At 68.8% G+C, this 162,085-nt stretch carries 185 protein-coding genes, 22 tRNA genes and 1 pseudogene (1 of these 208 cut by a window edge); 91 read left to right on the top strand and 117 right to left on the bottom strand.

Features of this window, described 5'->3' with window-relative positions; translation table 11 throughout:
• Positions 1-90: 90 nt before the first annotated feature.
• The 3 genes from AB0C87_RS25535 to sucC form a co-directional block, all read right to left on the bottom strand.
• On the bottom strand, positions 91-2,073 hold the full coding sequence (locus AB0C87_RS25535) for a DUF6350 family protein (protein ID WP_360579864.1): 1,983 nt from the start codon (positions 2,071-2,073) through the stop codon (positions 91-93).
• A 216-nt stretch (positions 2,074-2,289) separates the two neighbouring features.
• Positions 2,290-3,177 carry a succinate--CoA ligase subunit alpha gene (gene sucD, locus AB0C87_RS25530; RefSeq protein WP_353835751.1) on the bottom strand — a complete coding sequence of 296 codons (888 nt, stop codon included), beginning with the start codon at positions 3,175-3,177 and terminating at the stop codon, positions 2,290-2,292.
• 2 nt (positions 3,178-3,179) lie between these two features.
• Positions 3,180-4,361, bottom strand: coding sequence for an ADP-forming succinate--CoA ligase subunit beta (gene sucC / locus AB0C87_RS25525; protein WP_353835752.1), 1,182 nt, complete (start codon positions 4,359-4,361; stop codon positions 3,180-3,182).
• Positions 4,362-4,667: 306 nt separating this feature from the next.
• On the opposite strand from sucC, the gene AB0C87_RS25520 reads away from it, so the two are divergent.
• The gene (locus AB0C87_RS25520; RefSeq protein WP_360579861.1) at positions 4,668-6,176 is read left to right on the top strand and encodes a glycoside hydrolase family 15 protein; all 1,509 of its coding nucleotides are present in this window, start codon (positions 4,668-4,670) and stop codon (positions 6,174-6,176) included.
• 9 nt (positions 6,177-6,185) lie between these two features.
• Here the strand turns inward: AB0C87_RS25520 and AB0C87_RS25515 are convergent, their stop codons facing one another.
• Positions 6,186-6,953, bottom strand: a complete 768-nt coding sequence (locus AB0C87_RS25515) for a TSUP family transporter (protein ID WP_345176656.1) — start codon at positions 6,951-6,953, stop codon at positions 6,186-6,188.
• A 105-nt stretch (positions 6,954-7,058) separates the two neighbouring features.
• Complete coding sequence (locus AB0C87_RS25510; protein ID WP_345176654.1) at positions 7,059-7,604, bottom strand: GNAT family protein; 546 nt, start codon at positions 7,602-7,604, stop codon at positions 7,059-7,061.
• Between the two features lie 52 nt (positions 7,605-7,656).
• On the opposite strand from AB0C87_RS25510, the gene AB0C87_RS25505 reads away from it, so the two are divergent.
• Genes AB0C87_RS25505 through AB0C87_RS25495 form a run of 3 tightly spaced genes read left to right on the top strand, consistent with a single transcriptional unit; the run spans position 7,657 to position 9,302 of the window.
• Positions 7,657-8,277, top strand: a complete 621-nt coding sequence (locus tag AB0C87_RS25505) for a TetR family transcriptional regulator C-terminal domain-containing protein (protein WP_353833989.1) — start codon at positions 7,657-7,659, stop codon at positions 8,275-8,277.
• 7 nt (positions 8,278-8,284) lie between these two features.
• Positions 8,285-8,836 carry a hypothetical protein gene (locus tag AB0C87_RS25500; RefSeq protein WP_360579859.1) on the top strand — a complete coding sequence of 184 codons (552 nt, stop codon included), beginning with the start codon at positions 8,285-8,287 and terminating at the stop codon, positions 8,834-8,836.
• On the top strand, positions 8,808-9,302 hold the full coding sequence (locus AB0C87_RS25495; RefSeq protein ID WP_360350573.1) for a MaoC family dehydratase: 495 nt from the start codon (positions 8,808-8,810) through the stop codon (positions 9,300-9,302). The genes AB0C87_RS25500 and AB0C87_RS25495 overlap by 29 nt, the downstream gene beginning before the upstream one ends.
• Here AB0C87_RS25495 and AB0C87_RS25490 read toward each other — a convergent pair whose 3' ends face one another.
• Complete coding sequence (locus tag AB0C87_RS25490) at positions 9,303-10,511, bottom strand: MFS transporter (RefSeq protein ID WP_360579857.1); 1,209 nt, start codon at positions 10,509-10,511, stop codon at positions 9,303-9,305. It abuts the gene before it with no gap.
• Between the two features lie 55 nt (positions 10,512-10,566).
• Between AB0C87_RS25490 and AB0C87_RS25485 the strand changes: the two genes are divergently transcribed.
• Positions 10,567-11,310 (top strand): helix-turn-helix domain-containing protein, encoded by a 744-nt coding sequence (locus AB0C87_RS25485; protein ID WP_353833993.1) that lies wholly within the window; start codon positions 10,567-10,569, stop codon positions 11,308-11,310.
• A gap of 17 nt (positions 11,311-11,327) precedes the next feature.
• Here AB0C87_RS25485 and AB0C87_RS25480 read toward each other — a convergent pair whose 3' ends face one another.
• Positions 11,328-12,155: an alpha/beta fold hydrolase gene (locus AB0C87_RS25480; RefSeq protein ID WP_353833994.1), complete on the bottom strand. Its 828-nt coding sequence runs from the start codon at positions 12,153-12,155 to the stop codon at positions 11,328-11,330.
• 242 nt (positions 12,156-12,397) lie between these two features.
• Here AB0C87_RS25480 and AB0C87_RS25475 point away from each other — a divergent pair, with 242 nt between their 5' ends.
• Positions 12,398-12,973: a DUF6817 domain-containing protein gene (locus AB0C87_RS25475; RefSeq protein ID WP_345176636.1), complete on the top strand. Its 576-nt coding sequence runs from the start codon at positions 12,398-12,400 to the stop codon at positions 12,971-12,973.
• Between the two features lie 36 nt (positions 12,974-13,009).
• Here the strand turns inward: AB0C87_RS25475 and AB0C87_RS25470 are convergent, their stop codons facing one another.
• Positions 13,010-13,639, bottom strand: coding sequence for a helix-turn-helix domain-containing protein (locus tag AB0C87_RS25470; protein WP_345176633.1), 630 nt, complete (start codon positions 13,637-13,639; stop codon positions 13,010-13,012).
• A 75-nt stretch (positions 13,640-13,714) separates the two neighbouring features.
• On the opposite strand from AB0C87_RS25470, the gene AB0C87_RS25465 reads away from it, so the two are divergent.
• Positions 13,715-14,551, top strand: coding sequence for a methyltransferase domain-containing protein (locus AB0C87_RS25465; RefSeq protein WP_360579854.1), 837 nt, complete (start codon positions 13,715-13,717; stop codon positions 14,549-14,551).
• A 17-nt stretch (positions 14,552-14,568) separates the two neighbouring features.
• Here the strand turns inward: AB0C87_RS25465 and AB0C87_RS25460 are convergent, their stop codons facing one another.
• Positions 14,569-14,901: a cupin domain-containing protein gene (locus tag AB0C87_RS25460; RefSeq protein ID WP_345176628.1), complete on the bottom strand. Its 333-nt coding sequence runs from the start codon at positions 14,899-14,901 to the stop codon at positions 14,569-14,571.
• A 71-nt stretch (positions 14,902-14,972) separates the two neighbouring features.
• Between AB0C87_RS25460 and AB0C87_RS25455 the strand changes: the two genes are divergently transcribed.
• Complete coding sequence (locus AB0C87_RS25455; protein ID WP_345176626.1) at positions 14,973-15,968, top strand: helix-turn-helix domain-containing protein; 996 nt, start codon at positions 14,973-14,975, stop codon at positions 15,966-15,968.
• Here AB0C87_RS25455 and AB0C87_RS25450 read toward each other — a convergent pair.
• Together AB0C87_RS25450 and AB0C87_RS25445 are read right to left on the bottom strand one after the other, a co-directional pair.
• The gene (locus AB0C87_RS25450; protein WP_345176623.1) at positions 15,965-16,585 is read right to left on the bottom strand and encodes a dihydrofolate reductase family protein; all 621 of its coding nucleotides are present in this window, start codon (positions 16,583-16,585) and stop codon (positions 15,965-15,967) included. The genes AB0C87_RS25455 and AB0C87_RS25450 overlap by 4 nt on opposite strands.
• Positions 16,586-16,707: 122 nt before the next feature.
• Positions 16,708-17,877, bottom strand: a complete 1,170-nt coding sequence (locus tag AB0C87_RS25445; protein WP_345176621.1) for an epoxide hydrolase family protein — start codon at positions 17,875-17,877, stop codon at positions 16,708-16,710.
• A 62-nt stretch (positions 17,878-17,939) separates the two neighbouring features.
• On the opposite strand from AB0C87_RS25445, the gene AB0C87_RS25440 reads away from it, so the two are divergent.
• Positions 17,940-18,935, top strand: a complete 996-nt coding sequence (locus AB0C87_RS25440; RefSeq protein WP_353833998.1) for a WYL domain-containing protein — start codon at positions 17,940-17,942, stop codon at positions 18,933-18,935.
• A gap of 31 nt (positions 18,936-18,966) precedes the next feature.
• Here the strand turns inward: AB0C87_RS25440 and pcrA are convergent, their stop codons facing one another.
• The gene (pcrA, locus tag AB0C87_RS25435) at positions 18,967-21,222 is read right to left on the bottom strand and encodes a DNA helicase PcrA (RefSeq protein WP_345176617.1); all 2,256 of its coding nucleotides are present in this window, start codon (positions 21,220-21,222) and stop codon (positions 18,967-18,969) included.
• A gap of 320 nt (positions 21,223-21,542) precedes the next feature.
• On the opposite strand from pcrA, the gene AB0C87_RS25430 reads away from it, so the two are divergent.
• Entirely contained in the window at positions 21,543-22,985 is a 1,443-nt protein-coding gene (locus AB0C87_RS25430) for a hypothetical protein (RefSeq protein WP_345176614.1), read from the top strand.
• A 105-nt stretch (positions 22,986-23,090) separates the two neighbouring features.
• Positions 23,091-23,411, top strand: a complete 321-nt coding sequence (locus AB0C87_RS25425; protein ID WP_345176611.1) for a protealysin inhibitor emfourin — start codon at positions 23,091-23,093, stop codon at positions 23,409-23,411.
• Positions 23,412-23,486: 75 nt separating this feature from the next.
• On the opposite strand, the gene dhaM is transcribed toward AB0C87_RS25425, so the two are convergent.
• The 3 genes from dhaM to dhaK are packed head-to-tail and all read right to left on the bottom strand — an operon-like array spanning position 23,487 to position 25,514.
• Positions 23,487-23,873 (bottom strand): dihydroxyacetone kinase phosphoryl donor subunit DhaM, encoded by a 387-nt coding sequence (gene dhaM / locus AB0C87_RS25420; RefSeq protein ID WP_345176610.1) that lies wholly within the window; start codon positions 23,871-23,873, stop codon positions 23,487-23,489.
• 1 nt (position 23,874) lies between these two features.
• Complete coding sequence (gene dhaL, locus AB0C87_RS25415; protein WP_360579851.1) at positions 23,875-24,522, bottom strand: dihydroxyacetone kinase subunit DhaL; 648 nt, start codon at positions 24,520-24,522, stop codon at positions 23,875-23,877.
• Entirely contained in the window at positions 24,519-25,514 is a 996-nt protein-coding gene (gene dhaK, locus AB0C87_RS25410) for a dihydroxyacetone kinase subunit DhaK (protein WP_353834002.1), read from the bottom strand. Before dhaK ends, dhaL begins: the two co-directional genes overlap by 4 nt.
• 99 nt (positions 25,515-25,613) lie before the next feature.
• On the opposite strand from dhaK, the gene AB0C87_RS25405 reads away from it, so the two are divergent.
• The 4 genes from AB0C87_RS25405 (at position 25,614) to AB0C87_RS25390 (ending at position 29,193) form a co-directional block, all read left to right on the top strand.
• The gene (locus tag AB0C87_RS25405) at positions 25,614-26,594 is read left to right on the top strand and encodes a nucleoside hydrolase (protein WP_360579849.1); all 981 of its coding nucleotides are present in this window, start codon (positions 25,614-25,616) and stop codon (positions 26,592-26,594) included.
• A gap of 163 nt (positions 26,595-26,757) precedes the next feature.
• On the top strand, positions 26,758-27,441 hold the full coding sequence (locus tag AB0C87_RS25400) for a PIG-L deacetylase family protein (protein WP_345176836.1): 684 nt from the start codon (positions 26,758-26,760) through the stop codon (positions 27,439-27,441).
• A 177-nt stretch (positions 27,442-27,618) separates the two neighbouring features.
• A complete protein-coding gene (locus AB0C87_RS25395) occupies positions 27,619-28,074 on the top strand; it encodes an SRPBCC family protein (RefSeq protein ID WP_345176603.1) in 456 nt (151 codons plus the stop codon).
• 249 nt (positions 28,075-28,323) lie between these two features.
• Positions 28,324-29,193 (top strand): serine hydrolase, encoded by an 870-nt coding sequence (locus tag AB0C87_RS25390; protein ID WP_360579847.1) that lies wholly within the window; start codon positions 28,324-28,326, stop codon positions 29,191-29,193.
• Between the two features lie 127 nt (positions 29,194-29,320).
• On the opposite strand, the gene AB0C87_RS25385 is transcribed toward AB0C87_RS25390, so the two are convergent.
• The 3 genes from AB0C87_RS25385 to AB0C87_RS25375 all read right to left on the bottom strand — a co-directional run bounded on the left by AB0C87_RS25385 (position 29,321) and on the right by AB0C87_RS25375 (position 32,041).
• Positions 29,321-30,079: a DUF4190 domain-containing protein gene (locus AB0C87_RS25385; RefSeq protein ID WP_345176600.1), complete on the bottom strand. Its 759-nt coding sequence runs from the start codon at positions 30,077-30,079 to the stop codon at positions 29,321-29,323.
• 127 nt (positions 30,080-30,206) lie between these two features.
• Positions 30,207-30,848, bottom strand: coding sequence for a response regulator (locus AB0C87_RS25380; RefSeq protein ID WP_353834006.1), 642 nt, complete (start codon positions 30,846-30,848; stop codon positions 30,207-30,209).
• A gap of 50 nt (positions 30,849-30,898) precedes the next feature.
• Positions 30,899-32,041, bottom strand: a complete 1,143-nt coding sequence (locus AB0C87_RS25375; RefSeq protein WP_345176834.1) for a PspC domain-containing protein — start codon at positions 32,039-32,041, stop codon at positions 30,899-30,901.
• A gap of 225 nt (positions 32,042-32,266) precedes the next feature.
• Here AB0C87_RS25375 and AB0C87_RS25370 point away from each other — a divergent pair, with 225 nt between their 5' ends.
• The 4 genes from AB0C87_RS25370 to AB0C87_RS25355 all read left to right on the top strand — a co-directional run bounded on the left by AB0C87_RS25370 (position 32,267) and on the right by AB0C87_RS25355 (position 35,408).
• Entirely contained in the window at positions 32,267-33,622 is a 1,356-nt protein-coding gene (locus AB0C87_RS25370; protein ID WP_360579845.1) for a PspC domain-containing protein, read from the top strand.
• A gap of 66 nt (positions 33,623-33,688) precedes the next feature.
• The gene (locus AB0C87_RS25365; protein ID WP_345176594.1) at positions 33,689-33,913 is read left to right on the top strand and encodes a hypothetical protein; all 225 of its coding nucleotides are present in this window, start codon (positions 33,689-33,691) and stop codon (positions 33,911-33,913) included.
• Between the two features lie 112 nt (positions 33,914-34,025).
• Complete coding sequence (locus AB0C87_RS25360) at positions 34,026-34,730, top strand: TetR/AcrR family transcriptional regulator (RefSeq protein ID WP_345176591.1); 705 nt, start codon at positions 34,026-34,028, stop codon at positions 34,728-34,730.
• Positions 34,731-34,982: 252 nt separating this feature from the next.
• Positions 34,983-35,408, top strand: a complete 426-nt coding sequence (locus AB0C87_RS25355; protein ID WP_360579843.1) for a hypothetical protein — start codon at positions 34,983-34,985, stop codon at positions 35,406-35,408.
• On the opposite strand, the gene AB0C87_RS25350 is transcribed toward AB0C87_RS25355, so the two are convergent.
• On the bottom strand, positions 35,359-35,793 hold the full coding sequence (locus tag AB0C87_RS25350; RefSeq protein ID WP_360350641.1) for a cysteine dioxygenase: 435 nt from the start codon (positions 35,791-35,793) through the stop codon (positions 35,359-35,361). The two genes, AB0C87_RS25355 and AB0C87_RS25350, sit on opposite strands and share 50 nt — an antisense overlap.
• Before the next feature lie 707 nt (positions 35,794-36,500).
• On the opposite strand from AB0C87_RS25350, the gene AB0C87_RS25345 reads away from it, so the two are divergent.
• The 7 genes from AB0C87_RS25345 (at position 36,501) to AB0C87_RS25315 (ending at position 43,230) form a co-directional block, all read left to right on the top strand.
• The gene (locus tag AB0C87_RS25345) at positions 36,501-36,674 is read left to right on the top strand and encodes a hypothetical protein (protein ID WP_345176585.1); all 174 of its coding nucleotides are present in this window, start codon (positions 36,501-36,503) and stop codon (positions 36,672-36,674) included.
• The gene (locus AB0C87_RS25340; protein WP_345176582.1) at positions 36,671-37,378 is read left to right on the top strand and encodes a peptidoglycan-binding protein; all 708 of its coding nucleotides are present in this window, start codon (positions 36,671-36,673) and stop codon (positions 37,376-37,378) included. Before AB0C87_RS25345 ends, AB0C87_RS25340 begins: the two co-directional genes overlap by 4 nt.
• 184 nt (positions 37,379-37,562) lie before the next feature.
• Positions 37,563-38,054 carry a (2Fe-2S)-binding protein gene (locus AB0C87_RS25335; RefSeq protein WP_360579841.1) on the top strand — a complete coding sequence of 164 codons (492 nt, stop codon included), beginning with the start codon at positions 37,563-37,565 and terminating at the stop codon, positions 38,052-38,054.
• On the top strand, positions 38,051-40,450 hold the full coding sequence (locus AB0C87_RS25330; RefSeq protein WP_360579839.1) for a xanthine dehydrogenase family protein molybdopterin-binding subunit: 2,400 nt from the start codon (positions 38,051-38,053) through the stop codon (positions 40,448-40,450). The genes AB0C87_RS25335 and AB0C87_RS25330 overlap by 4 nt, the downstream gene beginning before the upstream one ends.
• Positions 40,447-41,301: a xanthine dehydrogenase family protein subunit M gene (locus AB0C87_RS25325; protein ID WP_345176576.1), complete on the top strand. Its 855-nt coding sequence runs from the start codon at positions 40,447-40,449 to the stop codon at positions 41,299-41,301. The genes AB0C87_RS25330 and AB0C87_RS25325 overlap by 4 nt, the downstream gene beginning before the upstream one ends.
• A 218-nt stretch (positions 41,302-41,519) precedes the next feature.
• Positions 41,520-42,410, top strand: coding sequence for an SRPBCC domain-containing protein (locus AB0C87_RS25320; protein WP_360579838.1), 891 nt, complete (start codon positions 41,520-41,522; stop codon positions 42,408-42,410).
• A 118-nt stretch (positions 42,411-42,528) separates the two neighbouring features.
• Positions 42,529-43,230 (top strand): class I SAM-dependent methyltransferase, encoded by a 702-nt coding sequence (locus tag AB0C87_RS25315; RefSeq protein WP_345176570.1) that lies wholly within the window; start codon positions 42,529-42,531, stop codon positions 43,228-43,230.
• Between the two features lie 22 nt (positions 43,231-43,252).
• On the opposite strand, the gene AB0C87_RS25310 is transcribed toward AB0C87_RS25315, so the two are convergent.
• From AB0C87_RS25310 to AB0C87_RS25295, 4 genes are all read right to left on the bottom strand, one after another.
• A complete protein-coding gene (locus AB0C87_RS25310) occupies positions 43,253-46,843 on the bottom strand; it encodes a CDP-glycerol glycerophosphotransferase family protein (RefSeq protein WP_360579836.1) in 3,591 nt (1,196 codons plus the stop codon).
• Between the two features lie 47 nt (positions 46,844-46,890).
• Positions 46,891-50,325 (bottom strand): CDP-glycerol glycerophosphotransferase family protein, encoded by a 3,435-nt coding sequence (locus tag AB0C87_RS25305; RefSeq protein WP_360579834.1) that lies wholly within the window; start codon positions 50,323-50,325, stop codon positions 46,891-46,893.
• 147 nt (positions 50,326-50,472) lie between these two features.
• Positions 50,473-51,450: a LysR substrate-binding domain-containing protein gene (locus AB0C87_RS25300; RefSeq protein WP_360579832.1), complete on the bottom strand. Its 978-nt coding sequence runs from the start codon at positions 51,448-51,450 to the stop codon at positions 50,473-50,475.
• Positions 51,451-51,538: 88 nt separating this feature from the next.
• Entirely contained in the window at positions 51,539-53,014 is a 1,476-nt protein-coding gene (locus AB0C87_RS25295) for a carotenoid oxygenase family protein (RefSeq protein ID WP_360579830.1), read from the bottom strand.
• A 100-nt stretch (positions 53,015-53,114) separates the two neighbouring features.
• On the opposite strand from AB0C87_RS25295, the gene AB0C87_RS25290 reads away from it, so the two are divergent.
• A complete protein-coding gene (locus AB0C87_RS25290; protein WP_345176559.1) occupies positions 53,115-53,750 on the top strand; it encodes a TetR/AcrR family transcriptional regulator in 636 nt (211 codons plus the stop codon).
• Positions 53,751-53,791: 41 nt separating this feature from the next.
• On the opposite strand, the gene AB0C87_RS25285 is transcribed toward AB0C87_RS25290, so the two are convergent.
• On the bottom strand, positions 53,792-54,496 hold the full coding sequence (locus AB0C87_RS25285; RefSeq protein ID WP_345176557.1) for a TetR/AcrR family transcriptional regulator: 705 nt from the start codon (positions 54,494-54,496) through the stop codon (positions 53,792-53,794).
• Positions 54,497-54,588: 92 nt separating this feature from the next.
• On the opposite strand from AB0C87_RS25285, the gene AB0C87_RS25280 reads away from it, so the two are divergent.
• The 3 genes from AB0C87_RS25280 (at position 54,589) to AB0C87_RS25270 (ending at position 57,586) form a co-directional block, all read left to right on the top strand.
• Positions 54,589-55,467, top strand: coding sequence for an NAD(P)H-binding protein (locus AB0C87_RS25280; RefSeq protein WP_360579827.1), 879 nt, complete (start codon positions 54,589-54,591; stop codon positions 55,465-55,467).
• Between the two features lie 373 nt (positions 55,468-55,840).
• On the top strand, positions 55,841-55,987 hold the full coding sequence (locus AB0C87_RS25275) for a redoxin domain-containing protein (protein WP_360579825.1): 147 nt from the start codon (positions 55,841-55,843) through the stop codon (positions 55,985-55,987).
• A 24-nt stretch (positions 55,988-56,011) separates the two neighbouring features.
• Positions 56,012-57,586 carry a recombinase family protein gene (locus AB0C87_RS25270; RefSeq protein ID WP_360579823.1) on the top strand — a complete coding sequence of 525 codons (1,575 nt, stop codon included), beginning with the start codon at positions 56,012-56,014 and terminating at the stop codon, positions 57,584-57,586.
• A gap of 42 nt (positions 57,587-57,628) precedes the next feature.
• Here the strand turns inward: AB0C87_RS25270 and AB0C87_RS25265 are convergent, their stop codons facing one another.
• The 27 genes and pseudogenes from AB0C87_RS25265 to AB0C87_RS25135 all read right to left on the bottom strand — a co-directional run bounded on the left by AB0C87_RS25265 (position 57,629) and on the right by AB0C87_RS25135 (position 72,118).
• Positions 57,629-57,751 carry a hypothetical protein gene (locus AB0C87_RS25265; protein WP_360579821.1) on the bottom strand — a complete coding sequence of 41 codons (123 nt, stop codon included), beginning with the start codon at positions 57,749-57,751 and terminating at the stop codon, positions 57,629-57,631.
• The gene (locus AB0C87_RS25260; RefSeq protein ID WP_360579819.1) at positions 57,748-57,912 is read right to left on the bottom strand and encodes a hypothetical protein; all 165 of its coding nucleotides are present in this window, start codon (positions 57,910-57,912) and stop codon (positions 57,748-57,750) included. Before AB0C87_RS25260 ends, AB0C87_RS25265 begins: the two co-directional genes overlap by 4 nt.
• Entirely contained in the window at positions 57,912-58,304 is a 393-nt protein-coding gene (locus AB0C87_RS25255) for a hypothetical protein (RefSeq protein WP_360579817.1), read from the bottom strand. Before AB0C87_RS25255 ends, AB0C87_RS25260 begins: the two co-directional genes overlap by 1 nt.
• Positions 58,301-58,672, bottom strand: coding sequence for a DUF2493 domain-containing protein (locus tag AB0C87_RS25250; RefSeq protein ID WP_360579815.1), 372 nt, complete (start codon positions 58,670-58,672; stop codon positions 58,301-58,303). Before AB0C87_RS25250 ends, AB0C87_RS25255 begins: the two co-directional genes overlap by 4 nt.
• Positions 58,672-58,905: a hypothetical protein gene (locus AB0C87_RS25245; RefSeq protein ID WP_360579813.1), complete on the bottom strand. Its 234-nt coding sequence runs from the start codon at positions 58,903-58,905 to the stop codon at positions 58,672-58,674. Before AB0C87_RS25245 ends, AB0C87_RS25250 begins: the two co-directional genes overlap by 1 nt.
• Positions 58,896-59,054, bottom strand: a complete 159-nt coding sequence (locus AB0C87_RS25240) for a hypothetical protein (RefSeq protein WP_360579811.1) — start codon at positions 59,052-59,054, stop codon at positions 58,896-58,898. The genes AB0C87_RS25245 and AB0C87_RS25240 overlap by 10 nt, the downstream gene beginning before the upstream one ends.
• A gap of 236 nt (positions 59,055-59,290) precedes the next feature.
• Positions 59,291-59,431, bottom strand: coding sequence for a hypothetical protein (locus tag AB0C87_RS25235; RefSeq protein ID WP_360579809.1), 141 nt, complete (start codon positions 59,429-59,431; stop codon positions 59,291-59,293).
• A 26-nt stretch (positions 59,432-59,457) separates the two neighbouring features.
• Positions 59,458-60,114, bottom strand: a complete 657-nt coding sequence (locus AB0C87_RS25230; RefSeq protein ID WP_360579807.1) for an RNA ligase family protein — start codon at positions 60,112-60,114, stop codon at positions 59,458-59,460.
• Positions 60,114-60,284 carry a hypothetical protein gene (locus tag AB0C87_RS25225; protein ID WP_360579805.1) on the bottom strand — a complete coding sequence of 57 codons (171 nt, stop codon included), beginning with the start codon at positions 60,282-60,284 and terminating at the stop codon, positions 60,114-60,116. The genes AB0C87_RS25230 and AB0C87_RS25225 overlap by 1 nt, the downstream gene beginning before the upstream one ends.
• Before the next feature lie 13 nt (positions 60,285-60,297).
• Positions 60,298-60,432: a hypothetical protein gene (locus AB0C87_RS25220; protein ID WP_360579803.1), complete on the bottom strand. Its 135-nt coding sequence runs from the start codon at positions 60,430-60,432 to the stop codon at positions 60,298-60,300.
• 94 nt (positions 60,433-60,526) lie between these two features.
• Complete coding sequence (locus tag AB0C87_RS25215; RefSeq protein WP_360579801.1) at positions 60,527-62,527, bottom strand: DNA polymerase; 2,001 nt, start codon at positions 62,525-62,527, stop codon at positions 60,527-60,529.
• A gap of 68 nt (positions 62,528-62,595) precedes the next feature.
• Complete coding sequence (locus AB0C87_RS25210; RefSeq protein ID WP_360579799.1) at positions 62,596-63,117, bottom strand: hypothetical protein; 522 nt, start codon at positions 63,115-63,117, stop codon at positions 62,596-62,598.
• Between the two features lie 124 nt (positions 63,118-63,241).
• Positions 63,242-63,568 (bottom strand): hypothetical protein, encoded by a 327-nt coding sequence (locus tag AB0C87_RS25205; protein WP_360579797.1) that lies wholly within the window; start codon positions 63,566-63,568, stop codon positions 63,242-63,244.
• 8 nt (positions 63,569-63,576) lie between these two features.
• Positions 63,577-65,196, bottom strand: a complete 1,620-nt coding sequence (locus AB0C87_RS25200; protein ID WP_360579795.1) for a hypothetical protein — start codon at positions 65,194-65,196, stop codon at positions 63,577-63,579.
• A gap of 10 nt (positions 65,197-65,206) precedes the next feature.
• On the bottom strand, positions 65,207-65,887 hold the full coding sequence (locus AB0C87_RS25195; RefSeq protein WP_360579793.1) for a hypothetical protein: 681 nt from the start codon (positions 65,885-65,887) through the stop codon (positions 65,207-65,209).
• A 67-nt stretch (positions 65,888-65,954) separates the two neighbouring features.
• A complete protein-coding gene (locus AB0C87_RS25190) occupies positions 65,955-66,764 on the bottom strand; it encodes a metallophosphoesterase (protein ID WP_360579791.1) in 810 nt (269 codons plus the stop codon).
• Positions 66,739-67,218 carry a DUF3310 domain-containing protein gene (locus AB0C87_RS25185; RefSeq protein WP_360579789.1) on the bottom strand — a complete coding sequence of 160 codons (480 nt, stop codon included), beginning with the start codon at positions 67,216-67,218 and terminating at the stop codon, positions 66,739-66,741. The genes AB0C87_RS25190 and AB0C87_RS25185 overlap by 26 nt, the downstream gene beginning before the upstream one ends.
• A complete protein-coding gene (locus AB0C87_RS25180; RefSeq protein WP_360579787.1) occupies positions 67,215-67,388 on the bottom strand; it encodes a hypothetical protein in 174 nt (57 codons plus the stop codon). The genes AB0C87_RS25185 and AB0C87_RS25180 overlap by 4 nt, the downstream gene beginning before the upstream one ends.
• A gap of 14 nt (positions 67,389-67,402) precedes the next feature.
• The gene (locus tag AB0C87_RS25175; RefSeq protein ID WP_360579786.1) at positions 67,403-67,684 is read right to left on the bottom strand and encodes a hypothetical protein; all 282 of its coding nucleotides are present in this window, start codon (positions 67,682-67,684) and stop codon (positions 67,403-67,405) included.
• Entirely contained in the window at positions 67,681-68,313 is a 633-nt protein-coding gene (locus AB0C87_RS25170; protein WP_360579869.1) for a hypothetical protein, read from the bottom strand. Before AB0C87_RS25170 ends, AB0C87_RS25175 begins: the two co-directional genes overlap by 4 nt.
• Positions 68,314-68,338: 25 nt before the next feature.
• Positions 68,339-68,530 (bottom strand): annotated as a pseudogene (locus AB0C87_RS25165) (CHC2 zinc finger domain-containing protein); the annotation flags it as partial.
• 67 nt (positions 68,531-68,597) lie between these two features.
• Positions 68,598-69,020, bottom strand: a complete 423-nt coding sequence (locus tag AB0C87_RS25160; protein ID WP_360579784.1) for an endonuclease VII domain-containing protein — start codon at positions 69,018-69,020, stop codon at positions 68,598-68,600.
• A gap of 42 nt (positions 69,021-69,062) precedes the next feature.
• Entirely contained in the window at positions 69,063-69,884 is an 822-nt protein-coding gene (locus AB0C87_RS25155) for a DnaB-like helicase C-terminal domain-containing protein (RefSeq protein WP_360579782.1), read from the bottom strand.
• The gene (locus tag AB0C87_RS25150; RefSeq protein WP_360579780.1) at positions 69,881-70,174 is read right to left on the bottom strand and encodes a hypothetical protein; all 294 of its coding nucleotides are present in this window, start codon (positions 70,172-70,174) and stop codon (positions 69,881-69,883) included. Before AB0C87_RS25150 ends, AB0C87_RS25155 begins: the two co-directional genes overlap by 4 nt.
• Positions 70,171-70,431 (bottom strand): hypothetical protein, encoded by a 261-nt coding sequence (locus AB0C87_RS25145; protein ID WP_360579778.1) that lies wholly within the window; start codon positions 70,429-70,431, stop codon positions 70,171-70,173. Before AB0C87_RS25145 ends, AB0C87_RS25150 begins: the two co-directional genes overlap by 4 nt.
• Before the next feature lie 37 nt (positions 70,432-70,468).
• A complete protein-coding gene (locus AB0C87_RS25140) occupies positions 70,469-71,260 on the bottom strand; it encodes a PD-(D/E)XK nuclease family protein (protein WP_360579776.1) in 792 nt (263 codons plus the stop codon).
• Positions 71,261-71,689: 429 nt separating this feature from the next.
• On the bottom strand, positions 71,690-72,118 hold the full coding sequence (locus tag AB0C87_RS25135) for a hypothetical protein (RefSeq protein ID WP_360579774.1): 429 nt from the start codon (positions 72,116-72,118) through the stop codon (positions 71,690-71,692).
• A gap of 736 nt (positions 72,119-72,854) precedes the next feature.
• Here AB0C87_RS25135 and AB0C87_RS25130 point away from each other — a divergent pair.
• From AB0C87_RS25130 to AB0C87_RS24920, 43 genes are all read left to right on the top strand, one after another.
• Positions 72,855-73,211: an HNH endonuclease signature motif containing protein gene (locus tag AB0C87_RS25130; RefSeq protein WP_360579772.1), complete on the top strand. Its 357-nt coding sequence runs from the start codon at positions 72,855-72,857 to the stop codon at positions 73,209-73,211.
• The gene (locus tag AB0C87_RS25125) at positions 73,208-73,348 is read left to right on the top strand and encodes a hypothetical protein (protein ID WP_360579770.1); all 141 of its coding nucleotides are present in this window, start codon (positions 73,208-73,210) and stop codon (positions 73,346-73,348) included. Before AB0C87_RS25130 ends, AB0C87_RS25125 begins: the two co-directional genes overlap by 4 nt.
• Before the next feature lie 165 nt (positions 73,349-73,513).
• Positions 73,514-73,596, top strand: a tRNA-Tyr gene (locus tag AB0C87_RS25120).
• 1 nt (position 73,597) lies between these two features.
• Positions 73,598-73,670 (top strand) — tRNA-Trp (locus tag AB0C87_RS25115).
• 35 nt (positions 73,671-73,705) lie between these two features.
• Positions 73,706-73,777 (top strand) — tRNA-Pro (locus tag AB0C87_RS25110).
• Positions 73,778-73,897: 120 nt separating this feature from the next.
• Positions 73,898-73,971, top strand: a tRNA-Ile gene (locus AB0C87_RS25105).
• A 5-nt stretch (positions 73,972-73,976) separates the two neighbouring features.
• Positions 73,977-74,048, top strand: a tRNA-Val gene (locus AB0C87_RS25100).
• A gap of 2 nt (positions 74,049-74,050) precedes the next feature.
• A tRNA-His gene (locus tag AB0C87_RS25095) sits at positions 74,051-74,123 on the top strand.
• Positions 74,124-74,125: 2 nt separating this feature from the next.
• Positions 74,126-74,197, top strand: a tRNA-Arg gene (locus tag AB0C87_RS25090).
• Positions 74,198-74,201: 4 nt separating this feature from the next.
• Positions 74,202-74,274: transfer RNA gene (locus AB0C87_RS25085), tRNA-Asp, on the top strand.
• 4 nt (positions 74,275-74,278) lie between these two features.
• Positions 74,279-74,354 (top strand) — tRNA-Cys (locus tag AB0C87_RS25080).
• Between the two features lies 1 nt (position 74,355).
• A tRNA-Phe gene (locus AB0C87_RS25075) sits at positions 74,356-74,427 on the top strand.
• Positions 74,428-74,508: 81 nt separating this feature from the next.
• Positions 74,509-74,582: transfer RNA gene (locus AB0C87_RS25070), tRNA-Lys, on the top strand.
• Between the two features lie 36 nt (positions 74,583-74,618).
• Positions 74,619-74,692 (top strand) — tRNA-Asn (locus AB0C87_RS25065).
• A gap of 4 nt (positions 74,693-74,696) precedes the next feature.
• Positions 74,697-74,771: transfer RNA gene (locus AB0C87_RS25060), tRNA-Leu, on the top strand.
• Positions 74,772-74,775: 4 nt separating this feature from the next.
• Positions 74,776-74,849: transfer RNA gene (locus AB0C87_RS25055), tRNA-Ala, on the top strand.
• A gap of 2 nt (positions 74,850-74,851) precedes the next feature.
• A tRNA-Ile gene (locus AB0C87_RS25050) sits at positions 74,852-74,924 on the top strand.
• Between the two features lie 27 nt (positions 74,925-74,951).
• Positions 74,952-75,039: transfer RNA gene (locus AB0C87_RS25045), tRNA-Ser, on the top strand.
• Between the two features lie 58 nt (positions 75,040-75,097).
• A tRNA-Thr gene (locus AB0C87_RS25040) sits at positions 75,098-75,170 on the top strand.
• Positions 75,171-75,174: 4 nt separating this feature from the next.
• Positions 75,175-75,257 (top strand) — tRNA-Ser (locus tag AB0C87_RS25035).
• Between the two features lie 5 nt (positions 75,258-75,262).
• A tRNA-Arg gene (locus tag AB0C87_RS25030) sits at positions 75,263-75,335 on the top strand.
• 5 nt (positions 75,336-75,340) lie between these two features.
• Positions 75,341-75,412, top strand: a tRNA-Gly gene (locus AB0C87_RS25025).
• A gap of 5 nt (positions 75,413-75,417) precedes the next feature.
• Positions 75,418-75,488: transfer RNA gene (locus AB0C87_RS25020), tRNA-Gln, on the top strand.
• Positions 75,489-75,493: 5 nt separating this feature from the next.
• Positions 75,494-75,564 (top strand) — tRNA-Glu (locus AB0C87_RS25015).
• A gap of 94 nt (positions 75,565-75,658) precedes the next feature.
• Positions 75,659-76,039 (top strand): hypothetical protein, encoded by a 381-nt coding sequence (locus AB0C87_RS25010; RefSeq protein ID WP_360579768.1) that lies wholly within the window; start codon positions 75,659-75,661, stop codon positions 76,037-76,039.
• A gap of 11 nt (positions 76,040-76,050) precedes the next feature.
• Complete coding sequence (locus tag AB0C87_RS25005) at positions 76,051-77,652, top strand: hypothetical protein (protein WP_360579766.1); 1,602 nt, start codon at positions 76,051-76,053, stop codon at positions 77,650-77,652.
• 75 nt (positions 77,653-77,727) lie between these two features.
• On the top strand, positions 77,728-79,098 hold the full coding sequence (locus tag AB0C87_RS25000) for a phage portal protein (RefSeq protein WP_360579764.1): 1,371 nt from the start codon (positions 77,728-77,730) through the stop codon (positions 79,096-79,098).
• Between the two features lie 95 nt (positions 79,099-79,193).
• Positions 79,194-79,781 (top strand): hypothetical protein, encoded by a 588-nt coding sequence (locus AB0C87_RS24995; RefSeq protein ID WP_360579763.1) that lies wholly within the window; start codon positions 79,194-79,196, stop codon positions 79,779-79,781.
• A gap of 71 nt (positions 79,782-79,852) precedes the next feature.
• The gene (locus AB0C87_RS24990) at positions 79,853-80,896 is read left to right on the top strand and encodes a hypothetical protein (RefSeq protein WP_360579761.1); all 1,044 of its coding nucleotides are present in this window, start codon (positions 79,853-79,855) and stop codon (positions 80,894-80,896) included.
• A 50-nt stretch (positions 80,897-80,946) separates the two neighbouring features.
• Positions 80,947-81,612 (top strand): hypothetical protein, encoded by a 666-nt coding sequence (locus AB0C87_RS24985; RefSeq protein ID WP_360579759.1) that lies wholly within the window; start codon positions 80,947-80,949, stop codon positions 81,610-81,612.
• Between the two features lies 1 nt (position 81,613).
• Complete coding sequence (locus AB0C87_RS24980; protein WP_360579757.1) at positions 81,614-82,003, top strand: hypothetical protein; 390 nt, start codon at positions 81,614-81,616, stop codon at positions 82,001-82,003.
• Positions 82,003-82,296: a DUF5403 family protein gene (locus AB0C87_RS24975; protein ID WP_360579755.1), complete on the top strand. Its 294-nt coding sequence runs from the start codon at positions 82,003-82,005 to the stop codon at positions 82,294-82,296. The genes AB0C87_RS24980 and AB0C87_RS24975 overlap by 1 nt, the downstream gene beginning before the upstream one ends.
• On the top strand, positions 82,289-82,705 hold the full coding sequence (locus AB0C87_RS24970; protein ID WP_360579753.1) for a hypothetical protein: 417 nt from the start codon (positions 82,289-82,291) through the stop codon (positions 82,703-82,705). Before AB0C87_RS24975 ends, AB0C87_RS24970 begins: the two co-directional genes overlap by 8 nt.
• A 126-nt stretch (positions 82,706-82,831) precedes the next feature.
• Complete coding sequence (locus AB0C87_RS24965; protein WP_360579751.1) at positions 82,832-83,353, top strand: hypothetical protein; 522 nt, start codon at positions 82,832-82,834, stop codon at positions 83,351-83,353.
• A gap of 101 nt (positions 83,354-83,454) precedes the next feature.
• The gene (locus AB0C87_RS24960) at positions 83,455-83,805 is read left to right on the top strand and encodes a hypothetical protein (protein WP_360579749.1); all 351 of its coding nucleotides are present in this window, start codon (positions 83,455-83,457) and stop codon (positions 83,803-83,805) included.
• The gene (locus AB0C87_RS24955) at positions 83,757-84,224 is read left to right on the top strand and encodes a hypothetical protein (protein ID WP_360579747.1); all 468 of its coding nucleotides are present in this window, start codon (positions 83,757-83,759) and stop codon (positions 84,222-84,224) included. The genes AB0C87_RS24960 and AB0C87_RS24955 overlap by 49 nt, the downstream gene beginning before the upstream one ends.
• 13 nt (positions 84,225-84,237) lie before the next feature.
• Positions 84,238-86,391, top strand: coding sequence for a hypothetical protein (locus tag AB0C87_RS24950; protein WP_360579745.1), 2,154 nt, complete (start codon positions 84,238-84,240; stop codon positions 86,389-86,391).
• Positions 86,392-86,400: 9 nt separating this feature from the next.
• Complete coding sequence (locus AB0C87_RS24945) at positions 86,401-87,366, top strand: hypothetical protein (RefSeq protein ID WP_360579743.1); 966 nt, start codon at positions 86,401-86,403, stop codon at positions 87,364-87,366.
• A gap of 11 nt (positions 87,367-87,377) precedes the next feature.
• Positions 87,378-89,564, top strand: a complete 2,187-nt coding sequence (locus tag AB0C87_RS24940; RefSeq protein WP_360579741.1) for a hypothetical protein — start codon at positions 87,378-87,380, stop codon at positions 89,562-89,564.
• 14 nt (positions 89,565-89,578) lie between these two features.
• Positions 89,579-91,741: a hypothetical protein gene (locus AB0C87_RS24935; protein ID WP_360579740.1), complete on the top strand. Its 2,163-nt coding sequence runs from the start codon at positions 89,579-89,581 to the stop codon at positions 91,739-91,741.
• Between the two features lie 59 nt (positions 91,742-91,800).
• Entirely contained in the window at positions 91,801-92,091 is a 291-nt protein-coding gene (locus AB0C87_RS24930) for a hypothetical protein (protein ID WP_360579738.1), read from the top strand.
• A 9-nt stretch (positions 92,092-92,100) separates the two neighbouring features.
• Positions 92,101-93,018, top strand: a complete 918-nt coding sequence (locus tag AB0C87_RS24925; protein WP_360579736.1) for a CHAP domain-containing protein — start codon at positions 92,101-92,103, stop codon at positions 93,016-93,018.
• Positions 93,019-93,023: 5 nt separating this feature from the next.
• On the top strand, positions 93,024-93,335 hold the full coding sequence (locus tag AB0C87_RS24920) for a hypothetical protein (RefSeq protein ID WP_360579734.1): 312 nt from the start codon (positions 93,024-93,026) through the stop codon (positions 93,333-93,335).
• Positions 93,336-93,538: 203 nt separating this feature from the next.
• Here the strand turns inward: AB0C87_RS24920 and AB0C87_RS24915 are convergent, their stop codons facing one another.
• The 39 genes from AB0C87_RS24915 to AB0C87_RS24725 form a co-directional block, all read right to left on the bottom strand.
• A complete protein-coding gene (locus tag AB0C87_RS24915) occupies positions 93,539-93,793 on the bottom strand; it encodes a hypothetical protein (RefSeq protein ID WP_360579732.1) in 255 nt (84 codons plus the stop codon).
• Positions 93,794-94,055: 262 nt separating this feature from the next.
• Positions 94,056-94,346: a hypothetical protein gene (locus AB0C87_RS24910; RefSeq protein WP_360579730.1), complete on the bottom strand. Its 291-nt coding sequence runs from the start codon at positions 94,344-94,346 to the stop codon at positions 94,056-94,058.
• A 70-nt stretch (positions 94,347-94,416) separates the two neighbouring features.
• A complete protein-coding gene (locus tag AB0C87_RS24905; protein WP_360579728.1) occupies positions 94,417-94,662 on the bottom strand; it encodes a hypothetical protein in 246 nt (81 codons plus the stop codon).
• The gene (locus AB0C87_RS24900) at positions 94,659-94,865 is read right to left on the bottom strand and encodes a hypothetical protein (protein WP_360579726.1); all 207 of its coding nucleotides are present in this window, start codon (positions 94,863-94,865) and stop codon (positions 94,659-94,661) included. The genes AB0C87_RS24905 and AB0C87_RS24900 overlap by 4 nt, the downstream gene beginning before the upstream one ends.
• A 7-nt stretch (positions 94,866-94,872) precedes the next feature.
• Positions 94,873-95,304 (bottom strand): hypothetical protein, encoded by a 432-nt coding sequence (locus AB0C87_RS24895; RefSeq protein WP_360579725.1) that lies wholly within the window; start codon positions 95,302-95,304, stop codon positions 94,873-94,875.
• Complete coding sequence (locus tag AB0C87_RS24890) at positions 95,304-95,804, bottom strand: hypothetical protein (RefSeq protein ID WP_360579723.1); 501 nt, start codon at positions 95,802-95,804, stop codon at positions 95,304-95,306. Before AB0C87_RS24890 ends, AB0C87_RS24895 begins: the two co-directional genes overlap by 1 nt.
• A gap of 67 nt (positions 95,805-95,871) precedes the next feature.
• The gene (locus AB0C87_RS24885; RefSeq protein WP_360579721.1) at positions 95,872-96,303 is read right to left on the bottom strand and encodes a hypothetical protein; all 432 of its coding nucleotides are present in this window, start codon (positions 96,301-96,303) and stop codon (positions 95,872-95,874) included.
• 11 nt (positions 96,304-96,314) lie between these two features.
• The gene (locus AB0C87_RS24880; RefSeq protein ID WP_360579719.1) at positions 96,315-96,575 is read right to left on the bottom strand and encodes a hypothetical protein; all 261 of its coding nucleotides are present in this window, start codon (positions 96,573-96,575) and stop codon (positions 96,315-96,317) included.
• Between the two features lie 77 nt (positions 96,576-96,652).
• Entirely contained in the window at positions 96,653-97,030 is a 378-nt protein-coding gene (locus AB0C87_RS24875; RefSeq protein WP_360579717.1) for a hypothetical protein, read from the bottom strand.
• Between the two features lie 148 nt (positions 97,031-97,178).
• Positions 97,179-97,937 carry a hypothetical protein gene (locus AB0C87_RS24870; RefSeq protein WP_360579715.1) on the bottom strand — a complete coding sequence of 253 codons (759 nt, stop codon included), beginning with the start codon at positions 97,935-97,937 and terminating at the stop codon, positions 97,179-97,181.
• On the bottom strand, positions 97,934-99,247 hold the full coding sequence (locus tag AB0C87_RS24865) for a DUF3987 domain-containing protein (RefSeq protein WP_360579713.1): 1,314 nt from the start codon (positions 99,245-99,247) through the stop codon (positions 97,934-97,936). Before AB0C87_RS24865 ends, AB0C87_RS24870 begins: the two co-directional genes overlap by 4 nt.
• Before the next feature lie 82 nt (positions 99,248-99,329).
• Positions 99,330-99,686 carry a hypothetical protein gene (locus AB0C87_RS24860; RefSeq protein ID WP_360579711.1) on the bottom strand — a complete coding sequence of 119 codons (357 nt, stop codon included), beginning with the start codon at positions 99,684-99,686 and terminating at the stop codon, positions 99,330-99,332.
• 142 nt (positions 99,687-99,828) lie between these two features.
• Positions 99,829-100,059, bottom strand: coding sequence for a hypothetical protein (locus tag AB0C87_RS24855; protein WP_360579709.1), 231 nt, complete (start codon positions 100,057-100,059; stop codon positions 99,829-99,831).
• Positions 100,056-100,271: a hypothetical protein gene (locus AB0C87_RS24850; protein ID WP_360579707.1), complete on the bottom strand. Its 216-nt coding sequence runs from the start codon at positions 100,269-100,271 to the stop codon at positions 100,056-100,058. Before AB0C87_RS24850 ends, AB0C87_RS24855 begins: the two co-directional genes overlap by 4 nt.
• A gap of 78 nt (positions 100,272-100,349) precedes the next feature.
• A complete protein-coding gene (locus AB0C87_RS24845) occupies positions 100,350-100,688 on the bottom strand; it encodes a hypothetical protein (RefSeq protein ID WP_360579705.1) in 339 nt (112 codons plus the stop codon).
• 50 nt (positions 100,689-100,738) lie between these two features.
• Entirely contained in the window at positions 100,739-101,107 is a 369-nt protein-coding gene (locus AB0C87_RS24840) for a hypothetical protein (protein WP_360579703.1), read from the bottom strand.
• A 138-nt stretch (positions 101,108-101,245) separates the two neighbouring features.
• Positions 101,246-101,413: a hypothetical protein gene (locus AB0C87_RS24835; RefSeq protein WP_360579701.1), complete on the bottom strand. Its 168-nt coding sequence runs from the start codon at positions 101,411-101,413 to the stop codon at positions 101,246-101,248.
• Between the two features lie 59 nt (positions 101,414-101,472).
• Positions 101,473-101,664, bottom strand: a complete 192-nt coding sequence (locus AB0C87_RS24830; protein WP_360579699.1) for a hypothetical protein — start codon at positions 101,662-101,664, stop codon at positions 101,473-101,475.
• Complete coding sequence (locus AB0C87_RS24825) at positions 101,661-101,849, bottom strand: hypothetical protein (RefSeq protein ID WP_360579697.1); 189 nt, start codon at positions 101,847-101,849, stop codon at positions 101,661-101,663. Before AB0C87_RS24825 ends, AB0C87_RS24830 begins: the two co-directional genes overlap by 4 nt.
• Positions 101,850-101,929: 80 nt before the next feature.
• A complete protein-coding gene (locus tag AB0C87_RS24820; protein ID WP_360579695.1) occupies positions 101,930-102,112 on the bottom strand; it encodes a hypothetical protein in 183 nt (60 codons plus the stop codon).
• Positions 102,102-102,254 carry a hypothetical protein gene (locus tag AB0C87_RS24815; protein WP_360579693.1) on the bottom strand — a complete coding sequence of 51 codons (153 nt, stop codon included), beginning with the start codon at positions 102,252-102,254 and terminating at the stop codon, positions 102,102-102,104. The genes AB0C87_RS24820 and AB0C87_RS24815 overlap by 11 nt, the downstream gene beginning before the upstream one ends.
• Before the next feature lie 66 nt (positions 102,255-102,320).
• Entirely contained in the window at positions 102,321-102,497 is a 177-nt protein-coding gene (locus AB0C87_RS24810) for a hypothetical protein (protein ID WP_360579692.1), read from the bottom strand.
• Positions 102,498-102,917: a hypothetical protein gene (locus tag AB0C87_RS24805; protein ID WP_360579690.1), complete on the bottom strand. Its 420-nt coding sequence runs from the start codon at positions 102,915-102,917 to the stop codon at positions 102,498-102,500. It abuts the gene before it with no gap.
• A gap of 86 nt (positions 102,918-103,003) precedes the next feature.
• Complete coding sequence (locus AB0C87_RS24800; RefSeq protein WP_360579688.1) at positions 103,004-103,345, bottom strand: hypothetical protein; 342 nt, start codon at positions 103,343-103,345, stop codon at positions 103,004-103,006.
• Positions 103,346-103,421: 76 nt separating this feature from the next.
• Positions 103,422-103,763, bottom strand: a complete 342-nt coding sequence (locus AB0C87_RS24795) for a hypothetical protein (RefSeq protein ID WP_360579687.1) — start codon at positions 103,761-103,763, stop codon at positions 103,422-103,424.
• 78 nt (positions 103,764-103,841) lie between these two features.
• Complete coding sequence (locus AB0C87_RS24790) at positions 103,842-104,141, bottom strand: hypothetical protein (RefSeq protein ID WP_360579685.1); 300 nt, start codon at positions 104,139-104,141, stop codon at positions 103,842-103,844.
• 77 nt (positions 104,142-104,218) lie between these two features.
• On the bottom strand, positions 104,219-104,560 hold the full coding sequence (locus tag AB0C87_RS24785) for a hypothetical protein (protein ID WP_360579683.1): 342 nt from the start codon (positions 104,558-104,560) through the stop codon (positions 104,219-104,221).
• Positions 104,561-104,640: 80 nt separating this feature from the next.
• Positions 104,641-104,874: a hypothetical protein gene (locus AB0C87_RS24780; protein WP_360579682.1), complete on the bottom strand. Its 234-nt coding sequence runs from the start codon at positions 104,872-104,874 to the stop codon at positions 104,641-104,643.
• A 10-nt stretch (positions 104,875-104,884) separates the two neighbouring features.
• Positions 104,885-105,133, bottom strand: coding sequence for a hypothetical protein (locus AB0C87_RS24775; protein WP_360579680.1), 249 nt, complete (start codon positions 105,131-105,133; stop codon positions 104,885-104,887).
• Positions 105,134-105,143: 10 nt separating this feature from the next.
• Positions 105,144-105,491, bottom strand: coding sequence for a hypothetical protein (locus AB0C87_RS24770; protein WP_360579678.1), 348 nt, complete (start codon positions 105,489-105,491; stop codon positions 105,144-105,146).
• Between the two features lie 12 nt (positions 105,492-105,503).
• Positions 105,504-105,686 (bottom strand): hypothetical protein, encoded by a 183-nt coding sequence (locus AB0C87_RS24765; RefSeq protein ID WP_360579676.1) that lies wholly within the window; start codon positions 105,684-105,686, stop codon positions 105,504-105,506.
• A gap of 89 nt (positions 105,687-105,775) precedes the next feature.
• On the bottom strand, positions 105,776-106,147 hold the full coding sequence (locus AB0C87_RS24760) for a hypothetical protein (RefSeq protein WP_360579674.1): 372 nt from the start codon (positions 106,145-106,147) through the stop codon (positions 105,776-105,778).
• Between the two features lie 60 nt (positions 106,148-106,207).
• Positions 106,208-106,465, bottom strand: a complete 258-nt coding sequence (locus AB0C87_RS24755) for a hypothetical protein (protein WP_360579672.1) — start codon at positions 106,463-106,465, stop codon at positions 106,208-106,210.
• An 11-nt stretch (positions 106,466-106,476) separates the two neighbouring features.
• Positions 106,477-106,665 carry a hypothetical protein gene (locus AB0C87_RS24750; protein WP_360579670.1) on the bottom strand — a complete coding sequence of 63 codons (189 nt, stop codon included), beginning with the start codon at positions 106,663-106,665 and terminating at the stop codon, positions 106,477-106,479.
• Between the two features lie 12 nt (positions 106,666-106,677).
• Positions 106,678-106,812, bottom strand: coding sequence for a hypothetical protein (locus AB0C87_RS24745; RefSeq protein WP_360579668.1), 135 nt, complete (start codon positions 106,810-106,812; stop codon positions 106,678-106,680).
• A 231-nt stretch (positions 106,813-107,043) separates the two neighbouring features.
• Positions 107,044-107,475: a hypothetical protein gene (locus AB0C87_RS24740; protein WP_360579666.1), complete on the bottom strand. Its 432-nt coding sequence runs from the start codon at positions 107,473-107,475 to the stop codon at positions 107,044-107,046.
• Positions 107,476-109,107: 1,632 nt separating this feature from the next.
• Positions 109,108-109,854: a GntR family transcriptional regulator gene (locus AB0C87_RS24735; protein ID WP_360579664.1), complete on the bottom strand. Its 747-nt coding sequence runs from the start codon at positions 109,852-109,854 to the stop codon at positions 109,108-109,110.
• A gap of 149 nt (positions 109,855-110,003) precedes the next feature.
• Positions 110,004-110,192, bottom strand: coding sequence for a DUF397 domain-containing protein (locus tag AB0C87_RS24730; RefSeq protein ID WP_360579867.1), 189 nt, complete (start codon positions 110,190-110,192; stop codon positions 110,004-110,006).
• Positions 110,192-110,935 carry a helix-turn-helix transcriptional regulator gene (locus tag AB0C87_RS24725; RefSeq protein ID WP_360579662.1) on the bottom strand — a complete coding sequence of 248 codons (744 nt, stop codon included), beginning with the start codon at positions 110,933-110,935 and terminating at the stop codon, positions 110,192-110,194. The genes AB0C87_RS24730 and AB0C87_RS24725 overlap by 1 nt, the downstream gene beginning before the upstream one ends.
• Positions 110,936-111,101: 166 nt before the next feature.
• Between AB0C87_RS24725 and AB0C87_RS24720 the strand changes: the two genes are divergently transcribed.
• From AB0C87_RS24720 to AB0C87_RS24710, 3 genes are all read left to right on the top strand, one after another.
• Positions 111,102-111,509, top strand: coding sequence for an ATP-binding protein (locus AB0C87_RS24720; protein WP_360579660.1), 408 nt, complete (start codon positions 111,102-111,104; stop codon positions 111,507-111,509).
• A gap of 842 nt (positions 111,510-112,351) precedes the next feature.
• Complete coding sequence (locus AB0C87_RS24715; RefSeq protein WP_360579659.1) at positions 112,352-112,903, top strand: peroxiredoxin; 552 nt, start codon at positions 112,352-112,354, stop codon at positions 112,901-112,903.
• 99 nt (positions 112,904-113,002) lie between these two features.
• Entirely contained in the window at positions 113,003-113,545 is a 543-nt protein-coding gene (locus tag AB0C87_RS24710; RefSeq protein WP_345176549.1) for a carboxymuconolactone decarboxylase family protein, read from the top strand.
• A 92-nt stretch (positions 113,546-113,637) separates the two neighbouring features.
• Here the strand turns inward: AB0C87_RS24710 and guaA are convergent, their stop codons facing one another.
• Positions 113,638-115,224 (bottom strand): glutamine-hydrolyzing GMP synthase, encoded by a 1,587-nt coding sequence (gene guaA / locus AB0C87_RS24705; RefSeq protein WP_345176547.1) that lies wholly within the window; start codon positions 115,222-115,224, stop codon positions 113,638-113,640.
• Between the two features lie 434 nt (positions 115,225-115,658).
• Here guaA and AB0C87_RS24700 point away from each other — a divergent pair, with 434 nt between their 5' ends.
• On the top strand, positions 115,659-116,438 hold the full coding sequence (locus AB0C87_RS24700; RefSeq protein ID WP_345176544.1) for a zinc metalloprotease: 780 nt from the start codon (positions 115,659-115,661) through the stop codon (positions 116,436-116,438).
• 24 nt (positions 116,439-116,462) lie between these two features.
• Here the strand turns inward: AB0C87_RS24700 and AB0C87_RS24695 are convergent, their stop codons facing one another.
• Positions 116,463-117,191: a DNA alkylation repair protein gene (locus AB0C87_RS24695; RefSeq protein WP_360579657.1), complete on the bottom strand. Its 729-nt coding sequence runs from the start codon at positions 117,189-117,191 to the stop codon at positions 116,463-116,465.
• A gap of 169 nt (positions 117,192-117,360) precedes the next feature.
• On the opposite strand from AB0C87_RS24695, the gene AB0C87_RS24690 reads away from it, so the two are divergent.
• Positions 117,361-118,263 carry a zinc metalloprotease gene (locus AB0C87_RS24690; protein WP_345176539.1) on the top strand — a complete coding sequence of 301 codons (903 nt, stop codon included), beginning with the start codon at positions 117,361-117,363 and terminating at the stop codon, positions 118,261-118,263.
• Positions 118,264-118,318: 55 nt separating this feature from the next.
• Here the strand turns inward: AB0C87_RS24690 and AB0C87_RS24685 are convergent, their stop codons facing one another.
• Positions 118,319-120,070 (bottom strand): GMC family oxidoreductase, encoded by a 1,752-nt coding sequence (locus AB0C87_RS24685; RefSeq protein ID WP_360579654.1) that lies wholly within the window; start codon positions 120,068-120,070, stop codon positions 118,319-118,321.
• A 9-nt stretch (positions 120,071-120,079) separates the two neighbouring features.
• On the bottom strand, positions 120,080-121,723 hold the full coding sequence (locus AB0C87_RS24680; protein WP_353834540.1) for a succinic semialdehyde dehydrogenase: 1,644 nt from the start codon (positions 121,721-121,723) through the stop codon (positions 120,080-120,082).
• Between the two features lie 263 nt (positions 121,724-121,986).
• On the opposite strand from AB0C87_RS24680, the gene AB0C87_RS24675 reads away from it, so the two are divergent.
• Entirely contained in the window at positions 121,987-122,634 is a 648-nt protein-coding gene (locus AB0C87_RS24675; RefSeq protein WP_345176532.1) for a helix-turn-helix domain-containing protein, read from the top strand.
• A 16-nt stretch (positions 122,635-122,650) separates the two neighbouring features.
• On the opposite strand, the gene glpD is transcribed toward AB0C87_RS24675, so the two are convergent.
• From glpD to guaB, 3 genes are all read right to left on the bottom strand, one after another.
• Positions 122,651-124,390, bottom strand: coding sequence for a glycerol-3-phosphate dehydrogenase (glpD, locus tag AB0C87_RS24670; protein WP_360579652.1), 1,740 nt, complete (start codon positions 124,388-124,390; stop codon positions 122,651-122,653).
• 99 nt (positions 124,391-124,489) lie between these two features.
• Positions 124,490-125,605: a GuaB3 family IMP dehydrogenase-related protein gene (locus tag AB0C87_RS24665; RefSeq protein WP_345176832.1), complete on the bottom strand. Its 1,116-nt coding sequence runs from the start codon at positions 125,603-125,605 to the stop codon at positions 124,490-124,492.
• Between the two features lie 84 nt (positions 125,606-125,689).
• A complete protein-coding gene (gene guaB, locus AB0C87_RS24660) occupies positions 125,690-127,186 on the bottom strand; it encodes an IMP dehydrogenase (protein ID WP_353834541.1) in 1,497 nt (498 codons plus the stop codon).
• A gap of 243 nt (positions 127,187-127,429) precedes the next feature.
• Here guaB and AB0C87_RS24655 point away from each other — a divergent pair, with 243 nt between their 5' ends.
• Positions 127,430-127,819 (top strand): DUF5319 domain-containing protein, encoded by a 390-nt coding sequence (locus tag AB0C87_RS24655; RefSeq protein WP_179845994.1) that lies wholly within the window; start codon positions 127,430-127,432, stop codon positions 127,817-127,819.
• A 46-nt stretch (positions 127,820-127,865) separates the two neighbouring features.
• Here the strand turns inward: AB0C87_RS24655 and AB0C87_RS24650 are convergent, their stop codons facing one another.
• The 4 genes from AB0C87_RS24650 to groES all read right to left on the bottom strand — a co-directional run bounded on the left by AB0C87_RS24650 (position 127,866) and on the right by groES (position 131,682).
• Positions 127,866-128,729 carry a hypothetical protein gene (locus AB0C87_RS24650; RefSeq protein WP_360579650.1) on the bottom strand — a complete coding sequence of 288 codons (864 nt, stop codon included), beginning with the start codon at positions 128,727-128,729 and terminating at the stop codon, positions 127,866-127,868.
• Positions 128,726-129,370 carry a sigma-70 family RNA polymerase sigma factor gene (locus AB0C87_RS24645; protein WP_345176830.1) on the bottom strand — a complete coding sequence of 215 codons (645 nt, stop codon included), beginning with the start codon at positions 129,368-129,370 and terminating at the stop codon, positions 128,726-128,728. The genes AB0C87_RS24650 and AB0C87_RS24645 overlap by 4 nt, the downstream gene beginning before the upstream one ends.
• A gap of 286 nt (positions 129,371-129,656) precedes the next feature.
• On the bottom strand, positions 129,657-131,285 hold the full coding sequence (gene groL, locus AB0C87_RS24640) for a chaperonin GroEL (protein ID WP_345176518.1): 1,629 nt from the start codon (positions 131,283-131,285) through the stop codon (positions 129,657-129,659).
• A gap of 85 nt (positions 131,286-131,370) precedes the next feature.
• Complete coding sequence (gene groES / locus AB0C87_RS24635) at positions 131,371-131,682, bottom strand: co-chaperone GroES (protein ID WP_200841863.1); 312 nt, start codon at positions 131,680-131,682, stop codon at positions 131,371-131,373.
• A 277-nt stretch (positions 131,683-131,959) separates the two neighbouring features.
• Between groES and AB0C87_RS24630 the strand changes: the two genes are divergently transcribed.
• The 3 genes from AB0C87_RS24630 (at position 131,960) to AB0C87_RS24620 (ending at position 136,633) form a co-directional block, all read left to right on the top strand.
• Positions 131,960-133,195, top strand: a complete 1,236-nt coding sequence (locus AB0C87_RS24630) for an SAM-dependent methyltransferase (RefSeq protein ID WP_360579648.1) — start codon at positions 131,960-131,962, stop codon at positions 133,193-133,195.
• 663 nt (positions 133,196-133,858) lie between these two features.
• Positions 133,859-135,508 (top strand): hypothetical protein, encoded by a 1,650-nt coding sequence (locus AB0C87_RS24625; RefSeq protein WP_353832907.1) that lies wholly within the window; start codon positions 133,859-133,861, stop codon positions 135,506-135,508.
• Between the two features lie 195 nt (positions 135,509-135,703).
• Positions 135,704-136,633 (top strand): phosphotransferase, encoded by a 930-nt coding sequence (locus AB0C87_RS24620; RefSeq protein ID WP_353832908.1) that lies wholly within the window; start codon positions 135,704-135,706, stop codon positions 136,631-136,633.
• A 59-nt stretch (positions 136,634-136,692) separates the two neighbouring features.
• On the opposite strand, the gene tsaD is transcribed toward AB0C87_RS24620, so the two are convergent.
• The 8 genes from tsaD to AB0C87_RS24580 form a co-directional block, all read right to left on the bottom strand.
• The gene (gene tsaD, locus AB0C87_RS24615) at positions 136,693-137,730 is read right to left on the bottom strand and encodes a tRNA (adenosine(37)-N6)-threonylcarbamoyltransferase complex transferase subunit TsaD (RefSeq protein WP_345176506.1); all 1,038 of its coding nucleotides are present in this window, start codon (positions 137,728-137,730) and stop codon (positions 136,693-136,695) included.
• A 70-nt stretch (positions 137,731-137,800) separates the two neighbouring features.
• Positions 137,801-138,292 (bottom strand): ribosomal protein S18-alanine N-acetyltransferase, encoded by a 492-nt coding sequence (rimI, locus tag AB0C87_RS24610; RefSeq protein ID WP_360579645.1) that lies wholly within the window; start codon positions 138,290-138,292, stop codon positions 137,801-137,803.
• A complete protein-coding gene (gene tsaB / locus AB0C87_RS24605) occupies positions 138,289-138,969 on the bottom strand; it encodes a tRNA (adenosine(37)-N6)-threonylcarbamoyltransferase complex dimerization subunit type 1 TsaB (RefSeq protein WP_345176498.1) in 681 nt (226 codons plus the stop codon). Before tsaB ends, rimI begins: the two co-directional genes overlap by 4 nt.
• Positions 138,970-139,067: 98 nt before the next feature.
• Positions 139,068-140,069, bottom strand: coding sequence for a hypothetical protein (locus AB0C87_RS24600; protein ID WP_360579643.1), 1,002 nt, complete (start codon positions 140,067-140,069; stop codon positions 139,068-139,070).
• 126 nt (positions 140,070-140,195) lie between these two features.
• Complete coding sequence (gene tsaE / locus AB0C87_RS24595) at positions 140,196-140,627, bottom strand: tRNA (adenosine(37)-N6)-threonylcarbamoyltransferase complex ATPase subunit type 1 TsaE (protein ID WP_345176827.1); 432 nt, start codon at positions 140,625-140,627, stop codon at positions 140,196-140,198.
• A gap of 35 nt (positions 140,628-140,662) precedes the next feature.
• A complete protein-coding gene (locus tag AB0C87_RS24590; protein WP_345176491.1) occupies positions 140,663-141,742 on the bottom strand; it encodes an alpha/beta hydrolase in 1,080 nt (359 codons plus the stop codon).
• An 11-nt stretch (positions 141,743-141,753) separates the two neighbouring features.
• Positions 141,754-142,878 (bottom strand): alanine racemase, encoded by a 1,125-nt coding sequence (gene alr / locus AB0C87_RS24585; RefSeq protein WP_360579640.1) that lies wholly within the window; start codon positions 142,876-142,878, stop codon positions 141,754-141,756.
• Between the two features lie 163 nt (positions 142,879-143,041).
• A complete protein-coding gene (locus tag AB0C87_RS24580; protein WP_360579638.1) occupies positions 143,042-144,523 on the bottom strand; it encodes an NAD(P)H-hydrate dehydratase in 1,482 nt (493 codons plus the stop codon).
• Positions 144,524-144,748: 225 nt separating this feature from the next.
• Between AB0C87_RS24580 and AB0C87_RS24575 the strand changes: the two genes are divergently transcribed.
• The 3 genes from AB0C87_RS24575 to AB0C87_RS24565 all read left to right on the top strand — a co-directional run bounded on the left by AB0C87_RS24575 (position 144,749) and on the right by AB0C87_RS24565 (position 146,332).
• A complete protein-coding gene (locus AB0C87_RS24575; protein ID WP_360579636.1) occupies positions 144,749-145,609 on the top strand; it encodes a helix-turn-helix transcriptional regulator in 861 nt (286 codons plus the stop codon).
• A 39-nt stretch (positions 145,610-145,648) separates the two neighbouring features.
• The gene (locus tag AB0C87_RS24570) at positions 145,649-145,870 is read left to right on the top strand and encodes a DUF397 domain-containing protein (RefSeq protein ID WP_345176477.1); all 222 of its coding nucleotides are present in this window, start codon (positions 145,649-145,651) and stop codon (positions 145,868-145,870) included.
• 249 nt (positions 145,871-146,119) lie between these two features.
• Entirely contained in the window at positions 146,120-146,332 is a 213-nt protein-coding gene (locus AB0C87_RS24565; RefSeq protein ID WP_345176475.1) for a DUF397 domain-containing protein, read from the top strand.
• Positions 146,333-146,492: 160 nt separating this feature from the next.
• Here AB0C87_RS24565 and AB0C87_RS24560 read toward each other — a convergent pair whose 3' ends face one another.
• The 3 genes from AB0C87_RS24560 to glmS form a co-directional block, all read right to left on the bottom strand.
• Positions 146,493-147,473, bottom strand: coding sequence for a hypothetical protein (locus AB0C87_RS24560; protein WP_360579634.1), 981 nt, complete (start codon positions 147,471-147,473; stop codon positions 146,493-146,495).
• The gene (locus AB0C87_RS24555; protein WP_345176469.1) at positions 147,470-148,411 is read right to left on the bottom strand and encodes an ABC transporter ATP-binding protein; all 942 of its coding nucleotides are present in this window, start codon (positions 148,409-148,411) and stop codon (positions 147,470-147,472) included. Before AB0C87_RS24555 ends, AB0C87_RS24560 begins: the two co-directional genes overlap by 4 nt.
• A 97-nt stretch (positions 148,412-148,508) precedes the next feature.
• Positions 148,509-150,353, bottom strand: a complete 1,845-nt coding sequence (gene glmS / locus AB0C87_RS24550) for a glutamine--fructose-6-phosphate transaminase (isomerizing) (protein ID WP_345176466.1) — start codon at positions 150,351-150,353, stop codon at positions 148,509-148,511.
• A 122-nt stretch (positions 150,354-150,475) separates the two neighbouring features.
• Here glmS and coaA point away from each other — a divergent pair, with 122 nt between their 5' ends.
• Complete coding sequence (gene coaA, locus AB0C87_RS24545) at positions 150,476-151,417, top strand: type I pantothenate kinase (protein WP_345176465.1); 942 nt, start codon at positions 150,476-150,478, stop codon at positions 151,415-151,417.
• A gap of 199 nt (positions 151,418-151,616) precedes the next feature.
• Here coaA and AB0C87_RS24540 read toward each other — a convergent pair whose 3' ends face one another.
• Entirely contained in the window at positions 151,617-152,987 is a 1,371-nt protein-coding gene (locus AB0C87_RS24540) for an alkaline phosphatase PhoX (protein WP_360579632.1), read from the bottom strand.
• A gap of 159 nt (positions 152,988-153,146) precedes the next feature.
• Between AB0C87_RS24540 and AB0C87_RS24535 the strand changes: the two genes are divergently transcribed.
• The 4 genes from AB0C87_RS24535 (at position 153,147) to AB0C87_RS24520 (ending at position 159,432) form a co-directional block, all read left to right on the top strand.
• Positions 153,147-155,363 carry a DUF4132 domain-containing protein gene (locus tag AB0C87_RS24535; RefSeq protein ID WP_360579631.1) on the top strand — a complete coding sequence of 739 codons (2,217 nt, stop codon included), beginning with the start codon at positions 153,147-153,149 and terminating at the stop codon, positions 155,361-155,363.
• Between the two features lie 97 nt (positions 155,364-155,460).
• Entirely contained in the window at positions 155,461-157,629 is a 2,169-nt protein-coding gene (locus AB0C87_RS24530; protein WP_360579629.1) for an MMPL family transporter, read from the top strand.
• A 5-nt stretch (positions 157,630-157,634) separates the two neighbouring features.
• Positions 157,635-158,804, top strand: coding sequence for a sensor histidine kinase (locus AB0C87_RS24525; protein WP_360579627.1), 1,170 nt, complete (start codon positions 157,635-157,637; stop codon positions 158,802-158,804).
• 1 nt (position 158,805) lies between these two features.
• Positions 158,806-159,432: a response regulator transcription factor gene (locus AB0C87_RS24520; protein ID WP_360579625.1), complete on the top strand. Its 627-nt coding sequence runs from the start codon at positions 158,806-158,808 to the stop codon at positions 159,430-159,432.
• Between the two features lie 10 nt (positions 159,433-159,442).
• Here AB0C87_RS24520 and AB0C87_RS24515 read toward each other — a convergent pair whose 3' ends face one another.
• The 4 genes in view from AB0C87_RS24515 to AB0C87_RS24500 are tightly spaced (at most 54 nt apart) and all read right to left on the bottom strand, a layout consistent with a single transcriptional unit that may run on beyond the window.
• Positions 159,443-160,159 carry an ABC transporter permease gene (locus AB0C87_RS24515; protein WP_353832913.1) on the bottom strand — a complete coding sequence of 239 codons (717 nt, stop codon included), beginning with the start codon at positions 160,157-160,159 and terminating at the stop codon, positions 159,443-159,445.
• The gene (locus tag AB0C87_RS24510) at positions 160,156-161,067 is read right to left on the bottom strand and encodes an ABC transporter ATP-binding protein (protein WP_345176449.1); all 912 of its coding nucleotides are present in this window, start codon (positions 161,065-161,067) and stop codon (positions 160,156-160,158) included. The genes AB0C87_RS24515 and AB0C87_RS24510 overlap by 4 nt, the downstream gene beginning before the upstream one ends.
• Before the next feature lie 54 nt (positions 161,068-161,121).
• Positions 161,122-162,000: an ABC transporter permease gene (locus AB0C87_RS24505; RefSeq protein WP_360579623.1), complete on the bottom strand. Its 879-nt coding sequence runs from the start codon at positions 161,998-162,000 to the stop codon at positions 161,122-161,124.
• A protein-coding gene (locus tag AB0C87_RS24500) for an ABC transporter ATP-binding protein (protein WP_360579621.1) crosses the window boundary here: on the bottom strand, positions 161,997-162,085 show its 3' end. It continues 886 nt past the right edge of the window; the window shows 89 of its 975 coding nt (coding positions 887-975); the start codon falls outside the window, past its right edge — the gene reads right to left on this strand; the stop codon is at positions 161,997-161,999. The genes AB0C87_RS24505 and AB0C87_RS24500 overlap by 4 nt, the downstream gene beginning before the upstream one ends.

Genomic DNA, 162,085 nt, shown 5'->3' with positions numbered 1-162,085 from the left:
GGGTTCTTCTTGGTCGATGAACCATCTACCGGAGACCTCACTGCGTCCGGCTCACAACACGCCGATGCTCACCCCACTTCGAAACACGCCCTAGGCGTCCTGGTCGGGGTCGTCCCGGAGGACGTAGATGGCGCCGCCCCGGTTCTCGGTGCGTCCCGAGTCCTCGCGGGGCGGCGGGACGGGGCGCCGCTCCTCCGCGGGCTCCCCCTCGCCGGGCTCGTGGTGCACGCCGAGATCTCGGTGCCCGCCGGGCTCCTCGGGCTCCAGGTGCCCCTCGACGACGATCGTGCCGTCGCTCGGCGGCTGGGGCTCGTCCTCGGCGAGATCGGGCGCCGGGTCCGTCCGGCGGCGGGGCCGCCGGGGCGCGAGGACGGGCTCGGCCTCCTCGAACTCCAGCGGGTCAGGGGCGTGCGGGGCCTTCGGCGCCGGCTCGGGCGGGCCCTCGGGGCGCAGGTCGTAATCCCCGGGGACGGGCGCCGACAACGGCACGGCGGGCTCCGGGACGGTCCGCACCGGCTTCTTCGGCTTGCCGGGCTTCTTCGCCGCCTTCTTGGAGGGCGCCTTCGCGGCAGAGGCCTTCTTGGCCGCCCGCTTCTTGGACGGCGCGCGCGCCGGACGCCGCAGCACCATCCAGTTCGCCACCCACGCCGCGATCGCCGCCGAGATCCCCACCTCCAGGGCCGCCAGCAGCCCCACCTGCCACGCCGACGGGCCCACGGTCGCCATCCGTCCGCCGCCCAGCGGCCCTCCCGCCAGCGCGCTCAGCAGCGCCGCGACGGCCCCGGTCAGGGCGCCGGACACGAAGCCCCACAGCGGCGCGCCCTCCGACACCGGGCTCGGCAGGGACCGGATCGTCAGGACGCCGCCCACCGCGCCGGCGACGAAGGGCGCGGCCAGCGCCAGCAGTGAGATCGCGGGGGCCGGGCCCGGCTGGGGAAGGGCCGCGAGCGGCGGGAACGCGGGCACGGCGTTCAGGAACACCCCGGTCGGGGAGACGCTCGTCCCGGCGCCCACGGAGAAGCCCGGCCCGACCGCGTACGCCATGCCCCAGATCGCCGCGTTCGGCAGGAAAGCCAGCTCGACCAGCAGCAGGAGGACGCCGCCGACGGCGCCGGGGGCGAGCATGTCGTAGAGGTCGCCGGCGTCCGACAGGTGCGCGGCGAGGGACCCGCCGACGAGCAGCGCGCCGGACGCGAGCAGCACGCTCAGCGACCCCGCCACACCGATCACCAGGGAGCGCGGCCGCTCGGGCAGCAGCCGCAGCAGCGCGCCCAGCCCGGACCGGACCCGCCGCCCGCGGGCCTCCGCCGCCACGACCGCCCGCGCCGCCCCGAGCCCGCCCGCGACGGCGGCGACGAGGAAGCAGCCGACGAGCGCCTGCCACGCCGACGGCCGCACCTCCTCGGACGACGCCGCGAGCGCGAGCAGCCCGGCCAGCGCCGCGTACGGGGCGGCCAGCGCGACGCTCACGTGCAGGACCGCGGTGCGCTGCCGGTGCGGCAGCCCGGCCACCCGGATCATCCACCCGCCGCCCCGGTACAGCAGGACCCCGGGCAGGACGAGCACGCCGAGCGGAAGGAGCCCGAACCGCCCCTGCCCGTAGGAGAAGCCCGCGTGGTGCGAGACCAGCCAGAAGTTCACGGCCGTGCGGAACACCCCGGCCAGGCCGTGGCCGAGCGCGGTCTTCGGCGCGGCGATCCAGCCGATCAGCGTGATCGTGGTGAGCACCGCGAGCCCGATGCCGATGCACCACAGCGCCGCGACGAGCCCCGTCACGTACAGCGGCCTCGCGGGGACGGCCGGCGGGCGCCCGCGACCGGAGTCCGCGCCCGGCGGCGCGTCGGCCCGGCCCGCCTCGCCCGGCGGCGGCGGCGCGGCCTTCGGCGTGCCCGTCGCTCCCGCCCCCCTCGCCCCTGCGCCCTTCGACGGCGCGCTCTTCGACGGCGCGCTCTTCGTCGGCGCCGCTTTGGGCGGCGCCGCTTTGGTCGGCGCCGCTTTGGTCGGTGCCGCCTTGGTCGGTGCCGCCTTCGACGGCTGCCGCTTCGCGCGCTGCCCGGGGGTCTTGTCGCTCACCGGTCCATGCTGGCACCGCGCCCGCCCCCGCAAGGCCCGCCCGCCCGGCGTGTCGCCTTTGCGATCACGCCCGGCCGGGCGCCGCCACCCCGCCCGGCCGGGCGGCGCCACCCCGCCCGGCCGGCTGGCGCCACCGCGCGCCGCGGCGGCTGCCGGGACGCGAAAGACGCCCGGGCCGACGGGCGGCTCGGGCGTCTTTCGGGTGGTCCGGGGGGATCAGCGGTTCTGCATGATCTCCCGCATGAGGACGGCGGTCTCGCTCGGGGTCTTGCCGACCCGGACGCCGACCTTCTCCAGGGCCTCCTTCTTCGCCTGCGCGGTGCCGGCGGAGCCGGACACGATGGCGCCGGCGTGGCCCATGGTCTTGCCCTCGGGGGCGGTGAACCCGGCGACGTAGCCGACGACCGGCTTGGTCACGTGCTGCTCGATGTAGGCGGCGGCGCGCTCCTCGGCGTCGCCCCCGATCTCACCGATCATCACGATGGCGTCGGTCTCCGGGTCGTCCTGGAACGCCTGGAGCGCGTCGATGTGGGTCGTCCCGATGACGGGGTCGCCGCCGATGCCGACGCAGGTGGAGAAGCCGATGTCGCGCAGCTCGTACATCATCTGGTAGGTCAGCGTGCCCGACTTGGACACCAGGCCGATGCGGCCGGGCGTCGTGATGTCGGCCGGGATGATGCCCGCGTTCGACTTGCCGGGAGACGCAATGCCGGGGCAGTTCGGTCCGATGATGCGGGTCTTGTTGCCCTTGGACTCCGCGTACGCCCAGAAGTAGGCGGTGTCGTGCACCGGGATGCCCTCGGTGATGACGACGCAGAGCGGGATCTCGGCGTCGATCGCCTCGACCACGGCGTCCTTGGTGAACTTCGGCGGGACGAACACGACGGAGACGTCAGCGCCGGTCTCCTGCATGGCCTCCCTGACGGTGCCGAACACCGGGAGGGTCGTGCCGTCGAAGTCGACCGTCTGCCCGGCCTTGCGGGCGTTCACGCCGCCGACGACCTGGGCGCCGGAGGCGAGCATCCGGCGGCCGTGCTTGGTGCCCTCGGAGCCCGTGATGCCCTGGACGATGATCTTGCTGTTCTCGGTGAGCCAGATGGCCATTGTCATGCACCTGCCGCTGCGAGTTCGGCGGCGCGCCTGGCCGCGTCGTCCATGGTGTCGACCTGCTGGACGCCGGGAAGCGCCGCGTCGTTGAGGATCCTGCGCCCGAGCTCGGCGTTGTTGCCGTCCAGCCGGACGACGAGCGGGCGGTTGACGGTCTCGCCGCGGTCGGCCAGCAGCTTGTAGGCCGACACGATGCCGTTGGCGACGGCGTCGCAGGCGGTGATGCCGCCGAAGACGTTGACGAAGACGGACTTGACGTCGGCGTCGGACAGGACGATCTCCAGCCCGTTCGCCATCACCTCGGCGGACGCGCCGCCGCCGATGTCGAGGAAGTTCGCGGGCTTCTGGCCGTTGAACTGCTCGCCGGCGTAGGCGACCACGTCGAGCGTGGACATGACGAGCCCGGCGCCGTTGCCGATGATGCCGACGCTGCCGTCCAGCTTGACGTAGTTGAGGTCCTTGGCCTTCGCCGCCGCCTCCAGGGGGTCGGCCGCGGCCTTGTCCTCGAGCTTCTCGTGGTCGTCCTGGCGGAACGAGGCGTTGTCGTCCAGGGAGACCTTGCCGTCGAGGGCCTTCACCTGGCCGTCGGCGGTGAGGATCATCGGGTTCACCTCGACGAGGGTGGCGTCCTCGTCGGTGAACACGGCCCACAGCCGCTCGATCAGCTCGGCGGCGCCGTCGAGGGCCTCCTGCGGGAGGCGGCCCTTCTCGGCGATCTCGCGGGCCCGGGCGCGGTCCACGCCCTCCAGCGGCGAGACCGGCACCATCGCCAGCCGGTCGTGCGGCACCTCCTCGATCTCCACGCCGCCCTCGACGGAGCAGATGGACAGGAAGGTGCGGTTGGCGCGGTCGAGCAGGAAGGAGAAGTAGTACTCCTGCGCGATCGCGCTGCCCTCCTCGACGAGGACCTTGTGGACCGTGTGGCCCTTGATGTCCATGCCGAGGATCTGGGTGGCGAGCTGCTCGGCCTCGTCGGCGGAGTCGGCCAGCTTCACGCCCCCGGCCTTGCCGCGGCCGCCGGTCTTCACCTGGGCCTTGACGACGACTTTCGAGCTTCCCGCGGCGAACAGCTCCGCCGCGATGGCCCGGGCTTCCTGGGGAGTATGGGCGACCTTGCCGGTGGGCACCGGTACCCCGTACTCGGCGAAGAGTTCCTTCGCCTGATGTTCGAACAGGTCCACGAGGGCGTCCTTTTACGGATCGACAGCCGAATGTGCGACCACACGAGTGGGCGTTACACGGGTGTCCGTGCGGCCGGCACTCTGCGGTCCGCTCCGTCGATGCAGCCTAGTCAACCCGCCTCGGTGGTGACGCCGCCGGGTCCACAAGTAACGCGGACTTCTCTTGTACGGGAGCGCCCCGGGCGGTAGGTGTGCTCATCCTCAGGGGAGGGCACGAGTGGCTCGTGAGGAGGATGAACCGATTGACGTAGTTTGATGTACTAATTCGGCGAGACGGCCAGGCGGACAGGGGGCGAACGCATGGCGATGGCGGAGAGACGGAACAGGTCCGTCGCGGAACCCGTCCCCGTCGCGTCCGTCATCTCCGTCCCGCCGCCCGCGGGCGGGCCGGCCACGCCGCGCCGGCGGGCCGCGCCGCGCGGCCGCTCGGGCGCCCGCAAGGTGCGGCGCACCGCGGGCCTGCTCATCGTGGCGGCGCTCGTCGCGACCGGCGGCGCCACCGTCCCCGAGCCGCCCGAGGCCGGCTGGGCGAGCCCCGGGCTCGTCGGCGGCGGCGGGTGGCCGTTCGCGGGCGTCCCGCTCTCCCCCGATCAGGCCGAGGGGGCCTCCTACCTGCCGGGAAGCTCGGTCGTCAGGCTCGCGGACGGGCGGGTCCGGCTCGTCCCGTCGGGCGGCGAGGCGCCGATCACCGTGGACGCCTCCGACCCGCGGGTGGACCGGGCGGTCCGGTCCGACGGCGCGTGGCTGGCGCAGGGGACCGTCCCGGGCGGCGCGACGAACGACGCCTACCGCGACATGGCGACGCGCGCCCTGCTCGACCTCCGGCTCCTCACCCGCCCGAACGGCGCGTCTCTCGCGTCCTGGTACTCGAAGTGGCGGTACTGCTGGCCCCGCGACTCGGCGTTCACCGTGGCAGCGTTCACCGCCACCGGGCATCCGGCCGAGGCGCGCCGCGTCCTGTACTTCCTCGCCCGGGCGCAGCACGACAACGGCATGTGGGCGGCGCGGTACAACGCCGACGGGACGGCCGTCGCCGATGGCCGCGCCCCGCAACTCGACTCGCTCGGCTGGGTGCTGTGGGCGACGTGGTTCTACGGCGTCCGGACCGCGGACCAGGACGACCTGCCCACGCTGTGGCCGATGGTGCGGCGCGCCGCCGACCACCTGGCGCGCTCCCTCGACGCCGAGGGGCTCCCGCCCGCCTCGTCCGACTACTGGGAACGCGACCACCGGCGCGAGCAGGACCCGCGCCGCCCGACGCTCGGCGTGGTCGGCCCCGCGCTGGCGGGGCTGCGCGCGGCGGCCGACCTCGCGCGGATGCGCGGCGAGGGCGCCAAGGCGACGCAGTGGCGGCACGCCGCGCGGCGGCTCTCGGACGCGGTGGCCAGGCAGTTCGCCCCCTACGGCTACCCGCGCTCCCCCGTCCCCGGCGGGCTGATGGACACCTCGGTGACATTTCTCGCACCGCCGTTCGCGCCGGCCGATCCGGGCGTGACCACCGCGATCGCGGACGCCGCGCGCAAGCAGGCGCTGCCGAACGGGGGCGTCCTGCCGGGCGAGCGCTGGTCGGGCGACCCCGACGTCGCCTGGACGCCGGAGACCGCGCTGTTCGGGCTGAACGCGGCCGCGTCGGGCCGGAGGGACGAGGCGCTGCGGCGGCTCGACTGGCTCTCGGCGCACCGCACGTCCCTGGGCGTCCTGCCGGAGAAGGTCGGCGTGACGGGCAGGCCCGCGGGCCCGGCTCCCCTGGGCTGGACGGCGTCGCTGGTCCTGCTGAGCCTTTCCGCGCTGGACCGGCCGCTCCCCGTCCCGTGAGGTGAGGCCCTAGCCGAACTGCTCGTACCCGAGCTTCAGCACGAGGGCTGAGACGACGCAGAGCAGGACGGCCCGAACGAATCCGGCACCGCGGTTGATCGCCATGTGGGCGCCGAGCTGCGCGCCGACGATGTTGCAGACCCCCATGGCCAGCCCGATGGCCCACAGCACGTGGCCCTGGGCCGCGAACACCGCGAGGGCGCCCAGGTTCGTGCCGGTGTTGATGATCTTCGAGGTGGCGGAGGCGTCGACGAAGTCCATGCCGAGCAGCACGGTGAAGGCGATCACCAGGAACGTCCCGGTGCCCGGCCCGAGGAGCCCGTCGTAGAAGGCGATCGCGACGCCCGGGACGAGGACGGCGGCGGCGACCCGGCGGCGCGTCCGCAGCACCGGCCGCGGGAGCCGGCCGAGGTTCGGCCTGAGCACCACGATCGCGGCCACCGCCAGCAGGACGACCATGATGACGGGTTTCAGCACGTCCGAGGAGATCGCCGCCGCGCAGAGGGCGCCGCCGGCGGCGCAGCAGACCGCGAGCAGGCCCGCCGGGAGGGCCACCCTGACGTCCGGCTTGGCCTTGCGCGCGTAGGCGACGGCGGCGGACGCGGTGCCCGCGATCGAGCCCAGCTTGTTGGTGGCGAGCGCGGTCGCGACCGGCTGCCCGGGGTTGAGCAGCAGCAGCGCGGGCAACTGGATCAGCCCGCCGCCTCCCACCACGGCGTCAACCCAGCCCGCCGCGACGGCGGCGGCCAGCAGCAAGACGACCTGCTCGGCGTGCACGGGGGCTCCCGGGGGTAAGGAGTGAAACTCAGATCACCGATTACCCTAGCGGGCCGCCTCCTCCGGCCGGCGGCCGCCTCCCCCGCCCCCGGCACGCCGCTCCCTTCAGGAGGTCGGCCACTCGCTGGCGAGCACCGCCCAGACCTGGACGTCGCGGCGGTCGCCGTCGAGGACGAACGCCTGCCGCAGGACGCCCTCGCACGTCATCCCGAGGCGCTCCGCCACGGCCGCGCTCGCGGTGTTGCGCGGGTCGCACAGCCACTCCACCCGGTGCATCCCCCGCACGCCGAACGCCCAGTCGATCATGATGCGGACGGCCTTGGTGATCAGCCCGCGCCCCCGGACCTCGGCCGCGAGCCAGACGCCCGCCTCGCAGACGCCCTGCGCGGCGTCGAACGTCCGGAAGACCGTGCCGCCCTGGAGGACCCCGTCCACCCAGATGCCGTAGAGGCGGCCCTCGTCCCTGGCCTGCCTGTGGGCGTAGGCCTGGAGGAGCTCGCGGGCGCTCGCCTCGTCCACCACGGTCCGGGCCCAGGGGATGTACTGGTCGATCTCTCCGCGGATCCGGTCGGCGTGCTCGGCGAACTCGGCCGCCTGCCAGGGCTCGAACGGGCGCAGCTCGGCGCCCTCGGCGAGCGTGCGAGCGAACATGGGGGACCTCCCGGGGAGTACGTACCGAACGTTTGTTATGTATTCTACGGGCATGCCCGCCCGAGGTGATCACGACGCCCGCCGCCAGGACGTGTCCGAGGCCGTCTGGCGCGTCCTGGCCGGTCGCGGCTTCGGCGGCCTGACCCTGCGCGCGGTCGCGGCGGAGATGGGCGCCTCCACCGGACTGCTCACGCACTACTTCCCGAACAAGAGGGCCCTCGTCGCCTACGCCCTCGACCTCGCCGAGGAGCGCACCGCGAACCGCCCCCTCCGCGAGGCCCCGCCCGGCCTGGCGTCCCTGCGCGCCGCGCTCCTGGACGTTCTGCCGCTGACCCCCGCCGCGTCGGCCATGAACCGGATCTGGGTGAGCTCCTGGGACGTCGCGCTGGCCGATCCCGAACTCGGCGAGCGCCAGCGGCTCCGCTACGAGAACTGGCGCGCGCGGCTCCGCCCCCACGTCGCCGCCGCCGTCGAGCGCGGCGAACTGCCCGCGGGGCCCGGCCCGGACGACACCGTCGCGGCCGCCGCCGCGTTCACGCACGGCCTGGTCGTCCACGCCCTGTTCGCCCCGGACGCCTACCCGCCCGCCCGCCAGGCCGCGATGCTGGACGCCTTCCTGGCCGCACTGGCCGCGCCGGCCGGCCTCCCCGCGACTCCCGGCGGGGAGGGATGATGTCCCGATGACCGAGCCGCGCACGCTGCGCTGCCCCCGCCACCTCGGCATGATCCTCGCCGGGGTCGCCATCGCCGCCCTCTTCGGCGTCGTGGCGGTCCAGAAGGCCCTCGACGGCGCCGGCGCCCCGGCATGGGCCGCCGCAACCGCCTGCTTCGCCCTCGCGGCCGGAGCCGTCCCCCTGCTGCGGACGCGCATGATCCTGGACGCGGAGGCCCTCACCCTCGTCACGGGGTACGGCCGCCGCCGGTTCGCGTGGACGGAGATCATCGAGATCAGCGCGGACGCCTATCAGGGCTTCTGGCTGCTCCAGGTCCGGTCCGAGGAACGCGAGCGCCAGGCCGCCTTCTTCCCCGTCCGGCCGGCGTCGATGCCCGTGGACCAGGGCACCCGCTTCCGTGAGCCGTCCGGCGACACCCCCTACGGCCTCTACCGGCTGCACGCCGAGCTCAGCGAGGAATGGCGGCGCCTCGCCCCGCCCCGCGCGCGGAGCCGCGGCGGCCCGGGCTCCGCTGGGCCATCCTGGTCCCATGACGATCAGGACCCGCGCCCTCGGTGACGACTTCGCCGCCCCCATCGACGACCGCTATCTCGAGGACTACACCGCCGGCACGACCTACGAGTACGGCCACGTCACCGTGGACGAGGCGGAGATCGTCGAGTTCGCCCGCCGCTTCGACCCGCAGCCCATCCACGTGGACCCGCAGTTCGCCGCCTCCGGCCCGTTCGGGGGCATCATCGCCAGCGGCTGGCACACCGGCTCGATCATGATGCGGCTGTTCGCCGACCACTTCCTGTCCCGGGTCGCCAGCCTCGCCTCCCCCGGCGTGGACGAGCTGCGCTGGCCCGCTCCCGTCCGTCCCGGCGACACCCTGCGCCTGCGCGTCGCCGTCCTGGAGGTCCGCCCGTCCCGTTCCAAGCCGGACCGGGGCGTCGTCAGCACCCGCGCCGAACTTCTCAACCAGGACGACCAGGTCGTCCTGCACACCCTGCCGGCGAACCTCCTGGGCCGCCGCACGGCCTGATCACCGCGCGCCCTCCCGCACCGGCGGCGGCGCGGCGGCGGGCACCGGGACCGCGGGCTCGGGCAGCGTCCGGAACAGCAGCCAGGCCAGCGCGGGCAGCGCGATGAGCGGCGCGAGGGCGACGCGCAGCGACGCGGCGTCGGCGACAGCTCCGAGGACGGGGCTCGCGAGTCCGCCGACGCTGACGGTCAGGCCGAGGGTGACGCCGCCGGCGGTGCCGACGCGCGTGGGCAGGTAGTCCTGCCCGAGGGTGACCTGCAGCGAGAACGGGACGTAGAGGCCGGCGGAGGTCAGCGCGACGAACAGGTAGAGCGCCGGGCCGGGCACGAGCACGATGCCCGCCACGGCGACCACGGTCAGCAGGTACGACCAGCGCACGACGGTGACCCGGTCCCAGCGGGCGGCCAGGGAACCGCCCGCCACGGTGCCCACTGCGCCCCCGGCGTACAGGACGAACAGCGCCGCCGTGCCCGCCGCCACTCCCCCTCCAGTGCGCTGCCGCGCGTAGAACGAGATGAACGTGCTCAGCCCCACGAACACGATCGACCGGCAGACCACGGCGAGCGACAACTTGAGGAAAGAGCGTGCATCGTCCACACCGGCCGTCGTGGTCGTGCGCGCGCCGGAGGCCGTCCCCTCAAGGGCGCGCAGGACGGGCAGGCACACGACGCTGCCCACGAGTGCCGGCACCACGAGGAACGGCGTGCAGCGCAGGCCGCCGGTCGCGACGACCGCCGCGACCAGAAGCGGCGCGAGCGCGAACCCGACGTTGCCGCCGACGGAGAACCAGCTCATCGCCGTGTGGCTCCCCCTGCTCGCCTTCCGCGCGACCCGGGCGGACTCGGGGTGGTACGCCGCGACCCCGATCCCGGAGATCGCCACGAAGGCCAGGGTGGGGGCGTAATCGCCGCTGAGGCCGCTCAGAGCGATCCCCGCTCCCCCCAGAAGCGTGCTCAGCGGAAGCAGCCAGGGCATCGCCCACCGGTCGGTGAGCGCCCCGAACAGCGGCTGCGCCACCGAGGACAGCAGCGACGCGGCGAGCACGATGCCCGAGGCGGCCGCGTAGGTGTAGGCGCGCTCGGCCACGAAGAACGGGACGAGCGCCGTCACGGACCCCTGGTAGACGTCCACGCACGCATGTCCGGCGGACAGCAGGACGACCGGCCGCCCGTCCCGCCGACGGGTCGCTTCTCTTGGACTCGATGACACGTCCCTCATGCTCGCGCCGGAGACCGGTGTCGGACTTCCGATAATCTGCCAACCAATGCAGGAAAGCCGCCATCAACCGATCGCGCCGACCCGAGCGCGTTCGCTGGCGCCGGGCGCCGCCATCGACGCCCACCGCCACGACGACCACCAGATCGCCTACGCCGGACGGGGCGTGGTCGCCGTCACCACCGGCGCGGGCTCCTGGGTGGCGCCCGCCGACCGCGCCATCTGGATCCCCGCCGGGGCCGTCCACGCCCACCAGGCCCACGGCGAGCTCGAACTCCACCTGGTCGGGCTGCCCGCGAGCCACAACCCGCTCGGGCTGGACGAGCCGGCGGTGCTCGGGGTCAGCCCCCTGCTGCGCGAACTGATCCTCGCCTACACCCGCGACCCGGACGGCGACACCCCCGCCCGGGTCCGGCTGCGCGCCGTCCTGCTGGACCAGCTGCGCGTCTCGTCCCAGCAGCCCCTGCACCTGCCCGCCCCGACCGTCCCGCAGCTCAGGGCGCTGTGCGGCATCCTGCACGCCGACCCCGCCGACAACCGCACGCTCGCCGAACTGGGCAGGGAGGTCGGCGCGAGCGACCGCACCCTCTCCCGGCTCTTCCGGAGCGACCTCGGGATGACGTTCCCGCAGTGGCGCACCCAGCTGCGCCTCTACCACGCCCTGATACTCCTGGCCGAGAACACCCCGGTGACCACCGTGGCCCACCAGTGCGGCTGGTCGTCCGCCAGCAGCTTCATCGACGTCTTCCGCCGTGCCTTCGGCCACACCCCGGGCGCCCACCACCCCGCGTGAGCGGCTCCGGGGACGGGTCAGCCCTTCAGGAAGTCCAGGAGGTCGGCGTTGAACCTCTCCTTGTCGCCGGGCACGAGCGCGATCCCGTGCGAGGCCCCCTCGTACACCTTCAGGTCGGCGTTCGGAATGATCTCGACGGCCTTGCGGGCGGTCGCGTCGATCGGGACGATCTGGTCGTCGTCGCCGTGCACGATCAGCGTCGGGACGTCGAACTTGCGCAGATCCTCGTGGAAGTCGGTGAAGCCGAAGGCGTCGACGCACTTCACGCCGGCCTGGAGGCTCTCCTGCATGCCCATGAACCAGAACGCGTCCCGGTTGCCCTGGGTGACCTTGTTGCCCGGCCGGTTCGCGGAGAAGAACGCCTCCGAGGCGTCCTTCCAGTACTGCGAGCGCTCGCGCAGGATGCCGTTCTTGATGTCTTCGAACGCCTGCTCGGGCACGCCCTCGGGGTTGTCGCCGGTCTTGAGCATGGACGGCGTGATCGCCGACAGCAGGACGGCCTTGCGGACCCGCCCGGTGCCGTGCCGCCCGATGTAGCGGGCCAGCTCGCCGCCGCCCATCGAGTGCGCGACCAGCGTGACGTCCCGCAGGTCGAGCCGGTTGATCAGGTCGTTGAGGTCGTCGGCGAAGGTGTCGAAGTCGTAGCCGTCGAACGGCTGGCTGGAGCGCCCGTGCCCCCGGCGGTCGTGGGCGATGCCGCGGTAGCCGGCGTCGGCCACCGCCTTCATCTGGTCCTCCCACGCGTCGGCGTTCAGCGGCCAGCCGTGGATGAAGAGCACGGGCTGCCCGCTGCCCCAGTCCTTGTAGAAGATCTCGTTGCCGTCGCGCGTGGTGACGAATGCCATGCTCGAACCCCCGTAGCGTCTCGTGGACACGTCGGCCGGACCGACCGCGCCCCCAGCGACGAAACGGCCGTCCAGCAACCAGCCGCACCGATACCCTCACGACCGCCCAGAACGCCCAATGAGCAGTCGAAGTGTCTTTACCTCCAAGCCCAGCCTTGGGGAGATCGAACGGAATCCATGGATTGACGAGGGTCGTCCTCGGCGCGCAGCCTGTCGAGGGGGCCTTCGACCAGGGAGCGGCCGTGACGGCAGAACAGGACGCCGGCCTGAACCGCGAGGCCGATGCCGCCGACCTCCTGCGCGCCGAACGCGCCGACCTGATCCAGCACCCCGGCGGCACCCTGCTTGAGCATCTCCAACGGGTGCACGCTCTGCTGGAAGCCTGGGGTGCGCGGCCCGCCCTTCGTCTTGCTGGACTGTGCCACGCCTTCTACGGAACCGACGGTTTCCCCGTCGCGCTCGGCTCCGTTCACCGGCGCCAGGAACTGAGCGAGGTCATCGGCACCGAAGCCGAGGACCTCGTCCACCTCTACGCCGGCTGCGACCGTGCCCGCACGTACCCGTCCCTGCACCAGCCCGACGGCGCCTTCACCGACCGCTTCACCGGGTCGGTGTCTCGTCCCTCACCACGGCAGCGCCGGGACTTCGCCGAACTCACCGTCGCCAACGAACTGGACGTCATCCGCACGGCCGCCCTGGACGGATCCCAGATCACGAAGCTTCTCGACCTGTTCGCCGCCTGGCGGCCCCTGCTGAGCGCCGCGGCTTCCCTGGCAGTCGAGGAGACCGCGCGGCGCCGGGTACCCCCGCCGGCATGATCGCTCGCGGCACCGCGAGCGGCCGGCGGCTCTCGTTCAGGCGCACAGCTGGGCGGCCAGGGTGGCGTGGACCCATTCCTCCCAGGCGTCCGGCGCCCAGCCGCGGTCCTGGACGAAGAGCAGGTACAGCTGCGGGCTGAGCAGGCCGAACAGCAGGTCGGCGGCCAGCTCGGCGGACACGCCGGGGCGCGCGTCGGGCTTGCCGACCAGCGCCTCGGCCGCGGCGCGCTGAACGGTGTAACGGGGGTCCGGCCCGTCGGGCCACTGCGCGGCGATCTGCGGGTCGGCGGCGCCGGCGGCCGCGATCATCGACATGATCGGGGCGACCCGGCCGAGGATCTCGACGGTGCCGCGCACGTGCTCGCGCAGCTGGACGGCCGCGGTGGGCGCGGCGCACGCGGCGCGGAACCACTCCCGCTCCAGGGTGGCGACCGGCTCGGCGTCCCCCGCGATGGACACGTCCACGACGTCCTTGAACAGCGCGCGCTTGGTGCCGAAGACGAAGTACACCGTCTGGACGGCCACCCCCGCGCGGTCGGCGACCTCCTGAAGGCTCGTCGCCCCGTAGCCCTGCGCGACGAAGAGCTCCCGCGCCGCCTCGATGACCTTCGCCCGGGTGCGGCGGGAGCGCTCGGCCCGCTTGTCCGGCCGCTTGACGGTGTCCATGGCGGGAGTATATCTCTAGAGTTCATCACTAGAGTTAACCTCTAAAAAGTTCGGACCCGCAGCGAAGGAGACAGGATGCACACCGTCGTCAACGTCCAGCAGGCCGAGGCGTGGAACGGGTGGGAGGGGGCGGCCTGGGCCGACGACGCCCCGCGGTACGACGCGATGATGGGCGGCTTCAACCGGCCCCTTCTGGACCGGGCCGCGATCGCCGAGGACGAGACCGTCCTGGACATCGGGTGCGGCACCGGGCAGCTCACCCTGCTCGCCGCGCGACGGGCGGCGCGGGCGCGGGCGGTCGGCGTCGACATCTCCGGCCCCATGCTGGCCCGCGCCCGCGCCGACGCGGCGGAGCAGGGCATCGCCAACGTGCGGTTCGACCAGGCCGACGCGCAGGCCCACCCCTTCGACGAGGAGGGCTTCGACGTCGTCGTCAGCCGCGGCGGCGTCATGTTCTTCGCCGATCCCGCCGCCGCGTTCGCCAACATCGCCCGCGCGCTGCGGCCCGGCGGCCGGATGGCGTTCATCGTGCCGCAGGCCGGCGGCCCCGACAGCGAGTACGCCAGGGCCACCGCCGCTCTCGCGCCGCTGATGCGCCGCCCCTCGCCCGCGGCCCGCGGCATGGGCTCCCTGTCCGACCCCGACCGCATCCGCCAGGTACTGCACCAGGCGGGGCTGACGGACGTGGACACGAGCCCCGTCCAGGCGCCGATGGACTACGGCCGCGACCCCGGCGACGCCGCGGACTTCATCCTCAGCCAGGGCCCGGTCCGCTACAACCTCCAGGACGCGGACCAGACCGCTGTCGCGCACGTCCGCCAGGAGCTCCAGGAAGCACTCGCGGCCTACGAGACTCCGGGCGGCATCCGCATCCGCGGCTCCGTATGGCTGGTGAGCGCCACCCGCCCCTGACGTCGATCGCGGCCTGGTCAGCCTTCCGGATAGAAGAGAAAAAGGGTGCAGCCGGTCGACGTCTGCGGGACGTGGGAAGAACCCGCGGGGGCATGGATGAACGAGCCGGCCGGGTAGTCCCGGTCGCCGTCGTTGAAGGTGCCGGAGACCACGAAGACCTCCTCAGGACCCGGTTCGTGGACGTCGACCCCCTCCCAGCACGTGTTCGGATCCATCTGCAGGACGAAGGCCTTCGCGCCGTCGTCGCCCTGCCACAGCGGCCGCAGCCGGATGCCCGGGAAGAGTTCGCGGACCGGGGCGTCCTGAACGCTCGCCCACACATAGCCGGGCATGCTCTGTTCCGTCGTCATGGGGCCAGCATGGCGACCGGCGCCGCGTCCGGCCGAGTGTCAGGAAAGACATCTTGCGGTACTTTCATGCCATGCATCGCGTGGCGGCGCTCGTCCACCCACCCCAGTCGACCTTCGAGCTCGGCTGCGCGGCCCAGATGTTCGGCGTCGAGCGCGCCGGGCTTCCGGTCCGGTACACCTTCGGCGTGTGCACGGAGCACCCCGGCCCCGTCGCGACACTGGCCGGGTTCGACATGCTCGTGACCGACGGGCTGGACGCGCTCGACGCGGCCGACACCGTGGTCGTCCCGGGCTGGCTGCCCGCCGGCAGACCCCCGTCCCCCGCGGTCGTGCACGCCCTGCGCCGCGCGCACTCCCGCGGCGCGCGAGTGGTCAGCATCTGCTCCGGCGCCTTCGCCCTGGCGCACGCGGGCCTCCTGGACGGGCGGAAGGCGACCACCCACTGGGCCCTGGCCGGCGAGTTCGCCGCCCGCTTCCCGCACGTCCAGGTCGACCCGGACGTTCTCTACGTCGACCACGGCGACGTCGCCACCAGCGCCGGAGCCGGAGCCGGCATCGACCTGTGCATGCATCTGATCCGCTCCGACCAGGGCGCCCGGTACGCCGCCCACGTCGCGAGGACCATGGTGATGCCGCCCCACCGCGAGGGCGGCCAGCTCCAGTACTCGGCGCCGCCGCGCCCCGCGCAGATCGACGGCACGCTGGCGCCGCTCCTGGACTGGATCGCCGAGCGGCTCGGCGAACCCGTGACCATCGAGACCATGGCCGCGCACGCGGGCGTCTCCACCCGCACCCTCGCCCGCCGGTTCGCCGAGCAGCTCGGCACCAGCCCCGGGCACTGGCTGCTCACCCGGCGCATCGCCGCGGCCCAGGACCTGCTGGAGTCCTCCGACCTTCCCCTGGACGCCATCGCCCGCCGCGCCGGCCTCTCCTCGGCCACCAACCTGCGCAGGCGCTTCCTCGCCGCCCTGGGCACGACACCGGGCGCCTACCGCCGCACCTTCCGCACTCAAGCGGATTCCGCAGGCGCCCCGGCGTCGTCCAGCACGCAGCCGCCGGAGAGCTAGGCGTCGTCGGACTGGGGAAGGCTCGCCTTGGCCGTCTCGTAGTCGCCGCTCGGGGCCTCGTCGTCCAGGCGGTAGACGAGGTGGACCACGCCGGTGCCGAAGGTCTCGGAGGAGACGAGCTTCAGCGGCAGCGGCGCGTCGGCGTCCTCGAACAGCCGCATCCCCTTGCGCACGGCGATCGGGTGGACCAGCAGGTGCAGCTCGTCGAGCAGGCCCGCTTCCAGAAGCGCGCGGACGACCGAGACCGAACCGCTCATCGCGATGTCCGACGTGCCCGGTTCCTTCTTCAGCGCGGTCACGGCCTCGATGAGGTCGCCCCGGAGCAGCTCGGAGTTGCGCCAGGTGAAGTCGAGGTCCTGGCCGGACACCACGATCTTGCGGGCGTCTCCGAGCTTCCTGGCGAAGTCGGCGTCCTCACCTCCGGCCTTCTCCCGGTCCGGCCACGCGCCCGCGAAGCTGTCGTAGGTCCTGCGGCCGAGCAGGAGGGTGTCGGCCGACCCCAGCTGGGCGTCGACGGCCTGGCCCATCTCCTCGTTGAAGTACGGGAAATGCCAGTCCTGCGGGTCTTCGACGACTCCGTCGAGCGAGATGAACAACCCTGCTGTGATCTTCCGCATCCTGCGACTCCTTCGACAGCCCGGTGGAAAAGGTGCTCACAGGATCTGACCACCGCCGCCCCCGGAACTCATCGGTTCCGGCTGCATCCGGCCGTACGCACTGCCGCCCCGGCGCGGCGGCCTCACCTGAGCGAACGGCTGAAGAGCCGGACGTCCTCCACCAGCAGCTCCGGCACCTCCATGGCCGCGAAATGGCCGCCCCGGTCATACTCCGACCAGTGCCCGACAGAGCCGTCCGGGTCCATCAGGGAGCGGATGGTGGTGTCCGCGGCGAAGACCGCGACCCCCACCGGCACATCCGGCTTCGGGGCGGGCCCGCTCTGCTGCGCCGCGAAGGCCTTCCATGCCCGCATGCCGTCGTAGACGGCGTGCGCGGAGGACGCGCCGGAGCCCGTGAACCAGTAGAGGCTCACGTTGGCGAGAAGCTGGTCCCGGTCCACCGCCGCGTCGGGGAGGTCGATCGCCGGGTCCGTCCACTCGCGCACCTTCTCCACGATCCAGGCCAGCTGGCCGACCGGCGAATCGTTCAGGGAGTACGCCAGCGTCTGCGGTCGCGTCGACTGCAGGGCCAGGTAACCGGTCCCCTCCTCCCTGAACTCGTTGAACTTCCGCGCCCGGGCCCGGTCCGCTCCCGAGAACCGCTCCGGCTCAAGGGCGGGCCCGAACGGCGGGGCAGCGCCCGTCCCGGACAGGTGGACGCCGGCGACCTGCCCCGGAGCGACCAGGGGGAGCATCCCCGCCACCCCCGAGCCGACGTCCGTTCCCTGCGCGACGTACCGCTCGTATCCGAGGCGGCGCATCAGTTCCGCCCACATCCGCGCGACGCCGAAGAGGTTGAAGCCCGCCTCGCCGATCGGGTTGGAGTATCCGTAGCCCGGAAGCGAGGGCAGGACGACGTGGAAGGCGTCGCGGGGATCGCCGCCGTGGGAGCGGGGATCGGTCAGCGGCCCGACGGCCTTCATGAACTCGACCGGCGAACTGGGCCAGCCGTGCGTGAGCACGATCGGGAGCGCGCCCGGCTCCGGCGACCGCGCGTGGAAGAAGTGGATCGTCTGGCCGTCGATCTCGGTCGTGAACTGCGGGATCTCGTTCAGCGCCGCCTCCTGCGCCCGCCAGTCGAACCCGGCGGCCCAGTACTCGGCGAGTTCCCGCAGGTATCCGGCCGGCACGCCGCGGCTCCAGTCGTCCACCCCCACGGCCGCCGGCCAGCGCGTCGCGGAGATCCGGGCTCGCAGGTCCTCGATCTCGGCGGCCGGGACGTCGATGCGGAAAGGACGGATGTCGTTCGTCATGGGAAACACGCTACGGGCCAATGCGGAACAGATCGTTCCGCGATTCGCGGCATCATGGAGCGATGATGCGAACCTCGGTCCGGCTGCTCCGGCTGCTGTCCCTCCTCCAGGCCCGGCGCGACTGGACCGGGCCCGAGCTGGCGGAACGCCTCGACGTCACCACCCGGACCGTCCGCAACGACATCGAGCGCCTGCGGGAGCTCGGGTATCCGGTGGACGCGGCCCCGGGGGTCGGAGGCGGCTACAGCCTCGGCACGGCCGCCGTGCTGCCGCCGCTGCTGTTCGACGACGACGAGGCGGTCGCGGTGGCGATCGGGCTCCGGACGGCGGCGACCGGCGCGGTCTCCGGCATCGAGGAGAGCTCGGTCCGCGCGCTCGCCAAGCTGGAGCGCCTCCTGCCGTCGCGGCTGCGCCGCCGCGTCGGCGCGCTCGCCTCGGCGACGGTCGCGCTGCCCGGCTCCCAGCCGCCGGTGGACGCGGCCGTCCTGACCGCGATCGCCGCCGCCTGCCGGGACCACGAGCGCCTGCGCTTCGACTACCGCACGCACGGCGGCGCGACCGGGCCCCGCGTGACCGAACCGCACCGCCTGGTCGCCTCCGGCCGCCGCTGGTACCTCCTCGCCTGGGACCTGGAGCGGGACGACTGGCGCACCTTCCGCGTCGACCGCGTCGTCCTGCGTCCGCCCGCCGGCCCCCGGTTCACGCCCCGGGACATGCCGGACGAGGACGTCACGACCCGCCTCGCCTCCGGCCTCGCGCAGGCCACGTGGGCCTACAGAGCGCGGGTCGTGGTCAACGCGCCGGCCACCGAGATCGCGGCTCGGCTGCCCGCCGGCATCACGGTCGAACCCGGCGAAGACGACACCTGCGTCGTGGAGGTCGGCTCCGACGACCCGTCCATGCTCACCGTCTACCTGGGCATGCTGGGCGCCGACTTCCGGATCGACGAGACCGCGAACCCCGAACTCGCCGACCATCTGCGCGCCCTCGCCGCCCGCTACACCCGCGCCACCGCCCCCGGCCCCAGCGCGGGCACACCGGGAACGTCACCGACGTAGGCGCCCTGCCTCGCGCCGCCGGAGGCTGGGGTCAGAGCTTCTCGATGGTGGCGAAGCGAAGGACCAGGGTGCGGACGCCGTAGTCGCCGCCGAAGTCAACGCTGGCCTTCTCGCCCTTGTCGTAGACGGAGACGACGGTGCCCAGCCCGAAAGCGTCGTGGGTGACCTTGTCGCCTGGCGACAGGGACGGGACCGGACGGTTTCCCGGTGAGCGGGTTCCCGGGCGTTCCGCCATCCGCGACATGGCGGAACCGGACGTGGAGGACGCCTCGCGTTCCCATTCGACGAGGGATTTCGGGACCTCGCCGAGGAAGCGGGACGGCGGGTTGACCTGAGGCGCTCCCCACGAACTGCGCATCGTGGCCCGGGAGACGTAGAGGCGCTGCCGGGCGCGGGTGATGCCGACGTAGGCGAGACGGCGTTCCTCTTCGAGCTCCTTGGGGTTGCTCATGGCGCGCAGGTGCGGGAAGACCCCGTCCTCCATGCCGGTGAGGAAGACGACCGGGAATTCGAGGCCCTTCGCGGTGTGCAGCGTCATCAGGGTGACGACGCCGTGCTCGCTTTCTTCGGGCTGCTCTCCCGGCGGCACGGGCCCGCCCTTCGCGCCCCCGGGAATGGAGTCGGCGTCGGCGACGAGGGCGACCTGCTCCAGGAACTCGGGAAGGCGGCCCTCGGCGGACTCCCCGTCGAGGCGCTCTTCGAACTCGCGGGCGACGGCTTCGAGCTCCTGGAGGTTCTCGATGCGGGTCTCGTCCTGCGGGTCCTTGGACGCCTGGAGCTCGGCCAGGTAGCCGCTGGCCTTCAGCACCTCGGCGATCAGGTCGGCGGGGGCGAGCGACTCGGCGGCGGCGCGCAGCTCGTCCAGCAGGGCGACGAAGTCGCGGACGGCGTTGAGCGAGCGGGTCGCCATGCCGGGGACGTCCTCGGGCGTCCGGAGGGCCTGCCAGAACGAGATGCGCTCGCGGGACGCGTACGCCTCGACGCAGGCCTCGGCGCGGTCGCCGATGCCCCGCTTGGGGACGTTCAGGATGCGGCGCAGGGAGACGGTGTCCTCGGGGTTGGCGAGGCAGCGCAGGTAGGCGAGCGCGTCGCGGATCTCCTTGCGCTCGTAGAACCGGACGCCGCCGACGACCTTGTACGGCAGCCCGACCCGGATGAAGACCTCTTCGAAGACACGGGACTGCGCGTTGGTGCGGTAGAAGATGGCGACGTCGCCGGGACGGGCCTCGCCGTCATCGGTGAGCCGGTCGACCTCGCGGGCGACGAACGCGGCCTCGTCGTGCTCGTTGTCGGCCACATAACCGGTGATCTTGTGGCCCTCGCCCTGGTCGGACCAGAGCTTCTTGGGCTTGCGGTCGGCGTTGCGCTCGATGACGGCGTTGGCGGCGGACAGGATCGTCTGCGTGGAGCGGTAGTTCTGCTCCAGCAGGATCGTGGTGGCGTCGGTGTAGTCGCGCTCGAACTCGAGGATGTTGCGGATGGTCGCGCCGCGGAAGGCGTAGATCGACTGGTCGGCGTCGCCGACGACGCACAGCTCGGCGGCCCCGACGCCCTCCACCGGCGCGGTCAGCTCGCGGACGAGCTCGTACTGCGCGTGGTTGGTGTCCTGGTACTCGTCCACCAGGACGTGCCGGAAGCGGCGCCGGTAGTGCTCGGCGGCCTCCGGGAACACCTGCAGCAGGTTGACCGTCATCATGATCAGGTCGTCGAAGTCCATGGCGCCGGCCTGCTGGAGCCGCGCCTGGTACATCTCGTAGGCCTCGGCGAGCGTCTGCTCCATGTGCGTGGACGCCCGCGCCTTGAACGTCTCGTAGTCGATCAGCTCGTTCTTCAGGTTGGAGACCTGGGCGCTGAACGACTTCGGCGGGTAGCGCTTGGGATCGAGGTCGAGCTCCCGGCAGACGAGCGCCATCAGCCGGTTCGCGTCGGCCTGGTCGTAGATCGAGAAGCTGGTGGGGAAGCCGAGGCGCTTGGCCTCGCGGCGCAGGATCCGGACGCACGCGGAGTGGAACGTCATCACCCACATGGCCCGTGAGCGCGGCCCGACGAGGGCGTCGACCCGCTCCTTCATCTCGGCGGCGGCCTTGTTGGTGAAGGTGATCGCCAGGATCTGGCCGGGGTGCACCTCCCGCTCGCCGAGCAGGTGGGCGATGCGGTGGGTGAGCACCCGGGTCTTGCCCGAGCCTGCGCCGGCGACGATCAGCAGGGGGCTGCCGGAGTGCACGACGGCGGCGCGCTGCTGCGGGTTGAGGCCGTCCAGCAAGGGGTGAGCTTCGGTCTTCGACATCACGTGCGAGTCTACGGCGCTGCGCGGACGTTTTCGGCGCGTCCGCCGAGCCGGGGTGTCCGGCCGGGCCGTACCACCTCCGCACCTCTTCCGAGCTCGCCCGGGGGCCCGGCGGCAGCATGTGGACAGATGGGATGCCTTTTGGACACGGTGGGTTGACTCGATCTCACGTTCCGGCGGACGTTGAAGATGAGGCGGACACCGATCGGGCTCCGGCCCGTACTCGGAGTGCAAGGCCCTTATTTGCATCCCCGCATGTCCGCGCACAGCGGCGCAGAGTCAGCAGGGACTCGCGCACTGTCACAGGGGAGGTGGCTTCGATGACCCACCAGCAGGAACTCCAGACGCAACTCGACGCCGAGATCGTCGTACCCGCGCAGTGGACGGGACGCGCGTCCCAGGCGGCGGCTCCGCCGGTTCCGCGTTCCGTCCCGCGCCCGGTGCCGGTTCCCGTGCCGGCGCAGCCCGGCCACAGGTTCCTGATCTACAAGCAGGACCCGTCGGTCACCGAGCTCGGCGCGCGGCTGACCTACATCCCGACCGTGGTGCTGAACGGCCCGATGGACGTGCGCGTCCAGACCGAGTTGCCGGGCGTCACCCCGGTCGCCCGCAACATCGACGGCGACTTCGTGTTCACTCCCGGGACCCCGCAGTTCGACTGCGCGCACACGTTCGCGGTGGTGCGGGAGACGATCGCCATGTACGAGCGCCACAACGGCGGGGTCCCGATCCCGTTCGCGTGGAACGTCGGGGGCAACACCGAGCGCATCACCGTCTTTCCGCATGCCGCCGAGGGCGCGAACGCGTTCTACACGCGGACGGCCAAGGCGTTGAAGTTCCTCTTCTTCACGCCGAAGGGACAGCCTCCGCAGAACGTGCTCTACACGTGCCAGTCCCTCGACATCGTCGCGCACGAGACGGGCCACGCGGTCCTGGACGGCCTCAAGCCCGGCTGGCTGTCGGCGGACGCGCCGCCGCAGACCGGCGGGCTGCACGAGTCGTTCGGCGACATCACGGCGATCTTCCTGGCCCTGGCGCAGCCGGACCAGGCGGACGCGCTCGTCGCGCTCACCAAGGCGAACCTGCACGACAGGTCGTTCCTGGCGGAGCTGGCCGAGCAGTTCGGCCAGGCGCTCGGCATGCCGTCCGGGCTCCGCAACGCCGACAACGACCTCAAGCTCAGCGAGGTCGGCAACGAGGTGCACGCGATCTCGCAGGTGTTCACCGGCGCGATCTACGACATCCTCGCCGACGTCTACACCTTCGAGATGAGCCGGCAGCAGCGCACGAAGGACGCGACGATCGTGCTGATCGAGACCGCGTCCGCGCTGTGCAAGCTCGTGTTCGACGCGATCGTCGCGTCCCCCGCGACCGGCGCCCGGTACGTGGACGTGGCGAACAGGATGCTCCAGGCCTCGGCGAGCCGCGGCGACCCGGCCGTCTACCGGACGTTCATCCGCAACCGGTTCGCCGTCCGGGAGATCACGACGGCGGCGACGCCGCTGCGCGACCTGATGAGCGGGCAGATGGCGATGACCGAGGCCGCGTACACCGGGGACGGCCAGGACGTCACCGAGGTCGAGCCGCACGACGAGAACTCGGCGAGCCTGCTGGCCGCCCAGGACCGGTCGCGCTGCTGCGGAACCATGCAGATGCCCGAGTACCGGCTCGTCCCTGAGGAGAAGCTGGCCCAGGGCGGTCCGCTGGACAACGACGACATCCTCCGGAGCCAGCTGGACGAGCTGCGCAGCACGTTCGGCTAGCGGCACCGGCCAGGCGGTCGCCGGGCGGCACCGTTCGGGAGGTAGCGACCCGCGGCGAGCGGGTAGCGAGCAAGGAGCAGGCCAGTCGACGGGGAGGTGCGCGGGATGCGCGTGACGATCGAGAGCACCGGCGGTTTCACCGGCCAGAGCGCCGTCGTCGCGCAGTACGACACCGCGACCCTCCCCGCCGGACAGGCTGGCCGCGTCCGCGACGCCGTGGACGCGCTGGCCGCCGCGCACGCCCGGGGCGAGTCCGGCGAGATCGGCGCCGACCTCCCCGCGTACCGGATCACGGTGTCCGGGGACGGAGCCGAGGAGTACGGGGCGGAGGGGGAGCCGCGCGTCTACGAGGTGCGGGGCGACCCGACCGCCGGGGTCGCCTCCGTCCTGGGCACCCTCCTCGAAGGCCCCGACGCCACCCCCTGACGAACCCGCTGCACGTCCCGGCCGCGCGGCGCCGCGGTGAGGCCGGGGCGCCGCCGGCCGGGCACGGACGCGGGGTCAGCTCGTCTTGCGGTGGTCGCGGGCGGATTCGGCCGCGGCGTGGACCGCGGCGAGGTCCGCGCCGGTCGCGGCCATGGACGCGGCGGCGACGGCGCCCTCGACCAGCGGGGCGTCCGCGAGCAGGACGTCGTCGCCCTCGGCGTCCTCGATGAGCATCTTGGCGGTCAGCACGGAACTGCCGAGGTCGGCGAGCAGCACGACGCCGTCGCCCCCGTTCGCGGCGGCGACCGCCTGCTCGACGAGGTCGATGCTCGTCCCGAGACGCCCTTCGGAATCTCCCCCGGCGGGTTCGACGACGGCCTTGCCGACGCCCATGGCGCGGGCGACCTCGGCGACGCCCTCGGCGAGCGTCCGGCTGTGGGAGATGATGACGATGCCGACCATGTCACGCCACCCCCGCGGATTCCGCGACGTCGGCGAGGGTTTCGAGCACCAGGGCGGTGGACGACGCGCCGGGGTCCATGTGCCCCTCGCTGCGCTCGCCCAGGTAGCTCGCCCGGCCCTTGCGCGCCCGCATCGGGACGGTGCCGTCCGCGCCCTTCGCGGCGGCCTCGGCGGCGGCCCGCGCGCATCCGGCGAGGCCGGAGCCGTCCGCCAGGGCCGCCTCGTACGCCGCGACGGCCGGAGCCAGCGCGTCGACCATCGTCTTGTCGCCCTCGGCGGCCTTCCCGAGATCCTGGACGCCCTCCAGGGCGGCCCGGAGCGCGGCGCCGAGCGCGGCGGCGTCCACGTCGGCGGCGTCGCCGAACGCCTTGCCCGCGCGGCGCAGCGCCGTCCCGTAGAGGGGGCCGGACGCGCCGCCGGTCTTCGACACGATGGCCCGGCCGGCCGCGATCAGCACCTTCCCCGGCGGGGCGTCCCCGGGCAGCGCCTCCACGGCGGCGCGGAAGCCGCGGTCGAGGTTGAGGCCGTGGTCGCCGTCGCCGATCGCCGCGTCCAGCCGCGTCAGCCGCTCGGCGTCGGCGGACACCCGCTCGGCCGTCCGCCTGATCCAGGCCGCGAAGTCCCCCGCGTCCATCGAGTCCGCGCTCATCGGCCCCACCGCAGCCCCGGCGTCTCGACGGGCGCGTCCCACAGGCGGACCAGCTCGGGCGTCACCCGGCACACGCTGATCATGCAGCCCGCCATCTCCAGGCTGGTCACGTACGGCCCGACCAGGCGGCGGACGACGGTCGCGCCGTGCCCCTCCAGCCATTCGGCGGCCGCCGCGTAGGCGACGTACTGCTCGATCAGCGGGGTGCCGCCCATCCCGTTGACCAGCACGAGCACCTCGGAACCCGACAGCGGCATGTCCGCGTCGATCGCGCTGAGCGCGGCGTCCACGATCTGCGCGGCGGTGCCGATCCTGACGCGTTCGCGGCCGGGCTCGCCGTGGATGCCGATGCCGAGCTCCATCTCGTCCTCGCCCAGCTCGAACGTCGGCGTCCCGGCCGCCGGGACCGTGCAGGACGACAGCGCCACGCCGAAGGACCTGCTGCGCTCGTTCACCTCCCGGGCCGCGGCCGCCACGTCCGCGAGCGGGGCCCCCTCCTCGGCGAGCGCCCCGGCGATCTTCTCGGCGAAGAGCGTGGCGCCGGTGCCGCGCCGCCCGGCGGTGAACGTGCTGTCCTCCACCGCGACGTCGTCGTCGACGATGACGGACACGACCTCGATGTCCTCGTCCTCGGCGAGTTCGGCGGCCATCTGGAAGTTCATGACGTCGCCGGTGTAGTTCTTCACCAGGTGCAGCACGCCGGCGCCGCCGTCCACCGCCATCGTCGCGGCGATGATCTGGTCGGGGACGGGAGAGGTGAAGACCTCCCCGCAGCAGGCCGCGTCCAGCATCCCGTGGCCGACGAATCCGGCGTGGAGCGGTTCGTGCCCGGATCCGCCGCCCGAGACCAGGGCGACCTTCCCGGTGCGCGGGGCGTCCCCCCGGATGACGGTCCCGGTCCCCGGGTCGACCTTCAGCGACGGGTGCGCGGCGGCCAGCCCGCGCAGGGCGTCGGACACCACGTCCGCCGGGGCGTTGATGAGTTTGCGCATGTCTCAGGCTTACCCCGGCGAAGCGCCCCCTCCCAGGCCCAATCGCCGATCTTGCGAACCGGGGGTGCCCGGAGGCCCGCGCCCGCATAGGTTGCACCCGTGACGAAGGCACCGAAGATCCTTTATGACTGCGACACCGGCATCGACGACGCGATGACGCTGCTGTACCTCGCCTCGCTGGTGCGGGCGGGGAAGGCGGAGCTGGCGGCGGTCGGCACGGTGCACGGCAACATCGACCCGATGACCGGCGCGCTGAACACGCTGCGCGTCCTGGAGGCCGCCGGCGTCCCCGCGGGCGAGCCCGGGCCGGGAGGGCCCGTGGTGCCGGTCGCGGTCGGCGCCGCCCGGCCGATGGCGCAGGACGTCCACTACGCGCTCGACTGGCACGGCACCGACGGCCTCGGCGACACGCACCTCCCCGAGCCCGCGGGGCGCCCGGTCGCCGAGCCCGCCGCCGCGCAGATCGTCCGGCTGGCCCGCGCGATGCCCGGCGAGCTGACCCTGCTCGCGACCGGCCCGCTGACCAACCTCGGCTCGGCGCTGCTGCTGGACGGCGAGCTGCCGTCGCTGATCCGCGAGGTCGTGGTGATGGGCGGCGCGTTCGACCACCCCGGCAACATCACCACGCACGCCGAGGCGAACATCTGGCACGACCCCGAGGCCGCCGACCTGGTGTTCGCGGCGGACTGGCCGATCGTCCTGGTGCCGCTGGACGCGACGCACCCGACCGCCGTCCACGACGACTGGCTGGACAGGCTGGCCGCGCACGACACCCCCGTCGCCCGGTTCGCCGCGAACATCCTGGAGTTCTACGCGGACGCCTACACCCCCACCCTGAGGCGCCGGGGCGCCGTCATCCACGACGCCCTCGCCGCGATGCTGGTCGTCGACCCGGGCCTCGGCGAGTACGTCCAGCGTCCGGTGCGGGTGGAGCTGCGGGGCGAGCTGACGCGCGGCACGACCGTGTGGGACGCCCGCTCGCTGCCCGCCGAGGACACCCGCCGTCCGGTGAAGGTGGCCGTGGGCAGCGACGTCGCGCGGTTCCAGGAGCGCCTGCTGTCGGCCCTGCTCACCTTCTGAGCGGGAGCCGCCTCCCGGCCGCCTCGGATCCGGTCACCCGGCGCACCCGGAACGTTCGCCGAAAGCACGGCGTCCGGGTATGCCGGGACCGTTGGCCGACCTTATTGTTGAAGATGTGACCAACGTTCTGGACGACAGCGAAGTGCAGCGGATCCTGGCCGTGATGGCGCACCCCGACGACGTCGACTTCGGCGCGGCCGGGACGGTGGCGCACTGGACGGACCGCGGGATCGAGGTCGTCTACCTCATGATCACCGACGGCGACGCGGGAGGCTTCGACGACGGCGTCACCCGCGAGGAGATGGCCGCCCTGCGCCGCGAGGAGCAGCGCGCCGCGGCCAAGTGCGTCGGGGTCGGCGACGTCCGGTTCCTCGGCTACCCGGACGGGCGGGTCGAGGTGGGCTTCGGCCTGCGCCGCGACATCGCGCGCGTGATCCGGCAGGTGCGCCCGGACCGGGTGCTGATGCCGAGCCCCGAGCGCAACTACGAGCGGATCTACCCCAGCCACCCCGACCACCGGGCCGTCGGCGCGGCCGCGCTCGACGCCGTCTACCCCGACGCCCGCAACCCCTACGCCTATCCGGAGCTGCTCGCCGACGAGGGCCTGGAGGCGTGGACGGCGCGGGAGGTGTGGCTGTCCGGAGGCCCCGTGGTGAACCACTACGTCGACATCACCGACCAGTTCGACCGGAAGGTGAACGCGCTGCGGGCCCACGCGAGCCAGACCGCCCACATGGGGGACGGCCTGCCGGAGATGCTGCGCGGCTGGCTCGCGGCCAACGCCGCCGCCGCGGGGCTGCCCGAGGGACGTCTCGCCGAGTCGTTCCAGGTCGTCGACACCGCCTGAGCCCCGCCACGACTCCCGGGGAACGCGCCCCCCGGGTAATGCGCCGCTCTCGCAAAGGCTCCCCGAAGCGGTCAGGTCACTCAAGTCTCGGTCACTTAGCAAATACAGTCTCTTACAAGCCGTAATCAGCCTCCGAGCGGGCATGTACCCCCATGTGACAGAACTCGGGGGGTCGTCATGCCGCGTGAGATCGAGGCCACCGCCACATCCGCCGCCGCGCCTGAGGTGATCTTCAAGCACGTCTGCGTGCCGGAGGCATGGGACGAGTGGGGCGGTTTCTGGACCAGGGTGCGGCGGGAGTCCGCCGGTGAGGAGCACCCGAACGGGCTCGGCGCCGTCCGGTACGTCCGGTCGTGGCGGGAGGAGGTCGTGGCCTGGGACCCGCCGCGGCACTACGGCTACATCGCGCTGGCCGGCCACCCGGAGCGGCGTCTTCGCGCCGACATCACCCTGGAGCCGCACTTCGCGGGCACGCTGATCCGCTGGCGCGGCGAGGTGGACGGCTTCCCGGGCACCGGACCGCTCACCAGCGCCGTCCTGCGTCGCCGCCTCGACGCGTACGCGCGCCGGTTGGCGCGGCATTCCGAGCGCTGCGAGCCGGGCTGCCCGGCCCGCCTGCCAGGCGCCCTCTAGGCCCACACGCCACCCAGGCGCGCACCCCGGGGCGACACCTGCCCACGGGGACGCGCGCCCGCGAGCGCCTGCCCCTGAAGAGCCACGGAGAGCCCGTCCGGCCACGCACGACCAAGAACTCGTGCGCGGCCGATGAGTCGCGCACGGCTAGAGGGCTCACCTGCAGCCGGTAGGCCACGCGTTCATTTTTGTTGGGTCGCATGAGTTTCGGGGGAATCGATGCGGCGTCAGTTGGTTGCGCTCGCTCTCTTGGCGGGTGGCGGGGCGGGTTCGGCCGCCTACTGGTTCATGGCGGACGGGGCGCCGCACGGGGGCCGTGTCGTCGCGAACGCGGGCGAGTCCTCATCGACGGGGCGGGACGTGTCCACGGTCCGGCTGGCGAGTCGCCCATTCGACTCGGGGGCGCTCCGCCAGGCGGTGCGCGCCTATGTCAGGAACCGTCCGGGCAGGGCCGGGGTGATGGTGAAGGACCTCAGGACGGGGGCGTCGTTCGGCGAGAACCAGGACGGGCGGTTCGTCTCCGCCAGCATCATGAAGGTCGACATCCTGGCGAGCCTCCTGCTGCAGCGGCAGACCGGCGGGCGAGGGCTGAGCGGCACGGAGCGGGCGCTGGCCCGAACGATGATCAGGGAGAGCGACAACGCGGCGGCGGACGCCCTGTACTCCGCGGCCGGTCGCGGCCCCGGAGTCGCGAGGACGAACCTGGCCTTCGGGCTGAAGGACACGAAGCCGTTCCCCACCTCATGGGGGTCGTCCTGGACGAGCCCGGCCGACCAGGTGCGCCTCCTGACGAACCTGGCGTCGGACGAGAGCCCGTTGGAGGCGCGCGGGCGCCGGTACGTCCTCGGTCTGATGGGGTCCGTGCTGGACGAGCAGGCGTGGGGCGTCAGCGCGGCGGCGCGGCCGGGAGAGCGGGTGGCGCTGAAGAACGGCTGGGTGCCGCTCCGCTTCCAGGGGCACGGCTGGTCGATCAACAGCATCGGCCGCGTCAGCGGGCCCGGCCACGACTTCGTCATCGCGGTGTGCAGCGGGGGCAACCCGACGATGGAGACGGGAGTGTCCACCGTCGAACACGTCGCCGACATGGTGGTCGACGGCTTGCGCGGGTCGGGAGGGTGAGGGGGTTCGCGCGGAGGGAAGGCCTCTGGTCCGGAGAAACCGGTACGGAAAGAGGCTGGCGCGGAACCGGGGGAGCCGCGGTTCCGGACCGGGCGGCGGGCCGGCCGCCCAGCGTACGCCGGGAACGTCAGCGGTGCAGAGGTCGCGTGAGCTTCTTGCCGTCGGCGGCGGCCACGGCGACGCAGGTGACGGTGCGGTCGCCGGACTTCCACGAGTCGGCGGTCGGGTAGTAGTAGGAGTTCGCGATGCCCCGGGCGGCCGGGTCGCGGTTGATCCGCGCCTGCGTGCGGAGCTTGCACCCGGTCAGGGCGAGCTGCTGGAGCCGCGCCTCGGGCGGCATGACGTAGCCCTTCAGCCGGAAGACGGCCGTCACCTCGCCGTCGTGCGGCCCCGTGCAGGGCACGATCTTGACGCTCTCCACCTCGACCGGCGCCTCGGTCGCGGTGCTGGTGGCGCCCGAGTTGTCGTTGATGCAGTCGCCGAGCTTCATCTTCTCGGCGTCGACCTCCTTGGGCTTGGTCGGGGTCACCTTGGGCGCGGCCCCGGCGTCGTCGGACGAGCCGTCTCCGCTGAGCGCGAAGGCGGCGATGCCGCCCACGAGCCACAGGCAGGACAGGACGATCCCGGCGATCGCGAGGCCGCGGCCCTTGCCGCCCTTCTTCGCGATCTGGCTGAGCGCGACGGCGCCGAGGACGAGGCCGACGACGCCGAGGCATCCGAGGAGGCCGGTCACGAAGGCGGCGATCGCCAGCCCGTTGGTCTTGTCGGAGTCGGATCCGTACGGGGAGCCGGGACCGTGGTCGCCCGGCATCGGCGGGGGCGGGGGCTGGGGCGGATAGGGGGCCTGCGGGCCCGGCTGCGCGGGCCCGGGTGGTGGATAGGTCATGACGAGCGACTGTTCCACACCGGAGGGTGTTCGTGATCATGATGCGCGGCAACCGGGGATTACGATTCGCTCACAACCGCAGTGAAAACGTTTACTTCCCGGCCCGCCCGGGCAGGGTGTTGCCCCTCTAGACGAGGCGGCGGGCGGCGGCCCAGCGCGACAGCTCGTGCCGGTTCGACAGCTGGAGTTTCCGCAGGACGCTGCTGACGTGCGTCTCCACTGTCTTCACCGAGATGAACAGCTCCTTGGCGATCTCCTTGTAGGCGTAGCCGCGCGCGATCAGCCGCAGCACGTCGCGCTCCCGCTGGGTGATCTGGTCCAGCTCCGGGTCCACGGACGGGGCGTCCGTGGCGGCGAACGCGTCCAGGACGAATCCGGCGAGCCGCGGCGAGAACACGGCGTCCCCGTCGGCGACCCGGCCGATCGCGTCCGTCAGCTCGGGGCCGGAGATCGTCTTGGTCACGTAGCCGCGGGCTCCGCCGCGCACGACGCCGATGACGTCCTCCGCCGCGTCCGACACCGACAGCGCGAGGAACTTGGACGAGACGGCGCCGTGCAGCCGCCGCAGCACCTCGATGCCCCCGCCGCCGGGCAGGTGGACGTCCAGCAGGACCACGTCCGGCCGCGTCTCCCGGATCACCGCGACCGCCTCGTCGACGTCGCCGGCCTCCCCGACGATCTCGACGCCCCCGCCCAGCTCCGCCTTCACGCCGGTCCGGAACATCTGGTGGTCGTCGACCAGCACGACCCTCTTCAACGACCCGCTCATGCCCACGTCCCGCTCCACCTCACCCCGCGCTGCCGCCCCGGCGGCCGCGCTCACGACTTCCTGATCTCCAGGCGCACCTCGGTGCCCTCGCCCGGCGCGGTGCGGACGGTGGCCTTGCCGCCGTTGCGCTCCATACGTCCGATGATGGACCCTCGGACGCCCATCCGGTCCTCCGGGACCTGGTCGAGAACGAATCCCCTGCCCCGGTCGCGGACGAAGATGGCGATCTCGTCGCCCTCCACCTCCGCGTACACCGACACCGAGGGCGCCTCGGCGTACTTGGCGGCGTTCACCATCGCCTCCCGCGCGGCCTGCAGCGCGGCGCCGAGCCGGTCGTCCAGCGCCGTGTCGCCCACGCAGACGACCTCGATCGGGACGTTGTGGTCGTCCTCGACCTCTCCGGCCGCCTCCCGGATCGCGGCGGCGAACGTCTGGTCGGGGTCGGCGCGCGGCTGGTAGAGCCAGCTCCGCAGCGTCCGCTCCTGGGACCGGGCGAGCCGCTGCACCTCGCGGGTGTCGTGCGCGTTCCGCTGGATGAGGGTCAGCGTGTGCAGCACCGAGTCGTGGATGTGGGCGGCCAGCTCCGCGCGCTCCTGGGACCGGATCCGCTCGTGCCGTTCGGCGTCGAGGTCCTGCCAGAGCCGCACGACCCACGGCGTCACGATCACAGCGACCCCGGTCAGGATGATCAGCATGGCGATGAGGACGGACCGCGCCTGGTCGGCCTCCACCTTCTGCGCCACGAAACCGCCGATGCCGCCGACGACGAGGAGCAGGCCGAGCAGGCTGCGCAGCCACCTCTGGCGCAGCGGCAGCGTCCAGCGCTGCCGCTGGTCGCGGTCGGCCTGCTGCCACAGGATCGCGGCGCCGACGCCGCCGACGATGAACGGCCACAGCGCCCACCGGACGACCCCGGCCGCGCCCCACGGCAGCGCCGCCAGCCCGAACGCCACGGCCGCGTAGGCGAGCAGCTGGCCCCAGTCCCGGCCGCGCCGCCGCCCGGCCGCCTCGGCCGAGGACCTCTCCCGGACGGGGAGGAGGATCCAGAACGCGGCATAGGCGGCGAACCCGAGCCCGCTCGCCATCGTGAGCAGGACGAAGGCGCCTCGGACGAGGAACACGTCCACGCCGAGGTGCACGGCCAGCCCCCGGCCCACCCCGGCGACGAGCCGCCCCTCGGCCGCCCGTTCCAGCCGGGCCGGCCCGAGGGGGCTCGCGCCCGCCGGTCCCGGCGGCGCCGCCGGCCGTTCCGCCGTCTCCTGGCTCACCGCCGTCCTTCCCCAGGTTCTCCCACGTCACCGATCGTCACACGCCCGGACATGTTTCGCATCAGGGAACCACCCCGGGCCGGTCTCAGGGTCGGAATCAGGGACGACCCCGATACCGCGCGCCGCGCGGGGCAGGCGACCATGGCTGTCATGGGCGAGAAAGAGGGCCAGAACGAGGACCTGCACGGGCGCACCGACGACGGGTCCGCCACCGGTGACCGCGGCGCGGCCGGTTACCGGCGGCTCTCGCGGGACGCCGAGCGGAAGGTGCTCGCCGGCGTGTGCACGGGGCTCGGCCGCTACACCGGCATCGACCCGGTCGTGTTCCGCGTCGGGTTGGCGGTCCTCGCGCTCGCTCACGGGCAGGGGATCTTCCTCTACATCGTGGCGGCGCTGCTGATGCCGGCGAGCCCGGGCGAGTCGTCGCTCGCCGAGCAGTGGCTCAAGCGGTGGTTCGACGGGCAGGCCGTCCTGACGATCCTCGGCGCGCTGCTGTGCGTGGGCGTCGCGTTCAGCCTCTTCGGCGGGGTCCCCACCGACGCCATCGCGCCTCTGGTGGTGGTCGGGCTGGTGCTGCTGGTCGCGCACTCCCGGGGCGTCGACCTGATCTCCGTGGCGCGGACCGTCCCCGAACGGATCACCGGGCACACGCCCGAGCCCTCCGCGAAGTGGGCGCGGGCCGAGACCGCGTCCGTCGGCGGCGTCTCGCTCGACAAGGACGTTCCTCCCCGCGAGCACGGCCCCCTCGGCGAGCACGGGCCGCTCGGCGGGCCCGGGGCCTCCGGGCGGGGCGGGCTGCCCGAGGGCATGATCGATCTCGCCGCGTACTCGGCCGCGTGGACGGACGCGCCCGGCGCCGCGCCCGCGGCGCCGGCCCGGGAAGGCTGCGGCGGCCGGACGTCGCCGGTGGCGGCGATCACGCTGCTCGCGGCCATGGGCGCCGGCGCGGCGCTGATCCCGATGGCCAAGGACCACCCCGCCCCGGACTCCTGGCTGATCGTCATGGCGCCCGCGCTCGCCGTCCTCGGGCTCGGCCTCGTCGTCGGCGGCTGGTTCCGGACGGGCGGCCTCGCCGCGGCCGGGACCGCCCTGACCCTCGCCATGCTGACCACCACGGTCGCGGGCGACGTCCCGCGCAACGCCGAGTACGGGGAGGTCGACTGGCGCCCGACCGACACCTCCCAGATCGGCCGGGTGTACAAGGTGGGCGTCGGGCAGGGCGACCTCGACCTCACCGCGCTGCCGGTCGCGGCCGGCCAGCGGGTCACGATCGACGCCGAGGTCGGGCTCGGCGGCCTGGAGGTCACGGTGCCGCCCACCGCCCGGGTGCTGGTGGACGCGCGGATCGGCCTCGGCGACGTGCGGATCGACCACCGGACGACGAGCGGGCCCGCCGCCAAGGTCGTGCGGACCCTGGAGCCGGAGGTCGCGCACGCCGCGAACCCGCCGGTGATCGTCCTGCGGATCCGCGGCAAGCTCGGAGACGTGGACGTGCACCGTGTCTGAGATCCCGCGCGCCCGTGAGACGGGTTCCGGCGAGACAGGTCACAGCGAGTGAAGGCGGGCAGGGAGATGGCCGGTAAGAAGGCGGCGGGCGAGAAGCGGTTCCGGTTCGATCCGGCGGGGCCCGTGACGGGGCTGTTCTTCCTCGCCCTGGCGGGGCTGTTCCTCGCGGACGGCCTGACGGACGGGGACGTCCTGCCCGTGACGGCGATGGTCCCGGTCGTGCTGATCGGCCTGGGGCTGGTCGGGACCGTCCGGGTGCTGACCCGCTCGCGGCGCCGCCACCTGCGCTGACGCGCCGGCGCCGCGGCGCCGCTGTGACCCGTGCCGCACGGCCCGGGGCTTCCCCCCGGACGGCGAACGCCGAGTAATGTGACCTCGACGGCAGGTGACGGATCGAGGGCCGATGGCGGGGAAGGCCGGGACACCGGAGACGGGGTGCGCCGAGGCGCTGCCCGGATCCCGGTCCGCGCTGGACCCGCGCCGCGCCATCAAGCCGGGCCGCCACGGCCTCTCCCCCGAGACCGTCGCCGGGATCCAGCGGGAGCGGCTGATCGACGCGCTCGTCCACGTCGTCTCGGAGCGGGGCTTCGCGCACACGACGATCAGCGGGGTCACCGAGGGCGCGGGCGTCACGAAGAAGACGTTCTACGCGCACTTCTCCGACCTCGACGCGTGCTTCCTCGCCGCCTACCAGCGCGGCATGGACATCCTGCTCCGCCGGATGACCGAGGCCTACGAGGCCGCGCCGTCCTGGCCGGACGGCATCCACGCGGCGCTTCGCGCGCTCCTCGCCGCCCTCGCCCGCGAACCGCGGTTCGCGCGGGCGTCGCTGGTGGAGGTGAACGCGGCGGGGCCGCAGGTCAGGCAGGCGCGCCTCGACAATCTCACCCGGTTCCGCGCCTTCTTCACCGATCCGTCCCTGGCGCCCGTTCCGACCCCGGTGGTGGACGCGATCGTGGGCGGCATCTACAGCGCGATCCACGTCCAGATGGAGACGGGCGAGGCGGAGGAGCTTCCGTCGCTGCTGCCGTCCCTCACCTATTTCGCGCTGCTCCCCCTCGTCGGCCGCGAGGCCGCCTCCCCCTACCTGACCGGCGACCCCGGCTGACCTGGCCTGACCGGCGCCGTACGGGTTCCTGGCCGCCCCGGGCCCGGCGCGCCCCCTCCCCGGCCGGCCGCTGACCGGAAGCGGCCGGAGGCCCCCGCGCCCCTTGACGTGAAAAACCCACGGGTTTCTATTGGTGTGGATCTTGCGTGGGACCTCCGGGCGGTCCGGGCCGTCCCGCGCCGACCCCCGGTGCACGCGCGGCGGGCCTAATCCCCCGGGGCCCGCCGCGCGCTCTCTTTCCCTGGAGGACCCATGCGGCCGGCCGTGGCCACGCTGTGCCTGTCCCTCGCCGCGCTGCTCGCCGCCTCGCTGGCCGGCTGCAGCGACGCGGGCGAGCCGGAGCCGGCGCGGTCCTCACCGGCCGCGCCGGCGGCTCGTCCGACGCCGCCGGTGCTGAACGGGGTCCGGCCCGGCGCGGAGAAGAAGTCGCCGCTGGACGGCACCTGGACGACGGGATCCGGTTCGCGGCGCGTGGCGCTCTTCCTCTACCGGGGCGCCGCCGCGCTGAACGCGCCGGGCTTCTGCACCGGCACCGTGGACGCGCAGGGCCGGATCAAGCTGAGCTGCGCGAACGGCTCCCGTGACCGGCTCGACGGGCGGGCCGCCCTGCGCTCGGGCGAGCTGGTGGTCACGTGGGCGGGAGGTCCCAAGGACGTCCTGCACCGGCGTGCAGGCTGACCGCGAACGCCGGACCCGGATTCGTCAGCGCGGGCGGGCCGCCGTGGACGCGGACCCGGTTGGCCCGGAGCGGACGCTCGGTGACGCCGCGCGCGGTGATCGTCACCTCGGCCAGCTCGCCCGCGATCAGGGTGCTGACCCGGGTGGGGATCGTCCCGCCGTGGCCGGGCGGCCAGGTCGTCAGCCAGGTCCGGCCGTCCAGCGGGACGTGCACCGGCCCGGCGGCGTCGAACCGGACGAGGCGCCACCACTCGCCGGGACGTCCGGCGAGGTCGCCGACGCGGGCGGCGAGCTGCCCGACGGTCGCGGGACGGACGGCGGTGGCGCGGCCGTGCGGATCGTCCTGGCCGCGCATGGTGAGGTCGGGAACCACGGAAAGGTCCATGGGAAGTCCTTCGTGCAGGTGTGCCGGCTGGGAAGGGGACCGTCAGCGGAAGCGACGATCACCCGGAAGGGGGATCAGCGACAACACGAAGGACACAGCGCGCTGGCCACGCGGCCCAGGGCCACGGGGCTGTCGGTCAGCACGCGCTTCGTCACGCCCACAAGGAGACACTCGGTAACCGAACCTTGTCAAGCTGATCACTCGGAGTCGACCGGACTCTTCCCGGCGAAGGCCCCCGCGGCGCCTCGACGGGCCTCGCCCCGCGCCGCGGGCTCAGCGGCTGAGGAACACGTAAACGACCCACGTGAGCACCAGGGTCACGAGCAGCGACCCCAGGCAACCCAGGCGGGAAGAGAAAAAGAAGAACATAGGCGGCCCCTACCCCGGAAACGCCAAATATCCCCTGCTCAGAACGGTGGCGCCCGCCCCGAACGGCGTCCGCGCGGCCGAGGCCCGGGCGGCCTCCCGCTCCTGAGGGACGGGTCGTGAATGGCTCCGGCCGATCGACCGTCGTCGCTGGTGAACGGCAGAAATCCAGCGATCACGTGTTTTCGCCCAAAAACCGGAGAAAGTGGGGTTGTTCCCATTACGGTCGGCCCGGAGCCGCTGACGGAACGGATCAGGCTCCCGACCGATCGGACACTCCGACGCTGCGGAGAAGCAACGTGACCCCCCAGACCGAAACAGACGCCGCGGAAGCGACTCACATGGACGAGGTGGACGTCAATCCCGACGTCCACCGGGCCACCGAACCCGACGAGGAGCAGATCCTCCGGGAGCTGTACGGCGAGCCCGACGCCGACGGCATCTTCCGCGGACAGGGCGCGGCCCTCCTGGACGAGACCCAGCAGGACGGGACCGAGCAGGAGGACCCGTCATGAGCGCCGCGGGAATGATCGCCGAGGCCCGCAAGTCGCTCGGGATGGCGGGACGCCCGAACACCATCACCCGGGAGTACGCCTCCAGGCACGGAAGCGAGTTCCTCAAGGCGTCCTGGTGCGACATGGCCATCACCTACTGGGCGCGGCACAGCGGCAACGCGGGCGCCGTCCTGCCCGGCGGGGACCGCGCCTACACCGTGTGGCACGCGCAGGACTTCCAGAAGGCGGGGCGCTGGCACAGCGGGACCACCGCGAGCGTCAACCAGGCCAAGCCCGGCGACATCGTGTTCTTCGACTGGGGCGCCACCAACAGCATCGGCGCGATCGACCATGTCGGCGTCGTCGAGAAGGTCCTCGGCGGCGGGCGGCTGCAGACGATCGAGGGCAACACGAGCGACTCGGTGAGGCGCCGCGTCAGGGACTCCAGTGTCATCGCTGGTTATGGACGGCCCGCCTACGGCGGGGGCAACTGGACGGAGGACATGGTGAAGAAGCTGCCGCAGCTGAACAAGGGCGACTCCGGCGAGCACGTGGAGACCCTGCAGGGGCTGCTGCTGGCGCGCAGCCACCCCGAGGTGAGCATGACCGGCAAGTTCGACGACGAGACCGAGAAGGCCGTGAAGGCCGTGCAGCGGTGGGGCGGCGTCGACGACGACGGGGTCGTCGGGCCGAAGACCTGGCCGGTTCTGCTCCGCGTGCACTAGCGGCCATCAGTACCCCAGACGTCGGTAAATAAGCGACGCCGGGGACTAGTACGGCATTCAACCCCGGCATAGGTTCGGAGGGTCGCCTTCCACGGAGGTGGCCCCGATGACGTGGCCGGATCAGCGCGCTCCTCCCAGGGACGTCTCTCTCTGTCCACCCCGAGACGTCCCTGGGAGAAACCGCATGCCACGTATCCGTGTGGAGGTCGACGGAGCGACGTACGAAGACGACGTCGAGCCGCGCCTCCTTCTCGTCCAATATCTGCGCGAACGGCTGGGAAAGGTCGGGACCCCGGTCGGGTGCGACACCAGCAACTGCGGAGCCTGCACCGTCCTGATGGACGGGATGAGCGTGAAGAGCTGCTCCGTGCTCGCCGTCCAGGCGGACGGCCATGACGTGACGACCGTCGAGGGGCTCGGCGTCGACGGTCAGACGCACCCGATGCAGCGGGCCTTCCACGAGGAGCACGCGCTGCAGTGCGGCTACTGCACGCCCGGCATGATCATGGCGTCGCTCGACCTGCTGAGGGAGAATCCCGACCCGTCCGAGGACGAGGTGCGGGAGGGGCTCGAAGGGAACCTGTGCAGGTGCACCGGTTACCAGAACATCGTCAAGGCCGTGCGGCGGGCGGCGAGCGACATGCGCGAGCCCGGCCGGCAGGAGGTGACGCCGTGACCGTGCAGGAGGTCGGCTCCCCGCGCAGGCGGTCGGAGGACGCGCGGCTCATCACGGGCCGGACGCGGTGGACCGACAACATGACCCCGGCGGGGACGCTGCACGTGGCGTTCCTGCGCAGCCCGTTCGCGCACGCCCGGATCACCGGGGTCGACACCGCGCCCGCGAAGGAGCGTCCCGGCGTCGTCGCCGTGTTCAGCGGCAGGGATTTCGCCGCGGAACAGGGTTCGCTGCCCTGCGCGTGGGTCGTGACCGAGGACATGAAGCATCCGGCCCACCCGCCCATGGCGGTGGACGAGGTCCGCTACGTCGGCGAGCCCGTCGCATGCGTCGTGGCCCGCGACAAGGCCGCGGCCATCGACGCCCTGGAGGAGATAGACGTCGACTACGAGCCGCTGTCCGCCGTCGTGGACATGGAGGCGGCCCTAGCCGACGGCGCCGATCTGGTGCACGAGGACCTCGGCACGAACAAGTCCTACACGTGGGTGTTCGAGAACGGGGATCTCGACGCGGCGATGCGGGACGCGCCGGTCGTGCTGGAGCGCCGCTTCGTCCAGCAGAGGCTCATCCCGACGGCCATGGAGCCGCGGTCGGTGCTGTGCGTCCCCGAGGGGGACGAGTTCACGCTGTACTCGGCCACGCAGATCCCGCACATCCTGCGGTTGATGCTGGCCACGGTCACCGAGATCCCCGAGCACCGGATCCGGGTCGTCGCGCCGGACGTCGGCGGCGGCTTCGGCTCCAAGCTGCAGGTGTACGGGGAGGAGGTCCTCGCGCTCCTGCTCGCCCGCAGGCTGGGCCGTCCGGTCAAGTGGACGGAGACCCGCAGCGAGGGCAACATGACCGTCCACCACGGCCGCGACCAGATCCAGCGGCTCACGCTCGCCGCCGAGCGCGACGGCCGGATCCGCGGCCTGAAGGTCGAACTGCTGGCCGACATGGGCGCGTACCTGATGCTGGTCACCCCCGGCATCCCGCTGCTGGGCGCGTTCATGTTCAACGGCATCTACAAGATGGACGCGCTGTCGTTCACCTGCACGGGGGTCTTCACCACCAAGACGCCCACGGACGCCTACCGGGGTGCGGGCCGCCCGGAGGCCACCTTCGGCATCGAGCGGATGATGGACGAGCTGGCCCACGAACTGGGCATCGACCCCATCGAGGTACGGCGCCGCAACTGGATCGCGCACGGGGAGTTCCCGTACGAGACGATCGCGGGCCTCACGTACGACACGGGCAACTACGAGGCGGCGACCGACAAGGCGCTGGAGCTGTTCGAGTACGACAAGCTCCGTGCGGAGCAGGCGGACAGGCGGGAAAGGCGCGATCCAGTGCAACTGGGCATCGGGGTCTCGACGTTCACGGAGATGTGCGGTCTCGCCCCGTCCCGGGTCCTCGGGTCGCTGTCGTACGGTGCCGGCGGCTGGGAGCACGCGTCGGTGCGGGTGCTGCCGTCCGGCAAGGTCGAGGTGGTCACCGGCTCGTCCCCGCACGGGCAGGGCCACGCGACGGCATGGGCGCAGATCACCGCAGACCGGCTCGGCGTGCCGTTCGAGGACGTGAAGGTCCTGCACGGCGACACCGCCATCTCGCCCAAGGGAATGGACACCTACGGGTCCCGTTCCCTGGCCGTGGGAGGGGTCGCGCTGTTCTCCGCCTGCGAGAAGGTGGTGGACAAGGCCCGCAAGGTGGCCGCGCATCTGCTGGAGGCGTCCGAGCAGGATCTGGAGTTCTCCGGTGGGCGGTTCAGCGTCCGCGGCGTCCAGGAGGAGGGCAGGACGATCCAGGAGGTGGCGCTGGCCGCGTTCGCCGCGCACGACCTGCCGGACGGCATCGAACCGTCTCTGGACTCCGACGCCACGTTCGACCCGGAGAACTTCTCCTTCCCGCACGGCACGCACCTGTGCGCGGCCGAGGTCGACACCGAGACCGGGATGGTGAAGCTCCGCAAGTACGTGGCGGTGGACGACGTGGGCAAGGTCGTGAATCCGCTCATCGTGGAGGGGCAGGTCCACGGCGGGCTCGCGCAGGGCATCGCCCAGGCGCTCTACGAGGAGGCCGTGTACGACGCGGACGGCAACCTGACGACGACCACGATGGCCGACTACCTGGTCCCGTCCGCCGCGGACCTGCCGACGTTCACGACGGACCGCACCGAGACGCCAGCGACGTCCAACCCGATGGGGGTGAAGGGCGTCGGCGAGGCCGGAACGATCGCCTCGACCCCCGCGGTCGTCAACGCGATCGTGGACGCGCTGCGCCCCTACGGGGTGCACGACGTGCGGATGCCGTGCACGCCGGAACGCGTGTGGCGCGCGATGCGCGCGGAGGAGAAGCCGGCGGCCGCGGAACCGGGCGCGGGCGGCGGACTCGGCTCGGCCGGAGGTGACCAGTGATACCCGCGACGTTCGACTACGTCCGTCCCGCGTCGGTGGACGACGCCGTCCAGGTGCTGGCCGACGCGGGCGAGGACGCCAAGGTGCTGGCGGGAGGGCAGAGCCTGATGCCGCTGCTGCGGCTGCGGCTCGCCTACCCCGACGCGCTGATCGACCTGGGCCGGCTCGGCGCGCTCCGGGAGATCCGCGACGAGGGGGACTCGCTGTTCATCGGCGCCATGGCGACGCACCACCAGGTGATCCGCGATCCGCTGGTGCGCGAGCACGTCCCGCTGATCGTGCAGGCGACGGAGACCGTCGCCGACCCGGCGGTCCGGCACCGCGGCACCTTCGGCGGGTCGCTCGCCCACGCGGACCCGGCGGGCGACCTGCCCGCCGTGGCGCTCGCGCTGGACGCGGTGTTCCTCGTCCGGTCCTCGCGCGGCGAGAGGGAGATCCCCGCGTCGGAGTTCTTCGTCGACTGGATGACGTCGGCGATGGAGCCGGACGAGCTGCTCGTCGGCGTGCGCGTGCCGAAACTGGGTGCGGGCTGGGGCGTGCACTACGAGAAGTTCCACCGGACCGCGCAGGCATGGGCGATCGTCGCGGTGGCGTGCGCCGTCCACCGCAACGGTGACGGCATCGAGGAGGCGCGCGTCGCGCTGACGAACATGGGCCCCGCGCCGGTCAGGGCGAGCGCGGTGGAGACCGCCGTGAGAGGGGGGCCGGCGTCGGAGGACGCGTTCCGGACCGCCGCGGCGCAGGCCGCGGCGGGCACGGAGCCGCCCACCGACCTGCACGGGTCGTCGGAGTACCGGGCCCACCTGGCGACGGTGCTGACGGCGCGCGCGCTGGCGGCCGCCGCGGGCTGACCCGCCCGCGCGGCGGGAGCACGCGGCCGGGCGCCGTCGCCCCGGCGTCCGGCCGCGTGCGTTCCGGCGCCCCGGGTTCCCCGTGCCGCATGATCACTGCTGGGCGGGGTACACCGGGGTGCCTGAGGCGTACCGAGGTGCCCGGGGCCCCACTGGCGACGCGACGGGCGGCCGCCGTAGGGTCGGGGCGAGGACTCCGGACGATAAGGACACTGATCATGGAGCTCGACCACGATTTCACCGTCCCCGTGCCGGTGGATCAGGCCTGGTCGGTGCTGCTCGACGTGGAGCGCGTCGCGGCCTGCATGCCGGGCGCGACGCTCGACTCGATCGACGGCGAGGAGTACTCGGGCCGGATGAAGGTGAAGGTCGGCGCGATGACCATCACCTACCGCGGCACCGCGCGGATCGTCTCGGCGGACGAGTCGTCCCGCGTCGTCACGATGGAGGCGTCCGCCAAGGAGGCCCGCGGGTCGGGGACGGCGGCGGCGACCGTGCAGGCGCGGCTGCACGGGGAGGACGGCGCCACCCGCGTGAGCGTCCACACCAAGCTGAACGTGACGGGCCGCCCGGCGCAGTTCGGCCGCAACATCCTGTCCGAGGTCGGCTCCAAGATCATCGCCCGGTTCGCGAAGCAGCTGGCCGCCGAGCTGGAGGCCCCCGGGGAGGCCGCCGCCGAGACCCCGGCCGCCCCGTCCGCTCCTGCGGAGAAGCCGGCCGAGGCCACCGCCGACACGCCGGCCACCGCTGCCGTGGCGCCCACGGACGCGCCCTCCGCCACCCCGGAGAGCCCTGAGAAGGCCGCCGAACCGGAGCTGGAGGCGGAGACGGGCGTGGCCCCCGCGACGCCGGAGCAGCCCGCCGCCGAGCCCGCGCCCGTCCGGGCGGAGCCCAAGGAGCCTCTGCCGCCGCCCGCCGCGGCCGGAGGAGACGAGGGCGGGCGCGTGCGGCGCCTGGAGGACAGGCGGCAGGCGGAGGAGGACGACGCGATCGACCTGCTGGAGTTCGCGGGCCCGTCGATCGCCAAGCGGGCCGTTCCCGCGGTCGGCGCCCTGGTCGTCGTGCTCCTGATCGTCCGCTTCCTCGTGCGGCGCCGCCGGAAGCGCTGATCGCGGGAGGCGCTCGTCGGCGCGCACGTCCGGGGCGGGGTCAAACCGGCGTCAACGATCCGTGCGCGGGCGGCGGCGTCGATGGAACGCGCCGCCGCCGGTGCGGTCGGCTTGTCCGGTGGACACCACCGAGCTCCAGCGGATCGCGCGGATCGAGAACGACAACTGGTGGTACCGCGAGCGCCGCGAGATCCTGTCCGCGGAACTGCTGCGGTTCAGCGTGCCCGGGACGGCCGTCGACATCGGCGCCGCGTCCGGGGCGGCCTGCCGCGTCCTGGCCGACCACGGCTGGAGCGCCACCGCGATCGATCTGAGCCCGGACGCCGTCGCGCTGGCCCGCGCCTACGGCGTCGAGGCCTACGAGGGCGACGCGCGTTACCTGCCGCTGCCGCCATGCGGGTTCGACCTGGCGCTGGCTCTCGACGTGCTCGAACATGTCGAGGACGACGGGCGAGCGGCCGCGGAGGTCGTGCGGGTGCTGCGGCCGGGTGGGACGGCGCTGGTGTCCGTGCCCTGCGACATGGCTCTGTGGTCGGCGCAGGACGTGGCTCTCGGACGTGTCCGCCGCTACTCTCGCCGCACTCTGGCCGAACTGCTGGAGGGCGCCGGGCTCGTGCTGGAACGCGTGTGGAGCAGGGGCGTTCTGCATCGCCCGCTCCTGCGTCTGCTGAGGAACCGGACGGTGCGGCGCGAGGACCTGGCTCCGCTGCATCCGCTCGCCAACGAGGCGCTGCGCCTGTCCGCCTCGCTGGAGCGGCGCCTGCCGGTCGCCTCGTGGCCTGGCGTCTGGCTGTTCGCACGGGCCCGCCGTCCGGGCTGAACGGCGGGCCCCTCCCCTGCCCTCAGGCCTTGCCGAAGACGCGGTCCACCACCCTGGACGCGGCCTGGCCGTCGTCGTGCGGGCAGTACTTCACGAAGAAGCGGTCGTAGGCGTCGGCGTAGCGCTGCTCGCTCGCGGACGCTCCCCTGACCGCCTCGGCGACCTCCGCCGACGTCCGTACGACCGGGCCGGGCGCTTCGGCCTCCAGGTCGAAGTAGAAGCCGCGCACGTGGTCGCGGTACCAGTCCAGGTCGTAGGTGTAGAGGACGATGGGGCGGCCCAGGATGGCGTAGTCGAACATGGCGGACGAGTAGTCCGTGACGAGCACGTCAGCGGCCATGTACAGCTCGGCGATGTCGGGATACCGGGACACATCGATGACGAAGGGGCCAGCGTCGCCGCCGGCGAGCCGGCCCGCAGCGATCCGGTCCCGGTCGGTAACGAAGTGGTGCGTCCGCAGGAGGAGGACGTGGTCGTCGCCCAGGGCCTGGCGCATGGTCTCAACGTCCAGCTCCAGCGAGAAACCCTGCTTGCCTTCTGCGTGATGCCGGTCGTCCCGCCATGTCGGCGCGTAGAGGACGACTTTCTTGCCCTGCGGCATCCCCAGGCGCTTCCGGACGCGGGTTCCGATGCGTTCCCACTCGGGCGTGCTGAGGATGTCGTTGCGCGGGAACCCCGTCTCCAGGACCTCGCCCTCGTACCGGAAGGCCCGCCGCATGACCTGGGTGGCGTACGGGCTGGAGGACAGCAGGAGATCCCATCGCGGCACCTCCTCCTCCATCCAGTCCAGCCGCTCGGTGCGCTGGTACGGCATGTCCTGGAGGTCGTAGGCGAGGCGCTTCAACGGGGTGCCGTGCCACGTCTGGAGGTAGACCTGACCTGTCCGCTTGAAGAACCAGGGCGGCATCGCGTGGTTGGCGACGACGTACCGGGCGTGCGCGAGGACGCGGTAGTGCTCGCGGCTCCCCGCCAGGACGGTCGTGGCCTTTCCGTCCACCGCGAACTGGCCGTCCTGGGAGACCCACACGCATTCCAGGTCGGCGTCACGGCGGATGAGCTCCTCATAGACGGCCCTCGGGCTGCAGCTGTACTGGGAGCCGTTGTAGCTGCTGAACAGCACCATGTCGGCCAGAGGGTTCCGCAGGTAGACGGTGTAGTCCCTCTGCTGGAGAAGGGTCTGCGCGTGTCCGCCGCGCTCGTCGTCCTCCAGGGAGACGCGGCTGTGCAGTATCAGCGCGTCGATCTGGTGGACGCCGAGCTCGAATTCGTGCGTGCCCGCGCGATGACGGTCGGGCAGGTCGGGGATGGCCTCGCGTTCGACGACGACGGCCACCTCTCCCGATCGCGTGGGCGCCACCAGGTCCCAGGTACCGCTGCTCAGCGGCAGGTCCGTCCCGAACACCGACACCGTCGCGGGGAGGAACGCGGCGGTGAACCGGTCTCCCTCCCAGGTGACGGGGACGCGGTGCTCGTCGCCGGACCGGCGCCGCCGGAGGACGAAGCGGTCGGGGCGGTGTTCCGGGTCGGCGAAGTCGCCTCTCAGCGTGAGCAGTCCGTTGGCGTCCCATGCGGCGCCCGTGACGACCGGGCGGAAGCTGCGCTCGACTCCGCGCAGGTTGCCGAACGCGGTGCGGCTGACGGCGAACTCCCGGCCGCGCCCCACGCTCTCCGGCAGGGCGAAGCGGGCGGGCTTGACGTTGCTCGCGACGGTGAGCCGCAGCGGGCCGCCTTCGCCCGTCAACCGAATGTCCCAGTCGATGACGTCGCGCAGGTGCGTGCCGTACGGGACGGTGTTCGGCGCGCTGTTCGGCGCGCTGTTCGGCACGGACGCCAGGTACTTCAGGGGCAGCCTCGCCGTGAAGTCGAACCCGGTGCCCTCCGCCATCCGCAGGACGGCCGCCTGCCGCAGCGTCACCTCCCCGCGGACCTCGGCTCCCCCGTGCCGCCGGACCGCGACCATCGCGGCTCCGGCACCGAGCGCGCGCCGCGTCCAGCCGGACAGCACCAGCGCGTCGCCGTCGAGGCCGAGCCTGGTGAGGACGGCCTTGGCCCGCTTCACGTGAACGACGAACACGTCGTCGTCGCCCGCCGCCGGTTGGACGGCCACGTGCTCGTCCACCTGCCGCGGCGACGTCCACCTGACGGCGGGAGCCATCGCGGTCAGCCGCTGCACCGCCCTGCGCCCGGCCGTCGTCACCTCGGCGAACAGCTCGTAGGTGGCCGTCCGCCACTCGTCGTTGTCCAGCAGGTACTCGGGCTCCACCCGTACCGTGAAGCCCGACCAGTCGAGGGAGACGTTCGCCTGCCCTGAGCGCGCCGTGACCTCCGGGACGTAGCGGCGCTCCACCGGCAGCCGGATCTCCTTGCCGGTCCGCACGTCGCGCATCCACACGCGGATCCGGGAATCGGTCACCGACGCCACGGCGAACCGGTCGAAGCAGGCGTGCCCCTCGACGATGAGGGTGTCGACGTCCCACTCCACACGGTCGACGTCCGCCCACAGCGCCAGCTCGTCGGTGACGTCGTACACGTCCTCCGGGACGCCCCGCTCGGCGTCGTCGAAGAAGGGGTAGCGGGCGTACCAGCGCTGCCGGAGACGGCCGCGCGACACCAGCGGGACGCCCCGCAGGCCGCCCTCCTCGAAGCGCAGCACCTCCAGCAGTTCGGGCAGCATGCGCTCGCCGAGCAGGTACGTCTCCAGCCGCCTGATCGCCTCAAGCCCGGCCGTGGCGCGGCGCCCGGCGACGGCGACGACCTCCGCGCCCAGTTCGACCAGGTGTTCGCGCTCCTCCCAGGTGGCCGCGGGCAGGGCGAGCATCAGTTCGCGCACGTCCAGGTCGAGCGCGTACATGTCGTGGACGGTCAGAAGGTCCGGCGCTTGCGTACGGACGAATTCCCGCGTCTTCGCGAGGGTCGCCATGCGCGCGGTGATGTCGGCTGGGTCGGGGCGCGTGCGCAAGCCCGTTCCGGGACGGTCCCGCCAGAAATAGACGGTCGCGTCCAGCACGTCCACGGCGGAGGCCAGCACGTGGCTCTGCACGGCGATGAGGAGGTCACCGCTGGTTCCGAACTCGAAGCCGTACGCGTCCCAGAACGAGCGCCGGTAGACCTTGTTCCACACAGTCCTGTCTTGCAGGAGGGCGGGATGGCGGGTCACGTGCGTGGACAACACGGTCTCCGCGTAGGGGTCGCTGTGGAGCGGCGACTGCCACGCCTGTTCCTCGTCCAGGCACATGACGTTTCCGCCCGCGAGGTCCGAACCGGTGTTGTCCAGGGTCCCGACCAGCAGTTCGTAGGCGTAGGGCGGCACTGTGTCCTCACCGTCGGCGAAGGTGAGGTAGCGGCCTTTCGCCTGCTCGACGCCCGCGTCGGCCGCCGCCGTGCCGGGGGCGGGCTGCAGCAGGGCGAAACGGTCGTCGCGGCCCGCGAACTCCTTGGCGACGGCAGCGTCGTCGGCCGCGGCGTCCTTCGCGGCACTGCCGTAGTCCGGACCGTCCTCCACCATGAGCACCTGGATGTCGCGCAGCGTCTGCCCCGCGATCGACTCCAGGCACTCCGCCAGGCGGCCGCCGGTGCTGCGGATGGGGACGACGATGCTGATCTGCGGGGACACGAGCGGCTCCGTACTGGGCTTTCGGGGATTCGTGGGCTTGCGGGGCTTCAGCGGAGGACCCGGTCGAGCACGCGGGCGCCCGCGTGGCCGTCGTCGTGCGGGCAGTACCGGGCGGCGAAGGCGGCGCGCGCGTCCCGGAACCCGGTCTCCAGCGCGGCGGGCTCGCGGAGGGCCTCGACGACGTCCTGCGTGGTGGCGAGCAGCGGCCCCGGCGCCTCCGCGTCGAAGTCGAAGTAAAAGCCGCGCACGTGGTCGCGGTAGCGCTCCAGGTCGTAGGTGAAGAACACCATCGGGCGGCCGGTGACGGCGAAGTCGAACATGGACGACGAGTAGTCGGTCACGAGCACGTCGCTGATGAGGAACAGCTCCGAGATGTCGGGGTAGACCGAGACGTCCATGACGCAGTCGCCCGGCCGCAGCCTCGGGCGGTCGGTGACGAGGTAGTGCGTCCGCAGGAGCAGGACGTGGTCGCGGCCCAGCGCGGCCCGGAACCTGTCGATCTCGAATTCGAGGCGGAACGCGCGCTTGCCGATCGCGTGGTGGAAATCGTCCCGCCAGGTCGGTGCGTACAGGACGACCCGCTTGCCCTCCGGGATGCCGAGCCGCCGCCGCACCGCCGCGGCGATCTCGTCGCGGTGCGGGCTGCTCAGCACGTCGTTGCGGGGGTAGCCGCTTTCGAGGACGTCCCCGGTGTAGCCGAACGCGCGCCGGAACAGCGGCACGGAGAACGCGTTCTGGGCGAGCAGGAGGTCCCACTGAGGGACGTCGTGCTCCATCCAGTCCACGCCCTCGGTGCGCTTGAAGGGCATCTGCTTGACGTCGTACCCGAGCTTCTTCAGGGGCGTCCCGTGCCAGCACTGCACGTAGGTCTGGTCCTCGCGTTTGGTGAACCATTCCTGCTGCGACCAGTTGCCGAAGATGTAGCGCGCGCGGGCGAGCGCCTCGTAGTGCTCCCGCGTCCCGGCCAGAACGGTGCGGGCGCCGGAAGGCTTGCCGAACTGTCCGTTCTCGGTGACCCACACGCATTCCAGGTCGGTCTCGCGGCGCCGCAGCGCGTCATAGATGCCGCGCGGGTTGCACGAGTACTGGCGCCCCTTGTACGCGTCGAACACGGCGAGTTCACGGACGGGCAGGTTCAGGTGGCGCCGGTAGTGCCCGGACCGGATGCGGCTCTGCGCGTAGGCTCCGCGCTCGTCGTCGTCCAAGGCCGTCTCGACGCGCAACTGCAACTGGTCGGTCTTCTGGGCCCGGACGGTGATCCGGTGCAGGCCCGCTTCGAACGGCTCCGGCAGGTCGCGGAGGCTGTGGCGGCGGACGACCACCGGCCGCTCCTCCCCGCCGACGGTGGCGAGGGCGTCCCAGCGGCCGGAGACCAGCGGGCGCGACAGTCCGAGCACCGGCATGCGCGCGGGCGAGAACACCGCGGTGAACCGGTCGTCCTCCCAGTGCAGCCTGACGGCGTGCTCCTCGCTCGACCGCCGCCGCCGCAGGACCAGCGAGTCGGGCCGCCCGATCCGCTCCGAGCACGTGCCCGCCAGGCGCAGGGCGCCCTCGGGCGACCACGACACCTCCTCGACGGCGAGGACGCGCCCGCGGGAGACGATCCGCAGCGTGCCGCGCCGCGTCCTGGCGATCTCCAGTTCCCCGCCGGGGACGGAGAAGGCGGCGCCCGCGGCGTCCTCGTCCAGGTACGGGCGGATCCCCTCCGACAGCGCGATCTCCCAGTCGCCCTGCCGCCGGGCCAGCCCGGCGACCGGCAGCCGCGCCCGGAACCCGTCGGCGCCGACCGGCTCGACCGGGCCGAGCACCGTGGCCCGCCCCGTCCTCGGGGTGGCGGTGACGCGCGGCTCGTCCCCGAGCGGGACGCGGCTCCAGCCGTCCAGCCACAGCTCGCCGCCCTCCAGGTGGCAGCCGACGACCGCCGCCGGCGTGCGGCGCACCTGGATCACGAAGCGGTTCCGGCCCGCGACGCCCTGGACGAGCACGCCCGGCGCGCACTCCCTGTCCCGCGGCCACTGCCGCCCGGTGAGCCGCGGGCCGGTGAACGTCGACCGGCGCCGCAGCCCCCGGTTGACGATCTCGACGCACGGCACCCAGTCGACGTCCCGCCAGCGCCCGAACATCCGCAGCGCGGACGGGTCGATCTCCGCGACGAAGCCGGACCAGTCGTAGGAGACGTTCGACTGCCGCGACCCGGCGGTCACGTCCGGCCTGCGGACCCTCCGGACCGGGACGCGCACGAGGCCCCGCTTGTTGGCCGCCACCAGCCAGAGCCGGATCCGGGACCCGTCCTCGCTGGAGGCGTCCAGATGCCGGACGTAGGCGTGGCCCTCCAGGCGCAGCAGCCCGTCCGCCCAGGTGGCCCGGTCGATCGCCGCGACCGGCCTGAGCTCGTCGGTCACGTCGTACACGTGCGCGGGGACGCCCCGGTCCTCGTCCTCGAAGAACGGGTACTCGGCGTACCAGCGGTGCCGCAGGCCGCGCCGCACGCGCGGCGCGTCCGCCGCCTTGCGCAGCTGGACGAAGCGCAGCACCTCCAGGAGTTCCGGCAGCATCCGCCGGCACAGCAGGTGCAGTTGCAGACGCGTCATCGCGGGCTGCCGCTTGAGGACGCGTGCGTTCACCCGCCGTGCCAGGGCCGCCCCCATGGCCACGAGTTCACCGCGGTTCTCGTCCTGCGTCCTCGGGAGGGCCTCGAACAGGACGCGAAGCTCGATGGGGATCAGCACGTGCTCGTCGTAGGCGTTCAGGAGCTGCGGGGCGTAGTCGGCCAGACCGTCCCGGACGACCCGGGCGGAGCGCATGCGCTGGCTGAAGTTGTCCCAGTCGTAGCGGTCCTCTGTGATGGACCCTGGACGCCTGCGCCAGAAGTAGACCGTCTCGCTGAGGACGTCCACGGAACGGGCCAGGGCGTGCGCGCGCGCCGTGACAGGCGGGTCCTCGTAGTAGCCCGGGGGGAACTCCAGACCGGTCCGGTTCCAGAACGCCCGCCGGTACACCTTGTTCCACGGCGTCCGGTCGCGCATGAGCATCGGCATGGACGACACATGCGTCTTCGAACGGGACTGCGTGAACAGGCCGTCGTGCAGGTGCGACTGCCAGGTCCGGTCGTCGTCCATCCGCTGGACGTTGCCGGACGCCAGGTCCGACCCGGTCCGCTCAAGGGACGCGACCAGCCGCGCGTACGCCTCGCGCTCCACGACGTCGTCGGCGTCGGCGAACGCCAGGTACTCGCCCCTCGCCTGCCGCACCCCCGCGTTGCGGGCGGGCCCCGGCCCCTCGTTCTCCCGGGTGAGGAGCCGGAACCGCGGGTCGCGGCCGCACATGTCCTTGGCGATCACGGCGCCGTTGTCGGTGGACCCGTCGTCCACCATGATCACTTCAAGGTCGCCCAGCGTCTGGCCCGCCAGCGATTCCAGGCACTCCTGGAGGTACTCCTCGGTGTTGTGGAACGGCACGACCACGCTGAGCTTCGGGGACATGGGGCCTCCTCCTCGCCCCCGAGCATGGTGACGTCACGCCGCCGCACGAACGCGCATCGCGATTGCGAGGCCGTCCCCTGACGCAGACTTGACCTCGCCTGGCCGCGGCTTGACCTGGGCGTTAACCCGAAGGATCAGAGCCGGGGATCAGGCGGGGCGGATGCCGGGGGCCGCGCCCGGCCCCGCCGTGCCCGACTCCGCCGCGCCCGACTCCGCCGCGGCCGACTCGGAGAGGGCGGCGCGGACGCTCGCGGCGAGCGCCTCGAACTCGTCCGCGCGCGGCGACGTCGACCGGAAGCCCAGGCCGACGCGGCGGAACGGCGCCGGGGCCGCGAACCGGTGCAGGCCGAGGTTCGGCGCCCGGCGGGTCTCCACGGGCAGCGCCGTCTCGGGGACGAGCGTCACCCCGAGGCCGCCCGACACGAGCTGGACCAGCGTCGCCAGGCTCGTGGCGTACGTCGCCGCGGCGGCGCGCGCCCCCACCTCCCGGCAGACGTCCAGCGCCTGGTCGCGCAGGCAGTGGCCCTCGTTCAGCAGGAGGACGTCGAGGTCGTTGAGCGCCTCCCGCGCGACCCCGGTCGCTCCCAGCTCGAACCCGGCGGGCGCGACGAGCACGAAGTCCTCGTCGTACAGCGGCAGCTCCGTCACGCCCGACGCGGGCACGGGAAGCGCCAGCAGCACCACGTCCAGGCGTCCCGCGAGCAGTTCCGCGACGATGTGGCCGGTCTGCTCCTCGTGGACGGACAGTTCCAGGTCGGGGAACTCCTTGGCGAGCCGAGGAAGGACGACCGGCAGCAGGTACGGCGCGACGGTCGGGATGACGCCCACCCTGAGCGGCCCGACGAGCATCCCCCGGACGGCCTGGACCTCCTCGACCAGCCGGTCGAGTTCCGCCAGGACGGTCTCGGCCCGCCGCGCGACCCGCTCCCCCGCGGGAGTCAGCAGGACCTTGCGCGTCGTCCGCTCGACGAGCTGCGTCCCGAGGCCCTCCTCCAGCGCCGCCACGGCCCCGGACAGGGCGGGCTGGCTCATGCGGAGAGCGGCGGCGGCGTCCCGGAAATGCAGGTACTCCGCCAATGCCAGGAACGCCCGCAACTGGGCCACCGTCGGTCTGCTGATCCCCATCCTGCCGCAGACACTACCCAAGGCCGATCACGCACCGTGACTTGTCCCAGGTGGAGGCGGGGTGGTGTTCACCACAGCGGGCAGGCGCTCAGCGGACGGGCAGGCGGTCGGGATGGGGGATGGGCGCGTCGGGGTCGGCAACGCGCGGGGTGAAGGTGCCGTGGAAGCCGAACGGGATGTGATGCGGCAGGTGGAGGTCCGCGACGGAGGTGAGGTCCCTGGCGTCCAGGACGGTGAGCCGCGAGCGGTGCTCCGCCGCGAGATACACGACCGCCAGGAGCCACCCGTCGTCCTCGGCGGAGTCCGGCGCGCGGGGCACGAAGACGGGCTCGCCCACGTAGGTGTGCGGGCCGGCCTCGTGCGCCTGCGTGCGGCCGGTGTCGTTGTCGACCTTCAGGACGGTGTCGTACTCGCCGCTCGGGCCCGTCCGTCCCGTCATGTAGGTGTAGCGGTGCCTGCGCGTGGAGCGGCGCCAGTCGTACTGGGGGAACTCGCCGGGCAGGTCGGAGAGCGGCGTCTCGATCACCCGTCCCGCCGGGGTGATCCGGCAGCGCGTCAGCCTGCTGGACGGCAGGTCGGTGAAGCGGGCGCGGAAGTCGGACAGGTCACGCCTGATCGCCTCGAAGTCGTCGAAGAGCACCAGGTCGACGACGGTGTCGGCGCCGTCCTCGAAGGCGTTCGCCACGTGGACGTGCACGAGCGCCTCATGCTCCACGACCCGCGCCGGACCGCCGTCGCGCGGCACCAGCACGAACCGCGTCCCCTTCTCGGGACGGTGCCGGATCGCGTCGAACACCGACGCGCCGCCGCCGAACATCGTGCGCAGGTCGACCATGTACGGGTCCAGGACGAACACCATGTGGTCGGTCGTCAGCGCCACATCGTGGTTCCACGGCATGTTCGCCATCCGGACCCGGGCGAGCCGCCGCAGCCGGCCGCGCCGGTCGACCTTCCAGCAGTTCAGGGACGGCAGCGGACTGAAGTCCTGTCCGAAGTTGAACATCTCGCCCGTCACCGGATCCCATTTCGGGTGGGCGGAGAACGCCTTGAGCGCGCCGCGCAGCCGCCCGTCGAAGTCGTGGACGCCGAGCGTCTCCAGCGTGTCGGGGTCGAGCCGGTGCGGCGGACCGCCCTCCCACAGGGCCAGCAGCCGGTCGGCGTGCAGGGCGATCCCGGTGTTGGCGGGGTTCGCCGGCCCCTTCCCCTTCACGAAGTTGGCCCAGAAGCCGCCGGGAAGCGGGGTTCCGACCCCCGGCCGGACGGGCCCGTCGGCGACCATGCCGTGCCTGAACTGCGGCGTCCGGACGTACCGGTTGCGGAACCGCACGGACCGTCCGTCGAAGGCGAACTGCGAGACCATCCCGTCGCCGTCGAAGAGGTGGTGCATCAGCGTCCGCCCGACCTCCCACTTGCCGGGGCCGATCCGGTACAGCGTCCCGGTCAGGCCGGGCGGGAGCTTCCCGTCGATCTGGTCGATGACGTAGTCGTGCTCGCGCAGGAGCGGCGCGAAGACGCGCGCCATGTCCGGCTCGCCGGGCCGGGGCGCTGCGGTGTCCGTCGTCACGGGGTCTGTGTCGCTGGAGCGGGGCACGGGGGCCTCCCCATCTGGCTACGCATGTTGCCAGAAAGGTAGGTTCTGGCAACGGCTGTGTCAAGATTGCGGGGTGAGTCCTCGCCCGTACGGCGGCGTGACCGCCGACCGCCGCCGCGCCGACCGCCGCGCCGCCCTCCTGGACGCGGCCCTCGACCTGCTGGCGGCGGAGGGCGTCCGGGGGACGTCCCTGCGCGCGGTCTGCGCGCGCGCCGGCCTCAACCCGCGCTACTTCTACGAGAGCTTCACCGACCTCGACGCCCTGCTCACCGAGGTCCACGACCGGATCGTCGCGGAGATCGCCGAGGCCGCCGCCCGGGGAGTGGCCGCCGCCGGACCGGACGCCGACCTGCGCACGACCGTCCGCTCCGCCGCCCTGGCCGCGCTGGACACGGGCCGCACCGACCCCCGCAAGATCCGCGTGGTGCTGGTCGAGGCGGCGGCCAGCCCCGTCCTGCGGGCGCGCCAGCACGCCGCACGCCGCGACTACGCCCGCCTGGTCATCGAGTACGCCCGCACCTTCTACGACATCCCGCCGGACGCCGACGCGCGCATGCGCTTCACCGCCACGATGCTGGTCGCCGGGTGGAACGAGAACCTCGTCGCCTGGCTGGACGGCGAGATCCCGACCTCCCTGTCCGGCCTGGCCGACATGTTCGCCGACGCCGCCGAAGCCCTCGCCGTCCACGCCGCCGCCCGGCCCCGCTGAGCCGGCCCCTCGCGCCGTCGAGGGCCGCCCTCAGGCGAGGGTCAGCCAGAGTGGTCGGTGATGCGGTCGAGCCATTCCCGCATCAGGCCCCGCTCCGGTTCGGTCAGGGCGACGGCCTGGGGAAGGGCGGCGCGCAAGGCGATGGCGGCGCCGACCGGGCCGGGCGCCGCCGGCACGGGAGCGTCCGTCGTGATCGCCGTGATGACCGCCTCGCGCGCCATGACGGACAGCCCCGGGTCGCGGTCGCCCTCGGGCATCGCGATCAGTGCGAGGGTCGTGCCGGAGCCGGCCGCGTGGACGAGCCGGACGGCACGCTCCTCACCGGCGCGCAGCCGCCCGGCCTCGGCGATCCGCCGGATGCGGGCGGAGAGGATCTCGAACCCGGCGACCGCCGCCGGCGCCGGCGCCCTCCCGGGACGGGGCTCGCACATGAGCATGTAGAGGGCCGGATTGGCCAGGCCGAACTCGACGTGCTCGTCCCATCCGGCGCGCAGGTCGTCCACCGGGTCGGCGTCGGGTCGCGGGCCGGCCTTGGCGGCCAGGTAGGCCGCGAAGCCCTCGGCGGCGACCGCGTCGAGCAGGCCGCCCTTGTCCCCGAAGAGCCGGTAGATGGTCGGCGCCTGGACCCCGGCCGCGACCCCCACCGCGCGCGTGGAGACGGCCTCGCGCCCGCCCTCGGCCAGGAGCTCGGCGGTGGCGGCGAGGATGCGCTCCCGCGGTCCGTCACCGGAATGCCCTTCCTGCATGCTAACGACGATAACAGACTTGGGTTAGCACTGTTCAAGTATCGGTGTTACCGTGATTTCGTTAGCACTGATTCGGCGAAGGGGCGGAAGCAATGATCATCATCACCGGGGCCACCGGGCGACTCGGCCGGATGACCGTCGAGCGCCTGCTCGGACGCGTCCCCGCCGAGGAGATCGGGGTCAGCGTCCGGAATCCGGAGAAGGCGGGAGACCTCCGTGAACGCGGCGTCCGCGTCCGCCGGGGCGACTTCGCCGATCCCGAGAGCCTCGCCCGCGCGTTCGAGGGCGCGTCGCAGATCCTGATCGTGTCCGCCGACACCACCGGCGAGGCGGCGCTGCGCCTGCACCGCACCGCGATCGACGCGGCCGTCAAGGCGGGCGCCGGCCGGATCGTCTACACCGGCCACATGGGCACGAGCCCGTCCTCCCTCTTCCCGCCCATGCGGGACCACGCCGCCACCGAGGACGCGCTGCGAGCCTCGGGCGTCCCTTTCACATCGCTGCGCAACGGCTTCTACGCGTCCACGACGGCGGCGCTCCTCGACACCGCCCTGCGGACCGGCGAGCTGGCGGTGCCGGAGGACGGGCCGGTCTCCTGGACCTCCCACGACGATCTCGCCGAAGCCGCCGCGGCCGCGCTGGCCGAGGAGGTCTTCGACGGCGTCACCCCGGCCCTGACGGGCGGCGAGGCGGTCGGCATGGCCGGGGTCGCGGCCCTCGCCTCCGAGATCACCGGACATCCGATCAGGCACGTGGTCGTGCCGGACGCCGAGTACCGGTCCGGCCTGATCGCACACGGCGTCCCCGAGCACGGGGCGGACATCCTCACGGCCATGTTCGCCGCGGCTCGCCGAAGCGAGTTCTCGCAGGTCGATCCCGCCCTCGGCCGGCTGCTGAACCGCCCTCCGACCCCGCTCCGGGACGTCCTCAAGGCGGCCCTCACCCCTGGAACCGCGCCGGCCAGATCATGACGGACGGCAGTGGGTCCTGGGGATGGCCGGCGGCGCGGCAACGGCACCCGTCACCAATGTCGCCTGTTGTCCGGGGAGAGCCGAGCGCCCTACACTTGCGCGCTACGCAGAGTTAGACCCGATATGGGCGCATCTGTGTGATCTATGTCTACCGGACGGGCGGCCGGCGGACCGACCGCTCTCTTTTCGCCGGTCAGCACACCGTCCGCCACATTGATAGGCCGCGCCTATCGCGCTTGTGGGATCCATCGATTTCTCTTTTTGATCGAGTCGGGGCACTGTGAGTGACATCGGCCGCCGAGGCGAAGAGCCCGCGGCCCTCCTGCGCCTCCCCATGCGGAGGCGACCCCATTCTCATGATGAAGGAGCATGCGTGCTTACTGTCGGTGACAAGTTCCCCGAGTACGAGCTCACCGCCTGCGTCTCGCTGGACGCCGAGAACGCGTTCGAGACGATCAACCACAAGTCCTACGAGGGCAAGTGGCGCGTGGTGTTCTTCTGGCCGAAGACTACTAAATAACCTTCATCATGTATCATGGTCGTCATGTCCCCCCAGGACGCGCTGACCAGCGCAGATGACCTGATCCCCGTTGGAGCGTACCTCCGCGTGTCGGAGGACAAGTCCATGAAGGCTGGCGCAGCCTCATGGCGAGAGATCGGCGAAGAGGTTGACGCGCAGCTCGAAGAGTTGACCGAGCTGGCAGCGCAGCTCGGCTGGAAGATCGTCGTTGTCTACAACGACAACAACACTGTGGCGACGGACCCGTTCATCGTCCGCAAGGACTTCGAGCGGCTCCTCCTGGACCTCCAGGAGGGTGCTGTGATCCGGGGACTGCTCGGCTACCACTCAGACCGCATCGCCCGTCTGGAGTACGACGCGGCCCGCCTGAACCGCCTCTTCCAGATGAACCCCAAGCTGGTCGGGCGCACCTACACAGGAGGCGTGGACTTCGCGACCCAAGAGGGTCGGACGATGTTCATGATGCAAGCCACCATGGGCGGCATGGAGGTGGCCAACAACAAGCGTCGGACCACCCGAAAGCGCAAGCGTCTGGCAGAGGCCGGCGTCATGCCCGGTGCTCCCCGCCCGTTCGGCTGGGCCGACGACCGGGAGAACCTTCACCCCGTCGAGTCCATAGACCTTGCAGACGCCATCCGAGCCGTCCCAGGCGGCAAGAAGGTGGGGACAGTCCGCAAGGAGTGGGCGCTGAAGGGCTACGTCAAGAAGCAGACCAAGAAGTCGATCGAGAAGCACGGCAAGCGGGACCTGCCCTTGGACCACACCACGGTCGAGCACATCCTGACCAACCCGCGCAACTGCGGGTACATGACCCACATCCCCCAGTCCGAGCGGCGAGAGGCCAAGAAGAAGCTGTGGCTGCCGGACTATGTCGTCTACAAGGACGGCAAGCCGGTGATGGGCCCGTGGAAGCCGATCGTAACCCCGGAAGAGTGGGCGGCCTGCGTTGAGGCCATCGCGGACCGGAAGGCCAAGCGCGCGGGGAAGCTCAACAAGCCGCACGAGACCTCCGACAAGTACCTGCTGTCCGGGATCGCACGATGCGGGAAGTGCCTCTTTCCGCTGACAGCCAACTGGTACAGCAAGCAGTCCTCCTCGTACGAGCGCTACGGCTACCGCTACGCCTGCCTGAGCAACCTTGGTGGCTGTGGCGGCGTCACCCGTGTCGGTCCGCCGATCGAGGAGCTGGTCATCGCGGTCTTCCTAGAGGAGGTCCGTCGCTCTCTCGGTGTGGTGGTCAAGGCCGACGAGGTGGACGAGACCGTTCACGACTCGCGGCTGGCTGAGATCGAGGAGGAGATCGAGGAGGTCAACCAGCGCCGGAAGGCTAAGCGCCTTTCCATGGCGAAGGCTCTCGACCTGATCGAGGAGCTGGAGACCGAGAGGGCGGAACTGAAGGAGAAGCGCCAGAAGCTGATGGCCTCCAAGCTCCAGCGGAAGACGGAGTACCCCACCCTCCTCAAGGAGTGGGAGAACTACACCGTCAGCGAGAAGAAGCACCGGATCAAGCAGGACATTCGCGCAGTGATCGTGCATCCGCAAGGCAGGGGTCGCCAGCCCTTCAACCCGGAGCTGATCGAGATCGAGTGGGCTTCCTGAAAACAAAAAAAAGGGCCCTCCCCCGAAGGGGAGGGCCCGTTGTCATTCTGCTTCCCGCAAGCCCCACAGTTTCATGGTTCGCTTGCGCCACTCTTCATCACGCGCGGGAGCCTTGGCTAGCTCCCGTTCGATCCATTCCTCTGTGGTCATCACTTTGTCGCTCATGCGTACGCCCAAAAGTCAGCACGGATGATGACTCGCTCGTAGGCAAGGCGGACTTCCTCGGGCACGAAATAATGGAGCACCCGGTCGGCTTCTGCGTGAGCCGCTTCCCCGTCCCGGCCGTCGAGGGCGTCCAACGCGGCAACAGCTTCATCGGAGGTCATCAGTCGGTCAGCTCCCGAATCAGCTCACCCATGTCACCGAAGTAGGTGTAGAGGGTCCACTGGCCATCGCCGTCCTCGAAGGTGATGTCCACAACCACTTCCTCGTAGGCGCAGGTCTCGCAGTAGCCGCCTGTGCGCGTTTCCTGCTCGACGTCCAGGATCTTGCTCACAGTAAAACCACGGTCCTTGAGGAATTCCTCAATGGACTTGTGGAAGCTACTGGTCTCTTCCGTGTTGGCAGGAACAACCCCGAGGTCCTCAAGGGCCTTCACGAGGTCAGCAACAGGGACGTAGGTGTAGGCATCGTTCCAGTCGCCCTCAATGGTGAACTCAACATCCCCGTCGCTGTCGACGCCGGAGATTTCCAGGCTGCCAATCTTCACACTCTTCAAAGCTTCTCTCCCAGGTTGATAACGTCCAGTCCCATCCACTTCGCGTACTTCATGCAGCCGCGAGTGCCCTTGCTCTCCCCCAACGGGAATGCGAGGACGTAGTCAGCGTCGAGATGGTCATTGACCATCTGCTTGTTGCGCTTGGGGCCGGCTGCCTTTCCGTACTTGTTCCAGTCAGCCGGGTAGCGGATGATCCCAACGAAAGCAGCGTTCGTCTCGCCCCAGTCATCGGCATGAGAGTCAACCCCGTCAGGGCAGTCCCCGTGAACGAGCGTCACTCGCTCAGAGAACCTCGTGAACAGCTCTAGCGCGGACCAGATGTAATACCAGTCCTTCCAATCCCGAGAACCCGTGACGATCAGCTTCATCAGCTCTCCAGGACGGTGATGTTCTCTCGGACCTGGCACGCCCTTCGGGAGTTCTCCTTGTCGTAGTAGTAGCCTCGGGAGTAACCCTCGACTTCGATGATCACCGTGCCCTTCTCGGTGATCTCAACGACCTTCCCGACGAGCATTCGAGATGAGCTGCGTCGGAAGTGCTCGCAGTACGCAACGGTGCTGCCAATGCCGTATCCGACACCAAGCCAGTCGGTCAGATGCATTCGTAGAACCGCCTATCGATGTCGATGACAACCTTCTCGCCGTCATCATTGAGGCCGTAGATCTTGTACCAGTAGTTGAGGTCTTCTCCGGTGACCTCCCAGTCACCGGGGTACACCTCAAGCTGTGCAATCAGTTCTTTGACCGTCATTTCTTGGCCACCCACCAAAGTCCGTAGCGTTCGTGTGTCATGGCAGCCCAAGGAAGGTCCTGCTCTCGCCCACAGAGAGTGCAGAACCCCATTTCGAGAGGGCAGTGCCAGATAGCTCCGGGTCCGCCGATGTCCTCGGCTGGTGCACCCTCCATGTCGCAGTCGATGTCGATGCGGACGTGCATGTAGCTCCAATAGAAAGGGCCCCGCCGAAGCGGGGCCCGTTTACACGCCCTCTAGACGCCGATCTTTATCTCGTTCAGATCAGATTCGAGCTTGTCTCGCTCCTCGTCGGTGAAACCGTCGTAGTCGGGTGCCTCATAGCTGATCACCGAGACTCGGATCAGCTCGAACTCGGTTTCGGTGAGTTCCAGCACCACCGTCTTCTTGATTCGGGCTTCCATCAGGCAGCCACTGCCTGGAGCTGCCACTTAGGCTTGTCGCCCTGATCCGTCACCTTGTAGACCTGCTTGCTGCCGCAGTGATAGACGATGATCCCTTCGGGCTTGTCCCAGCCCGGGACGGCACGGGAGCCGGTGACCATCAGCTCCTCGTAGATCTCCAGGGCGTCCTCAGTGCTGAACTGGCCCTGGTAGAGAACCGGGACCGTCTCCAGGCCAGGGACGGCCTCCAAATCCAGGGGTCCGTACCGGCCCACGTTGAACAGGGCGAAGCGACGGTGGTCCAGGCCGTACTTGCGGCCGATCTTCGCCCCGTACCACTCGCCGTAGTGGTAGCCCTCCCCCAGTGTCAGAGCCAGGGCCTCGGAGTTCTCTCGAACCCACTGGGCAAAGCCTGCGTTGTCCTGCTTCCGCCAAGACACGTCGTCCATGCCTCGCGGCCCCATGGGCAGCAGCCGGTTCCGGGACTGTGCACCAACGAAGTACGCCTCGCCGTCAAAGCAACCCACATAGTGCTCAACGCTGCCGGTGTACGGCGAGCCCTCGGGGGCCTTCCGAACGACCACGGCACCGTTGGTTCCGTCGATCTTCTCGGTGATGATCATGTCCTGGTTGAGCCGAGGCGTCTTCGGCCAGCGCTGGAATTCAAGAACGGTCATCAGTTCTCCTCCTCGGGAAGCGACTCCAGAACGACCAGCAGGACGTCGCGGATGTCGGGGTGGTCGAGTCCGCCGCCGGCACGGATGCGGAACTCAACGGAGTCGTCAGCGTGAATCTGGTCGATCTCGATCAGCACGTACGGCTTGAGGCCGAGGTATTCCTGATACATGGTCACTCTCTCCTTAGAACTTGCTCGGCAGAACTACGCCGATGATGAGCGGAATGGTGTAGAGAAGAAACAACTCGGCAAGCCGAGGATCGATGGAGGACCAGAACTCTTCCATCTCGGTTGTGTCGATTCCAAGCAGCAGGTTCAACTGAAGGCCCTCCCAAGAGCGTGACCGAGCAGATAGGCGCTTACGTTCATTACAAGGACGAACAGCAGAAATGTTCGAGCTTTCATGACCTCTCCTAGTGGCAGGCTTCCTGCCAGTTCTCACCCGGAGAACCACACTCCGCCGGGAAGGCGATGTACTGGCCACCCTTCGGATTCATCTCGGACTCAATGACACTCAGCAGGTAATCCCTGTACTTCTCCCAGCCCTTCCGAGGCACGGAGAACACCAGGGCGTCGTGGATCTGCGCCTTGATGGACCGGACTGCACCATGCGACATCTTCAGAAGCGCGTCGCAAATGATTTCCCGGGTCCCAGATTGGCCTTGAAGGGCTGGAGCCTGGGTGAACTCCTTGCCCTTCTCGACGGGCATCTTCCGGCCCCATGGGTTCACCACATGGCCGTCTCGGTTAGCGTCCTTTCGGACTCGGTTCTGCCAACCGACGACCTTGCGGAATGTCTTGTCCATTCCGTCAACGAATGTCTTGGCGTCGTCCAAGGGGACGCCGGCCATCTGGCTCAGCGTGTTGGCCCTACCGCCGTAGCTCCATCCGTGGCCGAGAGGCTTGGCCTTCTGCCTGTAGGAGGCGGTGACCGGGTCCTTCTTGTTCTCCCCGACCACGTCTCGGCCCCAGGCAGCCCATGCGTTGATCAGGTGGCCGTCCGCGCCCGGTTCGAACCGCTGGGCGTACTTGTCGTCACCAGACATCGCTGCGACCACACGGGCGTCCGCGTTGCTCAGGTCGATCTCAATGAGCACGTGGTCTTCGGAGTCCGGAAGGAAGTACGACTTCTCTACGGCGCCTTCACCGCGAGACGTCCACACCGTCAAGCCAGGCTCGGTGGTGGACCACCGGCCGGAGCGCTGAAGCATGGTGATCTCGGGGTGCACTTTCCCGTCCGGGTGAACACATTCCAGTGCCAGTTCCGAAAGGGACCGCTGTCCCATCAGTTCAGCGAGGGCTTTGCCAAGATCCTCAATCTCGGTGCCCTGGGTGAGGCTCAACATCGTGTCCCCGGAAAGGGAGAGCCCGAACCATTCCGGGACTACGGCCTTCTCTTCCAGGGCCGCGATCTTCTTCTCTTTGGCCTTGTAAGAGCGCTCCCGGAGAGTGTGCCCCTCCTCCTTCAGGAACTTCCGCAGTTCCTCGGCTTCCCGCTTCGCTTCCCTGGCCTTTTCCCTGGCTTTCCCGATGTTCTTCATGCCATCGGTGTGAGGCCAGTCAGGGCGGCTCTGCGGTGTGATGCCGTGGTCCCTGAGAACCGCCATGATGGCGTTCTTTCCTGGGTTGGTCTTCCACGGCTGATCCCCTTGGGTTGGAAACCCGTAGTCGCGGACCAGGCCCGCCATGATTTCCTCACGGCGCTGCTTCAGGTAGTCGGCCCTTGCCTGGGCCGCCTCCTGGTCGACACGCCAGCCGTTGGACGAGATAGCAGCCTTGCGGCTCTCGATCCGCTGCTCGCGCATCGCGTAGTTGTCGAGCTTGCCCTTCTTGAAGAGGACCTTCGCCACGTTCCGCGACGCCTCGACGTCGCCAACGAGGTACGCCCGATACCGAGGATCGTCAACGGGGATCTTCCCGAAGCCGTCAGCGATCCGAGCCTTCTTGGGGAGGTCGGGGTCGCCGAACTCGTGGGCCAGCTCCCGGAGATCAGCAGTCTTGCCAGGCACGCCGAGCTGGAACGCCTGCTCGTCCAGAGCGAACCAAGCCTTCATCTCTTCGGGCTTGGTGGCCCTTGCCTGCCGGCCATGCCGGTTCGTGTAAACGGCCGGAGCGGGGTTGACAAGAACGCCATGGGTCCAGGTGTCATACACCCGGCCCTCGTCTGCGAGCTGCATCGGAATGTTGGAATCGATCCCGAAGATTGCCCGCAGGTCAAAGGTGTGAATGTTGTGCCCGATGATCCAACGAGCCTTGAGGATCGCTTTCCGGATTTCCTCCAGATCGGCCGTGATCTGGACTGGGCCATCTCCCCATGCGTAGCCGATCAGCCGGACGAACTCCTCCGGAGGCATGGAATAAAGAAACTCTTGGCTGTGCGTTTCGATGTCGAAGTAGAGAGTGCCCTTTGGCAATTTCCCCTCCTCTCCAAGACGGGCGGGGGCCCGAAGGCCCCCGCTCTCTACTCACTGTCTACTTGCTCCTACTTGACGAAGATGCCCTTGCACTGGTCGTCCGGGTCGGTGCAGGACCACACCTTGTAGGCGTTGCCCTTCTTGCTGGTGCCGGTCTTGAACTCCATCGGGCCGTGCTTGCACGACTGCTGCGCGACACCGGGCGGCGGGGCCGTGGTCGTCTGCGAGTTGCCGCGCTGGCCACCGCCACCGTTGCCACCGCCACGGGGCCGGCGCTCACCCTTGTACTGCTCACGGGTGTACTGGGCAGCGTTGGCCGTCTTGTCGATCACGCCGTGCTTGGCAAGCGCGTTCAGGATGGCCACCGTGTTCAGAGCAGCCTCGTCAGCCGTGGCACCGGACACCCACGGGTTGATCCACTCGGCATCGAAGCCGTCAGCGGCCTTCAGGGTCAGCTTGATCGAGAACGGGTGCTTGACATCGGCGGAAACAGGGGCAGCGGTCACAGGGGCCTCCGGGGCGTTGGGGGTTGGGGCCGACCACGGGTCGGCAGGGGCGTCGTTGCCGGTCTCAAAGGGGTTGTTGGACACGTATCTCCTCAGAGAGCGATGATGGAAAGAACGAAGGCAGTCACTGCGATCAGGAAAGTCGCAGCCTGGGCGGTGATGATGATGCAGCCGGTCACTGCGTCCTGGGTGTCTCGGGAAGAAGCCATCAGGCGTTTACCACCTTGTCGATGAGGTGAACCACGTCGTTGTCGGAGAAATCGCGGTAGTCCTTCGCGGCGTTCGCCTGCTCCTGAATCCTCAGCGCGATTCGCCAGGGCTCATCGAACTCGATGTCCTCGACGTTGTTGTAGTACTCGAAGGGCGAGTTGCAAGAGCAACCCGAGTCACGGGCGACACCGATCCGACCGGTGTCCTTCTCGCGGAAGACCACGAGAATGTCGTACTCGTACCCGTGCTCGAATGCCAGATCGCCAACGATCTCCAGGCCGAAGCGCTCGGGGTTCTCGTAGATGTCGGGCTGGTTGTAACCCATTTCGCTCCTTAGATTCCGCAGACTCCGCCGACACAGGCGGACTCGTTTCCGACCTCTTCGATTTCCACGCCGACCCAATCCTTGGCCTCGGCATAAGACACGACGGTGAGGGGCTGTCCGCCACGGGCACCGTCCGGGTAGACAGTGATCCCGCGCAGGTACGGCAGGTAGCCCATGAGGATCTGGCCGAACTCCTCGTCCGTGAAGTTCTGCTCCATCGGAGCGGGGAGGTTGATCGTGCTGCTGATGCCGTGGTCGACATAGGTCTGAAGCCACGCCTGCGTCCGCAGTCGCTTCGCCGGGTCCTGGGCGAGGGTGTAGGCCGAGTCGACCGAGTCGGGGTCGATGCCCCGATCCGCGAGGCGCTGCGCGGCGCTGTCGATCACGTACTGGTACACCCACGTGTCGCCCTTGGCGTACCTCCGCTTGTAGGCGGGGGCGAACATCGGCTCCATGCCGGACGTGGTCTCGGCGATGATGCTGATGGTCCCGGCCGGCGCGATCGCTCGGGTTTTCACCGGGCGGGAGACGCCGAGGCGATCCGCGTAGTGGTTGGCGTACTCGCCGGACTTCTCGTACTCGTCCAGCCACTCCCCCAGGTCCTCGTCGGGGGCGTAGGGCTTGCCACGGACCGCGTACCACTCACCGACGCCCATGAGGCCGAGGCCGAGCCGCCGGTTCTTGGTGCGGGTCTCGTCCACCTCCTTGTACGGGACGAGGCTGTAGAGCGAGCCGCAGAGCAGGAACGCGGTCGACAGCTCGACCAGCCGCGCCATCTCCTCGCGTGACTCAATGCGGGAGAGGTTCAGCGAGCCGAGGTTGCAAATGTCGTTGTCGTCCCGACTGGTGACCTCAGTGCAGGCGTTGCGGAGGTGCTCGCCTGCGTTCACGCCCACGTCGACGGAGAAGCCGGGCTCTCCGGTCTCCAGCATGTGACGAACGGTCTCGTCGTAGACGTCGTGGGCAAGCTGGTGATCGGCATGGTCCGGGTCCTGGTACGCCTCGAAGAAGAGGTCGTCCAGGATCACCGAGATGTTCGTGCCGTCCATGGTGGCCGGCGCGTCGAAGTCGGCCTCCTTCGCGGCCTTCATGGCGTCGGGCCAGTCCTTGAGCCGGATGAACTCGAAGACGTCGGGGTGGTTCCAGTGGAGACCAGCCCAGATGGCGCTACGACGGGCACCGCCCTGGCGGATGTGCCGTCCCGACTCGTTGACCATCTGCATGAGGGCGATGGGGCCTGTGGACTCGCCACCGGTCCCGTTGATGTACGCGCCCTTGGGTCGGAGCTTGGAGTAGACGACTCCGATACCCGCACCCGACATCAGGCCGGAGGTGATCCGGCGCATCAGGCCAGCCCAGCCCTCGCGGGAGTCCTCGACGCTCAGCAGGAGACAGTTCTGCGTCTGGTGGAGCTGCTTACCGGCGGCGAAGAGGTATCGGCCTCCAGGAAGAAACTTCCTGTCGATGATGGCCTGCGTCATCTCGTCGGCCAGCTCGGGGAGGTAGGGGCGCATGACGTGATCCACGACTCGCCTCGCGGTGTCCGCCCACTCCTCCCTTCCGTCCAGTGAGTACTTCTGCTTGTAGATGGCTTCGGCTAGAGAGCCGAATTCGTTCGCGTTAGTCACGTACTCTCTTTCACTTGTTCCAGTTGAAGTGAGTGCCGGGCGGGTCACTCCGTTCCTGGAGTCGCTCCTTCTGGAGCTGCCGGACGGCGTCCACTTCGTGGGGGTTGGTTTCCATCCCGGACTCAGATCGGGTGACGTACTGGGCCTTGCCGTTGCTCAGGGCCGTACGAGAACCAGGACCGTCGTTGGAGAAGCCCTTGCGGTTGACGAGCCGATTCACGACCTGCGTCAGGGATTCAACGGCCCTTGCAACCGTCTCCCGGTGGACGTCCTCACCGTGCAGGAATCGACGCTCCAGGATCGACCGGTAGCTGGGCTTGATCTTCTCCATGGCGATGTCGATGTCCACGAGGGAGATTCCGACAGTGCCAGGACCGATCTCGGCTGAGAGCCAGTCGTCCTTTCGGGTCGGCACGTCGCGTGCCGTTGGGTCGTAGTAGGCGTGCTCCAGGATCGCCTTGATTTCGCGGGGCGTGTAAACGTACTGGCTGGAGAAGAGGATGTAGTCGTACCGCTCCTTGGCGGCGTACTTGAGTCCTTCGCTTTCCAGGACGCCGTAGAGGTAGTCCTTGGTGGCTCCACGGAGCCTCTCCGCGCTCTCGTACAGGCGGGTGAGGGCCTCGAAGGCAATGTCCTCTGCCTCGATGCCCGGGTACTCTCGGGCGATCTTGCGGCCCGCCTGGGCCGCCATCTGGACCACCTCATCGGTAGTCGCGCTAGTGAACATGCAGTCCTCTCTACTTGCTGTCTACTTACTGTTACGCGGCGACGGCGAACTTCCCTCCGGGCCCGCGCTTGAGAGCGCCGTAGCGCTCGCCTTCAACGACGAAGCTGCCGTCTCGGTGCACGTCGATCTCGACCGGGCTCACGTCCTGCTGGCCCACGTAGAGGAGGCCGAAGCCCTTCTGCCAGTTGGCCACCGCACCAGGCCCGAGGTACTGGGCCTTCTCGGGCGCCATGAGGTGACCGACCTCGAAGCCCCACCGGGTGATGAAGCCCGTGGTGACGTTGCCGGTTGTGCCCCGGCGGATGCCGAGCCGGTGAGTGTGGCCCATGACGATGTTCGCGCCGGCCTTCTGGGCGTGGTTGTACGCCGTGGTGCCTGCGATCTGGCTCATGCCCTTGATCTCGTGGCCGTGGATACCGACCGTGTTGGGGCCGAGCTTGGTGAACGGGGCCGCCAGCTCCACGCCGAACTCCTCGAAGTCGAGCAGCTTGGCGAAGTGAAGGTCGTCGGAGAACTCGGCCAGGGCCGGGGCCTTGTCGGACAGGTAGGTTCGCGGGCGCAGGTCGTGGTTGCCCTCGAAGACCTTGAAGACCCCCTCGTACACCTCCCGGATGGGGGCGAGGAACTCCCGCTTGGTGACCTCAGAGTCCGACTTAACCCGCTGGGCGTACTCCAGCTTCGTGCCGAGGTTCCACCGCGACGGGGTCTCGTAGTCGTTCAGGTCCCCGATCTGGTAGACCGCATCGGGCTGGTAGTCGCCGATGAATCGGACGACGTTCTTCAGCGCCCGTCGATCGTGGTACGGGATCTGAAGGTCACTGATGACCACTACTCGCTGCAAGTCGTTCCACCTCCCTGTTGACGAACCACTGAGCCTTTCTCAGGTCTTCCAGCTCCTTCTCGGGGCCACCCTTCTTCCCGGCACGGCACAGGTATTTCACTGCCGCACCCCGGTTGAAGCGCAGGTGCTCCACGAGGTCAATGACCTCCGCACCATTCGACCAGCCATCGGCGTAGTGCGATGGGTGGTTGATCGGGTCCGACTTCTTGGGGGCAGCCGGGAAGTGAACCAGCCCATCTTTCACGGGCTGCTCGGCCGTGCCGAGGCCCGGAATCGTGATGGGTGTCTCCACCAACTCCAGTGGTCCAATCTGGTCTTCCACCGCCGCAGGCTCGTCCTGGAAGATCGAAGTGGACCCGTTGCCAAGGCTCAACCGAAGACAGCCTTCGTCGTCCACCTTCCAGTGAGAATCGTCCTGGGCCCGGTAGGTTTGGCCCGGCTTGTAGTCGTTCACTTACCCTCCTGCTTCGCATGAAGCTCCACCAGTTCAGAAATGACGCCATGCGTGAACTGCGGATCATCGACCGCATCCGCGAGTTCCACGACGAACCGGACCAGTTCCGAGTCCTCGATGTCCCACGCCATTTCGTGAGTCAGGTCAGAAAGATCGACCTCAGCTCGCAACGAGACAGTATGCATCAAAGAATCTCCACTTCCTCTCCCACGTACAGGTACCCCGCTGTGATCAGAACCTGGAAGGCGTTCCCAACCTCGCCGTCTCGCACGAGCGCGATCCGGCCGTTGTGAAGGTAGTCCAGGTCGTCTTCCTCCATCGTTCGGTACATGCGGAAGATCTGCTTCTGAAGTTCGATCTCGTCGGGCACTCCGTAGCAGCCGGGGACTGCGTACTCCCACCCCATGGCCTCAAAGAGGTCAGCCATGTCCTCTAGGGTGAGGTCCCCATCGAATTCCATTTTCACTTGCCCAGCACCTTTTCTCTGAGAGCCTCCCTGCCATGTTCAAGGAAGAAAGAAGTGACGTCTCCGCCGTCCATGACGATTGTGCGGAGATTGCCTCGAAGAGGCTTGCCGAGCGACTTGGCCATGGTGCGGCCGGCGTCGTCGTCGTCCTGGAGGAAGAAGACGGCGTCGTACTGCTCCAGGAGGCGGCTCCATGCGGGCTGCCAGGACTGGGCTCCGGGGAGCCCGATGCAAGGCATGTCGCACATCTCAGCCACGACACAGTCGAACTCGCCCTCGGTGAGGCAGATCGCCCGCGTCCCGCGCTGTAGTGCCTCGGGGTTGTAGATCCTCACCGGGTCACCTGCGACGGTCAGGTACTTGTCCCCCGTCCCGTCACCGAGCCTCCGGAACCGGATGGTCGTTACCCCGTACGCGGTCAGGTACGGAATGGTGATCCAACCCCGGTAGGTCTCATGGCCCGGAAGAGGGTCGGCGACGACCCCCAGGCGATGACGCTCGATTGCCTCCTCGGTTAGCCCTCGCTTTGGTCCCGTCAGATACTCGACGGCGTCCTGCGTGATTTCGTCGCTGTACTTTCTTGATGCCTTCTCCAAGAATTCTCTCTGCGAACTCGACGGCACCAGCAAAGTCCATTTCCTCCTCTCTCATAATCAGCGCAATTGCATCGCCCTTCACTCCACAACTGAAACAGTTGAAAGCAAATTCGTTGTACGAGGCTGAGGGCCTTGTGTCGTCGTGAAAGCAGCAGACGACCGAAGTCCACCAATCTCCCGGTGCGGGGTCCGGGAGATCAGCGCCGTAGTGTTCCAGAATTGGGACGATCGGCAGATCCTCGATGTCCATTAGGACCTCAGACAGAAAGCGGCGTATGCGACCAACGCGGCGAAGAACAAGGCCCAACCTCCGGACATTACTTCCTCCTTTTACGCCTTCGGGGCTTTTGCGTATCATCACCCTGGAAATGGCGCTCACCAAGAATGACGAGCGCTGGAGGGTTTTCCAGGTAATCCGCTGCGGCCCTCAGGGTCTCGGGGTTATCCCGGGCTGAGGTGAGTAGCTTGCCGTTGCACATCCGGCAGCAGAGTCCACGGACAAGGCCCGTCTTGTGGTCGTGGTCCACGGATAGCCTCTGCTTGCGCGGCTGGCTACAGATGGCACAGACGCCACCCTGGGCCTTAAAGAGCTTGTCGTACTCGCCCCTTCTGAGCCCGTAGGTGGCCACTACCCGGTTCTCGTGTGCAGCTTTGGACCTGTTCCGCTTACGGCAGGTCTCGCAGGTTCGCCCTCTGGAAGATGTGAAGAACCGTTCTGCTCGACTCCTGCCGCATTTCATGCACTCCCGATATCCGTTACGTGGCAACCAATTCAGCTCCTATCATGCGACCAGTAGGCCGCTGTCGGTAATGGACATCCGAGCGAAATTCATGTCCAGCTCAACGGAGTACATCGCCGAGGGATCTGCAATCCCGTCACGATTCTTGACGATGGCGACACCCATCTTGTCCTGACCGAGAGCCTCGTCCAGATCGTCCGAGGCGCGCCAAAGCGTCAGAACCATTTCGGGAACCTTGCCGACCTTTCCTCGAAGCGCGGAAAGGGGTGGCGGTGTACGTCCGTCCTCATATTCACCCGTCAGGTGGTGGAGGACCACGACGCACATGTTCTTAGAGCGGGAAAGCTCTAGCCCGAAAAGGAGAATGTTCTCCAGAGATTTGAACTCGTTACCCTCGGAATCGCCCGGGTCGACATTCATCAGGTTGTCGATGATGCACATGTCGGGATAGGAGCCGAGATAGCCGTGCGCCAGGATCGATTCATCGATCGTGTCCAGGCTGGGGCCGGCGTCAAACTCCCACCAGATGCGGCGTAGGGCGTGCAGTTCCTTGTCGAAGGTGTAGCCGCGCTCCATGGCGGCCTCGACCTCTGACGTCTCCCGGCCGGTGGTGATGGCCATGGACCTGACGAGCTGCGTCCTGGGCCCCGAGTCCGCGCTGAAGTAGATGCACGATGCCCCGCTGCGGACGGCGAGGTTGAGCGCCAGGGCGCTCTTACCGCCGCCAGGGGCACTTGCGATCAGCACGAGCTGGGGCTTGCGGAACGTGGCCGTGGCGGCTGTCAGGCTTTTCCACGGGTTGTCCAGGGCCTCACCGGACGACTTGTTGTACCGGAGCGCTGAACCAAGCTGGAAGAGGCTCAATCTGCCCCCAGGACGATCACCTGGTAGTCGCGAGCCAACTTCGTCAGGTCCACCTCAGGCAATCCGGTGATGTACCTAGGCCAGTAGAACTCGTACTCGGACTCCTCGCGGGCCTTCCCCCGCCAGGACTCCAGCACCCGGACACTAGGCGAGTCGTTTACACGCCCCCGCAGGACCTCACTCTTGATGGCCTCGTAGACGCCATCAGTGATGGCCTCCGCGTTGGAGGGTGAGAAGGAGAAGGAGACGAGACCATGGACTTCGTGCCATGCGGCGGTCTTGGCGCTCAAAGTCGCACCTCCAGGCGGCTGTAAACGTCGCGGACGATCTTCTCGACGTGGTTGAGGACGTCCACAATGCCCTCAGTACTGCCGCCCATCCGGGCCATGCTGAACACCAGCGTCATGGAGATGTCCAGGAAGTAGGGCTTCAGGTCCTCGTGACCATTCGGGACGAAGTCGATCGTGTCCTTGAGCTTGGCTGAAGCCTCCGCAATCGCGATGGCTTCCGGGTCGTCCTCCAGGCCGAAGGGGGTGTTGGTGAACATAAGAAAGTTCCTCTCTATACTTACTGTCTACTTGCTACTAAGCGGCGAATTGGCAAGCCGGCCGCACCGTGCAGGTGAAGCACGACTCACCAGGGTTGGGAAGGTAGATGTCGTTCTTGCGACCCTCGTGGAACCGTCTGTACCACTCGCCGACGACTTCCCTCGGATAGTTGGTCAGTTCCTTGGTCACCAGCTCGTTGTTCCGACAGTCCCAGTAGGCACCCCACGGGACTTTCTCCCCCGTTAGCTCCTCCAGCGCCACCCCGTAGGTAGCGAGCTGGTAGGGGTCAACTGGGAGCTTGGAACCGGTCTTCCAGTCGACCGGGAACCACAACCCGTTCTGGTCCTCAAAAACGCAATCGATGTACCCGATGACTCGGAAGCCGTCGAAGTCCAACTGGAAACCGACCTCGACCGCTGGCTCGCCAGGGATGATCTCAGCGGGCCTCAGCGGGCCGTCTGCCGGGTGCTGAAGGATGTAGTCGGCTACCTGCTGCTCGCCCATCTCATGACGCTTGTCGATGTCTGTGGCGAGCTTGCGCCGGCCACCGACCATCCACATGTCCTCGTCGGGCTGCTCCTCCTGGGCCAGCCGTAGCTCACGACCCCACGCCATGTAGAAGTGGTCGAGGGCCCCGTCGACGGACAGGGTTCGATGCGACTTCTCGTACGCCTCGATGCCGGCGTGAACCGCCGTGCCTTGGATGAACCACACGGCTTGCCGCTGCGGCGCACCCACGATCTTTTCGAGGTAGTAGGCATGACTACAGCTCGCAAAGGTCTGGAGTCGAGATGGTGAAAGCCTTGGTCCCTTATCCTCCTCCGTCACGTCACCTCCTTGTAGAAAGAAGAAAGCACGCCACCCGGTAGGCGACGTGCTCTCTATGCGGCTCTTGGCTAGCCGCACGTATATCAGTTGAGGGGAGCCCATACACTGATGAGGAGGCGTCCGTCATGGGTCTCACGGACGCCATGCCACACCCCCACGGGAATGTACCCAAACAGGTCCGCATCATAGGTAGAGCCGACAGGGACCTGGACCTCGTAGAGGGTCCCGTCCTCGTACTTCTGGCTCTTGACGACCCCACTGAGGCCGTTGTCGAAATCCAACTCAGGACTGTCCACGGGAGCCAGCGCATCGCTGGGGCCAACGTAGACAGGGGCCGCGACCGAGTTGACTGGAACGGACATGTGCACGTGCTCCAAACTGCGGGGGGGTGGTACGGCCGGGGGAAGGCCCCATTGCCTTCCCCCAGACCTAGAGGTTCTGAACAACACCTCGCTTGGCCTTGTCAAGCACGGACTTCAGGTGCCACTTTCCAGGAACCTTAGAGGCCGGCTTGCTGTAGAACCCACCAACGGGACTCTCCTCATTCGAGGGCTCATCCCTGCGGTAGTCAATGTCGAGGTCTTTCGAAACGAGTCCTTCGGCCCACCTGATTGCGGTGACCTTGTTGGTCTCCCGTATCTCCTTCCCCTGGGCAAGACTCGAAAGGTCCCGAAGGTACTTCGCAACCTTGCTCGCCTTGTGCTCAGCAGCCAGGGTCCAAGGGAGAGCCCACTTGTGACTAAGCTGCGGCCGGGTGAGACCAAAATCCTTCGCGGCCTGGAAGACCCCAGAGGCCGACAGGCCGTACATCTGCCCGATGGTCTCGTAGCTCTCGCCAGCGTCAATGAGGTCGCTCAACTCATGAGGCGTGATCCTCCGATGTCTCACTGTGGAAGTCACCTTCCCTGGACAGGCCCCGCCCGGTTGGCAGGTGGCTCTGGGCTTCAGAGTAGCGGGTTGTCGACCCGCTGTCTTCTCGCTGCTTGCAGCCTTCAACCTATACTCAAAAATCAAGACATCCCAGGTCAGGCTAGGTTCTACCCCACTTCCACAAGGTTCCTACGTATTGTGACGACACTGAGTATGCATGGACCCTACGACAGTCACAACCGGTGAAACCGGTGGGGATTGAACCGTTCCAACCTCCGGGGAAACCCCTGTAAACCTCAGATGAACGTTCAACGTCCCATGAGGCCCTTGCAGGTCAGGGGCGTTCAGCAAACGTTCAGCTAGCAATCGGTCATGCGTTCGAGGGGGTTCACCGGCCTTCGGGAGGTCCAAAACCCGTCACAGGCTGTCACTTACCGGCGGGTACCTCCGATTACTCTGGGCTCTGTGACATAGATCACACTGAGGGAGTGTGACGGGATCGCCGTTTGTCACACAGCTTGTATTAAGCCAAGGAGGGAGAGAGGAGCGAAGCTCCGAACGACCGACCGAAGAGACAAGAACTTAGTAATCAAGGGAGCCCCCCAAAGGGCTCCTACTAGATAGCTCTAGTTAGTTAAGGACCAGCCCTTAGAGGCTGGTCCTACTAGTTAGACGAGAGCCAGCCCTTACAGGCTGGCTCGTTTGGTTGAGGGAGGTGTGTTCGTTGCACAGAGCGCCAAAGCTCTGCGCCCGCTGCAACAACGTAGCGACGGGTGGCGCCTACTGCGACGACTGCCGCCCCAAGCCCTTCGCAGGCGCTCGTGAGCGCTGGAAGGCCAACCAGCCCGGCAACTGGGCAACCCTCCGCAAGAAGGTCATCCGCAGAGCCAAGGGTCTCTGCGAGATTGATGACTGCACCGAGCCCGGTACCGAGGTTGATCACATCAACCCGGTAGCCGAGCACGGCCTCTGGACGCTGGACAACCTCCGGCTGCTCTGCAAGATGCACAACCAGGACAAGGCCCAAGAGGAGGCTCGAAGAGGCCGAGAGAGATCAAGGAAGCTGAGGAAGACCCGATGACCGTTGGCGAGCTGCGCGAGGCCCTGGAGGGCCTGGACGACGACCTACCCGTCATGCTCGATGACCGAGACTACGGACTGGTCGACGTGGACTACGTCGATGCGACGCCCGCTGACTCCCCGGTAGTGATCTGCTGACTTCCTTCTTTCATAACTAGGGCCACGGTTCGAGCGTTCAGTCGGCAAGCCGGCCCCTGCCGGCAAGCTCCCGTGGCTCGGGGTCCCTCGTTCCTCCTCTCCCGGCGAGGGACCCCCTCCACTCTTGCTCAGCTCGCAGCGTGTGAGTCGGCTAGCTGAGCACATGCGTAGGCAGACACTGGCGAGTCGCCCTGGCTGTAAACCAGGCGCCCTTGGCTGTGCTGGTTCGACTCCAGCCCTGCGCACCATGCGTCGGTAGCTCAACTGGTAGAGCAGCGGGTTCCAACCCCGAAGGTTATGGGTTCAACTCCTGTCCGGCGTGCTGGTCTCCATGTGGACCCTCAATACACATGGCAAATAGTCGTACCATAAAGGTAATGGGTCCGCTTTGGAAGCGGGAATATGTGGGTTCGAATCCCCCCGACTATACGACGCCTTTATCGAGGAAGTGGAATCCGTAAGCTGATCACTTACGAGCGGCGAGGCGGCTGGGACATCTCCTTGGTGCACAAGGGAGTGAATGCCAGCGTGTAGATAAAGGCATATTTTCGCGGCGTAGCTCAGTGGTCAGAGCAGCGGGCTCATAACCCGACAGCCCCTGGTTCGAATCCAGGCGTCCGCGACTCTTGGACCTTTAGCTCAGCGGGAGAGCACCTGTCTTACAAACAGGAGTGCCCAGGTTCGAATCCTGGAGGGTCTACTGTGGCCGAAGTGTCAATGGTTTGCACATCAGGTTGTGATCCTGAAAGAGAGGGTTCAAATCCCTCCGGTCACCCCGCCCATCTAGTTCAACGGATAGAGCACGAGGCTACGAACCTCGGAATCCGGGTTCGAATCCTGGGATGGGTACCTAGGTCTGTTAGCTCAACGGTTAGAGCATCGGCTTGTCACGCCGAAGGTTGCCGGTTCGAATCCGGTACGGATCGCCGAAGCGCTGTGGCTGAATGGCGAAGGCAGCAGGCTGCAACCCTGCTATGTACGGGTTCAAATCCCGTCAGCGCTTCCATGTGTGCCTAGCTCCAATGGCAGAGCAACCGGTTGAAGCCCGGTGCGTCCAGGTTCGATCCCTGGGGTACACACACAAGCGGGAGGTGTCGGTTCGAATCCGGCCCTGCGGGTCTTACGACCCGGGATGGTGTCAATGGCAGCACGCCCGTGAGGGGTCCATAGCTTAATTGGATAAAGTAACCGGCTCTTACCCGGTGAGATCTAGGTTCGAATCCTAGTGGGCCTACGGGGCTCCTCCGCGATAGGCGGCGGCGCCCACCATTGACCATTAGCTTAGATAGGCAGAGCGCTGGACTGTTAATCCGGGAGGCGCAGGTTCGAGTCCTGCATGGTCAGCTTTCCTCACTTAGCCCAATCTGGTAGAGGCGGCAGGCTTAGACCCTGCGCGTTGGGGGTTCGAATCCCTCAGTGAGGACTTCGGGATCTTAGCTCAATTTGGCAGAGCGCCGGCCTTGCAAGCCGGAGGTACAGGGTTCGAAACCCTGAGGTTCCACTTGGTCATTAGCTTAGTGGTGAAAGCACTCGTCTGATACGCGAGAGATCGTGGGTTCAACTCCCACATGGCCAACTTCGGGAAGACGTACGTCTTCCTCTATGGAAAGTGACATCGCAGTCGGTTGCGGTCCCCGTCTCGAAAACGGGTGGATGTTACGGCATTGGGGTTCAACTCCTCCGCTTTCCGCACGAGGCCCAGGCGGTACCTGAGACGTCAAGGTACGGGGGAGGAAAAACCCGCCACATGCCCTGTTAGCTCAATGGCTTAGAGCTACTGCCTTGTAAGCAGAGGATGTGGGTTCGATTCCTACACGGGGCTCTCTGGAGGATTCGTCAAGTGGTATGGCAGCGCGTTGCTAGCGCGTCGCGGGTGAAACCGTCCGGGGTTCGAATCCCTGATCCTCCGCCCATCGGCTAGTAGCTCAATGGACAGAGCGTCGCTCTCCTAAAGCGCAAGGTGCAGGTTCAAGTCCTGCCTGGCCGACTCAAGCCTCATTGGTCCAAAGGCAACGACTTCTGACTTCCACTCAGAAAATGCCGGTTCGAGTCCGGCATGAGGCTCCCATTCCAGGATCGTCTAACGGTAGGACGCCCGGCTCTGAACCGGATAATTGAGGTTCGAATCCTTGTCCTGGAGCGCATGGCCCCGTGGACTAACGGGAGGTCACGAGACTCTCAATCTCGGGGAGCGGGTTCGATTCCCGCCGGGGCTACTTACTTCTTTCATCTAGGACACAGGGGAGGTGTCGCATGGCGGGACCAGGGCGTATACCCAAGGACCCAGAGACCAGGGTTCGCCGCAACAAGGTGGACACCTCGCACCTGGAGGAGTACGCCGGCCCGATCGACCGGCGCCTGACCAAGCTTCCGAACCGCAGCTCGTTCTCCGCTGAGACCCAGCTCTACTTCGACGTCTGGGCGGACAGCGAGCAGGCGCAGTGGTTCATGCCTACCGACTGGCTGACGCTCCGCCGCATGGCGCGGCTGCACGAGAAGTTCATCCAGACCGGGTCCCACTTCGTCGCAGCCGAGCTGCGGCAGTGCGAGAGCCTCCTCGGCGCCACGATCGGCGACCGGATGCGGCTGAAGGTGGCTGCCCTCAAGGACCAGCAGAAGAAGGACAAGGAAGCAGGCCCGCCCACCATCGAGGCGGACCTTGAACTGTACGCGGAGCTGAACGACGACTAGGAGGTGAGCTGGTGGCGTACAACCCGGATTGGGATGCGCAGACCGGCAACCTCCCCAAGGGTGTGCCGACGCCTTACGAGACGCTCGGATACACGATCCTCCGCTGGTGTGAGACGTACATCGTCCAGCCGGACGGCGAGAACGCCGGCCAGCCCTGGAAGTTCACCCCCGAACAGAAGCGCTACATCCTGTGGGCCTACAGCATCGACAAGAACGGTCGCTGGAGGTACCAGAAGGTCTCCCTTCGCCGCTCGAAGGGCTGGGGTAAGACTCCCCTGCTGGCAGCCCTGGCCATCATCGAGTTCATCGGCCCCTGCCGCTTCGGGGGTTGGGCTGAGGACGGCACACCGATCGCCGTCCCCGTGCAGCTCCCCCTCGTCCAGATCGCTGCCGTGTCCCTGGAGCAGACCGCGAACACGCGGGACATGATCCGAGGGATGCTCTCGGAGAGCCCGGCCGAGGAGATCTACAACCTCGAAATCGGCAAGGAGCGAATCCAGTTCCGGGACGGTAAGCCGGGTCGGATCGAGCCGGTTGCGTCCAGCTCTCGCGGCCTGGAGGGCGCTCGCCCGACCTTCGTAATTTGCGACGAGACGCATCACTGGATTGTCAGCAACGGCGGAATCTACGTCTACGAGACTCTTCAGCGAAACGTCGACAAGACGATGCGCGCCGGCTCGCGCCTCATGCAGACCACCAATGCTTTTAATCCCAATGAGGATTCGGTTGCCCAGCGCACATATGACTCGTTCATGGCTGGCACTGGGAAGCTGCTCTACGACTGCCGTGAAGGCCAGCCGGTAGAGGACCTCAACGACCGCGACGCCGTGTATGCGGCGCTCAAGGAAGCCTACGGAGACTCGTACTGGGCTCCGATTGAAGGGCTTGTCGATCTGGCGACGGACCCCCTCACACCTAATGCGGTGTTCTGGCGCTTCTATCTCAACCAGATCGCGGAGAGTGCCGACAACTGGATCAACAAGTACGACTGGGAAGACGTCCTGTCTCTTGACGATCCGATCATGCCTGGCGACCAGATCGCAATTGGCTTCGATGGCAGCCTCCGATCAGACTCCACAGCGATTGTGGGCGCCCGCCTGCGGGACGGAAAGCTGTTCCTGATCCACCTCCAGGAGAAGCCGGATCATGACGACGACTGGCAGGTCAACACGTTCCTCGTGGACAAGGCGATGCGTCAGGCCGTCGAGACCTACAAGGTCGAATGGATCTGCGTCGACCCCTCGTACTGGCAGAACCTGGTCGGAATCTGGGCCCTCGACTTCAAGGAGAGGGACAGGGATGGGCGAGACATCGTCTTCGAGTTCCCACCCCAGCAGCGCAAGAAGATGGTTGCCGCTGTCGAGCGTTTCCACACTGCCGTGGTTCTCGCGCAAGAGATCTGCCACGACGGCAATAGCGACCTGACGCGCCACATCATCAACACGGTTACCTACGAGGTTCCGCAGGGTTTGCTCATCACCAAGGAAAATCCGAACAGCAAGAAGAAAATCGATGCCGCAATGGCGGCGGTCCTCGCCTATGAGGCTCGTGGTCTCGCCATTGAGGACGGACGCATGAAGGTCCGTCGCAAGGCCCGAATGCGAACTTACTGATAGTAGATAGCGAGTAGAGAAAGGAGGTTAGTCATTCGTACGAAGCCGCAGTCACCACTTGAGTGGATTGACTACATGTCCGGCAACTTGCATGTGCAGGCTGCCAAGGGCCGCAAGTACACCGAGTACTACGACTCGGAGAACACCGTCCTTTCCTACGCTCAGGAGAAGTTCCGCGAGATCTTCGGGGATATGTTCCGAGGCTATCGGGACAACTTCGCGCCTCTGATTGTCGACTCCATCTCGGAGCGCCTGACCGTCAAGGGCTTCCGCATGGGTGGCGAGGAGAAGGCCGACCAGGACGCCCTCAACATCTGGCAGAAGAACTACCTCGACGCTGACTCCAACGCGGCGATGATCGACGCGATGGTCCAGGGCTCGGCCTACCTGATCGTCTGGGGTGACGACGACGACGAGCCTGTCATCACACCCGAGTCCGCCAACGAGGTCATCGTCCAGTACGCACCTGGGAGCCGCCGCCTCATCGAGGCCGGCTACCGCGAGTTCCAGGACGACTGGGGAGAGATCCACTCGACCCTGTGGCTACCTGACGGCGTTTACACGTCCATCAAGGGCTCCAACGACTGGAGCGATCCCGAGCGCACACCCAACCCGCTCGGTGTGGTCCCGATCGTCCCTCTGCTGAACCGCAAGCGGCTGAAGCAGCAGCCTTTCTCTGAGCTGGCGGCGATCCTGCCTGTGCAGGACGCCATCAACAAGGTTTCCGCTGACGCGATTGTCGCGTCCGAGTTCGCGGCCTTCCCGCAGAGGATCATCACCGGGCTTGAGCCTTTCGAGGACAGCGACGAGGAGCGTCAGGCGATGCTCCGCGCCTACGTCGACCGAATTCTCACCTTCGACGGAGAGAATGTCGGCACGGATCAGTTCGCTGCTGCTGATCTCGGTAATTATGTCAAGCTCATTGACATGCTCGTCCAGCACATGGCGAGTCAGTCCCGAGTGCCGTTTCATTACTTCCTGCTGAATGGCGGTCAGGCTCCTTCTGGTGAGTCGATTACTGCCGCCGAGGCGGGCCTTGTGGCTAAGGCTCGCGAGCGAATGCTTCATTTCGGTGAGTCCTGGGAGCAGGCTATGCGTCTTGCTTTCCGGGTGATGGATGACCCTCGTGCCGAGGCGTGGGACGCCGAGGTCATTTGGGGTGATCCTGAGCACCGCCAGAGGGCGACACTCATTGACGCCCTTGGCAAGGAAAAGGAAATGCTGGATGTTCCGAAGCGTCAGCTTTGGGAGGAGGCGGGTTACTCGCCGCAGCAGATCGAGCGATTCACAGAGATGAAGGAAGATGAACTCAAGCAGGAAGCCGAGTGGCGCGACAAGTACGGCCCGCCGGAAGACGAAGTCCAGCAAGGCGGACAAGGCGCAGGCTCAGGAAAGCCAGCAGCCAACGCCACCACTGAGCGACAGAAGGCTAAGGCGAGCAAGTAGGCACGCCCGCTAACCAAACGCTTCACCCCTCACTACCTACGAAGACCCAATGGCGAGATGCCGGGTCTTCTTTTTTATTCCGAGATGGAGATCCTATGAGTGAGCAGTCGACCGAGCAGACGCAGGTTGAGACTGAGCCGGTAACCGAGGAGCCGAAGGGTCCACAGACCCTGGAGGAGGCTCTTGCGCAGATTGCCGAGCTGGAGAGCAAGGCAGAGAAGTACAAGTCCCTCGCCCGCAAGGAAGAGGAGAAGAAGAAGGAGAACTGGGACAAGCTTCAGGAGCTGGAGAAGGCCAACCTTTCCGAGACGGAACTGGCCATTCGAGAGGCTGAGGAGCGTGGCCGTACCGCCGCGATGGCTGAGTACGAGAACCAGCTCAAGCACACGAAGCTTGCCGCCGCTGCCGCTAAGGCCGGCGTCCCCGATGAGGTTCTGGGTCTCCTGGACCCGAGCAAGGTCTTCACCCCTGAGGGTGAGCCGAACCTCGACCTTCTGACTTCCCTTTCGGGCAAGCAGCGCAAGTTTGAGAAGAGTGCGGCTGATCTGAATATCGGCGCACAGAGCAATGCGAACGCCGGACAGCTCACTCGCAAGGATCTCACTGGCATGACTGCCGCACAGATCATGAAGGCCCGTGAAGAGGGCCGTCTCGATGCGCTCATGAAGGGACAGCTCAACTAACCCCAGACCCCTTTGCAGGGCTCCACGAAACATCGTGGGGCCCTTTTTGTATGCGCTAAAGGAGAACCCACATGGCCGAGGCGTTTGCTAACGGCACTTTCAAGGACAGCAAGGTCGGGCACCCGCTTCAGGGTACTGACAACCTGTTCATTCCGGAGCTGTGGACTGCGCAGCTTCTTCAGGACCTTGAGGCTTCCCTGATTCTGGGATCGTCGCTGGTCACCAACCGCAACTATGAGGGCGAGTTCCGCCGTAACGGCGACGTGCTTCACATCCCTCACTTCCTCGACACCGTGAGGGACTTCGGAACCAAGAAGGCGTACGACGCTTTCGCGGCCGGGGAGATGGACCACGCCGAGCTTGAGTACATCAAGCTCACTGTTCAGAAGGGCAGCTCGTTCCGTTTCGAGACTGACAGCCTTCACCAGCTTCAGACTCAGGCCGGAATTGACCTGATGAGCAACCTGGTTCGCCAGCGTGCCCGGGTGACTGCTCAGGCGATTGACTCGCTGGTTGCGCAGACCATCACGGCTGCGATTCAGGGCAAGGACCTCAACTCCACCACAAGCAAGACGGTCCCGACGACTCTGGCTGCGTTCAACGCGCTGACTGACCTTCACGGCTCGGTCACGCAGCTTCCGGTACCGGCTGCGAACGGTGTCTACAACACCGTTGTGGACATGGTCACTGAGCTGGACAATGTCTCGGCTCCGCTGGACCGTTACCTGATCATCGCGCCTTCGGTGCGGGCGAACCTTCTGAAGGACCCGAACTTCACGGACGCCTCCAACTGGGGTGGAACTCCAGTGATGCCGACTGGCTCCATCGGAGTCATTCTCGGCGTTCCGGTGTACGTGTCGAACATCCTCGCCAACACTTCGGCCTCCTCGGGCAAGAAGCTGGTGAAGGGTAACCACACTGGCGCCAAGAACATCTCCATGCTGATGGGCTCGATCAACGCGGTTTCGCTGGTCATGCCTCACGCGGAGATGGCTGCGTACAACCCCGAGGACGGCTTCACCTCCGCTGTGAAGTCGCGTCTGATCTACGACGCGAAGGTCATCCGACCTGAGCAGCTCGTGGTTGCGGGTGACTACGCGAAGCCGACTGCCTGATCTGATGTTTGAGAGGGGCCCTTCGGGGCCCCTTTCTTTTGGAGGCCCTTGTGCTTATCACTGCTGACGAGGTCTCCGTCCAGACGGGCCAGACCTACACCGGAACTGACCTAGACAAGGTCAATTCCTTCATCCAGAACATCTCCGATGCGATCGAGGTGTACTGCCGACGCACCTTCTCGGACCCTGTCCCTGGTGCCATCAAGGCGGTTGCTCTCCTGGAGGTTCGCCGGCTGCTGAACAGCGAGCCCGGTGTTGCCAACGAGAAGATCGCCGACCTGTCTACTGGCTACGCCTACGGCGGTGGCGCTGTGCTGCTGTCCAACTCGGCGAAGTCAGACCTTCGGGCGTACCTGCGCTGGAAGCGACCAGGTGTCGGGTCCATCCGGGTGTTCAGCCCCTACTACGTGTCGATCCTCCAGGCGCCAACCGTCTCGGCCCCGGTCGAGGCGACCGGTCCTGACGACATCGTGATCTCGGGTCGAACATGCAAGGAGGGCCTGGTCCAGGTCCAGTACAGCGTGGATGGCATCCAGTGGGATGACGTCGTTTACACGCAGTCCTCGGACATCAGTGACGGCGAAGCTCCGTACTGGCAGGCCATCTACCCGGCCCCGGCTACGTCGGGGGTTTACCGTTGGAGGGCGCGCCTCAACTACGACGGCGATGTCTCCAGGTGGTCGCTGGCTGTCTCTACTACCTACACGGCGGTGTGAGATGGCGATCCTTGACAAGGCCAACGAGGAGGTCAGGGCGTACCCCATCAGGTACGCCGATGACGGCTACGGCGGAACGTACCCCACCCATCTAGACGAGACCGGTACTCCGCTCACACCCACGATCTTCAAGGCGTTCATCCTGCCAGTCGGCTTTGCCGGCGCGGGATGGGCGATCGACTCCCGCATCACTGCCCAGGGCTGGGCTGACGTCAACCGCGTCCGTCTGATCTTCAAGCCGATCAACGGCCAGGTCCCCACTGACAAGTGGGGCCGGCTGGAGTTCCGGGGTTCGGAGTGGACGGTGCAGGAGGACCCTCGGATCTTCCGAGGCTTCCGGCGTTCCCAGGACTACGTGACCATGACGGCCGAGCTGCTGGGGGGCGCGTGATGGCCTACGTAAGAAACAACCTGAACGAAGTCATCGCCGAGCTGCCCGGGGTCCAGGCCCGTGTGAGCAAGCAAGCACACCTGCTGGAGTTCCGGATCAAGAACCTGATCCGTCCGCACAGCAGGACGGGCTATCTGGTCTCGTCCGTTGGCGTCGAGCGCGCCAACTCGAAGGACTACTGGGTGTACGTCGGGGCGCGGTACGCGGCCCCCGTGAACTTCGGCTTCACCCACAACTGGACCAAGGAACGCATCGAGGGGCTGCACTTCATTAAGGGGGCTGTGTATGGCTGATCTGCCGAAGCTCCCAGACTCTGAGGCGCTGGCGCTTGACCTCCTGAACTTCTATCTCCCCGGTGAGGCGACCTTCACGGTCACTGCTCCGAACGATTGGAGCAAGGCCATGCCGATCGTCTGGGTGGTGAACGTTGGTGGCAGCACGATCAATCACCGAGTGGATCACGCGGTTCTCTCGGTGTCTACGGTCGCATCGCATCGGAAGGTGGCTTCCGTTCTAGCGCGTCGAGTCCAGTCCGCTTTCTTCCAGGCTCGCAAGGACAACTTCTTCTCGGACAATGGCGTCCTGTCTGAATTCGAGACGATTAAGGGTCCTCAGCTCGACCGCGACGGTCTGACCGGCAAGCATCCGGACTCGTTCAACTTCGACGCGACTTACGACGTCTGGGCCCGAGCCCGAGACTGACCCATCTTTCTTCTTTCTGAGCCCTGCCATCGGCGGGGCTTTCTCTTTTGCTAGGAGGCCCTAATGACAGACGCCCCCGTGCTACCGAGCACTGGGTATGTGTACGTCGCCCCCGTTGGCACTGCGATGCCTACTCTGCCGATTGCCAACCCGAAGGTACCTGGTACGGGCTGGACTTCGATTGGTAACACGTCGCTTGAGAACGGCATCAGCCGTGAGGTCGACGGTGACGACCCTGAGGTTCTCGGGTCGTGGCAGAACCCGGCCCTGCGCACTACACGCCCGGTGAAGACCCGAAGCGTGTCGCTCAACCTCATGGACTTCACCGTCGATGCCTATTCGCTGTACTACGGCGGAGGTGTCGTTGTCGGACCGGACGGCGTGACGCCGGCCACTGAGACCGACACCGTGAAGGCGTTCCAGATCCCTGCGAGTTCTGTTCCGCAGGAAAAGGCGCTGCTGATCATCGCGGTTGATGGCGAGTACCAGGTTGTCGAGCACTACGGCATGGCGTCCATCACGGGTGCTGACGCGATCGAGTACGACCCGACCGCGCTGGCTGAGATCCCGGTGACTGCGACCACGCTGAGCGCTGATGGCACTGACTACACCGGAACCATTTCGGAGCGGCTGAAGTACACCGCCTGATCTGACCCCACTACGACCCTCGGTCCCTGCTTGCAGATGGCAGGGACCGAGGGTTTTTTCGTCCATCTGCACATCTGCGTTGAGAGGAAAGGTAAGCCGAGATGGCTACTCTAAGCTTTGCTGATCTGAAGGCGAAGGCCGAGGAGACACAGAAGGAAAACGGCCTGGTCTTCATTGCGAAGGACGGTAAGGAGATCCTCCTTCGCCCACTACTTCACCTGTCCAAGACTGAGCTGAAGAACGCTCTGGCTCACGTGAAGGTTATCGAGAACGAGGACTTCGACTTCGAGGTCCGCCTGGATGCAATCGACCAGATCCTCGTTGTTGCTGCGGACCGCAAGGACGCGATGAAGAAGTCCCTTGCGGATCTACCGACCGAGTCCCGCATGGAGATCTTCTCTGCGTGGATGGAGGCGGCTCAGGGCCCGGAAGCATCAAGCTCCACGAGCTGATTGAGAAGCACGGCGGGGAGATCTACGCGGATCTCCTCGCCCGCTACGGGGTGGACATTCACGGGATCTTCGACGGATCTCTTCCCCCTAAGCACGCTCTCGCGCTCGTGGAGGCACTTCCACTTGACTCCGCGACGGTTCTTGCAATGCGGGGTGGCCCCGATTTCTACGGCTGGGACAGGCACGCATACCTGATCGCTGACCTGATCGACGCTGTTCTTCACCTTCACCACGTGACGGTGGCAGCCAATTCTAAGAACCCGAAGAAGGTTCCCGAACCTGACCCGTATCCGCGTCCAAAGCAAAAGGCGGCCAGGGAGCCAGACATTCTCCTCCGGAAGCTGCGTGGAGAAAACGTCAAGACAAACACGGGGGTCGGGCCAGGATCACTGATCCCGCTTCCGCCTCCTAAGCGATAAAGGAGGTGAAGGCATGACCGGTGGTGCCGGCGGGCACGAAGTCGAGCGGATTGCCGTCAAGGTCGTCCCAGATACCGGCGGATTCAAGGAGAAGCTGAAGGCTTTCCTTGAAGAGGTCGAGGCCGGTTCCAAGGTCGAGGTTGAGGTCGAGCTGAAGGGCGAGGCCGAGGCTAAGGCCAAGCTTGCGGAGCTGGGCAAGAACCTAACGGCGACTATCAAGGTCGAGCTGGAGAACCTCGCCGAGGTGCGAGGCCAGCTAGCGAACCTGGCCAGGCAGCGCACGCTGCACCTGGACGTCGATATCGACACCAGTTTCGCCAAGGCCAAGCTCGATGAGATTTCCCGCAACAAGGGGCTTTCAATCCAGGTTGACCTGGACCTTCAGAAGGCCCGCATTGAACTGGCCGTGTTCCTGCGTCCTCGGACGCTGACTGTCCACATTGATGTCGATCAGAACGCCTTCCGGCAGCTTCGGCTTCACCTGGCTCAGATGTCCATGCTTTCGCAGGGCATCGCTCGGCGATTTCAGGATATGGGCCGGACAGGGCAGATGGCTTTCCGGCAGGTGAGTGGAGCTGCCGGTCAGGCTACATCCATCTTCGGTAGTTTCCGAGCTGCCATTCTGCCAGTTCTGGTTGTCGCGGTCGGCCTTCTGGTCGCTGCGCTAGCAGGACTGATCATCGCCCTAGTCGCCGTTGTCGGCGGCATCCTTGCTGCCCTTCCACCGCTGGCATTTCTGGCTGCTGGACTGGTTTACGCCTTCAAGTCGGGCGATAAGCAGGCCAAGAGTTTCCGAAAGAGCCTCGGTGGAATCGCCAAGACCGCCAAGAGCGTGCTTGGTGCCGCAGTTCAGCCGATGATGCGGGAGTTCCAGAAGCAGATTCCGCTCGTTCAGTCGTGGGTCGCACATCTGCGAGGACCTCTGAAGACGGCTTTCAAGGAATCCTCGAAGTACATCGACGGATTCTCGTCCACGGTGATGGCATTCACTGACAACCTCCTAAAGGGCATCAATGATGCCCTGAAGGACCCGAACCTTCAGTACGCGGTTGCTGGCTTCCAGAACCTGATCGCCGATATCGGAACGGCGCTAGGCGAGTTCTTCAAGACTCTGGCGAGTGGCGGCTTTGAGTACGGCGAGACCCTGAACGCTCTAGGCGATTCGCTCATCAAGCTGCTCCCTGCGCTAGCGCGACTGGCGAACGCTTTTGCCACCGTCTCCCCCGGCATCATCGACGCCCTTACCGAAGCGCTGCTTTACCTGTTCGAAGTGCTTGGCAACCAGGGCAACCTGAAGGCCATTGCCGACGCAGCGAAGCTGTCGTTCTTCGTCATTGTCGGACTGCTCCAGGGGATCGTTCTAGCGGTTCGTTTCCAGATGCATCTCTGGAATTCGATGTGGGCCCTCCTTTCTGGCCTGGCCAGCAAGATCAAGAGTCTTTGGAACAGCCTGGTCAACTGGCTGAAGTCCAAGTGGAATGGGCTCGGCTCGTTCCTAACGGGGCGGACTTCGGGAATGTCGGCCTCGGTGAACGGAAGTTTCGCCGGAATGGTCAGCGGAATCGTTGGCAAGATCTCCAGCCTGGTCGGCAGGATCTCGTCTTTCTGGTCGCGAATCACTGGACGCACAAGTTCCGGGGCGAACTCGACTAGGGCGGCTGCTATTGGTCCTTTCGGAGGAATGGCCTCAGCCATTTCCGGGATCATGAGCCAGATCGTCGGAATCGTATCGTCCGCGTGGGCGCGCATTTCCGGAATCGTCTCCAGCATTGCTGGTGCCGTTGGTCGGGCCCGCAGTCTCGTAAATGGCCTAAGTGGTCTTGCCGGCAAGGTCAGCCCGTTCAATCTGTTCTCGGCTCCGGTCGAGGGGGACGGCGCGACGCCTTCGACCTTCAGCTTCGACCTTAAGCCACCGACCGAGCCCATGTTCTCGACTTTCAGTGGCCTGGATTCCCTCAGCAACAGCGTGGACGGCATGGCCCACGTCGACCGCAATCTGCGCCGGAAGTACCAGGGCTTCGAGGACCGACGCAGCGAATACAACTCCGGTCGCGACGCTGCTCAGAACGTCTACAACGTCGAGGTCAATGCTGCCCCGACGATTCCCACCGAAAAGACCATTGTCAAGGCGCTGAAGTACGCGGACGCGCTTTACGCACCAGCCTAAGGAGTTCTTGTGGACTACGCCCCAATGGTCACCCTGGAAGGGGTGGACGGCAGCCAGTTCGCCCTTTCCGCCAAGGGTGGCACGGGGAACATTTGGCTGAACAAGGGAGCCACCGGTCTGGACATGCCCGAGTGGGACGTGCAGACAGCCGAGTACCCGGTCCTGGACGGCGAGTACCCCATCGCCGTCCGGGGCCTGGCCCGAGAGATCTTTCTTCCCCTGACGGTGTGGGGTGACTCCCGCCCCCAGATGGTGGCCAACAAGCGCCGGCTGATCCGCGCACTGCCCCCCAACCGGATGTTCGCCAGGATGGCGAAGCTCATCGTCGCCGAGGCCGACGAGAGCGGGAACTACGAGCCTCAGCGCGAGATCGAGGTGTACTACGCCGATGGCCTCCAGGGCGACGAGGGCTCCGACAACGGACTGAGCTGGGGCAAGTACGGCCTGGTCCTGCGTGCCCCTGACCCGTTCTTCCGAGACCGGGCCGACACGGTCATCTCCTTCGCCAAGACACCTACCGCCCCGAAGCCGTTCTTCCCGCCCAAGGGTGAGGCTTTCGTCTCCAAGGACGGGCTAACCGGAGGCTTCAAGCTCTCCTCTGATCCCGTCTTCTCTCCCGAAATGACGATCCACAACCCCGGAGAGATCAGCGTCTTTCCGACGTGGAAGATCGTCGGGCCCCTGGAGGGGCCTTTCAATCTTGTCCGCGAGGCCACCAGCTATAGCCCGCAGGGTGTTCTGGTCGTCAACTCCATGTCGCTCGCCGTTGGCGAGTTCGTCACCATTGTCACCACCCCAGGCAAGGTAAAGGTCACCGCCTCCAACTCGTCTGCTGGCTGGTCGAACCTGACGACGAATCCTCAGTTTTGGGCACTGGACCCTGGCGATAACCAGGTGTCCATCCAGGGCCTTAATCCCGGACAAGAGCCTTCGTTCATGTCTGCCTCTTTCCGAGTCAAGTACCTGGGGATCTGATGAACCTTCCTATGCGCATCTACGTCAGGGATCGCCCTGACACTGCTACTGCCCGAATGCCGCTGCTGGGCGAGGTCGATGTCTATGAGTCTTTCGAGGCCATCATCCGCCTCAACGCTGTCGGCACCTGGTCTCTGGACATCCCGGCCAGCTCGCCATCGGCGACGCTGATCAAGCCGGGTCGGGGCGTCGTCATCTACACCGAGGACGAGCCGTACCTGCCTGTCATGTCGGGGCCCATCCGAAAGATCCAGGTCACCTGGTCCAAGGACGAAGCAGGCAAGGGCACCATCGGGGTGACCGGTGTTTGCGACAACTCGATCCTTGAGACCCGTGTGGGTCGCGCGACCCCGCGCCGGCCCCTGGCCTACGAGGGTGCGGGCGCAAACGCCAGTGACCTCGCCCTGGACTGGGCGCCAACCGTGTTCGACGCCAACGGCAACGCCCGTGCACCTCTGAACTCGGCTGAGTTCATTTGGGCCCTGGTCCACGAGAACTTTGTTCTTTCCACCATCACAGGTGACGTCGATGTGAGCCGAAGGGTTCAGAACTTCCACGTCCCCAAGAACTGCCCTGCGGCTTACTCGGCCTATCCAGCCGACACTCTGTGGAAGGGCTTCCCCATCCACATGTCGAGCATCGCCGAGACGGTGTTCGCTCTCGCCGATCTCGCCGGGTACCGAATCCAGTGCCGCTGGCAGCCAACCCCGCCTTCCGTGCAGGCCGCCGGCACGCAGGAGGGCCTGTACCTCAACATTCTGCGCGTCGCCGACCGGAGCAACACGGTGGTGTTCGGCAGGGATGCCGGCAACCTGACCGGCTACACGCTGACCAGCTCGGCCCCGGATGCGACCCGCCTGTACCTGGGCGGCAAGACGACCGAAGGCAACCGTCGCTTCTACACCTACAGGAAGAATGATCTATTCGACCCTGCGGGGTGGAAGGACTGGGACTCCAAGGACAGCCGGGGCAACCGGCTGACCCCTGCGGAGTGGAGCGACCCGTGGGGCCGGCAGGCCATCGAGCAGGAATGGAACGTCAGCACCGAGCGGTATGTGGATGCACGGGACGCTGACTGGGCTTTCCAGCCTGACCCGTACTGGCGGTACGAGGCGCAGCCACCTGTACCCGGTTCTGCGGTCCTCACCGAGCTGGACAACCAGGCACTCCAGTTCCTTGTGGAGAACGGGCCCACAGGCGCGTTCACGCTGACCACGGTCAACACTCCGGACTGCCGGTACGGCAGGCATTACGACGTCGGCGACGACGTCCGGGTCCTTCTCGGCGACACCCAGTTCCTCCCCGAGAGCCTGTACGACTCGGACGGGATTATCCGTGAGCAGGTGCAGGAGGTTCGGATCGCCTCCTCGGCGGACGAGCCGTGGAACGTGTACCCAACGGTCGGCACACCCGACTCCAGCGAGACGCCCTGGTTCTACAAGCAGCTCGCCCGCGTTCGCCGTCGTGTCGAGCGCCTTGCGTCTCGTGAGGAAGCCGAGCCCCTGGACGGGCCTGTCCCTGACGCGCCGACTCTGGCGATCGTCACGGACTTCTGGGATGGCGGCGTGTCTGGCGACACGTGGAGCGTCACTCACCGGCCCCTAGCCGGCGAGAAGTACCAGATGCGGATCACGATCCCTACCGCCGACCCTAACGACCCTCGTTTCGTCACGACGAGCAATAGCGAGCCCACCCTTCAGTGGTCCTCGGACGGCAAGACGTGGAACAACATCCCTTCCTCGTCGGTGAAGGTTTCCGTGCAGAACTTCAACTCCTGGTACTTCACGCACACCTTCAGCGCGATCAACGAGACCCGCTTCTACCGGGCTCGCCTCACTCACGATGGTGTGGCGTCGCCTTGGGCGGATTCCGTGCCGAAGCTGACGGCTTCGCCCACTTCACTCAACACGAGTGGATCGGTGTCCCTGAACGCGCCTAGCGGCACGTACCGCAGGTACACCCGGTTCAACCTGACCGGCGCTGACACCACCTACGGCGAACTGGAAGTCCAGTACCTCAATGGTGGGACTTGGACGGCGGTTCGGACCCTTCCGACGTTCTTCGAGACGTCGTGGTCGATTCCGTTCGAGGTTCCGCTTTCCACATCGTTTTCCCTCCGCGTTGTCTCGCGGAACAAGTACCTAACCGGAACGGTCGTTGCCGTTTCCAACACCGTCACTGTCAACGTTGCATCTTAGAAAGGAGACCCCGCGTGGCTGATTTCAGCGAGACCGAGCGCTTCTATCCGTTCTCGGAAGGTCCCGGCGAGTTCGTCACTGAAGAGGACTGGGCCGTGATGGCGGAGGGGTTCCAGGATGACGGTGTGTACGGTCACCCTGGGACTTCTGATCTCACTATTGAGCCCGGCCCCGAGCCGGGAACCATTCGGGTCAACATTGGTGACGCGCAGCTTGGTGGCTACCACTACCGGCTGACCGCACCGAGGCTAATCGACACGGTTGCGAACGCTAACACGGTGGCTCGCGCGGACCTGGTGGTTCTTCAGCTCGACCGGACTGCACGCACCATCACCCCGACCCTGCTGCCTGGCACGAGTCTTGCGGAGATCGGCGCTGACCGGTGCCCGATCGGGCTGTGGACGCAGCCACCGGCTAGCCAGGTCACTGCCGAGAACTGGGGTACAGCGGCGGACGCTCGTTGGTTCATCGGTGCCCGCGTACGCCCCTTCATCCCTGCGGCTGTTCCACCGGCAGTGCCGGGCGGGATCATCCACAACCCCCGGGAAGAGGGGACCGGCTCGGTCTACCTTGGCAAGCTTGACGACAACGGTCAGCCCTACTGGGCGCAGTGGTATCCGATCGCTTCCGAGCGAATGGAAAGCTTCGAGGTCATCTCCCGCAGTGACCAGTCCACCAGCTCAACGAGCTGGCAGGTGGGCAGTGTGGCAGTGTCCAGCACCTTTGTTGCACCGCCTAGTGGCAACATTGCGGTCACGGTGTTCACCCAGTCCGAGGCTGAGTCCCCCGCTTACTCCTCGATGTCCTTCGAGATTCGAGAGAACAACGCAACAGGGGCAGTGTTCCTGGCCGCGTCTGACGAGTGGGCTGCTGGCAGCCAGGACCAGTACTGGGCGGGTTCGTCCCGCCGGAAGCTGGTCGTTGGCCTGACCCCGGGTGCGACTTACTTCATTCGCACGATGCACCGGTCGAGCACGTCCGGCAGGACGGCCTCGTTCTTCTTCAGGTCCCTGCTGGTTGAGCCCGTTTACACGGAGGTTGCCCCTGGCACGCCCCCGGAGGGCGGGCTTGGTGTTGATCCTTCGACGGTTGTCCTGACGGCTGGTGGCAGCACGATCCGTGTCCCGGACGGCAACACCGCTACGCAGGCCATGAGTATCCGTATCCCGGCCGGGGATCGTTCGACGGCCCCGGACACGTTCGGGGTTTACTACAACACCGGATCGGATGTCGCTCCGAACTGGCAGCGCACGGGCTACTTCAACGAGTACGGAGAGTTCAGGGTCATTCCTTCGGCTCCGTCCCGGACTCCGCTTCGGATCAAGGGTGTGTCTGGTCAGACGGCCAACCTGTTCGAGGCTACGGACCTGGACAACGTCGCCCTGGCCGGCGTGAAGCCAACTGGTGAGGTGTTCGCCCCGAACGTGGGCAACGCCAAGGTGAGTGCCGGCCCCGAGCCGAGCGGCTCGCGGCCTGGCGATATCTGGGTCGACCTGACTCAGTCTCCGCCGGTCGTGAACGTCCGGGTCTCCGGCGGCTGGTCGCCGATCACGGGTGGGTCGGTCGATCCCGATCCGCCTGCGGCTGCTCCTGGGTACGTGGACATGCAGAAGGCGTACTTCAACGACGTTGCTGCCTCTGTGCCGCTACCTGCCGGTGAGACGATCGTGGCTTGCCTCGCCTGGAACACTGCGGAGGCTCCTTCGGTGCCTCTGGGCTGGACGATGGTGGACGAGATTGTTGGGTCCAACCAGTCCCGGGCGGCCGTTTACACGGCCCCTGCCGGGGTGGGCTCGACAACCTTCGGGTGGACGGCGACGACCAAGATCTCTGTGGTTGCCCTCGGCTACTCGGCCTCGGTTGTCACCGCGCACGACAAGCTTTCGGAGACTGCGGCGGACACGTCGCACACTGCTCCAGCTCTGAACGTGACCACGGTTCCCGCCACACTGGTCCGGTTCTACTGGGACAAGGTCTCCAGCCCGACATCGTTCACTGCGGACGACACTGCCGCCTCGACTCGCGGCGTGCAGCTCGGTACCGGTGGCGGTGCCCCGTCTGTCCTTGCGACGGACCAGGGGGTCACCTCGGCCGGCACTGTTCCGGCGGCGAACGCCACTACGGGTGGCGCCTCCGGACAGGCGGGCGGATTCTCGCTCGCTCTGAAGGCTGCCTGACATCTCTTCATTGAAAGGCCCCGCTTCGGCGGGGCCTTTCTCATATCTAAAGGCTCCCGATGACTGAACGACAGAATTCCGAGGGCGGGGTCTTTGTCAGCACCGAGAAGATCTACGACCTGCTTCGCCAGTCCATTGACCAGACGAACGAGCGGATGACTGAGATCCGCTCCGATATCCGCTCGATGGCTGAGCAGACGAACGAGAACAAGTCCGAGATCCGGGATATGAGCGGCCGGGTTCGGACCCTCGAAGACAAGCTCAACAAGCTGCCGTGGACGAACCTCACGGCGATTCTCGCCGCTGCGGGCAGCCTGATCCTCGGCTACCTCAAGATCACCGGCAACTAAGGAGATCCCATGGGGAGTGTTGACGCCTTCATTGAGGAGGCTCTATCCCACAACAACTACCTGGAGACCCCGGTCAACCGGACCATGTTCGGTCAGTGGTACGGCTGGAATGGTGTGGCCTGGTGTCACATCTTTGTTTCTTATGTCGCAGCTCATTCGGGCAGCGCTGACCTTGTTCCGCGTACGGCTGGCTGCGAGGCCGGCTGGAGCTGGTTCCGTGCCCGTGGCCAGTTCTTCCGGCGCGGAGTGAAGACGCCACGTAAGGGCGACATCGTCTACTACGGCGCTTCGGGCGGAGACCACGTCGGCATCGTGTACGCCGTTGACGGCAGTCACATCTACACGATCGAGGGCAACACCTCGAACTCTTCGGGCTTCAATCCGAACGGTGGCGGAGTTCATAAGAAGAAGTGGCCACTGAACTATTCCCGGATTTACGGCTACGGCCGTCCGGCCTTTACAAACGACGAGGAGGTTGGTCCTGACATGTACGTGTCTCTTGGCTCGTCCAAGTGGACTGGCAAGCCCAAGAAGGGCGAGTCGCTTTACCTGTGCTTCGACAAGGAGTACTCGGACGCTGAGCATCAGCACGGCGACGGCAAGGCGTATCCGACCATTCTGACGGCTGCCGCAGACTACGTTGCGACTGTTGGCCTTGCGGTGTACGGCCTCAAGGACGGCGAGTCGTGCTGGGTCCGCTTTGTTGAGGTTGAGAAGCAGAAGAACGGAAGCTTCAAGATCACTGAGACGGGTCCGACCAAGACCATTCGGAACCGGGATGCCTCGGGAAGTGTCGTCTACGACGCGCTGACGGTTGCGGACACGATGGGCAAGAACCGTCGACTTCGTATCCAGGTGGGCGGGTTCCCGCGTGACGGCATCACCGTCCACCCCACATCCCTCAAGCTCCACGGCTGGAAGAAGTGAGTCCTATGGGTCAGCACTCTGCCCCCGACGTAACCGTTCAGGACGTCGACCTGTCCGACGAGGCTGTATGGATCTATGACGATCTCCTCCCGGATCTCCTGGAGGACGGCAAGCTCAACGCGGCGAACGCCGGCCACGCCAAGAAGGTGGGTCTGTCCCTCGCCGAGGGCCTGGCCCTCACTGTGGCCCTGACAGCCGGCCCCGCTGTCTGGTCTGAGATCCAGGGCGGAAACCTGGACGTCCCATCGCTGCTGATGGTGGCCTACACCTACGGTGTGGCTGCTGCTGGTAGCTACCTGCGCAAGCTCAAGAAGTAAGAAGGAAGCCCCCACCCTCACGGGTGGGGGCCTTTTTGCGTTCTGGGGTTACCTGGTTTCCCCGGTCCACTGTTCGCGCCAGTACTCCCGCTGCCGCTCGTGCCAAGCCTCGTGCTTAACGAGCGACTCTCCCCTGACGAGTGCGAAGCACTCCTCACACTCGACGGTTGCGGTCTCGTCCACGTCGTCTCCGCTGTTCGGGGTTACTTGATGGCCGCTTCGGCGAGCTTCTGCCCTGCGACGTCCGTGAAGTAGAGGTGGACGAGCTTGGCCTTGGTGGTGAAGTGCACGACACCCTTCATGTTGACCCCCGGGTCGATCATGCTTGTCTTCACCTCGTTCGGCTCCCCCGTCACAATGCTCCTGTACTCGGTCTTCGCCGTGTCCAGCGCCTTGAAGTAGGCCGGGTTGACGTCGAGCTGCTCGCCGCTGGTGTTCGTGAGCTTGACCCTGATCACCCCCGCCTTCACGGTTGCAGCCGTGAGCTGCACACCTGGGTCCGCTGTCCGTGTCTCCTGTACCGGAGGCGGGGCCTGGGAGGGCTCGGCAGTCGACCCACCGGCCGAGCTGCACGCGGAAAGGCCGAGGCAGATGATCAGAGAGATTCCGGCGACACGCTTCACTGCTATCCCCTTGTCCGGGGCCCCGCGACCCCCGGAGGAGATAGTAGGTGATCTAACCGACAACCCCGGCCCGTTTCCGGGCCGGGGCTCTCATCGGCTACTTGCGCTTGAAACCGCCACCCATGGACGGGGCCTTCGGCGCACTCGGGGCCTTGTACGTCGGGGCCTTGGGGGCTCGGTAGCTCGGAGCCTTCGGCCGGTACGTCTTGTACGCCCCGTGCCGCTTCACCGGGTGGCCGTCGTGGTCGACCTCGATCTCCACACCGCCGTTGGAGCCACCACCCGCCGGGGCCGGGTCTGCGGTGCAGGCCGCCGCGACGATGCCCACCGCCGCCAGGGTCGTCACCACGGCGAGCGCGCCGGCCAGAGTCTTGTCAGTGCTGTCCATCAATTCCGCTCCTTAGATACAACAAAGCCCCGCCCGGTTGGGCGGGGCCTTTCTTCGTTTCCGGGTCCAGCTACTTCCGCAGGACCCGCCTCTTGCCATCCCAGTTGGTGATCAGGTTGAGGTCGCTGATCGCCTGGCCGGTCCGGTCGGCCAGGGCTTGGAAGATCTCGGACGTCTGCTGGAAGACCTCGGGTGCTTCGGGCGTGGTCGCCGCCAAGGCGAACTCCGCTGCCCGGTCTTCCATCCGGCACCGGAAGACCCCGAATGCTTCTGTGAGCAGGTCCAAGTGGTTCTCAAGGAAGTCCTCGGGTGTCATGCGATCAACTCCTCGTAGACCTCGGCAGCCTTGGTCATGTTCGGGTAGTACTTCGTTCTTTCCACGACCTGAGTGAGCGCGTTCTTGCGGCCGACGAACCATCGACCGGCAGACCGTTGAAGCGTGTAAACGAACCCACCCCGGTAGGTGGCTTGGACGTACTCGACCTCGTCCGGGATGTCTTCCTTCCAGGTGGCAGCCATGACCCTCCTATTCGTTCACGAGGTGGTCGAAGGTCGCCTTGGCGAGCCTCTGGTTCGGGTAGAACCGTGTGCGCGCGGTGTTTCCGGTGGGGGCGTGCGTGCGCATCACGTACCACTTCCCGCTGAAGCCCCGAAACTGGTAGACGTAGTCGCCTCGTCCGGTCTCCTCCTGGACCTTGTCGTAGTTGTGCGGGTGCCAGACCTTGCGCTCGGGGAACGACTTCCACTGAATGGCGTCTTCCACGTACTCCTCCTTGTTGATCCGCTCCAACAGAGCGATCGGCAGGTACTCCTCGCGCCCGTCGTCCAGGGCGACGAGCGTGTCTCCGTCCTGGCGCCTGCCGAGGTTGGTCCCCTCGGACCCCTGACGGACGTTGTTGTGTGGCATGAGCAGCCGGACACGGCTGCCGCCCCAAATCGCGTTTCCGCCGTGGACCATCAGTCCTCCTTGGTGCGCCAGTCCTGCCGCATCTTCTTCCGGAGGTAGCGCTCGTGCTCGGCCATCGCCCGGCCGTGGAGCCGCTCGTAGTCGCCCACCGATCGGCCGATGTTGTTCAGGACATCGGTCATGATCTCGGGGAAGCACTGGAGACCCAGCTTCAGGTACAGGCCCGCCGCCGCACTGGAGAGTGGCGCCTGAAGGCTCGCCTCCGACAGAGCGAAGATCAGCTCCGCACCTGTCGCCGGCCTGGTGTCCTCGCCACGGCCTCGCCGGTCGAGCAGCTCCCGGCAGTGAGCCCGGTAGAGGCTCTCGGCCTTCATCTCCGGGTGGCTCGGCGGGAGGAGGATGAAGCTGTTCCAGATCGGACCGTCGCCCTCCCCTACGGGCTCGTGGAAGCGCTTCTGCGCGGCCTCGATCTCCTCCTCCGCGATCTCCATCAGCTTGAACAGGGGCGCAAGGTGTCCTTCGAGCGTCTCGACAATCTCGTGCAGTTCCATGAGCTTCCTTTCGTCCGGACATGGAAAGGGGCCGGGCGCTAGGCCCGGCCCCAGAAGAAAGATCCGACTAGAAGTCGCCCTCGGCGACCTGCAACACGGTGAGCCCCAGTTCCTCGCGCCACATCTTCACGACCGAATTGCGGTCGTCCAGGACCGCGAGAGGCTTGCCGTAGAAGGGGAAGACCTTCTCCTCGTACAGCTCCCGCTTCACAACGGTGTCCGGGCGGTGGTCGCCGTCCTGCCGCATCAGCAGCAGCTCCCCGATCGGGCCCACGTAGAGATCGAGCCACTCGCTCGTCTCCCGGTAGCACACCGACGAACGCCCGGACAGGTAGAAGATGGTGTGCCCCGCCGAGTCGAGCGCCCGGACGACCTCGATCACCGGATCGTTCGGAAGATCCTCACCGACCCTCTTCCAGTCGAACGGGTGCCGGACGTTCGGGTCCTCCTCGTTCCGCTTGGCCACGGTTCCGTCGATGTCGACCAGGAACAATCCCATTAGCTGCCTCCTCAGTTGGTTGACTTGTTGCCGGGCAGGGTCACCCGGAGAATGGCGAGCTGGATCTTGGCTCGCTCTGCGTGGGCCATGGTGTTGTCCAGGGCCTTCTGGATGCTGTCCAGGTCGAGCATCTCCGGCGTGTCGGTCACGCCCTCCATCTCGTAGGACAACGTCTCGGCGAAATCCGCCGCCGTTTCGGCGTGCTCCTTCAGCACGTCCGCGATGACGCGGGCCTGCTGCTTCCATTCGGGCAGGTCGACTGTGCCGGTCATCCGCCCTCCTTTCAGTGCTGTATCTGGACATGACAAAGGGCGGCCCGAAGGCCGCCCCTCATCAAATCCCTACACAGCTACTCCTCAACGAGCATCGCTTCGCCGCAAGGGCAGGCGATGTACCCGATGCGGTCGGTCCAGTAGTCGATCCACTTACGACTCACCCGGGTCACGTAGAACTCGGGCGAGCCATCTTTCTTCTCTCCATGCGCCACGGGGCACGTAGCCTTGATCTGCCGGGCTGTCTGCTTGGGCACGTACTGCTGCAAAGCCGAGTGCGGGTACGGGCCGAGGCCCCGGCGAACCATGTCGCCGAGGACCTCGCGCAGTTCGTCAGTGGCGACCGTGGCCGTCATCTTCCCGGTGAGTCCCAGCGCGGTAGCGAGCTGTTTAAACGCGGCCCCGTGCCCGGCCCCGTAGCCGAGCGTGGCGTGCACCAGCTCGTGAATCACCACGTCCAGGACCCTGGTCGGGTCACTCAGGTACGGGTGGACCAGGACGTGAGGGCTCCCGTCCTCGCTGGTGTGGTGGCACTCTCCGATTCGCTTGCCGGAGCGACCCCCGGTCGCTGGAAACGAAACCGAGACGTACAGGTCGGGGATCTCACGCTGCTGCTCGCTGAACCACGGGCGCATCAACTCGACCCCGTGCTTCAGCCATCCCTCCCTTGTTGTGTGGTGCATCGAAACCCCCTTCCAGCTCCAGGCCGTCCGGCCCGAACGTCGTCACGTAGTCGGTCATGCAGGCGTCACCACAGAACTCGTGTGCCAGGACCAGCGGCCGGCGCTCCCCACACCAGGTGCACTTGTCCCGGTGTGAGGTCTCATCCGGGTCGTCCTCGACGGACTCTCCGTTGACCACCACCGAATCCACGACGTCCCGTGTAAACAGGTCGTGCGCGTGCTCCTCGAAGTGCCACCAGTCCGGGTTGGCGTCCAGCCATGACTTGGCCTCGTCCGACTCCCGGGCGAGCCGATGGTTCTCGCTGATACGCCACCGAACGTCGGCATAGGCTGTGGTGGTTGGGATGGACATCCCCTCGTTGGGGAGCCCGTCAGGGCCGATCTTGTGGAAGATGCCGGATCGACCGTTCACCTGTTCGTCGTTGCTTCCGGTGGCCCCCCATACCTGCCTGGCGTCACGCCGCACGGCGTAGGGGTTACCGAAGACGTCTTTGAGAAGCCACAGCTCATTCCAGCGGGACGCAGATTCTCCCTTCTTGTGGAGACGGTCCCGCACCTTCGACTTGGTTGCCTTCTTGCGGTTGGCTTCAGCGCCGCAAGGTTTGCACCTCTTGGGCTTCTTACCTCTGCCCTTCCATTCCAGGGCTTTTCCGCAGTCCTGGCACTTCAGCTCGATCAAACCCGCGCCGCCATTTCTTCCTCAGCCCTCGCAATCTCACGGTCCAAGTCATCCTCGGACGCGATCTGTTCCGCCCTCCGGATCTCCATGTCGAGGTCGTCCTCGATCAGACGGAGGTACATCGGCGGACGTCCACCGGACGACTCGCCACGGAATCGCTCCACCTGCGGGAGCTGAAGCAGCGCCTCGTTGATTTCCTTGACCTTGATGTTCCGCCCGACCACGTCCCAGACCTCTGTCATGGACATCGGGATGGACTCAAGCGTCTCCGGGTCCCGGTTCATCTCCAGGGCGTGCAGGATCTTCTGGGAGATGGAGTCCCCGCCCGTCACCTCGGGGAGGACGAACCGAACGGAGTCAACCGAGTACTTGATCAAAGCCAGTGCGCTGTCCAGGTCCTCGACGTTGATCTCGTCCCGCTTGTCGGCGAGGGCGTACAGGGCGCTGATCCTGATCAGGTAGGCCAGGCTCCGCTCGGCCATCTCCGACAGGGCCTCGTTGTCCTCGGTGAGGGACTCGACCACTGGACGGTGGACGGCCTCGAACACCGCTGCGACGTCAGCCGGCACCTTCACAGTCGGCCGCGTCTCGCGGGCCCACAGGCCCATGGACAGCAGCTCCTTGGCCACCATCTCGATCACAGCCGACGAATCGGGCCCACCGAAGACCGGAACGGTCTTGGACTTCTCAACGAAGATCGCAAGGAACCGGTTGTAGGTGCCGCCGGTCGCGTCCTTCGAACCAGTGATCGCCCCCCAGTTCTTGGGCTGAACGTGACCCACGAACCCGAAGTGCGGATTGTCAACCTTGAAATCTGCTTTGGCCGTCTTGTGGGCAAGGGCTTCCCCGTCCCACGACTTGCGGAGGTAGACGCCCACCTTCACATCGCGCTTGGCGTTGTTGATGAAGGTGTCCATCTCTTCTTCGAGCACGAACAGCGGGTTTCCGTTGTGCTCGGCCAACTCAGCCATCATGCCGAGGCCCGTGGCTGGGATTCCGTGGACAACGTGCTCCCCGGCCCAGCCCTTGAACGCCTGCTTGATAACCGGCATCGAGATTCGGGCGGTGGCGCCCTTGCGACCGATACCTGACTTGCCCACCAAGACGAACCAGGTAGCCAGAGGTGAAGTGCCTCGGCCAGTCTCGACCCGCACTTCCGGACCCAGGTAACCGCTGAATGCGGACATCAGCGTCACCATGACGCCGACCTTCGCGCCTTCCGTGTACGGGTCCAGCTCCTCGGCCAGGAGGCCGAAGGGGTTCGCGAATGCGGCCTCATCGATCTGAGGCGGGACTCGCTTCTGACCCATGACCATTCCCTTCTCTTAGAAATTCGGGCGGACACAGCAAAGGACCGCCCCGAAGGGCGGTCCCTCACTGAATGCGTCCGAACTACGCTGCGGTGTCGGTCTCCTCGTGCAGCGGGTGCCACTTGTCCCCGAGGGCGATTGCCTTACCCCACGGATGCGACCCGTCCTGCTGGTTCTGCACGGTGCCGGCCCAGTACCCCTCCTGCTCCGTGAAGCGGATCCCCAGACGTCTCATGACCGTGGTGATGGGAATGTTTTCGTAGGACTCCGGGACGGGCTCACCGAGGTTGATGAACGCCTGCCCGAACAGGCAGGAAGGCTTCCTCGGGAAGGTGGACGGGTTGTAGTAGCAGCTCCCCTCCGGGTACTCGAAGTCCGGCCGCTCCGCCGCGAGCTTCCGCACCTCGGCCTCGATGTCCTTGAACGTGATGTCGGTCATTTGTCTCTCCTCAGCAATCGCAAGCAACAACGTCGTACGCTTCGGGACACAGTGAGAACCCGCAGTCGTCACATGTGCCAGGGCAAGAGTCAGAGCCACAGCATTCGTAGTCCTCGACCTCGCCGGGACCCAGGTCGTCCATTCACTCCTCTCCCTGGAAGTGCAAGTCGTCGGGCTCGTCGTGGGCCGCATGATTCGCGAGGATCATCTCGGCGGTCCTGTCCTGCCCACCCGCACGGAACACGTCGGCAAGCGCTTCCGCCTCAGTGCACGTCATGTGGCAGGAATAGTCATCCGGGAGAGAAACAGCGAGTTCCCCCCAGACCTCCGTGAAAAGCACCACGGCCAATGCGATTTCTTCGGGAGTGTTCACTGGCTGGTCACCTCGTCCCTCTCCTGGTCGTAGGCGTTGACGGCGTTGGTGAGGATCTCGTCCACATCGAGCCCCTCCGACTTGGCGAAGAGGAGAACGTCCGCGATCAGGTCGTACAGCTTGGTCTCCCGACCCTCGCCGCTGTAGCGGCGGTGGTTCTCGGCCTCGTAGACCTGAATCGCACCAATCGCTCTTTCGGGTGCCAAACTCATTGGTCTCTCCCTCGTTCGGTCTAAAGCCGGACACGGAAAAGGCCAGCCCCGAAGGGCTGGCCCCAACCGAATCAGTCTTTAGCGCTGCGAGTCCGCCAGACTCACCGCCTCACCCCACGCGGTCCCACCGTCCTGCAACCGCTGGACGGCCCCCGCCCACATGAACTCCCCGAGGGTCGTCTCCACGTCCAGGAGTTCGAGCAGCGTGCCGATGGACTTGTACTCGTAGTCCTCCTTCACCTCGAAGTCGAGGTTCTTGAACGCCTGCCCGAAGATGCAGGCGCCGTACTGCTTCCCCTCCCTCTCGGCGGGGTTGTAGAAGCACGCCCCCTCGTAGGACTTGTAGACGAACTCCGGCTTCTCGTCCGCCAGTCGACGGACCTCGGCCTCGATCTGCTGGAAAGTGATCTCGCTCATTCAGTTCTCTCCCTTAACTCAAATCCGGACTTGCGAGGTTCTTTCTTCGGTCAGAGCTGCTCGCGGATCAGCTTCGCGATCTCCTCGAACGTGTAGCCGTAGGTGTCGTTCAGCGAGACGAGGGACACCGCGCCCAGCTCCTCGACCTCGACCATGGGGTTGTCGGTGTCGAAGCCGGCCCACTTCTCGACGCTCTCCGGCGGGTAGTTGGTGGCGTCATCGAAGGCCGTGGGCTTTTCCCCGGTTTCGATCGAGTGCTCGTACGGCTCGACCCGGATGTCGAGGCCGTTCTCGATCGCCACACGGCAGAGCACGCCGAGGCAGCAGTGCTCGCCGCCCGCCTCCAACTTGCCCTTGCCCTGCTTGAACCGGCCGCTCTCCAGAGCGGTCGCCCACAGTTCCTTCTTCTCCGCGTCCATGCCCATTCCGTTCACTTCCCTTTCGTTCGTGCCTGGATCTTCTTGAGTGCGTCCGGGTCCGTCTTCGGAACCCGTTTGATTGCTTCCGACTTGACGGCGGCCTTCACCTTGTCGTCGGACTTTCCCAATGGACTCCTTTCAGGCCGGGAGAGATTCGAGGGTTACGCAGTGGAGGGCGGTGTAGCCCGTGCCGACCGTGGAGAAGTCCTGCGAGAGGTAGTAGGTCTCGCTGTCCGCCATGTACTCCAGGTAGGTCGTCCCGTCCGGGCGGGCCCAGAGCCACACGTTGTGAACCGGGTGGCCCACGGGCCGCTCCCTCCAAATCTCCGGCATCGGAGTCGGCGGGGCCTGGGACCATTCGATCTTCATTCGATGTCCTCCCTTTTGCAGACGTGCCAGCGCTTCCAGTAGCGCGCTTCCTTGTAGGTCATGTTGTGGTTGGACCACTTCCAGCACCGCTTGCAGACGACGTGTCCGTTGTTGCCGATCGAGTTGAAGTAGCGGCACCGGATGCATTCCAGCGGTAGGACCCGCCACTGGAACTTCGTGCCGATCACTCGTAACTCCGGTCGATTCGGTCGTACGCGGACGAAAGCTTCACCTTGATTTCCCGCAGCGCCTTCTGTGTGTGCTGCGGGATTCCCGAGTGGTAGGTGAGGATGGCTTCGATGTCGCTGGACGCCAGCCACATCTGAGCCTTTGCCGTCCCGAGACGCTCGGACGGAGTCATGAGGGTGCCCACAGCTCTCTCCTTAATTCGACTGTCCCGGCATGGAAAAGGCCCCGTTTACACGGGGCCTCAACCAAACCGATCACACTCGACTACTCGGCTAGGCGCCGCCTTGCCATTTCCGCATCAACGGCCTCCCAGGCTTCGAAAACGTCCTGCCAGACATTCAGTTGATCAGAGACGGCCAGCGGCAGGTTGCCAGCAGCCTTGAGTCGTCCTTCGTAGAGCGTGTCCTCCAAGACGTACAGCTCGTGGTCGGTCAGTTCACGGAACATCCGGGATCTCCAGCTCATCGAACGGCGCGAACTCCACCGGAGTGGCCGTGACCTGGTTGTCGCCGTCCACGATCAGCACCTCGACCTCCGAACTGGAGGTGCGGGTACGCACGTGAATGGGCTCGTCGTAGTCGGTGAACATTTGTCGTCTCCTTGCGGGCATGGAAAAGGCCGCCCCGATTGGGACGGCCCTACATCGAACGGTTAGTCACGCAGCAGTGACGAAGTCGTGCGCCTTGCGCGCACGCGCCAGCTCCTCCTTCAGGAACTTGGGGTCTTCCCCATCCTTCTCAGCGGCCCTGATGAGCCGACGCAGCTCTCGGATGTCGCGCTGAAGGGTGATCTTCAGCGTCACCCAGATCTCCGGGTCCTCGATGCGCTCCACTCAGGCCGCGCACTTCACGTGGGTCTTGGACGCCTTCTTGCCGGAACCGGTGATGCAGTGGTCGGTGCCACCGCACGGGCGGGCGGGCACGGTGACGGGACCGAAGTCCCCGGACGTCTCGGCCGGCTGGGACTCGCGGATCAGGTCCACCACTGCGGATGCCTGCTCCTCGTAGGACAGCTCCGCCAGCCCTTCGTCCCACGGGTTGGTGTGGAGCAGCGGCTCGACCTCGTCCACCTGGACGACGTCGAGCAGCTCCCGCCCCACCGGGAGCACGGTGTGCTTGGACTTCTGAAGGATGCGGCGACGCTGCTTGGGCGTGAAGTCACGTCGGATTCCGAGCTGTTTGGTCTGGTCGAGCACGCCGATCCGGTAGCCAAGGGCTCGGCTGGCCGCGCTGAGACGAGTGACGTTGGACATGAGTCCTCCTCTGTTGATGGATGAAAGAAAGTCCCAGGTAGGCAAAAGGCCACGGCCGAAGCCGTGGCCCAATGTCCATCGGGGACTCAGTACTCCCGGTTCTTCGCGAGCCTGTCCGCGTACTTCACGGCCTCGCCCCAGGGCACGCCCTTGTCCTGCGAGGCTTGCGCGTCCAGGGCCCAGTTCCTCTGCTGCTGGGTGGTCTCCACCTCCAGCTCGACCAGAACGCGGTTGATCGAGCCCCTCACATGGTCCGGCAGACGGTGACCGATCCGGATGAGCGCCTGCCCGAACAGGCAGCCCGGCTGCCTGTCATCGGGGTTGTAGAGGCAGGTCGCGCTGTCGCCCTTGTCGTACCTGAAGTCGGGGCGCTCCTCGGCCAGCTCCCGGACGGCCTTCTCGATGGCCTCGAAGGTCAGTTCCGTCATGTGTGTTCCCTCTCTGTTAGCCCCTGTGGACAAGAAAGGGCCCCGTGTAAACGGGGCCCCAACTAGACGACAGGGATCAGGACTCGGACACATCCGAGCGAAGTGCGCGGATCAGCTCCTTCCACTCCTCGGTGAGCGCCTCGAACTCGATCGCGGCGAGCGTCGAGCTGTAGCCGGACGGAATGTAGAGGTTGAAGCCGAAGGCGTACGTGTCCCCTTCGGTCAGGTCGAACCTCTCCACGCCGTCGCCGAAGCTGGTGTAGAGCTGTCCGAGAATGCAGTCGAACAGGCTGTCCAGGTCGAGCCGGTCCAGATTGATCTGGTTCCACCACTCGTCGCCTCGGAGGACGGTGAGGAAGAGACCTCCGGCGAGCACGCGCTGACGAAGGGTCATTTCCTCGTGGCTGAGGGTCGACATGTGTTCTCCCTTGGATTGATGACCTCTGCGGACAATGGGGCGCACGGGCAATGACCGTGCACCCGATGAGGGCAGAGATCAGGAACGGCGGGCCAGGATCAGCTCCACCCAGACGTCGTCCAACTCCTCGTAGGTGTGCACGTAGCTGAGGTCCCCGAGGTTGAAGCCGTGGACCTCGGAGTCCCCCGGAATGCCCAGAGCGGTGAGGCCGAGGTCCCATGTGCCGTAGAGCTGGCCCAAGACGCACTTGAAGATGTCGGCCATATCCAGTTCGAGGATGTTGACCTCCCAGGCCCAGCCGGGGCAGCGCACGTCGAGAAGCTTGGCGCCCTTCTCGGCGTTGGTCTCCATGTCGTTCTTCTCGGTCAGGACGTCCATTTCTCTCCCTCACGTGTAGCCCTCTGTGGACAAAAGGGCACACGGACCGGAGCCCGTGTGCCCGATGCCGACAGGGACTAGAAGGAGGCCGCCGGGATCTCCTGCTGGAGACCGGCGATCAGGTTCGTCCAGCCCAGGTCGAGGACCCCGTAGGCCAGGGCCTCCGCCTCCGGCATCTCCTTGAAGCCCGCGTAGCTCTCGGTGTCCACGTGGAACCCGAGGGAGTCCGCCTCGCTCGCACTGAGGCCGAGCAGCGCCAGGCCGACCGCCTTCGAGCCGAAGAGCTGGCCCAGGACGGAGTTCGTGTCCGAGCTGGAGTCCAGGCGGGTCAGGTCGACCCGGTTCCACCAGCCCTCACCGAGGTCGACCTGAAGCAGCAGCGCGCCCGGGAAGATGCGGTTGTTGATCGCGTCCAGCATGTTTCGCTCCATTCGTTAGTCCCCTGTGGACTAAAAAGGGCCCGTACAAGACGGGCCCCAGATGGTTCACAGGCGATCAGTCAGAAAAGGCCGAGGATCGTGGCGGCGTCGGCCTTCAGCAGACGCAGCGCACTGTTCGCTTCCGACTCACTGTCGAATGCCTCGTTGCTCAGCATCCGGTCCATGTCGTAGTCGTAGTAGTCGAAGTCCTGGACACAGATGGCCCTCGGCTTTCCGTCGTGGCCGAGGTACAGCCGGTAGTGCGGCTCCCTGTTGAACTGGTGCCGTTCGGATTCCGGGTCGTAACCGAGCATGGCGCTCCTTTCAGGCGGCGATCTGCGGAGCACCCTCGACGTCATACGGGTCCAGCTCGACCGTGTCGTAGCCGACCCAGAAGTGCACCCCTCCTTCCCCATCGGTGGAAACCTTCGCGTTCTCGCGCTGGAATCCTCCGTACCGCGTGACCTCGGACACCTGCTCCTCGAAGTCCTTTCGGGCATCGGCCTTGGTCGCGTAGACCCCGATGATCCAGCCGCTCTCACCGTCGTTGCGGGAGAGAATCCAAACACGCATGTGCGCCTCCTCAGAAGTTGTGTCGCTGAATACCGCCACGCGGGCCGATGTCCAGGCGAATGGTGGGTTCGGCGCTCGACGTGGCGCCATACGAGGTCTCGTAGACCGGGTAGAGGTCGAAGTGCGCCTTCTCCGTCACGGACGGGAAGTCGAACCGGTCTTCCTCCCACCCGTAATTGAGCAGGTGGCCGTACCCGTCCCAGGCCGGGCGGATGACGTCCGAACGGCCCAGGTGGTACCGGTCGGAAAGGGCACGCTTGGCCTCAGCGATGGACGGGAACCACTCCCCCACGTCCTCAATCGATCCGAGCGAGTTGTACGAGGCGTCGTTGAACGTAGCGATGTATCCGCGCAGCATGGTCGCGCCCTTTCAGTAGTCGAGTCGTGCGGCCTCAGCGCGCAGGATCAGCGCGTAACGGTGAATCCCGAAGGCGATGTCGTTCTGGAATGCGTATCCGGCACCCGTCCGGACGTGAACGACCGGCTTTCCGGTGATCGGCGACGTGTCGAAGTCCGTCACGCTGTAGACCTCGTTCGGGTTGAGCTTGAACACGATGTGCGTCCTTTCGTGGATTCGCGGGAATGCCAAGGCGCACGGACCCAAGCCCGTGCGCCCCTTCTCAATCCGACGACTCCCGGGAACTACAGGCGGATCTCCTCCGCCTTCTCCACGTCCCAGATGGCGAGCTGACCCCCCAGCCGGCCGAAGATCAGGGCCTCCGCCCGGTCCTGCACGTGCAGGGACAGGTCGAGGTAGACGAGCTGCCCGTCGATCCACGCGCCGAAGTACAGGTCGTCCAGGCCGAACGTGGCGGACTCCTTGGCGAGCATGTAGTTCCAGATGTCCTCGCCCTCGAACTCCGCGAGCGGGATGGTCAGCTCGTGACCCACGGTCGAGACCAGGAACCCGTCGACCGGGGCAGGCCGGTAGTTGTGCCAGGTGGCGCCACCCTCCTCGCGGATCTGCTCGGCGAGGGTGATCAGTCCGGGGCGGACGATGGTGGGAGTGGTCATGGTGAGCCCTTTCTCGTAGCCCGTATGGCCACCACAGGGCCCCGAAGGGCCCCATGGAAGTCAGGCGGACGGAAGAATGAACTTCTTGTCGAGCTGTTCCGCGATCAACTTCCCGGCGAGTGCCTCGTCCTCGGACCCGTCCAGGTAGGCATCGGCAACCGCGAACACGAAGAACTCCGCAGGGATGCCAGTGATCTCCTCCAGGGCCTCGATCCGGCCTTCCAGAAGCCCCGCCTCGTAGTTGCCCTTGGCCCCCTCGTAGATCATGAGTCCGGCCTTGCCGACGACCTTTTCGAACACGTACCGGTTGAAGAACATGCACTTCCCTTTCAAATCGAAAGCCCGAACCGGGCGAGGTAGTTGCGGTTGATCAGAGCCCGGCGGAACTCACTGTGTCGGGCGCTTTCGATCTTCCGAGGCGCACTGTCCAGCGCCTGCCGGTACATGTCCGCCGGGTACAGACCGGCGTCCTTCCAGATGCGGACCTGCGCAAGCGCAATTGCCTGGACAACCGTCACGTCAGGCCCCTTTCAGAACCCGAAGCGGTGGGCGATGGAACGAAGAAAGCCCTTGCGGGTACGCGCCTTCTGCGCCTTCAGGCAGGCGGACGTGACCAGGTACGAGTCGGCGGCGACGATGCAGGTCGTGGGGTCGTCCGGGTACATTTCGGGTCCTTTCAGGTCTCGTGTATCCACCACACGGCCCCGAAGGGCCGCATGGAAGGCACACGCGATCTACTCGCTATCTACTCGTTGCTAGATTTGCTCCGGTCGAGTACCGCACGTTCTGGAGACCCAACTCCTCCAGCTTGCGGTTCAACTCCTCACGGGAGATTCCGGAGGACCGTGCCAGACGTTCGAGCTTCTCCCGATTGATCTTGCCGGGGTCTCCCATGTTCACTTGCAGCAGCCCTCTCCCGCGTGCAGGCCGATCCCGAGCCGGGCGTGCATGGCCCGGTGAGTCTTCGTGTCCTTGCCCTTCATGTCGTCGTGGTCGTGCCACTTCTGGTCGTGGGCGATCACGTCGGACGTGTGGCGGAGAGACTTCTCCTTCAGAGCCGGGGCCGGCCTGGTGACAAGCCCACCGCTGGCGGCGTTCGCGTCCCGCTCCAGCTTCCGGCGAAGCTTGCGCCGCTCCCGGGCGTTGAGCTGGTCGAACTCCGCGATGAAGTCCGAACCCAGACCGTCAGGACGGTCCGAGGTGCGGTACGTCTTCTTGTTGCGCGCACCCTTGGTGCGGTGCTGCGCATCGTTCGGGTTCAGGCGCTCGCCGCGCCTGACGTTCACCATCCGTGGCAGGTTCCACGGACCATCGGCAGTCTTCGCCATTATCCACTCGCTATCTACTCGTTGTTAGAAGTGAAAGGCCGTGAGGCCAGTGGCCGGGTCAGGGTTCGAACCTGACTCGCGACGGCAGGATCAAAGAATGATCCCCGTCCTGTCCTAGTGCTCCCCTCACGGGGAGCCCGGCCATCGTTCGGACTCGCAATGTGCTTACAAGTGTCGCCCCTTGCAGGGCGGTGCGTAGTCCGCTGATACGGAGTCGCATTTCGGCGCTCCTTAACGTGGTGCCTACGTGAGGGACAGCATGGTCTTTGGATTCGTCTAGACGGTCGGAAGGCTGGTCTCGCAGGGCTTCACACTGGCACGTCATCGCGACGTTCCGGCCGAGCCTGCCCACGAGGGCACATCCGAGCGGCTATGGGCAATCCTCCGGCCCAAACCCCACTTGGCACACTCTTCAGTTATCAAGAAACGACTCCCCAGCTCCCAAGGCTTTCGCCCATCGCGACTGCCGCTCACCACCCCGGCACGTCTCGCGACGTTCCAGGTAAGGCTTCATAGCGCTGCCCCTTTCGGGACAGGCAGGACCCTCTCGGTTCCTGCGAGCCACTACCGTGCGCATTTCGGCGCACTTGGTTTCCCCCTTGGGAGAGGGCCGCGAGCGATTCTCGCGCTCCCGGTCGTCGTTGCCGGGCTTGTTTCTTCTTCCACCCTAGCGGGGCTGTCTACTCGCTGTCAACTCGCTGTCTCGGCCGGTTCGCGCCACCCGCCTCGTGCGGAGTGACATTTTGCGTTCCGTCCGAGCGAGTCGGCCGCTTTCGCCGTTCCCGTTCGGGCTTGGCCCCACTCTAGCCATTCCGTTCGGCCGGTGTCAACTCGCTGTCTACTCGCTAGCAACTTCGCTAGCGAGACTCTCGCGGGTCTCGCCCGGTCGCCCCGGTCTTGCTTGGTGCGGCCCGTCCGGCCGGTCGTGCTGGCCTGACAACGAGAAAGCTAGTCGGGGTTTCGACTCGCTGTCTACTCACTGCCTGCCGTTTCGGGGCCCTTTCCGCAGGTCAGGGCCCATTTAAAAAGTTTTCCGGACTGCGGTCCGGTGCCGTGCCAGCTCCCTTATCGTCACTTCGCGATAAGGGGTTTTCGGGCTCCCCTCTGGGGGCCGTTCTCCCTGGTCAGGGCCCTATTTGGAGGCCGGTTACTCCGGCGTAACATAGCCCTATGCGGACCACAGTCCACCTATCTCCTATGCATACCGTCCCACCAGGGACAACAGGGCATAGCAGCAGGTCAGACTAGGTAAGAGGGTGCACAGTCAGGGCACTAGCACAGTGAGTAATAACAACAGGTGAGAGGCACAGTGACCAGGGCTGAGAAGCCAAAGTGAACACTCATCACACTCTGTAGTTCAGCAGGTCAGAGGGCAGGACTAAAGAAGAAAGGGCAGGTCAATCATAGGGTGGGGGGGTACCCATGGATCATGCGTCACGCGTGGGAGGAGGGTCTCCCCTTTCGCGGAATGTACGAAACTGGGAATGCGATCTTGGGCCCCGAATCCAGGCTGAAAACCGTTTTCAAGCAGGGAAAACGGCTAATGTAACGAAATGGCAAAGCCGAGGGTGTTCTAAAGGCTTCAAGGGGCCCCAGACGGGCCCCATTTAGCCGCTGAGAGCCTCTCAGTGCCTAGTCGATGGAGTACTCATACTCGGCTTCTACGTAGTGCGCTGGAAGCACTGAGACGGTTACCTCGACGGCTCGACCTTCTGAGGTCATTCCGATATGGGTTATCTCAGTGACAGCGCGCTCTGGACTGATTTCGAGGCGGTAAGCCTCTTCATCGGTGGGAGGACGGCTCATGATGATTCGCTCTCGCGCCCGGCTCTGGGGGTAGCCGGCGCTTGCGAGGACACTCTTCACTCCCCCCGCACGGATCGGGACCGGCTCCCGCAGCCTGGCCGGCGCGATAGATGTTGGAAACCAGCTCGTGCTTACCCTGACGGGTAGGTCTCCGATGAACAGCCTCCGATGTCGGGCCAGGCAGTCTGTCGTCTCCAGGATCTCCGCTACCCCCGGAGGAGGCGCGGCCTCTTCAGTGCCTATCTCGTGCCTCGGCTCCAGGCCGAGGTCCTTAATCTCGGCAGTGAAGGCCGCGAAGGCTTCACCGCCACCTTCGTGAGAGGCTTGGCTGTACCGAGCCGGGGTGTGGAGGATCGGTGGAAGCCACGTGACCTGAGTCCCTCGGCCCCGTTGAGGCCGCACGAGTCCTTCTGCGTGTAGAACTGCCATGGCTCGGTTGACGAGGCTGCGAGAGACCCTGTACTTCTCAGCTAGTTCCGGTTCTGGTGGAAGGGTTGAGCCGGTTGGGTACTCCCCGTCTACGATCTCCTGCCGTAGATCCGCAGCTATCTCGCGGAAGGTCCGTCGTTCCACCGATTTCTTCCTTCGCTTCGATGCGAAAAGAGGCCCTCCCGCCAAGGAAGGGCCTCTTATAGGTGGTTCTGAGGTCGCTACATCCATCCGGAGGTGCAAACCACCCTCGATGTGAGGCTAGGACGGCCCCGAAGGGCCGTCAAACCAGCTCACAGGTCGAGGTCGCCAGCCTTGATGGCGCCCATGAGGCCCGCCATGGCCTCGGGGTTCAGGGAGAGGTGGCCGGCGTCGGGGTTCTTGCTGTCCCGCACACCAACCTCCCCCTCCAACGCCGCCAGCTCGACACAGTCAGACTGGTTACCGGTTCCGCTGTAGCTGCTCTTACGCCAGGTGGCCATCATTCCTCCATCGCTCGTTCGATCAGACGCCTGGAGGCGCCTGTGGGGGACGCAACGTTCGAGATCAAGTCGTACCGTAGCGCGTATTCCTGCACGTCCGGAGGCTCCAGCACCAGCCGGCCTCGCTCCGGCGAGGCTGAGAAGGCGATCTCTCGATCTCCGACCGTAAGCAGCCTGAAACTACCGTCCAGGCCAACGTGCTGGTCTACATCTCGCTCAAGAACCCGGATGTTGACGTTCGGCCGCTCCCCCATCTCCAGCAGATGGGCGAGCTGCCCCCTCATCACGTCCCGATTTCCTACGCTTTGTTCGATAGCTACCCAGTTGAGGATGACTGAGACCATCGGGGGGTTGTCCTTCTCGAAGACGGCTGCCTGTCGAGCCAGCCTCGTCTCCACACCCGCTTCTACGTCTGAAGATCGAACACTGACCAGCGCTCTGGCGTAGTCGGGCGTCTGAAGGAGTCCCGGCACCAGGAGGGCCTCCCACATCCGGTGATGTGTGGCGTCACGTTCAAAGTCGATCAGACCTGTGAACCAGCTCCCGTCGTCCGTCGCGCTGGCGAACCGGACGAGTCTCTTGAAGAGGTGACCAAGACCCCACAGCTCGTCAAGGCGGGCGGCTTGGTCCGGGGAGAGCTTCCGCCACCCGTTCTCGATCCTGGAAACGGTGGACCGATCGACGTTCAGTCGGGTGGCTAGCTGGCTCACGGACAAACCGTGCTCATTCCGCTGTCTCTGCACCTCAACCGCTATGAGGTGCCACAACGATCTGTCCGGATCGAGGTCCCTGGCGATGGCGAGCCCCCCAACGGATTGTTTCCAGCCGTGTTGGAACGCTGGAAAGCATATGTGTCACACGGCACTCTTGGCACCGCTACCAGCGATGTTCGCCATGGACGGTGACGCAATGGATCAGACACAGAGGACTGCCGAGATCAGGATCACGATCCCTCCGCTGCTCGAAGCGGTGAAGGACGCGCGAGATCTGGTCGCTAAGGCGTGGGCCCTATGGGGCCTGGGCGACGACTACTTCGCCCGCCTCGTGGCGAGCGAGCTGGTCACCAACTCCGTACGTGCCTCGCTGAGGTACGAGATGCAGGAAGACATCGAGGTGTGTGTACGCCTAACAGAGGGACGAGCCCAGATCGAGGTGTGGGACCACGTGCCAGCGCCAGCAATCGTCGTCCTGGCCGGCGACGACGACGAGAGCGGCCGTGGCACTCAGATCGTTCTCGCCATGTGTGCCCGCTGGAACACGGAGTGGGTCTACGACCAACACAGGAAGTACGTCCGAGCAGAGTTGGTGCCCGCATGAACCTCATGGGGATCATCTTGCCGATCGCGATCGGGGCCGTTTCCTACCTGATCGGCGGATTCGTCCTGGGCTGCCTGTGCTACCCACGGCTCGCCGGGTTCCTGCGGACGCGCCAACGGCGCCAGTGCCTCATCAGGAAGTACCTCGGCTCCACACCATCACACTCCCGCCCGCCCGAACTTCCCGTCGAAAGACGACGTCGCCCTTGGCCCCAGGCGACGCCTCCGAGGCTTTGGGACGAACGCGGTCGATGGTGACCTAAAGCCCCTCCGGACGTGCTGTTGCCCCCAGGGTTGAGGTCTGGGGTGGATTACTCCCCTCGCGGCCGGCACGTCCGGGGGTTCAACCCCCTTCCGACCACTCCATCCCCTGGTGGTTGGGAGACCCTACGAGTGAAGAAAGAAGGTGGTTGATCGGTACCAGCGTCGGAAGACGCGGTTACGTCTATGTGGTCGAGGCCCCTCGCGCCCCCCGTGCGAGGGGCCTCTCGCGTGTCTACGACAGGAGTCTTCAAGGATGTTCCGTCTCGCGGCCGTGGTCTCTGCCGTGGTCTCTCTGGTCGCAACTCAGTGCAGAGCGGATTGCAGCAGGTGCTCGACCCAGTGCTTCCTGCCGTCCGGGCACGGCGCGGTGCACTTCTGCCAGGATCACCTGCTCGACGACTGAGAGTCCGGGCCCCTCGTACTAGATACGAGGGGTTCCGCCGTGTTCGGATGAAAGAAGTAAGGCACCGATAGGCGGGACCTATCAGTGCCATGAGTCTGCGTGATTTCTCTTGCGAGCGCTGGACGGGCACTCTAGCGCCGAAGACCCCAACCACACCAGGCTCAGGAGGCACTGCCGTGCTCACCGTTGGCGACAAGTTCCCGGAGTTCGAGCTGACAGCGTGCGTCTCGCTCGACCCGGACCACGCCTTCGAGACGATCCACCACAAGACGTATGAGGGTTGGAAAGTAGTCTTCTTCTGGCCCAAGGACTTCACGTTCGTCTGTCCGACGGAGATCGCGGAGTTCGGCCGCCTCAACGAGGACTTCGCCGACCGCGACGCGCAGGTGCTCGGCGCGTCCGTCGACAACGAGTTCGTCCACTACGCGTGGCGCAAGGACCACCCGGACCTGCGGGAGATCCCGTTCCCGATGCTGTCCGACCTCAAGCGCGAGCTCTCGGAGTCGCTCGGCATCCTCACCGAGGACGGCGTCGCCCAGCGCGCGACGTTCATCGTCGACCCGAACAACGAGATCCAGTTCGCCATGGTGACCGCCGGTTCCGTCGGCCGGAACGTCAAGGAGGTCCTGCGGGTCCTGGACGCCCTGCAGAGCGACGAGCTGTGCCCCTGCAACTGGAACAAGGGCGAGGACACGCTCGACGCGACCAAGCTGCTCGCCGGGGCCTGAGCCCCTCGCCGGGCCCGGCCCGGCGGAGTCCGACCACGGACCGACGGCGGCCGGCCGCGCGACCCGCGGCCGGCCGTCCGCACGAAAGGACGCATGATCATGAGCGTTGACGCGCTGAAGGGCGCCCTCCCGGGCTACGCCAAGGACACCAAGCTCAACCTGGGCTCGCTGACCTCGACCTCCCAGCTCACCGACCAGCAGCTGTGGGGGACGGTCCTGGCCTGCGCCCTCGCCACGCGGAGCGCCGTCGTCATCCGCGAACTCGCCGAGGAGGCGGGCGACCACCTGTCCGCCGAGGCGTTCGAGGCGGCCAAGGGCGCCGCGTCGATCATGGCGATGAACAACGTGTACTACCGCGCCACCCACCTGATCGGGGACGAGACGTACGCGACCCTCCCGGCCCGGCTGCGGATGTCGATCATCGGCAGGCCCGGCGTGGAGAAGGTCGACTTCGAGCTGTGGTGCCTCGCCGTGTCGGCGATCAACGGCTGCGGGCGGTGCCTGGAGTCGCACGAGAAGGTCGTCCGCGAGGCCGGCCTGTCGCGCGAGCTCGTCCAGGAGGTGCTGCGGATCGCCGCCGTGGTGAACGCGACCGCCGCGACGCTGGACGCCGAGGCCGCGCTGGCCCCCGCCACGGTCTGACGACGGGCACGTCCGGCCGCGGGCGCGTCCGACGGTAGGCGAGAGGCCCGGACGGATTCCGTCCGGGCCTCAGCCGTGCCTGGTGGGCCGCCCTACTCCCACTCGATGGTGCCCGGGGGCTTGGAGGTGATGTCGACGGTGACGCGGTTGATCTCGCGGACCTCGTTGGTGATGCGGGTGGAGATCCGCTGCAGGACGTCGTAGGGCAGCTTCGCCCAGTCGGCCGTCATCGCGTCCTCGCTGGTCACCGGGCGCAGGACGATCGGGTGCCCGTAGGTGCGGCTGTCGCCCTGCACGCCCACCGACCGCACGTCCGCGAGCAGGACGACCGGGAACTGCCAGATGTCGCGGTCGAGGCCCGCGCGGGTGAGCTCCTCGCGGGCGATGGCGTCGGCGTCCCGGAGGATGTCCAGGCGGTCGCGCGTGACGGCGCCGATGATGCGGATGCCGAGGCCGGGGCCGGGGAACGGCTGCCGCCAGACGATCTCGGCCGGGAGGCCGAGCTGCTCGCCGAGCGCGCGGACCTCGTCCTTGAACAGCGTCCGCAGCGGCTCGACCAGCTTGAACTGGAGGTCTTCGGGCAGGCCGCCGACGTTGTGGTGCGACTTGATGTTCGCCGCGCCGGTGCCGCCGCCCGATTCGACCACGTCCGGGTAGAGGGTCCCCTGGACGAGGAACTCGACCGGCTCGGCCGGTTCTCCGGCGGAACCCGCGCCGCCGTGGACGATCTCCCGGGCCGCCTCCTCGAACACCCGGATGAACTCGCGTCCGATGATCTTGCGCTTCTCCTCCGGGTCGGTGACGCCGTCGAGGGCGGACAGGAAGCGCTCCTGGGCGTCCACGACGTGCAGGTTCACCCCGGTGGCGGCGACGAAGTCCTTCTCGACCTGCTCGGGCTCCCCCTTGCGCAGCAGGCCGTGGTCGACGAACACGCAGGTCAGCTGGTCGCCGATGGCGCGCTGGACGAGCGCGGCGGCGACGGCGGAGTCCACGCCGCCCGACAGCGCGCAGATCACCCGCTTGTCCCCGACCCGCTCCCGGACGGCCTCGATCGACTCGTCCGCGATGTTCACCATCGTCCAGTTCGGCCGGCACCCGGCGCCCTCGTAGAGGAAGCGCCGCAGGATCTCCATGCCGTGCTGGGTGTGCAGGACCTCGGGGTGGAACTGGACGCCGAAGAAGCCGCGCTCCAGGTCCTCCATGCCCGCGACCGGGGTGACGTCGGTGCTGGCCGTCACGGTGAAGCCCGCCGGGGCGCTGCTCACGAAGTCGCGGTGGGACATCCACACCGCCTGCTCGTGCGGCAGGCCCGCGAACAGCATGCCGGGGGACGCGACGGCGACGGTGGCGCCGCCGTACTCGGCCACGTCGGAGTTCTCGACCGTCCCGCCGAGGGCCTGCGCCATGACCTGGTGGCCGTAGCAGATGCCGAGCGTGGGGACGCCGATGTCGAACAGGCCGTCCGGCACGACCGGAGCGCCCTCGGCGTACACCGACGCGGGCCCGCCCGAGAGGATGATCGCCTTGGGCCGCTTGGCGAGCATCTCCGCCGCCGGCATGGTCGACGGCACGATCTCGCTGAACACATGGCACTCGCGGACCCGTCGTGCGATCAGCTGCGCGTACTGCGCGCCGAAATCGACGACGAGGACGGTGTCAAAGGACTGGTCTGCGACCACCAACTACGCCTTTCGCCCGGCCAGAAGGGACTTCCCAGTCTACGGGCCGCTGCCTGCGCCGATGCGCCCGGTCCCCGACATGATCGTCACTGGGGGCGACTGTCCTATAACGGTCGGCATCCATTTACCTTGATCACACGCACAGCATGACTGCGGTCTGATATCAGTTGATGACACCCTGTGTTCGGTGAAGCGTCGTTTCTCCGAAACGCCGCGCTCGCCGGAACGCCGTCCCTAGGAGTGCCGTGAAGCCGCTCGCCGCCGCCGCTCTGCTCGCCGCCCTCGTCCCCGCCGCGACCTTCGGGCAGCCGGCGCCGTCCGCGAGCACCGGACCATCCGGGCGGCCAGGGCACGAAAGCCGTGGCGACGACTGCGCGCACCCGCCGGCGGCGGCCGTGGCGCGTCACCGGACTGACGGCCATGCCCGAGACCGCATGGATCTCAGCCCCGCCGAGGCAGCCGCCGTGGAGAGGCGCCTGAACCGGATCCTGGACGGGCTCGGCCTGGGGAAGCATGGCGCCTCGAAGAGCGCGGGCCAGCGCAGGGCGGCGCAGATCACCATTCCGGTCTACTTCCATGTGATCCACGCCGGCGCGAAGGGCAACGTGTCCGACGCGATGATCCAGCGCCAGATCGGCACGCTGAACACGTCCTACGGCGGCGGCAACGGCGGCGCGAACGCGCGCGTCTCCTTCACGCTCAAGGCCGTGAGCCGCACCGACAACGCGGCATGGTTCGGCGACCCGGAACGCTATGAGGGCACCTACAAGCCGAAGCTGCACAAGGGCGGCAAGTCGACGCTGAACCTGTACAGCACCTACATCGGCGGCGACCTGCTCGGCTGGTCGACGTTCCCCTGGAAGTACACCTCCGACCCCCAGATGGACGGCGTGACCGTCCACTACGCCAGCCTGCCGGGCGGTTCCATCGAGAACTTCAACAAGGGCTTCAGCGCGACCCACGAGGTCGGGCACTGGATGGGGCTCTACCACACCTTCCAGGACGGCTGCAGCGGGGAGGGCGACCGCGTCGCCGACACTCCCGCCGAGCGCGACCCCACGAACGGCTGCCCGTCCTTCAAGGACACCTGCCCCGCCCCCGGGGAAGACCCGGTGCACAACTACATGGACTACAGCTACGACACCTGCATGACGTCCTTCACCCCGGGCCAGGGCACCCGCATCCACAACGTGTGGGCCGCCTACCGCGCCTAGCGCCCCCTCCCGCCTCCGGCGGTTTCACCGGGAAGGGGGCTTGAGACGGGTGGCGACTTCGGGTGGGAGGCGACGGACGGCCTCGCGGAGTGTGACGCCTGAGACGGCGCCCACGCGTGGCTCGACCCATGCGGCCACCCACTCCGGGTCTTTCTTGGAGAGCTCCCGGAGCACCCAGCCGAGCGCCTTGCGGATGAAGAACTCGCGTTCGCCTATGAGCGCGTCCCCGTACCGGCCGATGCGGTCGAGATCGGGGGCGCCGGCTCGGACGCCCGCCAGGAGTGCCAGCATGGCCGTGCGTCTCACCCACATGTAGGGATCGGCGACCCACGCGTCCAGGACCGCCGCCAGGTCCGGGTTGCGGACGACCAGCGCGCCGACGACCTTCTCCGCGAGCTGGTCGACGTAGACCCAGCTCGCCGAGTCCCTGACGAGCCGTTCCGTCAGCTCCACATCGCGCGGCTCCAGCAGCGCCACCCGCTTCACGAGGACCTCTATGGCGGCCATGCGGGCCTCGTGCACCGGGCGGCCCTCTTCGGTGACGTCCCAGAGCGTCACCGCGAGGGCGACCAGTTCCTCTCGGGTCGGCACGCTCTTGACCGCCGACAGCGCGACCTTGCGCAACGCGGGCACCGGAACGCCGATATGGGCGAGGTCGCTCTTCAGGTAGCGCTTCTCCCCTTCGGCGCGCACCGGGTCGGCCTGGGCTCGCAGCTCGGCCAGGATCCGCGACGCCTCCTCCTCCACGTCCATGGGGACACGCTACGCCGCCGCGCTACGGTGCCGTATTCAGCATTACCCGCGCCTGTTCGTCCAGGTTTGCTAAAGACGTGTTGTTTGTTCGCATCCACCCTGGTTCCAGCGATGACTCCGCTCCCCACGCGCGCGCTCCCCCGCACGCGCCGCACCCCCAAGGAGTTCCATGAAACGCGCCGGAATCGCCGCCGTCCTCGGCATGGCCGCCGCCTTCACGGCGTACGCCCCCGCCGCCCCCGCCACGCTGGCCGCCCCGTCCGCCCGCACCGCCTCGCCCACGGTGTGCGCCGAGCAGCCCGCCCAGGCCCGCGTCCGCGCCGGGGCCCACGCCACCGAGCGGAACCAGCCAGGAACGGCCCAGGTCGCCGCGATGGAGAAGGACTTCCAGAACCGCCTCGGCAAGCTGAGGAAGACGAGCACGGCGGCGGCCATCACCGTCCGCGTGCACTTCCAGGTCGTCTACGGCAGCGCGGGCAACGTGTCCGACTCGGTCCTGACCAAGCAGCTCAGCGTCCTCAACAACGCCTATGCCAGCAGCGGCGTCACGTTCACTCTGGCCGAGATCAGGCGGACGCAGAACGCGGCCTGGTTCTCCGACCCCGAGGGCTACGAGTCCCAGATGAAGTCGGCCCTGCACACCGGCAACGCGCAGGACCTCAACTTCTACACGGCCGACCTCGGCAGCAGCCTCCTCGGCTGGGCGACGTTCCCGAGCGGCTACCGATCCAAGCCCAAGATGGACGGCGTCGTCATCCACTACCAGAGCCTTCCGGGCGGCTCGCTGGGCAACTACAACGAGGGCGACACCGGAACCCACGAGGTGGGCCACTGGATGGGGCTCTACCACACGTTCCAGGGCGGGTGCAGCACCACCGGGGACAGCGTCTCCGACACGCCCGCCGAGCAGAGCCCCGCCTCGGGCTGCCCCACCGGCCGCGACACCTGCTCCTCGGCCGGCGCCGACCCCATCCACAACTTCATGGACTACAGCTACGACTCGTGCATGTACGAGTTCACGCCGGGCCAGTCCACCCGCATGAAGAACCAGTGGGCCGCCTACCGCGCCTGATCCTGACGCCCGGCGCCGGAGCGGTGGCCCGCTCCGGCGCCGGACTCGTCCGTCCTCAGGTGATGTCGACGATCGGGAGCCTCAGGGCGGCGGGGGCCTCGGCCGGGACGGCCGGGTTCTTCGGGACGACGGGGGCCACGCGACGGTAGGAGTCGCCGAGCGCGGGACGCGGGTCGTCCTCCGAGCGGTTCGGCCAGAACGCCATGGCCCGCTCGGCCTGCGCCGTGATGGTGAGGGACGGGTTGACGCCCAGGTTGGCCGAGACGGCGGAGCCGTCCACGACGTGCAGGCCCGGGTGCCCGTAGACGCGGTGGTAGGGGTCGATCACCCCCGTCTCGGCGGAGTCGCCGATGGCGCAGCCGCCGAGGAAGTGCGCGGTCATCGGGATGTCGAACAGGTCGCCCCAGGCGCCGCCCGGGATGCCGCCGATCTCCTCGGCGATCCGGCGGGTCGCCTCGTGCCCCTCGGGGATCCACGTCGGGTTCGGCTCGCCGTGCCCGGCCGTCGCGCGGACGTCCCAGCCGAACGGGCCCTTCTTCGGCCGCAGCGTGATCGAGTTGTCGCGGGTCTGCATGACCAGGGCGATGACCGTGCGCTCCGACCAGTGGCGGACGTCGAAGAGCTGGAGGAGGTCGCCCGGCTTGCGCAGCACCTCGCGGGCGAACTTGCGGATCCGGGGCGTGTGCCGCTCGCCCGGCCGGTCGCCGTCCACCAGGAGGGTCTGGAGGGAGGCGAGCAGGTTCGAGCCCCGGCCGTACCGGACAGGCTCGATATGGGTGTCCGGCGTCGGGTGGAACGACGACGTGATCGCCACGCCCTCGGAGAAGTCCGGCCCCGGCCTGCCGTTGCGGCGCCCGCCGCCGAGGATCGCCTCGGAGTTGGTGCGGGTCAGGGCGCCGAGCCGGTCGGACAGGCGCGGCAGCAGCCCGGTCGACTTGAGCTTGTGCAGGAGCTTCTGCGTCCCGTAGGTGCCGGCGGCGAACACGACCTGCTCGGCGGTGAGCGTCTTGCGGTTGCGGCCGAACGAGCCCGTGCGGACGATCTCGACCTCGTACCCGCCGCCGGCGCGCGGCCGCACCGAGGTGACGCGGCTGAGCGGCATCACCCGGGCGCCCGCCCTCTCGGCCAGGTACAGGTAGTTCTCCGTCAGCATGTTCTTCGCGCCGTGGCGGCAGCCCACCATGCACTCGCCGCACTCCAGGCAGCCGCGCCGGCGCGGGCCCGCCCCGCCGAAGTAGGGGTCGGCGCTCTCGATCCCGGCGCCGCTCCCGAAGTAGACGCCGACCGGCGTCTTGACGAAGGTCTCGCCCTTGCCCATCCGGTCGGCGACCCGCTTCATGACCTTGTCGGCCGCCGTCGTCGTCGGGTTCCGGACGACGCCGAGCATGCGCTTGGCCTGCTCGTAGTAGGGCGCCAGCTCGTCCCGCCAGTCGGTGATGTGCGCCCACTGCCGGTCCTTGAAGAACGGCTCTGGCGGGACGTACAGCGTGTTGGCGTAGTTGAGCGATCCGCCGCCGACGCCCGCGCCCGCCAGCACCATCACGCGGCTCGACTTCGCGCCGCGGATGAGGTGCATCCGCTGGATGCCGGTCAGGCCGAGCGCGGGCGCCCACAGGTAGCGGGCGATGCGCCAGTTCGTCTTCGGCAGCTCCGGATAGCGGGACCCCGGCGCGCCGTCCGGGTTCGTGTCGAAGCGGCGGCCGGCCTCGATGACGCCGACCCGGTAACCCTTCTCGGTCAGCCGGAGCGCCGCGACGCTGCCGCCGAACCCCGACCCGACGACGAGCACGTCGAAGTCATGCTTCACAGGAGATCCCTACTTGATCCGCAGCTTCTTCATGAGCTTGATGCCGGTGGCCATGTAGTCGGCGAAGGTGTCGTAGCCGATCGCGCCGGGCGGCTCCAGGTCCATGAAGTGCTGGCTCGCGACGGTCTGCACCTCGGTGAACTTCAGCAGCCCCTCGGCCCCGTGGCGGCGTCCCACGCCCGACTGCTTCATCCCGCCCATCGGGGAGTCGTAGGAGGCGTAGGCGGCGCCGTAGCCGTCGTTGATGTTGACCGTCCCCGCCTGGATGCGGGCGGCGAGGCGGCGGCCCCGCGCCGGGTTCTTCGTCCACACCGACGCGTTCAGCCCGTAGGGCGTGTCGTTGGCGCGGGCGACGACCTCGTCCTCGTCCCGGTACTTGTAGACCGCGACGACGGGGCCGAACGTCTCGTTCGCGCACAGGTCCATGTCGCCGTTGACGTCCGCGAGGACCGTCGGCTCGTAGAACAGCGGGCCGACGTCGGGACGGGCCTTCCCGCCGGTCAGGACGGTCGCGCCCTCCTTGACGGCCTGGTCCACGTGCGCCGTCACCGCGTCCAGCTGGCGCTTGTGGGTCAGCGAGCCCATCTCGGCGTCGAAGTCCAGGCCGGTGCCGAGCCGCATCCCCTTGACGAGTTCGACGAACCGCGGCACGAACCGGTCGTAGACGTCCTCGTGGACGTACATCCGCTCGATCGAGATGCACAGCTGGCCGGCGTTGGTGAAGCACGCGCGGACGGCGCCGCGCGCGGCGCGCTCGACGTCGGCGTCCGGCATGACGATCATCGGGTTCTTGCCGCCGAGCTCCAGCGAGTAGGCGACCAGCCGCGGCGCCACCTTCTCCGCGATCGCCTTGCCCCCGCGTGTGGAGCCGGTGAACGAGACGTAGTCGGCGTCGTCCACCAGCGGGTCGCCGATCTCGGCGGGATCGCCGACGACGATCTGCCAGAGGTCGCGGGGCAGCCCGAGCGAGACCAGCAGGTCCAGCACCCACAGGCTGGACAGGCACGTCTGGGTGTCCGGCTTGTGGACGACCGCGTTGCCCGCCATCAGCGCCGGGGCGATGTCGCTGGCGCCGAGCGCGAACGGGTAGTTCCACGGCGCGATCAGCGCCACGACGCCCTTCGGGTGCCGCAGTTCCTGGACGCGGGTCAGCCCCGGCATCATCCCCTTGCGGCGCCGGGGCTTCAGCAGCCGCGGCGCCCGCCGGGCGTAGTAGAGCGAGCACAGCGCGACGTCGAGGAACTCCTCCATCGCGTGCCGGCGCGCCTTGCCGGTCTCCAGCTGGATGATGTCGAGGATCTCCGCGCGCCGGTCGACGAGCGCGTCCGCGAGCCGCAGGAAGGGTTTGGCGCGCTCCCCCGCGGGCAGCGCCGCCCAGGCCCGCTGCGCCTCGCGCGCCCGCTCGTAGGCGGCCCGGACGTCCTCGGGGCTCGACAGCGGAACGGTCGCGAGGGGCTCACCGGTGAAGGGGCTCGGGATCGTCGCGGTCTCGGCGCCGTCCGAGGCGACGTGCGAGACCAGCCGGTCGACCAGAGTCCGGGGAAGCGTGTGCTCTGCCGCGCCCTTGGCAGAGTCCGCCGCGCCTTCGGCAGTGTTCGCCGGGCCTTCGGCAGAGCCTGCCGCGCCTTCGGCGGGAACCGTCGGGGATGCCATGCAGGCAGGGTATGACCACCCGCCCAGTTTGGCTACCCGCAAGTAATGCGCTACTTGCAGTGATTCGCCCCACTCGGGGCGCTATCTCCGCTCGCGCTCCTCGCGGCTTCCGTCCGCGAGCGATGACCGCTGTCGAACGGACCGTTCCAAGCCGGGTGGAGTTGTGGAAGTCGGAGACTGACCGCCCCCACCCGGTGTATCCCGAAAGCAGGAGGAGAATCTCAGCGCCGTCGGGGGCGGCGCTGCCCAGGGGAGGGACAGCGATGACGCATGCCCGCGGCCACACACCCGAGAGCGGCGCCGCCCGCCCCGGCGCGCGCCGGGACCGCCGCGAGCAGACCCGCGCCGCCCTGCTCGCCGCCGCCGAGCGCCTCTGGGCCGAGCGCGGCATCCACGGCGCCTCGCTCGACGACATCGCGGCGGCCGCCGGACTCACCAAGGGCGCCGTCTACTCCAACTTCGCGGGCAAGACCGACCTGCTCCTCGCCCTCATGGAGCGCATCACCAGCGCCCGCACCCGCACCGACGTCTGCGACGAGCTCCGCGCCGCCGCCGAGGACGCCGACCGCACCGGCCGCCCGTCCCGCCGCGACTCCGACGAGGCCCCCCGCCGCCTCGCCCTCCTCCTGGTCGAGTTCTGGCTCTACGGGATGCGCGACTACGCCGCCGGGTGGCGCATCGCCGACTGGTACGCCGAACGCCGGGAACAGCTGGCCCGGGAACTGGAGCCCGCCGACGGCTCCGCCCCCGACGGCCCGGCCCCGGGCGAGCCGACTCCGGGCGACCGCGCCACCCTGACCATGGCCCTCGACTTCGGCCTGGCCTTCCAGCACCTCCTCGACCCCGTCCGGGTCCCGGCCGACCTCTACAGCACCGGCAAGACCCTCGTCCAGGGACGGCCCCGGCCCTGAACCGCCGGCGCCCGGGTCACGGGGTCGCCACGGGGACGATGTCGGGGGCGCCCCGGCGGCGGGCGTCGGCCTCCTGGTCGCCGTCCTGGGTCTGGGAGGCGCGTTCGGCCTCGACGCGCTTGCGGTAGTACTCGATCTCGCGGTCGCGCTGCTTCTTGGACCAGCCGAGGACGGGCGCGAGAAGGTCGGCGGCCTCCTGGGCGACGCCGACGCCGCGGTCCCACGTCTCGATGGAGATGCGGGTGCGGCGGGCGAGGACGTCGTTGAGGTGGCGGGCGCCCTCGTGGGTGGCGGCGTAGACGACCTCGGCGCGCAGGTAGTCGTCGGCGCCGTCCAGCGGCTTGGCGAGGTCGGGCCTGTCGGAGATGAGTTCGAGCAGGTCGTCCAGGAGCGTCCCGTAGCGGCGCAGCAGGTGCTCGATCCGGGCGACGTGCAGGCCGGAGCGCGAGGCGAGGCGGTGCCGCGCGTTCCACATGGCCTGGAAGCCGTCGCCGCCCACGAGCGGGATGCGGTCGGTGCAGGACTCGGCGACCTTGCCGTCGAGGCCGTGCGCGACGGCGTCGATGGCGTCCTTGGCCATGACCCGGTAGGTCGTGTACTTGCCGCCCGCCACGAGGACGAGGCCCGGGACGGGGTGCGCGACCACGTGCTCGCGGGAGAGCTTCGACGTCTCCTCGGTCTCGCCGGTGAGGAGGGGGCGCAGGCCCGCGTAGACGCCCTCCACGTCGTCATGGGTGAGCGGCGTGGTGAGGACGGCGTTGACGTGGTCCAGGACGTAGTCGATGTCGGCCTTGGACGCGGCGGGGTGCGCCCGGTCGAGGTCCCAGGCGGTGTCGGTGGTGCCGATGATCCAGTGGCGGCCCCAGGGGATCACGAACAGCACCGACTTCTCGGTGCGCAGGATGATCCCGGTCGCGGAGTGGATGCGGTCCTTGGGCACCACCAGGTGGATGCCCTTGGACGCCTTCACGTGGATCTGGCCGCGCCCGCCGACGAGCTCCTGGATGTCGTCGGTCCACACGCCGGTGGCGTTGACGACCTGCTTGGCGCGGACCTCGCTGGTCGTGTTGCCCTCAAGGTCGCGGATGCGCAGGCCGGTGACGCGCTCCCCCTCGCGCAGGAACCCCAGGCACTGCGTGCGCGAGGCGATCTGGGCGCCGTACTCCGCGGCCGTCCGCAGGGCGGTCATGACGAAGCGGGCGTCGTCGACCATCGCGTCCCAGTACTGGATCGCCCCGGTGAAGGCGTCCTTGCGCAGGGACGGCGCGAGGCGCAGCGCCCCGCGGCGCGTCAGGTGGCGGTGGTGCGGGACGCCGCGCGTGCTGCCCATCTGGAAGGCCAGCGCGTCGTAGAGGGCCACGCCCGCCCCGAGGTACGCGCGCTCCCACACGCGGTGCGTGGTCGGCAGCATGAACGGGACGGGCTGCACCAGGTGCGGCGCGATCTGCTGGAGCAGCAGCGAGCGCTCGGTCAGCGCCTCCCGGACGAGGTCGAAGTTGTACTGCTCCAGGTACCGCAGCCCGCCGTGGATCAGCTTGGACGAGCGGGACGACGTGCCGGACGCGAAGTCGCGGGCCTCGACCACCGCCACGGACAGGCCCCGGGTGGCCGCGTCGAGCGCCGCGCCGGCGCCGACGATGCCGCCGCCGACGACGACCACGTCGAACTCCTCGCGGGCCATGCGGTCGAGCGCCGCCGCGCGCTCGGCCGGGCCGAGCCGCGAGCTTCCAAGACCGGTCACCGGTGATCCCGTCATCGCGCATCCCCCCACAGCGGTTCGGTTTCCGAACGGTTCTTACCCAAGAGTAAGGACCGGTTCACACCGAGATGCGAAAGAACGGGCGTGGGGTCGCTCTCAGTCGGTGGACTGGCCGGGGGCCACGACGACCTGGACCCGCTGGAACTCCTTCAGCTCGGTGTATCCCGCGGTGGCCATCGAGCGGCGCAGCGCGCCGATGAGGTTCATGGAGCCGTCCGCGACGTGGGACGGGCCGTGCAGGATCTGCTCCATCGTCCCGATCGTCCCGATCTCGATGCGGGTGCCGCGGGGGACGTCGCCGTGGTGGGCCTCGCTGCCCCAGTGGTAGCCGCGCCCGGGCGCCTCGGTGGAGCGGGCGAACGGGGAACCGACCATCACGGCGTCGGAGCCGCAGGCGAACGCCTTGGCGATGTCGCCACTGTTGACCATGCCGCCGTCGGCGATCACGTGCACGTAGCGGCCGCCGGACTCGTCCATGTAGTCGCGGCGCGCGGCGGCCACGTCGGCGACCGCGGTCGCCATCGGGACGGCGACGCCGAGGACGGTCCGCGTCGTGTGCCCGGAGCCGCCGCCGAACCCGACCAGCACGCCGGCCGCGCCGGTGCGCATCAGGTGCAGCGCCGCGGTGTAGGTGGAGCAGCCGCCGACGATCACGGGGACGTCGAGGTCGTAGATGAACTGCTTGAGGTTCAGCGGCTCGGCGCGCCCCGACACGTGCTCGGCGGACACGGTCGTCCCGCGGATCACGAACAGGTCGACGCCGGCGTCGATCACGGCCTTGTGGAACTGGGCCGTGCGCTGCGGCGACAGCCGCGCCGCGACCGTGACGCCCGCCTCGCGGACCTCCTCGATCCGGCGGCCGATCAGCTCCTCCTTGATCGGCTCGGAGTAGATCTCCTGGAGCCGCTGGGTGGCGCGGACGTCGTCCAGCGAGGCGATCTCGGCGAGCAGCTGCCCCGGGTCGTCGTAGCGCGTCCAGAGCCCCTCGAGGTCGAGCACGGCCAGGCCGCCGAGCCGTCCGACGGCGATCGCCGTCGCCGGGCTGACGACGCTGTCCATCGGCGCGACGACCAGCGGCATGTCGAACCGGTAGGCGTCGATCTGCCAGGCGACGCTGACCTCCTCGGGATCGCGCGTCCGGCGGGACGGCACGATGCCGATGTCGTCGAAGGCGTACGCCCGGCGGCCGCTCTTGCCACGGCCGATCTCCACCTCAGCAGCCACTGCGCCCTTCCTCCACCTGAATCGGTCTTCCCGCGGTTCGCGGGACCAAGCCCCGGAAGAGCTTACGTCAGGTCACCGGCCCTGGTAGTTGGGGGCCTCCACCGTCATCTGGATGTCGTGCGGGTGGCTCTCGCGCAGGCCCGCGACGCTGATGCGCATGAGCTGGCCCCGCTCCTGGAGCTCGGGGACGGTGCGGGTGCCCGCGTACCACATCGACTGGTGGAGACCGCCGACGAGCTGGTGCGCGACGTTGGCGAGGGGACCGCGGTAGGGGACCTGGCCCTCGACGCCCTCGGGGATCAGCTTCTCCTCGGCGTTGACGTCGGCCTGGGCGTAGCGGTCCTTGGAGTAGGAGGCGCCGCGCTCGCGGTTGCGCATCGCGCCGAGCGAGCCCATGCCGCGGTAGGACTTGTACTGCTTGCCGTGGACGAAGATCAGCTCGCCCGGGGACTCCTCGACGCCGGCGAGCAGGCTGCCGAGCATCACGGTGTCGGCGCCCGCGACCAGGGCCTTGGCGATGTCGCCCGAGTACTGCAGGCCGCCGTCCCCGATCACCGGGACGCCCGCCGCCTTCGCCGCGCGGGCCGCCTCGAAGATCGCGGTGATCTGCGGGACGCCGACGCCGGCGACGATGCGGGTGGTGCAGATCGAGCCGGGGCCCACCCCGACCTTGATCGCGTCGGCGCCCGCGTCCACCAGCACCTGGGCGCCCGCCGCGGTGGCGACGTTCCCGCCGACGACCTGGACCGACGAGTTGCCCTTGATCGCGGCGATCGTGTCGGCGACGCCCTTGGAGTGGCCGTGCGCCGTGTCCACGATGATCACGTCGGTGCCGGCCTCGATGAGGGCGCGAGCGCGGCGCAGCGCGTCCTCGCCGACGCCCACGGCCGCGGCGACGAGCAGGCGGCCGTCGGCGTCCTTGGTGGAGTCGGGGTACTGCTCGCTCTTGGTGAAGTCCTTGGTGGTGATCAGGCCCTTGAGGCGGCCCTCGCCGTCGACGAGCGGGAGCTTCTCCACCTTGTTGCCCGCGAGCAGGCGGAACGCCTCCTCGCGGGAGACGTCCACCGGGGCGGTGATGAGCGGCATCGGCGTCATCACCTCGCGGACGGAACGCGACAGGTCCGTCTCGAAGCGCATGTCGCGGTTGGTCACGATGCCGACGAGCACGCCGCGCACGTCGGTGACCGGCACGCCGGAGATCCGGTAGCGGGCGCACAGCTCCTCGACGTCGGCGAGCGTGGCGTCCGGCAGGCAGGTCACCGGGTTGGTGATCATCCCCGCCTCGGAGCGCTTGACCCGGTCGGCCTCCGCGGCCTGCTCCTCGATCGACATGTTGCGGTGCAGCACGCCGATGCCGCCCTGGCGCGCCATCGCGACCGCGGTGCGGGCCTCGGTCACCGTGTCCATCGCCGCCGAGACGAGCGGGATCCGCAGCGAGATCTCGCGGGTCAGCCGGGTCGTGGTGTCGGCCTCGCCGGGCTGCAGGTCGGAGTAGCCCGGCAGCAGGAGCACGTCGTCGAAGGTCAGGCCCTGCGGGAGGAACTTGTCGGGCTCGGCGGCGGGGTTCATGACAACCTTCCCGTGGTGGTGGCGGCATCGGGCCAGGTCACAAGGGACCCTGTCCCCATGGTAGGGGCTGGGCCGACGGCCGGGCGGGCTTTGGGCGCGGCGCTCACGTGGTCTTGATGACATCTGCCAACACGCCGGGCGCTCCTTCGCATTCCCCTCCGTGCACGCGCGCTTCGCGCTCGTTCGCGCACGGAGGAGGCCGGGGGGTGCACCTCCCGGGGCGTCCCGCAGTAGCGTGGGGGTGTGCACGACGATGCTCCGCTCGACCCGTTCGCCGGAGATCCGGAGGATCCGGCGGCGGCGCTCGGCGACCCGGGCGACGAGACCGCTCCGCTCAGCGTGACGGAGCGGGAGGACGTGCTGGCCGACCTCGCCGACCTGGAGGTCTTCCGGGCCCTGCTGGAGCCGCTCGGGGTGCGCGGCCTCACGGTCGACTGCGGCGACTGCGGCAAGATGCACTACATCGACTGGGAGCTGCTGCACGGCAACCTGCGCCACCTGCTCGACGAGGGCCTCCCCCGCGTGCACGAGCCCGCGCTCTCCCCCGATCCCGTCGACTACGTCAGCTGGGAGTACGCCCGCGGCTACGTCGACGGCGTGATCGACAGCGAAGAGGGGCGCGACGAGAACTGACCGCCCGAGCCCGCACCGATCCGGACGCGAGGGGCGCGGGGCGCCGTCAGTCGTCGGTGGGGCGGTTCTGGTAGTCGAGGGCGCGTTTGCGGGCCAGGCGGCGCAGATCGTCGAGACGGGGACGCGGGTCGGCGAGCGGCTGCGCGTCGGGCCTCTCCACCGGCTCCGCGAACATCGTCGGGGCCTCCTGCCTGCGCGGAAGGCGGCGCGGCAGGTGACGGGGGAAGGGCCCGTCCGGGCGGCGCCTGAGCTGCCGGCCCTCACCGCGGTCCGGGGCCTCGGACGGCGTGCGCGCGGCGGGGCGTCCCGCCTCCGGGGCCGGGCGCACGGGCGGCCGCGGACGCTGGAGCGCGCCGGCGTCGGTGTCGGCCGTCGTGTCGACCTCCTCCGCCACGCCGGACGCGGCCGGCGTCGGGGACGCCGTGGTGCGTTCGGCGACGCCGCCGCCCGCGGCCGCGACGCCGCTGCTGGCGAGGACGGCGCCGGCCACGCCCAGGGCCACGATGGTGCGCGGCCCGCGGCGGCGCGGGCCGGGCCCCGACGGGGCCGGCGGTTCGGGGGCGTCGCAGGCCGGGTCGTCGACGTCGACGATCAGGGCGCGCAGGAGCCGCACCGCGGGGTCGCGGTCGTCGGAGGGCTCCGCGGGGTCGCGGTCGTCGTCCTGCGGGACGGCGGGGCGGGCTTCGGCCCGGGCCTCGCCGGGGCTCTCACCAGGAGCGGCGGAACCGGCAGCGCCTCGGGCCGCCAGCGACTCGAAGAGCGCGTCGGTCCGCCGGACTGCGGAAAGGTCCACGGGCGGGACGGCAGGCGGACGGGACCGCGGCGCCTGCGCCGGGGCGTCGCCGCGGCGGGCGGGGTCGTCCGGATCCGGGGCGCCCCGCAGGCCGGTGAGGGGGCCGCGCTCCGTCAAGCGATCGACTCCTCTCTGGCCATCGCGCGCAGCCGGGCCAGGGCCCGGTGCTGCGCGACCCGTACCGCCCCCGCGGACATGCCCAGCACATTACCGGTCTCCTCCGCCGACAGGCCCGCGACGACCCGCAGCAGCACGAGCTCGCGCTGGTGCTCGGGCAACCGGGTGAGCAGGTCGCGGGCGCGCTGCGCCTCGATGTAGCGGACCACCGTCTCCTCGGGGCCCGGGCGGTCGTCCGGACCGTCCGGCAGGTCCTCGGTGGGGACGGCGGCGCGGACCGCGCTGCGCAGCGCGTCCGCGATCTTGTGCGCGGCGATGCCGAAGACGAAGGACGCGAACGGCCGGCCCATGTCCCGGTAGCGGGGCAGGGCCGACAGGACGGCGATGCAGACCTCCTGCGCCACGTCGTCGGCGATGTGGTACTGCCCGGAGACCCGGCCGAGCCGGGCCCGGCAGTACCGGACGATCATGGGCCGCACCTCGGCGATGAGGACCTCGATGGCGCCCGGGTCGCCCTGCACGGCGAGATGGGTCAGCTCCCTGAGGTCGCCGTCGCCCGCGTCGGCGGCGCGCAGCGCCCGCGCCGAACGGGGGGCGGGAGGGGCGGGCCCGTTCGAGGGGTCGGCAGCACGCGCGGCCATGGTTCCGGCGAAGCTTCCCTCGGTCACGTCAAGCATGATGCCCAGCACCCCCGGGCGTGTCTCCACTGTCGTCTACAACGGAATGGTCACAGTGCGGGAGCGAACCTGGAGTTATTACGCGTCGTGGTCATCGCGCTGCCGGGCGTGGCGGACTTCTGCGGGCGAAGACGCGCTTTCTCCGGCGGCGGGACGGCCACCCGGCCGGGACGCGGCGAGGCCCCCGCCCGGACGGACGGGGGCCTCGCCTACGCTCCCCGGACGGGACGAGCCCGCCGGTCGGCCGATCTCAGTGGCCGTGACCGTGGCCGTGGCCGTGGCCGCCGCCGGCGGCCTCGTCGGCCTCCTCCGGCTTGTCGACCACGAGCGCCTCGGTGGTGAGGAGCATGCCCGCGATGGAGGCGGCGTTGGTGACCGCCGAGCGGGTGACCTTCACCGGGTCGATGACGCCCTGGGCGATCAGGTCGCCGTACTCGCCGGTGGCGGCGTTGTAGCCGTGCCCGGCCTGCAGCGCCTCCACCTTGGAGACGACGACGTAGCCCTCCTGGCCGGCGTTCTCGGAGATCCAGCGCAGCGGCTCGGGCAGCGCGCGGCGGACCGCCTCGGCGCCGGTCGCCTCGTCGCCGGACAGGCCGAGGGCGCCGAAGCCCTCCTTGGCGACGTGCACCAGGGCGCTGCCGCCGCCGGAGACGATGCCCTCCTCGATCGCCGCGCGGGTCGCCGAGATGGCGTCCTCCAGGCGGTGCTTCTTCTCCTTCAGCTCCACCTCGGTGGCGGCGCCGACGCGCAGCACGCAGACGCCGCCGGCCAGCTTGGCCAGGCGCTCCTGCAGCTTCTCGCGGTCCCAGTCGGAGTCGCTGTTCTCGATCTCCACCTTGATCTGGTTGATCCGGGCGGTGACCTCGTCCGCCGAGCCCTCGCCGTCGACGATGGTGGTGGCGTCCTTGGTGACGGTGATCCGGCGGGCGCGGCCGAGGTCCTCCAGCCCGATCGAGTCGAGCTTGAGGCCGATCGCCTCGCTGACGACCTGGCCGCCGGTCAGGGTGGCCATGTCGCCGAGCATCGCCTTGCGGCGGTCGCCGAAGCCGGGCGCCTTGACCGCGACGGACAGGAAGGTGCCGCGGATCTTGTTGGCGACGAGCAGCGCCAGCGCCTCGCCCTCGACGTCCTCGGCCACCACGAGCAGCGGCTTCTTGGTCTGGGCGACCTTCTCGGCCAGCGGCAGGAACTCCTGCACGTTGGAGATCTTGCCGTCCACGATCAGCACGTAGGCGTCCTCCAGGACGGCCTCCATGCGCTCGTGGTCGGTGACCATGTGCGGCGACAGGTAGCCCTTGTCGAACTGGAGGCCCTCGGTGAACTCCAGTTCGAGGCCCATCGTGTGGGCCTCCTCGACGGTGATGACGCCGTCCTTGCCGACCTTCTCGAACGCCTCGGCGATCAGCTCGCCGATCTGCGGGTCCTGCGCGGAGATGGTCGCGACGTGCGCGATCTCGCCCTTCTCCTCGACCTCGCGGGCCGACTTCAGCAGCTGGTCGGAGACGTACTGGGCGGCCGCGTCGATGCCCCGCTTGAGGGCGAGCGGCGAGGCGCCGGCCGCCACGTTGCGGGTCCCCTCGCGGACCAGCGCCTGCGCGAGGACGGTCGCCGTGGTGGTGCCGTCGCCCGCGATGTCGTTGGTCTTGGTCGCCACTTCCTTGGCGAGCTGGGCCCCGAGGTTCTCGTAGGGGTCCTCCAGCTCCACCTCGCGGGCGATGGTGACGCCGTCGTTGGTGATCGTCGGCGCGCCGAACTTCTTGTCGATGACGACGTTGCGGCCGCGCGGGCCGATCGTCACCTTGACGGCGTCCGCGAGAGCGTTGACGCCGCGCTCAAGAGCCCGGCGAGCGTCCTCCTCGAACTCCAGGATCTTCGCCATGCGGATACTCCTCTTTCACGCGATCCGCCCCGGCGGGCCGCCCGAAGGCGGCGCCGACCGGGGCGGGTGCATCACGTCTCGGTGATTACTTCTCGATGACCGCGAGCACGTCGCGGGCCGAGAGGACGAGGTATTCCTCGCCGTTGTACTTGACCTCGGTGCCGCCGTACTTGCTGTAGAGCACGACCTCGCCGACCTTGACGTCGACGGGGACGCGCTCGCCCTTGTCGTCGACGCGACCCGGGCCAACGGCAAGGACGGTGCCCTCCTGGGGCTTCTCCTTGGCGGTGTCCGGAATCACCAGGCCCGACGCGGTGGTGGTCTCGGCCTCAAGCGGCTGGACGACGATGCGGTCCTCAAGCGGCTTGAGAACAACCTTGGTGGCGGTCGTCACGATCTGACCTCCCCTTCGATTGGTCCTCGGCCGGCCACGGATGACCGACCAGCACATGTGACAGAAGAGGCGACCCTGGACCGGCCTGCCGTCGCGGGTGCCAGACCGACCTTCGTCGCTGTATTTGGCACTCTACCCTTGAGAGTGCCAGTCGTGAGACTATTCCGTGCCCGGTACCCCGTCAACACGGACACGGGCCCGCCCGGCGACCGTCTCCAGAGGTTCACCCGCGGCCGCCGTCCGGTCTCCGCCGTCCGGCTCGGCCGCTAACTTCCACCCTATGGACATCGCGTCGTTCCGGGCCCTGAGCACCCCCTCCGGCCAGGCGCTCCTGAGGGAGACGGCCGAGGCGGACGTGAGCGAGGACGGACTGCTCGCCACGGCGTCCCGCCTGCGGGAGCGGCACGATCCCGCGCTCGTGGCCGCCGCGCTGACGCAGGTCCGGTTGCGCAAAAGGGCACGGGCCAAGTTCGGGGCGGACGCCGACCGCATGTACTTCACGCAGGCGGGGCTTGAGCAGTCGACGCGCGCGAGCGTGGCGGCCTACCGTGCCGGAAGGTTCGCGGACCGGCCGCCCGGCGCGCGCGTGCTGGAGCTCGGATGCGGGATAGGCGCCGACCTCATCGCCCGAGCGCGCGCGGGCCTGGCCGGGGACGGCGTGGAACTGGACCCGCTGACCGCCGAGGTGGCCCGTGCCAACCTGGCCGTCTTCGGGCTGGACGGTCTCGCCTCCGTCCGCGTCGGGGACGCCACCGAGGAGGACCCGTCCGGGTTCGACGCGGTCTTCGCCGATCCTGGGCGGCGCACGGCGCGGGGCCGTGTCTTCGATCCCCGTTCGTATGAGCCGCCGCTCGACGTCGTCCTGGCCATGGCCGGCCAGGTGCCCGCGGCCTGCGTGAAGGTCGCGCCCGGCATCCCGCATGAGGCCGTACCGGACGACGCGGAGGCCGAGTGGATCTCGGTAGGGGGCGAGGTCAAGGAAGCAGCCCTCTGGCTGGGCGGGCTGGCCGGGCCGGTGGGTCGGCGGGCCACTCTCCTCGCGTCCGACACCCATCTCTCGGGAACAGAGCCCCAGGTGTGGACCCTGACTCCCCAAGGTCTGGACGACCCGGACGTACGCGCGTGGGGCCGTTACCTGTACGAGCCTGATGGCGCCGTGATCCGGGCCCACTTGGTCGGCGAAGTCGCGGAACTGGTCGGGGGCGGCTTGGCGGACCCGCACATCGCGTACGTCACCTCCGACGAGCTGCGCCCGACGCCCTTCGCCTCCGCCTACGAGGTGGAGGACGTGATGGCGTTCTCCGTGAAGCGGCTGCGCGCCGAGCTGCGCCGCCGCGAGATCGGCGTGCTGACCGTCAAGAAGCGCGGTTCCGCCGTCGACGTCGACCGGCTCCGCCGCGACCTCGGCTTCGGCGGGCGCCGCGCGGGCCGCGGCGCCAAGGAGCTGACCGTCGTGGTGACGCGCGTGGGGCGCGATCCCGTCGCCCTGCTGACGCACCCCGTCGCGGGGGCCTGACCGGCCGGTCGCCGGGGCCTGACCCGCCCGGGGCGGGCTCCGCCCGGCAACCCTGCCCAAAGATCTCCCACTGGGCGGCGCAGCACCAAGGGGGACCAGGCGACGCGCCATGGCGGTGCAAATCATCGATGCTTTCCGGCATTGCGCGCACCAGGGATTGCGGCCACCTGGCAAGGGCACGGCGCGGCGCGGGAATCGGCGCGCCGAGATCAACCGGCGCGAAAAACACCAAGGCAGGTTCACCGGCCGGGACGCCCGTCCCCCTAAAGCCCTCCCGAAAAGGCCCGGAACCCGCCCCTCGGCATCACTCCCGACGCCTGCGCGTCGGGCGGGCGTGGCCGTCCCCGGGGTTCGGGAACTGCCGATGTTGGACGAGATGTACGGACAGAACGGCACCCGGAACGCCGGACCCGTCCCGCGCCGCCCGCCACCGCCCACCCCACCTATCCCCCCAACACGGGCAATATGCCTGAAGCGGGAAAGTAACCATGCATTCGGCTATATCTCGCTATCCCGTCTAGTCGGATAACAGGCGCATTCCGCAGAACTCGCAATCTTCTCTGCTACCCGTTTTGGCCGCGCTCTACACGCACTACAGTGGCCACTCCAGAGATTCATTTGCCGTGCGTCATTTCGTCGCGCCGGCACACGAAGGAGCATCGGGTGGAAACGAATCACAACTTCCTGCAGACGGGGGGTCAACCGGTCTCGGATCGGATGCGGGAGTTGCTCGCCCGTGCGGCGCAGGACCACGTCTACGAACAGCGTTCACAGGGTCAGGTCCTCGACGAGATCCGCCAGCGCCTGGAAGGCATGGAGTGGCTTCTCCGCGAGGTCCGGGAGCGCGAGCTCAGCGGGCTGACCGGACAGATCGAGAGCGTCCGCGGGCAGGTCGACGACCTGTCCGGCAAGCCCCCTGAATGGGCCGAGGGCCTGGCCGAGCACATCGAGGCGTTCGGCGAGCGGGTCAAGCCCGTCGCCGAGCTGCCCGCGCTGTGGGCCGACGTCGGCGTGGTGGCCGAGAACGTCGACGAGGGCCTGACCCGCATCCAGGCCGTCCTCGACTCCGCGCAGCAGATCACCGACGCCACGCAGCAGGCGTCGCAGCGCATGGACGAGATGACCAAGCGGCTGGACAAGCTCCAGGGCAGCATGGAGGCCGCGTCCGTCCGCTTCAACCGGCTCGACAAGTCGCTCGCGGAGCTCGGCCACCGGTCCGAGCGGCTCGAACACTCCGTCAACGGGGTCACCTCACGGGTCGACCAGGCGCTCGGCGAGATGGCCGAGCGCATGGAGCAGGGTCTTGAAGCGGTCAACGGCCGGGTCGAGGGCGTCGGCGGCCGCCTCGACGGGCTCGACGGGCGGCTGGACGGCGTCGACGGGCGCCTCGAAGGGGTCTCGGGCAAGCTGGGCGGGCTGGACGGCCGGTTCGAGAGCGTCGACGGGCGGCTCGACGGGCTCGGCGAGCGGATCAACCGGCTGCCCGCCACGCTGGAGATCGCCGAGGTGCACCGGCTGCTGGCCGAGATCGCGCGGCGCCCGGCGGCCGAGTACGGCGACCGGTTCGACGCGCTGGAGAAGCACCTCGCCGAGGCCGTCGACCCGCTGATCGAGGAGCTGCGCGCCCGGCCCGACCGCGACGAGGTCAAGGCCACCATGTCGCAGATCGCCGAGACCGCCTACAGCGACGTCGCCAAGCGCATGGACGAGTTCTCCCGCAGGTTCGAGGACGTGCACGACGACGTCCGCAAGCGCATCGAGAACATCCACGAGGAGGTCGCCAAGCGGGTCGACAGCGCGCTGGAGGAGTTCACCACCCAGGTCGACATCGTCTCCCGCCGCGTCGAGTCCGTGCACGCCGACGTCGCCAAGCAGGTCGGGACCATGCAGGAGGACGTCGCGCGGCAGGTCAGCGGCGTCCACCACGACTTCGGCAAGCGGATCGGCGACATCCACCAGGACGTCACGCGCCAGGTCGGCAGCATCCACGACGACGTCGCCAAGCAGGTCGGGACCATGCAGGAGGACGTCGCGCGGCAGGTCGGCGGCGTCCAGGCCGAATTCGCGAGGCGGGTGGAGAGCATGCAGGACGAGGCCGCGCGGCGCGCCGACGCGGCGCAGGCGGATTTCGCCAAGCGCTTCTCCCATGTCGAGGACGAGGTCGGCCGGAAGGTGGACGGCGTCCACGACGATGTGTCCAAGCAGGTCAACGCGGTGCACGAGGACGTGCTGAAGCGGCTGTCCACCCTGGAGGAGACCATGCTCGCGCTCGCCGAGGCGCTGCTGCGTCCCCGCCGCGAGACCAAGGACTGACGAGCGTCCGGGTGGGGCCGGCGCGGGCCCCACCCGGCATCCTGATACCTCCCGGTATTCGCGGCATTCGTCCCGCGAACCGCCGGGACGACCGAAGATGCTTCGTTCATGTCACCCCGATGACGTGCGTTTTGTTACTTTCCGTCTTCGCAAAATCACTCCCAATACCCTTCGGAATCCGTTTTCATGGATCAGGTGACCCACCTACCGGCTCCCTGCCTGCCGACCGGCGTCCCGCCCGGGCACACCACCCTGCGATGGGTGGAGGAGTGCCTCGGCAAGGGCGCCGAGGTCCGCATGGTGCGGCCCCTCGCCGGCGGCTCCGCCCACGCCAACCACGCCCTCCTCGTCGAGAGCCGCTCCGGCGAGGCGCACCACCTCGTCCTGCGCCGCTGGACCTCCCGCGAGACGGCTCCCCGCCACTGCTACGGCGACGCCGAGTTCTCCCCCGAGCGCGAGATCGCGGCGCTCGCGCTGCTCGCCAGCGGGAAGATCGCCGCACCGTCCCTCGTGGCCGCCGACCCGTCGGGCGCCTACTGCGACGTCCCGGCCCTGCTCCTCACCCGGCTCCGGGGCCATCCGCCGCGCCCGTCCCACGACGACCTTCCCGAGTACCTGATCCAGCTCGCCGCCGCGCTGCTGTCGGTGCACGAGCTGAACGGCGCGTCCACGATGCCGCCCTACGTCCCGCACAACCGCCTCGACGTGCGGCTCCCGCCCAAGCACGCGCTCCGCCCCGACCTGTGGGAGCGCGCCTTCGAGGTCGCCGCCCGGCCCGCCCCGGAGGCGCCCGACCGGTTCATCCACCGCGACTACCACGCCGACAACACCCTGTGGTCGTACGGCAGGCTCACCGGCATCGTCGACTGGTCGGACGCCTCGTCCGGCCCCGTCTCGGTCGACCTCGCCTGCATGCGCCGCGGCCTGGCCCTGCGTTACGGCGCGTCCGTCGCCGACCGCTTCCTGTGCTCCTTCGACCAGGTCTCCGGCGGCCACGCGCACGACCCCTACTGGGACGTCCGCGGCCTCCTCGACCTGCTCCCCGAGGACGGCGTCCGCATGATCGACGAGCCGCAGGTCCCCCTCTACGAGGACTACCTCGACCGGCTCCTCGCCCAGTGCTGAGAGCTGTGCTGAGAAAGTCGTCCTGAGGCGCCGCCTCGCGGGGGCGGCGCCGCGGGCGTTCAGAGCAGGGTGACGGCCTCGATCGGGAGGCTGGAGTCGGCGGGCAGTTCCAGCTGGGACGGGCCGACGCCGGAGGCGACCAGCTCCGACCCCAGCGCGGCGACCATGGCGCCGTTGTCGGTGCACAGCTTCGGGCGCGGGACCCGCAGGTGCACCCCGGCGGCCGCGCAGCGCTCCGCGGCGAGGGCGCGCAGCCGCGAGTTGGCCGCGACGCCGCCGCCGATCAGCAGGTGGTCGACGCCGTTGTCCTTGCAGACCTTCAGCGCCTTCTGCGTCAGGACGTCGACGACGGCCTCCTGGAAGGACGCCGCGACGTCGGCGACCGGCACGGGCTCGCCCGCCCGCTCCTTCGCCTCGACCCAGCGCGCCACGGCCGTCTTCAGGCCGGAGAACGAGAAGTCGTAGGTGCCGTCGTTGTACTTGCCGCGCGGGAACGCGATCGCGGCCGGGTCGCCCTCGCGGGCCATGCGGTCGATGACGGGCCCGCCGGGGAACCCGAGGTCGAGGACCCGGGCGACCTTGTCGAACGCCTCGCCCGCCGCATCGTCCACGGTGCTGCCCAGGGGCCGGACATCGCTCGCCACGTCCGGGACCAGCAGCAGGGAGGAGTGGCCGCCCGAGACCAGCATCGCCACGCACGGCTTCGGCAGCGGGCCGTGTTCGAGCTGGTCGACGCACACGTGCGCGGCCAGGTGGTTGACGCCGTAGAGCGGCTTGCCGAGCGACAGCGCGTACGCCTTGGCGGCGGCGACGCCGACCATCAGCGCGCCCGGCAGCCCCGGGCCCGCGGTGACCGCGAACGCGTCCACGTCGGCGAACGCCACCCCGGCGTCCGCGAGGGCGCGCTCGACGGTCGGCCCCATCGCCTCCAGGTGCGCCCGCGACGCGACCTCCGGCACGACGCCGCCGAACCGGGCGTGCTGGTCCACGCTGGAAGCGATCGCGTCCGCCAGCAGCGTGTGCCCGCGCACGATCCCGACCCCGGTCTCGTCGCAGGAGGTCTCGATGCCGAGCACCAGTGGCTCGTCCCGAATCACGTGAGTCTCCCTGTCTCGCCGTTCGCCCTGTCTTCCCGCCCGCTTCCCGGGCGCCTTCCGCCGCCGCGGTTCATTCGGCCCTGGTGAAGCCCATGGGCGGCCGGTCGCGGAGCTTGCGGCACATGACGATCGCGTCCACGTCCGAGGGCTGGTAGTAGCGCTTGCGGAGGCCGACCCGCTCGAAGCCGAACCGCTCGTACAGGCGGTGGGCGGCGTCGTTGTCGGCCCGGACCTCCAGGAACACCGACTCGCTGCCGCGCCGGACGGCCTCCTCCAGCAGGGCGGTGAGCAGCACCGCGCCGATGCCGCCCTTGCGGCGGTCCGCGCGGACCCCGATGGTCTGCACGTCGGCCTGCCCGCCCGCCGCGGCGAGGCCCGCATAGCCGACGATCTCGCCGTCGGGCGTCTCCGCGACGACGTAGTGCCGGGTGCGGGGCTGGTCGGCGAGCTCGCCGGCGAGCATCTCCTCGCTCCAGGTGTCCTCCGGGAACAGCACGCGGTCCAGCCGGTGGACGGCCGGAAGGTCCGCCTCGGTCATGGTCCGCAGGACGACGTCGCTCACGCCGGCGTCACCTTCTTGCGGGGGCCCGGCTCCTTCGCGTCCGGCCGGCGCAGGTAGAGGGGCTCCGGCGGCAGCAGCTCGGGGCCCTTCAGGCCCGACAGCCGCGCGACGACGAGCTCGGCGAGGGCGCTCGCGGTGGGCAGCAGCGGCTCGTGCCCGGAGTCGCCGAGGACCTCCGGGTACAGCGCCGCGCCCTCGCCCACGACGGGCAGCCCCTCGGGCGCGCCCTCCAGGACGTCCGCCGCCGGGCCCACGGCGGGCTCGGTGGCGCGAAACCGCGCCGACTCGTACCGCGCCCAGTAGACCTCCTTGCGGCGGGCGTCGGTCGCCACGGCGAACGGCCCGTCCCGCTTGGTGGCCCAGGCCATGATGTCGAGCGTGCAGACGCCGTGCACGGGGACGCTGAGCGCCTCGCCCATCGCGCGGGCGGTGACCAGCCCGACCCGCAGGCCCGTGTAGGGCCCCGGCCCGACGCCGACGGCGATCGCGCTGAGGTCGCCCGGCGCCGCGCCCGCCTCCGCCATCACCTCCGCGATGGACGGGGTGAGCAGCTCGGTGTGGCGCCGCCGGTCGACGGCCTCCGCGAGACCGCGCGGCACCGCGCCCTCGCCCGGGGTCCACTCGTACAGCGCCACGGTGATCGCGGCGGTCGCGGTATCGAAAGCCAAGACCAGCACGGGTTGTAAGCCTACCGGCCGCCGGCACGGGGTCGTCCGGCTCTTTCGCAGCCGGGTTCGGACGGATCGGCGCGGGTTCGAGCGGATCGCCCGCCGGCTCAGGCCCGGCTCAGCGCGGTGACGACGGCCTTGGTGACGTCGGTGGCGCCGCCGGTGGCGGCGTCCGACGACAGGGGGTCTCCCTTGTCCGAGCCCGAGTAGTGGACGGTGACCAGGACGTTGGCGACCCGGACGTTGCCGACGGCCTCGCCGGAGCCCTGGTTGTCGTCCACGCTGTAGACGATGTAGCCCTCGTCGCCGACGCCGGTGAGCCGGATCTTGTCGGTGAGCTTCTGCCCGGCCAGCAGCGCCTTGCCGGACTCGTCGGCGGTCCGCTCGGCCGCGAAGGTCCTGCGGGCGGACTCCGTGGGCGAGGCCGCGCCCCCGCCCGCGATCGCGCGCAGCTCGATGGTGAGCTGCCGCCTCCGCTCGCCCGCGTAGGCGCCCCAGACGCACTGGTTCTGCTGGTCGCCGCCCTGGTAGTTGTCGGCCTCGGTGCGCTCGGACTCGGGCGCCAGCCGCTTGATCAGGTCGTCGCCGACGATCGTGCAGGAGTCGGGGACGGCGGTGCGCTCGCCCTTGGCCGTCGGGGAGTTGTCGGTGGCGCCGCTGCCGACGACCTGGCCGGCGCTCTTGTCGCCGCTCGCGCCGACGCCCGCCAGGACGGCGAACGCCGCGAACCCGCACACGGCGACACCGGCGACGACGCCGCCGAGGACGACGGCCCAGCGCCGCCCGTTCCGGCGCTCGCGCGCCCGGTGGCTGCCGGTGCGGTATCCGCCGCTCCCGCCGCGACGGGTCCCGCCGCCCGCCCGGTATCCGCCGCTTTCGTTGCGGTATCCGCCGCTTTCGTTGCGGTATCCGCCGCTACCCGTCTCGTACGGGCCGGTCTCCCGCTGGTACGGGCCGCTGCCCGGCCGTCCGGAGGAGTACCGCTCGTAGCGGTCGTCGCCCGTGCCGTCTCCACCGCCGTCCGGCCGGTAACCGCCGCCTGATCCCCGGCCACCGCCCGAAGCGCGGTAGCTGTCGCGGTAATTCCCGCTGCGATGGCTACCACTCACCGGCCCCACTCCCGTTCGGAATCGATATGTCGCGAAGGTGAGGTTCGTTCCGGCAAAGAGTACGACATCAAGCCGTAAAATGGACCAACCGGCCAGGCAAAAACCGTAGAAGTTGCCAGATCCAGATCATCCGGGGCCGAGTCGCAGGTCCGACCAGCGATCACCGACCCCGACGATCCTTACCTCGCGCCCCTCGCCGGGGCCCTCTCCGCGAGAAATGATCACTTCCAGCCGGTCGTCGGCGAGGCCCTCGGCGAGCCCTTCTCCCCATTCCACGATCGTCACCGAATCCTCGACCGACGCGTCGAGATCGAGATCGTCCAGTTCCGCGAAACCGCCCAGCCGGTAGGCGTCCACGTGCACCAGCGACGGGCCGCCCGCCAGCGACGGATGCACCCGGGCGATGACGAACGTGGGCGAGGTGATCGGGCCTCGCACCTTCAGCCCCTCGCCGATGCCCTGGGTGAGGGTCGTCTTGCCCGCGCCGAGGTGGCCCGTCATCACGAGCAGGTCGCCCGCCCGCAGCAGCCCGGCCAGGCGCAGCCCGAGCTCGCGCATGTCCTCGGCGGCGGGGACGGTGACGGTCACGGCTTTCACGCGGTGCGCTCCTCTTCCTCGTAGGCGGGACGGACCCGTTCGACCAGCCGGCGCAGCCCACCGGTCACCACGCCGGGGTACTCCAGCGGCAGCACGTGCCCGGCCTCCTCCACCTCTACCAGTTCCGCGTCCGGCAGCGCCTCGGCGATCCGGCGGGCGTGCTCCGCGGGGGTCAGCCGGTCGCGGCCGCCCGCCAGCACCAGTGTGGGCACGCCGCGGAGCACGTCCAGGCACCCGATCTTGTCGTGCGCCATCAGCGCCGGGTAGTACTCCGCGATCACGTCGATCGGCGTCTCCCTGATCATCTGCTCCAGGAAGCCCACCACCGACGGGCTGACGTACTTGTCGGCGAACGCCATCTTCCGCGTGACGACGAACGCCAGGTCGGCGCCGAGCCCGCGGGCCCTGTCGACGAGGTCGGCGCGGCGGCCGAGGCCGCGCAGCGTCCCGGGGGCGAGCGGCCGGACGGCCTTGGCGAGCACCAGCGGCAGGCCCAGCGTCATCTCCCCGAGGTCGCCGCAGGAGGTGTTCACCAGCGCCACGCCCACGACCCGCGACCCGAACAGCTCGGGGTGCCGGTCCGCCAGCGCCATGATCGACATACCGCCCATGGAGTGCCCCACGAGGACGATCGGACCGCCCGGCGGGACGGCCGCGTCCAGCACCGCGCGCAGGTCGTCGCCGGTCTGCTCGATCGTCGCGTCCCCGGGCCTGCCGCGTCCCGAACGGCCGTGGCTGCGCTGGTCCCAGAACACCAGCCGCAGCGAGCCCCGCAGATCGCGGCGCTGGTAGTGCCACGAGTCCTGGTTGAGGGTGTAGCCGTGGCTGAACACGACGGTGAGGTCGGCGTCGTCGGGGCCGTCCACCTCCACGTGCAGCGGGACGCCGTCGTCCGCCCGGACGGTCAGCTCCCGCCCGCGCAGCTCCCCGAAGGGCTCGGCCGCGTCGGGGTCGGGGCGCAGCCGCACCCGGCCGACGGCGAGGTGCCGCAGCCCGACCGCCGCCCCCACCCCCGCGGCGCCCACGCCCGCGACGACACCGGCGAGGCCGATCCTGCGCCTGTTCCTGCTGTCCATGACCGCGCCCCCTACAGCCCCCCACCCGGGTACGCCCTCGGCACCCGGGCTCCGATGCGGGTGACGATCTCATACGAGATCGTCCCCAGCGCCTCCGCCCACTCCTGCGCGGTCGGCTCGCCCCGGTCCCCCGGGCCGAACAGGACGATCTCGTCTCCCGCCGCGAGCGGGTCGTCGCCGAGGTCGACGACGAACTGGTCCATGCAGACCCGCCCGGCGATCGTCCTGCGGCGCCCGCCCGCGAGGACCTGCAGCACGTTGGACCCGTGCCGCGGGATCCCGTCCCCGTACCCCACGGGCACCACGGCCAGCGTGGTCTCCCGCTCGGTGTGGTAGGTGTGACCGTACGACACTCCGCTGCCCGCCGGAACCCGCTTGACCAGCGCCGCGTCCGCCACGAGCGTCATCGCGGGCCGCAGCCCGAACCCGCCGAGCGCCGGCACCGGCGTCAGCCCGTACGTCGCGATGCCGGGCCGGACGAGGTCGAAGCGCGCCTCCGGCAGCGTCAGCGCCGCCGCCGAGTTCGCGATGTGCCGCACCTCGAACCGCGCCCCCGCCTTCTCGGCGTGCGCGACCATCTCGGTGAACGCGCCGACCTGCGCCGCGATCGAGGGATGTCCGGGTTCGTCCGCGCAGGCGAAGTGCGACATGACCCCGGCCACCCGCACGTGCCCGGTGGCCTCGGCCTTGAGCGCCGCCTCGACCAGCGCCTCCCACCCGTCGCCCCGCGCGCCCCCGCGCGACATGCCCGTGTCGGCCTTGAGGTGGATCCGCGCCTCGCGCCCGGACAGCTCCGCCGCCCGGACGACCTCGTCCACCAGCCAGACCGCCCCCACGGTCAGGTCCACGCCCCGCGCGACGGCCTCCTCGTAGGGCTCGCCGGGAACGCCCAGGCAGACCAGCGTGCGGGCGGCGACCCCCGCGTCCCGCAGGCGCAGCGCCTCCGCCAGCTTCGCGACGCCCAGCCAGGACGCGCCGCCGGCGAGCGCCGCGCGGGCGGCCTCCACCAGCCCGTGCCCGTACGCCTCGGCCTTCACCATGGCCATCACCTCGGCGCCCCCCGCGCGCTCGCGCAGCACCCCGATGTTGTGGCCGATGGCGCCGAGATCGACCCGTGCCTCCGCAGGAACCCTCATGGTCACCCAGTCTGCCGTCCCCACCCCCATGCCCGCGCCTCATCCCCCAGGTCACGGCCGGAACGGCCCCGCACGAGCCCGCCCCCGGCACCCCTTCTGCCCTGTATGACGCGAATGCCCGACTGTGGGTTCGACCCCCGCCCCGCGCGGGGGCCAGGGGTCGCTACCCCTGGGCGGAGACGACCCTGAAGGCGGCGGGGAGGGCGTCGACCACGTCCTGGGCGCTGATGGGGGCCTCGGCGCCGGGGGTGGGGGACGAGGCCAGGCGGGCGGCGAGACCGTGGAGGTAGGCGCCGGCGGCGGCCGCGTCGAGGGCGGGCATGCCGCCGGCGAGCAGGGCGCCGATCAGGCCCGACAGGACGTCGCCCGTGCCGGCGGCGGCGAGGCGGGGGGTGCCCGTCGGGTTCACGCGGACGGGGCGGTCCTGCTCGGCGACCAGGGTCGTGGAGCCCTTGAGCAGGACGGTCGCGGAGAGCTCGGCGGCGGCGCGGCGGACGTGGTCGAGGCGGGCGGCCTCGATGTCCTCGCGGGCGGCGGCGATGAGGCGCGACAGCTCGCCCGCGTGCGGGGTGAGGACGGTCGGGGCGGCGCGGCGCAGCAGGTCGCGGCGGCGGGCCAGGACGGTGAGGCCGTCGGCGTCCACCAGCACGGGCAGGTCGGTGGTGAGGACGGCCTCCAGCAGCGACTCGGCGGCGTCGCCGGTGCCGAGGCCGGGGCCGGCGACCCAGGCCTGGACCCGTCCGATGCGCTCCAGGACGCCCGCGTCGTGGCGGCCCGGCTCGATGACCGTGGTGACCGCTTCGGGCCAGCGGCTCCGGACGAGCCCGACCGGGCGCTCCACCGAGGCGAAGCGGACCATTCCGGCGCCGCCGCGGACGGCGCCGCCCGTGCTGAGGACGGCCGCGCCGGTGAACTGGTCGCCGCCGGCGAGGATGCCGACGACGCCGCGGCGGTACTTGTCGGACTCGGGGCGTGGCTCGGGCGGGGCGACGTCGGCGGGGCGGGCCGCGACGACGTCGGGGTCCGGCAGGTCGGGGCCGAGCCCGATGTCGACCAGCTCGACCACGCCGCAGTGGGCCGCGCCCGGGTCGATGAGCAGGCCCGGCTTGTGCGTGCCGAAGGTGACGGTGACGTCGGCGTGGACGGCGGCGCCCTCGACGCGGCCGGTGCTCGCGTCCACGCCGCTCGGGACGTCGCAGGCGACGACGAGCCCGGCGGATTCGGAGGCGAGCGCGGCGTAGCGGGCGTGGGGCTCGCGGAGGCCGCCGGAGCCGCCGATGCCGGTCAGGCCGTCGATGATCAGGTCGGCGCCGGAGATCGCGGCCTCGGCGCCGGAGTCCAGCAGGCGGCCGCCCGCGGCGCGCAGGTCCTCCAGCCCACCGGGGTGAACGCCGGACCCGGCCTGGACGGCCCAGACGCGGGCGCCGCGCCGGGCGAGGCGGGCCCCGGCGTACAGGGCGTCGCCGCCGTTGTCGCCGCCGCCGACCAGCAGGACGACGCGGGCCCCGTACACGGCGGGCAGGAGGCGCGCGCAGATCGAGGCCAGCCCCGCGGCGGCCCGCTGCATCAGGGCGCCGTCCGGGAGCCGGGCCATGAGGGCCTGCTCGGCCGCCCGGACCTTGCCGACCTCGTGCGCGTACCTCATCCGCGGCTCCCCAAGTCGATCACACACTTAGAGTGCCACGTGGGGACCGTCCGCAACCTCCGGCAGGGGTGATCACAACTTGCACCGCAAGTTTCGGTGTCATGTGCGTAAAAGAATCTTCAGCCGTAGAATCTTGCTCCACCGGTCCGATGTATTCGCGCCGCGACCCCCCGGTGCGGCAGAATGCGCCCAGATCAGTCCGCCGGGACTGGAGAGGCCCGAGCAATGAGCACTTCCCGAGGTCCCTCCGTCCGGCAGCGGCGGCTGGCCGCCGAGCTCCGGAGACTGCGCGAGCGCATGGGTCTGACCGGAGACGAGGTCGCCGAACGGCTCGCCTGGTCCACAGCCAAGGTCAGCCGGATCGAGAACGCGCGGACCGGCGCGAAGATCGGCGATGTGCGGCGGCTGCTCGATCTGTACGAGATCGACGGCGCGCGGCACGACGACCTGATCGCCCTGGCGCACGACGCCGCCCAGCGGGGCTGGTGGGAGGACTACCGCGACCTGCCGAGCCCGCTCGCCGACTTCATCGCGCTGGAGGCCGAGGCCACGGCGGCCAGGGAATGGGGCAGCACGGTCATTCCCGGGCTGCTGCAGTCGGAGAGCTACGCCCGAAATGTGATCGGCGGCTGGAGCGACCTGGCCACCCTGCCCCCGCAGGAACTCGAACGCCGGCTGGAGGTGCGAATGCGGCGGCGCGAACTGCTGGACGCGCCCACTCCGCTGGAACTGTCGGCGATTATCGACGAGGCGGTTCTACGGCGCCGCATCGGCGATCACAAGGTCATGCGCGAGCAACTCGAACATCTGTACCAGATGACCGAGCGGCCGAACGTCAACGTGCAGATCTTGCCCTTGGACATAGCACACTCGGTGTTGGCTGAATCGTTTATCCTTCTAGAATTCTCTTCGGTGCACGACATCACCTTTCCTGATATCGTGCATACCGAATCACTGACGATCAGCCACTTCGGGGATGAAGCCGTCACCTATATGTACCGGCTCGCCTATTCGAGCCTGTCCCGGCAGGCGCTGGACACCGCGGAATCGCGGCGGCGCATCGCCGAGGTCAAAGAGGCGTGGTGACGGTCCGCCGAGGGGCTCAATTTTTGTGAAAGGCACCGAGTGTCCCCTTTCGCCACTCCTGTACCACAATGGAGGAAAAGCGCCCACTGCGGGGCGAGCAACACCTGCGTCGAGATCGCCACATTGGCCGATTCTTCCCGTTTTATCGGGGCGCGAGACGCGAAGCACGGCACGCAGAGTCCGGTCCTGTCGTTCTCTCAGGCAGAATGGCGGGAATTTCTCAAACGAGCGAAGAAGGGTGATTTCGACCTGGGCTGCTGACCCGGCGCCGACGCGCCGTCCGGCCCCGTCCGCCCAGGGCGGCGCGGGGCCACGACGCAGGGGCCGGGTCCACCGCTGACCCGGCTCGTCGCCCTCCCACCCGCAACTCTGGAACTACCTCGGCACGCCTGTCACACGGGTACCGCGCCACCCGGACGTGATCAGGCGTTTTTTGCGATCTTGTTACCGTGTGCTTGAGCACCGGCAGCGCGGCCGCGGGCAATGCAACTTTCAATGCAGGGAGCCGGAATGAGTTTCCAGGGGACACCGCCCGCCCGATGGAGAAAGAGCGCTCGATGCGGCGCCAGCAACGGCTGCGTCGAGGTCGCACGGCGTGGAGAGGACGCCATATCCGTACGCGACACCGAGGACGCCGCGACGATCCTGTCGTTCCGGCCCGACGAATGGCGCAGGTTCACGGAGGAGGCCAAAGGCGGCCGTTTCGACCACCCGCTGAAATAGTCACTGCAACTTGCATCGCCGGAGAGATTCCCAACCGGCCAGAGAATTGCGTCCAGCGGGAGCGGATACGCGCCGCCGCATGATAAGCCCCATGTTTTTCCGCCGCACCCCCGCTCCCGCTGATCGCATTTCCCGGAAGGTGATCGCATTGGGGTCCCGTTCACGCCACGCGAACGCCTCGGGGAACCCGGTGCAATGGCGTCCGCAGACGGGAGGCCGTGATCATTACCGCGCCTCCCGCGAGGGCCAGGTCGAAGGCCAGCCCCCACGGCCACACCGCGGCCCCGTCCCGGCGGTGCGGCTCGTAGCCGCGGTCCGCCACGCGGAGCCCGCGCACGCCGCGGCTGATCTGTCCGAGCGGGTCGGACGACGCCGACCGGGTGATCACCTGATCGCCGACCACGATCCGGCGCTCGGGCAGGCGCGGCGCAGCGTCGGCGAGCGCGACGACCGGGTTGGGGGCCAGCAGCCACCAGATCCGCTCGGTGTGTTCCTGGTCGTACCCGCCGTAGGCGCCGTCGACGTGCTCGGACGTGAGGGGGAGCGCCAGCGTGAACAGCAGCGGCGTCCCGACGAGCAGGCCGAACACCGTCAGGTACGACATCAGGATCGAGGTGACGCTGCGGGCCAGCACCGCCGACCAGGCCTGCGAGACCGCGCACACCACGCCGATCATCAGCGCCGTCACGAACAGGACGACGAGGGCCCGGCCCGCGCCGATGGCGCCCTCGGCGACCGGCAGCAGCAGGCTCGGCAGCGTCAGGAGCAGCGCGACCAGGCCGGTCCCCCAGGCGGCGGCGAGCTTGCCGAGCGCGATCTCGCCCGGCGTGAGCCGGGTGACCTGCAGCGTCGCGAGCGTCCCCCGCTCCCGGTCCCCGTTGACCGACTGCCCGCCGAGCGCCGGGGAGACGAGCAGCGTCAGCACCAGCACCCCGAGCAGGACCCCGCCGAACATGGGGACGCCGGGCTCGCCGTAGGAGGAGGCGTCGCCGTACTCCAGCGCCACCCGGAACAGCAGCCCGAGCCCGTTGACGACCAGGAACCAGACCGCGAGGAGGGTCTTCCAGCGCCCGGTCCGCAGCCGCGTCCTGATCTCCTGCCGCGCCACCAGGCCGACTCCGCGCGCGGTCACGGCGCTCACCTCCGGTCCTCGGTCATCGCCAGATAGGCAGATTCAAGCGCGCTGCCGGCGGGCGCGAGGCCGCTGACGGGCACGCCGGCGGCGACGAGCCTGGCCAGCAGCCCGGCCGCCTCGGCCTCGGTCAGCGGCCCGACCTCGGCGCCTCCCGCCGCGTCGGCCGCCCGCGCCCACGGCAGCTCCGGCTCGCCGTCCAGCGCGGCCGCCAGCGGCTCGGGGTCGAGCGAGCGGATCCGCCACCGGACCCGGGCCGACGCGCCGGCGATCTCCGCCATCGCGTGGTCCCCGGCCGTCCGGCCGTGGTCGACCAGGACGACCCTGTCGGCGATCTCCTCCAGCTCGCTGAGGATGTGGCTCGACACGAGCACCGCGGTCCCCTCGGCCGCGAGGGAGCGCAGCAGGTCGCGCAGCTCGATGCGGGACCGCGGGTCGAGGCCGGACGCGGGCTCGTCCAGCAGCAGGACGCGCGGCCGGTGCACGAGGGCCCGCGCCATCCCGAGGCGCTGCTTCTGCCCGCGTGACAGGGCGTGGACGGGCTGTCCGAGACGGTCCTCCAAGTGGACGAGGGTGAGCAGCGCCCTGATCCGGCGCGGGCGCTCCTGCCTGGACAGCCCGTAGGCGTCGGCGAAGAACCCCAGGTACTCGTCCACCGTGAGCTGGTCGTACACGCCGAACGTGTCCGGCATCCAGCCGAGCGCTTCGCGGGCCCGCGCGGGATGGGCGAGCGCGTCGTGGCCCGCGATCCGCACCGTGCCCGCGTCGGGCGCGAGCAGGGTCGCCAGGATGAGCAGCAGCGTCGTCTTGCCCGCCCCGTTGGTCCCGACGAGCGCCGTGACCTGCCCGTACGGGACGGTGAGGTCGAGGCCGCGCAGCGCCTCCACCGCCCCGAAGCGCCGCACCACCCCGCGCGCCTCGATCGCGAGGCCGCCTTCTCCTGCCACCCGTCACCTCCGCCACCGGGCCGGTCCCGATTCCGATGGGACGCGGCCCGGCGCCGGAGGGTTCAGTCGATTTCGGGTTGTCCGCCCGGACCGGCCGCTATTCGACGGTGACGGACTTGGCGAGGTTGCGGGGCTGGTCGACGTCGTGGCCCTTGGCGGTGGCCAGCTCGCACGCGAAGACCTGCAGCGGGACGGTCGTGACCAGCGGCTGCAGCAGCGTCGGGACGGCCGGGACGCTGATCAGGGTGTCCGCGTACGGCTCGACCGACGCGTCGCCCTCCTCGGCGATCACGATCGTCCGGGCGCCGCGGGCCCGGATCTCCTGGATGTTCGACACGATCTTGTCGTGCAGGACGTCCCGCGCCCGCGGCGGCACGACGACCACGACGGGCAGGTCCTTCTCGATCAGCGCGATCGGGCCGTGCTTCAGCTCCCCGGCGGCGAAGCCCTCGGCGTGCATGTACGCCAGTTCCTTGAGCTTGAGCGCGCCCTCCAGGGCGACCGGGAAGCCGACGTGGCGGCCGAGGAACAGCACGCACCGCTCGCCGGCCAGCGAGCGGGCCAGCTCCCGCACCGGCTCCATGGTCTCCAGGACCTTCTCCACCTTCTCCGGCATCCGTTCGAGGAGCTGGACCATGGCGAAGACCTCGTCGCCCCACTTGGTGCCGCGCACCTGCGCGATGTAGAGGGCGATGAGGTAGACGGCGACGAGCTGGGTGAGGAACGCCTTGGTGGACGCGACCGCGATCTCCGGCCCGGCGTGCGTGTAGAGGACGCCGTCGCACTCGCGGGGCAGCGTGGAGCCGTTGACGTTGCAGATGCCGAGCAGCTTGGCCTTCTGCTCGCGGGCGTGCCGGACGGCCATCAGCGCGTCCATCGTCTCGCCCGACTGGGAGATCGCGATGACCAGCGTCGTCGGGGACAGGATCGGGTCGCGGTAGCGGAACTCGCTGGCCAGCTCGACCTCGCAGGGCAGCCCCGCCCAGTGCTCGATCGCGTACTTGGCGATCAGCCCGGCGTGGTAGGACGTCCCGCACGCCACGATGATGATCTTGTCGACCTCGCGCAGCTCGCGGTCCGGGATGCGCATCTCGTCCAGGTGCAGGCGCCCGTCCGCGCCGATCCGGCCGAGCAGGGTGTCGGCGACGGCGCGCGGCTGCTCGGCGATCTCCTTGAGCATGAAGTAGTCGTAGCCGCCTTTTTCCGCGGCGGACACGTCCCAGTCGACGTGGTACTCCTTCACCTCGGCGGGGCGCCCGTCGAAGTCGGTGACCTTCACGCCCTCGGCGCGCAGCTCGACGATCTGGTCCTGGCCCAGCTCGATCGCGTCCCGGGTGTGCTCGATGAACGCGGCCACGTCGCTGGCGAGGAAGTTCTCCCCGTCCCCGACGCCGACGACGAGCGGGGAGTTGCGGCGCGCCCCGACGACCAGGCCCGGCGAGCCGGTGTGCGTCGCGACCAGCGTGAACGCGCCCTCCAGCCGGCCGCAGACGCGGCGCATGGCGTCGGCGAGGTCGCCGCCGCCCTTCAGCTCGTCCTCCAGCAGGTGGGCGACGGCCTCGGTGTCGGTGTCGGAGCCGAGCCCGTGCCCGGCCTCCTCCAGCTCCGCCCGCAGCTCCGCGAAGTTCTCGATGATCCCGTTGTGGATCACCGCGACGGAGCCGGTGCAGTCGACGTGCGGGTGGGCGTTGCGGTCGTTCGGCGGGCCGTGCGTCGCCCACCGGGTGTGGCCCATGCCGAGCGTCCCGGCGGGCGGGGGCTCCTCCTCCAGGGCGCCGCGCAGGTTCACCAGCTTGCCCGCGCGCTTGGCCGTCGCCAGCTTCCCGTCGGCCAGCACGGCCACTCCGGCCGAGTCGTAGCCGCGGTACTCCAGCCGCGCCAGCCCGTCGACGACCACGTCGAGGGCGGACCGGCCGCCCACGTAACCCACGATTCCGCACATGGCGGCAACTCTATTCGGTACGGCGCACCGGACCTACCTGCGAGGGCCGCCCTGGCATGACGCTAGCGTGGACGACCGGTGGAAACCCGGTGACCGGAACGCAGCCCGGTTACTGTTCAGCCATGACGAGCGGATGGGACAGCGTGCCGAGCCCCTACGTGGAACTCTCCCGTGAGGCCTGGCGCGGCCTGCGCGAGAACACCCCGCTCCCGCTCACGCCCGGTGAGCTGGACGCCCTGCGCGGCCTGCGCGACCCGATCGACATCACCGAGGTCGAGGAGGTCTACCTGCCGCTGTCCCGGCTGCTCAACCTGTTCTTCCTGTCGGACGGGCGGCTGCGCGACACCGTCAGCGGCTTCCTCGGCGGCGAGGTGCGGCCCACCCCGTTCATCCTCGGCGTGGCGGGCAGCGTCGCGGTCGGCAAGTCCACCACGTCCCGGCTGCTGCGCACGCTCCTCGCGCGCTGGCCGGAGCACCCGAGCGTGGAGCTGGTCACGACCGACAGCTTCCTGTACCCGAACGCCGTTCTGGCCGAGCGCGGGATCATGGACCGCAAGGGGTTCCCCGAGTCCTACGACCGCCGCGCCCTCGTCCGCTTCGTGTCGGCGATCAAGTCGGGCGCGGCGGAGGCGTCGATCCCGGTGTACTCGCACCTGGAGTACGACATCGTCCCGGGCGCGACGCAGACCGTCCGGCGCCCCGACATCCTGATCGTCGAGGGCCTCAACGTGCTGCAGGCGCCCCCGCCCGGCACCCTGGGCGTATCCGACTTCTTCGACTTCTCCATCTATGTGGATGCGCGGGTCGAGGACATCCGGCAGTGGTACATCGACCGGCTCTTCGCGCTGCGCCGCACCGCCTTCACCGACCCGCGCTCCTACTTCCACAAGTACGCCCGCGACCTGGACGAGGACGAGACCGCCGCGTTCGCCCAGCGCGTCTGGCGCGACGTCAACGAGATCAACCTCGTCTCCAACATCCTCCCGACCCGCGCCCGCGCCACCCTCGTCCTCCACAAGGACAAACAGCACTCTGTTCAAAGAATCCGACTCCGTCGGATTTGATTTCTCTCCTCCTTCGGGCCTTGAAGGCCCTCCATCGTCGAGAAATCAGGCGATCGCTGCATCGCTCCGGCTCGCCTTGCGGCTCGCTGCGCGATCAGATTCTTGCTTCGCTCGAATCTGCCTTCGGACGCGATCGCGGGCCCTCAGGTTGTTGCGGGGTGCTGTGGTGGCTGAGGTCAGCGGCCACTGGTGACCTGGGTCAGCGGGTCCAGGGGCCTGTTATGGCGAACGTGGTGCCTGGGGTGTAGACGTTCACGTACATCGTGCGCTCGTCGGGGGAGAACGTGACTCCGGCGAACTCGCCCCACTCCGGCTCGGTCTCCGTGCCGATGTTCTGGCTGTTGCGGGCCATCGGGTAGACCGTGCGGCGACGGGAGACGCCGAAGACATGCTGGGCGCCGTTGCCGTCCTCGCACACCATCAGGCCGCCCTGCGGCGCCAGGCAGATGTTGTCGGGCGACTCTCCGGGCTTCTCGACGTCGGTGTCCGGGCCGAACACGATGACGAGGGTGAGCCGGCGGTGGCGCGGCTCGTAGGACCACACCTGCCCGAAGTGGTCGGCCTGGGAACCGTCCTTCTTCTTCGCGAAGCTCGACACGAAGTAGACGCGGTCGCCGCCCCAGTAGCAGCCCTCCAGCTTCTGGGCGTGGGTGATGCCGCCGGACCCGAAGTCCTGGAACCGGATCGGCGTCTGCGCCGCGAGCGGGTCGGGCACCTTCTTCCACTCGACGTGGTCGAACACGGTGCCGGGCTCCTGCACGACCGACAGGTCCGGGACGCCCGGAACGCACAGCGCCTCCAGCCGTCCACCGGCCCGCAGGCTGCCGAAGCCGCCGCGCGGCCGCTTCGGGTGGAACCGGTAGAACAGCCCGAACGGCTTGTCGAAGGCGTCCTCGGTCTCGTAGACGGTCCCGTCGCGCGGGTCGACGGCGATCGCCTCGTGCTGGAACCGCCCCATCGCGGTCAGCGGCTCGGGGTCGGTGCGGCCCTGGTCGTACGGGTCGACCTCGAAGATGAACCCGTGGTCCTTGGTGTAGTTCCCGGTGCCGGCCTTGTCCTCGGTCTCCTCGCAGGTCAGCCACGTGTGCCACGGGGTGGGACCGCCCGCGCAGTTGACGGCCGTCCCGGCGATGGCGACGCGCTCGGTGTGCACGCGCCCGGCGGCGTCGACCTCCAGCGCGGTGCAGCCGCCGAGGCCGCCCGGGTCGTAGGTGACGCCCTCGGCCGCCGGCACCCGGTGCTCGGCGGTCGGCCGGTTCTCGTGGTTGCGGACGAGCCACGTGCGGCCCCGGCGGCCGGGGAAGGCCGCCATCCCGTCGCAGTGGCTCGGCACCGGGCCCTCCCCCGAGCGCAGCGGCTCGCCCTCGCGGGACAGGACGGTGTAGCGGAAGCCGCGCGGCAGGTCCAGCAGCCCCTTCGGGTCGGGCACGAGGGGCCCGTACCCGTCGTGGCCGCCGGTCGGGGCGGCGGACGCGCTTCCGGCGAACAGCTGCTCCACGGCTCCGGTGAAGGCGATCCCCGCCCCCACCGCACCCGTCCTGGCGAGGAGCTGGCGGCGCGAAACTGTCATGAGCACACTCCCTGATGGATCGTTACAAGATCCCCTCGCCCGTTGTAACACGCGTCACATCGATTGTGAACCGACCCGGCCCGGGACCCGGCCGAACCGGGCGGCGCGGGCGTGCGTCTGACGATCGATACTGTCCGTGCCTGCCGTGAAACTGGAGCGATGACCGACATTCCCGGCGTCGAGGACGCCCCCGAAAGCGCGCTGCCCCGCCTGCTCGTCGAACCGCCATGGAAGCGTCGCCGCCCCGCGAGTGCCGAACCGGTCGTTCTGAAGGGGTTGAAGCGGCCCAAGACGCCCACCGTGGAGTCCTGGCCGCCCGGGTTGCGGGACGAGTGGGCGAAGACCCCGCACATGTTCCCGAAGGCGTACGAGCCCTTCCCCGAGGAGCCCGACTGGAAGGCGCTGGCCGAGCGGTTCCGCAGTGGCGAGATGCTGGAGTCCCCGCGGGGCGGAGACCGGCGCCGCGGCTACTACTGGCTGGTGATGCAGGGTCCTGACGACCTCGCCGAAGAGCTTCTCGCCGACGAGCGCTACTACGACGACTGGAACAGCTACGTAGACGTGGTCCCGGTGAAGCACTTCACCGCGCGTCGCGGCCTCGCCGCCCACCGGCTGCTGCTCCACGCGGCGAAGTGTCACATCTCCTGCGCGGCGGCGCTCGTCCCGTTCCTGGACGACGCCACCGCGCAGATCATGATCGGCGCGCTCGGCCGGGTCGACGAGGCCGCGCGGCTCTGGTTCACCTGGCACGGCGCCGGGGCGGCCCCGTTCGTGATCCCCGAGGCGCTGCGCAAGCCCGGCCCCAAGCGCACGAAGGCCGAGCAGGGCCTCACGCTGATCGCCCGCGAGCACGGCAGCGGCTGCCTCGTGGACGCGGCGCGGGGGTACGGCGAAGAGGTGGTCGCGGCGATCGAGGCGCTGCGCACCGACCCGCTGGACCAGTATCCCGACGATCTCCCGGAATGGGACGAGGAGACGGTTCGCAAGCTGCCGCGGCTCCTGCTGCGCGGCCGCGACCGGGCGCTGCCGGTGGAGGCCGCCCGGCACTTCGTGACGATGCTGCTGATCTCCACGCAGGAGGACCCGTACCCGGGGTGCGAGCAGGTCGTCGAGCTGTGCGACCCGGAGTCCCTGGCCGAGTTCGCGCTGGCCCTCAGCGTCCACGACCGGGGCAGCGGGCTGTGGGCGTCGCAGGGCGTGCAGTACGCCCTGCGGCGCTTCGGCGACGCCGCCGCGGCCGCCCGGCTGACCGACCGGATGGTGCGCTGGGACAACTACTACACCTGGACCTTCAAGGGGTGGACGGCGCTCGACGTCCTCATGGCGATCGACATGCCCGCCGACGACAAGCTGCGCCATCTGGACCGCATCGTCCGGCGGGGCGCCGACGCCAAGCACCTGCGGCCCCGCGCGCAGGGCCGGCTGAACGCCGCCGCCCGGGAGCGGGGGCTGACCTCCGAGCAGCTGGCGGACCTGCTCGTCCCCGACCTCGGCCTGGACGCCGATGGCTCGATGACGCTCGACTACGGCACGCGCCGCTTCGTCGTCGGCTTCGACGAGCAGCTCAAGCCCTTCGTGACCGACGAGGACGGCAAGCCCCGCAAGACGCTGCCGAAGCCGGGCGTCAGGGACGACGAGAAGCTCGCGCCGCTCGCCTACCAGCGGTTCGCCGACCTGAAGAAGGAGGCACGGGCGGTCGCCGCCGACCAGATCAAGCGGCTGGAGAAGGCGATGGGCGCCGGGCGCTCCTGGACGCCCGAGGAGTTCCGCTCGGTCTTCGTGGGGCACCCGCTGATGCGCCACATCGCGCGCCGCCTGGTGTGGTCGGCGGGCGGGGCCGCGTTCCGGGTCGCCGAGGACGGCACGCTCGCCGACGTCCACGACGACGAGTTCGTCCTCCCGCAGGACGCCCTCGTGACGCTCCCGCACCCGGTCCTTCTCGGGGCGGACACCGTGGCGGCCTGGGCGTCGGTCTTCGGGGACTACGAGATCCTCCAGCCGTTCCCGCAGCTCGGACGTCCCGTCTACGAGCTGGAGGACGGCGAGCGCGACGCCGCCCGGCTGGCCCGCTTCGAGGGGGTCACCGCCCATTTCGGCAAGTTCATGGGCATGACGTCCCGCGGCTGGGAGCTGGGCGACAAGGAGACCGGCGGGTTCCGCCGCCAGGTCAACCTGATCACCCCGGACGAGCGGCACGTGATGGTCGCGTTCGAGCCCGGCATCCGCGTCCTGAGCCCGGAGGAGTTCGCGGAGCAGAGGATCGAGCGCGTCATGCTGATGACCGGCCGCTACTCCGGGAAGGCGCATCCGTTCGGCGCGCTCGACCCGGTCACCGCGTCCGAGATGCTCGCCGAGCTGACCCGCCTCACCGCCTGACCCGCGGACCGGCGCCTTCCGTCCACCGATCGGTGGACGGAAGGTTCCACCGGTCGAGGCTCATGCGCGCCGGGGCGCCGCGGCCAGCATTTCCGGTATGACGGATCTACTCGTACGCATGGCCCGGTGGAGCGCCGGGCACCCCTGGCGCGGCATGGCGGCCTGGCTGCTGTTCGTGGTTCTGTGCCTCGGCGTCGGCGTCGCGGCCGGCGGGCACGCGGCCACGACCGAGGACTTCCGGATCGGCGAGGCCGGCCGGGGAGAGACGATCGCCGCCGAGGGCGGGCTCCAGCAGCGGCCCGTCGAGCACGTGCTGGTCACCGGCGGGGGCGCGGCCGCCGACGCGGCGGCGCGGGACGCCGCCGCGCGGATGGGGCGGCTGCCCGAGGTCGCGTCGGTGTCCGCGCCCGTGAGGTCGAAGGACGGCTCGGCGGTCCGCGTCGACGTGACGTTGAAGGGCTCCGAACTCCAGGGCAAGGAGCACGTCGAGCCGCTGCGGGCCCAGACCGCCGCGGTCCGGGCCGCGCACCCGGACGTGAGGGTGGAGGAGACCGGCGGCCCGTCCATCAGCAAGGGCGTGGGCGAGCTGCGCGACGACGACCTCGCCCGCACGGAGATGATCGCGTTGCCGATCACCCTGCTCACGCTGCTGCTGGTGTTCGGCTCGTTCGCGGTGGCGGTCGTGCCGGTGGTGCTCGCGCTGACCTCGATCGCGGCGGCGATCGGCCTGTCGATGCTCGCCTCGCACGTCTTCCCGGACGCCGGGGTCGGCGCCAGCGTCATCCTGCTGATCGGCATGGCGGTCGGCGTCGACTACACCCTCTTCTACCTCAAGCGGGAGCGGGAGGAGCGGGCCCGCTCGGGCGGCCGGCTGGACGCGCGGGCCGCCGTGGAGACCGCCGCGGCGACGTCGGGCCGCTCGGTGGTGGTGTCCGGGCTGGCGGTCGCCGCGTCCAGCGCGACCCTCTACCTGGCCGACGACGTGATCTTCTCCTCGATCGCGACCGCGGCGATCGTCGTCACGCTGATCGCCGTGGTCAGCTCCCTGACCGTCCTGCCGGCGGTGCTCGCCAAGCTCGGCGGATGGGCGGAGCGGCGGGCCGTCCGGCGCGGCCGGACGCCGAAGCCGCCGCGGACGGGCGGCGGCCGGATCACCCGGGCGATGCTGCGTCCCACCGGAAGGCACCCGGCCGCGACGCTGGCCGTGGCGGTGACCGCGATGCTCGCGCTGACCGCGCCGCTGCTGAGCATCGACCTCACCGACATGGGCCGCGACAGCCACCCGCGCGAGATCCCGGCGATGCGGACCTACGACCGGCTGAACGCGGCGTTCCCGGAGCTCAAGGCCATGCACCAGATCGTCGTCAAGGCCGACGCCCGACGCGCGGACGAGGTGACCGCGTCCCTGCGCGCCCTGGCGGAACGGGCCGAGGGCGACCCCCTGCTCGCCGGGACGTCCGAGCTGCGCACCTCCCCGGACGGTCGGATCAGCCTGCTCGAACTCGCGGTGCCGCACCACGTGAGCACCGACGCCGCGCGGCGCTCCCTGGAGCGGGTCCGCGGCGAGTACGTCCCGGAGACCGTCGGGAAGCTCGGCGTCGAGACCGCCGTGACCGGAGACGTGGCCCGCTACGCCGACTACCCCGAGCACCAGGAGAGCAGGCTTCCGTTCGTCATCGGGGCGCTGCTGCTGGTGACGTTCGCGATGACCGTGTGGGCGTTCCGCTCGGTGGTCCTCGGGCTGATCGGGGTGCTGCTGAACCTGCTGTCGGCCGGTGCCTCGCTCGGCCTGCTCACCCTCGTCTTCCAGGGGACGTGGGCCGAGGGGCTGCTCGGCTTCACCTCCACCGGCTCGGTCGGCTCCCGCGTCCCGCTCTTCCTGCTGGTGATCCTGTTCGGGCTGTCGATGGACTACCAGGTGTTCGTGATCAGCCGGATCCGGGAGGCGGCGCTGCGCGGCGTCCCGACCCGGCAGGCGGTGCTGGACGGGGTCGGCGGCTCGGCGAGCGTGGTGACCAGCGCCGCGTTCGTCATGGTCACGGTGTTCGCCGGCTTCGCCACCGTCCACATCATGGAGCTGAAGCAGATGGGCTTCGCGCTGGCCGTGGCGGTGCTCCTGGACGCGGCCGTCATCCGGATCACGGTCCTGCCCGCCCTGATGCTTCTGCTCGGCGACCGGTGCTGGTGGCCCGGCCGGCGGCATCGCCCCGGCGCCGCCCGGACGGCGGACGGCGCGACCGCGCCCCTGCCGCAGAACATAGGCTGACCGGCATGGTGCAGCCCGGTGAACGTCCCCAGGTGCGGGCGCTCCGCAGGTGGTACGCCGCCGCCTGGATCATGTTCGGACTGGTCCCGCCCGCCCTCGCGGTGGCCGACCAGCCGGACGACACCAGAGCCGCCACGCTGGCGCTGCTGACCGCGCTGGGGCTCTGCTACCCGATCACCGAGACGTTCCCCGGGAACCCGGCGGTCCGCCGGAACACCTTCCTGGCCGCGCTGATCGGGGGGATCGGCGCCGTCTCCTACCTGATGGGCGGCGCCGCGTCCCTGCTCATCACGTCCCTCCCGCACTTCTGGATCCTCGCGGGGACCCCGCGGCGCGCGGTGCTGCTCAGCGGCGCCGCCGCCGCGGCCGCGGTCGCCGGAGACGCCCTCCACAACGCCCCGGACGGGGAGCCGCTCACCGGCAACTCGATCGCCGCGCTCATCGGATACGCGGCGGGCGTCCTGTTCGGGCTGTGGATGCAGCGGGTGGTCGGGCAGCACGACGAGCGCGCCCGGCTCCTCGAAGCCGACCTGGCCGAGGCCGAGCGGCGGCTCGCCGAGGCGCAGCGCCGGCAGGGCGCCGCCGACGAGCGCGAACGCATCGCCCGCGAGATCCATGACACGCTCGCGCAGGGGTTCGCGTCCATCGTCGTCCTGGCGGAGGCGGCTCGCGACGGCCTGCGCTCCGACCCGGACCGCAGCGGCCGCCAGCTCGTCTCGATCGAGCAGACGGCGCGGGAGAACCTCGCCGAGGCGCGCGTCCTCGTCGGGGCGGCGTCGCAGGGCAGCGTCGCCCCCGCCTCGGTCGCCCGGACCCTGCGCCGCACCCTCGACCGGTTCGCCGAGGACACCGGGCTCACCGTCCACGCCGAGCTGCCCGACGTCGAGTGCGACCAGACGACCCGGATCGCGCTGCTGCGCTGCACGCAGGAGTCGCTCGCCAACGTCCGCAAGCACGCCGCCGCGTCCACGGTCGGCGTCGTGCTCGAACGGCACCCGCACGGCGTCGAGCTGGAGATCACCGACGACGGGCGCGGGTTCGCGGTGGCCGGGTCGCGCGGCTTCGGCCTCGACGGCATGCGCCGCCGCCTCGCCGAACTCGGCGGCGAGCTCACCGTGACCAGCTCCCCCGGCGAGGGCACCCGGATCCTCGCCATGATCCCCGCGAGGGCGTGAGATGACCGCGAAACTCAGGATCATCGTGGTGGACGACCACACGGTCATGCGCGCGGGCGTCGTCGCGCTGCTGGCCGCCGAGCCCGGCATCGAGATCGTCGGCGAGGCGGACGACGGCCGCGCGGCGATCGACCTGGCCGAGCGCCTGCGGCCCGACGTCGCGCTGCTCGACCTGCGGATGCCGGTGCTGGACGGCGTCGCGGCCACCGCCGAACTCGCCCGGCTCGGCACCCGCGTCCTCGTCCTCACCACCTACGACACCGACACCGAGATCGAGCGCGCGATCGAGGCCGGGGCCATCGGCTACCTGCTCAAGGACACCACCCGCGACCAACTGGTCGGCGCCATCCGGGCGGCGGCGCGCGGGGAGACCGTCCTCGCGCCGCGCGTGGCCGAGAAGCTCGTCGCCCGGATGCGCCGCCCGGAGCCGGCCGCGCTGACCGCCCGGGAGATCGAGGTCCTCCGGGCGGTCGCCGACGGCCTGTCCAACGCCGAGATCGGGCGGCGGCTCGTCATCGCGGAGGCGACCGTCAAGACGCACCTGCTCCGCGTCTTCGCGAAGCTGGACGTCGGCGACCGCACGCACGCCGTCGTCGTCGCCATGGACCGCGGTCTGCTCCCCCGCTAGCCGCGCTCCCCTAGTCGGCGCTGGCGACGGGCAGGGAGCGGAGCCGGAAGGTGGCGAGGAACGCCGCGACGAGCGTGACCGCGACCAGCAGCCCGATCGCCACCGGAAGGTCCACGGTCGACCTCACCGGCGACGCGTCGGTGAGCGCGTCCGTCACCGACAGGCACCACTGCTGGATCGACGCCGACTTGGCGCCCGGCGCGAAGTTGCCGAGCAGCGACTCCCACACCAGCGCGTACAGCAGGCCGATCGTGACGGCGTTGCGACTGGCGACGGCCAGCGCGACGAACACCGCGCTGTAGACGACGCCGCCGATCAGCACGCCGATCGCGAACGCGGGCGTCAGCTGCGCGGTCGTCCCCGTGAGGATCAGCCCCGCCAGCGCCGTCGGCACCGCCGCGAACGCCGTCACCAGGACGATCGCCACGACCAGCTTCGTCAGCACGATCACCTCGCGCGGAACCGGCTTGGTCAGCACGTACATGATCTGGCCGTCGTCGATCTCCGGGCCGATCACCCCGGTCCCGGCGATCAGCGCGAGCAGCGGCAGCAGCGTCGCCAGGCCGAACTTCTGCAGGATGTTCGCCGAGACGTCCAGGTCGTCGTTGCCGGTCACCTTGAGCGCCGCCGCCAGCACCAGCAGGAGCAGCGGCAGCCCCAGCAGGAGCAGCGCGCGCTTGCGTCCGAGCATCGCCCGGAACGTGATCATCGCGATCGTGCCATTCATCGGGCCACCAGGTAGGAGAAGACGCTTTCGAGGGACTCGTCGGCCGGGGAGACCTCCCACAGGCGCACGCCGGCGTCCCGGGAGACCTGCGGCAGCAGCCAGGTGAAGCGCTGGAAGTCGACCGCCTCGACCTGCAGGCCCTTGTCGGTGAGCTGGACGCTGCGGGCCGACCCGTCGGCGATGACGGCGGCGGCGAGCCGCCGGTCGTCGGACGAGCGGACCAGGAAGATGTGCGGCCGGTCGGTCATCAGCCGCCGGATCTTGCGGAAGTCGCCGGACGCCGCGTGGCGCCCCGCCACGATCACCTCGATGTGGCTGGCGAGCCGCTCCACCTCCTCCAGGATGTGCGAGGAGAACAGGATCGTGCGGCCCTCGGCGGCCATCCGCTGGATGAGGTCCATCAGCTGGAGCCGCTGCCGCGGGTCCATGCCGTTGAACGGCTCGTCCAGCAGCAGCACGGGCGGGTCGTGCACCAGCGCCGACGCCATCTTGATGCGCTGCTTCATGCCCTTGGAGTAGTTGCCGATGGGGCGCCCGGCCGCGTAGTCCATCTCCACCAGGCCGATGGCGCGGCGGGCGGCCGCGCGCGGATCGGGCAGCTTGTGCAGCTTGGCCATCGCGAGGATGAACTGCTCACCGGTGAGGAAGTCGTAGGCGGACTCCCGCTCGGGCACGAGCCCGAGGCTGCGGTAGATGCCCGGGTTGCGCCAGATCGGCTTCCCGTCCAGCGTGACGGAGCCGGACGACGGCGCGAGGAACCCGCCCATCATGTGGATGAGCGTCGACTTGCCCGCCCCGTTCGGCCCGAGGAGCCCCGTGACGCCCGGCCCGACCTTCATCGTCACGCCGTTGACGGCGACGACGTTCCCGTACCACCGGGACACGTTCTCCAGAATGAGCTCACTCATGTCTTCCTCCATGTGGGGGGGCGACCCCCCACACCCCCCGGTTCGCTTCGCTCATCAAGAGAGGCCCGCCTTCCGGAACCTGCGGTAGAGCACCGCGATCGAGCCGACGACGATCAGGACGCACACCGCGAGGGCGACCACCCCGCCGGCGACTCCGGACGGGACCCCGGCGGACGACGACTGGGCGCCCAGCAGCCGCACCTGGACGATGTCGACCAGGTTGAACGGCGTGAACAGCCCCGCCCAGCCCTGGAGCGTGAAGTTCGTCTGCGCCTCGGCGATTCCCTGGACGGCCCCGACGAACGCCGCGCTGATCATGTAGACGGCGATGACCGCCGCGACCCCGAAACCGCGCCGCGGGGTGAACGCCGCGACCACCATCCCGATGGCGGCCAGGACGAGCGCGAACAGCACGCAGCCGACGAGCGCGCCGAGGTACTTCAGCAGCTGCTCGCCGGAGTCCGGCATCTTGGAGATCAGGCCGCCCACGTACAGGACGGTGACCGGCACCGCCATCAGCGCGAACAGCGCGGTCGCCATCGCGGCGGCCTTCGCCAGCACGAAGTCGAGATGGCCGACGGGGCGCGAGAAGTACAGCGGGATGACGTGGAAGCGCACCTCCCGCGAGGCCAGCACCGGCGCCTGCGTGGCCAGGAAGATCGCCACGATGACCTGCATGATGTTGGCGTAGGAGGAGTAGCGGAACAGCGCGTCCTCCTGCTTGGTGAACGCGAACGCCGCGACCGACCCGGCGGCCGGCAGCAGCATGATCGCCCCCAGCAGGAACGGCATCACCTTCGCCCGCGAGGGACGGCCGAGGCCGTAGGCGGCGCGCAGGTTGTGCACGTACAGCGACCGCAGCACGTACGCGCGGCCGTTGCGGCGCCCCTCGTAGTGCCGGTAGCCGATGTCGTGGATCGTGCTGGTGCTCATCGCGGCGCTCCCTGCTGCACGTCTCCGGGCTGCGCGCCGCCGGGCTCGACCCCCGCGGCCGGGGCCTGCGGGGCGGGCGGCGTCT

Origin of the sequence: Actinomadura sp. NPDC048021 (assembly GCF_040653135.1) — a bacterium.
In the GTDB taxonomy this organism is placed as follows: Bacteria; Actinomycetota; Actinomycetes; order Streptosporangiales; family Streptosporangiaceae; genus Spirillospora; species Spirillospora verrucosospora.
Note: the sequence above shows the minus strand (reverse complement) of the source record. Positions and strands in the feature narration are given on the sequence as shown.

Bases quoted from the DNA above. Each gene is read 5' to 3' on its own strand.
- AB0C87_RS25230 (WP_360579807.1), bottom strand. From the start codon at position 60,114: ATGACCGTTCTTGAATTCCAGCGCTGGCCGAAGACGCCTCGGCTCAAC.
- AB0C87_RS25345 (WP_345176585.1), top strand. From the start codon at position 36,501: ATGGACGAGGTGGACGTCAATCCCGACGTCCACCGGGCCACCGAACCC.
- AB0C87_RS25450 (WP_345176623.1), bottom strand. From the start codon at position 16,585: ATGCGGAAGATCACAGCAGGGTTGTTCATCTCGCTCGACGGAGTCGTC.
- AB0C87_RS24795 (WP_360579687.1), bottom strand. From the start codon at position 103,763: ATGTCGACCCTCAGCCACGAGGAAATGACCCTTCGTCAGCGCGTGCTC.
- AB0C87_RS24990 (WP_360579761.1), top strand. From the start codon at position 79,853: ATGGCCGAGGCGTTTGCTAACGGCACTTTCAAGGACAGCAAGGTCGGG.
- AB0C87_RS25485 (WP_353833993.1), top strand. From the start codon at position 10,567: ATGCAGGAAAGCCGCCATCAACCGATCGCGCCGACCCGAGCGCGTTCG.
- AB0C87_RS25340 (WP_345176582.1), top strand. From the start codon at position 36,671: ATGAGCGCCGCGGGAATGATCGCCGAGGCCCGCAAGTCGCTCGGGATG.
- groL (WP_345176518.1), bottom strand. From the start codon at position 131,285: ATGGCGAAGATCCTGGAGTTCGAGGAGGACGCTCGCCGGGCTCTTGAG.
- AB0C87_RS25400 (WP_345176836.1), top strand. From the start codon at position 26,758: ATGGCGCACCCCGACGACGTCGACTTCGGCGCGGCCGGGACGGTGGCG.
- tsaE (WP_345176827.1), bottom strand. From the start codon at position 140,627: ATGCGCGAGCTCGGGCTGCGCCTGGCCGGGCTGCTGCGGGCGGGCGAC.
- AB0C87_RS25205 (WP_360579797.1), bottom strand. From the start codon at position 63,568: ATGGGTTACAACCAGCCCGACATCTACGAGAACCCCGAGCGCTTCGGC.
- AB0C87_RS24900 (WP_360579726.1), bottom strand. From the start codon at position 94,865: ATGGCTGCCACCTGGAAGGAAGACATCCCGGACGAGGTCGAGTACGTC.
- AB0C87_RS25460 (WP_345176628.1), bottom strand. From the start codon at position 14,901: ATGACGACGGAACAGAGCATGCCCGGCTATGTGTGGGCGAGCGTTCAG.
- AB0C87_RS25480 (WP_353833994.1), bottom strand. From the start codon at position 12,155: ATGGCATTCGTCACCACGCGCGACGGCAACGAGATCTTCTACAAGGAC.
- AB0C87_RS24730 (WP_360579867.1), bottom strand. From the start codon at position 110,192: ATGGCCACCTGGCGTAAGAGCAGCTACAGCGGAACCGGTAACCAGTCT.
- AB0C87_RS25380 (WP_353834006.1), bottom strand. From the start codon at position 30,848: ATGAGCGGGTCGTTGAAGAGGGTCGTGCTGGTCGACGACCACCAGATG.
- AB0C87_RS25145 (WP_360579778.1), bottom strand. From the start codon at position 70,431: ATGTTCACCAACACCCCCTTCGGCCTGGAGGACGACCCGGAAGCCATC.
- alr (WP_360579640.1), bottom strand. From the start codon at position 142,878: ATGAGGGTTCCTGCGGAGGCACGGGTCGATCTCGGCGCCATCGGCCAC.
- AB0C87_RS24535 (WP_360579631.1), top strand. From the start codon at position 153,147: ATGACCGACATTCCCGGCGTCGAGGACGCCCCCGAAAGCGCGCTGCCC.
- AB0C87_RS24780 (WP_360579682.1), bottom strand. From the start codon at position 104,874: ATGCTCGGTTACGACCCGGAATCCGAACGGCACCAGTTCAACAGGGAG.
- AB0C87_RS24575 (WP_360579636.1), top strand. From the start codon at position 144,749: ATGAGCACTTCCCGAGGTCCCTCCGTCCGGCAGCGGCGGCTGGCCGCC.
- dhaK (WP_353834002.1), bottom strand. From the start codon at position 25,514: ATGCGCAAACTCATCAACGCCCCGGCGGACGTGGTGTCCGACGCCCTG.
- dhaL (WP_360579851.1), bottom strand. From the start codon at position 24,522: ATGAGCGCGGACTCGATGGACGCGGGGGACTTCGCGGCCTGGATCAGG.
- AB0C87_RS24755 (WP_360579672.1), bottom strand. From the start codon at position 106,465: ATGTTCTTCAACCGGTACGTGTTCGAAAAGGTCGTCGGCAAGGCCGGA.
- AB0C87_RS24745 (WP_360579668.1), bottom strand. From the start codon at position 106,812: ATGTACCCGGACGACCCCACGACCTGCATCGTCGCCGCCGACTCGTAC.
- AB0C87_RS25445 (WP_345176621.1), bottom strand. From the start codon at position 17,877: ATGACGAACGACATCCGTCCTTTCCGCATCGACGTCCCGGCCGCCGAG.
- AB0C87_RS25335 (WP_360579841.1), top strand. From the start codon at position 37,563: ATGCCACGTATCCGTGTGGAGGTCGACGGAGCGACGTACGAAGACGAC.
- AB0C87_RS25125 (WP_360579770.1), top strand. From the start codon at position 73,208: ATGACCGTTGGCGAGCTGCGCGAGGCCCTGGAGGGCCTGGACGACGAC.
- AB0C87_RS25305 (WP_360579834.1), bottom strand. From the start codon at position 50,325: ATGTCCCCGAAGCTCAGCGTGGTCGTGCCGTTCCACAACACCGAGGAG.
- AB0C87_RS25280 (WP_360579827.1), top strand. From the start codon at position 54,589: ATGATCATCATCACCGGGGCCACCGGGCGACTCGGCCGGATGACCGTC.
- AB0C87_RS25265 (WP_360579821.1), bottom strand. From the start codon at position 57,751: ATGAGCGACAAAGTGATGACCACAGAGGAATGGATCGAACGGGAGCTA.
- AB0C87_RS24520 (WP_360579625.1), top strand. From the start codon at position 158,806: ATGACCGCGAAACTCAGGATCATCGTGGTGGACGACCACACGGTCATG.
- AB0C87_RS24590 (WP_345176491.1), bottom strand. From the start codon at position 141,742: ATGGACAGCAGGAACAGGCGCAGGATCGGCCTCGCCGGTGTCGTCGCG.
- AB0C87_RS25250 (WP_360579815.1), bottom strand. From the start codon at position 58,672: ATGAAGCTGATCGTCACGGGTTCTCGGGATTGGAAGGACTGGTATTAC.
- AB0C87_RS24515 (WP_353832913.1), bottom strand. From the start codon at position 160,159: ATGAATGGCACGATCGCGATGATCACGTTCCGGGCGATGCTCGGACGC.
- AB0C87_RS24645 (WP_345176830.1), bottom strand. From the start codon at position 129,370: ATGGCCGCGCGTGCTGCCGACCCCTCGAACGGGCCCGCCCCTCCCGCC.
- AB0C87_RS24845 (WP_360579705.1), bottom strand. From the start codon at position 100,688: ATGAGCGAGATCACTTTCCAGCAGATCGAGGCCGAGGTCCGTCGACTG.
- AB0C87_RS25500 (WP_360579859.1), top strand. From the start codon at position 8,285: ATGACCGAGCCGCGCACGCTGCGCTGCCCCCGCCACCTCGGCATGATC.
- AB0C87_RS25510 (WP_345176654.1), bottom strand. From the start codon at position 7,604: ATGTTCGCTCGCACGCTCGCCGAGGGCGCCGAGCTGCGCCCGTTCGAG.
- AB0C87_RS24940 (WP_360579741.1), top strand. From the start codon at position 87,378: ATGCGCATCTACGTCAGGGATCGCCCTGACACTGCTACTGCCCGAATG.
- AB0C87_RS24805 (WP_360579690.1), bottom strand. From the start codon at position 102,917: ATGTCCAACGTCACTCGTCTCAGCGCGGCCAGCCGAGCCCTTGGCTAC.
- AB0C87_RS24960 (WP_360579749.1), top strand. From the start codon at position 83,455: ATGGCTACTCTAAGCTTTGCTGATCTGAAGGCGAAGGCCGAGGAGACA.
- guaB (WP_353834541.1), bottom strand. From the start codon at position 127,186: ATGAACCCCGCCGCCGAGCCCGACAAGTTCCTCCCGCAGGGCCTGACC.
- AB0C87_RS24895 (WP_360579725.1), bottom strand. From the start codon at position 95,304: ATGGTCCACGGCGGAAACGCGATTTGGGGCGGCAGCCGTGTCCGGCTG.
- AB0C87_RS24965 (WP_360579751.1), top strand. From the start codon at position 82,832: ATGCCTACTCTGCCGATTGCCAACCCGAAGGTACCTGGTACGGGCTGG.
- AB0C87_RS25000 (WP_360579764.1), top strand. From the start codon at position 77,728: ATGTCCGGCAACTTGCATGTGCAGGCTGCCAAGGGCCGCAAGTACACC.
- AB0C87_RS25240 (WP_360579811.1), bottom strand. From the start codon at position 59,054: ATGACGGTCAAAGAACTGATTGCACAGCTTGAGGTGTACCCCGGTGAC.
- AB0C87_RS24680 (WP_353834540.1), bottom strand. From the start codon at position 121,723: ATGGCATCCCCGACGGTTCCCGCCGAAGGCGCGGCAGGCTCTGCCGAA.
- AB0C87_RS25520 (WP_360579861.1), top strand. From the start codon at position 4,668: ATGGCGGAGAGACGGAACAGGTCCGTCGCGGAACCCGTCCCCGTCGCG.
- AB0C87_RS24930 (WP_360579738.1), top strand. From the start codon at position 91,801: ATGACTGAACGACAGAATTCCGAGGGCGGGGTCTTTGTCAGCACCGAG.
- AB0C87_RS24700 (WP_345176544.1), top strand. From the start codon at position 115,659: ATGGATCTCAGCCCCGCCGAGGCAGCCGCCGTGGAGAGGCGCCTGAAC.
- AB0C87_RS24880 (WP_360579719.1), bottom strand. From the start codon at position 96,575: ATGACCGGCACAGTCGACCTGCCCGAATGGAAGCAGCAGGCCCGCGTC.
- AB0C87_RS24995 (WP_360579763.1), top strand. From the start codon at position 79,194: ATGAGTGAGCAGTCGACCGAGCAGACGCAGGTTGAGACTGAGCCGGTA.
- AB0C87_RS24950 (WP_360579745.1), top strand. From the start codon at position 84,238: ATGACCGGTGGTGCCGGCGGGCACGAAGTCGAGCGGATTGCCGTCAAG.
- AB0C87_RS24860 (WP_360579711.1), bottom strand. From the start codon at position 99,686: ATGACCGACATCACGTTCAAGGACATCGAGGCCGAGGTGCGGAAGCTC.
- AB0C87_RS25395 (WP_345176603.1), top strand. From the start codon at position 27,619: ATGCCGCGTGAGATCGAGGCCACCGCCACATCCGCCGCCGCGCCTGAG.
- AB0C87_RS24675 (WP_345176532.1), top strand. From the start codon at position 121,987: ATGACGCATGCCCGCGGCCACACACCCGAGAGCGGCGCCGCCCGCCCC.
- AB0C87_RS24775 (WP_360579680.1), bottom strand. From the start codon at position 105,133: ATGCGTGTTTGGATTCTCTCCCGCAACGACGGTGAGAGCGGCTGGATC.
- AB0C87_RS24690 (WP_345176539.1), top strand. From the start codon at position 117,361: ATGAAACGCGCCGGAATCGCCGCCGTCCTCGGCATGGCCGCCGCCTTC.
- AB0C87_RS25300 (WP_360579832.1), bottom strand. From the start codon at position 51,450: ATGGGGATCAGCAGACCGACGGTGGCCCAGTTGCGGGCGTTCCTGGCA.
- AB0C87_RS25260 (WP_360579819.1), bottom strand. From the start codon at position 57,912: ATGACCTCCGATGAAGCTGTTGCCGCGTTGGACGCCCTCGACGGCCGG.
- dhaM (WP_345176610.1), bottom strand. From the start codon at position 23,873: ATGGTCGGCATCGTCATCATCTCCCACAGCCGGACGCTCGCCGAGGGC.
- AB0C87_RS24920 (WP_360579734.1), top strand. From the start codon at position 93,024: ATGGGTCAGCACTCTGCCCCCGACGTAACCGTTCAGGACGTCGACCTG.
- AB0C87_RS24885 (WP_360579721.1), bottom strand. From the start codon at position 96,303: ATGGGATTGTTCCTGGTCGACATCGACGGAACCGTGGCCAAGCGGAAC.
- AB0C87_RS25360 (WP_345176591.1), top strand. From the start codon at position 34,026: ATGGCGGGGAAGGCCGGGACACCGGAGACGGGGTGCGCCGAGGCGCTG.
- AB0C87_RS25455 (WP_345176626.1), top strand. From the start codon at position 14,973: ATGCATCGCGTGGCGGCGCTCGTCCACCCACCCCAGTCGACCTTCGAG.
- AB0C87_RS24790 (WP_360579685.1), bottom strand. From the start codon at position 104,141: ATGGACGTCCTGACCGAGAAGAACGACATGGAGACCAACGCCGAGAAG.
- AB0C87_RS24850 (WP_360579707.1), bottom strand. From the start codon at position 100,271: ATGAGTTTGGCACCCGAAAGAGCGATTGGTGCGATTCAGGTCTACGAG.
- AB0C87_RS25385 (WP_345176600.1), bottom strand. From the start codon at position 30,079: ATGACCTATCCACCACCCGGGCCCGCGCAGCCGGGCCCGCAGGCCCCC.
- AB0C87_RS24760 (WP_360579674.1), bottom strand. From the start codon at position 106,147: ATGACCACTCCCACCATCGTCCGCCCCGGACTGATCACCCTCGCCGAG.
- AB0C87_RS24785 (WP_360579683.1), bottom strand. From the start codon at position 104,560: ATGCTGGACGCGATCAACAACCGCATCTTCCCGGGCGCGCTGCTGCTT.
- AB0C87_RS24970 (WP_360579753.1), top strand. From the start codon at position 82,289: ATGGCTGATCTGCCGAAGCTCCCAGACTCTGAGGCGCTGGCGCTTGAC.
- AB0C87_RS24815 (WP_360579693.1), bottom strand. From the start codon at position 102,254: ATGTTCACCGACTACGACGAGCCCATTCACGTGCGTACCCGCACCTCC.
- AB0C87_RS24905 (WP_360579728.1), bottom strand. From the start codon at position 94,662: ATGACACCCGAGGACTTCCTTGAGAACCACTTGGACCTGCTCACAGAA.
- AB0C87_RS25440 (WP_353833998.1), top strand. From the start codon at position 17,940: ATGATGCGAACCTCGGTCCGGCTGCTCCGGCTGCTGTCCCTCCTCCAG.
- glmS (WP_345176466.1), bottom strand. From the start codon at position 150,353: ATGTGCGGAATCGTGGGTTACGTGGGCGGCCGGTCCGCCCTCGACGTG.
- pcrA (WP_345176617.1), bottom strand. From the start codon at position 21,222: ATGTCGAAGACCGAAGCTCACCCCTTGCTGGACGGCCTCAACCCGCAG.
- AB0C87_RS24820 (WP_360579695.1), bottom strand. From the start codon at position 102,112: ATGTTCCGTGAACTGACCGACCACGAGCTGTACGTCTTGGAGGACACG.
- AB0C87_RS25505 (WP_353833989.1), top strand. From the start codon at position 7,657: ATGCCCGCCCGAGGTGATCACGACGCCCGCCGCCAGGACGTGTCCGAG.
- AB0C87_RS25160 (WP_360579784.1), bottom strand. From the start codon at position 69,020: ATGAAATGCGGCAGGAGTCGAGCAGAACGGTTCTTCACATCTTCCAGA.
- AB0C87_RS24580 (WP_360579638.1), bottom strand. From the start codon at position 144,523: ATGAGGTACGCGCACGAGGTCGGCAAGGTCCGGGCGGCCGAGCAGGCC.
- AB0C87_RS25365 (WP_345176594.1), top strand. From the start codon at position 33,689: ATGGCCGGTAAGAAGGCGGCGGGCGAGAAGCGGTTCCGGTTCGATCCG.
- AB0C87_RS25370 (WP_360579845.1), top strand. From the start codon at position 32,267: ATGGGCGAGAAAGAGGGCCAGAACGAGGACCTGCACGGGCGCACCGAC.
- AB0C87_RS25245 (WP_360579813.1), bottom strand. From the start codon at position 58,905: ATGCATCTGACCGACTGGCTTGGTGTCGGATACGGCATTGGCAGCACC.
- AB0C87_RS24695 (WP_360579657.1), bottom strand. From the start codon at position 117,191: ATGGACGTGGAGGAGGAGGCGTCGCGGATCCTGGCCGAGCTGCGAGCC.
- AB0C87_RS24540 (WP_360579632.1), bottom strand. From the start codon at position 152,987: ATGACAGTTTCGCGCCGCCAGCTCCTCGCCAGGACGGGTGCGGTGGGG.
- AB0C87_RS25430 (WP_345176614.1), top strand. From the start codon at position 21,543: ATGACCCACCAGCAGGAACTCCAGACGCAACTCGACGCCGAGATCGTC.
- AB0C87_RS24510 (WP_345176449.1), bottom strand. From the start codon at position 161,067: ATGAGTGAGCTCATTCTGGAGAACGTGTCCCGGTGGTACGGGAACGTC.
- sucD (WP_353835751.1), bottom strand. From the start codon at position 3,177: ATGGCCATCTGGCTCACCGAGAACAGCAAGATCATCGTCCAGGGCATC.
- AB0C87_RS25320 (WP_360579838.1), top strand. From the start codon at position 41,520: ATGGAGCTCGACCACGATTTCACCGTCCCCGTGCCGGTGGATCAGGCC.
- AB0C87_RS24925 (WP_360579736.1), top strand. From the start codon at position 92,101: ATGGGGAGTGTTGACGCCTTCATTGAGGAGGCTCTATCCCACAACAAC.
- AB0C87_RS24890 (WP_360579723.1), bottom strand. From the start codon at position 95,804: ATGGAACTGCACGAGATTGTCGAGACGCTCGAAGGACACCTTGCGCCC.
- AB0C87_RS24630 (WP_360579648.1), top strand. From the start codon at position 131,960: ATGGACATCGCGTCGTTCCGGGCCCTGAGCACCCCCTCCGGCCAGGCG.
- AB0C87_RS24975 (WP_360579755.1), top strand. From the start codon at position 82,003: ATGGCCTACGTAAGAAACAACCTGAACGAAGTCATCGCCGAGCTGCCC.
- AB0C87_RS24720 (WP_360579660.1), top strand. From the start codon at position 111,102: ATGGATCAGACACAGAGGACTGCCGAGATCAGGATCACGATCCCTCCG.
- AB0C87_RS24530 (WP_360579629.1), top strand. From the start codon at position 155,461: ATGACGGATCTACTCGTACGCATGGCCCGGTGGAGCGCCGGGCACCCC.
- AB0C87_RS24865 (WP_360579713.1), bottom strand. From the start codon at position 99,247: ATGGGTCAGAAGCGAGTCCCGCCTCAGATCGATGAGGCCGCATTCGCG.
- AB0C87_RS24980 (WP_360579757.1), top strand. From the start codon at position 81,614: ATGGCGATCCTTGACAAGGCCAACGAGGAGGTCAGGGCGTACCCCATC.
- AB0C87_RS24710 (WP_345176549.1), top strand. From the start codon at position 113,003: ATGAGCGTTGACGCGCTGAAGGGCGCCCTCCCGGGCTACGCCAAGGAC.
- AB0C87_RS24800 (WP_360579688.1), bottom strand. From the start codon at position 103,345: ATGACGGAACTGACCTTCGAGGCCATCGAGAAGGCCGTCCGGGAGCTG.
- AB0C87_RS24565 (WP_345176475.1), top strand. From the start codon at position 146,120: ATGAGTTTCCAGGGGACACCGCCCGCCCGATGGAGAAAGAGCGCTCGA.
- AB0C87_RS25195 (WP_360579793.1), bottom strand. From the start codon at position 65,887: ATGGCGGCCCAGGCGGGCCGCAAGATCGCCCGAGAGTACCCGGGCATC.
- AB0C87_RS24505 (WP_360579623.1), bottom strand. From the start codon at position 162,000: ATGAGCACCAGCACGATCCACGACATCGGCTACCGGCACTACGAGGGG.
- AB0C87_RS25495 (WP_360350573.1), top strand. From the start codon at position 8,808: ATGACGATCAGGACCCGCGCCCTCGGTGACGACTTCGCCGCCCCCATC.
- AB0C87_RS25425 (WP_345176611.1), top strand. From the start codon at position 23,091: ATGCGCGTGACGATCGAGAGCACCGGCGGTTTCACCGGCCAGAGCGCC.
- AB0C87_RS24770 (WP_360579678.1), bottom strand. From the start codon at position 105,491: ATGCTGCGCGGATACATCGCTACGTTCAACGACGCCTCGTACAACTCG.
- AB0C87_RS25350 (WP_360350641.1), bottom strand. From the start codon at position 35,793: ATGGACCTTTCCGTGGTTCCCGACCTCACCATGCGCGGCCAGGACGAT.
- AB0C87_RS25285 (WP_345176557.1), bottom strand. From the start codon at position 54,496: ATGCAGGAAGGGCATTCCGGTGACGGACCGCGGGAGCGCATCCTCGCC.
- AB0C87_RS24840 (WP_360579703.1), bottom strand. From the start codon at position 101,107: ATGGACGCGGAGAAGAAGGAACTGTGGGCGACCGCTCTGGAGAGCGGC.
- AB0C87_RS25465 (WP_360579854.1), top strand. From the start codon at position 13,715: ATGCACACCGTCGTCAACGTCCAGCAGGCCGAGGCGTGGAACGGGTGG.
- AB0C87_RS25225 (WP_360579805.1), bottom strand. From the start codon at position 60,284: ATGTATCAGGAATACCTCGGCCTCAAGCCGTACGTGCTGATCGAGATC.
- AB0C87_RS25270 (WP_360579823.1), top strand. From the start codon at position 56,012: ATGTCCCCCCAGGACGCGCTGACCAGCGCAGATGACCTGATCCCCGTT.
- AB0C87_RS24525 (WP_360579627.1), top strand. From the start codon at position 157,635: ATGGTGCAGCCCGGTGAACGTCCCCAGGTGCGGGCGCTCCGCAGGTGG.
- coaA (WP_345176465.1), top strand. From the start codon at position 150,476: ATGACGAGCGGATGGGACAGCGTGCCGAGCCCCTACGTGGAACTCTCC.
- AB0C87_RS25355 (WP_360579843.1), top strand. From the start codon at position 34,983: ATGCGGCCGGCCGTGGCCACGCTGTGCCTGTCCCTCGCCGCGCTGCTC.
- AB0C87_RS25470 (WP_345176633.1), bottom strand. From the start codon at position 13,639: ATGGACACCGTCAAGCGGCCGGACAAGCGGGCCGAGCGCTCCCGCCGC.
- glpD (WP_360579652.1), bottom strand. From the start codon at position 124,390: ATGACGGGATCACCGGTGACCGGTCTTGGAAGCTCGCGGCTCGGCCCG.
- AB0C87_RS24740 (WP_360579666.1), bottom strand. From the start codon at position 107,475: ATGGCGAAGACTGCCGATGGTCCGTGGAACCTGCCACGGATGGTGAAC.
- AB0C87_RS24910 (WP_360579730.1), bottom strand. From the start codon at position 94,346: ATGGACAGCACTGACAAGACTCTGGCCGGCGCGCTCGCCGTGGTGACG.